At 56.3% G+C, this 230,686-nt stretch carries 193 protein-coding genes and 1 riboswitch (2 of these 194 cut by a window edge); of the genes, 111 read left to right on the top strand and 82 right to left on the bottom strand.

From position 1 onward, the window contains the following. The 8 genes from B1C80_RS17245 to B1C80_RS17210 all read left to right on the top strand — a co-directional run. Nucleotides 1-1,281 carry the 3' portion of a TolC family protein gene (locus B1C80_RS17245; RefSeq protein WP_077922425.1) on the top strand. The gene continues 291 nt to the left of window position 1, outside the view, so only the last 1,281 of its 1,572 coding nucleotides appear in the window; its start codon lies beyond the left edge, outside the window; its stop codon occupies nt 1,279-1,281. 4 nt (nt 1,282-1,285) lie between these two features. Next, nucleotides 1,286-2,548, top strand: coding sequence for an NHLP bacteriocin system secretion protein (locus B1C80_RS17240; RefSeq protein WP_077922424.1), 1,263 nt, complete (start codon nt 1,286-1,288; stop codon nt 2,546-2,548). 14 nt (nt 2,549-2,562) lie between these two features. After that, the gene (locus B1C80_RS17235; RefSeq protein WP_077922423.1) at nt 2,563-4,755 is read left to right on the top strand and encodes an NHLP family bacteriocin export ABC transporter peptidase/permease/ATPase subunit; all 2,193 of its coding nucleotides are present in this window, start codon (nt 2,563-2,565) and stop codon (nt 4,753-4,755) included. Nucleotides 4,756-4,775: 20 nt separating this feature from the next. Continuing rightward, nucleotides 4,776-7,691, top strand: coding sequence for an NHLP bacteriocin export ABC transporter permease/ATPase subunit (locus B1C80_RS17230; protein ID WP_077922422.1), 2,916 nt, complete (start codon nt 4,776-4,778; stop codon nt 7,689-7,691). A 3-nt stretch (nt 7,692-7,694) separates the two neighbouring features. Further along, on the top strand, nt 7,695-8,831 hold the full coding sequence (locus B1C80_RS17225) for a hypothetical protein (protein WP_077922421.1): 1,137 nt from the start codon (nt 7,695-7,697) through the stop codon (nt 8,829-8,831). A 92-nt stretch (nt 8,832-8,923) separates the two neighbouring features. Beyond that, nucleotides 8,924-9,178: a hypothetical protein gene (locus B1C80_RS17220; protein ID WP_077922420.1), complete on the top strand. Its 255-nt coding sequence runs from the start codon at nt 8,924-8,926 to the stop codon at nt 9,176-9,178. 71 nt (nt 9,179-9,249) lie between these two features. After that, entirely contained in the window at nt 9,250-9,642 is a 393-nt protein-coding gene (locus B1C80_RS17215) for a hypothetical protein (RefSeq protein WP_077922419.1), read from the top strand. A 192-nt stretch (nt 9,643-9,834) separates the two neighbouring features. Next, complete coding sequence (locus B1C80_RS17210; RefSeq protein ID WP_077922418.1) at nt 9,835-10,596, top strand: SDR family NAD(P)-dependent oxidoreductase; 762 nt, start codon at nt 9,835-9,837, stop codon at nt 10,594-10,596. A gap of 87 nt (nt 10,597-10,683) precedes the next feature. Here the strand turns inward: B1C80_RS17210 and B1C80_RS17205 are convergent, their stop codons facing one another. Next, entirely contained in the window at nt 10,684-11,016 is a 333-nt protein-coding gene (locus B1C80_RS17205; protein WP_077922417.1) for a YegP family protein, read from the bottom strand. Between the two features lie 58 nt (nt 11,017-11,074). Beyond that, nucleotides 11,075-11,488, bottom strand: coding sequence for an rRNA maturation RNase YbeY (gene ybeY, locus B1C80_RS17200; protein ID WP_077922493.1), 414 nt, complete (start codon nt 11,486-11,488; stop codon nt 11,075-11,077). Nucleotides 11,489-11,562: 74 nt separating this feature from the next. Here ybeY and B1C80_RS17195 point away from each other — a divergent pair, with 74 nt between their 5' ends. The 3 genes from B1C80_RS17195 (at nt 11,563) to bioD (ending at nt 14,572) form a co-directional block, all read left to right on the top strand. Continuing rightward, on the top strand, nt 11,563-12,594 hold the full coding sequence (locus B1C80_RS17195) for a zinc-binding dehydrogenase (RefSeq protein ID WP_077922416.1): 1,032 nt from the start codon (nt 11,563-11,565) through the stop codon (nt 12,592-12,594). A 183-nt stretch (nt 12,595-12,777) separates the two neighbouring features. After that, nucleotides 12,778-13,941: an 8-amino-7-oxononanoate synthase gene (locus B1C80_RS17190; RefSeq protein WP_077922415.1), complete on the top strand. Its 1,164-nt coding sequence runs from the start codon at nt 12,778-12,780 to the stop codon at nt 13,939-13,941. Next, nucleotides 13,934-14,572, top strand: a complete 639-nt coding sequence (gene bioD / locus B1C80_RS17185; protein WP_077922414.1) for a dethiobiotin synthase — start codon at nt 13,934-13,936, stop codon at nt 14,570-14,572. The genes B1C80_RS17190 and bioD overlap by 8 nt, the downstream gene beginning before the upstream one ends. Before the next feature lie 11 nt (nt 14,573-14,583). Here the strand turns inward: bioD and B1C80_RS17180 are convergent, their stop codons facing one another. Beyond that, nucleotides 14,584-15,405, bottom strand: coding sequence for an aminotransferase class IV (locus tag B1C80_RS17180; protein WP_077922413.1), 822 nt, complete (start codon nt 15,403-15,405; stop codon nt 14,584-14,586). A 77-nt stretch (nt 15,406-15,482) separates the two neighbouring features. On the opposite strand from B1C80_RS17180, the gene B1C80_RS17175 reads away from it, so the two are divergent. After that, on the top strand, nt 15,483-16,064 hold the full coding sequence (locus B1C80_RS17175) for a Uma2 family endonuclease (protein WP_236648816.1): 582 nt from the start codon (nt 15,483-15,485) through the stop codon (nt 16,062-16,064). A 280-nt stretch (nt 16,065-16,344) separates the two neighbouring features. Here the strand turns inward: B1C80_RS17175 and ettA are convergent, their stop codons facing one another. Continuing rightward, nucleotides 16,345-18,012, bottom strand: a complete 1,668-nt coding sequence (ettA, locus tag B1C80_RS17165) for an energy-dependent translational throttle protein EttA (protein WP_077922411.1) — start codon at nt 18,010-18,012, stop codon at nt 16,345-16,347. 74 nt (nt 18,013-18,086) lie between these two features. Between ettA and B1C80_RS17160 the strand changes: the two genes are divergently transcribed. Next, nucleotides 18,087-19,364 carry a DUF349 domain-containing protein gene (locus tag B1C80_RS17160; protein WP_077922410.1) on the top strand — a complete coding sequence of 426 codons (1,278 nt, stop codon included), beginning with the start codon at nt 18,087-18,089 and terminating at the stop codon, nt 19,362-19,364. 78 nt (nt 19,365-19,442) lie between these two features. Beyond that, nucleotides 19,443-19,718, top strand: coding sequence for a hypothetical protein (locus B1C80_RS17155; RefSeq protein WP_077922409.1), 276 nt, complete (start codon nt 19,443-19,445; stop codon nt 19,716-19,718). 324 nt (nt 19,719-20,042) lie between these two features. On the opposite strand, the gene serS is transcribed toward B1C80_RS17155, so the two are convergent. From serS to B1C80_RS28885, 5 genes are all read right to left on the bottom strand, one after another. Continuing rightward, nucleotides 20,043-21,314 (bottom strand): serine--tRNA ligase, encoded by a 1,272-nt coding sequence (serS, locus tag B1C80_RS17150; protein WP_077922408.1) that lies wholly within the window; start codon nt 21,312-21,314, stop codon nt 20,043-20,045. Nucleotides 21,315-21,432: 118 nt separating this feature from the next. Beyond that, a complete protein-coding gene (locus tag B1C80_RS17145; RefSeq protein ID WP_077922407.1) occupies nt 21,433-22,770 on the bottom strand; it encodes an aspartate kinase in 1,338 nt (445 codons plus the stop codon). 98 nt (nt 22,771-22,868) lie between these two features. After that, nucleotides 22,869-23,369 carry a 6,7-dimethyl-8-ribityllumazine synthase gene (gene ribH, locus B1C80_RS17140; RefSeq protein ID WP_077922406.1) on the bottom strand — a complete coding sequence of 167 codons (501 nt, stop codon included), beginning with the start codon at nt 23,367-23,369 and terminating at the stop codon, nt 22,869-22,871. A 121-nt stretch (nt 23,370-23,490) separates the two neighbouring features. Continuing rightward, on the bottom strand, nt 23,491-24,186 hold the full coding sequence (locus B1C80_RS17135) for a tetratricopeptide repeat protein (protein ID WP_077922405.1): 696 nt from the start codon (nt 24,184-24,186) through the stop codon (nt 23,491-23,493). A gap of 67 nt (nt 24,187-24,253) precedes the next feature. After that, the gene (locus B1C80_RS28885; protein WP_077922404.1) at nt 24,254-24,496 is read right to left on the bottom strand and encodes a DUF4926 domain-containing protein; all 243 of its coding nucleotides are present in this window, start codon (nt 24,494-24,496) and stop codon (nt 24,254-24,256) included. Between the two features lie 81 nt (nt 24,497-24,577). Continuing rightward, nucleotides 24,578-24,672, top strand: a riboswitch (TPP riboswitch). An 83-nt stretch (nt 24,673-24,755) separates the two neighbouring features. On the opposite strand from B1C80_RS28885, the gene B1C80_RS17125 reads away from it, so the two are divergent. Further along, nucleotides 24,756-27,158 (top strand): TonB-dependent receptor, encoded by a 2,403-nt coding sequence (locus B1C80_RS17125; protein ID WP_077922403.1) that lies wholly within the window; start codon nt 24,756-24,758, stop codon nt 27,156-27,158. On the opposite strand, the gene B1C80_RS17120 is transcribed toward B1C80_RS17125, so the two are convergent. Continuing rightward, the gene (locus B1C80_RS17120) at nt 27,155-29,827 is read right to left on the bottom strand and encodes a PQQ-dependent sugar dehydrogenase (protein ID WP_077922402.1); all 2,673 of its coding nucleotides are present in this window, start codon (nt 29,825-29,827) and stop codon (nt 27,155-27,157) included. The two genes, B1C80_RS17125 and B1C80_RS17120, sit on opposite strands and share 4 nt — an antisense overlap. Before the next feature lie 55 nt (nt 29,828-29,882). Further along, nucleotides 29,883-31,022: a cystathionine gamma-synthase gene (locus B1C80_RS17115; protein ID WP_077922401.1), complete on the bottom strand. Its 1,140-nt coding sequence runs from the start codon at nt 31,020-31,022 to the stop codon at nt 29,883-29,885. Nucleotides 31,023-31,092: 70 nt separating this feature from the next. Between B1C80_RS17115 and B1C80_RS17110 the strand changes: the two genes are divergently transcribed. Further along, nucleotides 31,093-31,764 (top strand): TVP38/TMEM64 family protein, encoded by a 672-nt coding sequence (locus B1C80_RS17110; protein WP_077922400.1) that lies wholly within the window; start codon nt 31,093-31,095, stop codon nt 31,762-31,764. 255 nt (nt 31,765-32,019) lie between these two features. Here the strand turns inward: B1C80_RS17110 and B1C80_RS17105 are convergent, their stop codons facing one another. Then, complete coding sequence (locus tag B1C80_RS17105; RefSeq protein ID WP_077922399.1) at nt 32,020-32,820, bottom strand: alpha/beta hydrolase; 801 nt, start codon at nt 32,818-32,820, stop codon at nt 32,020-32,022. A gap of 73 nt (nt 32,821-32,893) precedes the next feature. On the opposite strand from B1C80_RS17105, the gene B1C80_RS17100 reads away from it, so the two are divergent. From B1C80_RS17100 to B1C80_RS17090, 3 genes are all read left to right on the top strand, one after another. After that, nucleotides 32,894-33,388 carry a MaoC family dehydratase gene (locus B1C80_RS17100; RefSeq protein ID WP_077922398.1) on the top strand — a complete coding sequence of 165 codons (495 nt, stop codon included), beginning with the start codon at nt 32,894-32,896 and terminating at the stop codon, nt 33,386-33,388. A gap of 89 nt (nt 33,389-33,477) precedes the next feature. Further along, nucleotides 33,478-34,647 (top strand): acyl-CoA dehydrogenase, encoded by a 1,170-nt coding sequence (locus B1C80_RS17095; RefSeq protein WP_077922397.1) that lies wholly within the window; start codon nt 33,478-33,480, stop codon nt 34,645-34,647. A 172-nt stretch (nt 34,648-34,819) separates the two neighbouring features. Further along, on the top strand, nt 34,820-35,746 hold the full coding sequence (locus B1C80_RS17090; RefSeq protein ID WP_077922396.1) for an AraC family transcriptional regulator: 927 nt from the start codon (nt 34,820-34,822) through the stop codon (nt 35,744-35,746). A gap of 31 nt (nt 35,747-35,777) precedes the next feature. On the opposite strand, the gene B1C80_RS17085 is transcribed toward B1C80_RS17090, so the two are convergent. The 5 genes from B1C80_RS17085 to B1C80_RS17065 all read right to left on the bottom strand — a co-directional run bounded on the left by B1C80_RS17085 (nt 35,778) and on the right by B1C80_RS17065 (nt 38,747). Then, the gene (locus B1C80_RS17085) at nt 35,778-36,215 is read right to left on the bottom strand and encodes an energy transducer TonB (RefSeq protein WP_077922395.1); all 438 of its coding nucleotides are present in this window, start codon (nt 36,213-36,215) and stop codon (nt 35,778-35,780) included. A gap of 3 nt (nt 36,216-36,218) precedes the next feature. After that, nucleotides 36,219-37,028: a geranylgeranylglyceryl/heptaprenylglyceryl phosphate synthase gene (locus tag B1C80_RS17080; RefSeq protein ID WP_077922394.1), complete on the bottom strand. Its 810-nt coding sequence runs from the start codon at nt 37,026-37,028 to the stop codon at nt 36,219-36,221. After that, entirely contained in the window at nt 36,946-37,479 is a 534-nt protein-coding gene (locus tag B1C80_RS17075) for a hypothetical protein (protein ID WP_077922393.1), read from the bottom strand. Before B1C80_RS17075 ends, B1C80_RS17080 begins: the two co-directional genes overlap by 83 nt. 60 nt (nt 37,480-37,539) lie before the next feature. Then, nucleotides 37,540-37,989 carry a phage holin family protein gene (locus B1C80_RS17070; RefSeq protein WP_077922392.1) on the bottom strand — a complete coding sequence of 150 codons (450 nt, stop codon included), beginning with the start codon at nt 37,987-37,989 and terminating at the stop codon, nt 37,540-37,542. 371 nt (nt 37,990-38,360) lie between these two features. Further along, on the bottom strand, nt 38,361-38,747 hold the full coding sequence (locus tag B1C80_RS17065) for a TraR/DksA C4-type zinc finger protein (protein WP_077922391.1): 387 nt from the start codon (nt 38,745-38,747) through the stop codon (nt 38,361-38,363). A 330-nt stretch (nt 38,748-39,077) separates the two neighbouring features. Here B1C80_RS17065 and B1C80_RS17060 point away from each other — a divergent pair, with 330 nt between their 5' ends. Together B1C80_RS17060 and B1C80_RS17055 are read left to right on the top strand one after the other, a co-directional pair. Continuing rightward, complete coding sequence (locus B1C80_RS17060; RefSeq protein WP_201723569.1) at nt 39,078-40,352, top strand: Glu/Leu/Phe/Val dehydrogenase; 1,275 nt, start codon at nt 39,078-39,080, stop codon at nt 40,350-40,352. Nucleotides 40,353-40,444: 92 nt separating this feature from the next. After that, nucleotides 40,445-41,110, top strand: coding sequence for a phosphatidylserine decarboxylase family protein (locus tag B1C80_RS17055; protein ID WP_077922390.1), 666 nt, complete (start codon nt 40,445-40,447; stop codon nt 41,108-41,110). 85 nt (nt 41,111-41,195) lie between these two features. On the opposite strand, the gene B1C80_RS17050 is transcribed toward B1C80_RS17055, so the two are convergent. Beyond that, on the bottom strand, nt 41,196-42,005 hold the full coding sequence (locus B1C80_RS17050) for an SMP-30/gluconolactonase/LRE family protein (RefSeq protein WP_077922389.1): 810 nt from the start codon (nt 42,003-42,005) through the stop codon (nt 41,196-41,198). Between the two features lie 238 nt (nt 42,006-42,243). Here B1C80_RS17050 and B1C80_RS17045 point away from each other — a divergent pair, with 238 nt between their 5' ends. Beyond that, nucleotides 42,244-43,914, top strand: coding sequence for a GMC family oxidoreductase (locus B1C80_RS17045; protein WP_077922388.1), 1,671 nt, complete (start codon nt 42,244-42,246; stop codon nt 43,912-43,914). 70 nt (nt 43,915-43,984) lie between these two features. Here the strand turns inward: B1C80_RS17045 and B1C80_RS17040 are convergent, their stop codons facing one another. The 3 genes from B1C80_RS17040 to B1C80_RS17030 all read right to left on the bottom strand — a co-directional run bounded on the left by B1C80_RS17040 (nt 43,985) and on the right by B1C80_RS17030 (nt 47,755). Next, on the bottom strand, nt 43,985-45,082 hold the full coding sequence (locus B1C80_RS17040; RefSeq protein WP_077922387.1) for a hypothetical protein: 1,098 nt from the start codon (nt 45,080-45,082) through the stop codon (nt 43,985-43,987). A gap of 37 nt (nt 45,083-45,119) precedes the next feature. Further along, complete coding sequence (locus tag B1C80_RS17035; RefSeq protein ID WP_077922386.1) at nt 45,120-46,562, bottom strand: MBOAT family protein; 1,443 nt, start codon at nt 46,560-46,562, stop codon at nt 45,120-45,122. A 77-nt stretch (nt 46,563-46,639) separates the two neighbouring features. Continuing rightward, entirely contained in the window at nt 46,640-47,755 is a 1,116-nt protein-coding gene (locus B1C80_RS17030) for a hypothetical protein (RefSeq protein WP_077922385.1), read from the bottom strand. 266 nt (nt 47,756-48,021) lie between these two features. Between B1C80_RS17030 and B1C80_RS17025 the strand changes: the two genes are divergently transcribed. Continuing rightward, nucleotides 48,022-49,074 carry an SGNH/GDSL hydrolase family protein gene (locus B1C80_RS17025; RefSeq protein ID WP_236648815.1) on the top strand — a complete coding sequence of 351 codons (1,053 nt, stop codon included), beginning with the start codon at nt 48,022-48,024 and terminating at the stop codon, nt 49,072-49,074. A gap of 73 nt (nt 49,075-49,147) precedes the next feature. On the opposite strand, the gene B1C80_RS17020 is transcribed toward B1C80_RS17025, so the two are convergent. Both B1C80_RS17020 and B1C80_RS17015 read right to left on the bottom strand, forming a co-directional pair. Further along, complete coding sequence (locus B1C80_RS17020) at nt 49,148-49,780, bottom strand: hypothetical protein (protein ID WP_077922383.1); 633 nt, start codon at nt 49,778-49,780, stop codon at nt 49,148-49,150. 122 nt (nt 49,781-49,902) lie between these two features. Beyond that, nucleotides 49,903-50,535 (bottom strand): MgtC/SapB family protein, encoded by a 633-nt coding sequence (locus B1C80_RS17015; protein WP_077922382.1) that lies wholly within the window; start codon nt 50,533-50,535, stop codon nt 49,903-49,905. A 171-nt stretch (nt 50,536-50,706) separates the two neighbouring features. Between B1C80_RS17015 and uvrA the strand changes: the two genes are divergently transcribed. The 20 genes from uvrA (at nt 50,707) to B1C80_RS16910 (ending at nt 77,239) form a co-directional block, all read left to right on the top strand. Then, on the top strand, nt 50,707-53,625 hold the full coding sequence (gene uvrA, locus B1C80_RS17010; RefSeq protein WP_077922381.1) for an excinuclease ABC subunit UvrA: 2,919 nt from the start codon (nt 50,707-50,709) through the stop codon (nt 53,623-53,625). Between the two features lie 1,132 nt (nt 53,626-54,757). Then, a complete protein-coding gene (locus B1C80_RS17000; protein ID WP_077922379.1) occupies nt 54,758-57,565 on the top strand; it encodes a TonB-dependent receptor in 2,808 nt (935 codons plus the stop codon). 144 nt (nt 57,566-57,709) lie between these two features. Then, nucleotides 57,710-58,615: a hypothetical protein gene (locus B1C80_RS16995; RefSeq protein ID WP_077922378.1), complete on the top strand. Its 906-nt coding sequence runs from the start codon at nt 57,710-57,712 to the stop codon at nt 58,613-58,615. A 316-nt stretch (nt 58,616-58,931) separates the two neighbouring features. Continuing rightward, nucleotides 58,932-59,837 (top strand): hypothetical protein, encoded by a 906-nt coding sequence (locus B1C80_RS16990; protein WP_077922377.1) that lies wholly within the window; start codon nt 58,932-58,934, stop codon nt 59,835-59,837. Nucleotides 59,838-59,982: 145 nt separating this feature from the next. Next, the gene (locus B1C80_RS16985; protein ID WP_077922376.1) at nt 59,983-60,849 is read left to right on the top strand and encodes a hypothetical protein; all 867 of its coding nucleotides are present in this window, start codon (nt 59,983-59,985) and stop codon (nt 60,847-60,849) included. Between the two features lie 54 nt (nt 60,850-60,903). Further along, complete coding sequence (locus B1C80_RS16980; protein WP_139361668.1) at nt 60,904-62,025, top strand: M57 family metalloprotease; 1,122 nt, start codon at nt 60,904-60,906, stop codon at nt 62,023-62,025. Between the two features lie 55 nt (nt 62,026-62,080). Further along, complete coding sequence (locus tag B1C80_RS16975; RefSeq protein ID WP_161492782.1) at nt 62,081-63,268, top strand: M57 family metalloprotease; 1,188 nt, start codon at nt 62,081-62,083, stop codon at nt 63,266-63,268. Continuing rightward, nucleotides 63,241-64,170 (top strand): M57 family metalloprotease, encoded by a 930-nt coding sequence (locus B1C80_RS16970; RefSeq protein WP_161492781.1) that lies wholly within the window; start codon nt 63,241-63,243, stop codon nt 64,168-64,170. Before B1C80_RS16975 ends, B1C80_RS16970 begins: the two co-directional genes overlap by 28 nt. A gap of 103 nt (nt 64,171-64,273) precedes the next feature. Then, nucleotides 64,274-64,972: a hypothetical protein gene (locus B1C80_RS16965; RefSeq protein WP_077922373.1), complete on the top strand. Its 699-nt coding sequence runs from the start codon at nt 64,274-64,276 to the stop codon at nt 64,970-64,972. A 22-nt stretch (nt 64,973-64,994) separates the two neighbouring features. Next, nucleotides 64,995-66,014, top strand: a complete 1,020-nt coding sequence (locus B1C80_RS16960) for a hypothetical protein (protein ID WP_077922372.1) — start codon at nt 64,995-64,997, stop codon at nt 66,012-66,014. 423 nt (nt 66,015-66,437) lie between these two features. Further along, entirely contained in the window at nt 66,438-67,274 is an 837-nt protein-coding gene (locus B1C80_RS16955) for a hypothetical protein (RefSeq protein WP_077922371.1), read from the top strand. Between the two features lie 55 nt (nt 67,275-67,329). Then, nucleotides 67,330-68,538 (top strand): hypothetical protein, encoded by a 1,209-nt coding sequence (locus tag B1C80_RS16950; RefSeq protein ID WP_129607065.1) that lies wholly within the window; start codon nt 67,330-67,332, stop codon nt 68,536-68,538. Between the two features lie 37 nt (nt 68,539-68,575). Continuing rightward, nucleotides 68,576-69,748, top strand: a complete 1,173-nt coding sequence (locus B1C80_RS16945; RefSeq protein ID WP_161492780.1) for a M57 family metalloprotease — start codon at nt 68,576-68,578, stop codon at nt 69,746-69,748. A gap of 55 nt (nt 69,749-69,803) precedes the next feature. After that, entirely contained in the window at nt 69,804-70,976 is a 1,173-nt protein-coding gene (locus tag B1C80_RS16940) for a M57 family metalloprotease (RefSeq protein WP_161492779.1), read from the top strand. 102 nt (nt 70,977-71,078) lie between these two features. Beyond that, a complete protein-coding gene (locus tag B1C80_RS16935; RefSeq protein ID WP_077922367.1) occupies nt 71,079-72,212 on the top strand; it encodes a M57 family metalloprotease in 1,134 nt (377 codons plus the stop codon). 38 nt (nt 72,213-72,250) lie between these two features. Then, the gene (locus B1C80_RS16930; protein ID WP_077922366.1) at nt 72,251-73,462 is read left to right on the top strand and encodes a M57 family metalloprotease; all 1,212 of its coding nucleotides are present in this window, start codon (nt 72,251-72,253) and stop codon (nt 73,460-73,462) included. A gap of 27 nt (nt 73,463-73,489) precedes the next feature. Further along, entirely contained in the window at nt 73,490-74,677 is a 1,188-nt protein-coding gene (locus tag B1C80_RS16925) for a M57 family metalloprotease (RefSeq protein WP_077922365.1), read from the top strand. 117 nt (nt 74,678-74,794) lie between these two features. Then, nucleotides 74,795-75,160 (top strand): hypothetical protein, encoded by a 366-nt coding sequence (locus tag B1C80_RS16920; RefSeq protein WP_077922364.1) that lies wholly within the window; start codon nt 74,795-74,797, stop codon nt 75,158-75,160. A gap of 110 nt (nt 75,161-75,270) precedes the next feature. Further along, nucleotides 75,271-76,095 carry a hypothetical protein gene (locus B1C80_RS16915; RefSeq protein WP_077922363.1) on the top strand — a complete coding sequence of 275 codons (825 nt, stop codon included), beginning with the start codon at nt 75,271-75,273 and terminating at the stop codon, nt 76,093-76,095. A 157-nt stretch (nt 76,096-76,252) separates the two neighbouring features. Then, nucleotides 76,253-77,239, top strand: coding sequence for a DUF6089 family protein (locus B1C80_RS16910; protein ID WP_236648814.1), 987 nt, complete (start codon nt 76,253-76,255; stop codon nt 77,237-77,239). 1 nt (nt 77,240) lies between these two features. On the opposite strand, the gene B1C80_RS16905 is transcribed toward B1C80_RS16910, so the two are convergent. Beyond that, a complete protein-coding gene (locus B1C80_RS16905) occupies nt 77,241-78,305 on the bottom strand; it encodes an SO2930 family diheme c-type cytochrome (RefSeq protein WP_077922362.1) in 1,065 nt (354 codons plus the stop codon). Between the two features lie 100 nt (nt 78,306-78,405). Then, entirely contained in the window at nt 78,406-79,608 is a 1,203-nt protein-coding gene (locus B1C80_RS16900) for a parallel beta-helix domain-containing protein (protein ID WP_077922361.1), read from the bottom strand. A 121-nt stretch (nt 79,609-79,729) separates the two neighbouring features. Here B1C80_RS16900 and B1C80_RS16895 point away from each other — a divergent pair, with 121 nt between their 5' ends. Next, entirely contained in the window at nt 79,730-83,419 is a 3,690-nt protein-coding gene (locus tag B1C80_RS16895; protein WP_077922360.1) for a DEAD/DEAH box helicase, read from the top strand. Nucleotides 83,420-84,031: 612 nt separating this feature from the next. Here the strand turns inward: B1C80_RS16895 and B1C80_RS16890 are convergent. Then, a complete protein-coding gene (locus tag B1C80_RS16890; protein ID WP_077922359.1) occupies nt 84,032-85,762 on the bottom strand; it encodes a GMC oxidoreductase in 1,731 nt (576 codons plus the stop codon). A gap of 50 nt (nt 85,763-85,812) precedes the next feature. Then, on the bottom strand, nt 85,813-87,120 hold the full coding sequence (locus tag B1C80_RS16885) for an APC family permease (RefSeq protein WP_077922358.1): 1,308 nt from the start codon (nt 87,118-87,120) through the stop codon (nt 85,813-85,815). A 160-nt stretch (nt 87,121-87,280) separates the two neighbouring features. Here B1C80_RS16885 and crcB point away from each other — a divergent pair, with 160 nt between their 5' ends. The 4 genes from crcB to B1C80_RS16865 all read left to right on the top strand — a co-directional run bounded on the left by crcB (nt 87,281) and on the right by B1C80_RS16865 (nt 93,968). Then, nucleotides 87,281-87,655, top strand: coding sequence for a fluoride efflux transporter CrcB (gene crcB, locus B1C80_RS16880; protein ID WP_077922357.1), 375 nt, complete (start codon nt 87,281-87,283; stop codon nt 87,653-87,655). A gap of 37 nt (nt 87,656-87,692) precedes the next feature. After that, entirely contained in the window at nt 87,693-89,150 is a 1,458-nt protein-coding gene (locus tag B1C80_RS16875) for a M14 family zinc carboxypeptidase (RefSeq protein ID WP_236648813.1), read from the top strand. A gap of 212 nt (nt 89,151-89,362) precedes the next feature. Further along, nucleotides 89,363-92,236, top strand: a complete 2,874-nt coding sequence (locus tag B1C80_RS16870) for a TonB-dependent receptor (RefSeq protein WP_077922355.1) — start codon at nt 89,363-89,365, stop codon at nt 92,234-92,236. Between the two features lie 40 nt (nt 92,237-92,276). Further along, complete coding sequence (locus B1C80_RS16865; RefSeq protein ID WP_077922354.1) at nt 92,277-93,968, top strand: IPT/TIG domain-containing protein; 1,692 nt, start codon at nt 92,277-92,279, stop codon at nt 93,966-93,968. A gap of 89 nt (nt 93,969-94,057) precedes the next feature. On the opposite strand, the gene B1C80_RS16860 is transcribed toward B1C80_RS16865, so the two are convergent. Further along, a complete protein-coding gene (locus tag B1C80_RS16860) occupies nt 94,058-94,861 on the bottom strand; it encodes an SDR family oxidoreductase (RefSeq protein WP_077922353.1) in 804 nt (267 codons plus the stop codon). Nucleotides 94,862-94,924: 63 nt separating this feature from the next. Between B1C80_RS16860 and B1C80_RS16855 the strand changes: the two genes are divergently transcribed. Continuing rightward, complete coding sequence (locus tag B1C80_RS16855; RefSeq protein WP_077922352.1) at nt 94,925-96,250, top strand: NAD(P)/FAD-dependent oxidoreductase; 1,326 nt, start codon at nt 94,925-94,927, stop codon at nt 96,248-96,250. Between the two features lie 281 nt (nt 96,251-96,531). Beyond that, nucleotides 96,532-97,026, top strand: a complete 495-nt coding sequence (locus tag B1C80_RS16850) for an Rrf2 family transcriptional regulator (protein ID WP_077922351.1) — start codon at nt 96,532-96,534, stop codon at nt 97,024-97,026. Nucleotides 97,027-97,103: 77 nt separating this feature from the next. Here B1C80_RS16850 and B1C80_RS16845 read toward each other — a convergent pair whose 3' ends face one another. The 6 genes from B1C80_RS16845 to B1C80_RS16820 form a co-directional block, all read right to left on the bottom strand. Continuing rightward, nucleotides 97,104-98,648 (bottom strand): DUF4301 family protein, encoded by a 1,545-nt coding sequence (locus B1C80_RS16845; RefSeq protein WP_077922350.1) that lies wholly within the window; start codon nt 98,646-98,648, stop codon nt 97,104-97,106. A 239-nt stretch (nt 98,649-98,887) separates the two neighbouring features. Then, nucleotides 98,888-99,685 (bottom strand): amidohydrolase, encoded by a 798-nt coding sequence (locus B1C80_RS16840; RefSeq protein ID WP_077922349.1) that lies wholly within the window; start codon nt 99,683-99,685, stop codon nt 98,888-98,890. A gap of 61 nt (nt 99,686-99,746) precedes the next feature. Then, on the bottom strand, nt 99,747-100,319 hold the full coding sequence (gene def, locus B1C80_RS16835) for a peptide deformylase (RefSeq protein ID WP_077922348.1): 573 nt from the start codon (nt 100,317-100,319) through the stop codon (nt 99,747-99,749). Nucleotides 100,320-100,402: 83 nt separating this feature from the next. After that, the gene (ruvX, locus tag B1C80_RS16830; protein WP_077922347.1) at nt 100,403-100,822 is read right to left on the bottom strand and encodes a Holliday junction resolvase RuvX; all 420 of its coding nucleotides are present in this window, start codon (nt 100,820-100,822) and stop codon (nt 100,403-100,405) included. A 142-nt stretch (nt 100,823-100,964) separates the two neighbouring features. After that, nucleotides 100,965-101,555 (bottom strand): NTP transferase domain-containing protein, encoded by a 591-nt coding sequence (locus tag B1C80_RS16825; RefSeq protein WP_077922346.1) that lies wholly within the window; start codon nt 101,553-101,555, stop codon nt 100,965-100,967. After that, nucleotides 101,555-102,685 (bottom strand): XdhC family protein, encoded by a 1,131-nt coding sequence (locus B1C80_RS16820; protein WP_077922345.1) that lies wholly within the window; start codon nt 102,683-102,685, stop codon nt 101,555-101,557. Before B1C80_RS16820 ends, B1C80_RS16825 begins: the two co-directional genes overlap by 1 nt. A 124-nt stretch (nt 102,686-102,809) precedes the next feature. Between B1C80_RS16820 and B1C80_RS16815 the strand changes: the two genes are divergently transcribed. Continuing rightward, nucleotides 102,810-103,469, top strand: a complete 660-nt coding sequence (locus tag B1C80_RS16815) for an SDR family NAD(P)-dependent oxidoreductase (RefSeq protein WP_161492778.1) — start codon at nt 102,810-102,812, stop codon at nt 103,467-103,469. On the opposite strand, the gene B1C80_RS16810 is transcribed toward B1C80_RS16815, so the two are convergent. Together B1C80_RS16810 and B1C80_RS16805 are read right to left on the bottom strand one after the other, a co-directional pair. Beyond that, entirely contained in the window at nt 103,470-105,650 is a 2,181-nt protein-coding gene (locus B1C80_RS16810) for a molybdopterin cofactor-binding domain-containing protein (RefSeq protein ID WP_077922343.1), read from the bottom strand. It abuts the gene before it with no gap. Continuing rightward, complete coding sequence (locus B1C80_RS16805; protein ID WP_077922342.1) at nt 105,647-106,153, bottom strand: (2Fe-2S)-binding protein; 507 nt, start codon at nt 106,151-106,153, stop codon at nt 105,647-105,649. Before B1C80_RS16805 ends, B1C80_RS16810 begins: the two co-directional genes overlap by 4 nt. A 98-nt stretch (nt 106,154-106,251) precedes the next feature. On the opposite strand from B1C80_RS16805, the gene B1C80_RS16800 reads away from it, so the two are divergent. The 18 genes from B1C80_RS16800 (at nt 106,252) to B1C80_RS16715 (ending at nt 128,667) form a co-directional block, all read left to right on the top strand. Continuing rightward, complete coding sequence (locus B1C80_RS16800; RefSeq protein WP_077922341.1) at nt 106,252-106,752, top strand: NUDIX domain-containing protein; 501 nt, start codon at nt 106,252-106,254, stop codon at nt 106,750-106,752. Nucleotides 106,753-106,793: 41 nt separating this feature from the next. Then, the gene (locus B1C80_RS16795) at nt 106,794-107,201 is read left to right on the top strand and encodes a ketosteroid isomerase-related protein (RefSeq protein WP_077922340.1); all 408 of its coding nucleotides are present in this window, start codon (nt 106,794-106,796) and stop codon (nt 107,199-107,201) included. Nucleotides 107,202-107,206: 5 nt separating this feature from the next. Further along, entirely contained in the window at nt 107,207-107,806 is a 600-nt protein-coding gene (locus B1C80_RS16790) for a GNAT family N-acetyltransferase (RefSeq protein ID WP_077922339.1), read from the top strand. A 58-nt stretch (nt 107,807-107,864) separates the two neighbouring features. Next, a complete protein-coding gene (locus B1C80_RS16785) occupies nt 107,865-109,022 on the top strand; it encodes a Gfo/Idh/MocA family protein (protein ID WP_077922338.1) in 1,158 nt (385 codons plus the stop codon). 117 nt (nt 109,023-109,139) lie between these two features. Continuing rightward, nucleotides 109,140-111,098, top strand: coding sequence for a glucosamine-6-phosphate deaminase (gene nagB, locus B1C80_RS16780; RefSeq protein ID WP_077922337.1), 1,959 nt, complete (start codon nt 109,140-109,142; stop codon nt 111,096-111,098). A 236-nt stretch (nt 111,099-111,334) separates the two neighbouring features. Next, entirely contained in the window at nt 111,335-112,108 is a 774-nt protein-coding gene (locus B1C80_RS16775) for a hypothetical protein (RefSeq protein ID WP_077922336.1), read from the top strand. A 122-nt stretch (nt 112,109-112,230) separates the two neighbouring features. Next, a complete protein-coding gene (locus tag B1C80_RS16770) occupies nt 112,231-112,470 on the top strand; it encodes a hypothetical protein (protein ID WP_077922335.1) in 240 nt (79 codons plus the stop codon). Nucleotides 112,471-112,607: 137 nt separating this feature from the next. Beyond that, a complete protein-coding gene (locus B1C80_RS16765; RefSeq protein WP_077922334.1) occupies nt 112,608-113,762 on the top strand; it encodes an acyltransferase family protein in 1,155 nt (384 codons plus the stop codon). Nucleotides 113,763-113,904: 142 nt separating this feature from the next. Then, nucleotides 113,905-116,766: a pitrilysin family protein gene (locus B1C80_RS16760; RefSeq protein ID WP_077922333.1), complete on the top strand. Its 2,862-nt coding sequence runs from the start codon at nt 113,905-113,907 to the stop codon at nt 116,764-116,766. 204 nt (nt 116,767-116,970) lie between these two features. Continuing rightward, a complete protein-coding gene (locus B1C80_RS16755) occupies nt 116,971-117,615 on the top strand; it encodes a hypothetical protein (protein ID WP_077922332.1) in 645 nt (214 codons plus the stop codon). A gap of 118 nt (nt 117,616-117,733) precedes the next feature. Beyond that, entirely contained in the window at nt 117,734-119,287 is a 1,554-nt protein-coding gene (locus tag B1C80_RS16750; protein WP_077922331.1) for a hypothetical protein, read from the top strand. 124 nt (nt 119,288-119,411) lie between these two features. Beyond that, on the top strand, nt 119,412-120,395 hold the full coding sequence (locus B1C80_RS16745; protein ID WP_139361666.1) for a hypothetical protein: 984 nt from the start codon (nt 119,412-119,414) through the stop codon (nt 120,393-120,395). Nucleotides 120,396-120,516: 121 nt separating this feature from the next. Further along, complete coding sequence (locus B1C80_RS16740) at nt 120,517-122,706, top strand: alpha-galactosidase (RefSeq protein WP_077922329.1); 2,190 nt, start codon at nt 120,517-120,519, stop codon at nt 122,704-122,706. A 29-nt stretch (nt 122,707-122,735) separates the two neighbouring features. Next, entirely contained in the window at nt 122,736-124,073 is a 1,338-nt protein-coding gene (locus tag B1C80_RS16735; RefSeq protein WP_077922328.1) for a D-arabinono-1,4-lactone oxidase, read from the top strand. A 293-nt stretch (nt 124,074-124,366) separates the two neighbouring features. After that, on the top strand, nt 124,367-125,164 hold the full coding sequence (locus tag B1C80_RS16730) for a HipA family kinase (RefSeq protein WP_077922489.1): 798 nt from the start codon (nt 124,367-124,369) through the stop codon (nt 125,162-125,164). Then, on the top strand, nt 125,142-125,525 hold the full coding sequence (locus B1C80_RS16725; RefSeq protein ID WP_077922488.1) for a DUF3037 domain-containing protein: 384 nt from the start codon (nt 125,142-125,144) through the stop codon (nt 125,523-125,525). Before B1C80_RS16730 ends, B1C80_RS16725 begins: the two co-directional genes overlap by 23 nt. 17 nt (nt 125,526-125,542) lie before the next feature. Continuing rightward, a complete protein-coding gene (locus B1C80_RS16720; RefSeq protein WP_077922327.1) occupies nt 125,543-126,838 on the top strand; it encodes a serine hydrolase in 1,296 nt (431 codons plus the stop codon). 71 nt (nt 126,839-126,909) lie between these two features. Then, nucleotides 126,910-128,667, top strand: a complete 1,758-nt coding sequence (locus tag B1C80_RS16715) for an amidohydrolase family protein (protein WP_077922326.1) — start codon at nt 126,910-126,912, stop codon at nt 128,665-128,667. Nucleotides 128,668-128,757: 90 nt separating this feature from the next. Here the strand turns inward: B1C80_RS16715 and nadC are convergent, their stop codons facing one another. Continuing rightward, the gene (nadC, locus tag B1C80_RS16710) at nt 128,758-129,591 is read right to left on the bottom strand and encodes a carboxylating nicotinate-nucleotide diphosphorylase (protein WP_077922325.1); all 834 of its coding nucleotides are present in this window, start codon (nt 129,589-129,591) and stop codon (nt 128,758-128,760) included. A gap of 171 nt (nt 129,592-129,762) precedes the next feature. On the opposite strand from nadC, the gene B1C80_RS16705 reads away from it, so the two are divergent. The 5 genes from B1C80_RS16705 (at nt 129,763) to B1C80_RS16685 (ending at nt 137,410) form a co-directional block, all read left to right on the top strand. Next, nucleotides 129,763-130,155, top strand: a complete 393-nt coding sequence (locus tag B1C80_RS16705) for a hypothetical protein (protein WP_077922324.1) — start codon at nt 129,763-129,765, stop codon at nt 130,153-130,155. Nucleotides 130,156-130,328: 173 nt separating this feature from the next. Further along, a complete protein-coding gene (gene secDF, locus B1C80_RS16700) occupies nt 130,329-133,412 on the top strand; it encodes a protein translocase subunit SecDF (RefSeq protein ID WP_077922323.1) in 3,084 nt (1,027 codons plus the stop codon). 157 nt (nt 133,413-133,569) lie between these two features. Then, the gene (locus B1C80_RS16695) at nt 133,570-135,072 is read left to right on the top strand and encodes an APC family permease (protein ID WP_077922322.1); all 1,503 of its coding nucleotides are present in this window, start codon (nt 133,570-133,572) and stop codon (nt 135,070-135,072) included. A 104-nt stretch (nt 135,073-135,176) separates the two neighbouring features. Further along, a complete protein-coding gene (locus B1C80_RS16690) occupies nt 135,177-135,986 on the top strand; it encodes a sulfite exporter TauE/SafE family protein (RefSeq protein ID WP_077922321.1) in 810 nt (269 codons plus the stop codon). Nucleotides 135,987-136,012: 26 nt separating this feature from the next. Next, complete coding sequence (locus tag B1C80_RS16685) at nt 136,013-137,410, top strand: rhodanese-like domain-containing protein (RefSeq protein WP_077922320.1); 1,398 nt, start codon at nt 136,013-136,015, stop codon at nt 137,408-137,410. 16 nt (nt 137,411-137,426) lie between these two features. Here B1C80_RS16685 and B1C80_RS16680 read toward each other — a convergent pair whose 3' ends face one another. Then, nucleotides 137,427-137,765: a hypothetical protein gene (locus B1C80_RS16680; protein ID WP_077922319.1), complete on the bottom strand. Its 339-nt coding sequence runs from the start codon at nt 137,763-137,765 to the stop codon at nt 137,427-137,429. A gap of 300 nt (nt 137,766-138,065) precedes the next feature. Further along, complete coding sequence (locus tag B1C80_RS16675; protein ID WP_255376577.1) at nt 138,066-139,082, bottom strand: pyruvate dehydrogenase complex E1 component subunit beta; 1,017 nt, start codon at nt 139,080-139,082, stop codon at nt 138,066-138,068. A gap of 277 nt (nt 139,083-139,359) precedes the next feature. On the opposite strand from B1C80_RS16675, the gene B1C80_RS16670 reads away from it, so the two are divergent. Next, entirely contained in the window at nt 139,360-141,819 is a 2,460-nt protein-coding gene (locus B1C80_RS16670; RefSeq protein WP_077922317.1) for an outer membrane beta-barrel family protein, read from the top strand. A gap of 1 nt (nt 141,820) precedes the next feature. On the opposite strand, the gene B1C80_RS16665 is transcribed toward B1C80_RS16670, so the two are convergent. The 4 genes from B1C80_RS16665 to B1C80_RS16650 all read right to left on the bottom strand — a co-directional run bounded on the left by B1C80_RS16665 (nt 141,821) and on the right by B1C80_RS16650 (nt 146,856). Then, nucleotides 141,821-142,804, bottom strand: a complete 984-nt coding sequence (locus B1C80_RS16665) for a nucleoside hydrolase (protein ID WP_077922316.1) — start codon at nt 142,802-142,804, stop codon at nt 141,821-141,823. Between the two features lie 69 nt (nt 142,805-142,873). Next, the gene (locus tag B1C80_RS16660; RefSeq protein ID WP_077922315.1) at nt 142,874-143,857 is read right to left on the bottom strand and encodes a phosphotransferase; all 984 of its coding nucleotides are present in this window, start codon (nt 143,855-143,857) and stop codon (nt 142,874-142,876) included. A gap of 91 nt (nt 143,858-143,948) precedes the next feature. Next, nucleotides 143,949-146,252: a two-component regulator propeller domain-containing protein gene (locus B1C80_RS16655; RefSeq protein ID WP_077922314.1), complete on the bottom strand. Its 2,304-nt coding sequence runs from the start codon at nt 146,250-146,252 to the stop codon at nt 143,949-143,951. Continuing rightward, nucleotides 146,233-146,856 (bottom strand): thymidine kinase, encoded by a 624-nt coding sequence (locus B1C80_RS16650; RefSeq protein ID WP_077922313.1) that lies wholly within the window; start codon nt 146,854-146,856, stop codon nt 146,233-146,235. Before B1C80_RS16650 ends, B1C80_RS16655 begins: the two co-directional genes overlap by 20 nt. A 257-nt stretch (nt 146,857-147,113) precedes the next feature. On the opposite strand from B1C80_RS16650, the gene B1C80_RS16645 reads away from it, so the two are divergent. The 3 genes from B1C80_RS16645 (at nt 147,114) to B1C80_RS16635 (ending at nt 152,357) form a co-directional block, all read left to right on the top strand. Continuing rightward, nucleotides 147,114-148,382 (top strand): hypothetical protein, encoded by a 1,269-nt coding sequence (locus B1C80_RS16645; protein WP_077922312.1) that lies wholly within the window; start codon nt 147,114-147,116, stop codon nt 148,380-148,382. Nucleotides 148,383-148,490: 108 nt separating this feature from the next. Continuing rightward, a complete protein-coding gene (locus tag B1C80_RS16640) occupies nt 148,491-150,533 on the top strand; it encodes a helix-hairpin-helix domain-containing protein (RefSeq protein ID WP_077922487.1) in 2,043 nt (680 codons plus the stop codon). 447 nt (nt 150,534-150,980) lie between these two features. Next, on the top strand, nt 150,981-152,357 hold the full coding sequence (locus B1C80_RS16635; RefSeq protein WP_077922311.1) for a hypothetical protein: 1,377 nt from the start codon (nt 150,981-150,983) through the stop codon (nt 152,355-152,357). 142 nt (nt 152,358-152,499) lie between these two features. On the opposite strand, the gene B1C80_RS16630 is transcribed toward B1C80_RS16635, so the two are convergent. The 8 genes from B1C80_RS16630 to B1C80_RS16595 form a co-directional block, all read right to left on the bottom strand. Next, nucleotides 152,500-153,513: a zinc-binding alcohol dehydrogenase family protein gene (locus tag B1C80_RS16630; RefSeq protein ID WP_077922310.1), complete on the bottom strand. Its 1,014-nt coding sequence runs from the start codon at nt 153,511-153,513 to the stop codon at nt 152,500-152,502. A gap of 264 nt (nt 153,514-153,777) precedes the next feature. Next, nucleotides 153,778-154,965 (bottom strand): glycoside hydrolase family 5 protein, encoded by a 1,188-nt coding sequence (locus B1C80_RS16625; protein ID WP_077922309.1) that lies wholly within the window; start codon nt 154,963-154,965, stop codon nt 153,778-153,780. A gap of 99 nt (nt 154,966-155,064) precedes the next feature. After that, complete coding sequence (locus B1C80_RS16620) at nt 155,065-155,916, bottom strand: ThuA domain-containing protein (RefSeq protein WP_077922308.1); 852 nt, start codon at nt 155,914-155,916, stop codon at nt 155,065-155,067. 322 nt (nt 155,917-156,238) lie between these two features. Next, complete coding sequence (locus B1C80_RS16615) at nt 156,239-157,600, bottom strand: DUF4041 domain-containing protein (protein ID WP_139361665.1); 1,362 nt, start codon at nt 157,598-157,600, stop codon at nt 156,239-156,241. Nucleotides 157,601-157,958: 358 nt separating this feature from the next. Then, the gene (locus B1C80_RS16610; RefSeq protein WP_077922307.1) at nt 157,959-158,633 is read right to left on the bottom strand and encodes a hypothetical protein; all 675 of its coding nucleotides are present in this window, start codon (nt 158,631-158,633) and stop codon (nt 157,959-157,961) included. 367 nt (nt 158,634-159,000) lie between these two features. Then, nucleotides 159,001-159,432, bottom strand: coding sequence for a hypothetical protein (locus B1C80_RS16605; RefSeq protein WP_077922306.1), 432 nt, complete (start codon nt 159,430-159,432; stop codon nt 159,001-159,003). Nucleotides 159,433-159,888: 456 nt separating this feature from the next. Next, the gene (locus tag B1C80_RS16600; RefSeq protein WP_077922305.1) at nt 159,889-160,635 is read right to left on the bottom strand and encodes an ABC transporter ATP-binding protein; all 747 of its coding nucleotides are present in this window, start codon (nt 160,633-160,635) and stop codon (nt 159,889-159,891) included. Between the two features lie 93 nt (nt 160,636-160,728). After that, nucleotides 160,729-161,460, bottom strand: coding sequence for an ABC transporter permease (locus B1C80_RS16595; protein ID WP_077922304.1), 732 nt, complete (start codon nt 161,458-161,460; stop codon nt 160,729-160,731). A gap of 102 nt (nt 161,461-161,562) precedes the next feature. Here B1C80_RS16595 and B1C80_RS16590 point away from each other — a divergent pair, with 102 nt between their 5' ends. Together B1C80_RS16590 and B1C80_RS16585 are read left to right on the top strand one after the other, a co-directional pair. After that, complete coding sequence (locus B1C80_RS16590) at nt 161,563-162,237, top strand: SDR family oxidoreductase (protein ID WP_077922303.1); 675 nt, start codon at nt 161,563-161,565, stop codon at nt 162,235-162,237. 136 nt (nt 162,238-162,373) lie between these two features. Then, nucleotides 162,374-163,288, top strand: coding sequence for an ROK family protein (locus B1C80_RS16585; protein ID WP_077922302.1), 915 nt, complete (start codon nt 162,374-162,376; stop codon nt 163,286-163,288). Between the two features lie 150 nt (nt 163,289-163,438). Here the strand turns inward: B1C80_RS16585 and murB are convergent, their stop codons facing one another. Continuing rightward, nucleotides 163,439-164,464, bottom strand: a complete 1,026-nt coding sequence (gene murB / locus B1C80_RS16580; RefSeq protein WP_077922301.1) for a UDP-N-acetylmuramate dehydrogenase — start codon at nt 164,462-164,464, stop codon at nt 163,439-163,441. A gap of 118 nt (nt 164,465-164,582) precedes the next feature. Here murB and B1C80_RS16575 point away from each other — a divergent pair, with 118 nt between their 5' ends. Together B1C80_RS16575 and gmd are read left to right on the top strand one after the other, a co-directional pair. Continuing rightward, entirely contained in the window at nt 164,583-165,185 is a 603-nt protein-coding gene (locus B1C80_RS16575) for a sporulation protein (protein WP_077922300.1), read from the top strand. An 81-nt stretch (nt 165,186-165,266) separates the two neighbouring features. Further along, on the top strand, nt 165,267-166,379 hold the full coding sequence (gmd, locus tag B1C80_RS16570) for a GDP-mannose 4,6-dehydratase (protein ID WP_077922299.1): 1,113 nt from the start codon (nt 165,267-165,269) through the stop codon (nt 166,377-166,379). A gap of 82 nt (nt 166,380-166,461) precedes the next feature. Here the strand turns inward: gmd and B1C80_RS16565 are convergent, their stop codons facing one another. From B1C80_RS16565 to B1C80_RS16545, 5 genes are all read right to left on the bottom strand, one after another. Next, the gene (locus B1C80_RS16565) at nt 166,462-167,988 is read right to left on the bottom strand and encodes a Do family serine endopeptidase (RefSeq protein ID WP_077922298.1); all 1,527 of its coding nucleotides are present in this window, start codon (nt 167,986-167,988) and stop codon (nt 166,462-166,464) included. Between the two features lie 241 nt (nt 167,989-168,229). Then, a complete protein-coding gene (locus B1C80_RS16560; protein ID WP_077922297.1) occupies nt 168,230-168,676 on the bottom strand; it encodes an Hsp20/alpha crystallin family protein in 447 nt (148 codons plus the stop codon). A 293-nt stretch (nt 168,677-168,969) separates the two neighbouring features. Continuing rightward, nucleotides 168,970-169,734 (bottom strand): ribonuclease III, encoded by a 765-nt coding sequence (gene rnc / locus B1C80_RS16555; RefSeq protein ID WP_077922296.1) that lies wholly within the window; start codon nt 169,732-169,734, stop codon nt 168,970-168,972. A 3-nt stretch (nt 169,735-169,737) separates the two neighbouring features. Then, nucleotides 169,738-170,988, bottom strand: a complete 1,251-nt coding sequence (fabF, locus tag B1C80_RS16550; RefSeq protein WP_077922295.1) for a beta-ketoacyl-ACP synthase II — start codon at nt 170,986-170,988, stop codon at nt 169,738-169,740. Nucleotides 170,989-171,214: 226 nt separating this feature from the next. Continuing rightward, complete coding sequence (locus tag B1C80_RS16545) at nt 171,215-171,463, bottom strand: acyl carrier protein (RefSeq protein ID WP_077922294.1); 249 nt, start codon at nt 171,461-171,463, stop codon at nt 171,215-171,217. Nucleotides 171,464-171,766: 303 nt separating this feature from the next. On the opposite strand from B1C80_RS16545, the gene kdsA reads away from it, so the two are divergent. Further along, nucleotides 171,767-172,618, top strand: coding sequence for a 3-deoxy-8-phosphooctulonate synthase (gene kdsA / locus B1C80_RS16540; protein WP_077922293.1), 852 nt, complete (start codon nt 171,767-171,769; stop codon nt 172,616-172,618). 72 nt (nt 172,619-172,690) lie between these two features. Continuing rightward, a complete protein-coding gene (locus tag B1C80_RS16535) occupies nt 172,691-173,413 on the top strand; it encodes a phosphatase (RefSeq protein ID WP_077922292.1) in 723 nt (240 codons plus the stop codon). Nucleotides 173,414-173,415: 2 nt separating this feature from the next. On the opposite strand, the gene B1C80_RS16530 is transcribed toward B1C80_RS16535, so the two are convergent. From B1C80_RS16530 to B1C80_RS16480, 11 genes are all read right to left on the bottom strand, one after another. Continuing rightward, on the bottom strand, nt 173,416-174,273 hold the full coding sequence (locus B1C80_RS16530) for a TIGR01459 family HAD-type hydrolase (RefSeq protein WP_077922291.1): 858 nt from the start codon (nt 174,271-174,273) through the stop codon (nt 173,416-173,418). A 73-nt stretch (nt 174,274-174,346) separates the two neighbouring features. Next, complete coding sequence (locus B1C80_RS16525) at nt 174,347-174,988, bottom strand: carbonic anhydrase (protein WP_077922290.1); 642 nt, start codon at nt 174,986-174,988, stop codon at nt 174,347-174,349. Then, on the bottom strand, nt 174,975-176,567 hold the full coding sequence (locus B1C80_RS16520) for a SulP family inorganic anion transporter (protein ID WP_077922289.1): 1,593 nt from the start codon (nt 176,565-176,567) through the stop codon (nt 174,975-174,977). The genes B1C80_RS16525 and B1C80_RS16520 overlap by 14 nt, the downstream gene beginning before the upstream one ends. 194 nt (nt 176,568-176,761) lie before the next feature. Then, entirely contained in the window at nt 176,762-177,427 is a 666-nt protein-coding gene (locus B1C80_RS16515; protein WP_077922288.1) for an SCO family protein, read from the bottom strand. Beyond that, nucleotides 177,396-177,998: a toxin-antitoxin system YwqK family antitoxin gene (locus B1C80_RS16510; protein ID WP_077922287.1), complete on the bottom strand. Its 603-nt coding sequence runs from the start codon at nt 177,996-177,998 to the stop codon at nt 177,396-177,398. The genes B1C80_RS16515 and B1C80_RS16510 overlap by 32 nt, the downstream gene beginning before the upstream one ends. After that, entirely contained in the window at nt 177,970-178,743 is a 774-nt protein-coding gene (locus tag B1C80_RS16505; RefSeq protein WP_369822707.1) for a YHYH protein, read from the bottom strand. The genes B1C80_RS16510 and B1C80_RS16505 overlap by 29 nt, the downstream gene beginning before the upstream one ends. 75 nt (nt 178,744-178,818) lie before the next feature. After that, nucleotides 178,819-179,304: a periplasmic heavy metal sensor gene (locus B1C80_RS16500; RefSeq protein ID WP_077922285.1), complete on the bottom strand. Its 486-nt coding sequence runs from the start codon at nt 179,302-179,304 to the stop codon at nt 178,819-178,821. After that, nucleotides 179,283-179,606, bottom strand: a complete 324-nt coding sequence (locus tag B1C80_RS16495) for a hypothetical protein (protein ID WP_077922284.1) — start codon at nt 179,604-179,606, stop codon at nt 179,283-179,285. Before B1C80_RS16495 ends, B1C80_RS16500 begins: the two co-directional genes overlap by 22 nt. A gap of 30 nt (nt 179,607-179,636) precedes the next feature. Next, nucleotides 179,637-180,227, bottom strand: coding sequence for an RNA polymerase sigma factor (locus B1C80_RS16490; protein ID WP_077922283.1), 591 nt, complete (start codon nt 180,225-180,227; stop codon nt 179,637-179,639). A gap of 150 nt (nt 180,228-180,377) precedes the next feature. Beyond that, nucleotides 180,378-181,418, bottom strand: coding sequence for a hypothetical protein (locus tag B1C80_RS16485; protein WP_077922282.1), 1,041 nt, complete (start codon nt 181,416-181,418; stop codon nt 180,378-180,380). Nucleotides 181,419-181,498: 80 nt separating this feature from the next. Next, nucleotides 181,499-182,866, bottom strand: a complete 1,368-nt coding sequence (locus B1C80_RS16480; protein ID WP_077922485.1) for a glutamine synthetase family protein — start codon at nt 182,864-182,866, stop codon at nt 181,499-181,501. Nucleotides 182,867-183,089: 223 nt separating this feature from the next. Here B1C80_RS16480 and B1C80_RS16475 point away from each other — a divergent pair, with 223 nt between their 5' ends. Genes B1C80_RS16475 through B1C80_RS16455 form a run of 5 tightly spaced genes read left to right on the top strand, consistent with a single transcriptional unit; the run spans nt 183,090 to nt 186,263 of the window. Beyond that, entirely contained in the window at nt 183,090-183,383 is a 294-nt protein-coding gene (locus tag B1C80_RS16475) for a hypothetical protein (RefSeq protein ID WP_077922281.1), read from the top strand. 33 nt (nt 183,384-183,416) lie between these two features. Further along, entirely contained in the window at nt 183,417-184,163 is a 747-nt protein-coding gene (locus B1C80_RS16470; RefSeq protein ID WP_077922280.1) for a CPBP family glutamic-type intramembrane protease, read from the top strand. 31 nt (nt 184,164-184,194) lie between these two features. Then, entirely contained in the window at nt 184,195-185,370 is a 1,176-nt protein-coding gene (locus tag B1C80_RS16465; protein WP_161492777.1) for a sensor histidine kinase, read from the top strand. Next, entirely contained in the window at nt 185,367-185,561 is a 195-nt protein-coding gene (locus B1C80_RS16460; RefSeq protein ID WP_077922278.1) for a hypothetical protein, read from the top strand. Before B1C80_RS16465 ends, B1C80_RS16460 begins: the two co-directional genes overlap by 4 nt. A gap of 3 nt (nt 185,562-185,564) precedes the next feature. Next, nucleotides 185,565-186,263 (top strand): LytTR family DNA-binding domain-containing protein, encoded by a 699-nt coding sequence (locus tag B1C80_RS16455; protein ID WP_077922277.1) that lies wholly within the window; start codon nt 185,565-185,567, stop codon nt 186,261-186,263. Here the strand turns inward: B1C80_RS16455 and nadB are convergent. Genes nadB through nadA form a run of 4 tightly spaced genes read right to left on the bottom strand, consistent with a single transcriptional unit; the run spans nt 186,256 to nt 189,470 of the window. Beyond that, nucleotides 186,256-187,866 (bottom strand): L-aspartate oxidase, encoded by a 1,611-nt coding sequence (gene nadB / locus B1C80_RS16450; protein ID WP_077922276.1) that lies wholly within the window; start codon nt 187,864-187,866, stop codon nt 186,256-186,258. The genes B1C80_RS16455 and nadB overlap by 8 nt on opposite strands. 2 nt (nt 187,867-187,868) lie before the next feature. Beyond that, nucleotides 187,869-188,246, bottom strand: a complete 378-nt coding sequence (locus B1C80_RS16445) for a DUF5615 family PIN-like protein (RefSeq protein WP_077922275.1) — start codon at nt 188,244-188,246, stop codon at nt 187,869-187,871. Next, on the bottom strand, nt 188,230-188,460 hold the full coding sequence (locus B1C80_RS16440; protein ID WP_077922274.1) for a DUF433 domain-containing protein: 231 nt from the start codon (nt 188,458-188,460) through the stop codon (nt 188,230-188,232). The genes B1C80_RS16445 and B1C80_RS16440 overlap by 17 nt, the downstream gene beginning before the upstream one ends. 20 nt (nt 188,461-188,480) lie before the next feature. Then, on the bottom strand, nt 188,481-189,470 hold the full coding sequence (gene nadA / locus B1C80_RS16435; RefSeq protein WP_077922273.1) for a quinolinate synthase NadA: 990 nt from the start codon (nt 189,468-189,470) through the stop codon (nt 188,481-188,483). A gap of 173 nt (nt 189,471-189,643) precedes the next feature. Between nadA and B1C80_RS16430 the strand changes: the two genes are divergently transcribed. Together B1C80_RS16430 and B1C80_RS16425 are read left to right on the top strand one after the other, a co-directional pair. Continuing rightward, nucleotides 189,644-190,711, top strand: coding sequence for a ferredoxin--NADP reductase (locus B1C80_RS16430; RefSeq protein WP_077922272.1), 1,068 nt, complete (start codon nt 189,644-189,646; stop codon nt 190,709-190,711). A 45-nt stretch (nt 190,712-190,756) separates the two neighbouring features. Then, the gene (locus B1C80_RS16425; protein ID WP_077922271.1) at nt 190,757-191,413 is read left to right on the top strand and encodes a class I SAM-dependent methyltransferase; all 657 of its coding nucleotides are present in this window, start codon (nt 190,757-190,759) and stop codon (nt 191,411-191,413) included. A gap of 8 nt (nt 191,414-191,421) precedes the next feature. Here the strand turns inward: B1C80_RS16425 and udk are convergent, their stop codons facing one another. Further along, nucleotides 191,422-192,039, bottom strand: a complete 618-nt coding sequence (gene udk, locus B1C80_RS16420) for a uridine kinase (RefSeq protein WP_077922270.1) — start codon at nt 192,037-192,039, stop codon at nt 191,422-191,424. 20 nt (nt 192,040-192,059) lie between these two features. Here udk and B1C80_RS16415 point away from each other — a divergent pair, with 20 nt between their 5' ends. Next, complete coding sequence (locus B1C80_RS16415; RefSeq protein WP_077922269.1) at nt 192,060-193,478, top strand: ATP-binding cassette domain-containing protein; 1,419 nt, start codon at nt 192,060-192,062, stop codon at nt 193,476-193,478. Nucleotides 193,479-193,542: 64 nt separating this feature from the next. Here B1C80_RS16415 and atpC read toward each other — a convergent pair whose 3' ends face one another. From atpC to atpD, 3 genes are all read right to left on the bottom strand, one after another. Beyond that, nucleotides 193,543-193,788 carry an ATP synthase F1 subunit epsilon gene (atpC, locus tag B1C80_RS16410; RefSeq protein ID WP_077922268.1) on the bottom strand — a complete coding sequence of 82 codons (246 nt, stop codon included), beginning with the start codon at nt 193,786-193,788 and terminating at the stop codon, nt 193,543-193,545. A gap of 69 nt (nt 193,789-193,857) precedes the next feature. Next, on the bottom strand, nt 193,858-194,565 hold the full coding sequence (locus B1C80_RS16405) for a hypothetical protein (protein WP_077922267.1): 708 nt from the start codon (nt 194,563-194,565) through the stop codon (nt 193,858-193,860). A 103-nt stretch (nt 194,566-194,668) separates the two neighbouring features. Further along, entirely contained in the window at nt 194,669-196,195 is a 1,527-nt protein-coding gene (gene atpD, locus B1C80_RS16400; RefSeq protein WP_077922266.1) for a F0F1 ATP synthase subunit beta, read from the bottom strand. 314 nt (nt 196,196-196,509) lie between these two features. Between atpD and malQ the strand changes: the two genes are divergently transcribed. From malQ to B1C80_RS16380, 4 genes are all read left to right on the top strand, one after another. After that, the gene (malQ, locus tag B1C80_RS16395; protein WP_077922265.1) at nt 196,510-198,093 is read left to right on the top strand and encodes a 4-alpha-glucanotransferase; all 1,584 of its coding nucleotides are present in this window, start codon (nt 196,510-196,512) and stop codon (nt 198,091-198,093) included. Nucleotides 198,094-198,170: 77 nt separating this feature from the next. Next, nucleotides 198,171-201,167, top strand: a complete 2,997-nt coding sequence (locus B1C80_RS16390) for a hypothetical protein (protein WP_077922264.1) — start codon at nt 198,171-198,173, stop codon at nt 201,165-201,167. A gap of 30 nt (nt 201,168-201,197) precedes the next feature. Then, nucleotides 201,198-201,707, top strand: a complete 510-nt coding sequence (locus B1C80_RS16385) for a hypothetical protein (RefSeq protein ID WP_077922263.1) — start codon at nt 201,198-201,200, stop codon at nt 201,705-201,707. Between the two features lie 10 nt (nt 201,708-201,717). Then, entirely contained in the window at nt 201,718-202,440 is a 723-nt protein-coding gene (locus B1C80_RS16380) for an ABC transporter ATP-binding protein (protein WP_077922262.1), read from the top strand. Between the two features lie 5 nt (nt 202,441-202,445). Here the strand turns inward: B1C80_RS16380 and B1C80_RS16375 are convergent, their stop codons facing one another. Then, nucleotides 202,446-203,738: an anthranilate phosphoribosyltransferase gene (locus tag B1C80_RS16375; RefSeq protein ID WP_236648812.1), complete on the bottom strand. Its 1,293-nt coding sequence runs from the start codon at nt 203,736-203,738 to the stop codon at nt 202,446-202,448. Nucleotides 203,739-204,457: 719 nt separating this feature from the next. On the opposite strand from B1C80_RS16375, the gene B1C80_RS16370 reads away from it, so the two are divergent. Then, nucleotides 204,458-205,447, top strand: a complete 990-nt coding sequence (locus B1C80_RS16370) for an aldo/keto reductase (protein ID WP_077922260.1) — start codon at nt 204,458-204,460, stop codon at nt 205,445-205,447. A 25-nt stretch (nt 205,448-205,472) separates the two neighbouring features. On the opposite strand, the gene B1C80_RS16365 is transcribed toward B1C80_RS16370, so the two are convergent. After that, the gene (locus B1C80_RS16365) at nt 205,473-206,435 is read right to left on the bottom strand and encodes a response regulator transcription factor (protein WP_077922259.1); all 963 of its coding nucleotides are present in this window, start codon (nt 206,433-206,435) and stop codon (nt 205,473-205,475) included. A gap of 386 nt (nt 206,436-206,821) precedes the next feature. On the opposite strand from B1C80_RS16365, the gene B1C80_RS16360 reads away from it, so the two are divergent. The 10 genes from B1C80_RS16360 to B1C80_RS16315 all read left to right on the top strand — a co-directional run bounded on the left by B1C80_RS16360 (nt 206,822) and on the right by B1C80_RS16315 (nt 220,288). Next, the gene (locus tag B1C80_RS16360; protein WP_201723568.1) at nt 206,822-207,253 is read left to right on the top strand and encodes a cupin domain-containing protein; all 432 of its coding nucleotides are present in this window, start codon (nt 206,822-206,824) and stop codon (nt 207,251-207,253) included. Between the two features lie 73 nt (nt 207,254-207,326). Next, complete coding sequence (locus B1C80_RS16355; RefSeq protein ID WP_236648811.1) at nt 207,327-207,758, top strand: cyclophilin-like fold protein; 432 nt, start codon at nt 207,327-207,329, stop codon at nt 207,756-207,758. A 178-nt stretch (nt 207,759-207,936) separates the two neighbouring features. After that, nucleotides 207,937-208,581 (top strand): (2Fe-2S)-binding protein, encoded by a 645-nt coding sequence (locus tag B1C80_RS16350; RefSeq protein WP_077922257.1) that lies wholly within the window; start codon nt 207,937-207,939, stop codon nt 208,579-208,581. Next, nucleotides 208,578-209,597 (top strand): xanthine dehydrogenase family protein subunit M, encoded by a 1,020-nt coding sequence (locus tag B1C80_RS16345; RefSeq protein WP_077922256.1) that lies wholly within the window; start codon nt 208,578-208,580, stop codon nt 209,595-209,597. Before B1C80_RS16350 ends, B1C80_RS16345 begins: the two co-directional genes overlap by 4 nt. 2 nt (nt 209,598-209,599) lie before the next feature. Beyond that, nucleotides 209,600-211,840: a xanthine dehydrogenase family protein molybdopterin-binding subunit gene (locus B1C80_RS16340; protein ID WP_077922255.1), complete on the top strand. Its 2,241-nt coding sequence runs from the start codon at nt 209,600-209,602 to the stop codon at nt 211,838-211,840. 178 nt (nt 211,841-212,018) lie between these two features. Next, nucleotides 212,019-212,591 carry a sugar O-acetyltransferase gene (locus tag B1C80_RS16335; protein ID WP_077922254.1) on the top strand — a complete coding sequence of 191 codons (573 nt, stop codon included), beginning with the start codon at nt 212,019-212,021 and terminating at the stop codon, nt 212,589-212,591. Between the two features lie 223 nt (nt 212,592-212,814). Beyond that, entirely contained in the window at nt 212,815-215,199 is a 2,385-nt protein-coding gene (locus tag B1C80_RS16330; protein ID WP_077922253.1) for a DUF11 domain-containing protein, read from the top strand. A gap of 129 nt (nt 215,200-215,328) precedes the next feature. Further along, on the top strand, nt 215,329-218,076 hold the full coding sequence (locus B1C80_RS16325; RefSeq protein ID WP_077922252.1) for a DUF1553 domain-containing protein: 2,748 nt from the start codon (nt 215,329-215,331) through the stop codon (nt 218,074-218,076). Further along, nucleotides 218,076-219,581, top strand: a complete 1,506-nt coding sequence (locus B1C80_RS16320; RefSeq protein WP_077922251.1) for a DUF1501 domain-containing protein — start codon at nt 218,076-218,078, stop codon at nt 219,579-219,581. The genes B1C80_RS16325 and B1C80_RS16320 overlap by 1 nt, the downstream gene beginning before the upstream one ends. A 17-nt stretch (nt 219,582-219,598) precedes the next feature. Beyond that, nucleotides 219,599-220,288: an alpha/beta fold hydrolase gene (locus B1C80_RS16315; RefSeq protein WP_236648810.1), complete on the top strand. Its 690-nt coding sequence runs from the start codon at nt 219,599-219,601 to the stop codon at nt 220,286-220,288. Between the two features lie 18 nt (nt 220,289-220,306). Here B1C80_RS16315 and gatC read toward each other — a convergent pair whose 3' ends face one another. From gatC to purH, 3 genes are all read right to left on the bottom strand, one after another. Next, nucleotides 220,307-220,594, bottom strand: coding sequence for an Asp-tRNA(Asn)/Glu-tRNA(Gln) amidotransferase subunit GatC (gene gatC / locus B1C80_RS16310; protein ID WP_077922250.1), 288 nt, complete (start codon nt 220,592-220,594; stop codon nt 220,307-220,309). Nucleotides 220,595-220,733: 139 nt separating this feature from the next. Beyond that, nucleotides 220,734-221,465, bottom strand: coding sequence for a 1-acyl-sn-glycerol-3-phosphate acyltransferase (locus B1C80_RS16305; protein WP_077922249.1), 732 nt, complete (start codon nt 221,463-221,465; stop codon nt 220,734-220,736). A 57-nt stretch (nt 221,466-221,522) separates the two neighbouring features. Further along, nucleotides 221,523-223,073, bottom strand: a complete 1,551-nt coding sequence (gene purH / locus B1C80_RS16300) for a bifunctional phosphoribosylaminoimidazolecarboxamide formyltransferase/IMP cyclohydrolase (RefSeq protein ID WP_077922248.1) — start codon at nt 223,071-223,073, stop codon at nt 221,523-221,525. Between the two features lie 148 nt (nt 223,074-223,221). Between purH and B1C80_RS16295 the strand changes: the two genes are divergently transcribed. From B1C80_RS16295 to B1C80_RS16280, 4 genes are all read left to right on the top strand, one after another. After that, the gene (locus B1C80_RS16295; protein WP_077922247.1) at nt 223,222-224,796 is read left to right on the top strand and encodes an oligosaccharide flippase family protein; all 1,575 of its coding nucleotides are present in this window, start codon (nt 223,222-223,224) and stop codon (nt 224,794-224,796) included. A gap of 135 nt (nt 224,797-224,931) precedes the next feature. Then, the gene (locus B1C80_RS16290; RefSeq protein ID WP_077922482.1) at nt 224,932-228,537 is read left to right on the top strand and encodes a VCBS repeat-containing protein; all 3,606 of its coding nucleotides are present in this window, start codon (nt 224,932-224,934) and stop codon (nt 228,535-228,537) included. A 99-nt stretch (nt 228,538-228,636) separates the two neighbouring features. Further along, nucleotides 228,637-229,431, top strand: coding sequence for a nicotinamidase (locus tag B1C80_RS16285; protein ID WP_077922246.1), 795 nt, complete (start codon nt 228,637-228,639; stop codon nt 229,429-229,431). Nucleotides 229,432-229,486: 55 nt separating this feature from the next. Further along, nucleotides 229,487-230,116, top strand: a complete 630-nt coding sequence (locus tag B1C80_RS16280) for an LON peptidase substrate-binding domain-containing protein (protein ID WP_077922245.1) — start codon at nt 229,487-229,489, stop codon at nt 230,114-230,116. Nucleotides 230,117-230,197: 81 nt separating this feature from the next. Here B1C80_RS16280 and B1C80_RS16275 read toward each other — a convergent pair whose 3' ends face one another. Further along, nucleotides 230,198-230,686 carry the final stretch of an AI-2E family transporter gene (locus B1C80_RS16275; RefSeq protein ID WP_077922244.1) on the bottom strand. It continues 663 nt past the right edge of the window, so the window shows 489 of its 1,152 coding nt (coding positions 664-1,152); its start codon lies beyond the right edge, outside the window; it ends in the stop codon at nt 230,198-230,200.

Here is a 230,686-nt window from a genome sequence, read left to right as displayed (position 1 = left end):
GCGCTGAATCTGTCGGGAGGGCTACGTAAACGGCTGCGTACCGGCCAGTTAACCGAGTTTAGCCTGAACTACGGGTTTGCCAACAACAATTATCCGGTCAACAGCTTCAACCAGCCTATTGGTCTTTATCTGGGCAATAATACCAGCACGATCAATTTCTCGCTGACCCAGCCGTTGCTTCGGGGTAAAGGAAGGGTCATTACCACCGCCCTGGAGCGGGCCAACTCTCTCTATGTGCTGAATGCAAAAAGTGGTAATGAGTATACGACCTCGTATGAGATCTGGCAAATCGGACTGGCCTACTGGAACTACTATACCGCGTTCAAGAGCCTGGAAATCTACAAACAGAGCGAAAGCCGGATTCGGAACGTACTGTCGGTAACGGAAGAGCTGGTAAAAGGCGATAAAAAACCGGCTGGCGACCTGATACAGGTCAAGTCAGATTTGGCCAACCAGGAGAAGCTGACCATCATGGCCCAGCAGGACCTGTATAACGCCAGAATACAGCTGGGGAAAGTTATCGGGTTAAGTACGGAAGAAAGCCTGCTGATCGACGTCCCCGAGAATGACTTCCCAACCATTGCCGAATCGGCGTTCAGAAAAGGGGTCGACAAAGCTGATTATATCCGAATCGCCAAAGAACGACGCGCCGATCTGATGGCCGCCCGGCATGGTCATGAGGCTCTGCAGCAGCAGTTTGTGCTGGCTCAAAACAACACAAAACCTCAGCTCGACCTGACCGGGTTTCTGGCCTATGGAAGCGCTAGTACGGGCAACCGAATGGGCGATGTGATGGCCTCCTTCTCGAACAACGAAGGTCGCAACATCGGAACCGGTGCCCGATTAACGTTCACCTTTCCGGTTAATAACAACTGGGCGAGAGGGAGCCTGGTCAAAAGCCAGATGGCCCTCAGCGACCAGAACGTAGTGGTCAATAACATTCAGCGGATTATCGAGCTGGACGTCAATAACGATCTAAACTACCTCGACAACAGCGTCATAAACCTCCAGAAAGCCGAAGAAGTCCTCAACTACACGCAGGACGTGTTCAAAGACGAGCAGGTCAAATTCCAGTCGGGCCTGACGACCATCCTGAGTCTGATCCTGTTTCAGGAACGGCTTACGGCCGCCCAGCTTCGCTACCTGCAGGCTTACCAGCAATTCGCCAGAGCGATCATCAACCTCAGACACGATACCGGAACGCTGGTGGTCCCCGATAACAAAGGCTTTGTGATCGACAGAAACGCATTTTATACCATCCCTGATACAAACAACAATTAACGTCATGGCAGCAGGATTTTTTAGACAGTCAGCCCTGGAAAAGCTGTCGACTCCCGAGAAGCTCGATCAATTGATTAAAGTGACCAGCCCCAAGGCCTGGATCACGCTGTCGGTGGTTTTTGCCGCGCTCGCTACGGGTATTGGCTGGTCGGTTTTCGGGCGGGTCAGCACCAAACTGAACGTAACCGGAGTAGTGCTGGGTGGCGAAGTACACGAAGTGGTGGCCACCTCGCAGGGACAACTGGTAAAACTACAGGTCCGGATCGGTGATAAGGTACAGAAGGGCGCTGTTATCGCCACGGTGCAGCAGCCGGAGCTGGTTCAGCAGATCGAAAACGCCAAAGCCACTCTGTCGGAGCGCCAATACGAACTGACCAAGCTAATCTCGTACGGCAACAAAGGCACCTTGCTGGAAGGGGAGCTGATGAGCCAGAACCGGGTCAGTATCCAGGGCGAAATAGAAGCCGAGAAAAAGAAGCTGGCTTTTCTGGCTAACCAGCTCGAGTCGGAGGTGGGCCTCTTCGAAAAAGGGTTGATCGTAAAAGCGCAGGTGGCCAACACCAAACAGCAGATTGATGCGTCGAAGAACACCATCGAACGGCTGAAAGTGCAGCTGGCCGAAGTCTCCAACCGGCAGCACGATGCGGGCTATTCAATGCAACAGCGCGTGGCGACCCAAAAGCAGCAGATTGCCGAGGCCGAACGGAGCCTTCAGTTCCTGACCGAGCGCTACGATACGCAGTCGAACATCAAAAGCCCCTACAATGGCGAGGTAGTCGAAGTACTCACCGACGCGGGCGTGATGGTTGGGCCGGGTACCCCACTGTTCAAACTGAAAAACCAGAAAGAAGGCCAGTTGGCCAGCCTGAAGGGAGTCCTTTACATTCCGTCGCAGGATGGCAAGAAGATCAAACGCGACATGGAAGCGTTTGTGGTGCCATCGACCGTGCAGCCGCAGGAGTACGGGTTCATCAAAGGCAGGGTTACCTACGTGTCTGACTTCCCAATTACCCAGCAGGGTATGATGACGTCGGTCAAGAACGACCAGCTGGCCAAAGGCCTGTTAGCGATGGGCCCGCTCTTCGAAGTCCATGTCGTCTTCGAGAAAGACAATGAGTCGTACAGTGGCTTCAAGTGGACATCGGCCAAGGGCCCCGACATCGCTATCAAAGAAGGGACTTCCTGCATGGGTCAGATTACCATAAAGCAGGAGAACCCGATTGCGATCGTTGTTCCGGCATTTAAGAAATTCTTCAATCTATACTGATACCGATTTTCGAGATGGCAACCAATACAACTTTTCCCATTGGGAAACAGGCGCGGCCTGTTAAGGTGCCCACCGTTCTACAGATGGAGAGTGTAGAGTGTGGCGCAGCTGCTTTGAGCATTATTTTGGGCCATTTCGGCAAATTTGTACCCCTCGAAAAGTTGCGGATTGCCTGTGGCGTATCCCGGGATGGCCTCAAAGCAACCAATATCATTAAGGCGGCCCGTGAGTTCGGGTTAGATGCCAAAGGCTACGCCAAGTCGGTCGAGAAGCTGATGCAGGTCGAAATGCCGGCCATCATCTTCTGGAACTTCAACCACTTCCTGGTGCTGGAGGGCTTCTCAAAAGACAAAGTCTACCTCAGCGATCCGGCTCAGGGGCGATACGCGGTCACCTACGACGAGTTCGACGAAGCCTATACGGGCGTGGTGCTTACGTTTAAGCCGAACGAACGCTTCGAAAAAGGCAACGAAAAACGGGGGCTGGCTGCGTCGCTGGCTTCCCGGATCTCCAACTCAAAGCTGAGCATCACCTATATTCTGCTGGCGAGTCTGTTTTTGGTCATTCCGGGCCTGGTGATTCCGTCGTTCATCAAAGTGTTTATCGACAAGTACCTGGTCAACGGCCATGCCGACTTTGTGATGCCCCTGCTGCTGATCATGGGCGGGGTATTAACGATTAACGCAGTGCTGGTATACCTGCAGCAGTACTACCTCCTGAAGCTGGAAACCAAACTCGCCCTGACCACCTCCAGCAAATTCCTCTGGCACGTCTTTCACCTGCCCATTTCGTTTTTCACGCAGCGATACAGTGGGGAGATCGGCAACCGGGTGTCGCTCAACGACAAAGTGGCCCGGCTACTCAGTGGCGATCTGGCCAACGCAGCACTGAACGTCATTATCGTGATTTTCTACGCCTTTCTGATGTTTTCGTATGACGTACCGCTGACCCTGATCGGTATTTTCATGGCGGGGCTGAATGTGGTGGCGCTTCGATACGTGTCCAGAGCCCGGAAAGACGGAAGTCGTACGTTGAGCAACGAAACGGGCAAACTGCTCGGAACCACCACCTCTGGTATCAGCATGATCGAAACGCTGAAGGCATCGGGTCGCGAAAACGACTTCTTCACGAACTGGATTGGCTACCTGGCCAAGGTAATGAATTCGCAGCAGCAACTGGGCTGGCTCACCACCCGGCTCAACGTACTGCCCCCGCTGATTACGTCCCTGACGACCACATTCATTCTGGGACTGGGGGCGCTGCGGATCATGGACGGCGAAATGACGCTCGGCGCGCTGGTATCGTTCACCTACCTGATGGGCAACTTTATTGGGCCCGTAAACCAGCTGATTGCTGTCGGAACGATGCTGCACGAAACGGAAAGCGACATGGGCCGTATCGACGACGTGTTGAACTACGAGCTGGACGAGCAGTTCAGGCCGGGCGCTGGTGCGGCCGAGACCCAGCCAGATGGCATCCATACCAAGCTGACCGGTTATTTCGAGTTGAAAAACGTCACGTTCGGGTATAACACAACCATGGCCCCGCTCATTGAAAATTTCAGCCTGAAAGTGAAGCCCGGCAGCCGGGTGGCGCTCGTCGGCGGATCGGGGAGTGGCAAATCGACCGTTGCTAAAATCGCGTCCGGTTTATACCCGATCTGGAGCGGGGAGGTGTTGTTCGATGGCAAACCAAAGAGCGCTATTCCACGGCATATCATCACTAACTCCTTAGCTGTTATCGATCAGGAGGTGCTGGTCTTTAACGGAACCGTGAAAGAAAACATCAGCTTCTGGGATTCAACCATTGCCGATAAACACATCATACAGTCGGCCCGCGACGCAGCGATTCACGACATCATATCTGTTCGGAAAGATGGCTACGACAGCGCCGTGTCAGAAGGCGGAACCAACTTCAGTGGCGGGCAGCGGCAACGGCTCGAAATAGCGCGGGCCCTGGCTACCAACCCCTCTATCCTGATCATGGACGAAGCCACCAGCGCGCTGGACCCTACGGCCGAAAAGATTGTCATGGATAATATTAAAAAGCGGGGCTGTACCTGCCTGATCGTGGCGCACCGGCTCAGCACCATCATCGACTGCGATGAAATTATTGTGATGGAATATGGTAAAGTAGTAGAGCGGGGCACCCACCAGGAGCTGATCAAGAAAAATGGAGTATACGCCCACCTGATCGAAACGAAATAAACGATACTACATCTATATCTATGTCAGCTATAAAAGAAAAACTATATATCTGTGCCGAGAACCCGCTGGTGCTCGATAGCTCAGACCGGTTCTGGCTGGTGCTGTCCGGGGAGGTAAACGTTTTCTATACGAGAATCGATGAACAGGGAAACTATACGAATCGACTGAAATTTCTGTATTCGGCCAAAAAAGGCGAAGTATTATTCAGCCTGTTAGCCCCCGAAGCCCCCGATACCACCCGACTTATTGCGTTCTCCGCCGAGGCTACCTTACTGGCCATTGACAAAGCCGACCTGCTCAACGTCGATCATTTCTTCCTGAAGAACATGATCGATAAATGGATCATAAAAACCTCCTCCGAGGTCAGTACCGTCAACGCACCCCGAGTATACAAACCGCTGGACGAGTATCAGGAAGTAGCGCTGGAAGCCAACACCATGGCGTTTCCGTCTACGGGCATCAGCTGGATTCAGTTGCTGCGGGGCGAGGTCAGTCTGTTTGCCCAGACTACGGAGGTGAGTTATGCGCAGTACCCTGATTTTCTGGCGCCGACCTCCAACAAGCTGTGGATCAAATCACTGACGGACAATACCGCCGTGCGCGTACTGAGCACCCGCGAGATGCTCCTGCAGGAAGAGGTTTATTTTCTGCTGGCCCTGAGCAAACTCGAAGCCTATTTCTACGCGCAGATCAACCAGATCATCGACGCGCAGCAGGTCGAAGAAATTACGTACCTGTCCGAAAAACGGGTTACTGACCAGTTGGCCCTGGAAACGACACTGGGCAAAATTAAGTCGGTCGTGGCGGGTAACGGCAGCGGGCAGGGACCGGAGGTGACGGGCAAACGAAACCAGCAGAACCTTCTTTTTCAAACATGTCAGCTCATCGGGAACCAGATTGGCTTTTCGCTGGAAGCCCCCAAATACGTTGAGTCGCATCAGAATAACGTCACGAACCAGCTTCACCTGATTGCCAAAAGCTCGAAGCTGCGCATCCGTAAAATTATTCTCCGGGATACGTGGTGGAAGGAAGAATGCGGGCCGCTGCTGGCGTTTACCAAAAAAGACAAAACCCCCGTTGCGCTCCTGCAGAAAACCCCCACCAGCTACCTGATCAGAGACCTGTCGACGGGTCAGGTAGCCATTGTCAACCACGAGATTGCGCAGTCGCTGGAACCCATCAGCTACATGTTTTTTCCGGGCTTCGATGGCAAGATGAGTTCTGTAAAAAAGGTACTCGCGTTTGCGGTCAAAGGGGTGGAAAAAGACGCAAAATGGCTGATGTTGTCGGCTCTGGCGGGTAGTGTAATCGGGTTGCTGGTGCCGGTGCTGTCGGGTACCATGTATGATGAGGTGGTGCCGACGGCGGATCGATCGCTCCACCTGGAGGTCTTTATCATTCTGGTTATGATTGCTTTGGTAAAGGCTGGTCTGCAGTTGGTTTCGGGGGCGCTGCAGCTGCGGGTCGAATCAAAGTCGAGCATCAACCTGCAGGCCGGCATGATGGATCATATGCTTCGCTTGCCGGTAACGTTTTATAAGAAATATACCGCTGGCGATCTGACCAACCGGGTATTAAGCGTCAATACCATCCGCCAGATTGTTTCCAGCACCCTGATGACCGCCGTGCTGAGTGGGGCCTTCTCATCGGTTAACCTGTTTCTACTGTTCTATTACGATGCCAGCCTGGCCTGGGTGGGCGTTGGGCTAGGCTTGCTGGCGGGGGCGTTTATGGTGACTATAGGCTGGCTTAAGCTGAAATATGACCGGCAGGTATCGACTTATCAGGGTGAAATTCAGGGCTTTCTCTTCGAGTTTCTGTCGGGGATCACCAAAATCCGGATAACGGGTGGCGAACGGCGCGTCTTTGCGCTGTGGGCTGATAAGTTTTCGACCCTGAAGAAGCTCGGCTTCAACTCGGGCACCTACCAGAATTTTGTGGAAGTCTTCAATGCGTCGTACCCGCTGCTGACCAATATTTTCTTTTTCTCGTTTCTCTATTACACCGTCTCGAATGCCAATGCCGCAACGGGTATGCTATCGGTAGGGGTGTTTATGGCCTTCATCACCTCCTTCAACCAGTTTCTGAACGATAGCCTGCGGCTAAGCATGGCGTTGATCACGTCGCTGAATGTGGTTACGCTTTATGAACGGGTGAAGCCCATTCTAGAGGCAGAAACGGAATCGGTCGATCAGAGTGTCGACCCCGGCGAGCTGGCAGGTGAGATCGAAGTGAACTCGGTTTCGTTCCGTTACCGCGAGGATCAGCCGCTGGTTCTCAACAACGTTACCTTCAAGATAAAACCCGGCGAGATGGTCGCTTTTGTGGGCGCTTCGGGTTCGGGCAAGTCAACCATTATGCGGCTGCTGCTGGGCTTCGAACAGGCCGAAGCGGGCTCTGTCTACTACGATGGCAACTCGTTTGAGCTGATGAACAAGGAGCTGGTGCGTCGGCAGATCGGGGTGGTGCTGCAAAACGGCGCGCTGATGTCGGGCAGTATTTTCCAGAACATCATCGGCAACTCGGAGTTGACCCTGGACGATGCCTGGGAAGCGGCCCGGATGGCGGGTATGGAAGAAGACATCAAGCACATGCCGATGGAAATGCATACCGTCGTGAGCGAAGGCGCCGGTACGTTCTCGGGCGGGCAGCGGCAACGGCTTATGATTGCCCGGGCCATTGTGCATAAACCCCGGCTGCTCTTTATGGACGAAGCCACCAGCGCGCTCGACAACCGGACGCAGAGCCTGGTATCGCAGAGTCTGGATAAACTCCAGGCTACCCGGATTATTATTGCCCACCGGCTGAGTACGATCAAAAATGCCGATCGTATTTACGTCCTCGACAAGGGCACCATCGTTGAATCCGGCACTTATGACGAACTCATGGAGAAGGACTCGCTGTTTGCCCAACTGGCCAAACGTCAAATCGCCTGATCCATGACTGCGCCCTCGTCGAACACGCTCCTGCGTAACAGCCACATCGCGTTACCGGATGAACTGGAAGCGTATCTCCAGAACAACTTTAGCGGTAAAGAAATCAGTCACGAACCGGTTGCTGTCGACGAGCCATACGGGGCTGTCTGGGCCGCGCATCTGGCCAGCCAGGGCAACGTATGTCAGCTCCTGCAAGCATGCTACCCCCAGCTCAACTTTCCGATACAGGAAGGCATCAACAAAACGCAGGAGTATATAGACGCCGTCCTGAAAGGGAAGCCCTGTACCGCCGGGTATACGCCTGTACTGAGCCAGCCCGAACGCGTGCGTCTGCAGGTGCACGCCAGCCTTATCGGTACCGTGCCGGTGCTGATCGTTCCGGACAATGAGGATTTTGTCAGGCTTGTTCAGTGCTTTCTGCATAAAAACAACCCAATGCCGGTGCCGTCGTCAATGGGGGCCTCGCTGTTGAATGGCCTCAACAACTGGGAGCGCATCCATGCGTTAAAGAGAAGCTGGCTCCGTACGAACCCGGCCGAAACCTGGAATCTGGAGTTCTCGAAAAACGTGCTGCCCAATCCCGGCCTGTACAAGGACAAGCTGATTCTGCTTAGCACAAAGCCGTACAGCAACGTACCCGCCGACCGGCTGGGCCTTACCGAAGCGGCCTGGTCAGCCTACTCGCTTTCGATACGGCTTGAGCATGAGTGCGCGCATCTCTATACCCTCCGCCGGTTCGGCTGTGCCACCAACAACCTGCACGACGAACTCATTGCCGATTACATAGGCATCAGTAAAACCCTCGGTACGTACCGCAAAGACTGGATGCTGGCCTTTATGGGCCTGGAGGCCTATCCGGCCTACCGAAAAGGAGCCCGGCTGGAAAACTACCTGGGCGATACCAACCTGACACCCGAAGGGTTCAGCCAGTTGACTACGCTCATCAAACAGGCTATCGAGTCGATTGCCCGATTTGATACCGCATTGGGGCCGATCCGATCGGCGCAGGACCAGATGAGCCGGATGGATGCGCTATGTACTACAGATTTGATAGACATTGCTTCGGTGAAGGGCGCAAACAGGCTGTTGCAAATGTATCAGGAATCGGCTGAGGTTATGAAGTATAACCAAAACGACTGAACTACAACCGCTCATTATAGCTTTTCGGGCGCTGTCAGAAGACATTTGAATCGAAATAAATCAACTATAACCTAGTAATCTACATAGTAATCATGGAAAAACCAATCAACGACAAGGTTAACGACCTGCGCAACGATGCCCCAAACCAGGAAGAACTGATGAAGTCGCTGGCACAAATTGACGAAGAAGGCCAACTGTCCGACGATGTACTGGATGCCGTAAGTGGCGGTGCGCTGGGTGATTTCAAAGTCGGAAATGGCAAGATCATTATTGGCGAGCCTATCGGCATTATGCCCATTGGTCTTATGCCGATCAATGAGCCGCTCCCTGGCTCAACCACACTATAACTAACACCAATCAGGCACCAGCCGGAACCGGTTTCGCTGGTGCCTGATTGGTTTGTCCCCCCACTTGGATTATGGCCTCTCTTCTCTGCCCCAGCGCCATCGCGAAGCCCGGTGCCAAACTCTTCGGTATCCAGAATGCATCGGGCCATGTTGAATACCTTGACGAGCCAATTACTGTCGATAAGACGTTTGTAGAAACCGCGCGGCAGGGGCGGGCGCCCGAAGAGCGGTTTCGATTCGCCAGCAACTGCATCAAAACCGGCTGCGGCCACTGGACCGGCGAAGCTACGGGCTGCGGACTGGTAGGCAAGATCGTCGATGGCATGAACCGAAACGCCGAAGCCACGCTGGTAACCTGCCCCATTCGCGATCGCTGTCGCTGGTACCACCAGCAGGGAGCAACGGCCTGCGCCAGTTGCGATGAAGTGGTTCGAAACGTTCGGGTAGCCGCCGTGCTGGCCTAAGCGAACAGGTGGACTGACAGGCCCGCGGTGGCTCGGTTTTGGCCGGGCCACCGCGGGCGTTTAGGCGTGGCCCCAACCGGTGAGGTGGCCGGAGCGCCCGCGCGGCTTCATTCCTTAAGCGTTCCCTACGCCCGAATGATAAAATAACTTTACTTTAGCCCTGACTATTCAGGACTTTGCCCACATACTTCCGTGAAGTTTACCGATCAGATTGTTTTCATTACCGGTGCCGGTTCGGGTATTGGCCGGGCTACGGCCCTGGCGTTTACAAAAGCAGGCGCCCGGGTTGCGGTCGCCGACGTTAACGAAACCAGCGGCCGCGAAACCGTCGACCTGATTCAGCGGGCGGGGGGCGATGCGCTCTTCGTGGCGTGTAATGTGGCTGATCCGGTGCAGATCGAAGCGGCTGTCCGGCAAACGGTGGCCACTTACGGCCGGCTCGATGTCGGCATCAACAACGCCGGTATCGGCGGGGCGTTTGCCCGCTTCACCGACCAGACGCCCGACGATTTCGACCAGATGATGGCCGTGAACGTAGGTGGGGTATTTTATGGCATGCAGCACCAGATTCGGCAGATGCTGGCCCAGGACAGGCCCGGCGGTGCAATCGTTAATGTGTCGAGCATTGCCGGGATACGGGGTATGCCGATGGGGGCGCCCTACAGCGCTTCCAAACATGCCGTTATCGGCCTGACCAAGACCGCAGCGCTCGAATACGTCCGGCAACGTATCCGCGTCAACGCCATCTGTCCGGTATATACTCACTCGGCCATGGTCGATGACCTGATCAATACGGCCCCCGGCATGGAAGAGCGTATGCGACGCATGATTCCGCTGGGGCGGTTTGGCCAGCCCGACGATATCGCGCAGGCTATTTTGTGGCTCTGCTCCGACGAAAACTCGTTTTATACCGGCCAGGCCCTGCACATGGACGGCGGCCTGACGGCGGGCTGACAGGCTGCCTGCTTATAGCAAAACCGGCGAAGCAGCCGGTCGGGTCGACACCGTGCTTCGCCGGTTTTGGGGTGGGCTTGATGCGGGTTAGGCCGCTTCCTTCTCTACTTCAGCATCGGGCGCGTTTTTCTTAACGGATTCGATGCCGTTATCCCGACCGCTTTCGCTCTCGTATAGCTCGCTGGAGCCAATGACCTGGCCATTGCCGGCTTTCAGGGTAAAGTAGAACTTGCCGTTGGTCGATGTCTTGCGTTCGTACCGGTCATCGTCGGGTGCGTTCTTTTTAACCGACTCGATGCCGTTTTCGCAGGCGCTGGCCGAACTGTACCCTTCGCTCGATAGAATGACCTGACCATTAGTGGCTTTCAGGTTGAACTGAAATTCGCCGTTCTTGCGGGTCGAAATAACAAATTTGCCCATGTTGATTGTGAAGTTAGTGGGTGGTGACGGGTCTATTGACTTGTTCAAGAAGCAATTGTCACCACATTTCTAACCAGCTGTCTTCTTTAGCGCGCATGGCCGCGGCTTCTTCGTCGGTTTTATCGCCATAGCCGCACAGATGCAGCAGGCCATGGGCCAGTACCCGTCGCATCTCGTGCTCCGTCGGAACGCCCAGCTGGCGGGCGTTATCGGCCACCCGGTCAACGCTGATAAAGATGTCGCCTTCTATTCGGTCGTCCGAGTCGCTCGTGTCGAAGGTAATGATATCGGTATAGTAGTCGTGCTGCAGATACTCGCGGTTTACCTGTAGAACGTGTTCATCGGAGCAGAAAATGTAGTTCAGGTCGCCGAGCGCGTAGCCTTCCTGCTCGGCCTGCCGTTTCAGCCACTGGCGGGTTATCTGCTTCTTCGGCAGTGTATAGTCGACATCTTCGTTAAAAAATCGAATCATGCTCATCCAAGGTATGGGACGTATAGCATACCTTTCTGGTGCAAAGATACGCCCGATCTAATCGTTCGACCCCTATGAAAGCTCTTCAGCTAGCCGCTACTCACCAACCCATCCAGCTCGTTGATGCGCCAATGCCTACCCCCGGGCCTGGTGAGGTGCTGGTCCGGATCCAGGCCGCTGCCCTGAACCACCGCGACGTGTTTATTCAGCAGGGGTTGTACCCTGGTATTAAATTGCCGGCCATACTCGGCTCCGACGGGGCGGGCGTCGTTGCCGAAGTCGGGGCGGGTGTCGATCCGGTCTGGCGCGGGCAGGACGTGATCATCAACTGTTCGATGCATTGGGGCCCCAACCCGGCCCATTACGGAGCCGATTTCCATATCCTGGGTATGCCCGCCAACGGGACCTACGCCGAGTACGTTGCCGTGCCGGTCAGGTACATTCATCACAAACCGGCCCATCTGTCGTTCGAGCAGGCGGCTGCGCTCCCGCTGGCCGGACTTACCGCCTGGCGGGCTCTGATGTCGCGGGCCGGTCTGCACGCCAGCGGGGCTCAAAGCCCGGAGAAAGTACTAATCACCGGAATTGGCGGAGGGGCTGCTCTGTTTGCGCTACAGTTTGCCGTAGCGGCCGGCGCCGAGGTGTGGGTCACGTCGGGCGCCGACGAGAAGATTGAGCGGGCCAAAGCCATGGGGGCGGTAGGAGGTGTCAACTACCGCGAACCCGACTGGGGAAAAACGCTCATGACCCAAACCGGCGGGGGGCGGGCCGGCTACTTCAACGTCATCATCGATAGCGCGGGCGGACCGGGCTTCGCCAAACTGATCGATGCCGCTGCGCCCGGCGGCCGGATTGCGATCTTCGGCGGCACTACCGGAACGATTACGGAGGTAGTGCCGCCTAAAGTATTTTTCAAGCAGCTGAACATCGCCGGAACCACGATGGGAACCGAAGCGGAGTTCGGCGCCATGGTCCGGTTTGTATCGGAAAAAGGAATCGTGCCGGTGGTCGATGAGGTGTTTCCACTGACCGATGCTGCGGGCGCATTTCAGAAGATGAACGACGGGAAACAGTTCGGTAAGCTGGTGCTGAAGGTGAGCGAGTAACTACTTGATCTATAGAGTTGTTTTGGGAAAAACGGTCCGTTAACTCCCTTTCTGCAGTAAATAAAATCCAGGTTTCCTACTTATCCACACGATTGCTGTGGATAAGTAGGGAGTTATGCACATTATCGCGAAAGTCCATCGGTTTCGGGCAAAGACCCGTCTTCCTATTTTACCTTTGTGGCCATGATCGATTTGACACCGTCCGTACCGGATTTACTGGGTCGTCGGCTGGCCGAACGAACGCAGGCCGGCCTGCTACGGCAGGTGCGTGCTACCGATGGGCTGATCGACTTCTGCTCGAACGATTACCTGGGCTTTGCGCGTCTGCCCAGCCTGCGCGAGTCTATCCGACGGGCCGATGCTAACCTCCCGGAATTGCGTACCGGCGCCACCGGCTCCCGGCTCCTGGCCGGACAAACGGAGCTGGTCGACGCGCTCGAACAGGAGCTGGCCAGTTTTTATCATACCGAGTCTGCTCTGATCTTTAACTCGGGCTACGACGCAAACCTGGGCCTGATGGCCTGCCTGCCACAACGGGGCGATACCCTCCTGACCGACGAGCTGATCCATGCCAGCATGATCGATGGGTCGCGGCTGAGCTACGCTACCCGCGACCGGTTTCGCCACAACGACCTGGCCGATCTGGCCGAAAAATTACAGCTGGCCAGCAGCCGGCCAGGACAGGTTTTCGTAGCGGTCGAGTCGGTATATTCGATGGATGGGGATCTGGCGCCACTGGCCGACCTCTGCGATCTCTGCGACCGCTACGGGGCGGCCCTGCTCGTTGACGAAGCCCATGCCACGGGTGTTTACGGACCCAACGGGGAAGGGCTGGTGGTGGCGCTCAACCTGCAGAATCGGGTGCTGGCGCGGGTACATACGTTCGGGAAAGCGCTCGGCGTCCACGGGGCCGCTGTGGTTGGTCCGTTGGTGCTGCGCAACTACCTGATCAACTTTGCCCGGTCGTTTATCTATACCACTGCGCTGCCGCCCCCCAGTCTGCTGGCTATTCAGCAAGCCCACCGGCACCTGCTGGCGTCGGCAGAACAGCGCGACCTGCTTCATAACCAGATCCGGCATTTTCGGGCGGGCGTTGCGTCGGCGCTGTCGGGGGCGATCTGGACTAACAGCACGTCGCCGATCCAGTGCCTGATTGTTCCGGGCAACGAGGCCGCCCGATATACCGCTCAGACCGCTCAGCAGGCCGGTTTCGACGTTCGGGCCATTCTCAGTCCAACGGTTCCGGTGGGGCAGGAGCGGCTTCGGATCTGTATACATGCCTTTAACACAACGGCCGAAATAGATCGACTCATTCGAATACTTCAATCAACCCAACTCTATGAGTAAGTTCAATCAGTTCATCGTGGCCGGTATCGGTACCGAAATCGGCAAAACCGTAGCGTCAGCCGTACTGGTCGAAGCCTTACAGGCCGATTACTGGAAACCCGTACAATCGGGCGCGCTCGAAGACTCCGACACCGAAACCGTTCGGCGGCTCATCAGCAATCCGGTGTCGCGGTTTCATCCGGAAGCCTACCGGCTGAAGGAGCCGCTGTCGCCCCATGCCGCTGCGGCCATTGATGGCGTGACAATCGATCTGGCCGCTATTCAGCTGCCGCAAACCAATAATGCGCTGGTTGTCGAGCTGGCTGGTGGTCTGATGGTACCCCTCAACGACCGCGACCTGACCATCGACTGGGTACAGCAATCGGGCTTACCGGTGGTGCTGGTGTCGCGGAATTATCTGGGGAGCATCAACCATACCCTGCTCTCGGTCGAAGCGTGCCGCAGTCGTCAGATTCCGCTGCTGGGCATCTTGTTTAACGGGCCAAAAACGCCCGCTACCGAAACTTTTATTCTGAACTACACGGGTCTGGCCTGCCTGGGCCGCATCGGTCAGGAAGAGGAGATTACCCCCGACGTAATAAGGCGGTATGCGGCTTCTTTAAGGCTGAACCAGGCGCTCGAAACCGCGTAGCCAGGGGGTGTTTACCAGCCCGCAATCAGCTCATCGAAGCGTTCGAGCAGAAACTTACTCTTCGGACCGACCTTGCCATCGCCGATGGTGAGGTCGCCGATCTGGGTGATAGGCAGAATTTTTTTGGTAGAGCTGGTCGTAAAGGCTTCTTCGGCATCGTAGAGCTCTGACAGCAGCACCGGGCGTTCTTCGACCCTGAAATCGGCCTGTGCAATGCCGATAACGGTTCGGCGGGTGATGCCGTGCAGAATATGCCGGTTTGGCGTAACGATCTTTTCGCCTTTGACCAGAAAGAAATTGCTCCGGCTCAGTTCGCTGATTTCGCCCCCTTTCTGGTAAAGCAGATCCGACGCCCCCGCGGCCCGAATGGCTTCGGCCATCAGGATCACCCGCTTGTAGTCGGTACTTTTTACCTCGGCCATCTCCCGAACGTACTCGTCCAGAATCACCTTGATCCCCTGCTCATACTGCACCGGCGGCACGGGATGAATGGCCTCCGTCAGGATCAGCAGGTTGGGTTGCTCGATGGAAATGCTGTCGGCCGAGTAACCGCCCGTCATCACGAACCGCACCGCCACGTCGGCACCGCCGTTACGCTCGATCAGGTTCATCACGACGGCATAGATTTCTTCTTTGCAGAGCGGTAGCGGCAGGTGCATCCGGCTGGCCGAGTTCTGAAAACGCTCCCAGTACCAGTCCCACTGAAACGGCCGCCCGTTATACGTCAGGAAATAGTCGAAGAGGCCGTAGCCGCGCAGCAGGCTAAGGTCGGTAACGCCAATGGCGAGTTGGTCGGTGGGGGCAACGGTGCCGTTGAAGTAGCCGTAATGCATAAGAAATCAATTATCTTTACCAAAAACCAAAAGTACGGCAAATGAGCGTAACACCCCGGACAACGGCTCGTAATTCGTTGACTGACCGCAAGGTCCCTGCTTCGCTGATTTACGAAGAAATAAACGGTGTGCCCTACTACTATCGGGGCTACCGGGCCGTACTGTCGCGTCAAAAAACCACAGAAGAAGTTATGGGCGCCAGTGCCTTACAGTCGGCGATTGTGTCTTTGCTGATACATGTTTTGTACAAATACCTGCCGTTCGACGAATACCTGATTGCAACGAATGAACCGGGGCTTCATCTGGCACCGGGCAATAACCTTTCCAACGATATTGCAGTATTCGACCAGGCCAGTTTGCCAACGCCCTTAGATGATAAATATTTTTCAGTGCCGCCCCGCCTTGTTATTGAAGTTGATGTAAAAATTGATCTTCCGAACAATGTCAGCGAAACCGAATATGTATACGATAAAACGCAAAAACTGCTCGATTTTGGCGCGCAGAAAGTGATCTGGATATTGACCAAAACCCGCCGAACCCTCATTGCACAACCTAACGAGCGCTGGATACTAACCAACTGGGACGATGCTGTTGAGATACTGCCGGGTTGTGCGTTTGAATTGAACCTCTTACTGCGGTCGAAGGGGGTAATCGTGTAAAAACAGATTGAGCTACATTATGACAGCTTTTATTGTCATAGGAATAATAAGTTTTCCACCGAAATAGACAATACATCCAGCTTGTTCGCTGTCATCAGGGCAGTCAATCAGTGTATCAATCCTGATAATCAGATTCTGTTTGTAATGGTCTGATGGCCATTGTTTGCTTGCTTCTTTAGCTCGATGTGCTAGGCCCTAAGCGCCCCTTCGGCGTCTGGGTGTTTCTCCCAGAACGCCTTTAGGGTGCTAACCGAAATGATGTGCATGGCCATTGGCCAACCTACGCCAGTTTCTTATACTTGATGCGGGTTGGTGTGGCTTCGGTACCGAGTCGCTTCCGCCGGTTTTCTTCGTATTCCGAGAAATTACCCTCAAACCAGTATACCTGCGAGTCGCCCTCGAAGGCCAGAATATGGGTGGCAATCCGGTCCAGGAACCAGCGGTCGTGGCTGATGACCACGGCGCAGCCGGCAAAGTTTTCGAGGCCTTCTTCCAGCGCCCGCAACGTGTTGACGTCGAGGTCGTTGGTTGGCTCATCGAGCAGCAGTAGGTTCGCGCCTTCTTTCAGAATCATGGCCAGGTGAACGCGGTTTCGTTCGCCACCCGACAGGGTACCAATCTTCTTTTCCTGATCGGCGCCGGCAAAGTTGAAGCGGCTCACGTAAGCGCGGGCGTTGCTTTGTTTACCACCCAGCATAATCCATTCGTTCCCACCCGAAATGGTTTCATAAACGGTCTTATTGGGGTCGAGGCCGTCATGCTCCTGATCAACGTAGGCTACTTTCACGGTTTCGCCCACATCGAAACTGCCGGCATCGGGTTTTTCGCGGCCCGTGATGAGTTTGAACAGGGTGGTTTTACCCGCGCCGTTGGGCCCAATGATACCGACAATACCGCCCTGGGGAAGCCGGAAGCCGAGGTGTTCGAACAGCAGCCGGTCGCCGTAGGCTTTGGCTACCTCTTCGGCCTCGATCACTTTAGCGCCCAGTCGCGGACCCGATGGAATAAAGATTTCGAGCCGTTCTTCTTTCTGGCGGTTGTCTTCATCCAGCAGTCGCTCGTAAGCGCCGAGTCGTGCTTTCGACTTGGCCTGTCGCGCTTTGGGGGCCATGCGTACCCATTCCAGTTCGCGTTGCAGCGTTTTTTGCCGTTTTGACTCCGACTTTTCTTCTTTGGCTAACCGCTGTTGTTTCTGATCGAGCCACGACGAATAGTTACCTTTCCAGGGGATGCCTTCGCCCCGGTCGAGCTCCAGAATCCAGCCGGCTACGTTATCAAGAAAATACCGGTCGTGGGTTACGGCAATAACCGTTCCTTTATACTGACGCAGGTGTTCTTCGAGCCAGAGTACCGACTCGGCGTCGAGGTGGTTGGTCGGCTCGTCGAGCAGCAGCACGTCGGGCTGTTGCAGCAGCAGGCGGCAAAGCGCTACCCGCCGTTTTTCACCACCCGACAGGTTGTCGATCAGCGCATCGGGCGGGGGGCAGCGCAGGGCGTCCATGGCCCGTTCGAGCCGCTGGTCCAGTTCCCAGGCTTCGTGGTGGTCCAGTTTTTCCTGAACTTCGGCCTGGCGGGCCATCAACACATCGAAGTCGGCATCCGGGTCGCCGAAGGCTTCGTTGATTTCGTCGAACTCTTTGAGCAGGTTTACGACTTCCTGAACGCCTTCCTGAACGACCTCCAATACGGTCTTGCCGGGGGTGAATTTGGGCTCCTGTTCGAGCATGCCAACCGAGTAGCCGGGCGAGAAAACAACCTCGCCGGTATAGCTCTTATCGATGCCCGCAATGATGCGCAGCAAGGTGGATTTACCCGATCCGTTTAGCCCCAAAACACCGATTTTAGCGCCGTAAAAAAAGGAAAGGTATATGTTCTTTAGGATTTGTCGGTTGGGCGGAATATTTTTACTCACGCCCGCCATAGAGAATATTATGGTTTCCTGACTCATTAATTTCTAATAGATTTGTGGTTGGCAATTACTCTCAAAATTAACCCACAGCGCAGCCTTAACCAAGCATAGGAATGGAAAACGCTTCACTGGTAGATGAATACGGTTACGTCAAAGACGGAAAGGTATTTTTAAAAGGCTACCTGAATTACGAAGACCGCCAGATCGGCGAAGTCAAACGAACCGAGCAGGAAGCGCTCGATTATTTCAAGAATCGCTTCATCATTGCCGAGAACAAAGTCAGTCAGTTAGAGAAAGACATTGAAGAGGCTCAGAACAAAGGGTCGTACCTGACTAAACTGGTTCAGCTTCGAAAAAAACTGATCAATTTCGATGCGCTCGGCGATTTTCCGCCCCTGCTCGACCGACTCGACGCGCAGGAGGAGATTCTGAACGGATTGATTACGGTTAATCAGCTCAAAAACCTGGAGATTAAACGGGCGCTGATTGCCGAAGCTGAAGCCATCGTCGACAGCACCGACTGGCGCCCAACGGCCGATGCCCTGCAGGAAATAAAAACCAAATGGATCAAAACCGGTCCGGTCGACAAAGCCGTCGATGCCGATATCGAGGCCCAGTTTCAGGCACTGCTCGATGGGTTCTTCACGCGTCGGCGCGAGTTCTTCAACGAACAGAACAAGATCATTCAGGAGCGGCTCGATAAGTATGACGAGCTGATCCGGCTGGCGTTCCGGGCCAACCGCCTGGGCGATCTGGATGCGGCTTTCCAGGAAGTACGACGGCTCAACAATGCCTGGAAACAGGTAGGAGAAGTGCCGATCAAGAAGAGCGGAAAGCTGTACAAGCAGTTCAAGAAGGCAACAACCATGTTCTACGCGAAGTACAACGACGCGAAGGGCATTGTGATTGAGAAGAAGATCGACCCGCGCATCGAGGCTCAGATGAAAATGGCCGACGAAGCCGAAAAGCTGTCGAAGCAGAGCGATATTTTTGCCGCTGCCGAGCGGGCCAAGGTGCTCCTCAACAGCTGGAAAGAAATTCGGGTGCCGTTCAAGATGCAGGATAAAGTACTGAACGAACGCTTCCGGGCGGCCTGCGACAAAATCTTCGAGCTGAGCTACCTGGGGCGCGTGCTGGCCCGCAAGTACCCGGCTTTTGAACTCAAGAGCCAGGCCGAACAGATCCGGACCAAGATTCGGGAGATGGAATACCTGATCAAACGCGAAAAAAGCGATCTGCAATTCGCGCTTCAGGATGCCGATGGGCTCGACCCGAATAACGACGCCGACAAGCAGGTACTTAACAAGATCAATACCCAGAAACGCAAGATTGCCATGAAGGAGACCATTCTGAAGGAGTTTCAGAAGCAACTGGAATCCGTCGGTTATTGATTGCTGACAAGTGTTTGAATGAAACGTGCCCCGCCATCTGACGGGGCACGTTTCGTTTAGACGCTTTGTTGTAAGGGTATGGAAACGACATTGAATCAATCCGACACTACGCTGACCGACGCCGAGTTTCGGGCGTTGATCCCGCTCAACAAATTTGTTCGGCTCGACTATTTCACCGACCTCCGCGAATTTATCCGCACCGATGCCATGACCAAAGCTATCGTGTCGATCGATGGTAACGATCACCTCGAACTGGCTACCGGCGAGCAAATTCCGCTCGATCGCGTTATCCGCATCGACGGCCATCTTTCGCCCAGATACCCGGGCTACGACGATTACTCGTGTAGTTGTTAAGAGCCCCCATATGTGATAGGTTGCTCCGCGCGTTGCCCCGGTATGAATGCCGGGGCTATTCATTGGTGGTTTGGAGTAGGTTTTACAGAGAGGGTTGGCGTTGCCCTGGCATGAATGCCGGGGCTATTCATTGGTGGTGTTGGGCAGATTTCTACATGGGGTTAGGTTCATGATTAGCGCCGGCATTCATGCCGGTGTGTTCTTTCCGGGGGTTACCCGGCATTTATGCCGGGTGATCATTCCCAACCCGGTCATTATTCCCCCATAAAAAATCCCCGACATCGATGCCGGGGATGGTATGTAGTCGTTTGGAACAGCGGCTATTTAATTGATCACATCAAAACCGCAATACGGTACCAGCGCCTGCGGAATCCGAATGCCGTCGGGAGTCTGGTTGTTCTCCAGAATCGAAGCCAGAATACGGGGTAGGGCCAGCGCCGACCCGTTCAGGGTATGCATCAGCTGCATCTTGCCATCCAGCCTGGAGCGAAGCTTGAGCCGGTTAGCCTGGTAGGTTTCGAAGTTAGAGACCGAACTGACCTCCAGCCACCGTTGTTGAGCCGCCGACCACACTTCCATATCATACGTGAGCGCCGAGGTAAAGCCCATATCGCCCCCGCAGAGCCGGAGAACGCGGTAGGGCAGTTCGAGCTTTTGAAGCAGCGACTGTACGTGCAGGCTCATCTCTTCCAGAGCGGCATACGACTGGTCGGGCCGTTCGATCCGGACAATTTCTACTTTATCGAACTGGTGCAAGCGGTTCAGGCCCCGCACGTGAGCGCCCCACGACCCCGCTTCGCGCCGGAAACAGGGCGTATACCCTACGTTCCGAACCGGCAGCTGGCTTTCGGGCAGAATAACATCGCGGTAGAGGTTGGTGATCGGCACTTCGGCCGTCGGAATCAGATACAGCTTATCTTCGGTAACGTAATACATCTGCCCCTCCTTATCGGGGAGCTGACCCGTACCGAAGCCCGAGTCTTCATTAACCACAATGGGGGGCTGTACTTCTACGTAGCCCGCTTTCAACGCTTCGTCGAGGAAGAAGTTAATCAGCGCCCGCTGAATACGGGCGCCTTTGCCCTTGTATACCGGGAAACCCGCTCCGGCAATCTTGACGCCCAGCTCGAAGTCAATGATGTCGTACTTTTTGATCAGGTCCCAGTGGGGTTGCGCATCGGCAGGAAGATCGGGTTTGTTGCCGTGTTCGAGCACGACCTCGTTATCGTCGGGAGTGCGGCCTTCGGGAACGCTGCTGTGGGGAATATTAGGAATGGTAACCAGCACCTCCTCTAGCTGCTGTTCGGTCGTGCGCAAAACCTCTTCCAGGTCTTTCGAACGCACTTTCAGTTCGGCGGTTTCGGCTTTGGCCGCGTCGGCAGCCGCTTTGTCGCCCGTTTTCATGAGCGCCCCGATTTCTTTGGCTTTGGCGTTCGACCGGGCCAGCGTATCGTCGAGATCGCGCTGGGTATCCCGCCGTTTCTGATCCAGGCTCAGCACCTGCTCAATGATGGCGTCGGCATTGGCAAAGTGACGTTTGCGCAGGCCGGCCAGGGTCAGGTCCTTGTTTTCGCGGATGAAGGTGAGTTGAAGCATTGGTTCGTGTTGGTCTGGTGCAAACCCAGCCGATCTTTCAGCGACCGGTTGAGTTTTTATAGTATCGTGGGTCAGTACGTACCCTCAATCAATCGTTGGGCGACTGGTTTGGGGGTAACTATACTGAAAATAACCCTTCGTTGAGGGCGTTGAGGGCCTGGGCTTTGTAGCGGCCATGCACCAGCAGCGATAGATTGCTTTCGGTGCCGCCATAGGAGATCATCCGGATAGGAATGTTCTGCATCGCGTTGAACACCCGAACCGCTACGCCTTCGTTGTCGGCGCTGAAGTTACCGACAATGCAGATGATAGTCTGGTCGTAATCAGGTTCTTCCAGCTCGCAGAAGGTGCTCAGCTCGGCCTTGATCTCATCAATCCGATCCGTATTATCGATCGTCACCGATACCGACACTTCGGAAGTCGCCAGCATGTCGACGGGCGTTTTGTACTTCTCGAAGATCTCGAAAATCCGGCGCAGGAAGCCGTAGGCGTTGAGCATACGGGTCGAGTGGATGTACAGCGCCGTGATACCATCTTTGGCCGCGATAGCTTTGAAGACCTGCTGCTGAGCCGCCCCGTCGGTCCGGTCGGCAATAAGGGTACCGGGGGCCGCCGGGTCCATGGTGTTCTTCAGCCGAACCGGAACGCCAAACATCCGGGCTGGCGTAATGGTAGACGGGTGCAGGATTTTAGCCCCGAAATAGGCCAGCTCGGCGGCTTCGTCGAAGGTCAGTTCCCGAACCGGGAAGGTGTTCCTGACGATACGCGGATCGTTGTTGTGCATCCCGTCGATGTCGGTCCAGATCTGGATTTCTTCGGCACGGATGGCCCCCCCAATCAGCGACGCGGTATAGTCGGAGCCCCCGCGTTTGAGGTTATCGACTTCGCCCCGTGGGTTTCGGCAGATGAACCCCTGCGTAACGATGATCTGCTTGTCGGCATGAGCGGGCAGCATATCGGCCAGGCGCTGCTCGGTATACTGAATTTCGGGCTCGTTGTCGGCGTCGATCCGCATGAATTCGAGGGCGGGCAGTAAGGTCGAGGCTACGCCTTCTTCGTTCAGATAAGCCTGAAACAGCTGCGTACTCAACAGCTCTCCTTCGGCCACCAGCTCTTTTTCCTGCTTCAGCGTGAACGGTTTGATGCGGGTCAGCGACCGGATAAACGAGAACTCCGTCTCGATCACCTGCTGCCCGGCTGCCCGGCCGGCTTCGGTCTTGTACAACTCGCCCACAAACGCATCGTAATGCCGTTTGAGCGCGTCAATCTGGGTGTTGGCTTCGGTATCGTTGTTCGCCTTGAGCGATTCGCCGATGGCCAGCAGGGCGTTGGTAGAACCGGACAGAGCCGACAGAACGACGATTTTACGGGTATCGTCGGCGGTGATCAGGTGGCGGATCGATTGCATACGGTCGGGCTTTCCCACCGACGTTCCGCCAAATTTCCAGACGTGCATTTGCTTATTCAGGGATTAGTGAATTAGTGATTGAGTGGAGTTACGGCTAAATTTTCAGACAGGGCAATCGCGCAACTACTTAACCATGAATCGCTCAATTAAAACTTGGTATACACTTGCTTTTGGAGGCCGAGCATTTTGATGGCGGTGATGGCGGCTTCGTCGCCTTTGTTACCGTGTTTACCACCCGCCCGGTCGAGGGCCTGCTGCTGATCGTTAGGCGTCAGTACACCAAAGATGACCGGCTTGCTCGTTTTCAGGCTCACGGTGGTAAGGCCCTGGGCAACGGCGTGGTTGATGTAGTCGTTGTGTTTGGTTTCGCCCTGAATGACGCAGCCCAGGGCAATAACGGCATCGATATCGTCGCGCAGGGCGAACCACTGCGCGCCCAGCGTCAGTTCGTAGCTACCGGGCACGTTGCCGCGTACAATGTTTTCGGCTTTGGCGCCGTACTGGAGCAGCGTTTGGTAGGCCCCTTTGTAGAGGGCTTCGGTCACCTCGGTGTTCCACTCGGCCACCAGGATAGCAAACCGCCGGTGGCTTACATCCGGCAGTTCAGAAGTGGCGAAAACGCTCAGGTTTTTATCGGCTGAAGACATGGGTCATGTGGCCCGGCAGGCCACGGCTGAATGAGAATCGGATGAAGAAATAGGGGCTAATAAAAAAGGGACAAACCCGATTCGGCTTTGTCCCTGGCAGTATTGATTGATTCAGATACGCTTACGACTCGCCGACCGCTGCTTCGAGCACGGATTTATACTTCTTGGCACTAACGGCCTCGGCAGACTGCGCGTACTTGTCAATAATTTCGTTGTATACCTCGATGGCTTTATCGTTCTGCTTGGCCTGCTCGTGAGCAACAGCCAGTTTCAACAGATAACCCGCCGTGAAGAATTTGTTCGGCTTGTAGTCGGCGGCTTTCCGGTAATGATCGGCGGCCTCGTCATAGCTTTTCTTCTCCATGTAGGCGTCGCCAATGAGGGCATAAGCGCGGGCCTGAACCAGCAGGTCAGACGAACTGAACTCGTTCAGCCGTTCGATAGCCGCGTCATATTTGCCTTGCTTCAGAAGAGCCACACCGGCGTAGAAGCTAGCCAGATCACCAGCTTTGGTAGAGCCATAGTTGTCAGCAACGGCCAGCAGGCCCGGCGTTTTACCATCGCCATTGAGGGCTTTGTTCAGCGAATCGGCTTCAAACTGGTAGACCGAGGGGAACAGTTCAACCTGGGCGGTTTCGTCCTGGCTGCTCTGGTAGTACCGATAGCCGAAGAAACCGACAATCAAGGCAACGATCACCCCAACCACGCCCAGCACGATCGTACGATTCTGCTGAACGAAGTCGCCCACTTCCTCTAATTTGCCTTCTAATGCGTCCGGGTCTTCTAAAAAGTCCAATCCGGGATTCTTTTTGCTCATGCTTTTGCAATTTGGATTGCAAAATTAGAAGTAATTGTGGTTACGGAAAAGGATAATGCTCAAAAGTTTACGAATTCAGGGCTACCTGATCGGCCGTGTCGCGTACGCTCATGATTTCAGACGACCGAACGGGCCGAATCTGATGCGGTAACAAGGTCTCTACAGCCACAGATTCACCGGTTAAGGTTACAAATTCAACCTCGAATGCTTTGCTTTCGCCGTAAACCGTTACAATTGTACCTATGTCACCCGCTTTCAGTCGCTTACCAGGTATATCTTCTTGTAAAACGATCAAATCAAACTCAGTCATATCAATACAGGCATGGTTCTGAGAGTGAAACGATAGATATGGCCGCTTGTTTTATAGAAATAGTGCTAACTTTGCCAGTGCTAATCTTCTAAGGGGTGCCCCAAAACAACGGGCTGAGATTATACCCATTGAACCTGCGCAGGTAATGCTGCGAAGGGATGGTAACACCAGGCTGGCTAGTCGGGCCTGATTTCAACTTTATACATACAACCTCAATACAGGTAGGTTCGGCCCCTTTGCCTATCGTCGCTTTTTCGCTATGAAAAAACAGACGACCTCCTATCTCACCACTACCCTCGCGGCCCTGTTGTGGCTGGTCAGCCTGCCCGCCTGGGCTCAGTATTCTATTTCCGGTACAGTCAGCGATGCGGAGGGTGGACCGCTGCCCGGTGCGGCTCTGACCATCGAAGGAACCTATACCGGCACGTTTGCCGATGCGTCGGGGGCCTTCCGGCTCACCAATCTCAAACCCGGCCCGGCCACCCTACGGATTTCGCTGCTGGGCTACGAAACCCAGACCCAGGCACTGGACCTCAGCCAGAACGCTACCGTAACGGTCGCGCTCCGGAAAGCAGCCATCGCCGTCGACGAGGTCGTGGTCAGCGCTACCCGGGCCAATCAGAAATCGGCCATCGCCTATACGGACGTGACGCGCCGGGAGCTGAACAAACTCAACCTGGGGCAGGATATTCCGCAGCTGCTCAACTTTACGCCATCCATTGTTACGACTTCCGATGCGGGCGCGGGCGTTGGGTATACGGGTATCCGGATACGCGGTTCCGATGCAACGCGGGTAAACGTGACGCTCAACGGCATACCGTATAACGACGCCGAATCGCAGGGTACTTTCTTCGTCAACATGCCCGATTTTGCCTCGTCGGTGAGTAGCATCCAGATCCAGCGCGGGGTCGGTACGTCGACCAACGGGGCGGGGGCGTTTGGGGCGTCGGTGAACATCCAGACCAATTCGCTCGAGAAAAACCCGTATGCCGAGACCAATATCTCGGGCGGCTCGTTCGGTACGCGAAAAGTGAACGTACTGGCCGGAACCGGCCTGCTCAAGTCGGGCGCGATCCCGGGCCACTTTGTACTCGATGCCCGGCTGTCGCGCATCTACTCGGACGGGTATGTGGATCGGGCGTTTTCGGATCTGCGCTCGTTTTATCTGTCGGGCGGGTATTACGCGAAGAAAAGCTTTGTTCGGCTGAACGTGTTCTCGGGTCAGGAACAGACCTACCAGTCGTGGGGCGGGGTGCCCGAGAGTCTGCTCAAGACAAACCGGACCTATAATCCCTACACCTACGATAACGAAACCGACAACTACCAGCAGGATAACTACCAGCTCATCAGCTCGCACGAGCTGAACCGCAACTGGCGCGCCAACCTGTCGTTTTTCTACACAAAAGGACGCGGCTACTACGAACAGTACCGCGATGGCGAAGACTTCAGCGACTACGGGCTGCCCAACGTGGTTATCGGCGACTCGACCATCACAAAAACCGACTTCATTCGCCGGCGCTGGCTCGACAACGACTTCTACGGCACGGTTTTCTCGCTCGACTATAACAGTTTCGGGAAGCTGACAGCCAACATCGGTGGCGGCTGGAACCAGTATGAAGGCAAACACTTCGGCGAAATCATCTGGGCCCGCGTGGCCGGGGCTACCAACATCCGGGATCGGTATTACGATAACGACGCTACCAAAAACGATTTTAACCTCTATGCAAAAGCGTTTTATCAGGTCAGCAACCGGCTCAACGGTTTCCTCGACATGCAGGTTCGTACGGTATCGTACTCGTTCCTGGGCTTCAACAACCAGCTGAAAAACGTACAGCAGGACGACCGCCTGACGTTCTTCAACCCCAAAGGCGGACTGACCTACACGATCAACGACCGGAGCACGCTGTACGCATCGGTGGGCGTGGGCCATCGCGAACCCAACCGCGACGACTACACCCAGTCAACGCCCGCCAGCCGCCCCCGCGCCGAACGGCTGATCGATTACGAAGCGGGGTACAAATGGCAAGCGCAGCGGCTGGCGTTTACGGCCAATGCCTACTACATGAACTACCGCGACCAGCTGGTGCTGTCGGGGCAGCTGAACGATGTGGGTGCCTACAACCGGGTCAACATACCGGTAAGCTACCGCGCCGGTATTGAGCTGGAAGCCGGTACGCAACTGGCCAAAACCCTGCGCTGGAACGTGAATGCTACCTTCAGCCGCAACCGGGTGAAAGGCTTTACCGAATACCTCGACAACTACGACACGGGCGAACAGGTCGCCAACCGCTACGGCGAAACCGACATTTCGTTCTCGCCCGCTGTGATTGCCGGCTCGCAGCTGCTATTCACGCCCGCCAAACGGCTGGAGCTGAGTCTGCTGTCGAAATACGTCGGGAAGCAGTATCTGGACAACACCTCGACCGAGAGCCGGAGTCTGAACCCGTACTTCACGAACGACATCCGGTTCATCTATACCCTGAAGCCGAAGTTTGCCCAGGAAATTGCGTTTACGCTGCTGCTCAACAACGTGCTCAACGAGCTGTATGAGTCGAACGGCTATACCTACGCCTACGTATCGGAAGGGCGCGTAGTAGCCGAAAACGGGTACTATCCGCAGGCTGGGCGTAATTTCTTGGCAGGTATTCGGGTCCGTTTCTAGCGGATTAGCAAGCGCCGGTACGTAGCTGGCTGGCCCGCCGGATGAACCGCAATCTGGTACACGCCGGCGGGCCAGTCGCCCACCGGAATCAGGTAATCGTTCGGACCGCTCACGACGCGAACGGGTCGGGTGTAGGTTCGGCGGCCCAGCAGGTCTACCACGTCGATCTGGGCTGTTCCGGACTTCAGCGCTACGTACCGGACCGTAACCTGCTCGCGGGCGGGCGATGGGAAAACGGTCAGTGCCCCGTCAGTTTCGGGCTGGCTGGCGGTTACGATGGGGGCGCTGAAGAGAAAGGGTTTGCCGATCACAGCCCTGTCGAACTGGGCCGAACTCCACATTAGCCTGGCGTTGGCCACTCCTTCGTTTTCGAGGTAGTCCATGCGAATGTCGTACTGCTGCCCCGCCATCAGCTCAATCTGACCCGTCCATTCGGTATTGGGCTGAACGTCCCACTTGTCGATCAGTAGTTTGTTATTCACCCAGAGCCGTACGCCATCGTCGGTTTCGGTATGAAAAGTATAGGTGCCGGTTAGCGGAGCCAGTACTTTGCCCATCCAGCGAACGGTAAAGTTGTTGTTCCCGAGCGTGGGCGAGACCGGATTGTCGCCCCAGTCGAAATCGACCTTATCGTCGATGCGTACGAAGGCAGGTGTGCCCGTCACGTCGGTACTGTTGCGGAAGTATTCGCCCCGCAGCCCGTTTCCGCCCGGTACGGCCAGCGCCTGGTAGTTCATGGTAATTCTGGAGTTGCCATCGGGAACCTCGTACGAAACCGCCGTGGCCGACTGCCCGGTACTCCAGCCCGTGAACCGGAAAAACCCGGTCGGGGTAGCCCGGTACGGTCTGGTATCCAGACTACGGAGCGTACCCACTACAGCCTCAAAGGCGTAGCCCGATTCATGGGGCGACCCATCCAGATAAAACGGGACGGCGCTCAGGCTGCTGGCAATGGTAACGGTAGCCAGTTCGGGTTTCACATCGACCGATGTTTCACTGGTCAGGCCAGATACGTCCGTCACGCGCAGGTGGATACGATACCAGACATCGGTAGAGGTTTCGCCCACGCGGGGTACGCGGTAAATGCCATTGGAAGGGCCGGTTACGGGATCGAGCGCGGGGTGAATGTGGTCTTCATGGTGGAAGTTGATCCACCAGGTCAGTTTCGCGTTGCCAAGAGGCTGCTGGCTGGCCGTCAGCGCACTGCCCGCAAAGGCAATCACATCGCCTGCCTTGTACGTGGAGTTGGTGGTGGGGGTCCGGATCTGAGCGACGGGCCGCTGCCCCTGAACGACCCGTAACGACATCTGCTCCGATGTGTCGGTGCCCAGTCCGTTGGTAACTATGCAGTGAAACGTAGCGCCATCGTCGGCCAGCATAGCACTGGAAATGGTGTATTTCTCCTGCGTAGCACCGGGCAGGAGCTTGCCGTTGCGGTACCACTGATAGGCGAGAGGCTTCTGCCCAACGGCACCGACCTCAAACGTGACCGCTTCGCCAACGGCCACGAAGGCGTTGGCCGACTGGCGGGTGATGTAAGGCAGGCCCGAGTCGAAAAACGAAATTTTGTGCAGCGTGCCATTGCCCGTCGCGGTGTTGTCCTGCTGCGTACCTCCGCCGATGCCGGCCCGGGCCAGGTAGTACAGATAGCCGTCGGGACTGGTTGCCAGCGCGATGGGTCGGTCAATGCCGGTGGTAAATGTACCGATCAGCCGGCCTGTTTCGGGGTCGAGGGTCTGGATCGAGCCCGCGCAGTAATCGGCGAAGAAGATCCGGCTGCGGTACTCGGCCGGAAACCGGATCGTGGGCGGATTATATACCGTCACCCCGGTTACCGCGCAGGCTGGATCATGACCGTAGGCATAGAGCGGATCGCTATAGTTGGCAGGGGCTTCCTGATTGGTCCGGCGCCCTTCGACCAGGGGCCAGCCATAGTTGCGTCCTGCTCTGATGTCGTTAATTTCTTCAAACGCATCGCCACCCACATCGCCCACGATAATTCGCCCCGATACCGGATCGATATCCATCGAAAACGGATTCCGTAAGCCGAGGGCATAAATGGCCCGATAAGAGCCGGTTGTCTGGCCCACGAACGGGTTGTCGGCCGGTATGCTGCCGTCGTCGTTCAGCCGGATCACCTTGCCCAGCAGGCTGCTCATACTTTGGGCCATGGGTGCGTTGGAGCCTTCGCCGGTGGCTACATACAGTTTCCGGTCGGGGCCAAACCGCAGTACGCCCGCGTTGTGGATGGTGCCGGCCAGCTTGTCGAACTCGAGCAGTATGGTTTCGCTTTTCGGATCGGCCCCGGCCCCGTTGGCCCGGAACCGACTCAGCCGATTCCGATCCTGGTCTTTTACCGTGTAATAGACGTAGATAAACGGCGTTCGCGGAAAGTCGGGATGAAAGCACAGGCCCGACAGGCCGCGCTCGTTGGTGATGTCGACGTTGGGAATGGTAATATACGGATCGGGAGCCAGCGCATCGGCAATGACTTCCCGAATCCGGCCGTCTTTTTCAACCACGAACAGCCGCCCGTCGGGCGAAAAGGTGAGCGTCGTTGGGTTCAGGTTACGACCGATCTGCCGTTGAACAAAGCCAGTTGGTAGCTGGGCTGACGCCGGTGTGAAAGCAACGCAGGCCAGAATGAGTACAAGTAGACGGAGTAGCATCAAATGAACGAATCATAATCAGGCATCTAAAGTACGCATTAAGCCTATATAATTGCTATCCAATGGCCTGTGCCAGATCCTGAATCAGATCGTCAACGTCTTCGATGCCAACGCTCAATCGAATAAGCGTGTCTTTCAGCCCATTTTTTTCGCGTTCTTCTTTCGGGATACTGGCATGGGTCATGCTGGCCGGATGCGTACATAACGACTCCACTCCCCCCAGCGATTCGCCCAGCGAAAAGACCCCGAAACTTTCCATGACGTGAACTGCCTCATCCATCCGGTCGCCGGCCAGCTCGAACGAAAGCATACCGCCAAAGCCGCGCATCTGTCGTTTGGCCAGCTCATGGCCGGGGTGATCGGGCAGACCGGGGTAGTGGACGCGGCTAACTTTCGGATGCTGCTGCAGGTATTCGGCAACGCGCTGGGCATTTTCGCAGTGGCGCTGCATCCGTACGTGCAGGGTTTTGATGCCCCGCAGCACCAGGAAGCAATCCTGCGGGCCCGGCACCGCTCCGCAGGCATTCTGGATAAACGCCAGTTGCTGAGCCGTTTCGTCGTCGTTGAGGATAATGGCCCCCATAACCGTATCGGAGTGGCCGCCGAGGTATTTGGTGACAGAATGTACTACGATATCGGCACCCAGATCGAGCGGGTTTTGCAGATAGGGCGATGCAAACGTGTTGTCGACCACCAGCCGGATGCCGCGGGCCCGGGTCAGGGTTGCAACGGCGGCAATATCGACCAGGCGCAGCAGCGGGTTGGTTGGTGTTTCGATCCACACCATTTTGGTGGCGGGCGTAATAGCTGCTTCGAGGGCTGCGGGGTCGGCCAGGTTGACGAACGAGAACTTCAGCCCAAACTCCTGGTAGACCCGCACCATGATGCGGTAGGTGCCGCCGTAGAGGTCATTGCTGGCAATGATTTCGTCGCCGGGGCGGAATAATTTCAGGATGGCGTCGGTAGCGCCCAGACCTGAGGCATAACAGATGCCATGTTTGCCGTTTTCGAGGGCTGCGAGGTTATTTTGCAGCACCGTTCGGGTGGGGTTCTGGGTCCGGGCGTATTCGTAGCCTTTGTGTTTACCGGGCGACTCCTGCACATAGGTCGACGTCTGGTAGATGGGCGTCATGATAGCGCCCGTGGTCGGGTCCGGCTCAATACCGGCATGTATGGCTTTGGTTGCGAAGTTCATAGGGCGAAGGTAATACAGACTTTAGGTCGATTGTACACAAAACCTACCCCCTGGTCGTTAACCCTGTATAGTGAAGCAAGCCATCCTCCAAAAAATCACCGGTCCTGCGCTGGCAGGGGTACTGATGTCGGTAACGCCCATCGTGTTTACGTCGGTGCTCAGTTATTATGCCGTTGTGTATGAATCCTACATCGCCGGTCTGACCGCCTGGCAGTGGGCGGGACTTACGCTGCTTTTTTCGCTTACATCGGCTGCCCTTACGCCACCAACCATGCTGGCGCTGCTGTTCGGTTATTTTCTGGGGTGGCAGGCGGTATTACCGATTTTTGTAGTCAATCTGGGCGGTATTCTATTCATCAACCAGCTCGTTCACTGGATCGATCATGACCGGTTTATCCGGTTCCTGCGCCGAAACCCCAAAGCGCAGTCGGTGCTGGATCGTATTCTGGATAAAGAGCTGAAGGTGATTTTCTTCGCCAAGTTATCGCCCATTCTTCCGTTCGGACTGACCAACCTGCTTTTTGCCTTGTCGGGTGCCCGGCTCCGGAATATTTTGCTGGGCGGTTTTCTGGGTATGACGCCCCGAACGCTGCTGGCTGTCTGGTCGGGCCGCGAAGCCCACGAAATCCGGGCCCTGCTCGACAACCCGAATCAAAGCCTGTGGGGAGAGGTCATCATTGCCGCACTGATCCTGGTCTCCATCGCTGGCCTCTGGCAAGTCCTGCGCCGGGCGCTGGCCTAAGCTTAGCCCGCATTCATCCGTTCACTCACCGTGTTTCGTCCGGATGGTGTGGTTGTCATGGTGGTTGGTGGGTCGGTGTCGGTCACCGTGGTCCGTGTCCTCACGGACCACCTCTGCGTCAGCAACACCATCCGGTCAGATGGTCCGACTGCGTGTCCCGGTGCGGACACGCACCACGGTGATGCAATAATCAACTTACCCAGCAGGCTGCTGGTTACTGAACGACCATTCGGGTCGTTAACGGAAGGCGGTTGGTTACACCCGCTCGGCGGTTAGCTCGATGAGATGGTTATGGCCGGTTCGGAAAACGGTCAGTTCAAACCGGTGAAGCCGGTCGGTGAGCGGGAGCAGATAGCGACCCGGGACGATCCGATCAAACGCCCCCGCAAACAACCGAACCCGCACCGGATGCGTGTTAAGCAACTGCGCGATGGCCGGAATTCGGGGACTGATGAGCCGAAACTGGGTCCAGCTCCGGTAAACCAGATCGCGCTGCGCGGGCGTACTGAGCGACAGTTCGGCAAACCGCATGGCCGTGCGGTTCAGCAGGCCCAGTTGCACCAGCGTATGGCCCACATCGGTCAGGATAGACAAATGGTGAAGCATGTAGCGGAACAGCGCACGCCCGGCGCGGGTGCTGGTGGCCAGCTGGTACCAGAAACTGCGGGTAATACCGTCGGGCGCAATCAGTAGTAGCTCATCGACCCGGCTGGCAAAGGCTTCGGTGGTGGCCAGGGCAAACCGACCGCCCAGACTAAACCCCATCAGCGAAAACCGCTCGATACCGTGCGTTTCCAGAAACGCGTCGAGTAACCTTTGCCAACTGGTTTTGGTTAGTAGTGGGTTGCCGGTATGCAGGCTTTGTCCGTGTAAGAACAAATCGATCGCAAACACCGTGAAGCGGCTGCCAATAGCCCGTTGCAGGTGCTCAAAAACGACACTACTTTGCCCAAACCCGTGAAACGCGAGCAGAACCGCCGGGCCGCTGCCAAACACCCGAAACGCGATTCGAGTGTCCTGTACGTCGAAAAACTGGATGCGGGTAGCGTGGAGCATACATACAAAGGTAACTGATGACGCCACAAAGGGTGTCCGTTCACTAACTAACCAGTCATTAGCCTCATTTCTTATGCGCTTATTTGCCAACCTAGCTGAATTTTCGGCCCATGCCGGCCAGTCGCTCGGCGAAACCGAGTACATGACCATCACCCAGGATATGGTCGACCAGTTTGCCCAGGCTACCGGCGACCAGCAGTGGATTCATACCGACCCTGAGCGGGCGGCCCGCGAATCGCCGTACAAAACCTCCATTGCGCACGGGTTTCTGACGCTTTCGCTGGCGCCGAAGCTGATGGCCGAAATCTACCGGGTCGAGTCGGTGAAAATGGGCATCAACTACGGGGCTAACAAGATCCGGTTTACCAATGCCGTTCCGGTTGGGAGCCGGCTGCGTATGAAAGCCTGGCTCCACCATGCCGAACCCGATCAGCGAAGCACGCAAACGAACTCGGACCCCGGAGAAGTACCGGCCGTTCGGGCCATCGTAGAATGTGTCTTCGAAGTAGAAGGAGAACATAAGCCCGCCTGCGTGGCTGAGCTGATTACGTTACTGATAGAGCAGTAAGGTTGTAGAGTAGTATGCAAGCATACTAGTTGTACGGCAAATTATATACCTTTACACCAAAATCAACAAACACGAAACGCACAATTCAGATGGCAACGGCAATGCTGGAGTTACAGGGATTGAATTTTAATTTAACGGAAGAACACCTCGCCGTACAGGAAGCCGCCCGCGATTTTGCCCAGAGTGAATTGCTGCCGGGCGTCATCGAGCGCGATAATGAGCAGAGATTTCCGGCCGAGCTGATCCGGCGCATGGGCGAGCTGGGCTTTCTGGGTATGATGGCTTCGCCCGACTACGGCGGGGGCGGCATGGATACGGTCTCGTACGTGATCGCGATGGAAGAACTGTCCAAAGTCGATGCATCGGCCTCGGTTATCGTATCGGTCAACAACTCACTGGTCTGCTACGGCCTCGAAGCCTATGGTACCGAAGAGCAGAAACAGAAGTATCTGACCCGACTCACCTCCGGCGAAACCGTTGGCGCGTTCTGCCTGTCGGAGCCCGAAGCCGGCTCTGACGCCACCTCCCAGCAGACAACCGCCGAGGATATGGGTGACTATTATTTGCTGAACGGTACCAAGAACTGGATCACCAACGGTAACTCGTCCGGTATCTGCCTGGTAATTGCCCAGACCGACCGCGAAAAGAAACATAAAGGCATCAACTGCCTCATCGTCGAGAAAGGAGCGCCGGGCTTCGTAGTCGGCAAAAAGGAAGATAAAATGGGCATCCGCGCGTCTGATACGCACTCGCTACTGTTCACCGACGTAAAAGTGCCCAAGGAAGATCGGATTGGCGAAGATGGCTTCGGCTTTAAATTTGCTATGTCAACCCTCAACGGCGGCCGGATCGGTATTGCGGCCCAGGCGCTGGGTATTGCGGCAGGTGCTTACGAACTGGCTCTCAAATACAGCCAGGAGCGCCGGGCATTTGGCAAGCAAATATTTGATCATCAGGCCATTCAGTTCAAGCTGGCTGAGATGGCCACGAAGATCGAAGCGGCCCGGCTGCTGGTTTACAAAGCCGCGCGGCTCAAAGACGAGCGTAAAGATTACGTTCAGGCCGCTGCCATGGCCAAGCTGTTTGCCTCTGATGTGGCCATGTGGGCAACTACCGAAGCCGTACAGATTCACGGGGGCTACGGCTACGTGAAAGAGTTTCACGTTGAGCGGCTCATGCGCGACGCTAAAATCACGCAGATCTACGAGGGTACGTCGGAAATCCAAAAATTAGTGATTGCCCGGGAGCTCATCCGGTAGTTTTTCGGCCGGTTAAATAGAATTATTCCGTACTTAAAATGCGTGTTCATATCGAATACGCATTTTTTTTTTATCATCCGGAAACTTTTATACTTGTATTAGTTTTGTACAAATTATTAGTTTTGTGCAAATTTACGCGAAATAAGAATCGGCACGCACCCCCCTTTCAACTATGGAAGACTATAATAAAATTATCGAGTCGTTGGGCGTAAAGTTTATCAAGGCCCGCAACATCCGGATTTTACAGCCCATCACCATCAAGAATTTTTACGATGTTGAGAACACGCTATTGATTTTATACAATGGTGATGTATGCATTGGCGATGAGAAGACAAAGGTCGAAGCCGGGGATATGCTGTTTATTCCGGGAGGAAAACACGTCACCGTCACCTACGGCGATCCGTCGAATCCCAAATCGGTATCGAACGAAGAGTTTATGACCCACCGGGAGATGTATTTCGAAGGAAATCATGATCCCAAGCTGATTGGGCACCTGCCCAACTCGTTCGGTTACGTGTCGTTTGAAGCAAAAGTGTTTGACTCGGTCAACTTCTTCAACTCGCTCGACGTGCCGCCGTTCATCATCAAACGCGAAGATCATCTGGCCAATACCATCAACCAGATTCTGGCCGAAGACATGACCGATCTGGCCGGCAAGGGGCGGATCATCAAGATAAAGACGGAGGAGATCGTAATCGAAGTGGTTCGGTACATCCTCAAAAACCGCCTGTTCGTTGAGCAGCTGGTTACCAACAGCACCTACTTCAAGGACCCCCGCCTGATCGATATCTTTGCCTACATAAAAGACAACCTCGGTGGCGACCTCTCGAACAAGGTCCTCGCTAACGTAGCTAACGTATCAGAAGATTACGTTGGTCAATACTTCAAGATGCTTACGGGCATCAACCCGCAGGATTATATCGAATACCAGCGTATGGAGTCGGCGGTAGGCCTGCTCCGGACCAGCAAGAAGAGCATTCGGGCCATCGGGGCCGAGGTCGGTTACAAGGACACGGCTTACTTCTGCCGCCGGTTCAAGATGATGTTCGGCATTCCGGCCGGTAAGATGCGCCGTCGGGAGTCGCTGATGAACGTATAACGAAAAAGGCGGGCTTTGCGGCCCGCCTTTTTTATTGCATGTTTACCTCGATGGGCAGGGTGTAAAAAACCGCCACCGGTCGGCCGCCCACTTCGCCGGGTCGCCAGCGGGGCATTTTTTCGACGGCCGTAACGATAGCCGCCATGAACTCCTGCATGCCTTTCTTGTTCTCCCGGGTAAGCGGCTTGGTCGTAATCCGTACGTCGTGGACCGAGCCGTCAACGTCGACGATGAATTTGGCGGCTACCGGCCCCGTGTTGGCGTTTTGCCGCATTAGCGACCCCGGAAACTTGATGTTCGTAGCCAGATACCGGCTGAGGGCGGCTTTACCCCCCGGAAATTCGGGCTGGCGTTCGGCCACGGTATACACCTTCCCGGTCGACTGCTGCGCCCGGACGGTGGACATGGGTGACTGGCTCAAAACAACGGTGCCCAGCAGACACAGCGTAGCTTTCAGAATGGCTCTCATATATTAAGCTTGTAAGACCGACTGATTAATTTCCCGCACAACCGCCGACAGCTGAGGTAACAGGTCGGGGTCCTGTTCGATGCCGTTGCCGACAACGATCAGATCAGCCCCTGCTTTGAGGGCGTTATAGGCTTTCTCGCCCGAGTTGATACCTCCTCCCACAATAATCGGCACGTCGACAACAGACCGAACGGCTGCAATCATATCGGGCGAGACGGGCCGGCGGGCGCCACTACCCGCGTCCAGATACATCAGTTGAAGCCCCAGCATCTCGCCGGCCATAGCCGTACAGGCAGCCACGCTGGGCTTATCGGCAGGAAGCGGCATGGTACCGCTGATGTAGGAAACCGTGGTCTGTGCCCCACTGTCGACCAGCATGTAGCCCGTTGGCAGTACTTCGAGGCCACTCTTTTTGAGCAGTGGGGCTGCAATGACGTGCTGACCGATCAGAAATTCGGGATTACGCCCGGAGATGAGCGAGAGAAACAGGATGGCGTCGGCGGTGGGCTCGATATGCAGCGAGTTGCCCGGAAACAGCACCACCGGAACAGGCGAGTAAGCCCGCAAGGTGCTAATCACTTCGGCATGTCGGTAATCGGTTACCAGACTGCCCCCAACCAGAAAGAAATCGATAGGATGAGTGTTCGCGCGCTGGAGCAGGGCTATAAGCGCGTCCTGCTCGACCTTATCGGGGTCGAGCAGGACGGCCAGCGACTTTTGTCCCGACGTTTTATGACGCCGAAGTGTATCTAGCAGGCTGACTGGTTGCCTTTTCGTGGTACTGCGTTGGATCGGCGGTGGGGTTGATGGCATTATTCTGACGGATGCGGGCTAAAAAACCCATTAACTGCTCGCGGGCAATGTTGGTCAGTACCGACGTTACCAGACCTCCGATCAATCCGCTTGCGGCCGCTGCTTTTTGCGTTTCTTTTGCGTGTTTTTTTACTGCCTTCCGCGTTGACGGCGCAGCTGCCTCCAAATCCTCGTCGTATGAATCGTCCTCATCGTCATAAACGCGATCTTCCGGCTCACCGTATTTCTCGGCATACCGGTATTCATCCGACTTAGGCAGTACCGCATTAACAACCAAATATACGGCTAAAGCGGCACCTGCAACAAATGCAGCCGTCCGGCCCAGCTCGGTCGCGTCGCCTTTGATAGAATCAACGCTATCGGTGATCGAATCTTTGAACCGCTCGGTAGCAGCCATCAGTTGTGCCCGGCGGGCGGTTGTGTCGGCAAATGGTACTTTGGGATCTTCCATTAGTTTACGCTTGAGTTATTGTATTGATCTGTAAAAAACAACAGGCTAACCGCCTGCCTGTCAGTAGGCTCGTGGTGACGACTGGTTTTCGCCAAGGCTACCGCCACCGCCAATCGCCGTGCGGGTCTGCGCCATCAGTTCTTCAACCGCTTCTGACTTTTCTTCTTGCTTTTTCTCCTGGCTTTTCTTGATAGCGCTATAGGCAGCCACCCGGATTTTCGACTTAAAAAAGTCTTTAGCGGCCAGCCAGATGATGGTCATCAGCAGAAAGAAGCCGGCAACGATCAGAAAGCCAAGGTACCGGCTGTTGGTAACCTCGTTGAGGTAAGCCGCCAGCAGACTGAACAAAAAGATGGTTGTCATAGTGGCCAGCAGGGCTAGTACGATGCCATGAATACCCACTACAACTCCCTCCTCTACTTTACTGCGCGTTTCAAGTGTAAATAACTCAATACGAGCTTCCAGGTAGCGGAATATATTCTCCCGAATTTCCTCTAAGCGCTCCAGCATGATCTTGTTTATTAGTTTTCACTATGGGGTATCTACAAAAAAGCGTCCATTTTGTTCAAAAAACAGAGGGTCTGAGCGCTCAACTGTGTATGTGGTTACGAAGGGGCTTTATTTGCCGGAAGAGGGGGTGATTTTCGGAGGCAGGTGCTAAAGGAACCCGGCTCGCTGCATGCTGGGCGGGCCGGGGTTAAATTGCGGGCTGGCAGACGGGGTTGCCAAATGGACACAGGATTGTAGAAAAATACCCACTCTGGCTGGTCTTCATACGTCCAGCCATAAACGCAAACAGCCCAGGAAGTTCACCTCCTGAGCTGTTTGCGTTGAAATCGTTGATGCGAATGACGGGAAACGTCGTATCGGCAACTGAGCCGTTAGTTCGATTGCCGTAGTTTGGCTTCGATCGTCTGTTGTGTGTGCGGAACGGCCCGCAGCCGCTCTTTAGGAATCAGCTTGCCCGTGTCTTTACAGATACCATACGTGCCGTTTTTGATGCGGACCATAGCGGCTTCGAGCTGCTGGATGAATTTCTGCAAGCGGGCGGCCAGCTGGCTGAGGTTTTCGCGTTCGCTGGTGTCAGCACCATCTTCAAGCAGTTTTGAGTTGCCAGATGTATTGTCGGTGCCGCTGTCGTTCCGTTTACTGAGCGTTTCCTTGATGTAATTCAACTCGCTACGGGTGGCGTCCAGCTTCTGACCGATGAGTTCCTCAAACTCTTTCAGGTCTTCTTCCGAATATCGTTTTTTCTCTTCTTGAACCATAGTAAGGACTATGTTAGATGGGGCACGTGCAACTGACTGCAAAATTAACGGTTTACGGCCGTTTTTTCAATATGCGACTTAGATTACGGTCGTTTTTTTGGAAAATTAGTAAACTGAGAATTGACAAAAATTCAAATGAATCTTTGGTGGTGTTTGCGTTCATTAAAAAAGAATTTGGTCGCTATTCAAGAACGAACCTATTTATGTGGAATGTGATTTTTAGATTAATCTGAGAAAAAATATACTTTTGATAATGTAATCGCCTATTTATTAAGTTTGCGGGACACTTCATTGTATTTTTCGTTTAAAGACAGAATGAACCGCATGGCCATGGCATATATTGAACCAGCACCGATAAAAGATAAAGAGAATCCACTGGAGTCCATGATGTCCCGCTTCGACGCTGCCGCGCGAATGCTGGGTATATCAGACGAGATGTACGATATTCTTAAAGTACCTGCCCGTCAGGTCATTGTTGGGCTGCCCGTTACGATGGATAACGGGAGCATCAAAGTGTTTGAAGGGTACCGCGTTATTCACTCCAACATCCTCGGCCCGGCCAAGGGTGGGATCCGGCTCGACCCCGGCGTTCACCTCGATGAGGTGCGGGCGCTGGCGGCCTGGATGACCTGGAAATGCGCCGTTGTTGACATTCCTTATGGCGGGGCCAAGGGCGGTATCGCCTGCAACCCCCGCGAGATGTCGGCGGGCGAGATCGAACGCCTGATCCGACAGTATACCGTAGCGATGCTCGACGTAATCGGGCCCGACCGCGACATTCCGGCGCCCGACATGGGTACCGGCCCCCGCGAAATGGCCTGGATTGTGGACGAATACTCGAAAGCCAAAGGCATGACCGTCAACAGCGTCGTAACGGGTAAGCCACTCGTACTGGGCGGCTCGCTGGGGCGCACCGAAGCAACGGGCCGCGGGGTTACCGTGGCCGCGCTGTCGGCCATGGATAAGCTGCGGATGAATCCCTACCGGACAACGGCCGCCATCCAGGGTTTCGGGAACGTAGGCTCGTTTGCGGCCGAACTGCTCCACGAGCGTGGCGTTACGGTGGTGGCTGTCAGCGATATTTCGGGCGGCTATTATAACGCGTCGGGTATCGACATTACGGCGGCTGTGACGTACCGGAATACCAACAAGGGTACGCTCGACGGATTCAGCGGAGCCGAAAAGATCACCAACGAAGAATTGCTCTCACTGCCTGTCGATGTTCTGGTGCCGGCCGCTAAAGAAGACGTCATCACCGACGATAATGCCGGGTCGATTCAGGCCAAAATGATCGTGGAGGGCGCCAACGGCCCAACCTCCGCTTCGGCCGACGAGATCATCAACAGCAAGGGTATTCTGGTAGTGCCCGATATTCTGGCCAATGCCGGGGGCGTAACGGTATCCTACTTCGAATGGGTACAGAACCGCATCGGCTACAAATGGACCCTCGACCGCATCAACCGCCGGGCCGACCGCGTCATGAAAGATGCCTTTGACCGGGTGTTCGAAACGTCGCAGAAATACCAGGTGCCTATGCGGCTGGCCGCCTACATCGTAGCCATCGATAAAGTGGCGAGCACCTACAAGTTCCGGGGAGGATATTAATTCGGAACAGCATGTATACGGCATAATGCCTAATTTTGCCCGTTCTCACAGGGGGCTGACCCATTATTCAGTATACATTACACACGTTAACGATGCGTTTACACCGGGAAGGGTACACCATAATGCTGACAACGGGGCTGGTTTTGCTGGCTCTGAATTTGCTGGCTTACTTTTATTTGTTTTCTGACAATAGCCTGGCTATCGTGCTGCTGGCGGTAGCCAGCCTCATCCTCTTTGGGCTGATTGTTCAGTTCTTCCGGGTACCTAACCGCGCGCTGACGCTGCACGACGCCCAGATCATCGCTCCGGCCGATGGGACAATCGTCGTTATCGAGGAAACCGAAGAAAGCGAGTATTTTAAGGAGCGTCGGCGGCAGATTTCCATTTTTATGTCGCCCCTGAACGTACACGTCAACCGGAATCCGGTGTCGGGTGTTGTACGGTACTTTAAATACTATCCTGGTAAATACCTGGTCGCCTGGCATCCGAAATCCAGTACGGAAAACGAACGGACAACCATTGTCATTCAGGCTAAAAACGGCGTCGAGGTGCTGTTTCGGCAGATTGCCGGTGCGGTGGCCCGTCGTATCCGGTGGTATGTCAAAGAAGGCCAGCCCGTTGAGCAGGGCCAGGAGATGGGCTTTATCAAATTCGGATCGCGGGTGGATGTGTTTCTGCCGCTCGATGCCGATGTTAAAGTCAACATTGGCGAACGTACCAAAGGGGGCGTTACCGTTCTGGCAGAATTGAAGGACTAAAAATACAGAGGGTAAGCAAAGCAGGGTCAGCAGAAGCGGGAAAGCCATACCGGGTTTCTCTTTCTGCTGACCCTGTTTTGTGTTATCAGACCTGTACGCTGAGTAACTCGCCCCGCTCGCTTTCAGTCACGATCAGGCCCAGCTCGCCCGAGGGGTCGAAGGTGCAGTTAGTTGGGTTAGCGCCGGGCAAATGGAGATCGCGAACAAACTCGCCTTCGGACGAAAAGACCCGGATAAGTCCCGCGCCGAACACGGCCGTATAGATGAACCCGTCGGGCCCCAGGGTCATACCATCTGGACCGGGAATCGGTTCGCCAGCGGGGGCCTCCGTAACGACGGTCCACACCCGGATTGTTTCCCAGCTTAAACCGATAGGGTCCCAAAAGCCACTCCAGATGCGGTGGCGGTGGGTTTCGGCAATGAGCAGGGTAGGTACGCTGGTGTTGAGCAGCGCCAGCCCGTTGGGGTACATCAGCCCGTCGGTTATTACTTCAGCATGACCTCTGGGGTCCAGCACCGCCACATAACCAAGCTGCTCATCGTCTGGCGGACCCGGGCAGGAGAAAATCAGATTGCCCTGCGTGTCGAACAGCAGATCGTTGGGCATGTTGAGCGGCTTTCCGTCAAGCTCGCTCAAGGCGGTATCGATTAGTTTGGTGTCGACGTTCATTCGTCGGATGGCCTGCTGACCGGAATCACAGAACCAGATAAAGCCATCCCGGAAAACAGCGCCGTTTGGGCGCCCGCCGGTATGAACACGCATTGTACTTCCGTCTTTATCACGGCAAAACAACCCTTCACCTTCCTGTTCTACGCACCAGAGACATCCCGAATCGTCGAAAGTGGGCCCTTCCGGAAACCGTAATCCTGTTGCTAATACTCGTACACTGTCCATGTCATCGGTTGTTGAGTATGAGTAAAGTGTAACCGACCCAATAGCGTCGGTGTCTGGTATAGACAATGTTCATATAATACGCAGGCTGCTATTTTGTTTTCATATTCTATTTATTTGATAGACCAATAAGTAAGTAACCCTTCTTCGCCAAACCGTATTCACCGGATAAGGGCAGATCCTGTCTGGATTATTCGTTGAAATACTTGTATCTTTATGGTATCACGAAGAATTTCTTGCCATGACATACGACTATATCATTGTAGGAGCCGGTTCAGCAGGCTGCGTGCTGGCTAATCGGCTATCGGCCGACCCGACGGTATCGGTGCTGCTGCTGGAGGCTGGCGGGCCCGATACTAAATTTGAGTTGCAGGTACCGGCCGCGTACTCGAAACTGCACGGTACCGACGTTGACTGGGGTTTCTGGACCGAACCTCAGTCGGCGCTGAACGGACGGCGCATGTACCAGCCTCGCGGGAAAACCCTGGGCGGCTGCTCATCGACCAACGCCATGGCCTACGTGCGGGGTAACCGACGCGATTACGACGACTGGGCGGCACTGGGCAATATGGGCTGGGCCTATGAAAACGTGCTGCCGTATTTCATCCGCTCCGAATTCAATGAACAGATCGATCAGCTCGACGAGCGGTATCACGGCGCGCATGGTCCCCTCAATGTCACCTTTGCGACCGGCTTTCAGACCCCGCTGGCCCGGGCATTCGTAGACGCCTGCGGGCAGGTCGGCATTCGGGCTAATCCCGACTGTAACGGGGCTGAGCAGGAAGGAGCGGGCCTGATGCAGTTTACGATCAAAAATGGGAAGCGCCACAGTGCCGCAACGGCGTTTCTGAAACCTGTAATGAGCCGGCCTAACCTCACGGTTATCACCAGAGCGCATACAAAACAGGTGTTGATTACCAACGACCGCGCCACGGGTGTCGAGTTTATTACGGGAAAAAACAGGACACAGACCGCAATGGCCCGGCAGGAGGTTATTCTGTCGGCCGGGGCTTATCAGTCGCCCCAGCTACTGATGCTGTCGGGGATCGGTCCGGCCGACGCGCTGCGGCAGTCGGGTATAGCGCTGAAGAAAGAGTTGCCCGGCGTTGGGCAGAACCTGCAGGACCACCTGTTTACGGGGGTGAGCAGCCTGGCGTCGCAGCGGGGCATTTCGTCCAATTTTCACCTCAAGCCGCTCAACCAGCTCAAGGCGCTGGGAACCTGGCTCCTGTCGAAGAAGGGCCCGCTCAGCATCAGCCCGCTCGAAGCGGTGGCGTTTGTCCGGACTGAGCCGACGCTGGACCGGGTTAATATGCAGTTTCATTTTGCGCCCGTACACATGGGCGATTCGTACACGGCCGATATGTACGATCTGTCGACCTGGCCCACCACCGATGGGTATATCGTTCTGCCAACGCTGCTGCTGCCCAAAAGCCGGGGCTATATCGGCCTGCGTTCGGCTAACCCGCTCGACGCGCCCGTGATTCAGCCGAACTACCTAACCCACGAAGACGACCGGCGTGTGCTGATCCAGGGCGTTCGGCAGGCGCTGGAGATCAAACAGGCCGATGCGTTCGGTCCTTTTCGGCAGCGGGTACATCCGACGGCCGGCAGCTCAGACGATGTGATCTGGGCGCATATTCTGCAGCAGCTCGAAACGGTATATCACCCGGTGGGTACATGCCGAATGGGAACCGACGAGATGGCCGTTGTTGACGCCGATCTTCAGGTTCGGGGGATCGACGGGCTGCGCGTCATCGATGCGTCGGTTATGCCAACTATTGTGTCGGGTAATACCAATGCACCCACGATTATGATTGCCGAGAAAGGGGCTGATCTGATCCTGGGATACGAGCCCGACGCGCTGTCGGCAATCCATACCAAGGCCGCGATGCCCACAGATCGGCTGTAGCGGGACTGGCGCGTGTGGGCTGCTGGTGCGTATGAGACGCGATGGCCGGTGCGCCGGTGCGATCGCGTCTCTACAGGGTGGCCAGGTTGCTGATGTTGCGCTCCACGACTTCGACGACTACGATGTCGGGGCGCTCTGCGCTGACGAGGCTGGTGTCCAGCTTTTTGTCGCGCACGAAAAACGATTCCTGAAAATAAGCGGCCATAAACGGCATCATGCTGTGGCTGAACGAGTCGCCAATGAACAGTAACCGACCGACGCCCGGCCCGGTGAAGCGCGTAGACGGGAAACCAGACGCCGGGTTCGGTACGGTAGCCGTCTGACGGGCTACCCGGTTGGCGTTCGGTTGAATGTAATAAAAGACCTCGTCTTTCCGCTCGTTCTGTACCGTCATCATCGTTACCAGATCGCCCCCTCCTCCGCGCTGTTTCTCGATGCGAAAATCGCTCAGCAGAATAGGGGGGCGAGTAGGCTGATCCTGCCGGATGCGGTTGAGCAGAGCCGCGCTGCCAATCAGGGTGCCGTAGTCGTTCCAGTGCGTATCGGTCTGGTAATACACAACGTGCCGACGTTTCTCGGCCCGCAGCGTATCGCGAATATCGATAAAGGGGACGCTGGTTGCCGAAACGGCCTCCCGCAATACGTCCAGGCGGGTAGGGCCGGGGGCGGGTTGCAGGTGATCGGGCAGGTTTTCCGGGTAAATCGAATGGGAGTCGGGCGCGATGAGTACGTACAGCCGGATGCCCTGTCGGGCCAGTTCCTGCTGGCGCTGCGCGAGGTGACTGGCTATGTAGCGGGCCGAGTCGGGCGAGAGCGGCTGCAGGCCCCGGTGCTGATCAACCACGCGGTTATAGCTGTTGCCGAGAAAAAACCAGCCATTCTTGCCGACAACTACTTTTTCGGGCAGGGGCGACTGGCCCAGCAGGTTCAGTTTCCAGCGGCTGTAACCATAGAACAGCGCATTCCGCCAGCCGAAATTCTCTTTGTAATACCGGTCAAACTGGCGCACAAAACTCCGGACGTGCGGAAAGTTGAGCGGGGGGATACCACTGATAGCCCGGTTTTCGGTACTGCTGAAGCGGGAAGACAACCCCAGCAGCTGATCGAGCGTGGGGAGCAGCAGCAGGCCGGCAAAAACAAAACAAAGTAGTTTGAAACGGGCGTTCATACGAGCGATACCGGTTCCTGGAGCCTCGGCAGATGGCCTAGAACCTAAAATAAATAAATGGATTATAGGTGTCGGCAGCCAGGTAGGCTACCGCCATAACGAACAGACTGACCAGTCCCAGTACATAGGCCGTATCCAGGGTCAGGCGCGCCCAGTTCGTAGCCAGCCGCGTCAGCAGCCGTCGCCACACGTTCTGGAAACTATGATAGACCGGCGTGGCCAGGATGAACCCCAGCCCCAGCGACACCAGTAGCTCGGCGTTGATGAAATAGCTGAGCGGATAAGCCACCGACTCGCCCGCCGGTACCAGCCCCAGCATCTTGCCCAGATACGCCATGGCCGAGTTCAGATCGGCGGCCCGGAAAAAGACCCAGCCCACCAGCACCACTGCCAGCGTGTAGACATGACCCACCAGGGCCGGCGCGCGGTCGAGTCGCCGGGCCAGACCGGCCCGCTCGATGAGCAGAAAAAGGCCATGGTACAGACCCCAGACAATGAAGTTCAGGCTGGCGCCGTGCCACAAACCCGTCACGAAGAACACGATCAGCAGGTTGCGGTAGGTGCGGGCTTTACTGCCCCGGTTCCCGCCCAGCGGAATATACAGGTAATCGCGGAACCAGCTCGACAGCGAGATATGCCAGCGACGCCAGAAATCCTGAATGGAGCGCGCAATGTAGGGGTAGTTGAAGTTCTCCTTGAAATCGAAACCGACCATCTTGCCGAGCCCGATGGCCATGTCCGAATAACCCGAAAAGTCGAAGTAAATCTGTAGCGAATAGGCCACGATACCGAGCCAGGCCGTGGCGGCCGGGTAACTGTCGGGGGGGGCGTTGAAGATGGTGTCGGCCAGGCTGGCGAAGGTGTTGGCCAGCAGCACTTTCTTGGCTAGTCCGATAATGAATCGTTCGGCACCGACGCCGAACTTTTCGAGCGTCACGCTGCGGTCGGTCAGCTCGGGGGCTATATCGGCATAGCGAACGATGGGCCCCGCAATCTGGTGCGGGAACATGGCTACGTAGGTGCCGTAATCGAGAAAGCTGCGGTTGGCCCGAATACGACCCCAGTAAATATCGAGCGTGTAGGAAATACCCTGAAAGGTATAAAAGCTGATACCGATCGGCAGCGCAATCTGAGCCAGGGTGAGACTGTCCGAAACCGGCATGGCCAACGCTTCGGCAAAGCCCCGGGCCGAATCGACCAGAAAGTTGGTGTACTTGTAATAAAACAGCAGCGACAGGCTTCCTGCCAAGGAGAGCAGCAGCCCCGTCCGGCGTTTACCGGCTTCGATGAGTCGGCCAGCCAGAAAGTTGATAGCCGCCGACACCAGCAACACCAGCACCACCGGTCCTTCGCCCCAGGCGTAGAACAGCAGACTAGCCCCAAACAACAACGCATTTTTCCAACGGCGGGGCGTCAGGTAATAGGCGATGAGGAAAAAAGGAAGGTACAGAAACAGAAAAATCGCGGAACTGAACAGCATCAGGCGAATATAATTTGTGGCAAAGGTAGACTATTGGGTAGCGTCTTGCCAAAACTAGGCCCGAAAGGCGTAGGTAGCTAGAGTTGCGACAGCAAATTAATGTTTCGTTCTACGACTTCAAATACCACAATATCAGGCTTTACCGCATTGAGCAAACGGGCGTCGAGCCGACAGTCGCGTACAAAAATTGACTCACTGAAATAGTGGGGTAAGTATTGCATGACAAACAAACTGAACGAGTCGCCAACGAACAGTAGCCGCGGCTGGCTACAGTCCGTTCCGGTAAACCGCAGAATGGGGTAGGGCGATCCGTAGCGTTGGGACAAGGTATCGGGGGGCGGCAGGCTTCGACCGTCGGTGCGCTGCACGTTATAATACAGCGGATCTTTAATGCGCTGCTGCAACCCGATCATACGCACCAGATCACCCCCGAAACCGGGCGATGGCGTAATGGTATAGGCCGACGAGTCGACGACAGGCAGGCGCGCGTTCAGCCGGTGCAGGTGTTTCATCAGAGCCGCACAGCTAACCAGCGAACCAACGTTGTTCCAGTGGGTATCGGTCTGGTAGTAGAGCTGATAGCGTCGCTTGGCGGCTTGAAGGGTATCGCGCAGGTCGATGAAGTGAATACCTGACAACCGGCTGATGTGACGGTGCAGCACATCCAGACGGGACGGTCGGTGGGGGTTGACCAGTTGTTCGGGCAGGTACTCGCTGTAAACAGACTGGGCATCGGGCGGAACAACAACAATCAGCTGGCTGTGATAGCGGGCCAGCTCGGCCTGCCGATGGTGCAGGTGGGTCAGCAGGTTCGTCAGCGAATCGGCGGGCCAGGGAAGCAGACCCCGGTGCTGATCCATGACTCTGTTTTCGCTGTTACCCAGAAAAAACCAGCCTTGTCGGCCGATGACTACTTTTTCGGGCAGGGGCGACTGGCCCAGCACAAACAGTTTCCAGCGGCTGTACACCTGAAACAAGGCATCGCGCCAGCCAAAGGTCTGTTTGTAATAAGCTTCAAAATCGCGCTTGTAACGCATGACGTGCGGAAACTCAAAAACGGGTCTGCGAAGCCGTTGTCGGTTTTCAGTGTTCTCGAACGAAACCGACAGCCCCAGCATGCAGTCAGCAGTGGGCAGCAGGAGCAACAGGGCAAATAACAAAGCAGTTAACTTGTACGTAAACGGATGCCTCATACCGGCCTGGATAAAGAGTAAGTGTGGAGCCTATCCCTTAAAGAAGAGATGATTACAAACTTAATTTATTGCTGATACATCGGTAAAGTAGAGAGAGTTGTGTCGAAACGGGTAGATTTGTTTAGTTAGCTGAAAGTGGTTCATTCAGAGTGCTTTGTATGATTAACTTTGTCTGTTCGGGCTGGGCGGGCCAGTATTGAATTTCGTAAGCGGTAACTAGCCGTGGCGACGTATACGTTGTGGTTCAGTTGATTAGATCTGATTGTATGAGTCTGGTGACGACTACATACCGGTGCCGGCTGCTGCGGATATCCTCGATGCGATACGTGGTTGGGGTGTTGATGCTTGTCGGTATGGCCCGCTGTACGGCCGATTATCCGGCTACGAATACGGCCGTGCCGCCACAATCGACGGGACCTGTATCGACTACGCCCGCTCCGGCAACGACTACGCCCGGCTCGACCCCGCCGACTAGCCCAGCAACGTCGGTAGACACCCTGACAGCGCTACCGCCCCCCCGTTTCGAGCCTGACGGGGGCAATCTGTACGCAGGTACGCCCGTACGACTGGTGGCCGACTCGCTACCGCCCCAGGCCGTTGTCGAGTATTCGGTTGATCAGGGCGTGAGCTGGACAGTGGGCGATCGGTTTCCGCTGATGGATGGGGGCGTACTGCTGGCCCGGGTTCGGGTGGGCACAAAAGCCGCGCAGCGTCGCAGCAGACCGTTTTCGGTGTATTTCAACCGGGTGCTGATAATCGGCAACAGCATCATGGAGCATCTGCCGGTGCCGTCGTTGGGCTGGTTCAATAGTAACGGAATGGCCGCTTCGTCTCCGCAGCACGATTTTGTCTATCTGCTGACGCAGCAGCTCAAAGCCCTACAGCCAGCTGTGGTGGTCAGGCTACAGAACGGGGGCAGCTTTGAACGAAATTACGCGCAGATGAACCTGGCCGACTGGGATGAATCGCTGCGGTTTGCTCCTGACCTTGTTGTTGTGCGGATTGCCGAGAATGTAGCCGAAGACCAGGTAGACCGGCTCCGTTTCGAAACGTATTACCGCAACCTGCTAACCCGCTTCGCGGCCAGCGCCGGGCCAGTGAAGATCGTCTGCTCAACGAGTTTCTGGAACCAGCCGCGTACCGACGCCATCATCCGCAGCGTGGCCGCTGAAAAAGGATACCCGGTGGCTGACCTGAGCGCGCTGGTCGATAAACCGGAGTATATGGCCAGCCAGTATAAAAACCCCGACGTGGCCCGGCACCCTAACGATCGCGGCATGCAGCAGATCGCCAGTCTGTTGTGGGCCAGTATTCAGTGACCGAACTGGCTACTACGCCAGCAGCCGCTACTGACGGGTCAATAGCGGCTGCTGGCGTATAGGATAAGACGGATCAGAAGAACGACAATCGCAGAATGAAAGGACTGCTGCCGTAAATAGCCCGGGCCACGCTGCTGTTGGCGTTCAGGTTATAAAGCGCCGTCAGGTTAACCCCAAACCGGCGGCTGATGGGCTGCATATACGTCAGGCCCAGCAGGGGAGACGTAAGCCCAAGGCTGGCTTTCTGGTTCAGCTGGTCGTACCGCACCTGGATGGTCGTATTTTCTACTTCGCCATGCAGGTACAGATTGGGCAAAATGGACGGAATGGCTTCGTACATCACAAAACCGCGGCCACCGTACTGGTTGTAGGTTTCGACGGGTACCGTTGAGCCGGTGTTGGTAATGCCTTTGTAACGCGTGTACGTATAGCTGGCCCCGACGCCAACCAGCAGTCGCTCGGTGGCCTGATAGGCAATAACGGGCGATGCGCCCAGGCTGAACGGGTTGCCAAACCGGAAGCCATTGATACCACCCCCGAACCGAAGCCGCTGGCCGAACGGGAGAGGACGACCTTCGGGAGTCTGGGTGCGGAGCGGGTCTTTGCCCTGGTCGCGCCGATCTTCGGGATCTTCGGTAAGCTGCCCGAAGCTTACGGTGCTGCTGAGCAGAGCCGCGATGACGAGTATTTTCTGGATATGATTCATGATGATGCGAAAGTGCTATTCAGCACGATTAGTAACGAAATCGGCCCGTTCAATAGTACGCAGGTGGACCATACCCTGTTGCATTCCCTCAGAATGACTCGTTTGTCGGCCTAACCGTTCAGTCAGAACGTAAATTCTTTTACTTCAGGGTCGTTCAGCAGCCGTTTGATGCATTTCTCGTGGTTTTTCTCCGAGCCGCTCACCCGCCAGTGGCCGATAATCTCCGTACCGATCCGCTGCTGATGACTGCGCGTGGGCGAAAGACCGCACTCTTCGAAAAACTTCTCGTACTGAGCCAGTGTCTTGTTCCGGAAAGGAGTCACAATCTTGTACTCCCGCAGCTGATTCCACTTGCTGATGCGCCTGGACAGGCCCGACAACAGCAACAACGATCCCAGCACGAACCCGAAACCCGTCAGCGCAATGTCGTACTGACCGCTGCCCAGACACATCCCCAGCGCCGACACGACCCATACGACCGCGGCTGTGGTCAGGCCCTTGACGCGATTCTCTTCCCGAAAAATGATGCCGGCACCCAGAAATCCGATGCCATTGACAATGTTGGCCGCAATACGATCGGTGCTGTTGCCGCCAATCCGTACCGACACCATCGTGAACAGCGCCGAGCCAACGCAGATCATGATCATGGTCCGGAACCCGGCGGCCTTACCGCGGTATTCGCGCTCGGCCCCGATCAGCCCGCCAACCAGCAAAGCCGCCACCAGGCGGAGTATGTCTTCTTCAGAAAAAAGCATCGGATCAGGTGAAAAATGTACTAATACGTCTGTACGCAGAGTAACGGCTGGCCGACCCGGACAAATGCCCCCCGACTTATTCGGAATCCCCTATCCATTACTCGTTTTTGCCGAACCTAACCGACTCTAAAACCGTTAAAACCTAGATAGAGTTTACCCTACTGACTCCGAATGAATTCAACCACGGAAACCGAACCACTGCGTTCCGTTGACCACCTCGACCCCCGGCAGTTTATTATCATCAAAGGGGCGAAAGTACATAATCTGAAAGGAATTGACGTTGCCATTCCGCGCAACAAGCTGGTGGTACTGACGGGCCTGTCGGGTTCCGGTAAGTCATCGCTGGCGTTCGATACGCTCTTTGCCGAAGGGCAGCGGATGTATGTCGAAAGCCTGAGCAGCTACGCCCGGCAGTTTCTGGGCCGGATGGAAAAACCCGAGGTCGAGTACATCAAAGGGGTGTCACCGGCCATCGCCATCGAACAGAAAGTCTCGACCCGTAACCCGCGTTCTACCGTGGGCACTTCGACCGAGATTTACGACTACCTCAAGCTGCTGTTTGCCCGGGCCGGTGTTACTTACTCGCCCGTGTCGGGCCGGGAGGTGCGCCGGGATAGCGTTACCGATGTGGTCAACTACATCTTCTCCTTTGAGGCTGGTCCGGATGGCGCTGCTCAGCGCGTCATGATTACGACGCCCCTGATCATCCACGAAGGCCGAACGCTCGACTACGAATTGAAAATCCTGCTTCAGAAAGGCTACACCCGTATTGTGGCCGATGGCGATTCGACGGGTCGGCAGGTGATGCAGATCGAAGACCTGCTCGAAGCCGATGGCACAGTCGCATCGGCGCTGCCGCCTTTTCTGGAAATCCTCATCGACCGGGGCACCGTAACGTTCGATGAACAGGGCCAGCCCGACGAAGATACGCAATACCGCTTTTCTGACTCGGTACAAACGGCTTTCAACGAAGGCGATGGCGTATGCCGGGTCGATGTGGTCGGTAAAGAGTCGCGTACCTTCTCCGACAAGTTTGAGCTGGACGGCATCGCCTTCGAGGAGCCGAGTGTAAACCTGTTTACGTTCAACAACCCCTACGGAGCCTGCCGCCGGTGCGACGGTTTCGGAAAAGTGCTTGGTATCGATCCTGATCTGGTCATTCCCGACAAAAACCTGTCGGTCTTCGAAGGGGCCATTATGCCGTGGCGGAGCGAAAAGATGAGTGAGGAGTTTCTGAAGCCGCTGCTGCGGAACGGTATCCGCTTCGACTTTCCCATCCATCGGCCCTACAAAGACCTGACCCCCGCCGAGCAGGAGTTGCTCTGGACGGGTAACAAATACTTCGACGGGCTCAACGCCTTTTTTCAGTACGTTGAAAGCCAGACCTTCAAGGTGCAGTACCGCGTGATGCTGTCACGCTACCGGGGCAAAACGACCTGTCCCGAATGTCGGGGGTCGCGCCTGCGCCGGGATGCGAGCTACGTAAAAGTGGCGGGCAAATCGATTACGGATCTCGTACTCATGCCTATTACCCAAACGGCGGCTTTCTTCCGCGAGCTGGACCTGCCCGCTCACCAGCAGCAGGTTGCCAACCGAATCCTGATCGAAATCCGCAATCGGCTCGATTATATGGAGCGCGTTGGGCTGGGCTACCTGACGCTCAACCGCCTGACCAACTCGCTCTCGGGGGGCGAATACCAGCGGATCAAGCTGGCTACCTCGCTCGGCTCGGCCCTGGTCGGGTCGATGTATATTCTCGACGAACCCAGCATTGGGCTGCACCCCCGCGATACCAAACGGCTGGTCAGCGTACTCGAATCGCTCCGCGATATGGGCAATACCGTCATCGTCGTTGAGCACGAAGAAGAAGTCATGCGGGCGGCTGATCAGCTCATCGATATCGGTCCCGACGCCGGTACGGGGGGCGGCCATCTGGTATTTCAGGGGACGCTGAACGATGCTCTGCTGGAAACGGGGATTGACCACCTGCTCCCGGCCAACCCGGCCCTGCGGTCCCATACGCTCGACTTCCTGACGGGTCGCGAAACGGTGCCGGTGCCGGCTTTCCGGCGTAAGGCAACGAACTACATCGAGCTGAAAGGCGCCCGGGAAAACAACCTGAAAGACGTAGACGTGCGGATTCCGCTCAATACGCTGACGGTTGTAACGGGTGTGTCGGGGTCGGGAAAAAGTACACTCATCCGGAAGGTGCTGTACCCGGCGCTGATGCGTCACAAAGGCGATGCGGCCGAAGAAGCCGGCAAATACGCCGAGCTGAGCGGCTCGCTCGATCGGGTGCAGGCCATCGAAATGATCGACCAGAACCCCATCGGCAAGTCGAGCCGGTCTAACCCGGTTACTTATATCAAAGCCTACGACTACCTCCGGCAGGTCATGGCCGAACAGCCCGTGTCGAAGTCGCGGGGATACAAGCCGAGCCATTTCTCGTTCAACGTCGATGGCGGTCGCTGCGAGGTTTGCCAGGGCGAGGGCGAAGTAAAGATCGAGATGCAGTTCATGGCCGACATCTACCTCCGGTGCGAGGGTTGCGGAGGCCGCCGGTTCAAGCAGGAAATTCTGGAGGTGGCCCTGCGCGACAAGAACGTGTCGGACATCCTGGACATGACCGTCGATGAAGCGATTGAGTTTTTCCGGGAGGCCGAACCGAAAATGGCCGATAAACTCATGCCGTTGCAGGAGGTCGGGCTGGGCTACATTGGGCTGGGCCAGTCGTCGAATACGCTCTCGGGGGGCGAGGCTCAGCGCGTGAAGCTGGCGTCGTTCCTGGGTAAAGGCAATCCCAATAAAGGCGGTACGCTGTTTATTTTCGATGAGCCAACAACGGGGCTGCACTTCCACGACATCCGCAAGCTCCTGTCGGCCATCAACGCCCTCGTCGACCAGGGGGATTCGGTCCTGATCATCGAGCACAATATGGAGGTCATCAAGAGTGCCGACCATATCATCGACCTGGGCCCGGAAGGGGGCGAAACGGGCGGCTATGTAACGTTTACGGGTACGCCCGAAGCCATGGTCGCCCTTCCCGAAGGCGAGAACTACACTGCCGATTTTCTGCGCGGCAAGGTGTAAGGGTATCATATCGATAGCGCCATGCTGCCGCCGTGTAATCGATAAACCAACTTCCGGAGCAAGGGTTGCGAAATAACAGCGCCAGACAGTACAAATATGTAGGCGCACCTTCTGTTATACATATTGTACCAAACACAATCCCGCCGTATCAGGTAGAATCATTCTACCTGATACGGCGGGATTGTGTTTGGTATGCCTGATTATAAGCGGTTGAGGGCCGTTCCGGTACGCGCTCCTGAAAAATACCCAAGTCTTTAGGTGCTGATTGGCCCGGAATGGCGCGCTTTCTTCCTGATGGCTTTGCCCACCCTGCAGGCTTGCGCCCTGTGCAGTTGTTACGCCCCCTGATTTACGCGGCTTCTACGGTTTTATACGATAAAATAGCTGGCCTGACCCCAATTTTCACCACTGAGTAAGCTCATCATTGTCATTTTTATCATAAACCAAAAGGTTGTATACGCAATAAATAGGCCAATTATTACTAAAAAGTTTAAGCATTTTTACTTATTAACAATTTTTTGCGAAACTTTCTACAACTCCCCCCGTCTTAGTCAGTGGTGACATATCATCTGAATAATGGTTGATAGGCAATATGTCATTTGGCTAGAACCAGTACAACCCAAAATGTGGTATGCTATGAGAGAATTATACAAAATTTTTTTTGAAGTCATGCTGGCCACCATGTCTTCGGCTTTAAGTAGAATCCTCAGGGTACTGCCTACCCGCCTTAGTCGTGAAAATCCGTCGGGCATTACACTTACTGGATGGGGGTTCTTTACAACCTGGATATCCTATCAGATCCAATCGATCACTATCCGGAACGAGATACTATGGCCCCTGCAGAAAGCGACCAGTTTTGACTTCGACTTTACCAAGCTAGCTTATATCTACAACGATGCACTGATGCCTGAATCAGCTACTACGTCTCTCTTTAAATCGGCCCGGTTCTGGGCTATTGTATTTGTGGCAACCCGAAGCGTTAGCATGAAACGCTTTTCGGTAGTCGCCTGCTAGACGCTCAATCCCTGGATTGACTTAATAGATAGTGCCTACGTTGACGGAGAGCTGGTTTCGCGGACCAGCAACTCGTCAGCGCATCAACAACAATTTTTCACAAATCCCCAAACAATTCATGCAAAACAATTACAACCTGGGCCGTATACTTCGGCTTACCGTAGCACTTTCATCAATCATTGGAACGCTCAGCACCGCCTGGGCACAATTTGCCATTAAGGGAGTCGTCAGAGACGATAAGAACAACCCACTGCCAGGTGTATCGATCGTACTGGCAAAAACAACAACCGGCACTACGACCGACGCCCAAGGCGCTTATTCATTGAAAGCCGGAAACGGATCGTATAAAGTTAGCTACTCGTTTATCGGGTTCACGGCGATTACTAAAGATGTAACGGTATCGGGTGGGGACGTTGAAGTCGATGTGCAGTTACAGCCTTCAACGGCCAGCCTGTCGGAGGTAATCGTGGTTGGTAGCCGGGCTTCGCAGCGCACCGTAACCGACTCGCCCGTACCCATCGATGTATTGTCGGCCAGTGAGTTGCGTACCACGGGTCAACCTACTTTCGATCGGTCGCTTCAGTACCGGGTACCGTCGTTTAACACCGTTAACACGCCCGTAAACGATGCAACGACGCTGCTCGACCCCTGGGAGCTTCGCAACATGGGCCCCAGCCGGACCTTGATTCTGGTCAATGGCAAGCGTAAAAACCTCAGTTCGCTGCTGTATGTGCAGTTCTCGCCGGGTCGGGGCGAAACCGGGGTCGATATTTCGGGTATTCCGCAGCAGGCCATCAAACGGGTCGAGATTCTGCGCGATGGTGCTTCGGCCCAGTACGGCTCTGATGCTATTGCGGGTGTTATGAACATCATACTGAAAGATAAATTCGATTACACCAGTCTGGACGTAAACACCGGTGTGACTTCGCAGGGCGACGGAGCTATGTATAGTATAGCCCTTAACGGCGGTAGCAACCTCAGCAGTAAAGGGTTTGTGAACTACACGGCTGAGTTTATGAAACAGAACAGCGCAGTGCGTTCGGGTATTGTCGATGTGCCGACCGAGATTGCCACTTTTGGCGACGGCACTGGCGGACCGCAGGACCAGCTCATCAAAGCCTATCTGAAAGACTACCCTACGGCCAATAACATCAACGGTACGGGCGACACGCGGGCTGCCAAGTTTGCACTGAATGCGGGCGTCAGTCTGAACGATAACCTGCAACTCTACGGAAATGGAGCCTTCATTGCGAAGCGGGTAGAAAGTTTTGCCAACTATCGGACTCCTTACTGGCGCCAGGATCGGGGCCTGCTCCACAGCGTTACCGATAACGGTGGTAAAAACTACCTGACTCAGGCTACGCTCGCGTTTCCGACCCAGGATAATGTAGACATGTATCGGGGCTACATCGGTTACGTGCCAACGTTCGAGGGGGACATGATCGATTATAATGCTACCCTCGGTGTGAAAGGTGAAACCAACGGCTGGAAGCATGACGTGAGCCTGACAACGGGATATAACTCGCAGGTTTATACGGTCGATAATACCGTGAACCGGACCCTCGGCAAAGCCAGCCCCACTCGCTTCAAACCCGGCGGCTATTCGTTCGGGCATATCGTGGGTAACATCGATATATCGAAGCAAGTGAATGAGAAGCTGGGTATCGCCTTCGGTATGGAAGCCCGCTCCGAAAAATACACCATAACAGCTGGTGATACGGCTTCGTATAGTGGTGAGGGTTCAAACTCATTTCCGGGTCTGGCGGCTGTCAATGCGGGGTCGAATCAGCGCTTCAATATCGGTGCTTACTTCGACCTGAGCTACGACATTACGAAGGATTTCCTCGTCAACGGTACCTTCCGCACGGAGAACTATAGCGACTTCGGGAGTGCCAATGTCTGGAAGTTGTCATCACGGTATAAAATAGCTGATGACAAAATTGTGCTGAGAGCTTCGGCATCAACAGGCTTCCGGGCGCCAACGCTGCACCAGATCTACGCGCAGTCTACCCAGGCCGCTTTCGTAGGGGGAACCATTCAACTGTCGGGCCTTTTCAACAACCGCAGTGCTCAGGCGCGCGCATTGGGCATTCCGGCCCTGACGCCCGAAAACTCGACTAACATCACGGCGGGTATTGCGCTCAATCCGTCTAAGAATCTTAGCATTTCGCTCGACTACTACAGCATCAATGTGAAGAACCGGATTGTGTATAGCTCGTCGATCTCGTCGTCTGACCCGAAAAGCCTGCTGGGCGGTATTCTGCAACAGGCTGGCGTAAGAACAATTCAGTTTTTCATCAATGGTATCGAAACAACCACCCAGGGTCTTGACTACGTAATATCGTACCGGAACCTGCCGGCTGGTCAGGGTCGTATCGGGTTTAACCTGGCGGGTAACTTCGTGCTGGACAACCGTATCGACGGTGCGCCTGCCGATCCTGCTGCCATCAAAGCAGCCGGTTCGAGTATCCTGAATACGCAGATCCGCTCACTGCTGACCGAGAGCCGGCCCCGGTACAAGAGCATCCTGGGTATAGATTACAGCCTCGGCAAGTGGAACATGAACCTGAACAACACGCTCTTCGGGTCTACTTCGTTCCAGGATCTGGACAACGGCGGATCGGCCATGGAAAACATCAAAGCCGTATTTAAACCAGCCGTGGTTACCGATCTGAGCCTGGGCTATATGTTCAGCAAGAACATAAGCGCTACCGTAAACGTGAACAACCTGCTCAACGTACTGCCTAAATGGGATCTGGTTGCTCAGAACGAAAAGGGTAGCCAGGCCATCAACACGCCTGAGAAAGAGTCGCTGTTGCGGGGCTTCCTGGGTTTCAGCGGTCGCTACAGCATTCTGGGTTACAACGGCTCGCAGTTCAGCCAATTGGGAACCATGTTCAATGCCAACCTGAACATCAAGTTCTAAGTAGTATGTATGTTCTGAAGTCTGCCGTTTGCCAGGGAAAATGGCAGACTTCAGAACATACAAATGATGAATAAAGAATACACGCTTATCCACTTTCACCTGTCTGATTGAATTAATCTAACCTAACCTAAAACCACAGTAACCATGAGAAAGCAACACGTAATTGCCGGAACAATGCTCATTTTGTCAACAATGGGGCTGATGAGCTGTCAAAAGGAACAGGAGGTTACGCCAACGGAAACCGAACAGGAAGTAATTCAGACCACGGATAACTCGGCGATAGAAGAGGGTGCCATTAAATTTACATTGATCAAACCTGCGCTTTTGCGTTTGTCGCACCTACAACAAGCCGCAGTGAACTACAAAACGATCGATGATCTGCTTAACTATTTTAAAGTCAACGGCACTAAGCCTTCTGGCTTGTTTTTCAATGGTGATAAAATTGCAGATGGCCGGGGCGATTCTTATAGTACTCTTAAGCCCGCTGAGATACAACTTGCCAATAATCAGAGGGTCACTCAATCTTCGATGACCAGGTCAGCTGATACACTATTGCTTGACAAAATTATCGACAATACGAAGAGCACGACTGCGCTACCAACATCCGTATCATTCACAAAAGAAACGGGCTATGCTATCTATCACACAACGACTTCGTTGAGCTACATAACCCAGCCACTTGATGTTAAGTTGAAACTGCATGACTCATCAATCCAATGGAAAATTTTCGGCGGTGAAAAAGATAATAATGTAAAGCTAAGTGCCACAAAGCCTGTCAATGGTCAGTGGTTAGTAAATGTGCCGGCGGGCAAAAAGCTGAAAATAAGTGTCTACAAAGTAAAAGTCACAAGAAACTATACATACCAAGTGTTTATGGACCTGGGCGGCCAAGTGTCTGCTTATTTTTCTACTCCCCAACGAGGAAAGAATTACTTGGGTCTGCCTGCAATCAATTTCTGGACCGGTATCCTGCCTAACGCAAGACCCTCACAAAAGGGTACTGTAACTTCTCAGCAGTATGAATACGTTATAAAGCGTCAATTCATTTGATCAATGATTGAGAAGTACATCGATAAAGTCTTGAATAAAAGACTCTGACTCTGAGAATAGCCCTGAGCGGCTGTCCAAAACTATCTGTTTACGCATCGGAAAGGTAAGCCTAGTCTCTAAGACGGATTAACGCGCAGCTGCGATTGACCGTGCTTTTGGGGGTAGGGGAGACTTTGCCTAAGATAAATACTTTACATTTTGGATAGACGCTCTGGGCTATAGAAGAATTTTCTGGATGGAGGAGCATCCGGCTACAGCCGAAACTAATCGGCAGCGTCCCCCATCTCATTATGACTAACCCAAAACCACAGTACCCATGAAAGCACAACAGCTAATTGCTGGGAGTATGCTCATTGTGTCAACGATAGGCTTGGTGAGCTGTCAGGAAGAGAAGGAAGTTACACCGACAACGACCGAACCGGAAATGGTTCAGACTGCAGGCGACTCGGCTATTGAAGAGGCTGTAAATCAATTTACGCTGGTTAAACCAATGCCCTTACGTTTGTCGCATTTACAGCAATGGGCAATAAACTACAGGACTGTTGAGGATTTACTTAACTTCTTCAAAATCAATAACGTGCGTCCCGATGGTGTGTTTTTCAACGGCGATAAAATTGGGGCGGGACGGGGCGACTTCTACAATACTTTCACGCCTGCAGAAATCCGAATTTCGAATAACCAACAGATTAAGTTAACCGCAACAGTGTCAGTAGAAGACAAGTTGGTGGCTAATAAAATTATCGATAATACTGCCAGGGCTACACCAATCACTCAGAAAGTGAACTATGTAGCTGATACAGGCTATAATATCTTTCACACAACAACGACAACCAGTCCGATCAACCAACCGCTCAGTGTCAATTTAAACTTATTGGGCATGACGTTGCCATTCAGTGTTTTTGGCAATAAGAAAGACAACTATGCTCTCCTAAAAATGACAAGACCTGCTGCAAGTTATTGGGCTGTGACTGCGGCAGCGCGCAGAAAACTCCAGGTACAGATCGTTCGGGTCAAAACTCGGCAAATATTCAATTACTGGGTATATATGGATCTGACCGGTGCAGTGTCGGCCAATTTTGGAAGCCGTCAAAATGGTCACTATTACTGGGCATTTCCAGCCATCAATTTCTGGTCAGGCGTGACGCCCATGGTAAGACCAGCGCAACTTGGTCGGTTCGTAGTTGAGCGTTTCACGTATGTAGCGAAATACAAGTTCGTGTAAGTAGTCACGAATTCGATCAACAGACGCATTCATGGCAAAGCGGTTGACCTGTCACTTATTAGTAGCGGGTCAAGACCAGAGACTCTAATCGCCATGAAACGAATGCACGTACCCTGCTAATTTCCTAACCCTAAGAAATCAAACCATGAAACGTTTACTTTCTCTCGGCCTGCTTACGGTGGGCTTGTGTTTCGGTATTAGCCTTGATGCCAACGCCGGAGTGATGGCGGAGACAATTGAACGGGAGCAATTAATTGAAAAGCTGAGCACCAGCGATAGCTTCGAGAAGTACGCCATGAACGTGACCATCATGGCCGGGCGGGAAGCCATACAATGGGGAGCGCTAACCAGTGAAGAAGCGGTTGCCAAACAGACCCGCCTGAAAAAACTGCTGGAGCAGCCAGCGTATCTGCTTTCTTCTCAAAAAGACGAACTGGCCCAGTTAGCTGGTTATGCGGATTGGGCCCTGTACGAAAAGGCTCTCATAACGACACTTTCCTTACGAGATAAACTGCTGGCTACGTTTCCTGAGCTAAAAATCATGTCGCAGGACGAAGCCGCATCGGTTCTTACGACTGCTTATTACCGGTTACAAATGAAAATGGGTTCAGGCAGAATGATTGCAGGAACGGCCCAGGAAGTTGTCAATTGTATTGAGCGTGCCAAGGTGAAATTTAATGAATGTGTAAACGGCAAAGCTACGGCGGGTACCAAGGGGGGTATAATATCCAAGATCAACGACGACTGTACGATAGCCGTGATTTTAGCATCTATAGTGTTTTATTTCAAGATTGATGTTGCGCGGGTCGTACTGAGAGCTAATCATATCCAGCTCATAGACGGAGGAGTGAATTTTGTTCACAACAACGCCATTTTCACCAGCTTACCGGCCATGATGAGTTCCTGTGCTGTTATATCCGGTGTATTTATTCTGACTAATTATTCGACAAAAGTTGCCGCTTGTAAAGCACAACTGACAAAAGACATCGATTCCTGTAAGCGACTCCTGTAATGCGTAGCAACAAGCCTAAATCTGACACTTCTTTGACTCACTAACCCCTCCAGGATGAAAGTATCTCTACATTTTTTCTTGCGGCTGTTTCGAGGGTTGCGGCCTCTGAGTTTGTTGTTATTGCTGAATAACAGCTGCCAGCCCGTCACGGACTCGCTGAGGCCCCAGGCCGGGCAAGTTGATAACAGCCCGGCCGTACGGGCCTACATCCGCAGCCTGGGCTGCCCCGATTCGCTGATTCATGATGCGGGCGACCACTTCCTGGCCGATGGCGATATGCTGTTTCCCAAAAATATGGCGCTGCCAGGCCAGACTATCACGACTGACGCAGCGGAAGAGCAGGCATATATTCCAACCGGAGGGTTAATCTGGAATGGACTAAGACAGAAACGCGTACGGTTAACCACCACGAGAACTATGAGCGTGTACGAACCGGAGATCAGGGCGGCTATGACATTATGGAACAATTCAGGCAGCAACATTCGGTTTGAGCTAGTGAACAGAACTACTCCCTACGATGTCATCGTCATACAAACCGTAGACCCGAGTCTGGACGATTATTATGCATTGGCCGAATCTCCCCGGAATGGAAAACCAGGGCCGCACATAATTGTCAACTTAACCTACTTTAATCCGCTCGCACGGTCGCAAAAAATTACAGTACTAGCCCATGAACTTGGTCATACGCTGGGGCTGGCCCATACAGACTGGGCGGCAAAAAATGAACCGACAAGAATCGATCTTGCTTATACGCCCACAGTTGAACGGGCATCGATAATGAATGCCGACTTGACTCAAAGCGGCTGGCCCACCAGATTAACAGCCAACGACGCTAAAGCGCTGCGGGTGATCTACCCAAAGACGCCTTACAATATAAAGCTCAACTGGATCAACCCCACCACCCTGCGCATCAGCTGGTCTGGCCCGCTCCACCCCGTGAAGGGCTACTACGTGAAAGTGACGCCTGTAGACATGGAAAGCAACGGCATTCCCCGCACTCTCTGGGTAGTGGGTACCCGGGCTGGTCTCAATGTAAATGTAGCGAACCCGGTTTGTCAGTGTTCGGTGGCCAGCCTGTATGAGGTGGAGGTGCAGACGGTTTATAACGACGATGCACCCCCGGGTAAGCTGTCGCGCTCGGCCTGGACGGACACGGCCATTCTCTATGCTCGCTGAGGACGTATACTAAACCTGCTCACTTGTTGATGAACCCCTATCTAACCCTATGACCATGCAAACATCCTTACTACTCTTCAGGAAATCGCTGACTGGCCTGCTGGCCGCCAGCCTGGTGTTGGCTACTGCCTGCCAGCCCGTCATGGACCCGCTGACGCCCCAGCCTGAGCAGGCTGATAACAGCCCGGCCGTACGGGCCTACATCCGTAGCCTGGGCTGCCCCGACTCGCTCATCTATGACGCGGGTGATCACTTCCTGGCCGATGGCGACCTGCTGTTTGATAAAAACATGGCGTTAACTGCCAACGGGGCTCAGGAGGAGCAGGTTATACAAAGCTACGATCAGCTCATCTATAATGGCGCTGCCCAGACAAGCATCGACGTATCTGTTGATGCAGCCGCTAAAAAGGCGGACCCAAGTATTGCGGCTTATGTGAAAGGGGCGGTTGATTTACTGAACTATGTGGCAAGCACGAATCAGGTGCGTTTAAAGTTTTATACAGAACAACCCAACGCCAGAGTACATATCAAGGTCGTCGTCGACGACGTACGCATACCGATTAAGTCGATTGGTCAGTATATAACGGGTACTCCGCCCTCCCAAGGCAAGCCAGGCGGGCTGGTAAGCATTCACAAATTCTACTTTAACAACCTAAACTTTTTTGAGAGAGTCAGCTACATGTATCACGCCCTGGGGCATTGTTTGGGCTTAGTACACACCGATTGGAAAAACTTTACGAATGAGCTACCCGCCATCCAGATACCCGGCACCCCGGCATCGGATGTAAATTCAATCATGAATCGAAACGGGGGGGCGTTAGCTGTTAGTAATGCTGATAAAGCCGCCCTCAGAGTCATGTACCCTGCTACGGCCTACGGCTTTAAGTTAAGCTCCGCCTACGAGGCCTTCTCGAACTCATCTCCAGTGTTGTTAACCTGGCGAGGTCCTTTGCACAACGTCAAAGGCTTCGACGTGGCGTATAGCGCGCTGGGCAACCCTACCGGTGATGGGGTCTATGCGCCTATCACGTTCAAAGCTGGCAACGTGAGCTACTCGAGGATTTTGTTCCGGTTTAAACGGCCGGCAAATGTGGATCCCAATGCGTACAAACCCCAAGTGCGGACTTACCGGGTTCGAGTCAGGACACGCTATTCGGATGGTTCGGTCGGCAACTGGTCACCATCGCCGATGGCGACATGGTGTTCCCCAAGAACATGGCGCTGCCAAGCCAGGCCGACATGACTGATGCTCGGGAGGAGCAGGCCTATACTAACAACCATGGCCTCATCTGGAACTACAGCATACAAAAAAACATAGTAATCGATGTGTCTCCGCTGCAGCGTTTTTTGAATGTCTCACCCGGACAGGGTCGTCGTCCATTTACGCAGGCTGATATCAATGCCTTCACGAATGCCGTTGTCAATGGCGCCAAACTCTGGAACAAGGCAACACATACCTCGGGCCTTACTGATTCGAACATCTTTTTTAGGGTGACTAAAACACCATCGAGTGGCGTCAATGTAGTGAAGGTGGGTATCACGACCAACTTCGCCAATGCCATCACTTATGCCGCGGCCGACTACCCCAAGAACGGTATTTTGGGCAATAGGCTGATATTCAATGCCTATAGTGCATTTGTGAACAGGCCGTGGAACCAGCAGGCTGCTATTGTAGCCCACGAGCTTGGGCATATCGTTGGGTTGCGACATACAAACTGGCAACCGAACAATGAATCGCCTGCCCTGTACCTACCGGGCCTGCCGATCAACGATGTTAGTTCTATTATGAACGCTAGCTATACGGGTGAATACGACAAGATAAACGGCAACGATGGCCAGGCACTTCGATTGTTATACCCTGTTTATCTGAAAGCTTACTTGTCTTTAGATAGCGTAAAAAATATCGTGTGGATAAGACGGCAAACCACCTTCACTCCCTCGAAAGGGGTGTATGTGTGGTACCAGGTTTACAGGGCAGGTAAGGTCGTAGCTACGGCCCCGGCTATTGGCGTGCGTATGGCTGGCGTGGGTTTAGGATTTGATATTCCTGCTCGCACAGGCATTACGGTGACCGTCAAACTGCGGTGGCAGGATATGGCTGGCAATTATACGCCCTGGTCTCCATTCGAAACGCTTCAACAGTAGGGGCGCACGAAAGTAGCGGTGGTAAGCACGGATATAACCTGCTGATAACAATGATCTTACCTAAATCCAGATTAATCAATTTTTACTAACCCATTTAAACGCCATGAAACAACTCGCATTACTGATTACGCTCGGCCTTTTTGTAGGCCTAACGGTATTTGGCTGCCGAACAGCCGAACTTATGCCAGCTAATACCTCTGTTGCCCCAGATGTTACTAGTGTCGATACACCGGCCAAAGTGTTCTACAAAGGGAAACAAATTACCGATCCTAAAGAAATAGAACGGCTGCTGGCGCAAGCCAGGGTGGCAGTACGCGATTCGGCTAATATTATGACTGTTTATGACAGCGAGGACGACGCTCCGCCTACGCTACCCCGGGAGGAAGCCGTTGATCTAAGCTCTTATGTTTTTTTCGTTGTTCAGGCAAACTGGCAGCCCATAATTGGCTTGCAACATAAGCACCAATATGTAGTGACACTAACTGGCACCAACTATAATTACAATACTAAAGTAAACGCAATAGCCTTCAACTTAACAACCAATAAACTGATTGGAAATGGATTTTTCCTGACAACCCCTGGGTATCTGGCCAGGGGAGGAGATGGGATGGGGACCGGAGTTGTGCGCATTGCCAATGTAACTCCAACTGCAAAAACGATCAGTTTTAAATTGAACACTGGCGCTACACTTAAAGTCTCATTGGCCTCAAGAGCAACTACGTCGATCAGCACGAAAATTATTGCTGACCAGTACTACTTTGGTAATATCCGAGGTTATGTAGTGTCCCATCTTGTACAATAAACACCTTAAACTGAACCCGTCCATGAAAGTATTATCTATCCGGATGAGCCTGCCTGCTTTGCTTTTGCTCACCATACTGGGTCTTAACTCCACCCTACTGGCGCTGAGTCCAACAACCAGTCACGAAGCGCTGGCCACTAAACTGGCAAACAATACAGTCTTTAAGCGCTATACTGGTAATGCCCTGTTGCTGAGCTCATTGCTAATCGTACATAGGCAGTCCCTAACACAAGAGGCAGCAGCTCAGGAACTGAATAAGGTAAACGCCCTGGTGAGCAACCCAACCTACCTGCTGCCCTCGCAGAAAGATGAGCTGGCCCAGGCCGTTGGCTATCCAGACTGGGCGTATTTTGAGCAGCATATGAGTCAAATTTTAGACCTGCGAGAGAGTTTATTGACCAGCTTCCCGGAATTAACGTCTATAGGGCAAACCGAACTGATGTCGATTTTCCAGCAGGCTTACGAACGTTCAGGCTCCGCTTACGCTTTGACCCCTGAAGACGACCGACTGAAAAAACTGGAAATTTGCTACACCAGAGCCGATGCAAAATATGCAGCCTGTTTAAATTTAGCTTTACGTAACCATGTCGCATGGCAGGTCACTACAGCTGTCATTACTGCTGCTTGTGTATCGGTAGGAACATGGGCCGCTTATAAGTTTTATAAAACAGCTAACATGGAGCCAGCGCCTACGTTAAACACGGCAGGTTCAGCAGCGGTTCTGTTGCGGCAGCTCTCGAGTCCACCGACAAGTCCACCAGCCAGTAGTATTGCTGGCGAATTTGGGGATGGAGATGCGATTATTGACATGCCAACGGTAGCCGATCAGCTCCGGGAAACAACCAGGGTTAGAGCAGATGTTCTCGAAAAAACGTATTTAGTGAGCCACCTGCTCCCGGCCATTCCTTGTCTGATTATCGCCACCGCTCTTATACCTGCTGGCGTTGGTAATTTCAATACCGGCAGAGGCCAATGCCAGACTACACTTGGTCAGGATTTGACCAGGTGCAAGGAACTCCCTAGCTATAATCCGTTGAAGTAGCGCAACCCGCTACAGGCTCCTTTCTCTGAAGAGGCTTTCTTGCGCCTTTATGCCGAGCTGTTGCTCCAGGTGGCCTGAGTAGTAACAGTAAGCCTAGCCTGCTCTACTGTTGAGCTTACTCGGTAAATGACTGTTATAACTTCAGTTAGCTCGGAAAATATCTCAACTCCCGGTCCTCCAGGAGGTATCGGACGGCTTCTGTCTGGAGGACTGGGAGTGGAAACTGGCTTTCCCTAATAACTCTTACAGAGCGAGAGTCGATGTCTACAGCAACCATGTGAAACTGCTGTAGACCCCTATGAGATTAACCTCGCGGGTAGGGAATAAAATATACTTAACGTTGAAGCGATCCCGGTTTGTTGAGAACCGATCTGCCGTCCGGGGCGGCCTCTTACGTCATGGTATCACTAAACTTTTACCATAATGAAAACACGTTTACTCAAAGCAGGGGTTACGCTGCTTCTGTTGTTGCTGGTTAACCACCACTTAAAAGCCAGTATGGCTCCGTCTGGCGAGGCCCATGAGGTATTAGTGAAAAGGCTAAGCACCAGTAGGGTGTTTAGAGACTTTACACTGAGCATGGGAACCCACCTGTATATTCAGGAGCTTCACCGGCAAACGCTGACCGAGGCACAGGCGGCCAAAGAATTGGCACGAGCGAACTCATACCTGACACATTCGGACTACCTGCTTATGGCAGAGAAGGAAGAGCTAGCACAAATGTCGGGCTACTCTAGCTGGGATCTGTATCAGCAGGCTATTACACGAATAGATTCGGTACGTCACCAGTTTTGGGCTGCTTTTCCAGACATCCTGATGATGCCTCAGACCGAAGCTCAGGCGGTTATGCAGCGTGCCATTGCCCAGATCAGTGCAGACCTTGTTGAAACTCTGGAGAATATACCCAATCTAAAACAGTGTCTGGCTGACGCCAATCCTCAGCATGTCGACTGCCTGGGTTATTCAAAAACGAAAAGCCTGAGTGTACTGATCAAAATGGTTAGTGCGGCCTGTTTTACAACCGCTATGCTGAGTTCAGCCGCCTTGTACTCGGTAATAAGAGCAGCCTCGGAACAAAGGCTAAGTTCAAGTATTGAATACAGCTTTATCATTCACGCATTCACATTTGGGCTGAGTTGCTCTGTTCTGTCAGCTACCACGTTTGGCCTGGCAAACTACGTCACACAAGCCCAAAAAATCATTTGCGAACAACAATACAAATCTAAGCTAGGTACATGCCTGGCAAAATACGGTCATTGACGATGAACGTGCCTGAGCTGATCAGGAGAGCCTCTCGTCCTCAAGCATACTGCAAATGAACACACCCTCATCTCTCATAAGCTGGTCATTAACCTGTTCGCTAGTAGCGAGTTTGGTATTGCTGATCAACGGCTGCCAGCCGGTCGCCGACTCGTTATCGCCCCAAGCCGGACTTGCTGACAACAGCCCGGCCTTGCGGGCCTACATCCGGAGTTTGGGTTGCCCCGATTCGCTGATTCAGGACGCGGGCGATCACTTCATCGCCGATGGCGACCTGCTGTTTCCCAAAGACATGGCTGTACCAAACCCGGCTAACATCAATGACGCTCAAGAAGAACAGGCCTATACTTCTTCTGAGCTGTTAATCTACAATGGCCGTTCTCAGGGTGATATTACAGTAGGGATTGCTCAAAGTGCCCGCAACGAAATTCCCGGAATCGAAGCCATGGTCATTAAAGCAATTGCCCAATGGAATAGCCTGGGACGCAACCTTGTCCGCACAAAGTTTAGGTATACTGGTAATTCAGGACATTTAATGATAATCAGTAAACCACCCAGGGCGCCAATAATTGGGTTTGGTAATTACGTCTCGGAGTTTCCGGCATTGAAGGGAAATGCACCCAGACTTATGGAAGTTTATGCAAAAAATTTTAACTCTTTAGAATACAATTTCAAAGTAGGCACTCTTACTCACGCATTTGGGCATTGTTTGGGATTAAACCATACTGACTGGAAAAGGTGGCCGGGTGAGATAGTTGCTTCGCAGATACCAGGTAGCCCAGCGGTTGACAATCAGTCTGTAATGAATCGGCTGGCCGATTTTATGACGCCCAGTAATGCTGATATAAACGCCCTGCGGACACTATACCCTGCCACGGCTTACAATTTTAAGGTGAACATCGTCAATAAGCCAGATAACAAAAAAGCCTTCTCGATCAGTCTGAATGGGCCTGTGCACAAGATTGCCGGCTTCACGTTACGGTACATCATAGCGCAGGAGTATAGAAAAATAGGTACGCCCAGTACTTCCCCTCCTACACTTGCCCCAACTGTTCAGACGCCCGGAGTGGAGGGTGTGCCCTGGCCTGCAAAGCCGGGTCCAGCGGTTAACCAGTACACCCTGGAAACGAAACCGGTAGGGGACCTTAAATCCAATGAGAACTGGACGGTGACCTGGGTTTTCCGATTCAACGTAAGAATAAGATACGTCGATGGCGCAGTTGGCCCCTGGTCAAACGAGGTGCTACTCAGGGTTGCCCGCTGAGCCGCTTTTTCATTACTCACCTTCTAGCCCTACGATTATGCAACCCTCCTTACCGGCCAACTGGTCGTTGACGGGCCTGGTGCTGGCCAGCCTGCTGCTGTTAAACAACGCCTGCCAGCCCGTTACCGACGCCCTGACGCCCCAGGCCGGGCAAGTCGATAACAGCCCGGCCGTACGGGCCTACATCCGCAGCCTGGGCTGCCCTGACTCGCTCATCCACGATGCGGGTGACCACTTCATTGCCGATGGCGACCTGCTGTTTCCCAAAGACATGGCTGTACCGGGCAATGGTGCCCAGGAGGAGCAAACCTATCGCCCTGGTTTTTCAATACACAATGGTGCTATTCAGCGTAATATAAAGGTGGGGGTTGCTGATGTGACATTGAAAAATATTCCTGGAATCGAAGCCTTAGTTAGGAAAGCGATTGCAAACTGGTCACAGAGCCCCCTCGATAACATTACTTTAACGTATTGGGCTAACCCACTCACTGCAAACATAACGATCGGCAGTAATGATTTCGATGTGCCCATAGTGGGGGTGGGTAAATACATTCACGAGCTACCACCAACAAATGGAAACCCGCCTAAAACAATCGTCATAAGCACGAAAAAATTTAACGAGCTGCTGCCCAGTACCAAGTTAGGGTACCTTACACATGCGTTGGGTCATGCGCTGGGTTTCGCGCATACCGATTGGCGGGCCGGAGAAGCCCCGGTGGTTCGGATAATGGGAAGTCCTGCCGTTGATAATGCGTCTATCATGAATAGAATACCGACGGCTACCGCGCCCAGTGGTGCCGACATCAATGCGCTCAGAGTGTTCTATCCGGCTACCGTATACAACATCAAAGTTAACGTCGTCAATAAACCTAATGCCCAAAAAGCCTTCTCGATCAGTCTGAATGGTCCCGTGCACCACATAAAGGGCTTCCTGTTCAGGTATTACATCAACCACAAGATTATATCCAACGGAACGCTTGCGTATAACCCAACCTACGGAACGGGCGAGCAGGGGTATAGCTATGCTCCCAAACCAGCCCCTGCCGCTAACCAGTACACCCTGGAGACCAGACAAATACAGACCTATGGATCAGATATCACCTATAAACAGACCTGGTATCTTCAGTTCAATGTGCGGATAAGATACGCGGATGGAACTCTTGGCCCCTGGTTGGCTCAGGATCAAAAATTCACTGGCGAGTTTAAGTGATCGCCTGACTAGCTGTTGCCCTATTTTCACGAATACCCAACAAAAAACCACTGCTATGAAAACCTCGTTTCTACTTACCAACTGGTCGTTGACGGGCCTGGTGCTGGCCAGCCTGCTGCTGTTAAACAACGCCTGCCAGCCCGTTACCGACGCCCTGGCGCCCCAGGCCGGGCAAGTCGATAACAGCCCGGCTGTACGGGCCTACATCCGCAGCCTGGGCTGCCCTGACTCGCTCATCCACGATGCGGGTGATCACTTCCTGGCCGATGGTGATCTGCTGTTTCCCAAAAACATGGCTTTGTCAGCTAATGGTGTTCAGGAAGAGCAGGCGTACCAAGTTCATGAACAACTCATTTACAATGGAAGCGTCCAGATTCAGATCGGGGTATATATCCATCCCGATTTTAAGAATTCAGCGAAGCCAACAAGATACATTCCCGGCGTCGTAGATCTGGTGACCAAAGCAATTGCCCCATGGAATAGCTTAGGACGCAACCTCGTGCGCACAAAGTTCTACATCGTCAGTGATAGAGCACAAGCCGATATTCTGATAGATCGAGATGAGTCTACGGCAAAGAATGCATCGTTTGGCCAGTATGTGACCGGTACTCCGCCAACGCAGGGAAATCCAGGTAAGCTGGTACTTATACATTACCCGCTATTCAAAGGATTAGATTATACCTTCAAGGTAGCCGCCCTTAGTCACGCGTTTGGGCATTGTTTGGGTTTAGTACATACTGATTGGAAAAAATGGTCGAATGAGCTGCCCGCCCTGCAAGTGCCCGGTAGCCCGGTGGTTGACAATCTGTCTATAATGAACCGACTGGCCGATTTTACGACCCCTAGTGATGGTGATATAAACGCCCTCAGAGTCATGTACCCTGCTACGGCCTACGGCTTTAAGTTAAGCTCCGCCTACGAGGCCTTCTCGAACTCATCCCCAGTGTTGTTAACCTGGCGAGGTCCCTTGCACAAAGTCAAAGGCTTCGACGTGGCGTATAGCGCGCTGGGCAACCCTACCGGTGATGGGGTCTATGCGCCTATCACGTTCAAAGCTGGCAACGTGAGCTACTCGAGGATTTTGTTCCGGTTTAAACGGCCGGCAAATGTGGATCCCAATGCGTACAAACCCCAAGTGCGGACTTACCGGGTTCGAGTCAGGACACGCTATTCGGATGGTTCGGTCGGCAACTGGTCACCCGTCACCCCGCTGAATATTACCCTCTAAAGTGACCGACGGGAATAGCTGCTACTGCCATTTGAAGGCGGCCGCAGGAGCTATTTGCTGGCTAGCCAGCGCTTACCGCATCGTGTTTCAAACCCTAGGGCTATGAAGGCTTTTGTATCATCTACCCGGTGGTTGCTTACTGGCTTACTGATAGCCAGCCTGCTGGTGTTGAGCAATGGGTGTCAGCCCGTCACGGACTCGCTGACGCTCCAGGCCGGGCAGACTGAGAACGGGGGGGCTGTACGGGCCTACATCCGGAATTTGGGCTGCCCCGACTCGCTCATTGAGGACAAAGGCGACCACTTCATCGCCGATGGAGATATGCTGTTTAATAAAAACATGGCTGTACCAGACCTGGCCGATAGTATTGGTCCGCAGGAAGAGCAGGCCTATAGGCCTACATTTGGGTTAATTCATTCGGTCAGAAGGCAGCGGGAAGTTCGGGTTATCGTTCACCCCGCCATAAATGATTACGTGGATGAAATTAGCGCAGCTTTTCAAAAATGGAACAGCACAGGCAGCACCATTTTTTTTAAAATGGTAAACGGAGCGCGTCCGTTTGATATAGCTATCAAGCCTGCAAACGCTCAGGGAATTCCGTTAATGGAAGCAATGTATGCATACGCCCAATACCCGCAGGCTGGGTTGCCCGGTAATTTGGTTATTGTAAACCTGGCAAACTTTAGAACGCTCTCCAGAGCCAGGCAAATCAGTACATTGGCCCATGAACTGGGCCATACGCTTGGGTTGGCTCACACGAACTGGCAAGCTCTACGTGAAAGGGGATTTACTTATATAGCTGGTACACCGGTCAATGATCCTGCTTCCATTATGAATGGAGTTGGAGTGGGGGTACCCTTCGGTTTTCCCAATGCCATCTCACCCAACGACGCCAGAGCGCTGCGGATCCTCTATCCCAAAGTCCCCTACAATATCAGACTCAGCTGGCTCAACCCCACCACCCTGCGCATCAGCTGGTCGGGGCCTCTGCACCCCGTCAAGGGGCACTACGTCAAGGTGACGCCTGTAGACATGGAAGGCAACGGCATTCCCCGCACCATCTGGGTAGGGGGTAACCAGACTAGTTGGGATGTCAACGCAGCCAACCCGGCCTGCCAGTGTTTGGCCGCCAGCATGTACGAGGTGGAGCTACAGACGGTTTATAACGACGATGCACCCCCGGGCGCGCTGTCGCGCTCGGCCTGGACGGACACGGCTATACTTTATGCTCGCTGAGTCGCCTTTTTCATCAATCCATATTTAACCCTACGACTATGCAAAAATGTTTACCAGCCACCAGCTGGTTGTTGACGGGCCTGCTGGCCGTGAGCCTGCTGCTCGCCAACGGCTGCCAGCCGGTTTCTGATCCGCTAGCCCCCCAGGTCAACAGCAGTGGGGCCGTACGGGCTTACATCCGCAGCCTGGGCTGCCCCGACTCGCTCATTGAGGACAAAGGCGACCACTTCATCGCCGATGGAGATATGCTGTTTAATAAAAACATGCCGTTACCGGCCAATGGAGCCCAGGAAGAACAGGCTTACGAGAGCCTGAATCAACTGATTTACAATGGAAAAGCTCAGGAACGTGTTTGGGTGTATATCCACCCCGAATTGATCGCCCCAGGTAATAAACAATACATCCCCGGTATTGTAGACCTGGTAACCAAAGCCACCACTCAGTGGAATAATGCAGGATACAACCCTGTGACCAAGAGCAACCTGGTACGCACGAAGTTCTATATCACCAAAAACAACATGCCAGGTGTTGTTCATATAGTTCGTGACGAAGCTGTTACAACAGGTATGTCCTATGGTCCGTATGCAACGGGTTCTCCACCATCACTAGGCCACCCGGGAGAACTGTTAATTATTCATTACCCAAAATTTAAGATGTTACTGCATAAGAATCAAATAGCTGCTCTAACGCATGAATTTGGGCATTGTTTGGGCTTAGTACACACTGATTGGAAAAAATGGACGCGTGAGATACCGGGTCTTCAAATTCCGGGCAGCCCTGCCGTTGATAATGCGTCTATCATGAATAGAACACCGACGGCTACCGCACCCAGTGCCGCCGACATCAATACGCTCAGGACGTTGTATCCGGCTACCGTATACAACATCAAACTCAGCGTCGTCAATAAACCTAATTCCCAAAAAGCCTTCTCGATCAGTTTGAATGGTCCCGTGCACCACATAAAGGGCTTCCTGTTCAGGTATTACATCAACCACAAGGTTATATCCAACGGAACGCTTGCGTATAACCCAACCTACGGAACGGGCGAGCAGGGGTATAGCTATGCTCCCAAACCAGCCCCTGCCGCTAACCAGTACACCCTGGAGACCAGACAAATACAGACCTATGGATCAGATATCACCTATAAACAGACCTGGTATCTTCAGTTCAATGTGCGGATAAGATACGCGGATGGAACTCTTGGCCCCTGGTTGGCTCAGGATCAAAAATTCACTGGCGAGTTTAAGTGATCGCCTGACCAGTTGTTACCTATTTTCATGAAAAACTATCTAAAAGCGGCTTGTATGCACACATCCTTATCCCTGCAGGGCTGGTCGTTGACCGGCCTGGTGCTGACCGGCCTGGCGGTGCTCATCAATGGTTGCCAGCCCGTTACGGACTCGTTGAGGCCCCAGGCCACACAGGCCGACAAGAGCCAGGCGGTGCGGGCCTACATCCGCAGCCTGGGTTGCCCCGACTCACTCATCCACGACGCGGGCGACCACTTTGTGGCCGATGGCGATATGCTGTTTGCCAAGAATATGACCCTGCCAAGCCCGGCTAACGTGAGTGACACTCAGGAGGAACAGGCTGCATTATCTGGAATTCCTATGATTGCAAATGGAAAGCGACAGCAAAATATTCGAGTGCAATTAGAGCAACCCCTGAGCGGTTATGACACTGAACTGGCAGAAGCTTGTAGAATCTGGAATGCTTCGAACAGCAGGATTCGCTTTCGGGTAGTTCGGCCTCCGAATGACTACGACATCATGATTAGGGTCAAAGCTGATATATCAAAAGTTGGTAAAGAGATCATCGCTTATGCTGAAAAAAGAGTCTCCAGTCGTAATGAACTCCCCCATAATACAATTAGTGTAAATATGAATAATTTTTCCCGTCTTGATCTTCCTAAACGAATACATACTTTGGCCCATGAATTGGGGCATACGATCGGCCTTGCCCATACTGACTGGCAAGCAGTCAGCCCTAGACACCAGGAACTACACCTGGTTGGTACCCCAGTTATTGACCTGGCATCTATCATGAATGGCTCTCTATCGAACGGCTGGCCTACCAAACTTTCGCCTAGCGATAAAAAAGCGCTGGGCATCATCTACCCCACGCATCCCGGAAAAGTTACCGCAAAATGGTCGTCCCCCACATCTACCACAGTAATAATCAATTGGGAAGGGCCGATGCATCGCGTCAAGGGCACTAATATCATCATAAGGCCCATCGGTGTGGATGGTTTTCAATGGCCCGTTATTCGTCATTATCAACCATCCTCTGCCCTTGTGCGTGTCAAAAACGCGCTCGCTTTAGATATCCGGAACGTGACCTGCCGTTGCCTGGTGGGTACTCTTTATGAGATTAGTGTCCAGACGGTCTACATGGATGATGTGCCGTTGCCAGGACAACAGTCAAGGTCACTTGAATCCGCGACAGTCTTCTTGCAATCACATTGAGCGGCTCCAGGGCCAAATAGACGATACCTGGGTGATAGCCCCCACTTTGCCTGCGTTTTCGAAGGGGCCAGGCTAGCTGTCAACCCACTGTTATGAACCCCGACAAACCCCACTGCTATGCAAACACCTTTACCCCTGCTGGGCTGGGCATTGACAGGCTTGGTGCTGGCCGGTCTGGCGGTGCTCATCAACGGCTGCCAGCCCGTTACGGACTCGTTGAGGCCCCAGGCCACAGAGGCCGACAAGAGCCAGGCGGTGCGGGCCTACATCCGCAGCCTGGGCTGCCCCGACTCGCTGATCCAGGACGCGGGTGATCACTTCATCGCTGATGGGGATATGCTGTTTTCTAAGTTGAAGGATCCGAGGTGCGGGTGCTTTGTGGCCGGTATGTACGAGATCGAAGTCCAGACGGTGTACACCGATGATAGTTTAATTCCATCGAGGTCAGACTGGTCGGATACCGCTCTTCTATATAGCCGCTGAGTTTTCATTGATATATCCATGACGCCAGCGTATTGGCGTCACCAGCGTTTACCTACTCATTCTGCTTCTCTGTCAATTACATATCTGCTAAACCCAAACCTGTACTACCCATGAAGTGGCCGATTTACAAAATACTTTTGATAGGATTACTGCCGCTTGTTACCAGCCAGTCAATCGTTGCGCGAACACTCGGTGTGGACCATCGGGCGCTCATTGAAAAGCTGGTAATCAGCCAGGCCTTTCGGGACTTTGCCGATAACGCCTGGGCGCTTGTTCTGTATAAGCAAAGGCATCAACAGGCTCAGACCAAGGCTAGCCAGGCTGCTGAGCAGATCCGGATCAGTGTGCTGCTCGACCATCCGGAATATCTGCTGACCTCTCAGAAAGATGAACTGGCGCGCGCGGCTGGTTACTCCAGCTGGGAAGCGTACCAACAGAGCATAGTTGCCACACTGTCGTCTAGGGATCGACTGCTGGCTGATTTTCCGGAGTTGCACACACTGCCGCAGCCGGAGGCCGAGTCGGTGCTGGGGGCCGCTTTCAGCCGGCTGCTGGAATCAGGGGCACTCATAAAAGCTCAGGATTATGTCGATTGTATTTACAGCGCTGAAGTCAATCAGGCAAATTGTCTATACGGTGCTGCTTCAACGGTACCAGCAAAAAAGGTTTTAATTGCTTGTTTGGCTGCTTCCTCACTCGCAACGTTGTATTACACATTCAGATTAACGGCCAGGGCACGTGAACCCTTTAATCGAATAGTGCTTACAGACCCAAACCTCCGATTTTCGATAGATAACCATCTGTCCAAACTTATCTTAATGGATGGTGTAGGTTGCTTAGGCATAGGTCTCCTGGTCGGCGGTATAGCTTCGGCTGTGAAGAAAACAAGCTGCATCACTACCTATGAAAAAGCCGTTAACGCCTGCGCCAGATAAGCTCTGTTAGCTGTTAAGCCGCATTATAAGCCATTTTGTAGTCATTGATGTAGCCTGAACGGTGTTAGTTCGTCTTTAGGAGAAAACAATCGGGCATATGAGGGGCACATCTGTTAGGTACGTTTACCTACGACACTATTTACTTAATCGCTTAGTAATGAAATTTTTTAGGTATAGCTGTTTAGGCTTTGCAGGCATAGCATGGTTCGTAGGGTTTGGGGCCAATTGTCTGGCTCAGTCAGGCTCCACGTTTAAGCCCTACTCGACCATTTCGGCGGGCGCTGGCACATCGACCTACCTGGGCGAACTGGCTGCCTTGCTTCCTAAAGCGCTGGTGACGTTGCCACGCTATAATCTGACGGTTGGCTACGCCCGCCAGCTTACCCCTAAGCTGGCGGCCCGGGCTAGCTTCACCTGGGCCCGACTGGTGGGCGATGACTATACCTACAGTCTGGATAACCCAGCCACTTATGCCTTTGCGTACGTTCGCAACCTGCACTTTCGGAATGATGTGAAGGAGCTGGCCCTGACGGGGGTGTATAACCTGGTGCCCGATGGCCACACGGCTAACCGAAGAGCCGCGTATACGCCTTACGTGTTTGCGGGCATTGCGCTGCTGGCCCATAACCCGAAAGCACTAACGCCCGTCGACCCCTACGATCCCTATACAAACCCGCAGCGGTGGGTCGACTTGCAGCCTTTAGGTACAGCAGGCCAGGGGCAGCCCGACGCCAAACAACTATACCCGCTCCTGACGGCTAGTATTCCGGTGGGCGTTGGCTTCCGGTACAAGCTTAATGACCAGATTAATCTTGGCTTCGAGATCGGTGTTCGCTATACGCTGACTGATTATCTGGATGACGTGGCCAATGATGATTCCTACCCTGATTTTTCAAACCTATCCGAACTGGGCATACTGATGAGCGATCGGCGGCAGGAGTCGAACGCAGCCCGGCACTATGGCAACCCGGACCGGTATTCCATTTTATTTGATCTGATGGATACTAATCAAACCCCATTCGAAACCATTCAGCGAACGGCGCCCGGCGAATCGAGCGGTACGGATAAATATCTGTTGACTACGTTCTCCATCCAGTACATCATACCGGGGCGGGTCAGGTGTCCGGTTCCGCGAAAACGGTAATTCATCTGGATTGTACCGGCGTCTGGTTGTTCATGGCCCGAATCCACTCGCGTATGAGCGCTACGCCTTCGCGGTGGGTGACTTTACGGGCTACTTCTGGCATCATCACGCCAGGGTCCGTCGACTCCATCCGGTAGACCAGAATAGACTCGTCGGGTTGGCCGGGTACAATATCGAACTGCCGCCCGCCCGAGCCGCGTCCGGCGGCTACCGGCGTTTTCTGCACTCCCCAGGCGGTTGGGTTCGTTTCGGTATGGCGCAGATTCAGGCCCGAGGTGCTGGCTGGCCCGTCGGGGCGGTGGCAGTGGGCGCAGTTGATGTCGAGCCAGGCGCGGGCCCGCGCATCCAGGCTCCCCGTTGCGGGGTCGTTCCAGACCGGCGTTTTCGGCACGCTGGCCAGCGCGGGCAGATCCGTCAGCAGGCCGTGCTGCTGCCAGTAGGTGAGCTGGTTGGCTGTGCCGTCGGCGTAGGTCAGGTTGCCGTTGAGCTGCCGCGCCGACGGGCCGATGGGCATCAGCGTTTCGTTGCGGTTGTGACAGCCTTTACACTGGTTCAGGTTGGGCATCACGTACAGCTGGCGGTGATTTTTGCCGCTGGCATCCGTATAGACAACGCTTGTCTGCTCCCCGGCTACTTCGAGGGTGGCGTCGGTCTGATCGGCGTTCCAGACGTATTCGAGGGCTTTCCAGCCCGTTGCTTCGTGGACCAGCAACCGGGTTTCGAGCAAACGACGGCCTTTGTCGGGCTGGCGAAAATCGGTCGGGAAATAAAACGTCTTGATCAGCACCGTACCGACCGGAAAAGCCAGCACGTCGTCGGGCGTATACGGCACCGACTGGCCGGCGGGCAGCCGAACGAACCGTAGTTTTTCGGCATAATCGGAAAACAGCGGGGTGTTGAGCCGATAGGGAACAACCCCGGCCGCTGGTTGCTGATCGGCGATAGTACCCGTAAAAAAGCCCCAGGCCGAGAGGCTTTCCGGTGCTGCTCCAGCCGGGTAGTCCTGCCTGATGGTAAAGGCAACCGACAACAAAAAAACACCGATCGATAGGAGAAGGCCTTTCATAGGGCGAGGGAGTAAGCGTTTGTTGGTTTTATTATCCCGCCGGTACGCCGGTGCGGCATGACAAAAAAGACGACCAGGCGTCGTTCAGCTCTGACGGGCGTTACCGCCCCAGGCTCAGCTTCGCATCGGCGAGGGGTTTGAGTTCGCAGTTGTGCTTCGACAGATCACGCGACATGGTCCTGAAGTTATTGGCCACGTCCATATTGGCAAACGTAGCGCCCGTATTGTTGCGCAGGCAGATGTCCATCGTGGCCGGTTGGGCATAGCTGTTGTCGGTGATGCCATCCCATAAAATATCGGGCACGTCCTTGCCGAACTTGAGCTTGAAGCGGAACATCATGCCCATACGGCCTTTGCGGGTGGGGTAGCCGCGTTGCCGCCGGTACAGGTTGTCGTGGATGCTGATACGGGTCGGGTAGGGGTAATAGGCTTTGTCGGCAATGGGGTTTTCGGTCATATAGTAGCTGATGATACCCGTACCGATGCTCTTGTTGTTGATAATCTGGTTCTCGAAAATCTCGACCTGGTTCGTGGCCAGAATCAGCATGCCCGTACCGGCCGCCACCCGCGCCACGATGTTGCCTTTGGGCGCGAAATTGTCGAAGTTGTTGTTCTGAATCGTGTTTTTGTAGACCCTCACGTTGCCGCCCCGTTTCTGTACCAGATCGGGCAGGTCGAACACCAGAATACCGCCCGTATTGTCGTGCGCGTTATTTTCGTAGACATCGGCCATCAGCGAATTCTCGATCTCGATACCGGCTACGTTATGGTGAGCTTCGCACTGGCGCACCACGATGTTTTTCGACTGACCCACGTAGATGCCCGCGTCGGAAGCTCCGATGGCCGTACAGCGTTCGATCAGCACGTTCTGGCACTGCACCGGGTAGAGGCCATACGAGCCGTTGGTAGGGCCGGGCTTGCCCGTCCACTCGACCTTTACGTTCCGAAACGTGATGCCGTTTACGTTCATCGTTTTGATGCAGTCACCTTTGGTATCCTGAATCGTCAGGTCTTCGATAACGATGTTCTGCCCGTTGCTGACGCGTAAGCCTTCGGCCCCGTCGGTCTGGCCTTTGAACGACAGAATGGTTTTGTCCATACCCCGCCCGCGGATGACGATGTTTTTCTTGTCTTCGAGCGACAGGCTGCCGCTGAAGGTGAACGTACCCTCGTCGAGCTGGATCGTAGCGCCGTCGTCGCTCAGGATAAGCTGTTTCTGAATGGCCTTCTGGACCGCTGGCTGGGCCACTGCCGACGTGACCAGCAGGGCGTAAACGATCAGGATACCGAACAACGTTTTCATAGAAGTAGTTGATATAGGGTTAGTGGCAATCCGTTCCATGACGTGAAAAAGCGTTACGCTATCCGAAGCGCGAATCTGCTACTTTTATACCCAATTGCATACGCTAACTATCAAGTAACTCATGGCCGAACGCATTAGCTACGGCAAGACGTGGTGGGGGCAGCAGTGGCTCAACGCCCTAACCCGGATTGACGACGCCAACCGGCTGCCACGTGGTAAAACCTACGCCAACAAAGGGGCGGTACAGGGGCTGAAAATCGATACCAATCAGATCAGCGCTTCCGTAAAGGGAACCAAGCCCCGGCCCTACAAAGTAAAACTGACCGTACCGCTGTTTACCGGGCAGGAGCGCGACTGGCTGCTGACCGAGATTGGCGATAACCCGGCTATTCTGGCGCAGCTGCTGAACCGGCAACTGCCCGAAGAGCTGGTGCAGTTTGCCCAGACGCGCCAGATTACCCTGTTCCCCGAATCGTTCGACGATCTGGGGATGGGCTGCTCATGTCCCGACTATGCCATTCCCTGCAAGCACCTGGCGGCTGTGGTGTATGTCATCGCCAACGAGATTGACCGCAATCCGTTTCTGGTTTTTCAGCTGAAAGGGCTCGATATCCTGGCCGAACTGAAAGATCAGCAGGGCGACGTGCTGAGCGGAGGTATGGAGGCCGTGCTGCTGCTGCGCGACCTCGGCACCGACGACCTGCCCGACGATGAGGACTGGAAACCCGACGAAGCAACCCGGAGCCTGCTCGACTTCGGTACCATTCCGCCCCTGGCCGATCAGCTACTCGATCTGTTGCAGCCCGAGGTTACCTTCACCAAAAGTGATTTCAAGAAGTCGCTCGCCAGGGCGTATAGCCTGTTCAGTAAGCCCGTCGTCGACCAGCCGGGGCGGGGCCGCTCCGTTACCCGACACGCCCGTCCGAACGGTCAGGCTAAACCGGCGCCCGACGCCGGGCATCCCGACCCCAGCGACAGCATCGAGCTACAGCTCGATGAATTGATGGAGATCAAAAAGATCGGCGTCTTCACTGAGCATGGCGAACAGCGGTCCTTTAGCGAGTATGACCTGGCCGACCTGACCAGCTGGCTCGATACGCTCACCGAAGCCGATTTTGCCGAGATGAGTGATTCGGTACGGGCGCTCTATCTGGCCCATCAGTTTTCGGCCGCGCTGCTGCGCCGGGGTGCCGTAGTGCCGCAGTTGCTGTGTCTGGGTGTCAAAGAAGATCAGTACCGGGTGCGGTGGATGCCCGCTACGCTCAACGAAGCTGTGCGGCAGCAGACCGACCTGCTGGCGGCTCAGCTGCCTCCGCTGCTGCTGACCATGCGCTGGCAGAAAGAATGGCTGGCGCTGCCCGGTCGCGAGCAGGTACTGATGCTCTGTTCGCTGCTCATGCGCCCGACCATCCATGCCTCGACCGTTGAACTCTGGGAGCGCTGGCCGCTCGAAGACGCCGACCGTTTGTTTTTCGGCGTCGAAACGGTTCGGTTCGAAGGGTTCGGGAAACGCGAGATGCCGCTGGCCATGCAGTTATGGCTGAACGATTTCTTCCTGACCCACAAACGGTTCGTGCCGATCCTGGCCGTGGAAGAGTCGGAACTCAGCGACGAGTTCCGGGTCAGCCTGCTCATCCGCGATAACGAGGCCGTTGCCGAAGCGCCACCCGCCGACGTAGCCAAAAAAACGAGCCGATCCCCCAAAAAAGCCGCTGCGGCCCTGTCGGTCGTGCCGCCCATTCCGCTGCACGAGATTCTGAACGATCGCAGACACGCGGGGATCCGGATGGCCGTTTTGCAGGATTTGCTCGTTTTGTCGAGGCATTTTCCCGATCTGGCTCAGCTCACCAAAACCGACGGCGGCTCCCGGCCCGACGCGCTGTTCTACAAACCCGACGAGTTCGTGAAGGTGCTGCTCGAAGCCCTGCCCCGCATGCAGCTGCTCGGTATTTCGCTGCTGTTGCCGAAGTCGCTCCGGCATTGGGTGAGGCCCTCGGCGGGTGGGCGGCTTCGTCCCAAAACCAAAGGGTCGGTGTCGAACCCCTCGTTCATGCGCCTGGACGATATGCTGACCTTCGACTGGCAGGTAGCCCTGGGCAGCGAGATGGTCAGCGTGAAGGAGTTTCAGAAGCTGGTCAGTAACTCGACCGGGCTGGTCAAGATCAAAGACCAGTACGTACTGATCGATCCCGACGAGCTCAACAAGCTCTACAAACAACTCGACAACCCGCCCGAACTAACCGGGGCCGACATGCTGCGGGCGGCTCTGTCGGAAGAATACAAAGGCAACCGGTTAGGCCTGGGCGACGATGTGCGCGAGATTATCCGGCAGTTTACCAATACCGAAGCCCAGCCACTCCCCAACGCGCTCAACGCCAGCCTCCGGCCCTATCAGCAGCGGGGCTACGACTGGCTCGTGAAAAATACGGCCCTGGGCATGGGAAGCCTGCTGGCCGACGATATGGGCCTGGGCAAAACCCTGCAGGTGATTGCGCTGCTGCTGCGGTTCCGGCAGGAAGGCCGCTTCAGGAAACAGAAAGGGCTGGTTGTGTTGCCAACCACGCTGCTGACCAACTGGCAGAAAGAAATAGCCCGGTTTGCGCCCGATCTGAAGCCGCATATCTACCACGGTCCCGGCCGGAAACTTCCCGACGAAAACGCCCCGTACGACCTGCTGCTGACTACCTACGGCGTGGTGCGCTCCGACCTCGAAAAGCTGAAGAAGACGACCTGGGCCACGATCGTTATCGATGAAGCGCAGAACATCAAAAATGCCGATACCGAACAGACCAAAGCCGTTAAATCGCTGAAGGCTCCCATCCGGATCGCGCTCAGCGGCACGCCGGTCGAGAACCGGCTGTCGGAGTTCTGGAGCATCATGGATTTCGTGAACAAAGGCTACCTCGGCGGACTGACCAAGTTCAACGAAGACTTCGGCAAACCCATTCAGCAGGAGCGCAACCATCAGAAGCTCGATCAGTTCAGGCGGGTTACCAGCCCGTTCCTGCTCCGGCGCGTCAAGACCGACAAAACCATCATCAGCGACCTGCCCGATAAAATCGAGAACAACCAGTACTGCTCACTCACGCCCGAGCAAACGGCGTTGTACGAGAGCGTTGTGCAGGAGAGCATCCGGGCTATCGAAGACAAGGACGGCATGGCCCGGCGCGGGCTGGTTCTTAAGCTGATGACGGCGCTCAAACAAATCGGCAACCACCCGCATCAGTACCTCAAGGAAGGACAGGCCACCAAAGGCAATCGTAACGCCGGCCCGTCGGATCCGGCGCTGTCGGGCAAAGCCACGCTGCTGCTCAACCTGCTCGAAACGATCTACGCCAACCACGAGAAAGTGCTGATTTTCACCCAGTACTACGAGATGGGGATGTTGTTGCAACAGTTCATTCAGCAGGCCTTCGGGCAGGAGCCCCTGTTTCTGCACGGCGGCACCACCCGACCCGACCGCGACCGCATGGTTGAGCAGTTTCAGAACAACCGTTCCGACCACACCTTCATTCTATCCCTGAAAGCGGGCGGAACGGGCCTCAACCTGACCCAGGCCAATCACGTCATCCATTATGACCTCTGGTGGAACCCCGCCGTAGAAGCCCAGGCCACCGACCGGGCCTTCCGGATCGGGCAAACCAAAAACGTGCTGGTCTACCGCCTGATGAACCAGGGCACGCTCGAAGAAAAAATCGACGCCATGATCCGGTCCAAAAAAGAACTCGCCGACCTCAGCGTAAAAACCGGCGAAACCTGGATCGGCGACCTCAGCGACGAGGACCTCAAAGAGCTGGTCAGTTTGGGATAATACATACGGAACATCGTTCATGCCGCGCGTTATTCCCAGGAGTTCGCCATCCATCCCAGGCCCGTCAGGGCCATCACAGCGCAGCGTCGATAGCATCATCGGTTGTCGAGGTCATCCCTGGCCCGTCAGGGCCATCACAGCGTAGCGTCGGTAGCGGGTAGCAAACGTACGGGATCAGTCGTGGCCCGTTAGGGCCAAAACAGCGCAGCGTCGGTAGAAAACAGCCCTGTGAGAGAGAAACAGGCGCCGTCAGGTACCTGACCTGTTATGTACCCGACGCCACCTGGCTTTCGACGGGGGCCGGTCCCATGATGCTACCGACGCTACGCTGTGATGTACCTGACGGTACATTGTATTTGCTGCCCCCGAATGATGCTACCGACGCTGCGCTGTTATGTACCTGACGGCACATTGTATTTGCTGCCCCCGAATGATGCTACCGACGCTACGCTGTTCTGGCCCTAACGGGCCGGGGTTGACCTGTACCTGCTACCACCGACGCTGCGTTGTGATGGCCCTAACGGGCCGGGGTGATCTGAATGTCTGTTACCTGCTCGACGCTGCGCTGTATGGGCCCTGACGGGCCGGGGTTGATTTTGGACGTCTGTGATTCTAACGGGGGATGTCGCCCCGTTTCAGGGCTTTGACGGCATAGTCGGCGGCCCGCGCGGAGAGGGCCATGTAGGTCAGGGATGGATTCTGGCAGGGCGATGAGGTCATGCAGGCGCCGTCGGTGCAGAACACGTTGTTGACGAGGTGATGCTGGTTGAACCGGTTAAAAACCGAATTTTTGGGGCTGGTGCCCATTCGGGCGGTTCCCATCTCGTGAATGCTCAGCCCCGGATGCGCCTGGCTGTCGAAGCCGCTGATGTTTGAGAAACCGGCTTTTTCCAGCATCAGTACCGCCTGCTCCTGCGCATCCCGGCGCATCAGGGTTTCGTTTTCGCGGTAATGAACGTCCATCTTCAGAACGGGCTGGCCCCATTTGTCGGTTTGTTCGCTCGTCAGGTACACCCGGTTGTCTTCGTAGGGCAGACATTCGCCAAACGCATCGAGGGTTACTTTCCAGCTGCCAAACTGGGTGGCTTTGGTTTTGAAGTCGGCACCGAACCCCTCTTCCCGATAAGCATGCTCCCAGTTTTCGCGGTTGGTATAGACTTCAAACCCGTAGCCGCGCCGGAACGGTTGCCGGTCGGTGCCCAGGTTCCGGAAGCGCGGAATGTACAGCCCGGCGGGGTGGCGGCCGTAGTAGTATTTATCGAGATCGCGGTCGTAGTCGGCGGTGGCGCCCACGTGAAAATGGTGGTCCATCAGATTACGGCCCAGCTGACCGCTTTCGTCCATACCCGTTGGAAACCGGTTCGAGCGGGAGTTCATCAGGATATAGGTCGAGCCCAGCGCCGATGCGTTCAGGAAAATGATACTGGCCGAAAACTCGAGCCATTCGTGGGTTTGCTCGTCGATGACCCGCACGCCCGTGGCGCGGCCCTTACGTTCGTCGTAGATGATGGAGTTAACAATGGAATGGGGCCGTACCGTCAGGCGGTTGGTCCGCCGGGCGGCTGGCAGCGTGGCCGACTGGGTGCTGAAATACGCCCCGTACGGACAGCCGCGCATGCAGAGATTACGAAACTGACATTTGGCCCGGCCCAGCGCCATCTGTTGGGCCGTAGGGGCGGTCAGGTGGGCCGCCCGCGCCGAAATCACCTTGCGGTCGGGAAACTGGGCGTTGACGCTCTGCCGCAGGTGGGCTTCGAGACAGTTGTCGGGCAGGGGCGGCTGAAACTGGCCGTCGGGCAGGTGGGGCAGCCCATCGCGGGAGCCGGCAATACCGGCAAATTTCTCGACGTAATCGTACCAGGGGGCAATGTCTTTGTAGCGAATGGGCCAGTCGGTCGCGATGCCTTCTTTGGCGTTGGCTTCAAAATCGAGGTCGGAGAACCGAAACGAGTACCGCCCCCACATCAGCGACTTGCCGCCTACGTGATAGCCCCGAATCCAGTCGAACGGTTTTTCTTCGACGTAAGGGTTTTCCAGGTCGTTGACAAAATGATGGTGCGTAGCCTCGGTAATGGTAAAGCCCGTCCGGTTCTGAACCGGGTACTTGGCCAGCAGCTCGGGCGGCATCTGCTGGTTGCGGTGCGGAAACTCCCAGGGCGCTTTGGTGGCGGTATGGTAGTCGGAAACGTGTTCGATCATGCGGCCCCGTTCGAGCAGAAGCACGTTCAGCCCTTTTTCGCACAGTTCTTTGGCCGACCAGCCACCGCTGATGCCGGAGCCGACAACGATAGCATCGAATTTTTTACCCTTGGGAATCGGGGGCTGGGCAGTTGGGCGGTTCATGCGGAAAAAGGATAAGGACCGTTTTTGACAGTGACGTACAGACTACGAATTTACGACCGGATCACGAGTCGGTAAATAGGGTAGCTCACGATAATGAAGCCAACGGCGTAGAGGCTGCTCGAAAAGTCGCCGATGACAACGCCCGCCAGAAAAGCCAGCGACGCAATCAGCAGCGACCAGGTTGAGAACGGGTAACCCCAGGCCCGCACCGGGCGCGCCAGGTCGGGTTCCGTATGCCGCAGCCGGATCAGGGCCGCAAAACACGACGCGTAACAAAGCACGAAGAAGAAAGTCGCAATATCGGAGAGCTGATTATACGTGTTGGTCAGGATCATGGCTACCGACGTCAGCGCCGTGACCACCACCGCGTAGGCCGGTGTACCTCCGCTGTTTACGTACGTGACGAAGGGAAAAAACAACCCGTCGCGACCCATAGCGAAAATAACCCGCGGGTTAAACATCATCTGCGCGTTGATAATACCCAGGATGGAAATCATGAGCAGGAACGTGACGACCTGCGCGCTGCCTGGCCCCAGCAGCACCTGTACTGCATCGGCCGCTGCGAGCTTGGACCCCGCCAGGGTCGATACGGGCAGCACGTACAGCAGGGCCACATTGACCAGAATATAGATGCCGATAATCAGCAGCACCCCGCTTACCATCGAGCGGGGCAGGTTGCGGCTCGGGTTTACGTCTTCTTCGGTAAAGTAGGCCGCTGTATGCCAGCCATCGTAGGTGTAAAAAACCGATTGCAGCGCCGAAAGTACCCCCAGCCAGACACCTCCCTGAGCAACCGTCCGGACCGACTCGGTCGAGACAACGACCGGCGTCTGGGGCGTAACGGCGAAGCACAGAATCACGAACGCCAGCAGCCCCACGGCTTTGAGCAGGCTCATGACCTCCTGGGCGCGGCTGGCCGACCGAACGCCCAGCCAGTGAAACCCCACAAACGCGACCAGCACACCAATGGCCACGGCTTTCTGGTAGTTGGCCAGCGTTGGGATCAGCAGCGCCAGGTATTCGCTCATGACGGCGGCTCCGAAAGCCATGGCCGACACGCTGCCCAGCCAGGCACTGATGCCGATCACAAACCCCACGTAGTTGCCGAAGGCCCGCCGGGCGTATACGTACCAGCCCCCGGCTTTCGGAACCATGGTGCCCAGCTCGATGACCGACAGCGACCCCACCAGCGCATACAGCCCTACGATCAGCCAGACGGCGATAATCAGCAATGGACTGCCAACGGCTTCGGCAATGGGACCGGGCTTGCGCAGAATACCGGTGCCGATGGTACCGCCAATGGTAACGGCTATGCCGAAGCCGACGCCGAGAAGTTTCTTGAGCTGGTTTTGGGCCATGTACGTGCTTTTTTTGACGGTTAGTTCGATTGGTTATGGGCTAATCAACACCGTCTGCGGTGGGTCAGGAGCGTATAGCTTACTGTACAATGATAATGAAAAACCAATCGCCAGAGGCCATACAACGGTCTACGTTGGCCTTTTTCCTACATTTGCGCCCATGAAAGTCTGGATGCTGGTTTTCGTGGGAGGAGGGGCCGGCAGTTTGCTGCGGTACCTGACCGGGCGCATCATACCGGCCACGCTGACCCCTTCGCCGTTTCCGCTGGCTATTCTGGCCGTGAATGTACTGGCGAGTCTGGTGCTGGGCCTCGTGACCGGCTGGGCCATGGGCCGCACCACGGCTGAAGAAACCCGCCTGCTGATCGGCGTGGGGTTCTGCGGAGGGCTCAGCACCTTTTCGAGCTTCAGCAACGATACCCTGCTGCTGCTGCAAAACGGCCGCACCGGAGCCGCCCTGCTGAATATTGGCCTGAACGTGAGCCTGTGTCTGCTGGCATCGGCGGGTGGGCTGTCGCTGGGGCAGCGGCTTTGACGGCGTATCTTGCAGCCACTACGAACCCGGCATCACCATGAAACAGACGCTACTGGCTATTATTTCACTTGCCCTATCAATGAGTTCATCCATCCAGGCACAGGATATGGCGCGTCGGCTCCACGATGCGCACGATACGTATAAAGAAAAGACGTTTACCCACCGGCGGTTCAAGCATCGCGACATAGTGCCGCTGCTGAACGCGCTCAAAACGCCCCTGTCGGTTAGCCAGGTGGGTGAGTCGCTCGAAAAACGCAGCATCAACCTGGTTAAGGCCGGTACCGGATCAACGAACGTGCTGCTCTGGAGCCAGATGCACGGCGACGAAGCGACGGCGACCATGGCCCTGTTCGACATCTTCAACTTCCTGAGCGCGAAAAACGACGGTTTCGATGAACTGCGGCAGGCTATCCTGAGCCAGATTACTATCCACGCAGTCCCCATGCTCAACCCCGACGGCGCCCAACGGTTTCAGCGCCGTACGGCGACCGACATCGACATGAACCGCGATGCGCTCCGGCTGCAAACGCCCGAAGGCGCCCTGCTCAAAAACCTGCAGCAGACGCTCCGGCCGCTGGTAGGCTTCAACCTGCACGACCAGAACCCGCGGTACAGCGTAGGCAAGACCGGTAAGCAGGCGGTGGTGTCGTTTCTGGCAACGGCCTACGACGAAGACCGGAACGTAAACGACGTTCGGCAGCGGTCGATGCAGCTCATTGTGGGGATGAACCGGGTGTTGCAGCAGTTCGTGCCGGGGCAGGTGGCTCGGTACGACGATGAGTTCGAGCCGCGGGCCTTCGGCGATAACATTCAGAAATGGGGTACAACCCTGATTCTGATCGAGTCGGGCGGCTACCTGGGCGATTCTGAGAAAATGGCGATCCGGCGGCTCAACTTCGTCTCTATCCTGACGGCGCTCAAAGCCATTGCCGACGGGTCGTACAGACAGGAGCGGACTGAAGACTACCAGGCCATTCCGGAAAACGGACGGGCGCTGTTCGATCTGCTGATCCGCAACGTCACTCTGGTGCGCGAAGGCCGTAGTGTTACCGTCGATGTGGGTATAAACCGGTACGAAGAGAATCTCGACTCGGCCCGAGCCTTTGGCTACAAAAGCAAAATTGAAGACATCGGCGACCTCTCGACCTTCGGCGGGCTGGAAGAGATCGACGCTACCGGGCTGACCCTGACCCCCGCGCGGCTTTATAGCGATACCCTAGATACGCCTGCCAGCCTCCGAAAGCTCGATCTGGCCGCGCTATACAAAGAAGGAATTACGGCGTTTCGGGTGCGGCAGGCAAAAAAAGACACCTTGCCAACGCAGCTGGTTCACCTGCTCGTTGACGGCAAATTACCGGCCCGGCCGTTGCAGCTGGGCCAGATTCCGACCTTCCTGCTCCGGCGTGGTAACCGCATCGAGTATACTATTGTCAACGGATTCTGGAATCACGACCCGATTAGTCCAATAATAAAGGCGAACGGAATTGCCGAATAAACGGTGGTTTTTTGGCACGAAGACCGAATAAGTATTGGTTTATGTACATATTTGCCGAACAATACCTATTCAATAGGATTTTAATTGCAATTATTTGATAATCAACAATTTACGACTGTATCTAAACATAATTCAAGCGTAACAATGGCGTAACGTTGGCGTAATATTGGGCGGGTAGCTTTGCAGCGCAAATGCGACTCCAAACAAGAAATATGAAACCAACTGTATTATCACTCTTACTGACGTTCCTGTCAACGGTCTGTCTGGCGCAGACCGGCTCCGTGCAGGGACTGGTCAAAGACGCCAAAACCAAAGAAGCACTCATCGGTTGTACGGTCCGCATCGACGGAACCCAGATCGGCGCCACCACCGACATTGACGGAAAGTTTACGCTGGCCAACGTGCCTGCCGGTACCCAGAAAGTCGTTATCTCCTACGTTTCGTACAAGACCAAAGAAATTCCGAACGTTCGGGTCGAGTCGGGGAACACCACCGCCATCGATACGGAACTTGACGAAGAAGGCAAATCGCTGCAGGAAGTGGTTGTTCGGGCCAACCGCGCTACCAACACCGAAGTAGCCGTTATCACCGAAATCAAGCAGCTCAAGCCACTGGCCGTCGGTATTTCGGCCCAGCAGATCCAGAAATCGCAGGATCGCGACGCGGCTGCTGCCATCCGGCGGGTGCCGGGCATCAGCATTGTCGACAACCGCTTCGTGCTGATCCGGGGCCTGGGAACGCGCTACAACTCCGTACTGATCAACGATGTGATTACGCCCTCGACCGAAGTTGAGTCGCGCTCGTTCTCGTTCGATATCGTACCCAGCAACATCCTCGACCGGATGATCGTCTACAAATCGGGTGCGGCCGAACTCCCCGGCGATTTTGCCGGTGGCGTCATCAAGATATACACCAAGCGCCGGCCCGACCAGAACTTCACCGACGTAGGCTTTACTATCGGCTACCGGCCCGGTACGACCTTCCGGACGGCACAGACCCACGACCGGGGTGGTTTGAGCGTGCTGGGGCTCTGGAACAAAGACCAGCAGATTCCAACCAGTTTCCCGGCGCGGGCCAATGACTTCAACGCCCTGAATGCCGCCCAGCGGGCCGGTTACGCCCGGCTGCTGCCCAACTCGTGGGGCCTGCGCCAGGTGTCGATTGCGCCCGATGTTCGACTGGCAATCAATATGGGACGCCGGTTCGACCTGGGCAACACCCGCGTTAGTAACCTGACCAGCATCAACTACAGCCTGACCAACCAGTACGCCGACATCGACCTCAGTATCTACCAGAACGGGGCCACGGCAAACGACGTGTTTGAGCGGTACGACGATGCCAACTACCAGCGGCAAACCCGACTGGGGGTACTTCACAACTGGACGTTCCGTTTCAACCCCCGCTTCACGCTGGAGTGGAAAACCCTGTTCAACCTGCTCAGCTCGACCGAAACCCTCAACCGGATGGGCCAGCGCGTTATCGACGGTGTCGACGTACAGGCGTTCTCGGAGCGTTTTGAAAACCGTAGTATCGTCAGCACCCAGGTATCGGGCGAGCATTCGCTGAGCGAGCTGTCTAAATTTAACTGGATCGGTGCCTACAGCTACTCGGGCCGGTGGGAGCCGGACTGGAAACGGGCGCGTTTTCAGCGGCAAAGCGACAGCGGTCAGCCTTTTGCGGCCGTAATTCCGAACCAGCCCAACCCCATCGACAACGGCCGGTTCTTCTCGACCCTGAACGAGAACGTCGTATCGCTGATTGGCAACTACGAGCATACCTTCGGCAACCCAACGGATCGGGAGCCTAACCGCATCAAAGCCGGTATTTACGGCGAGCAGCGCAACCGGACGTACTCGGCCCGTTTCTACGGCTATGAGCGGGTGAGCAATGTGTCGCAGGAGATTACCAGCCAGCCGATCAACACCATTTTCGACGACCGGAACGTAACGGGTCAGCCGGGCGGGCTGTCGCTGCTCGACGGTACCAAGGATCTCGACTCCTACGAGGGTATCAACACCTACGGCGCGGCCTACGTGCAGGGCGACGTAAACCTGGGCTCACGGCTGAACCTGACGCTGGGATTCCGGGGCGAGTTCAACAACCAGACCCTGCGGTCGGATATCAACCTGGTACGGACGGACCTGGTAGACCGGAGCATCTTTAGCCCGCTGCCTTCGCTCAACGCCATCTACAAACTGAACGACCGGCAAAACCTGCGACTGGCGTACTCGGCTACCGTAAACCGGCCTGAGCTGCGCGAGCTGGCTCCGTTCACCTACTTCGACTTCAACCTCCTGGCCGACGTTCGGGGTAACCCGTCGCTGACGACCGCTACGATCCAGAATATCGACGCCAAGTACGAGTTCTATCCAACGCCCAATGAGGTGATTTCGGTAACGGGCTTCGTGAAGCAGTTCAGCAACCCCATCGAAACATTCCTGCTGCCAACCGCCAACGGCCTGGGCTACACCTTTATCAACGCCCGGTCGGCCCGCAACTACGGCGTAGAGATCGAAGTCAGAAAAAGCTTTGCCAACGCATCGAGCGTTTTCCTGCAGAACCTGCAACTGGTTGGTAATGCCTCGTTCATCAACAGCCGCATCGACCTGGGGCAGACCGTTATCGGGCCCGATCTCAGTGGCCGGATCGGACCGTATGACCTGACCAACATTCAGTCGGCCGAGCGGCCACTGGCCAACCAGTCGCCCTACCTGATCAACGCCGGTGCTTACTATGCCGATCCGGTGTCGGGCTGGCAGGCCAACGTGCTCTACAACGTAGCCGGTCCCCGAATTTTTGCGGTGGGTAACCAGAACCAACCAACCGTTTTCGAGATGGCCCGGAACGTAGTTGACCTGAATATTTCAAAGACATTCAAGAAGCAGTATGAGGTTCGGCTGGGTATACAGGATATCCTGAACGCACCGTTCCGCTTCGCCCAGGACTATAACGACGACGGCAAAATCGGTAAGGACGTAAGCTCGCTGAACGCCACCGCCGACCAGAACGTGCGCGTATTCCGCCGGGGTCAGTACGTCACGCTAACGGGGGTATACACCTTCGGTCGGCGCACGATAGTGCCTTAAGACAATATCCCAATAAACGTAAACCAAATCTGTGTTAGTTATGAAGTTTATGAAACGCTGGCAGTATTTGCTGCTTCTGATAGCGGGCGTGTTTGTCGCTGTGTCTGCCTGTACGAATGATGAAACGCCGGCTCCGGTAACCAGCATTACCAGCATCAGCCCAACCTCGGCCCCCGTTGGTTCGACGATTGTTATTACAGGAACGAATTTCAACACGACGCCAGCCAGCAACAGTGTAACTTTCGGAACCGTACCTGCCCAGGTTGTGTCGGCAACGCCCACGCAACTGGTCGTTACCGTTCCGGCTAACCCAGGTAACCCCATTTCGGTAGCGGCCAACGGCCAGACGGCCCAGTTCAGCGGTCAGTTTTCGCTGGCTAACAAACCAGTTGTTGAAGTAGCCACCAGCATCACAGCCAATACGACCTGGACGGCCTCCAACGTCTACCTGATTCGTGGATTCGTTTACGTCCGGTCCGGCGCTACGCTCACCATTCAGCCCGGAACGATCATCAAAGGGGGCGGCCCCGCTACCGACCCGTCGGGCCAGAGCCGGGGTGGTACGCTGGTTATTCAGCCGGGTGCCCGGATCGAAGCCAGAGGTACCGCGTCGCAGCCCATTGTCTTTACCTCGAATGCGGCTCCTGGTCAGCGGAAGTACGGCGACTGGGGCGGTATCGTCCTGATCGGTAAAGCGCCTACCAACCGGCCCAGCGCTACTACCTTTGAAGGCGGTATCGAAGGAACCTTCGGTACGTTTAACGAGCCGACCGACAACTCCGGCACGCTCCAGTACGTCCGGATCGAATTCCCTGGTATTGCCCTGACAACCACGTCGAACAGCGAAATCAACGGCCTGACTCTGTACGGCGTCGGTTCGGGTACCACCCTCGATCACATCCAGGTTTCGTACAGCGGTGACGACTCGTTCGAGTGGTTCGGCGGTACGGCCAATGCAAAGTACCTGGTCGCATACCGGGGTTTTGACGATGACTTCGATACCGACTTCGGTTTCATTGGTAAAGTACAGTTTGCGCTTTCGCTGCGCGATCCGAACGCGGCCGACCAGTCGGGTTCGAACAGCTTCGAGTCGGACAATTTCAACCCGGGCGAAAATACAGCCGCTCAGGGTCCGGCAGCGCCTAACAACGGTTTGCCACTGACGCAGCCCGTCTTCGCCAACGTAAGCTCGTTTGCGTTCCAGAGCGCGCCCAATACCAACCCAACGTCGGGTGGTAGCGGTGCGTACCAGTCGGCCATGCACCTGCGCCGGAATACGGCCATCAGCATCTACAACTCAGTATTTGCGGGCTGGCCGGAAGGGCTTCGTCTGGACGGTACGGCTACGGGTACGCTGGCTAACGTAAACTCGGGGGCGCTCGACCTGCAGGGCGTTACCATTGCCAATGCGTTGACGCCGGTTCGGGGCGCTGCGGCCATCACCAACGATCAGGCCACGACATTCTTCAACACGACGGCTAAAAAGAACACGATCGTTGCGTCGTCTGACGTGGCTGCGCTGCTCAACGCCCAGTCGTTTAACCTGACCACGCCTAACTTCCTGCCGCCGTCGGGTTCGGCGCTGCTGGTAGGGGCCAATGCCGCAACGGGTGGCAAACTGGCCGATTCGTTCTTTACGGCCGCTCCGTACCGGGGTGCGTTCAACGGAACCGACAACTGGCTGGCTACCTGGACCAACTTCGATCCGCAGAATACTAACTATGACCGCTAGAATCGGTCATTCAGTAACCGAGCTTACTTAATTTTATATTGGTGTCGCACGAAAGGGCCGGGGCTTTGCACCGGCTTTTTTCTTGCCCGTTACCGCAGCTGCTGTTGCCGGGCCAGTCCTTTTCTGATCAGGCGGTTGGTTAGCGCCAGGCCCAGTTTCGGAAACAGATTACCGATTTTGCCGAGCCAGCCCCGGCTGTTGGGGATCATGATCTCGAGCTGCCTGCGCGCGATCGCCTTCTGCAGTACGGCCCGTTCCACATCCTGTACGGTCAGTACCCGGCTTCCTGAGAAAGACAGGGCGGCTTCGGGCCGGCCGAGCTGCTGGGTCAGCATGTCCGTATCGACCAGGTCGGGACAGATGACTGAGACCGCCACGCCCTGCGGCCGCAGTTCGCCCGCGGCTGCCAGCGAAAAGGCCCGAACTGCAAACTTCGTAGCCGAATAAATGCCCAGGCCCGGTACGGGGGCCAGCCCCGCCAGCGAAGCTATATTGATGATATGGCCCGTTTGTTGCCGAATCATCAGCTCGGCCAGGTAACGCGTACCCAGCATGACGCCTTTCAGGTTGACGTCGACCATAAAGTCGATATCTTCCTGGGTTATGGTTGCCACGTAGCCTGGCCGGATTACCCCCGCTATGTTCAGGCCGATGTCGATGCGTTGCCAGCGGTCGAGCGTTTGGCGGATAACGTACTGCCAGTCGGTTTCGGACCGCACGTTGAGCGGCAGCAGCAGCGTTCGATCGGCTGGCCAGTGGTCGGTTCGGGCGGCCTGGTGAAGCTGGCTGATGGCTACGTCGGTAGCGGCAACGCTGTAGCCTTCGCGCAGCAGGACACCCGTCAGGTGGCGGCCTATACCGCTGGCACAGCCGGTCAGTAAGCATATTTTCATAAATTTCGTTACCTTCGTTAGCTAAGATCGGTATAAAAATATATACGTATAGTGCAAAATGGGATGAATGAACAGGCAACAGCTGCCGTCTGTATCATCGGAGCGGGATCGTCGGGTATCGTAGCCGCCAAAACATGTCACCAGGCTGGTATCCCCTTCGACTGTTTCGAGAAAGGATCGGGCGTGGGCGGCAACTGGCGCTATAATAACGATAACGGCCTGTCGTCGGCTTATCGGTCGCTGCATATAAACACCAACCGGAACGTAATGGCCTACGCCGACTATCCCATGCCGGCCGAGTACCCTATGTTTCCGCACCATAGCCAGATCATCCGCTACTTCGATAGCTATGTCGATCACTTTGGCTTCCGGGACAAAATCACCTTCAGAACCGCCGTAACCGACGTTAGCCGCACCCCAGACGGCCGTTATATGGTTACGACCGATACGGGCCGGACGCAAACCTACAGCCACGTGGTGGTGGCCAACGGCCATCACTGGAACCCGCGCTATCCGGACCCGCCTTTTCCGGGTACGTTTGCCGGCGAAACCATGCACTCGCATGATTACAAGGTTCCGGAGCAGATTTGGGGGAAGAAGCTGCTGATCGTCGGCATCGGCAACTCGGCCGTTGATATCGCCTGCGAGGCCGCCCGGCAGTATGGCGACCATGGGGTGACGATCTCGACGCGTAGTGGCGCCTACATTATTCCCAACTGGCTGATGGGCCTGCCGTTCGATTCACTGGCCAATCCGCTCACGAGCCGATTACCGTTGTCTATCCAGCGGAGGCTGCTTGGCGTGTCGCTCTGGCTGGCGCGGGGGCGGCAGGAAAGCTACGGTGTTCCCAGGCCCAACCGGCCCATGCTCAGTGAACACCCGACCATTTCGCAGGATTTGCTGAATCTGGCCGGCCGCGGGCTGATCCGGTTCAAGCCCAATATACAGCTTTTCGACGACCACGATGTCGTGTTTGACGATGGTAGCCGCGAGTCGTTCGACCTAGTGATTTTTGCTACCGGCTACCGAGTATCGTTCCCCTTTTTCGGGCAGGATTTTTTCAACGTCGAAGACAGCAATGATCTGCAATTGTACCGGCGTGTAATTCATCCCGACTATCCGGGCCTGTATTTTCTGGGCCTGCTCCAGCCCCTTGGCGCCATTATGCCGCTGGCAGAAATACAGGCAATTTGGATTTCCCGGTTAATACAGAGATTTTGCAGACTACCAGATCGACAGGTGATGGTACAAGCTATCGATGAAGAGGCCAGGCGAAACCAACGTAGGTACACGCAATCGGCCAGACACACGTTACAGGTTGATTTTCACCAGTATAAACAAGTGATTGAGCGCGAAATGAGGAAAAATAAAGGCGTGTCAGTGCATTAAAAAAAAACTTGCCCGTTACTTATCTGACAGAGTCACGTCAAATACCCAATTAAGTCGATGAACTTTTAGGCAATAAGAATACGTTTGGCTATAAACCCAGGGGGAGGTGGTGTCGAAAAGGTGTGTGTGGCGGAAGGAGTGTAGCTGGATTTGTGTAAAAAATACTCAACTTTGCGACGGGTCGACAACCGTTTAGTTGGCCAATTAATTTTTCAACGAACCCACATCGGATAAGTAATTTTACCCAATAAGTTTACACAACCCTCTTAGTCACCGTAACGATGATCTCTAAGAAAGCCAAGTATGCCATCAAAGCTCTAAAGGTTTTGACAGAAGAGTACGGGAAAGGACCTGTGCTTATTTCCTACATCTCAGCGAAAGAAAGTATCCCCAAAAAATTCTTAGAGGCTATCCTGCTGGAGTTGCGGAATCATGGCATTCTGCAAAGTCAAAAGGGAAAAGGAGGGGGCTATCTGTTGCGGGTCGATCCGGGTCGGGTTAATCTGGCTCAGGTACTTCGGGTCATCGACGGCCCTATTGCACCAACGCCCTGCGTATCGTTCAACTTCTACGTGAAGTGCGACGACTGTACGGACGAGGTGACCTGCGCCCTGAAACCGATTATGGAGCGTGTTCGGGATGCGAACCTGGGCGTTTACGAAAACACAACCCTGCTGACGTTCCAGAATCCGGAATCGCTGGTGACCAAAGAAATTTCGATTGGCTCGAAAGCTGCCGATATAGAAGAGACCTCGGTTGGCCGTATGTCGGCTTAGCTGAAGGATCGTACCTCATAAATCAGTAAGGCGACTCCATTCCCGGGGTCGCCTTACTGATTTAGGGCTGATAAAACTTATTCGTCGGCCGGCTGGTGCTCTTTGCGGAGCAGATCGTTGACGGTTTTGACCGGGTTGAACGTGATCAGCGGCACCTCCACAAAAATGGTGTTCCAGTCGGCCATGGCACCGTTCCAGAGGCCCGGCAGCTCCTGCGCTTTCAGGTCCTTGCCATCTTTCGACTTGGCCGTAATGAAGCCGGTCAGCGGATCGCGGAAGGCGGGTAGGTCGAACTTGCGGCCGTGGTGATCTTTCAATCCACAAACCAGATCGACCGGGTTGAAGTGGGTAGCCGTATCGAAGATCTCTTTCTGCTGCGGGTTGGTCAGGTCGATCTGGGCCGACTCAACGACCTGCAGCGATACTGACCCGTCTGCATTGCGGGCCCAGAAGGGGCCACCCCCCGGTTCGCCGACGTTCTGCACCATGCCACACACGCGAATGGGCCGGTTCAGTTTCTGCCGGAAGTAGTCGACTTTTTCGGCTTTGGCGAGACTCTCGAAGCCATCGGGCGGGAGTGTGAACAGCGTCCGGCGAAATAGCTCGTCGGCCTCGGCCAGGTAACCGTCGCTGACGTCGGATGCGTCGGCGCCTTCCAGCAGACTTTGTAGCCGGGCCACCCGCTGCTGCGCGTCGAGCAGAACCGCGGCCAGCACTTTCTTATAGGTAACAGTCGTTTCCTTGATCTCGTCGGGCACTACGTTATCAATGTTCTTGATGAACACAACGTCGGCGTCGATGTCGTTCAGGTTCTCGATCAGCGCGCCGTGGCCCGCCGGGCGGAACAGCAGCGACCCATCCGGGTTTCGGAACGGGCTGTTGTCGGTATCTACCGATATGGTGTCGGTTGCTTTCTTCTGCTCGGAGAAGCTAATATCGAACGTAACGCCCAGCCAGGCTTCGTAGTCGGCTTTTTCCTGGCTGATCAGCTCCTCGAACCGGGAGCGGTGCTCGGGCGATACGGTAAAATGAATCCGGACGGTACCGTTTGAGTTGGCGTAGGCGGCTCCTTCGACCAGGTGCTCTTCAACGGGCGTGCGGGCTCCGTCGGGATACTGGTGAAACTTGAGCAGTCCTTTGGGTAGGCTGCCGTAGTCCAGGCCATCGGCCATGAGCAGAAAATGGAGCACGGTTTGCCGGGTAGCCGTGTCCCACCTGCCTTCGGTCACGGTCTCGTCGAGGTCGACGCCGTTTTTGGCCAGTGCCGCTTTCAGGTCATCGTAAAACGCAAAATCGGGCAGACGGGCAAACACCTCATCGGCCGATTTGTCGGATTTGCCATCGAGGGCAGCAAAGAGCGACTTGAACATGCGGGTGGCCGCGCCCGAAGCCGGCACAAACTTAACCAGATCCTTATCCTGGGCGGCCTGGTCGAACTGGTGAATATAGGTCGTTATCTGCTCGTCGGGAACGCGGATAATACCATCGCCAATGGTGGCGGCTTTGATTACATTGAGGTACGGAAAACCCTGAACAAAATGCTGTATCTGTTGGTCGATCTGCTCGAGCGAGACGCCCTGCGCCCGAATCTGCTCCTGGTCTTGTTCGGTGAATTGTGTCATACAGGCAAAGAAATAAGTCAGTAAGAAAGGTTGGCAAGTTGGGTGTTTCGACAACGTTACGCAAGTCAAATGTAGCAGAGTCTTCTGTACGGTCTGTTCTTGATCGATAAGTAGCCGGTAGGGTAATGTCGGTATATTAGGGGGCGTCTGCTTCCTGCTCCGCCCACGTTGCCGGTTGAGATGAGCCCGGAGATAGCTACAACTTTCCGCAGATCCAAAACGAAAAAGCAGCGGCTCGGCTACCGAATCTCAAAGAAGTCGGCATCCAGATGGGCGGGAAAGCGCTCCCGGAACTCACGCAGTTCGTCGAGCGAGATCGTCTGCTGGTGTAGCCCTTCGGTATCCGACTGCCGGAACAGCACATCGCCCCTGGGGTCGATGATGGCTGAGTCGCCAGTATAGGGATGCCCGTTTCCATCGGTGCCGACGCGGTTGACGCCAACAACGTAGCTGAGGTTTTCGATGGCGCGGGCCTGCAGGAGGGTGTTCCAGGCATGACGCCGGGCGGCTGGCCAGTTGGCTACGTACAGCAGCAGATCGTAGTCAAAGGCGGCCGGATTACCAGTCGGCGACGGGGCGGGGGTGTTGCGGCTCCAGACCGGGAAGCGGAGGTCGTAGCAGATGAGCGGACAGATGCGCCATCCTTTCCAGGTTTTGACCAGTCGGCGGTTGCCGGCGGTGTAGATGCCGTCTTCGCCCGCCATCCGGAACAGGTGACGTTTATCGTAGGTGTCGAACTGGCCGTCGGGCTGCATCCAGACCAGCCGGTTGTAGAAAGCCGACCCCTCGCGTACGACGTAACTGCCGGTGACGACGGCCCCCGTTTGAGCGGCCATCTGCTTCAGCCAGCGAAACGTGGTCAGGTTCATGGGTTCCGCTACGGCGGCCGCGTCCATGGTAAACCCGGTCGTGAACATCTCGGGCAGCACGATCAGGTCTGTCGGTTCGGGCAGGGTCATGATCCGTTCCTCCAGCATAGCGCGGTTGGCTACCGGGTCCTGCCAGTATAAGTCGGGCTGAAGGAGGGTGAGATGCATACGGAGGCAGGAAAAAAACCGGGAGAAGCTGAATGGGTTCTTTTCAGGTCCTCCCGCTTCTTTATTTCGGAAATTTCATCTTGTACTCGGCGTCGGTTTTGCCCCTAGTGATGTCGGCCAGTTTTTTCCGGATGAGCTGACGGCGCAGGCTGGGCAGATAATCGGTAAAGAGCTTGCCTTCGAGGTGGTCGTACTCGTGCTGGATGATACGGGCGGCCATCCCGTCGTATTCTTCTTCGTGCTCGTTCCAGTCGGTGTCGAAGTAGCGGATAACGATAATTTCGGGCCGTATCACCTCGCCCCGAATACCGGGAATACTCAGGCAACCTTCTTCAAACCCCCAGTCTTCGCCCGCTTCTTCAATGATTTCGGGGTTGATGAACACCTTCTTGAAGCCGACAACGCTCTGGTCGATATCTTCTTCTTTTTCGTCTTCGTTCAGCACCTGGCCATCGGCCACAAACATCCGGACACTCTGGCCGATCTGCGGTGCGGCCAGGCCAACGCCCGAAGCTGCATACATGGTTTCAAACATATTCTCGCTCAACGCTTTCACGTCGATTGAGCCGGGTTCAATGTCTTTCGCCCGCTTCCGGAGTACCGGATCGCCATAGGCAACGATAGGGAGGATCATATAGTTAATGATGAACGATAAACGATGAATGAGGGTCGTTGAACGAGGCTGTGTTGAGTCATTCGCGGGCCACCTTTCACGGCTTATCCTTCTTTTTTACTTTCCATATACGACTGGAGAATGATGGCCGCACTGACTTTGTCGATGTTTCCTTTCTCGCGTCGATCTTTTTTGCTGCTTCCGCCCGCAATCATGGCCTGTAGCGCCATCTGGGACGTAAAGCGCTCATCATGCCAATAAACCGGAATGTCGGGCAAAGCGTTCTGCAAATGCCCCACGAACTTCCGCACCCGGGCCGCGTTCTCCGAATCCGTGCCGTCGAGCCGCTTAGGCAATCCAACGATAAATGCTTCTACCGGCTCCCGCTGTACATAGGCTTTGAGGTACTTGATCATCTCGTGCGACGGTACCGTTTCGAGCGCCGACGCAATCAGTTGCAGCGGGTCCGTCACGGCAATACCGGTGCGTTTCTGTCCGTAATCAATTGCCAGCAGTCGAGCCATAGTGGTGCAAAGATACAAGATATGTAGAGACGCGACCCCTCGCGTCTCCTGCGCGTCAGCAATTGGGTTGACTTACTGACTGTTAGGATTGCGGGCGAGCTGGTTCATGGCTGACGTGTATGAGACGCGAGGGGTCGCGTCTCTACGGGGGGCATTGCCAGGCGGCCAGGTCCTGGGGGGTGTCGAGGTCGATGGCGCCCAGGGGAAAGGAGACGATGGCGCAGTCGTCGGTGTGCTGGCGGATCAGTTTTCGGGCGCCAGCATCGCCGGTGAGCTGCTGAAAAACAGGCAGGTAGTGCCTGTCGAACAGGGCCGGTACGCCCAGGTGATCGGCTTCGCCGTACTGGCAGGCCACGATGCCTTTGCCGGTTTCCTGGTGAGTGCTGATGAGTTGCCGCAGCAGGTCGGGCGTAACGTATGGCTGATCAGTCAGCATGACCAGGAAGGCGTCGATCGGCTGGTCGGCGAGGGCGGTCAGGCCCGTCCGCAACGAAGACCCCATTCCTTCGGTCCAGGCGGCATTGACGACGGTCTGGACCGGAACGTCTGTCAGCTCAGCCCGGACCAGGTCCGCGTTGGCACCGATCACCACAACGACCGGCGCCGTAGGTACGGATAGGGCCATCGTGGCCATACGCCGAACCAGCGACTGGCCTTCGTACTGTACTAACTGTTTGGGCTGACCCAGCCGGCTCGAACTACCCGCGGCCAGCAGCAGCGTGGCGACTATCATTAGCGGGTGGTAACCGGATTGGCGTTGCCCGACTGGCGCTCGTGAATAGGCCCGCTTTTGTCTTTCAGAAAGCCGCCCGATCGTTTCGTAAAGAAGGCCCGTACTTCGGCAATGATCGACAGGGCGATCTCGTCGGGCGTTTCGGCGCCGATGTCGAGGCCAATGGGCGCGTGAACCCGCTCCAGCCCGTCGTCGTCGAAAATCAACCCATCTTTTTCGAACTCGGCCTGCATCTTCTCGAAGCGTTTGCGCGGGCCGAGCATCCCGATATACGGCACATCGGTAGCCAGCAGGGCCTGCAATACGGCTTTGTCGTAGTTGAAGTTATGCGACATCAGCACGGCTGCGGTACGGTTGGTGATCGTCAGCTGGTCGAGCACGGCTGCGCGGTCGGCGTAGAGTACGCAGGTCGCCACCGGAAAGCGTTTGGGCGCCAGATGGGCCACGCAATCGTCGGTGACGGTAACGGCCCAGCCCAGATCGCGGGCCAGCCGGGCTACGGGCACCACGTCGTAGCCCGCGCCGAAAATGACCAGCTCGATGCCGGGGTCGATGCGTTCGATAAACACCTGAACGGCGCCCGATCCTGTTTCGGCCGCCCGGGTCAGGGGTTTGCCGACGGCGAGTACCTCCTGCATATCGTCGACCAGCCAGTCGGGAGCCGTATTTTCCTGCGCGGTCAGCACAAAGCGGGCGCCGGGTGCCAGATCCGGCGTTTCGCTGCTGAGTACGGTAGCCAGCGCCCGTACGTCGCGTTTCTGAACAAACTCATGCAGCACCGCTACCGGGTGGTTCGGATCGGCCGGGTCGATGGGTTCGATCAGAACGTCGATGATGCCGTTGCAGCCCAGACCAACGCCGAAGCTGTTGGCGCCGTCGTCCATCGTATCGTAGGTAACCACCATCGGTTGCCGATCTATCATCACCTGCCGGGCTTTGCGGAGAGCGTCGCCTTCCAGGCAGCCCCCGCTAATGGCTCCTTCCCAGCGTCCGTCGTCGGTAATGAGCATACGGGCCCCCGGCCGGCGGTACGAGGATCCTTCGACCCACACCACCGTCGCCAGCGCGGCTTTGCGCTCCGAAAAGTTGATCTGGTTGAAGACGTCGACAATGCGGGTTATCTCTTTCATAAATGCCTTGAATTTGTATCATAAACAACCGCAAACGGACGGTGGTGTTTATGATAACGATGGATGGGTACTATATTACCTGACCATTAAAAACAGATCAATCAACCGTAAACTCCAGACTGATATGCCTGTTAAACTTTGCGTAATCGTTGGTGCCGGACCCGGTATTGCGCTGGCCGTAGCCAACCGCTTTGGCCGCGAGGGCTATTCATTTGCCCTGATTGCCCGGCGGCAGGAAGCCCTGGACAGCTACGTAGCCGGGCTGGCGGCTGCGGGCATCAGCGCGCAGGGCTATACCGCCGACATTGCCGACTTCGACGCCCTGGCCGCTACCCTGACCCGCATTCAGCAAACCCAGGGCGACGCTGACCTGCTTCTCTACAACGCGTCGGAGTTCCTGTCTGGTACGCCAACCACCTACGAGCCGGAGTCGTTCATGCACAGCCAGCGAATCTGCTTCGGTGGCCTGGTTGTAGCGGTGCAGGCCCTTGTGCCGCAGATGGAGCGCCGGGGCGGGGGCACGATCCTGACCACGGGGGGCGGTTCGGCTTTCAACCCAACGGCCGCGTCGACGGCGCTGTCGGTGGGTAAGGCAGGCCTGCGTAACCTGACGCTGGGCCTGGCCGACGAGCTGGCCCAGCGTCCGATTCGGGTGGCAACCCTAACCGTAAACGGTGCGGTACAGCCCGGCACCCACTTCGACCCGGTTCGGATTGCGGAGGTGTTCTGGGAACTGGCTCAGCAGCCCGTTGCCACCGGCGAACGCGAACGAATATACCAGTAGCTAGACCGCGGCCAGATCGAACGGGAGCCGCCGAATCCGCTTGCCGGTAGCGGCAAAGACCGCGTTGGCCAGGGCCGGTGCCAGCGGGGGCAGGCCCGGCTCGCCAACCCCTTTGATGGTTGGGCCACCGTCGGCGAGGATGTGTACCTCAACGGTGGGCATCTCGTTGATCCGCAGCATGCGGTTGGTGTCGAAGTTGGTTTGTACGGCCTGGCCGTGGGCAAAGGTAATGCCGTCTTTGGTAGCCGCCGTGAGCGCCATCGCTACCGAGCCTTCGATCTGCGCTTTCACGGCGTCGGGGTTGACAACCGTACCCAGATCGATGACACAGTATACTTTCTCGACCTTTACCGAGCCATCGGTCCGTTTCGAGACTTCAACGACCTGCCCGGCCAGCCCGGCAAAGAACTCCCACTGCGCTACGCCCCGGCCCCAGCCCGCCGGCAGGGGTTTGTCCCAGCCCGATACCTCGCGGAGTTTGGTCAGCACGCGTTTGGTGTCGGAGTCTTTGGTGAGCATCGACAGCCGGTACGCCATGGGGTCCTGACCCGCTTTGTGGGCCATCTCGTCGAGGAAACACTCGTGCGAAAACGCCAGCGTCGAACTCGTCACCGACCGCCAGTAGGTCAGCGGAATCTGAATGTCGGCATGTACGTAGCGGGTGTTCAGGTTCGGAATTTCGTATTTCTGATCGCCGGTGCCTTCGAGCATGGTGCCGTCGGGCTTGGTCTTGTCGTACTTCGCGTCCATCGTGGCGTCGATGGACGGCGAAATGACCTTATGCTGCAGGGCTATGGCTTTCCCGTCGGCCGAGAGGCCCGCGCGCAGGGCCGAGAACGTCATGGGGCGGAAGGGCCCCTGGGTGGTGTCGTCTTCGCGGGTCCAGACCAGCTTTACGGGTTTGCCGGTGGCTTTGGAGAGCAGAGCCGCTTCGGTGGCGTAATCCTGCGTCAGCCGCCGGCCAAAGCCTCCGCCGTTGAACAGCACATGGACCGTAATATTCTCTTTGGGTAGGTTCAGCACCCGCGCCAGTTCATCCTTGACCAGATCGGGCCCCTGGGCCGATACCCAGACTTCTACCTTATCCTGGGGTTGCCAGTGGGCCAGTGCGTTCATAGGCTCCATGGTCGAGTGGCTGACGATGGGCGTCTCGTAGAAGGCTTCGAGTTTGGTGGGGGCTTCGGCAAAGGTTTTGTCGAAGTCGCCTACGTTATGGCCCGTGATGCCGTCTGCCTGAGCCAGATCGCGCAGTTTTTTTTCGTAATCGACGGAGTTGAACTGATCGAGTTCTTTGGTATCCCACTGCACCCGGAGCGCCTTCCGGCCCTTCAGGGCGGCCCAGTACGAGTCGGCTATGACGGCCACGCCCTCGTAGCGGTTCTTGTTCAGCACCCGCTCTACCCGAACAACGTTCTGCACGCCTTTTTGCCGGGTAGCCTGGCTGGCATCGTAGCTGATCAGCCTGCCGCCAATGACCGGGCATCGCTCAACCGACGCGTAGACCATGCCCTTCACGCTGGCGTCGATCCCGAACTGGGCTTTGCCGGTTACCTTGAGCGGTATGTCGGGCCGGGGCATCGGTTTGCCCAGCATCCTGAAGGTAGAGGGGTCTTTCAGCGTCGGCTCTTTCGGCACGGGCAGTTTAGCGGCTGTTTCGGCCAGCTGACCATAGGTGAGTTTACGGCCGGTCGGTTTATGGGTCACTATGGCCCGGTCGGCTTCGCACTCGCCAACGGGAACGTTCCATTGCTGGCTGGCGGCCTGCCGGAGCATCTCGCGGGCCGACGCGCCTACCTGCCGCAGGGCTTTGTACTGACCCCGCACCGAGTAGCTGCCGCCCGCCGTTTGCGGGCCGTACTGGGGGTCGCCGTTGGTTTGCCGGATCGTAACCTGGTCGAGCGAAACGCCCAGCTCTTCGGCCATCAGCGCTGGCAGCGACTGGTAGGTGCCCTGACCGATTTCGGGTACGGGGTTCAGCAGCGTGATTCGGCCCGACGGCTCGATCTGGATGTAAGGTGTCAGCCCAAATGAGGGGGCCGGTGCTGCGCCCGGTACGGTACTCAGGTTCTGAACGGCCGCTTCGGTAGACGACAGACCCAGGGCAAAAGCCGCACCGGTGAGGCTGGCCGCTTTCAGGAAATGCCGACGGTCGAGGGTGGGTTGGGTAGTTTTCTGGCTCATCGCTTACCGAGTTTAGGCGTTGACTTCAGGGACTTGGGCGCACTGCTCAGGTCGGCCGATGCGGTATGAATGGCGGCCCGAATGCGGGTATAGGTGCCACAGCGGCAGATATTGCCCTGCATGGCCGCGTCGATGTCTTCGTCGGTGGGTTTGGGATTCTGTTTGAGCAGCGCCACCGCACTCATGATCTGGCCCGACTGGCAGTAGCCGCACTGGGGTACCTGATGAGCTACCCAGGCTTTCTGAACGGGGTGGTCGCCGTTTTTGGCGATGCCTTCGATGGTGGTTATCTTCTGTCCCGCCACGGCCGATACCGGAACGCTGCACGAGCGGGTAGGGGTGCCGTTGAGGTGAACCGTACAGGCACCGCACTGGGCAATGCCACAACCGAATTTGGTGCCGGTCAGGCCAACTACATCGCGGATGGCCCAGAGCAGCGGCATATCGGGGTCCACGTCGAGCGTGTGGGGTTGATTATTGATGGTAAGTTTTAAGGTAGCCATGGTGATAAGGGCGTTAGCGTAGCGAAAGTTAGCGAGATTCAACGAAAATTTACGGACACAAAGCCCGTACTTTCGGCCTCTCTATCCGTTATCGGTTTATGCCCAAGATGAACTACTGCCCGCAGTGTGCCAGCCCGCTCGTGAAAGGGGAGGCCAGCGGGCGCGAACGCCTGATCTGCTCCAAACCCTGTGGCTACATTTATTACGATAATCCGCTGCCCGTCGTGGGTGCCATTGTCGAGTATGATAACGACACGGTGGTGCTGACGCAGAACATTGGCTGGCCCGCCGAGTGGTTCGGCATCGTAACGGGCTTTCTGGAGCGGGACGAAGCCCCCGCCGAAGCCATCCTGCGCGAGATCGAAGAAGAGATTGGCCTGACCGACGCCCGTATTGTGGAGTTTCTGGGGATCTACCCCTTCTTTCAGCGCAACGAAATTATTTTCACCTATCACGTTCGGGCTACCGGTACCATCCGCATGGACGAAACCGAACTGCAAGCCATTAAGCTGGTGCCCATCAACGAGCTGAAACCCTGGCCCTTCGGTACCGGACCTGCCGTAAAGGAGTGGCTGGCTAAGCGCGGTATTGTTCGCTGAGCCACGCGGCTCCCTATCTTTGCGGCTCAACGTCAGAAACTATGACCGCCAACGAGACCGTTACTGCCTACTACGACGCGTTTAACCGGAAAGACTGGACCGCCATGCTGAACCTGCTGCATCCCGACGTGCGCCACGATGCCAACCAGGGCTCAACCCATGTCGGAAAAGCGCTGTTCGAGCAGTTTTTGCAGCATATGGATGAATGCTACGATGAAACGCTGACCGACATCGTCGTAATGACCGAGCCTACCGGGCGCCGGGCTGCCTGCGAATTTGTTGTCAACGGCGTTTACAAAAAAACCGACGGCGATCTGCCGGCTGCTACCGGGCAAACCTACGTGCTGCCGGCCGGGGCCTTTCTGGAACTTACCGACGGACTCATCAGCCGCGTAACGACCTATTACAACCTGCCCCTCTGGGAGTCGCTGGTGTTGGGTAAAAACTAGGCCCCATGCCCGCTACGCTCACCTTCAGCCGGATCTACGGCCCCGCCATCCGCACCGTACTGACCGAACTGGCCAATTTGCGGATTACCGTATTCCGTGATTTCCCGTACCTCTACGAAGGCACTCCCGACTACGAGAAGAAGTACCTCGAGACCTACATGCAGAGTCAGCGCTCGCTGCTGTTTGCGGCCTATGCCGACGACCGGATGGTAGGCGCTACCACCGCCCTGCCGCTGACCGACGAGACCGACGAGGTACAGGCCCCCTTTCGGCAGGCCGGCTACGCTCTCGATGAGGTGTTTTACTTTGGCGAGAGTATTCTGTTGCCCGACTTCCGGGGGCGGGGGCTGGGGCATCGGTTCTTCGACGAGCGCGAAGCCCACGCCCGGCGGTTCGGTACCTACCGGCTCACCTGCTTCTGCGCCGTTGAGCGGCCGTCTGACCACCCCCTGCGTCCGGCCGGTTACCAGCCTCTCGATGCATTCTGGACCAAACGGGGCTATCAGCGCGACCCCGCCTTACGCAGCGTTTTTCACTGGCCCGACCTGGACGAAACCGAGTCGACGCCCAAGCCGATGGTCTACTGGACCCGGCCGCTGCGCTAAGGTTTTCTAACACAATGGGCGGCTGGCGGTTGTTTCTTACGGATACAACCCATACGCTATGAATACAACCGCACCGGCAAACGCTGCATCGACTGATCGTGAATTAGGTATTGGTGTCATCGGCATGGGCGGCTTCGGGCTGTTTGCCGTTCAGCAGTTTCTGCAAACCCCCAACACCCGGCTGGTGGCTATTGCCGGGTCGAGCCGCGACGAAGCCCACCGCACGGCCCGCCGGTTTGGTGCCGATATGCTCGACAGCCTCGACGCGCTGGTCAACCACCCCGATGTCGACGTGGTGTATATCGCTACCCCGCCGTTCATGCATTACGAACAGGCAATGCTGGCCATCAACGCCGGGAAGCACGTCATCTGCGAGAAACCCCTGGCCATGAATCCCGAAGAAGGCCGGGCCATGATCGAAGCCGCCCGGCAAAAGGGCGTGCTGATGGTGACAAACCTGATGCAGCGCTACAACCCGATGTATGCCCGCATCAAACACTTGATCGATAAAAACCTGCTCGGCGATTTCCTGCACGGCTATTTCGAAAACTACGCCGGCGACGAAGGCCTCGCGCCCGAGCACTGGTTCTGGGACCGCAGCAAGTCGGGCGGTATTTTTATTGAACATGGTGTTCATTTCTTCGATCTGTTTGCGGGCTGGCTCGGTAAAGGCACCGTTGTGGCATCGCAGGTGATCAAACGGCCCGGCCTCTCCGACCTCGAAGACCAGGTACAGGCTACCGTTCAGTACGGCGACGATACGATCGGCCGGAAACTGGTCAATTTCTACCACGGCTTTACGCAGACCGGGCGCATGGACCGGCAGGAGATGCGGCTGCTGTTTGAGCGGGGCGATATTACCCTGCACGAATGGGTGCCGACCCGGATGGTGCTGCGGGCGGTTGTCGACGAAGAAACCAGCCGCGAGCTGATGACGCTGTTTCCGGGGGCGCAGCTGAACGTAACGGCCAATATTTCGGGCAAGGACAAACCCCTGCGCGGCCGGTTCAAAACGTTCGATGCGTATCAGCAGGTAGAAATCCGATTCGGTTTCGAGCAGGAAAAACAGCACCTGTACTCCGAACTGCTCCGGCTCATGTTCCGCGATCAGGTCAGCGGCATCAAATACCCCGATACGCACCGCATCATCTCGGAAGAGAATGGCCTGGAGTCGCTCGAAACGGCCGCGCAGGCCGATCGGCTGGCGCGTCAATAATTAGCTCGCTGCTAAGGGGCTAGTATTTGTAAAAAATTTAAAAATATTCGGTTCTCTCAAAAAACTACTCAAATTTTTTTGACCTTTGTGCTGTCTTACTAACCCTCCGCGCAGCGCATGATTACGGAGTCAACACTACTCGACAATCCGGACGGACAAATCCCCGGAGCTCCTTTACAGTCGGCAATTACGTACGAAAAAATTCCGACGCACATTTACGCCGATGCCAAAGATGCCAGCCGGGCCGTGGCGCATGAAATTGCCGACCTGATCCGGCAGAAGCAAAGCGAAGGCAAACCCGCTATACTGGGTCTGGCAACGGGCTCGTCGCCCAAAACGGTATATGCCGAACTGGTTCGGATGCACCGCGAAGAAGGCCTGAGTTTCCGGAACGTAGTCACGTTCAACCTCGATGAGTATTACCCCATGGAACCCGATTCGCTGCAAAGCTACTGGCGGTTCATGCGGGAGCAGCTCTTCGACCATGTCGACATACCGGCCAACAACTACCACGTGCCCGACGGAACCGTTGGTCCGGATAAGGTGGCCGAGTTTGCCAAACAGTACGAAGCTCAGATCGAAGCCGCCGGCGGACTCGATTTCCAGCTGCTGGGTATTGGCGGTAACGGCCATATCGGCTTCAACGAACCCGGCTCGCTCATCAACTCGCACACCCGCCTGATGATGCTCGACAACTCGACCCGGGCGGCAGCGTCGGGCGATTTTGGTGGTCTGCCCAAGACCCCGCGTAAAGCCATCACGATGGGGGTTGCCAGCATCCTGAGCGCCCGGCGGGTGGTACTGCTGGCGTGGGGTGAACGCAAGGCACCCGTTATCCGTGGCGCCGTTGAAGGCCTGGTAACCGAACTCAATCCGGCCTCCTACCTGCAAACCCATCCCAACGCGCTGTTCGTCATCGACGAGGCTGCCGCGTCGGAGCTGACCCGCATGAAGACGCCCTGGCTGGTCGACTCGGTCGTTTGGGATAACAAGATGCGCAAAAAGGCCGTCACCTACCTGTCGCTGGCGCTGGGCAAACCCATTCTGAAGCTGACCGACCGCGACTACAACGACAACGGGATGAGCGACCTGCTGGCCCAGTCGGGTCAGGCGTATGACATCAACATCGATATTTTCAACCAGCTTCAGCATACCATCACGGGCTGGCCGGGCGGCAAACCCAATGCCGACGATACCAACCGGCCCGAGCGGGCTTTACCGGCTCAGAAACGCTGCCTGATTTTCAGCCCCCACCCCGACGATGATATTATCTCGATGGGCGGTACGTTCCAGCGGCTCGTTGACCAGGGCCACGAAGTCCACATTGGCTACCAGACATCGGGTAACATCGCCGTGGCTGATGACGAAGCGCTGCGGTTTGCCGATTACGTGGTCGATTTCAACGATAAATTCGGGATCAACAGCCCCGAAGCACACCGGATCTTCAAGGATGCAGCCGCGTCGCTGCGCGATAAGAAAGATTCCGAGATGGATACCGCCGAGGTACGCTACGTGAAAGGGCTGATCCGCAAGGGCGAGGCCAAGTCGACCTGCCGGTTTGTGGGTATCCCGGTCGAGAACGCGCACTTCATGAACATGCCGTTCTACGAAACGGGTAAAGTGGCCAAGAAGCCACTCAGCGAAGAAGATATTCAGATCACGATGGCGCTGATCGAAGAGATCAAGCCGCATCAGATCTACGCTGCGGGTGACCTGGCCGATCCGCACGGTACGCACAAGGTTTGTCTGGACGCCGTTCTCGAAGCCGTTCGTCGGTTGAAGAACAAAGCGTTTATGGCCGACTGCTGGGTATGGCTCTATCGGGGCGCCTGGGCCGAGTGGGATATCCACGAGATCGAAATGGCCGTACCGATGTCGCCCGATCAGGTTATGAAAAAGCGCCTGGGTATCTTCAAACACCAGTCGCAGAAAGATGGCGTGGTCTACCAGGGTACCGACTCGCGCGAGTTTTGGCAGCGCGCCGAAGAGCGTAACCGCGCTACGGCTGGCCTCTACAACCGACTCGGCCTGGCCGAATACGAAGCGATGGAAGCGTTTGTCCGCTGGCATTTCTAAGCGCTGACAAGACTCCAGTAACAAACGAGCCGCTCCTGAACCAGGGGCGGCTCGTTTGTTTAGGCCCGGTTTAGTGCCTTTGCGAAAGGCAAAAGGGACATTCGCTGGCTTCTTTGTTATTAAAATTCATAAATACATACGTTATGATATAAAATTTAGATATAATTGCGTCATTATATAATAGTTGTATTATAGCCTTCATCAACCCCGCTTTTTCCGACCCTAACGCTGACGCAATGACGAGAGAAACAAAACAACGAACGGCCCGCCTTTTTGCCCTGCATGAGTTTGTCCGGGCTTATTTTACCAAGGCCGACTGGTTCCGGGTGGCTTACCTGACCGATAATGTCGACCTGATCGAAGATCACCCGCGCCTGCTGCGGAGTCTGGACTTTCGGGACGACGATTATGACGGGAACAGCCTGCAGGTGCTGTCGAAGCTGATTGGCGAAGGAACCAGCAACCTGACCGAGCTGGAGCGGTACGTCGACAGCCGGAAAGCCAGCCTGAGCCGGTACGCGCCGGTCGCTTCGGCCTTTGTATCGACGGTCCAGACGCGGCAGCCCGAGCGGGTGGTCACGTTTGCGCCCGATGTGTTCAGCATTCCCGACAAGCCCGTCGAGTCGAACATGCTGTCGGTGATGATGCCGTTTGAAGGGCGTTTTGCGGGCACCTATACGGCCATCCGAAACGTCTGCGCGCGTCTGGGAATCGACTGTCGGCGGGCCGATGACATCTGGGACAACAGCATTTTGATTCAGGACGTATTCGATCTGATTTTCACGAGCCGGGCCGTGATCACCGACTTCACCGACCGGAACCCAAACGTGTTCTACGAAACCGGGGTCGCGCATACGCTGGGCAAGATTGTTATTCCTATCACTCAATCAGTTAGCGATATTCCATTCGACCTCCGCCACCACCGCGCGCTCACCTACCTGCCCAACAGCGAAGGACTAACCAAGCTGGAAACCGATCTGGAGAAAAAATTGTCGAAAGTTTTTGCCTGAACAAGTATATTTTTTCTGACTATCTTACAAAAAGCAATTAGTTTAGTAACTGAGTAGTCTTTACTGTGTCGGATTGGTTAAACATTCGATCCCGGGTGAGGTTTTTTCGAAAACGTCTGTCAATGATTGTACTTCTAGCTCTTGTGTATACGCTTGCCGTAGGGTCAATCTGCCTTGTATCGGCCTTTGCGGTCTATTCGTCAATTACGTGGCTGCTGCATCAGATGCATATTCCGATCAGCTCAGACATCAGCATACTGCTGTTACTGGTTTGTGTGGTCGGCGCGTGGTTGGTCTATCGGCTTTTCTTTCGCCGGGTATGGCGACGCGAAGGGTTCGACTGGATCATGGAAAAGCCCTGACCGTTCAGCCTGAGTCGCGGCTGGTATGGCCGCACCGCCCGGCTATGATGATCAGGTATCGGTAACGAAGGCAGAACAGGCCGCCGACCCCGGACGGAAGTTTTGTCGTATCTTCGTGCTACCTGATCGTTATACCTATGCAAACTGCTTCCGCTCCGGTTCGGGATGGACTGGAGCCCCTCCAGGCCGCCCCTCGTCTTCTGTCGTTAGATGCCTTTCGGGGCCTGACCGTAGCGGCCATGATTCTGGTCAACAACCCCGGCGACTGGGCCCATATCTACGCTCCGCTCGAACATGCACCCTGGCATGGCTGGACGCCTACCGATCTGATTTTTCCGTTCTTTCTGTTCATCGTGGGCGTGTCGATCACGTTTGCCCTGGGCCGGACCGACGCCCGGCAGGGGGGCGTCATGCAGAAGATCGTGAAACGAAGCGCTACCCTGTTCCTGCTGGGCCTGTTTCTTAATTTCTTCCCGAAATTCGATATCTCGACCGTTCGTATTCCGGGCGTTTTACAGCGGATTGCGCTGGTGTACCTCGCTTGCTCCATGCTATTCCTGAAAACCACTCCCCGGCAGCAGCTCTGGATCCTGTTCTCGATCCTGGTCGGGTACTGGCTGCTGCTGACGGTGGTTCCCGTGCCGGGCATTGGCTATGCGAACCTCGAGCCCGAAACCAACCTGGCGGCCTGGATCGACCGGATTGTGCTGACTCCCGCCCACGTCTATAAGCCCGCCCGGGTCTGGGACCCCGAAGGCATCCTGAGCACGCTGCCGGCCATCGGCACCGGTACGATTGGTCTGCTGGTGGGGCAGTGGCTGCGGAGCGGGCGGGCGGCTACCGAAAAAGTAGCGTGGCTGTTTGCTGCGGGCTGCCTGGCTACCCTGGCTGGCCTGGTCTGGAACGGCTTTTTCCCGATCAACAAAGCCCTGTGGACCTCGTCATATGTGTTGCTGGCGGGCGGACTGGCCATGCTTGGGCTGGCGCTCTGCTACTGGCTGATCGATGTGAAACAATACCGGCGGGGTGTATTGCCGTTCGTTGCGTTCGGCGTCAACGCTATTACGGTCTTCTTCCTGTCGGGGTTGATTCCGCGGATCATGAGCCTGATTCACCTAAGCCGCCCCGACGGTACCGACGTCAACCTGCGCGAATACCTCTACCGATCGTTCATCGTTCCCGCTTTTGCCGATCCCATCAACGCGTCGCTGGCCGGGGCGCTTACGTTTGTGCTGATCTGGTTCGGGATTCTGTGGTGGATGTACCGGAAACAGATCATCATCAAAGTGTAATATCGCCAGCCCGGCTGGTATGGATATGGGCGTCTGTGGTGGCAGGCCGGTGGTTGATTCGGCGCGATAAACGTTTCGTCGGCCTGTATCGTTATTCATCCACATGGCGTTACAAACCCCCTAACCAACCATCAACGACCGAATGGTACGTGCTTATTTATGCCTGAGCCTGCTGCTCAGCGCAACCCTGGTGCTGGCGCAATCGCCGGTAAAAACCCCACAATCCAAGAAAACACCCCGGTCAGCGCCGGGACCCGCGGGTGGCGTCTCGCTCAACAGCCCGATCCCGGTCGATCCGGGGGTGAAAGTAGGCCGGTTGCCCAACGGCCTGACCTATTACATCCGCAAGAATGCCGAACCCAAAAACCGGGCCGAGCTGCGGCTGGTGATCCGGGCGGGCTCGGTGCTGGAAACGGATAACCAGCAGGGCCTGGCCCACTTCATGGAGCACATGGCCTTTAACGGCACCAAAAACTTCCCTAAAAACGAGCTGGTTAATTTTCTTCAGTCGGCGGGGGTTCGGTTTGGGGCCGATCTGAACGCCTATACGGGCTTCGACGAAACGGTTTATCAGCTGCCCGTACCGACCGATTCGGCGCGGCTGTTTGAGCGGGCGTTCCAGATTCTGGAAGACTGGGCCCATAACGTCACCATCGACCCGGCCGAGGTAGAGAAAGAACGCGGGGTTATTCTGGAGGAACGACGGCTGGGCCGCGGGGCTGGCCAGCGCCTGCGCGACAAGTATTTTCCGGTATTGCTCAACAACTCCCGCTACGCCAGCCGCCTGCCGATCGGTACCGAAGAGGTGCTGACTACCTTCAAGCCCGAAGTGCTGCGGCAGTTTTATAAAGACTGGTACCGGCCCGATCTGATGGCGGTCGTTGCCGTGGGCGATTTCAATCCAACGGAAGTCGAAACCATGATTCGGGAAAAGTTTGGCCGGATTCCGGCCATACAATCGCCAAAACCGCGCACCGAATACGACGTGCCGCCCCATAAGGATACCAAAGTGGTGATTGTTACCGACCCCGAGCAGCCCAATACGGTGGTTCAGGTCATTTATAAACGGCCCGAGATCAAAGAGCGCACCCTCAACGACCTGCGCGAGAGCATCAAGCGGGGCCTGTTCAACACCATGCTGGGCAACCGGATTCAGGAGCTGACCCAGCAGGCGAACCCGCCGTTTCTGGGAGGCTACAGCAACTACAGCGATTTTATCGGCAATATCGACGCCTTTACGTCCATCGCCGTCGCGAAAGAAGGGAACGTTGAGCGGGCCATCCGGGCCGTACTCGACGAGAACGCCCGGGTGAAGCAGTTTGGCTTTACCCCAACCGAGCTGGCCCGCGCCAAGCAGGAGTTCTACACGAACGTGGAGCAGAGCTATAGCGAGCGTGACAAAACCCGCTCGTCCAGTTTCGTGAACGAATACGTACAGAACTTCACCGACAAAGAGCCGTATACCAGCATCGAGTTTTACTTCGATTTCCTGAAAAAGCAGCAGGCCGGCATCACGCTTCAGGAAGTAAACGCCCTCGTCGATCAGTTTATCCGCAACGAGAACCGGGCCGTTATCGTGATGGCGCCTGAAAAAGACAAAGACAAGTTGCCCACGGTGGCCCAGATCATCAGCTACGTCGACGATACGGGCAAAAACCTGACGGCCTACGAAGATAAAACCCTCGACGCGCCCCTGGTGCCAACGCCCCCGACCCCCTCGCCGGTAGCCAACGCCCGCGAGATCAAAGAAATTGGCGTGACCGAATGGACGCTGCGTAACGGCGTGCGGGTGGTACTGAAGCCGACCAACTTCAAAAACGACCAGATACTGTTTGCCGGTACCAGCTTTGGCGGTACGTCGCTCTATGACCTCAAAGATTACCAGTCGGCGCGGTTTTCGAGTACGCTGGCCAGCCTGGGCGGTACGGGCGCCTACAGCCAGGTGCAGCTGGGTAAGTTTCTGTCGGGGAAGCAGGCCAGCGCTTTTCCGTACGTGGGCGAGCTGAGCGAAGGTATCAACGGCAGCGCGGCTCCCAAAGACCTCGAAACGGCTCTCCAGCTCGTATACAGCTATTTTACCCAGCCCCGTAAAGACCCCGAGGTGGTAGCCGGTTTCCTCTCCAACCAGCGCAGTGCCCTGCAAAATCAGATCAGCACGCCAACCCCGGCCCGGGTGTTTCAGGATACGGTGTCGGTCACGCTGGGAAGCAACAATCCGCGTCGACAGCCGCTCAAACCGGCCGACCTCGACCAGATCGATCTGGACCGGGCGCTGAAAATTTACCAGGAGCGCTTTGCCAATGCCGGCGATTTTACGTTCTACTTTGTCGGTAATTTCAAGGAAGCGACCCTGAAGCCGCTCATCGAGAAATACCTCGGCGGCTTACCGGCTACCAGCGCAACGGAGAAGTTCAAAGACCTCGGCATCCGGATTCCGGCGGGACAGATCAGCAAAACCGTATACCGCGGCCTCGACCCCAAAGCCAGCGTTCAGCTGGTCTATAGCGGAGACCTGACCTGGTCGCCGGAAACCACGACGCAGCTCGACGCCCTGGCCGAAGTGCTGGAGATCAAACTGACCGAGAAACTGCGCGAAGAGGAGAGTGGCGTATACGGCGTAGGAGCGGGAGCTGGCTACAGCCGATACCCCGTGCCGCGCTATACCTTCCGGATCAGTTTCGGCTGTGCGCCCGAGAACGTAGAGAAGCTGATTGCCAAAACGCAGGAGCTGATCAATGATCTCAAGCAAAAAGGAGCCGTTCCGGCCGACATTGCCAAGTTCAAAGCCGAAACCCGGCGCGAAACGGAGGTGCAGCTCAAAGACAACCAGTTCTGGCTCGGCTACCTGCAAACGCAGTACTACAACAACGACGACCCCACCGAAATCCTGCGCGAAAACGAGCAGCTCAACAAGGTCACCGTTGAAAGTACGAAAGCGGCTGCCAACCAGTACCTGAGTAGCAACTACGCCCGCTTTGTGCTCCTGCCCGAAAAGAAGCAGTAAGGAGGTTATATGATGAAAAGAGGCCCGCCCTAGTAGCGGGCTTTTTTTGTTTCCGGGTGTGGCGGTTGCCTGGGGGAGGCCCCGGTTTGTGGATAGGGGTGTATGGCCTTGTAAGACAGGCACCTGCATTGGTTGGTCGAGGGCCAGTCTGTTGCCGGGTAGCCTTAAACCCGCGACTAATAAGCCATCAACATGATCAGGACCATGGAAACGATTTATAAAAACAGCTACTATCTATTTCTGGCCATTCTGCTGATGGTCTTCGTGGGGTTTTACCGTACCTATTTCGGTCTCTTCCCCCGTTTTGAGGGCCTCTCCCTCGCGATGCATTTCCATGCGGTTATGGTGCTGCTCTGGATAGGTGTGCTGGTTGCCCAGCCTATTCTGATTCGGCGCGGGCAGTTTGCATGGCATCGGAAGCTGGGTCGGTTATCGTATGGGCTGGTTCCGCTCATGGTGCTGTCTATTGTCATTCTGATGCGTCAGGTGTTTATGCGGCCCTTTGTACCGGGTAGTTTCGATACCAATATGATCGCCATGGCTGACCTTTCTTTTTTTGGCCTAACCTACGGACTGGCCATTTATTACCGTCATAAAGTCAGTTACCACGCCCGCTACATGGTGCTGACCGCTCTGCCCTTTATCAACCCGGCTTTGGGGCGGCTGGGCTTGCCGGGTCCCCTGCTGGGCCTGGTGATCATGTTTGGCCTGTTGCTCTACGAGCGGTTTCATAACCGCGTTTACCAGCCTTACCTGCTGGCGATACCGGTCTACATAGGCATTTATATCTTCTTCCTGGCAGTCATTACCCGCGCCGACTGGATGCGGATCTGGTGGATGTTTTTCTGACAGTTTCGGTTCTGACGGGCAGGCTATCCGCCTTATAGTAAAATAGTTAGCCGCGGCTTGTGGTCATTACTCGGGTTTGTTCGTAAACTGCAAACTTTACCGGGTTATCTCTGCACCAATGGAAACGAATGTACGCGTCGAACAACCACCCTTTCTTGAAAAAATTGCTGAATTAGTACTGGAGCGAATGCAGTTGGACGCGGGTCAGCCACCGCTCGATTTTCAGCGAAAACACCGATGGCAGTCCAGCATAAAGGAGCTCTACTACGGGGCTGAGCCGGAACCTGAGTTCTCAACAACCCGCCAGGATAGTATCGCCCTCTACGCGCTCGTTCATCGCCTGGTAGCGATATGGGACCAGCTCGGCGTTCCTGCCACCGGACCACAGCGACTGGAGGCTCTGGATGCGTTTTTCGACGTTCTGGAAAGCGAACTGCTTGCCATGGAAAAACGCAATGCCGGTAAACGTATGCTGGTCAGAACGCGTAGTGGAACCCTGATGATCGGGGTCAGACCGCTCCTGGGAGACGTTCCGGCGGCTGACGAGCGGATTCCGCTGGATGCCGGGCGCCTTTACCGGCGGGTGCATCTGATTACCAACGGAGTCATTGATCACGAACGGGATATCATTGATGGGGCGCTGTATCCGCCCAGTATGCAGAAGCTGAACGGCACAGCGCCCGTTATCGGGCTGGCGGCTTTGTCAGGAGCCGCCAGGACCTATTTTAAAGCCACCAAACGATTGGGGAACGTAGGCATCGATACGCCCCAGATTGGTTTCCGATCGGTAGACGTAAGGCCGTCTGAGGCCTATACGGACGAGCTTCGTACCTGCATCGACTGGGCCATCGACGCCGGTGTTCATATCCTTTGTTTACCCGAGTTGTCGGTTTGTCTGAATGGGCGGCAGGTGCTGAAAGACTATCTGCTGGAGCGGGGTCAGACTGAGGGGCTGGCCAGTTTATCGGTTATTATTGCCGGCAGCTTCCATATCGACAACGGAACCGACGGATCAGGGACGGATCAGGAGCCGGTTGCCCATAACGAAGCCGCTGTCTGGCTTGTCGATCACTTTGGGGAGATTACGGAGTTTACCTATCGCAAACACGAACAGTTTAGTACGCCGGTCGATACAAAAGCCCCGCCCATACCCGGTCATGAAGCCATACAGGCCTACGCCAGCGAGCATGGGCTGCTCAACCACAAGGTCTATTACATTCGGGAGGATATCGCCAAGGATAACGGGTTGCTGCTGCTGAACCTTCCCATTGGGCTGGTCGGCGTTTTGATCTGCAAGGATTTTCTGACGCCCAGCTTCTATGCCAGATACAACGCTGTTGAGCCTGATTACCTGTTCATTGTCTCGATGAACAATAAGGGTGGTGAGTTTTTGCAGGAGTGGCGCAGAGGGGCAAAACGCTTCTCGCTCTCGGCTGGGTTTTACGTGAATGCCACGCAGGTAGTTGCTGAAACGGATGACCAGACCGAAGTGATATTCTGGGGGTTGCCCAACGACCGCGAAAACCTGAAAAAACGGAAAAGCCAGGTATACTTCCGGCAACTCGACCAAACCGATAACCACCGGCAGGTGCTACCGCCTTCCGGTTTGGTACCCGTACAGCTCGATCTGAAGCCATTTTACTACAACACAGCCCCTTTCAACCTGATTTGAGTACTGACCGTTCAATAACTTAAACCTTATTGTCAAACGAAAATCAAATGAAAATAAACTCTGGCAAAACATTTGCTCTACTTTTGCGTGATTAATCCAGCCAGCATCCAATAGAACGAAACATATGACGCAACCGACAGCCAATGCGCTTCATGAGTCCATGTTACTGATGAAGCACACGCCGTCTGATATTGGGCGCGTTACAAACGCCCTATTCAAAGCCGACGACCGTGATCTGAAAGCCCTGCCCAGAGAGGCTTATCAGCATTATTTCGATGAAATTGGTATAGCACTGCTGAACTGGACGGCCCGGGGGCAATCGACCCAGGTGAACCATGTTTTGCAGACGCTGTCGCAGAGCCTGTTCCGCGAACCCGACATGAAACGTCTGCCCGACATGACTATAAAGCAACGGGTTGGCTTACAACTGCGGGTGCTCTGTGCCCAGATGACGCTGTACCTTCAGGCCCAGACTACCGGGAGTTATAACGCCATGCTGCTCGGATCCCGGAATGAGGTGTGCCGAACGGTACTGCGCGTGCTGTACGAGTCAATAGCCTATGGCGGATTCGGCTACGTGGCCTACGATTACCAGACCGTATGGCACGAAGTAAACCGGTTGCTGCCCGATGGGAAATCCACAACCGATAAAAATATTCATCATCACCTGCGCGAACTGGTCAAAAAGGGACTGGCCTTGGTTGACCAGTCGGGTGGCTCGGTACGCTACCGAATCTCCGAACGAGGGCTGGTAGAGGCCCGCTTTCATTTTGAGGGAGGAGAGCCAACCCCTCCTGAGCCGCGCCTGGCCGAAAAAACGAAGCTTGTTATCCGCATCGCCGAGCAGGACTACTCGATGGCCGAACTGGGTCGCCTGATCGAGAACCAGGGCGTAAAGATTCTCAGAAGCCATTTTGAACAAACCGATCGCGGTTTGTCACGATTGACGGTTGAACTCAATGACGCTGACGTTAACCGGGTCGTAAGGGTTCTTGAGCGGTTTGGTTATCAGATCGAGTCGGTAATGGGAGAAGGGGTGACCGGGCCGGTTGGCGTGGCCAAAGACGCTATGCTACCCGAATCTGCCCCGCGCTGGTTCGGACAGTAGCCTTCCGAGAGCCCGGCGCTTCGGTTTGTGGGCTGGCTCGGATAAACTATGAACCAACTCGTATAGTGGCTCGGCTGTTTCTTGATACATTTACCGTATCAATGTATAGCCCTTCCTTTTCATGCGAACGCTTTTTCTGCTCATCGTTGCCGGCCTGTCGGTAGCCGTTGCTCAACCCCAGACCGGCGAGGTTCATATTGCTGTCGAAACCCGAAAAACGGCCCTCGTTATCCGGGTCGATAAAGAGCAAAACCCAACCATCGTGCATCTGGGCCAGCGGCTGAGCCGACCCGACGAGTATGCCCGGATACCGAACAACGGCAAACGGGGCGAAGACTATACCGGCATCTATAACTCCGCCTATACCCCCGCCGGTAGCCGCAACCTGCTCGAACCCGCCATTCAGGTGACCCACGCCGACGGCAACCCCTCGCTCGATCTGCGCTACCTGCGCCACGAAACCAAACCGGCCGGCGACGGCATTGTGCTGACCACCGTATTCCTGAAAGATCCGCAGTACCCGTTCGAGGTGACGCTCTATTTCAAAGCGTACCAGAACGAAGACGTGATCGAACAGTGGTCCAGCATCCGGCATACGGAGAAGAAAAGCGTAACGCTGCACAAATACGCGTCGGCCAACCTGTACATACCCGCCCAGCACTATTACCTGACCCATTTCCACGGCGACTGGGCCAACGAGATGAACCCGTCCGAAGTGCCGCTGACCGAAGGCATCAAAGTGCTGGATACCAAGCTGGGCACCCGGGCCGATCTGTTTCAGCCGCCGTCGTTTCTGCTTTCGATGAACCAGCCGGCGCAGGAAGAGCAGGGCGAGGTACTGGCCGGTACGCTGGCCTGGTCGGGCAATTACCAGCTGGCGTTCGAGGTCGATCCGCTGCATAACCTGCGCCTGACGGCCGGTATCAACCCCTACGCGTCGGCCTATACGCTGGCCCCCGGGCGGGAGTTCACGACACCCGCTTTTCTGTTCACCTACTCAACCACGGGCAAAGGAACCGCCAGCCGGAACCTGCACCGATGGGCCCGCAAACACCGCATTCCGCAGGGCGAAGGCAACCGGCTGACGCTGCTCAACAACTGGGAGGCTACCTATTTCGACTTCAACGAAGAGAAACTAACAGCCCTCTTCAAAGACGGCAAACGGCTGGGCGTCGATCTGTTCCTGCTCGACGATGGCTGGTTCGGCAACAAATACCCCCGTAACGACGACCGCGCGGGCCTGGGCGACTGGCAGGAGAACGTTAAAAAACTGCCGCATGGGCTGGGTCATCTGGTCAAAGAAGCCGAGAGCGCCGGGGTGAAATTCGGTATCTGGCTGGAGCCGGAAATGGTGAACCCCAAGAGTGAACTCTACGAAAAACATCCCGACTGGGTGCTGAAACTGCCCAACCGCCAGGAATACTACTTCCGGAACCAGCTCGTGCTGGACCTGACTAACCCCAAGGTGCAGGAGTTCGTGTACGGTGTCGTTGACGAGGTGATGACGAAGAACCCGACGCTGAGTTATATCAAGTGGGACTGCAACGCCGTCATCTACAATGCCTTTTCGGCCACCAACCCCAACCCGTCGCATCTGTACGTCGAATACGTACAGGGCTTATATAAGGTAATGGAGCGGCTTCGGGCCAAATACCCGAAGCTACCCATGATGCTCTGCTCGGGCGGGGGCGGCCGGGTCGACTACGGGGCACTGAAGTACTTTACCGAGTTCTGGCCCAGCGACAATACCGACGGGCTGGAGCGGGTCTTCATCCAGTGGAACTACTCGTACTTTTTTCCGGCCATCGCCACCTGCAATCACGTAACGGACTGGGGTAAACAGCCGATCAAGTTCCGCACCGACGTAGCCATGATGGGCAAACTGGGCTATGACATTGTGGTGAGCAAGCTGGATGCGAATGAATTGCAGTTTAGTCAGGAAGCGCTCAAAACCTACGACCGGATCAAAAGCGTGATCTGGCAGGGCGATCAGTACCGGCTGGCGTCGCCCTACGCGGGCGATGTGGCCTCGCTGGTGTACGTAGCCGAAGCCCGCGACCGGGCGGTCTGGTTCTCCTACCTGACCAAAGACCGGTACAAAGCCGGCAGCGTGGCTCCAATTCGGCTCCAGGGCCTCGACCCAGCCCGGAACTATACGGTTCGGGAGCTGAACGTCTACCCAGGTACCCGGTCGGCCATCAACGACAAGCCCGCGGTCTACTCGGGCAATTACCTGATGACGATTGGATTCAACCCGAACGTCGACAGCCGCCGAACCAGCGTCGTGCTGGAGCTGGCCGAAGCCCGGTAGCGCTACCTCATTCCCTAACCCCTTGACCGATGAAAAAGCGAACGTTTCTTAAACTATCATCTGCGCTGCTGGCCACGCCAGCGCTATCGCCACTTATGCAGTTTACAACCAGGGATAAGCTAAAAAACTGGGCCGGCAACCTGGAGTACAGTACTGACCGGCTGCACCCGGCCCAATCGGTTGCGCAGGTGCAGGAGCTGGTCCGGAAATACCCGCAGTTGAAAGTGCTGGGGTCGCGCCACTGCTTCAACAACATTGCCGACAGCACGCACAATCTGGTATCGCTGGAGCCCATGAGCGAGGTCGTATCGCTCGATGCGAACGCGCGGACGGTAACCGTCGATGCGGCCATGCGCTACGGCCAGCTGGCGCCCTACCTCGACCGGCAGGGGTTTGCACTGCATAACATGGCGTCGCTGCCGCATATTTCCATCGCGGGCGCTACCGCCACGGCTACCCACGGGTCGGGCGTAAAAAACGGCAACCTCTCCACGGCGGTGGCCGGGCTGGAGTTTGTAACGGCTGCGGGCGAAGTGCGAACCCTGTCGCGCCAGACAGACGGCGATGCCTTCCGGGCGGCCGTTGTTCACCTGGGCGGCCTCGGCGTGGTCACCAAAGTTACGCTCGACCTGCAGCCCACGTTTCAGATGCGGCAATATGTGTTCGAGAACCTGCCCCTGGCGCAGATGGCCGACCATTTCGAAAAAATCATGTCGAGTGGCTACAGCGTCAGTCTCTTCACCGACTGGCAGAAAAAGCGGCTCAACGAGGTCTGGATCAAGCAACGGACCGACGAAAAAACGCCGGACACCAATTTTTTCGGCGCCACGCTGGCTACGAAAAACCTGCACCCCATTGCCGAAATTTCGGCCGAGAACTGTACGGAGCAGCTGGGCGTAGTGGGGCCGTGGTACGAACGGATGCCACACTTCCGGATGGGGTTCACGCCCAGCAGCGGCAAAGAGTTACAGTCGGAATACTTCGTGCCCCGGCGCCAGGCCGTCGATGCGATCCTGGCGGTAGAACGGCTGCGCGATGCCATTAGCCCGCACCTACTCATTTCGGAGTTACGCACCATCGACGCCGATGATTTATGGATGAGTCCGTGTTACAAACAGCCTTCGGTAGCCATTCACTTCACCTGGAAGCAGGATTGGCCATCGGTCCGTAAGGTGCTGCCGATGATCGAGAGCGAGCTGGCTCCGTTCGGTGTCCGGCCGCACTGGGGTAAGCTGTTCTCTATAGCGCCTGCCACGCTGGCGTCGCGCTACGAAAAAATGGCTGACTTCCGCCAGATGTTGCAGCAGTACGACCCGCAGGGCAAGTTCCGCAATGCGTTCCTGACCCAGAACATCTACGGCGCATAACGATGCTGCCTGGGCTGCGCCCCCTGCCACGGTATTCGTTCACCCGTCGCCGTGTCCTCACGGCGACCTGCCCGGATGGTTTGTTGCTGCCGCGGGGGTGTTCCGTGGGGACACAGACCACGGTGGGTGGGCGGGCGGATTGGAGTGACGACTGCGGGGCAACGGGTTGTGGACTATGTACTGACCGGGTGGGCCGAACGGCCTTGTCGTCGGGGTTTATCTCGAAAAATTCCTACATTTCCCGGAAACTCCGACCCGCGCGGGGTTACATCCAGACATCAACGCTTGTAGCTGTGCCTGCTGATCAACCTGAACTCCGAACCGTCGACGTGACCCGTTACGTGACGCCTTTACGCGAAGGCGGCTCGCTCCCCGCCATTGTCGAGGCCGACGACGACTTCCTGTACGTACTGAAATTTCGTGGGGCGGGGCAGGGGGCCAAAGCCCTCATTGCCGAACTCATTGCCGGTGAACTGGCACGGCTGCTTGGCCTGCGTATCCCGGAAATCGTGTTTGCTACGCTCGACGAAGCCTTCGGGCGAACCGAACCCGACGAAGAAATACAGGACCTGCTCCGCGCCAGCGAAGGTCTCAACCTGGGGCTGCATTACCTCGCCGGTGCCATCACCTTCGACCCGCTCGTCACTACCGTCGATGCGCGGCTGGCCTCGCAGATCGTCTGGCTCGACTGCCTCATCACCAACGTTGACCGCACGGTGCGGAATACCAACATGCTCATCTGGCATAAAGAACTCTGGCTGATCGATCATGGCGCGTCGCTGTATTTCCATCATAGCGGCCAGCCCTGGGACGAGCAGGCCCGCCGGCCGTTTGCGCCCATCAAAGACCACGTGCTGCTGTCCCGCGCCACCGAGCTGGAAGCCGTCGATGCCGAATTTCGCCAGCTGCTGACGCCCGACCGCATCCGGGCCATCGTAGCCCTCGTTCCTGACGCCTGGCTTACAGACGAGTCATCGACCGAGTCGGCCGACGAACGGCGGGCGGTGTACGCCAATTTTCTGGAAACCCGGCTGACCTATTCTCAAACCTTTGTCAACGCTGCGAATGATGCCAGAAAAGCACTTGTTTGAGTATGCTGTAATCCGGGTGGTGCCCCGCGTTGAGCGCGAAGAGTTTTTGAATGTGGGCGTTATCCTGTACTGCTCGGCAAAAGGATTTCTGCAGACGCGGTATACCGTGCCCGAAGAGCGGCTCCGGGCATTTTCGGTCGAGCTGGACCTGGCCGAGATTCAGGAGCGGCTCCGAACGTTTGAACGCATCTGCGCCGGCCGGAAAGAAGGCGGACTCATCGGGCAGCTGCCAACCGCAGCCCGGTTCCGGTGGCTGGCAGCCGCCCGCAGCACCGTTGTGCAGACCTCACCCGTTCACCCCGGTTTATGCGCCAATCCCGCCGATACGCTGGCGCGCCTGTTTGCCCAGCTTGTTCTGTAACCTGACATTTACCGCCTATGCGACTATTTTTCCTGCTACTCGCTGCCTTGACCGTGCTCCGATCGACCCCCGGCTCGGGGCAGGCGCGAACCGATGCGCTGTTGACGCGCCTGTTTGCCGCTAACCCGCAGCCCGTTTTCCGGGAGGTGATCGACCATCCGGACCGGTACCGGCTCCAGATTATTTACACCCAGATCAACCGCAACAAAGCCAACGTACCGACCTTTACCAATTACTACTACCGGGTCGACAGTACGGCTTATTTCAACCCGGCCTCGACGGTAAAACTGCCGCTGGCGCTGCTCTCGCTGGAGAAGCTGAACGCGCTGAAGCGGCCTGACCTGACCAAATATACGGCCATGCAGTTCGATAGCGCCTACAGCGGCCAAACCCGCCACTGGGTCGACCCCACGGCCGAGAGCGGGTATCCGTCGGTGGCGCATCTGATCAAGAAAGCGTTGCTGGTGAGCGAAAACGACCCCTACAGCCGTATGTACGAGTTTGTGGGGCAGCAGGCCATCAACTGGTCGCTGCACGCCCGGGGCTACCTCGACACGCGCATCACGCACCGCTTTGTGCGGATGACGCCCGAGCAGAACCGCCATACCAATCCGGTTCGGTTTCTGTCTGCCGACGGCAAGACCATCTATACCCAACCGGCCGCTTACAACCCCGATCCCTTCGACGCCCGCCGGATCGACACCCTCGGGAGCGGGTACATGGTGCGTGACAGCCTGGTGCGGCAGCCGTTCGATTTTACGACCCGCAACAAGCTGCCGCTCGAAACCCTCCAGCGCCTGCTTCAGTCGGTTCTGTTTCCGGCGTCGGTGCCGCAGCCGCAGCGGTTCAACCTGACCGAATCTGATTACCGCTTCCTGTACCAGTACCTGTCGCAGTATCCGGGCGAGACCAACTACCCCAAGTACGATCCGAAGCAGTACTATGACAGTTACGTCAAGTTCTTCTTCATGGATAGCCTGCACCACCAGATGCCGCCGGGCGTTCGGGTGTTCAACAAAGTAGGGTGGGCCTATGGCTTTTTGACCGACGCGTCGTACGTAGTCGATTTCACCAACAAGGTCGAGTTTATGCTGTCGGCCACGCTCTATGTGAACCGCGACGGTATCCTGAACGACGACAAATACGAGTACGATACCGTTGGTAATCCGTTTCTGTACCAGCTGGGGCAGATCATCTATCGGTACGAACTGAACCGGAAACGGGCGCAAAAGCCCGATCTGAGCCGCTTTCGGGTCACCTACGAACGGCAGCAGGCCGATAGTCGACCGTTGGTGAAGGATGTTGATAACTGAGGCATCAGGCGTCGGCAAACCGGTTATCTTTGGTCAATCGGGCGTACCGTTCATCCGCGTCCGTTACGTCCATGAAGTTCCTCTACCTGTTTCTTGCTCTGTATTGTACGGCATCGATCGGCCGTAGCCAGCCCGTGGGTGCCGATAGCGCTGCCCTGCCCAAACAGCCGGTCGTCATCGTGGGCGGCAACCTGATCGACGTTGAAACCGGCAGGGTCCGCGAAAACGTCAGCGTACTGATCGAGAACGAAACAATCCGGAAAATCGGCAAAAACCTGCCCGTTCCGCCCGGCGCTACGGTTATCGATGCCAAAGGCAAATGGCTGCTGCCTGGCCTGGTCGACAGCCACATCCACCTGTTTCAGTCGGGCGGGTTGTACACTCGTCCCGATGGCATTAACCTCACCAAATACCGGCCCTACGAGACCGAACGCCAGTGGCTGCGCGACAACATGGGCGATCTGCTGCGCCGGTATCTGGCCTGTGGCATCACCACCGTTATCGACATCGGCGGGCCGCTCTACCAGTATCCGTACCGCGACCGTTTCAACAAACAATATACCAGCCCGACCATTCTGCTGACGGGGCCACTCGTGTCCACCTATCAGCCCCCCGCCTTCAACATCGAGGATTCGCCGATTCTGAAGGCCAGCACCCCCGAAGAGGCCCGCGAGCTGGTTCGGAAGCAACTGCCCTACAAACCCGACTTCATCAAAATCTGGTTTCTGATCCGGGGTGTGGGTAAACCGGGCGAAGAACTGATTCCGGTGGTGCAGGCCGCCATCGACGAAACCCACAAACACGGGCTGAAGCTCGCCATCCATACGCAGGAGTTGCTGGCCGCCAAGCTGGGGGTAAAATACGGGGCCGATTTTCTGGTACATAGCCCCGAAGACGGCATCATGGACGATGAGCTGATCGGGCTGATGAAGAAAAACAACGTCAGCTTCGGCCCAACCATGGTGGTGAACCGGGGAAGCAGCCGATTCCTGGCCGACGACAAAACGCCCACGGCCTACGAGTTTGCCCAGGCAAATCCCTACGTGCTGGGTACCCTGACCGATTTTCGGCATATTCCCGAACCCGACATGCGCCAGCGCTACGGTACGTTTTTCAACGGCCCTGCCTACAAAGCGCGGCTGGCCCGGATCGACTCGATCAAGCGCATCAACCTGAAAAACGTACAGGCCGCCGGACTGAACGTCGTGGTCGGCACTGACGCCGGAAACCCCGGCACCTTTCACGGCACCTCGTTTATCGACGAACTCAACGCCATGCAGGCCGCGGGTCTGTCGAACGCTGAGCTGCTGAAAGCGGCCACCATCAACGGAGCCCGTGTTCTGGGGAAAGAGGCCCTGTTTGGCAGTCTTGTCGAAGGCAAACAGGCCAGCCTGCTGATCCTGACGCAAAACCCGCTGGAGCGCATCGACGCCGTTCGGAGTATCGAAACCGTGATCAACCGCGGCTACGTGACCACGCCCGCGCGGCTCCTGCCCGACTCGCCCGCCGATCTGGCCCAGCGGCAGCTCAACGCCTACAACGCCCGCAACATCGACGCCTTTCTGGAGCCCTATGCCGACGATGTTGAACTCTATGACCTGCCCGACAAACTGATCGGAAAAGGGAAAGAGGCCATGCGTAAGCAATACAGCGGCATGTTTGAGCGGGTGAAGCTGCTGCACTGTGAGCTGGTGAACCGGATCGTGGTTGGTAACACCGTTATCGATCACGAGCGGGTAACCTTCGCGGCCGACAAACCGCCGGTTCAGGCGGTGGCGATTTACAAAATAGAAAACGGGAAAATCCGAAAAGTGTATTTCACCCGCTAGCGGTCAACCCGGCCCGGTTCGTCATGCTCATCGTATGACCGGACCGAGGCCCCGTAACCTCCGGTCGGATTATCCGTCCGGGCTGGTTGGTCAGTAGGCTTTCAGGCTCAGATCGAGGCTGTTGACCTGGTGGGTCAGTGCGCCCGACGAAATAAAATCGACGCCGGTTTCGGCATAGGCCCGCAGGTTGGTTTCGTCGATACCGCCCGAAGCTTCGGTGACGAACCGGCCGTTGATGAGCCGTACCATGTCCCGGATACCGTCGGGCTGGAAATTGTCGAGCAAAATTACATCGACCTGGCCCACGCGCAGCACTTCGTCGACTTCGGCCCGGTTGCGGGTTTCGATCTCGATGCGCAGCTGCCGGCCGGTTTCCTGCAGGTAGGCTACGGCTTTTAGGATGGCCGCTTCGATACCCCCCGCAAAATCGACGTGGTTGTCTTTGATCAGGATCATGTCATACAGCCCGAACCGGTGGTTGACGGCTCCGCCGATGCGGGTCGCCATTTTCTCGCAGATGCGGAAGTTGGGGGTTGTTTTGCGGGTGTCGAGCAGTTGGGCGCGGGTACCGTCGAGGAGGTTGACCAGCTGGCGCGTATGGGTAGCAATACCGCTCATGCGCTGCATGCAGTTGAGAACCAGCCGCTCGGCCGTCAGAATCCGGCGGGCGTTGCCGCTGACGGTCAGTACAATATCGCCGGGTTTGATGGCGTCGCCGTCGCGCATCAGTACCTCTACCTGAAAGCTGGGGTCTACTTCGGCAAAGATGGCCTGGGCCACCTCAACGCCGGCCAGAATGCCGGCTTCTTTCACCAGCAGCCGCGCCCGTTTCTGCGCATCGGCCGGTATAGTCGATAAGGAAGTATGGTCGCCATCGCCAACATCTTCGGCCAGGGCCAACCGGATAAACTCGGTTAAATTCATAGATGCAAGTTAGCGGTTTTGTTTTTCAGCGAAACAGGAATCTGATCAGCCGCCCCAGCTGCCGGTTGAGAGGGCTGCCGCCGGCCGCCGGTTGTTCGGATCAAAGCGCTGAAAATAGCACTTGCACATGTCCGGAAATGGTACGAAATTTGTCTTCCCCATAGGAAAATTATGAAGCAACCGCGCGTCATTCAACGTCTTTCGAGCCTTACGCTGGCTGTCCTGCTGCTGTTTACGGCGGTATGGGGGCCGGGTGGTCTGGCACAGAAACAGGCGTTGCAGGCCGGTAAGGCCCGGGCCGCGGCAGAGCCAGGCCGTTCGGGGAAAGCGACCGATGCCAGCCAGCACGAGGCTCAGCTCAGCGCGGCCGGTTTTGAAGCGGTAGCCGCGCCGGCTATCACGATTGACGGTGGCAGCCAGACGGTATTTCTGCTGCCCGCGCCCACGCTGCTGATTCTGTTGCTGCTGAGCGTTCCGCTGCTGCGCTATTTTACGATTCCGCATTATTACTTCTCGTATTTCAGGCACGTCTTTGGCCACGCCATCGCGCCGAATGCTCCCTAACGAGTTTATTCCTGTTTCGTTGGTCGGCTGACCGTGTTCAGCGACCGCGCTACGCTATTGGCCGCAACACCGGCATGGGTCGTTGTGGTCTGCGCCCCGGGCGCCCCTCCGTTTTTTCTCGTACCCCTAGTTTATTCAGTCAAACAACACGGGCCTGATGCCTGTGGCTATCAATGCAAAACAAAACCGGAATACTCATTCTGACGGGCGTAATTACACTGATCTGTATTTACTTCCTGTCGTTTACGTTCGTCTCGCGCAGCATCAAGGCCGATGCGGAGGCTTACGCTACCAACAAACAGGGCCAGGTCGATGCTGCCAAAAAGCAGCGGTATCTGGATTCGCTCTGGAAAGAGCCCGTCTTCCTGGGCAGCACGCTCCAGGAAGTAAGCGAGCGGGAGCTGGGTCTGGGCCTTGACCTGCAGGGCGGTATGCACGTCGTGCTGGAAGTATCGCCCGCCGATGTGCTGCGGAGCCTGTCGGGTAACAACCGCGATCCGAAATTCGCTCAGGCGCTGAAGCAGGCTACCGAAGACAAAAAGTCGAGCGGAAGCAGCTACGTCGATCTGTTCGTGAGCAACTACAAGAAGCTCGCGCCCGATTCCAAACTGTCGAGCCTGTTTGCGACCAGCGCCAACCGCAGCAAAATCAACTATCAGTCGACCGACACCGAAGTTCGGAAGCTGCTGAACGAAGAAGTAGAAGGCGCCATCACCCGCGCCTACCAGGTAATCCAGGCCCGTGTCGATAAGTTTGGCGTAGCGAACCCGAACATCCAGCGCCTGCCGGGTTCGGGCCGTATCCAGATCGAGCTGCCGGGTGTCGAAAACCCCGAGCGTATCCGTCGCCTGCTAACCGGCGCGGCCAAGCTGGAGTTCACCGAAGTATACCGCCTGAACGAACTGGCCCCGGCTCTCGAAGGCATGGGTGCTTACCTGCTGCGCGAAGAAACAGCCCGCAAAGCGGCTCTGAAAACGGGTGCTGCCACGGCGCCGGCCGCTGGTACGGCCGCTAAAGGCACCAGCCTGGAGTCGCAGCTGGCGCAGGGTGCTAAAGATTCGACCGGCAAAGCCGCTACCGATACGGCCGCTGCTGCTGCCCAAAGCACTGCCCTGACGCAGTTGTTCCTGCCCGTTGGTCAGGATCAGCTGGGTGTTTACCTGAAAGATACGGCCCGGGCCAATGCCGTGCTGAATGCCCCCGAAGTACGCAGCCTGTTCCCCGCCGATGTTTTCTTCGCCTGGGACCGCAAATCGTTCGCTACCACCGACGGCAAAGAGATTCTGCCGATTTTCTTCCTGAAGAAACCCGGTGGCCGCGCTCCGCTGGAGGGTGACGTCATTACCGACGCCACGAACGACTACGACGACCGGGGCCGCCCCGAGGTGACCATGAACATGAACGCCGAAGGCGCTCGTAAATGGAAGAACCTGACGGCTGCCAACATCAACCGGCCGGTAGCGATCCTGCTCGATAACTTGGTTTACACCGCGCCGAACGTACAGAACGAGATTCCAAACGGTCGTTCGAGCATTTCGGGCAACTTCACGGTAGAAGAAACCAAAGACATGGCCAACGTACTGAAGGCCGGTAAACTGCCCGCTCCTACCAACATTGTTGAAGAAAGCATTGTGGGTGCCACGCTGGGTTCAGAAGCCGTTAGCGCGGGCGTACTGTCGTCGGTAATCGGTATTCTGCTGGTACTGGCGTTTGTGGTGTTCTACTACAACCGCGCGGGTCTGATTGCTGACCTGGCCCTGTTCGTCAACCTGTTCTTCCTGCTGGGCGTTATGGCCTCGCTGGGTGCCGTGCTGACCATGCCGGGTATTGCCGGTATCGTTCTTTCGATCGGTATGGCGGTAGATGCCAACGTACTGATCTTCGAGCGGATCAAAGAAGAGCTGGCCGAGGGGAAAGGATTCAGACTGGCCGTCAGCGACGGATTCAAGAACGCGCTCTCGTCGATTATCGACTCGAACGTAACGACCTTCCTGACGGGTATCGTCCTGTTCATCTTCGGTACGGGTCTGATTCTGGGTTTTGCCACCACGCTGATCATCGGTATTCTGACCTCGCTGTTTGCGGCTATTTTCATCACCCGCCTGATTCTGGAGTACTACATCCGGAACGGTAAAACGCTCTCGTTCAGCTCGACCCTGGCCAAGAACCTGTTCAAGGATTCGAACTTCGATTTCGTATCGCGCCGGAAACTGTACTATACCGTATCGTCGGTCATCATTGGTCTGGGTATCGTTTCGGCCATCTTCCGCGGTTTCGGCCTGGGCGTCGACTTCAAAGGGGGCCGGTCGTACGTGGTGCGGTTCGAGAAAGCCGTCAGCACCGACGATGTCCGGAACTCGCTGGAAGGTATTCTGGGGGCATCGCCCGAGGTAAAAACCTACGGCGGAACGGGTATCGGCTCGAATCAGGTAAAAATTACGACCCCGTATCTGGTTGACGATGAGACGCAGGGGGCCGACAAACGGGCCGAAGCGGCTATTTACAAAGGACTGTCCAGCATCAGCGGCAACCCCGCCCGGATCGAGAGTTCGCAGAAAGTAGGGCCAACCATCGCCTACGATATTCTGACCTCGGCCCTGTGGTCTATTCTGCTGGCGGTAGCGGTCGTATTTGTGTATATCCTGATCCGGTTCAAGCGGCTGGCCTTTGGTTACGGTGCGGTAGTGGCCATGTTCCACGACGTACTGATCATTCTGGCTATTTTCACCATGTTCAACGGCCTGCTGCCTTTCTCGCTCGATGTTGACCAGGCGTTTGTAGGCGCCTTGCTGACCATTATGGGCTACTCCATGAACGATACGGTGGTGGTGTTTGACCGGGTGCGCGAGTACCTGAACGAAAACCGGGGTAAGAAAGAAAGCATCCCGACTATCATCAACAACGCGCTGAACAGCACCCTGAGCCGTACGGCGGTAACGGGTTTCTCCACCATTCTGGTCCTGCTGGTGCTGTTTATCTTCGGGGGCGAAACCATCCGGGGCTTCTCGTTCGCCATGCTGATCGGGGTTATCGTCGGTACCTACTCGTCGCTGTTCGTGGCTACGCCGATCGTCGTTGACGCGCTGAGCCGTGACCAGGAGAAAGACGAAACCGTAACGGCCCGTCTGGAGAAGAAAACCGGCTTCGACGCTATTCCGGCCGACTTTACGGACGCGGCTCCCGCAACGCCCGAAGAGTTCTCGGCCAAGAAAGAGAAGAAGGTAAAGACTCCGCTGATCAAGCCGTCGCAGAAATAAACGCGAACGAGTGAATGCGTGAACGGGCGAAAAAGAAGGGAATACGGCTACTCTTTCGCTCATTCACGCATTCACTCGTTATATTTTGTATCTTAGCGACTATCGTACCCAATATTATTTCCCTAAAATACCTAATCACCAAACTGAATTTTCCTGCATGGAAACTCAAGTAAAACCAAGTGACACCACCAGCGTATGGCGCCGGAAGCCAATGTATCTCTACGAGCAGGATATGCAGAAGAGCGAACTCAAGCGCGTTCTGGGCAAGTGGAGTTTAACGGCCATCGGTATCGGGGCCATCATTGGAGGGGGTATCTTCGTACTGACCGGTACGGCTGCTCACTTTCATGCAGGGCCTGCGCTGGCTTTATCGTTCGTCATTGCGGGTATAGGCTGTATTTTTGCGGCCCTGTGCTATGCCGAATTTGCGGCCATGCTGCCGGTAGAAGGCTCGGCCTACGCCTACGCCTACGGAACCATCGGCGAGCTGTTTGCCTGGGTGATCGGCTGGGGTCTTATCCTCGAATACGCCATGGGCGCCATGACGGTAGCCGTAAGCTGGTCGGGTTATTTCAACAAGCTGCTGCACCTGTTCGGGATCGATATTCCCTTCTGGCTACGAAACGACCCTGTTTCGGCCGCTAATTTCGCCCGGCTCAACGGGCTGGAAGATCCGGGCTTCTCGGTCAACCTGCCCGCCTTTCTGATCGTCTGGCTGGTAACGGCGGTACTCGTACGCGGTATCAAAGAAGCCGCCGGAGCCAACAACCTGATCGTAATCCTGAAAGTAGCCGCGGTTATTTTCGTGATCCTGGTCGGCGTATTCTACGTCAACACCGCCAACTGGATTCCGTTTATTCCGGAAGCGCGGACCATCACCGGCGAAAACGGCGCTCCGCACGAAGCCTACGGATGGGCCGGTATCGTATCGGGCGCGTCGGCCATCTTCTTCGCCTACATCGGCTTCGACGCCGTATCGACCCAGGCGGGTGAGGCCATCAACCCCCGTAAGGACATTCCGTTTGCCATCGTTACTTCGCTGCTGGTCTGCACCATCCTCTACATTCTGGTGTCGCTCGTGCTGACGGGTATGATCAACTACAACGATATTGTAGGCGACGCGCTGAAAGCCCCGGTAGCGGCTGCGTTCGACAGCGTTGGCCAAACCTGGGCCGTATTCATCATCACGGCGGCTGCTACGGCCGGTCTGATTTCGGTGATGCTGGTGATGATGCTGGGCCAGACCCGGATCTTCCTGGGTATGGCCAAAGATGGTCTGCTGCCCAACTTCTTCCGGGTTATTCACCCCATCTTCAAAACGCCACACCAGAGCACCGTTCTGGTCGGTCTGCTGGTATCAGTCGTGGCTGCGTTCACCCCAATCAGTATCTTGGGCGACATGTGTTCGTTCGGTACCCTGTTCGCGTTTGCCATGGTGTGTCTGGCGGTGTTCATCCTGCGTCGGCGCGATCCCGAGCGGGAGCGTCCGTTCCGGGCACCGCTGCTGAGCGTTATTGCTCCGCTGGGCATCCTGACCAACTTCTACCTGATCGTGAACCTGAGCGAACTGGCGCAGATTCTGGCGTTCTGCTGGCTGCTGCTGGGGCTGGTGGTGTATTTCATCTACGGCCGTCGACACAGTAAACTGAACGATTTGTAGGCAGAACCAGCCACGAAACAATGCAAAAAGCCCCCGGCAGCACCGGGGGCTTTTTCGTGTTCAGAAATCGACATCTTGGCTGAAGGCCGTAGTTTTGCAGGAGCATGAATTTCCAATTCTCTATAGAGTACTTGCTGGCATTGCTGATAGGACTGGTCATCGGGATGGCCGGGGGCGGTGGGTCTATCCTGACGGTGCCCATTTTTGTGTACATATTTGGCATACCCACGCTGCTGGCTACGACCTATTCGCTGTTCGTGGTGGGTGTAACGTCGTTGGTAGGATCGGTCAATCATGTGTTGAAGAAGCGGGTAAACCTGCGCATTACGGCTGCGTTTGCGCTGCCCTCGTTCATATCGGTTTATCTGAGTCGCCGGTTTCTGGTGCCGGCCCTGCCCGATCCGTTGTGGCAGGTGGGATCGTTTGCGCTGTCAAAACCGACCGCTATCCTGTATTTCTTCATCATCGTGATGATCCTGGCCGCCCGGGCCATGATCCGCAACGACCGACCTGAGCAGGGCGAGGCCGGGCTACTGCCCGATGGCGCGCGCCCGCGGTACGATCTGCTGGCCCTCGACGGCCTGGCTGTGGGGATGCTGACGGGCACGATCGGGGCGGGTGGGGGCTTTCTGATCGTGCCGATGCTGGTGCTGCTGGCCGGACTGCCCATTCACCGGGCTGTGGCTACCTCCGTCTTCCTGATTGCGGTCAACTCCTTTGTGGGGTTTATGGGCGATCTCCAGCATACGCACCTCGACTGGAATTTTCTGCTTCCCTTTACGGGTTTATCCATCATCGGTATTTTCATTGGCATGTATCTGGCCCGTTTCGTGGCGCCCGATCAGCTGAAAAAAGGATTTGGCTGGTTCGTACTGATCGTAGCGGCCGGTATGATCGTTAAAGAATTGGTATAACGCGGGCCTTGCCTGCCTCTCTACACATGGTTATCGAGCAATTATATACAGGTTGTTTAGCGCAGGGCGCGTATTACATAGAAAGTGCGGGCGAAGCGGCCATTATCGATCCGCTCCGCGAAACGGCCCCCTACCTGCGGAAAGCCGACCGGGCCGGTGCGCAAATTAAGTACGTGTTCGAAACCCACTTCCACGCCGATTTTGTATCCGGACACCTGGATCTGGCCCGGAAGTCGGGGGCTACCATCGTCTATGGTCCCAACGCGCATACCCATTACGACGTGTACCATGCACAGGATGGTGAAACCTTTACGCTCGGCCAGGTGACTATCAAAGTGCTGCACACCCCCGGCCATACGCTCGAATCGACGACCTACCTGCTGCTCGACGAAAACGGTCGGGAACACGCCATCTTCACCGGCGATACGCTTTTTATCGGCGATGTGGGTCGTCCGGATCTGGCCATCAAAGGCGACCTGACCGAACAGGATCTGGCAGGTATGCTCTATGATAGCCTGCATGCTAAAATTCTGCCTTTACCCGATGAGGTCATCGTTTACCCGGCCCACGGCGCCGGATCGGCCTGCGGCAAGAACATGAGCAAGGAAACTACCGATTCGCTGGGCAATCAGAAACGCTACAACTACGCGCTGAAAGCCCAAACCCGCGACGAGTTTATTCGGCAGGTGCTCAGCGGACTGAGTGCGGCTCCTGCCTACTTTGCCGAGAATGCCCGGCTCAACAAGGAAGGCTATGAATCGGTTGACCGGGTGATGGAGCGGGGCAGCCGGGCGCTGTCGCCGGAGGCCTTCGAAGCGGCTGTCAACGAAGCCGGGGCGCTGGTGCTCGACGTGCGCGAAGCGGCTGACTTTGCCCGTGGATTTATTCCCAATGCGATCAACATCGGCCTGAACGGCCAGTTTGCCCCCTGGGTTGGCGCGCTCATCGCCGATCTGAATCAGCCCCTGGCCCTGGTAACCCCCGCCGGGCAGGAAACCGAAACCGTACTGCGGCTGGCGCGGGTCGGCTATGATCATACCATCGGGTATCTGGAAGGTGGGTTCGATGCCTGGTGGCAGGCCGGTAAAGAAACCGATACCGTTGAGTCGATCCCGGCGGATGCGTTTGCCCGGCGCCGGGCCGCTGCTCCCGACGCGATTGTTGTCGATGTTCGGAAACCCACCGAGTTTGAGCCGGAACACGTAGAAGGAGCCGAAAACCTGCCCCTCGATACGCTCAGCGAACACCTGGCCGAGTTGCGCACCGACGAACCGGTTTATGTCCACTGCGCCGGTGGGTACCGCTCCATGGTGGCCTGTTCCATTTTGAAAGCGCGCGGGTTCGATAACGTCGTCAATGTAGAAGGAGGTATCGCAGCCATCCGGAAAACCGGCGTTCCCATCGTAGCTGACGTTACTCACTGAGCCGTCGGGCTTCTCTTCACCGAACCGGATTTTCGTCGATACCCAGCCTGGGCAGGGCCGGGTTCAGTACGCGCGGTACTACCTTGATACGGAAGACGCGCGTACCGGCCACGTCAAAATCGCAGCTGTAAAACTCGCGCTGCTTTACTCCCCTGTATACCGCCGTGTAGTTAACCCGGGGCGGCCAGTTGTTGAGGGCCAGTTCGGCCGTGATGGCATCGACGGCTTTTCGCAGATTGGAGAAAAAGATGATGACCGGTTCGCGCTGCCGGATCGTGTTGAGCGACCCTACCGCCTGAATCGTTACCTCGTAAATGATCCGACCCGGAGGTCGTGACAGCCCCTTTTCGCGCATAAATCCTATTCTCGACGCAAGTTCATGGAAAATAACGATTTTATGAAAAACTATTGCGCTATTTTTCAAGTCGTAAACTAAATGCCGCCCTGGGGCGTTTTACTATCAACTACCGCAGCAAAGCTCCCGACCACTCACCAGGCCGGGTTTTTTTGTGGCCCAGCAAAAAAGCACCGCCCTGACCGAGCGGTGCTTTTTTGTTTCTATAACGGCGTCTGTTTTTTCTGTCGTCCCGACAACAGTCTCTGCCGTACCGTTGCTTTTCTTGTCGTCGGGATGACAAAAGCTGTACCGACCCGTCTATTTTTTATACATCACCGTTTCAACGGCCTGCAGCGTACGCTTCACGTTCGGCAGGATAGCCTCGATCAGCGTTGGGGCATAGGGCAGCGGCAGGTCCATGCTGTTAACCCGGATTACGGGCGCGTCGAGGTAATCGAACGCATGGCGCTGGATGTTATAGGTCAGCTCTGACGAGATAGCGGCCAGGGGCCAGGCTTCTTCAACGACAACGCAGCGGTTGGTTTTCTTCACCGAGTTGATCACGGTTGGGTAGTCGATGGGCCGCACGGTGCGCAGGTCGATTACTTCGGCCGAGATGCCGTTTTTGGCCAGTTCTTCGGCGGCTGCCAGCGCTACCTTCATGATTTTGCCGAACGAGACAATGGTAACGTCGTTGCCTTCGCGAACGATGTTGGCCTGCCCGATCGGAATCAGGTATTCCTCTTCCGGAACCTGCCCTTTATCGCCGTACATCAGCTCCGACTCCATGAAAATAACGGGGTCGTTGTCGCGGATGCTGCTTTTGAGCAGGCCTTTGGCGTCGTAAGGGTTCGACGGAACCACTACTTTCAGGCCCGGCGTGTTGGCAAACCAGTTTTCGAAGTTCTGCGAGTGCTGGCTCGACAGCATACCGGCGTTACCGGTTAGTCCGCGGAACACGATGGGGCAGGAGTACTGACCGCCCGACATGCTCATGACCTTGGCGGCTGAGTTGATAACCTGATCAATGGCAACGAGCGAGAAGTTGAACGTCATGAACTCGATGATGGGGCGCAGGCCGTTCATGGCTGAACCAACGCCAATACCGGCAAATCCCAGCTCGGCAATGGGTGTATCGATAACCCGCTCTGGACCGAATTCGTCGAGCATACCCTGGCTCACCTTGTAGGCACCATTGTACTCGGCCACTTCTTCGCCCATCAGATAGACCTTCGGGTCCCGGCGCATTTCTTCGTTCATGGCCTCCCGCAGGGCTTCACGGAACTGTATTTCTCTCATGCTGAATGCGTTGTTTCGGTTAGGTCTGTGTGTCAGGCCCTGGATGAGCTGTTGACACGACTATGCTGAAAAACCGGTCAAAATTAGGCAAAACGGCTGATTCATCAAACGACCCGGCCCCCTCCGCCCGCGAAGTTCGTGAAAGGTTGGCCGAACCAAAATATAATACAGGCTCCAGGCAACCTGGGCCTGCCTGTAGACATCATGTGTATAGTTGGTCTGTGGGCTAATCTGTTAAATACTCTTAACGCCGAATCAGCCAGCTCTTTACCCCCATACATTTGTTTCCATATCCCTCAACCTTCCTCTTTTTATGCGCTTTTTACTCATCGTTTTGTGTGTAACGGTTGTGGTCCGGGCTGCGGCTCAGTCGCCCGACCGGCCCGGTAAACTCAGCGGAATACTAACCGATTCGACAACAGCCAGGCCCGTTCCCTACGCTACCGTAGCCCTGCAACAGCCCGATGGGAAACTCATAACGGGCACGACGACCGACGAAGCCGGCGTTTTTACGATACCCAGCCTGGCCGTTGGGACGTACCGGCTTCAGATTTCGTTTGTAGGCTACCGTACCCGTATACTCGCCCCCGTTCAGATCACTGCCGGAGCGCCCGAGCTGGCCCTGGGCACGATCCGGTTCACGGCCGACAGTCAGAATCTGAACGAGGTCAGCGTAGTCGGACAGAAAGCGCTGATCGAAGACAAGGGCGACCGGCTGGTCTATAACGCCGAGAAAGACGCCACCAACACCGGCGGAACAGCCGCCGACGTGCTCCGAAAAGTACCGATGCTCACCGTTGACCTCGACGGCAACGTGAAGATGCGTGGCAGCGGCAACATAAAAGTGCTGGTAAATGGTAAACCGTCCAGCATTATGGCCCGCAACTTGGCGGATGCGCTGAAGCAGATGCCGGCTAACATCATCAAGTCGGTCGAAGTCATTACCAGCCCCGGCGCCCGGTACGATGCCGAAGGATCGGCGGGGGTGATCAACATTATCACGAAGAAAGCCCTCAAGGGCATGAACGGAACCGTAAACGCTACCGCGGGTAACCTGAACCGCTCGCTGGGCGGTAACCTGAACGTGCGGGGCAGCAAGCTGGGGCTGGCCGTATCGCTCAACGGCTACCAGTACCGGAATATCTCCGAAAATACCAGCACCCGAACGGCCCTCACCGATGGTCAGCCCAGCAGCGTGCTGTTTCAGCGCGGCAGCCGCGACAACACCGGCACCGGCGGCTACGGCGAGATGAGCCTTGACTACGACCCCGACTCGACCAACCGGATCAACTTCTCGGCCAATGGCTGGGGCGGTAATTTTCCGCAGAACAGCGACCTCTACAGCCGCCTGACCGACCCGCGGGGTGGGGTAGTACAGGAGTTTCGGCGCGATATCCAGTACCGGAATCCGTATGGCAATACAGAGTTCAACCTCGGCTGGACCAAGTCGTTTCGGAAAGCGGGCGACTCGGCCGACAAGCCGGTTCGGGAGTTTTCGTTTCTGTCGCAGTACGCCCGCATGCCTGACAATTATTACTACACCATTACCCAGCGGAGCATGCCGTCGGAGGTGCCGTCGTATCTGGAGCGCAGTACCAACCTGAGCCGCAACAACGAATACACGTTCCAGACCGATTATGTGCATCCGGTAGCCCTGCGCGACTCGGCTTCGCTGCGGGTGGAAGTGGGCGCCAAAACCATTCTGCGTAATATCGGCAGCGAGTTCGAGATCGAACAGTCGACAACGGGGCTGGCGGCCGATTACGAGCTGGATCCCAGCCGCAGCAACGAGTTCAAATACAGCCAGCGGGTAATGGCGGGCTATACCTCGTTCAAGCTGGAAACGAAACAGAAATGGAGCCTGACAACCGGCCTGCGCCTGGAGCAGACCGCCATCCGGGGCGACTTTCCGACCACGCAGACCTCGTTCAGCACTACCTACAGCAACCTGATTCCGAGCTTCACCCTGGCCAAAACCATTAAGGGAAAACATACCCTCAAGACAAGCTATACGCAGCGTATCTCGCGCCCGATGGTCTGGTACCTGAACCCGTTCCGCAACTTCAGCGATCCCAAGAACGTACAGACCGGCAACCCCTACCTCAATCCCGAAATAACCCACGCTACCGAGCTGTCGTACAGCACGTTCGGTAAGAGCGGGTCGTCCTTCAGCGCGTCGCTATTCTGGCGGCAGACCAATAACGCCATCGAGTTTCTGACCACGGTTGGGGCCGATGGGGTGGCGCTCAGCACCTTTCAGAACATCGGGCGGAATGCGAGCTACGGCACCAACGTAAACACCACCCTGCAGCCCAACAAGAACCTGAACATATCGGTGGGTACCGATCTGACGTACATAACCCTCTATAGTCCGGCCATCAGCCAGCAGAATGCGGGCTGGGTCGGTAGCCTCAACACCAACTCCTCGCTCAAACTGCCCAAAGACCTTACCCTTCAGCTGAACACCTACGTCAGCTCGGGCTGGATAAGCCTGCAGGGCCGTAACTCAGGCTGGTACTATTACGCCCTGTCGGCCAAGAAAGAATTCTGGAAAAAGAACGCCAGCCTGACGCTGAACGCATCGAACCCGTTTGGCCGGTACGTCCGGCAAACGAGCGATATGGCTGCCCCGACGTTCCGGTCCGAAACCACGTTTCTGTTCGTGAACCGCATGGCCCGGCTTACTTTCAGCTACAAATTCGGGCAGATGAACGCGGGCGGCAAGCAAAGCAAAAAGATCAGCAACGACGACAGCAAAGGGGGCGGCCGGTAGCCTAGCGTTGCCGAGCCGATGCTTTTTTCAGATCGTCGATAACGATTTCTTCGAAGCCGGGCAGGGTTTTATAGGCGTAGATGGCCCGCCATTTGGTGTCGCGGTAGTCGTACGACACCTCCAGATACGGTTTGGTGCCGCCCGCTCCGGTATCGTTGGCCCGGGTATTGATCCGGACCGGAATATCGCGGTAGTAGGTGAAGTAATTGGGGTGGGTCAGGTAACCGAGCGGGGTCGTATCCCAGGGTACGAACCCATCAACGCCGAAGAGCTGCTGATTAAACAGCTGCCAGGGCCGGAGCCGGTCGTAGACCCACTTGTCGGCGGTGTGTTTGTTGTTGAGAAAGTCGATGTCGGTTTTGCCCAGGAAGGTATAGACGCTGCACTCGTAGCCCGACAGGACGACCTTCACGCCCGACTCGAACAGAATCCGGAACGACTCGGGGTCGGTTTCGAAGTTATAATCGCCCACGCTCAGCTTTCCCAGACCGGGTTTGAACGGCAGGCCGGGCGTACGGGCCGCGCAGACAACTACCTCTTCGATCTGCGGAATCAGCTCCGGATGGTTTTTAACCAGCGTAGCTACGTTGGTAACGGGCCCGATGGCCAGAATTGGCATTTTTTCGGCCCGGAGGGCCTTCGCCATGGCCCGGGTGGCGTCGTTCTCGACGCCCGCATCCTTCGCCGTATCGGACCCTTTATAGACCGGAATACGGCGACCGGTCTGGTTGTACCAGCCCAGCAGTTTCTGGGTTACGGCATAGGCATAGTCGGCATAGGTAACGGTGCTGATCCCTACCAGCTCTACTTTATCGGGGTGTTGCAGGGCCATGATGAGCGCAATGGCATCGTCGACCTCGCGGGCGGTCTTGTCTTTCATCCCGATCATGATGTCGGTGTCGAGCCAGATCCGGCGGGGTTTGGCGGCTGGCTGGGCCAGGGCCGAAAACGAGGTGAGCAGCAGGCAGAAAACTAGTAAACGCATGTAAACGACAGTCGAAAAAGAGAAAAAGCCACCCTCCAGCCATTGGCGGGCGTAGCCATAAAAGAACAGTCAGCTGAGCAAAGAATGGGCGTCGTCGAGCAGATCACGCTTGGCCTCCAGCGACAGACTAAGCGGTAGCTGGGCCAGCCCAATCAGCCGACGCATGATTTCAACGCCCGTGAACTGCTGGCGCAGGGTATCGTCGAAACCACTCGGTTTCTCATAGGACGACAGAATGGTGTTGAGCACCGTAGCCGGTTGTTCGGCCATCATCAGGTGAGCCATCATGATGCCCAGATCGAACTCGGGAGGCCCGTAAAAGCAAAACTCCGGATCGATTACTTTAATGCCATCCGTGGTCTGGAGCCAGCTGCCGGGGTAGTAGTCGCCGTGCAGCAGCGCCCGCCCATCGGCCTTGTATACCGCACCCAGCTGCCCGACGCGTCGTTTCAGATCGGCATCATTTTTATAAGGTGCAGCGAGCGCCTGCAGACCCGGCTGAACGGTATCGAGGTCGAACCCATTGTCGGCCAGGAACGGGTAGTTGAAGATATGCTCGTGGTTGAGCGTCCGCATGTCGCGGTTGGCAAAAGCCGGATCGGGCACATCGGTCGAGAACTGGCTGTGCAGCACCGACAGGTAATCGGTCAGCGCCCGGGCATCGGCTTCATCGAGCTGGCGGCAGGGCTGGTACAGAAAGGTATAGTCGGTAGCGGTGCCGAGGTCTTCCAGCACCAGCATGTTGTTTTCTTCGTCCATACCCAGCAGCTGCGGCATCCGTTCGGCCAGCATCGGAACGGCCTGCGCTTTCTGGTAGAAACGGCCTTCTATGATGGCCCGATCGGCCGGGGCCGCAATGGTAGGGTATTTTTCGACGTACCCCCTCGATTGTTTGATGATCAGCGTCCGCAGCGGGGTGGTGATCCGCAGGGTGTAGTTCATATTCCCTTCGCCCGGTTTCTCCGCCGACGAAACGACCTCGGCGGTGTCGAGCCAGCCGCGTCGACGCAGGTAGTCCTGTATGGCGTTGGGTTGTTGTGCGTCCAGATGCATATTTTTTTTCTGTTCAGACCGATGGTTTCGCAGGGAGTCACGCGCTGAGTGCCCGGCCCGAAGCATGTAACCCGAAACCGACGACAAAGTTCTACCGCACAACGGCCAGTTTGCCGGCCAGCCCTTCAGTGCCGTTGGCGCTGACGACAACGACCAGATAGATGCCCGTCTGGGCCGTCCGGCCGCGGTAGTCGCGCAGGTTCCAGGTTGCTGTACCGCCCTGTGAGCGTGTTTCGTAAACCAGCTGGCCCCCGGCGTCCAGAATCTTTACCGTGGCGTTATCGGTCAGGCCGTTGATACCGACCGTGCCGGTAAAGTCGGGCCGTACCGGATTCGGGAAGATCGTCAGGGCGCTAAGCGTTTCGGCGGGTTCGGTAGCCGGGCCGCGGTACGAGATCAGGCCGTTGGTGGTCTGGATATATACGCTGCCGCCGATGGGTTCGATTGCCAGGGCCTGAATGGTGTTGGTCGGGAGGGGGCTGTTCCGGGCAGTGAACGTGTCGAGTAGCTGCGACCCGTCGGGGGCTACCCGGTACAAACCGCTACGGGTACCGATCCATTTTCGGTTGCCGCCATCGACCGCCATCGCCGTAACGACCTCGTTGGCCAGCAGCCGCCGGCCGTTGAGCAGGGGCGGCTGGGCGTTGACCACCGGATCGAAGGCACCGGCCGGATTGTCGAACACGGTAGGGCCTATGTCCGTACCAACCCAGATGGCCCCGTTGCGGTCTTTGACGAGGGTCTGGATGCTGCCCGACAGCAAACCGCCTTCGTTGCGTAAGGTGGTCAGTGACCGGATCCGGTTCGTTTGCGGATCGAAGACCAGCAGGCCAAAGCCACCGTCGAGCCGGAGCCACACGAACCCATTGTCGTCGGGTACGACCTGCGCGATATTGGTCTGATTCACGGCCGGATACGACTGAAACTGGCCATCGCTCCGGCGCACATGCAGCGTAGCCAGCTGGGTGTTAAAACCGGCTGTGCTGATCCACAGATTCCCGTCGCGGTCGGTCGCCAGACTGCTGATAAACGGCCCCACCGAGGCCGGCAGGGTAACGGCTGCGAGGGCTTGCTCGGTCGTCTGGCTCCAGAGGCCGCCCCCGAAACTGCCCAGAAACAGCCGCTGCTCGGCGGGCAGGTACGCGGCCGAGTTGAAACTACGGCTCAGGTTCGCAGCACTCAGCCGCAGCCAGCGGTCGGCGGGTACGGCATAGGCTTCGGCCGCGGGCTGACCACTGGCCAGCGTCGTGCCCTCCTGCGGGCCCGCCGGTAAGGTGATGAGCAGATTCGGGTAGGTGTACAGCTGCGCGAATACGTCGCGGGTGGGGCCTTCGGGGGTGATCGGCGTAAACGTACCGGCGTTACCCGACAGGAGGCCGTTCTGGCCGTCGGCTACCCAGATGCGGGACCCATCCACCACCAGCTCGCGCGGGTTTGCCAGCAGCGGTCCCGCAAAGACACCCGCCCCCGGCACCGTAACGGACTGGCTGGTCGCTACCGCCACACCGGTCGTACCCGCAAACTGCCGCACTACCGGGCTGCTCAGCGCCTGGGTCAGCACCCACCGACCCGACTGCCGCTCCAGAATACCCTGACCGATTACGGCGGCCGACAGCCGGTTCTGGGCGGTGACGATGGTTTCGATACGCGTATCGGGTTCGGGAACCGCCCGCCAGTTGGCCGGATCGGCCAGGTTGACGGTAGGCGCAAACCGAATGGCCCGCAGGCGTCGGCCGGTTTCGAACAGTTGCAGCGGCCCCGTCAGTGCAAAAAGGCTGTCGGTAGTGGCAGCTGTCTGAAAAATGGGCAGGGGCGAGCCGTTGGGGCGCCGGCTGAAGTACGTATCCCGAATCTCATTCCGGGCCAGATCGAAAACCACCAGGCCAAAGTCGGTGCTCAGGTACGCATTGGTACCGATGCGGTTGATGTGGTTGATGGCGCGGGCGGCTGGCAGGTTAGGCGCCGTGGCAATGATATCGATGGTTTGTACGGACCCCGGTTCGCCGGTGGCCGAGAGCGAGAGCAGATCGATGAGGCCGCTGCGATATGCGATGAAAAGCCGGTTCTGGTCGGGCAGGTACAGCAGCCGCGTAATACCCACATCGCTCAGCCCCTGCTGTTTCCCCAGAATCCGGGTTTCGTTGGTTGTTTTGTCGAACGAGAAAAAGCCATTCTGGGTGGCTGCGTACACCTGGTTGCCCGCTACGGCGACCGACTGGCCCGGCAGGTAACTGACGTGCGAACGCCAGGTGCCCAGCTGGGCAAAGACCGGCGCCACAACGCTACCCACGAAAAACAGGCAGCCGACAACCGCCAGCAGTCTGGCCCGCCGTCGGCTGCGTACCGGGTTATACAGAAAATAGGCCCGAGGCTGGCTAGTCGTTTTCGTCTTCATACACCCACTCTTTCCGCCCGGCCTTGTCGCCGAGGTTGAAGCAGCGTCGGCACCGGGCCTCGTAGCTATCGGTCTCACCCAGCAGCACCCGCTCCTGCGATGGCACCAATCGGTACGAATATTGCGCAATGTCACCGCAGACCACGCAAATGGCATGAACTTTCGTGACAAACTCGGCAACGCCCATCAGCTGCGGCATACAGCCGAAGGGGTTTCCGGCAAAGTCCATGTCGAGGCCCGCAATAATAACGCGCTGCCCCTGATTGGCCAGCGTGGTACATACCTCAACGATTTCTTTGTCGAAAAACTGTGCCTCATCGATGCCGACCACGTCACAGGAACCGGCCAGCGCCAGAATTTGGCCCGCTGTTTGCACCGGAGTAGACGGAATACTCAACGCAGAGTGTGATACGATGTTGTCTTCGTGATAGCGCGTGTCCAGAGCCGGTTTAAAAATGCGAACATTCAGTTTGGCAATGTGGGCGCGGTTCAGCCGTCGGATCAGTTCTTCGGTCTTACCCGAAAACATGGAACCGCAGATTACTTCGATCCAGCCCGTTCGGAGATGGGGTGGTTCACGACGTCGAGTGGGCTCAATGAACATGTTGCATCAATTGGTGTCGGAGCCGGCGGGCGGGTGCCAGCCTCCAGGCGTTGATCAGAAAGGACTTGCGTATGCGTCAGGATTATTCACTGGTTTTTGTTCCCAGGCAGGTGCGGCCGGCGGTTTTGCCGGAGCCGCTGCTTGTGCCATGCCAGTGGCTAAAATCTCGCTCGCAGGCCGCTTTTTTTGATTTATTTACAAACACAAAGCACAGTAGCTTTGAAAAGGATATATTTACAAAGCAAAGGATTTTACTGATGTCGAACAAGTTTAATACGAACGCTCTTACCGAGTACAGCAAGTCCTACGCCCGTCGGATTGCGGCCGATTTTTACCAGCAGCACTCAACCATCAGCGGCCAGCAGATTCTGTCGCTGACGCCCATCAGTCAGATCAATTTGTTTGTCGTCAGTGCGTTGTCGGATAAATGGCAGGCCGATGCGGAGAAGTTTCGCAGCCCTTATTTCGACTTCTCCCACATGGAGGTGCAGGAGGCTTTGCAGCATTTCATGAACGTGGTGTCGCAGCATATTTCCGTCCGGCGCGAACACCTCGAGCCGCTCCTGGCCGATGCCGTTCGCCGGACGATCATTATGATCTTCGACCCGCGGGCTTATTTCGACGACCTGCTGCGGAGCCAGCCCGAGTTTACCCTGACGGCCTCGGCCATCAAACAGATTAACCGATATACCAAAATCAACCAGTTTGTTCCGGCCTATCTGGCGCAGCGGATGAACGGGAAGCCGTTCATTTACGTCAACCAGGCCCTGACCTACCTCGACGAAGCGCTGACGCAGCGGGGCCACGAGCTGGAGCATTACGATAAGTTTGTGGCGCTCTTCTCCGAGAAAGTGCCCATGGATGTGGCGGCCCTGCTCCGGAGCCACGTACCCGATGGATTTCCGGCGGCTCCGGCCCGTTCGTTCTTCGATGCGGCCACCGAGTCGGCCCTGCCCCCCGCGCCCATGGTGCCGCCCGATGCGGTGCCGGCCGATGTGGCACCCGCTACCGCCCCGCAGCCCGACCCAACCCCCGCTCCGGTGGCGGTCGATGAGTCGTCGTCGGGTGGGTCCATGTTCCTGGGCGATGTGAGCGGACCCGAGCCTGTTGCGCCAACGGCCTACCCGTCGCAGCTGCCAACCGGTGACCTGTCCGAGCCTTCCTCGACCGATATCGGTCTGTCGGGCCGCACCGAGAGCCCGGCCGAGCAGGCCCCGTCGCTGAACCAGACCCTGCGCGAAACGGCGGTGGCGGAGCCGGTAACCGTGGCCGAGACGTTTAACCGGGCGCCGATCGAGAGCGTGGCGCGGAGCATCTCGCTGAACCAGAAATTCCGGTTTATCAACCAGTTGTTCAACGGCAATACCAACGCCTATAACCAGGCCATCGAAGAAATCGACTCGCTCGACAACTACGGGCAGGCGCTCGATCTGATCTCGTACCGCTATGCCTCGCAGTACCTGTGGGACATGAGCAGCGACGAGGTGAGCGAGCTGGTCGAAATTCTGAAGCGCCGGTTTGCGTGACGGGCTGCGTCGTGACTCGTCGGAGTAGGCTGACTGTCAGCATAGCCCCACGAATCACGACGCCGTACCTTGAAACCTTTCGTTCTGATCGCAGCCTGCTGCTGGTTCATAGCCGGCTGGGCCGCAGCCCAGCCGCCCCCTGACCGGACCAACGGCGACATCAGCCAGTTTTTGCAGGATCTCTTTCCCGTACAGACCGAAGGCATCGATTATCAGTCGGTGTTCGATGTGCTGACCCAGCTCTATGCCAGCCCGCTCGATCTGAATACCGCCACCCGCGACGAGCTGGCCGCTACCTACCTGCTCTCCGAACGCCAGCTAAACAGCCTGCTTACGTACCGCACCGACGCCGGTGACCTGCTGTCTATTTACGAGCTGCAGGCCGTTCCGGGCTTCGACCTGCCCACCATTCGTCGGCTGCTGCCGTTCGCGACGGTGTCGGACAGCCCGCGCCTGCTGGGGGCCATGCCCACGCCCACCGATCACTACGTGCTGCTGCGCTTCGAGCAGCTACTGGAGCGGCAAAAAGGATTTTCTGCGGCTACGCCCAACAGAAACGGAAGCCTGCCCACGCGCTATCTGGGTAGCCCGGGGCAGTGGTTCGCCCGGTATCGCTACAGCCGGCCGCGCGCGTTCAGCTTCGGCCTGACCGTTGAGAAAGACCCCGGCGAGGTGATGGGCTGGCAACCCTCGGCGCGTCGGCATGGACTGGATTACGTCTCGTTTCATCTGCAACTCCAGAACCGGGGCCGCTGGCGCAACATAACGCTCGGCGACTACCAGATGCAGGTCGGGCAGGGGCTCGTTCTGTCGGCGGGGTTCGTGCTGGGCAAGAGTGCCGAAACGGTTCAGACCGTTCGACGCCCGACGCTGGGGGCCCGGCCCTACTCCTCGCTGACCGAATACGGCTACTTTCGGGGCGCTACGGCCACCTACGCCCTGCATCCCCGGCTTGACCTGACCCTGCTGGCTGCCCGAAACCGGCGCGACGCCAACACCACGGCAGGCAGCACCGCCGACGAACTCATCGCAACCTCGCTGCAAACGTCGGGACTGCACCGAACCCCCTCGGAACGGGACGATCAGGGTCGCCTGCTCGAAACGAACGTGGGCCTGCACCTGCTCTATCACAACCGCCACCAGCTGCAGCTGGGGCTGACGGCCTTGTCTACAACCTATGATCTGTTCTTTCGGAAGCGCAACCTGCCGTATAACCGCTACGAATTCACCGGCACAACCAATCGGGTCATCGGCCTGCACGGCGGCTACGTCTGGAACAACTGGAATTTCTTCGGGGAGGTGGCCCGGAGTAGCGGCTCGCAGACCAGCAGCGGGGGGACGGGTGCCGTTGGGGGGGCGCTGGCCAGCCTGACCAAACAGCTCGATCTGGCCGTGGTGCTGCGGCATTATGACCGTAATTTTCACAGTTTTTATGCCAACGCGTTCAGCGAAAGCAGCCGCAGCCAGAACGAAACGGGTGTTTATACGGGGTTGAAGTACACCATTTACCGGAAGCTGACCGTGAGCGGCTTCGTCGACGCGTATCGGTTTCCGTGGCTGAAGTACCTGGTCGATACGCCGTCGTCGGGTTTCGATTACCTGATGCAGATCCGCTACACGCCCAACCGGCAAACCACGTTCTATGCCGTTTTTCACGACGAGCGAAAAGAGAAGAACCTGCCCGGCAGCAAGACCGACGAGGTGGTACGGACTACGCGCCGAAGCCTGGCCCTCAATGCCGAATATACCCTGGCGCGGGGGCTGGCCCTGCGGTCCCGCGTTCAGCAGGGGAGCTTTGCCTACGCGGGTCGCGCCCGGTCTACCGGTTTCGCACTGGTCCAGGATGTGCAGTACGAGCGCCGGCGCTGGAGCCTGAGCGGGCGGGTGGCTCTTTTCGGTACCGATGATTACGACAGTCGGCAGTATGTGTATGAGCGCGATGTGCTGTACGCGTTTTCGTTTCCGGCCTATTATGACCGGGGTATCCGGCATTATGTGCTGGTGCAGTACAACCTGAGCCGTCATCTGGACCTGTGGCTCCGCTGGGCCCGTACCGACCTCACCAACCAGACCACCGTAGGCTCTGACCTCGACCAGATCGACGCGCCCCACAAAACCGAAGTCAAAGTCCAGGCCCGCTGGCGTTTTTAATCGCCGTCGGGCGCGATGCCGTTCGGGTTCAGCGGTTTCATTGACAGGCCGCCCCTCCGGAGCTATGGGGAGGTAGGATTCGTTGTGCTTCTACCGGCTCTAAGGGCTGCCTATTTAGCCCCCCCCCCGCGACGGCGGCCCGGCCTAAGGGGTAGTTTGAGGACGATACTTGCGGACTTTAGTCAGCTCGATGGGCGGCCTTTTTACCCCTTAGGCCGGGCCGCCGTCGCGGGGCTGGGGGGTGTAAGACGGGCTGTCTGCATGGCTTTAACGTTTTAACCAGCGCACCCCTAACCCCGGAGGGGCAGCCTGTCAATAGCCTATAACAAATTCATAATACGATACCTCAACAGGGGCGGGGCTGCCCGTACACCGATCCATCATAAAAAAGAGGGGATAATACTCGCCGAAGCGCATAGACTTTAGCTTTTTCGTTAATTTCGGCAGATGCCTATCCCAACCGACGTGACTGAACCGATTACGCCCGAGCCCGCCCTCCCGCCCGATCAGCAGGAAAAACTGCGCGAACTGACCACCCAGAGCTGGAACCTGGAACTCGTTATTTCCGGGGCCGCCCTGTTTGCCATACTGCAACTGCCCGACCTGCTCGATCAGTTCTTCGATTACATCCGGTACAACTTCATGAGTCAGACGGCCGGTTTTTATACGCTCTTTCCTTCGCTGGCCTACAGCATGATGAAGGTAACCTGTTATGTGCTGTTCCTGGCGTTCCTGACCAACTTCGTGATGCGGGCGCTCTGGGTGGGGCTGGTGGGTCTGCTGGCCGTATACCCGACCGGCGTTCATTATGACCGGATTCCGTTTACGACGCCGTATGCGCAGAAAAAAATGGCCGACGAATTCGGTTCGCTCGACCGGTACATCCTGCGGCTCGACCAACGCTGTAACATCGTTTTTGCGGTAGCTTTCCTATTCGTGATCAGCCTGGTTCTAATGGCATCCGCCTACCTGGTCATTCTGGGCGTTCACTCGGTGCTGCGGCCACTGCTATCAGCCCAGGCCTGGCAGTATGTCAAGATGGGAGGCAGTCTGCTAATTGGGCTTTTTATCCTGATCGGTTTTTTGCTGAGTATCCCGAAGGTGCGAGCCCATCCGGTTGGCGTTATAGCGCATTACCGGTTCAGGGCGCTCAACAGGTTCTTTTACTGGGGCATGCATAAGCCGTTTGCCTTCATCACCAATACGTTTTATAGCCATCTGCCCTACAAAAAAATCATCTGGGCGATCGGGGTGATGATCGTTGTTTTTATGGCGTTGATTCTGGTGGAGTTTACAGCGGACCTGTCGCGTGCGGATCGGCGGGTATCGACCCTGAACCGACGGCACCTCTACACCGCCCGGGTCGATAGCCTGTACCTGAACCCGGTTGCCTACGATAACCAGCGTGCCGAAGCCGATTATGTCGATGCAGCCGCCATTCAGGCCGACGTGATCCGCGAGCCTTACATCCGGCTGTTCATCGCCTATCCTAAAGCGCTGGACACCCTGCTGACCCGGCTGTCTGCCAGACCTGACTGGAGCGACACCCTGCCACGAACCGAACGATACCGGCTTTTTGCCAACTGGAGCAGCCAGCAGACCAACCGGCTCATGCGTATTTCCGTCAACGACTCACTCTACGCCACCCCCGATTTGCTCTTTACCAAACGCGGCCCGCAGGAGCAGCGCGGCTGGCAGACGGTACTGGTGCCCGGAAACCTCAAAACCGGTAGAAACAACCTGCGCATTGCCATTCAGCCCGACTCGCTCGCCAAAGCCGAAGAGCTGGTCACCATCCCCTTCTGGTACGTGCCGGAAAATTAAGGGCAGGAGGGGCACTTATTTCGTCATCATGACAAAAACAGCTACGGTACCGGAAAACCGTGATGGTAACCTGCCGGGCATATCGCCAGCCAGTTCTGCTGCGGCTCCGATAGGCTTTTGTATCGACTGATCCGGTCCGTACTCAGAACGAAATAACTAGTTTCCCGATCGTTGTTCCCGATTCGAGCTGCGCGTGGGCCTGCTTCAGCGTATCGGCCGTCAGACCCTGCAGGGTCTGGGTAATGGTGGTTTGCAGCACCCCTTCGTCGAGCAGGTCGGCCACCCGGTTCAGGATGTGGTGCTGCTCGATCATGTCGTCGGTCTGGTAGGTGGAGCGGGTGAACATCAGCTCCCACGAAAAACTGACGCTTTTGCTCTTGAGCTTGTTCAGCGCCACCGGGGTAGCGCTGCCCGTAATAGAGGCAATATGGCCCTGCGGTTTGATCAGCTCGGCCATCGCATCCCAGTAGGCGTTGGTATCCACGAAGTCGACAATGTAGTCGACCTGCCGGAAACCCGCGTTCCGGACTTCCTTCACCAGGTTGTGGTGATTGACAACCTGGTCGGCACCCATCTGGCGGCACCAGTCGATGGTTTCGGGGCGCGATGCGGTGGCAATTACGCGCAGACCCAGCAGTTTTTTGGCCAGCTGAATCGCAATGGACCCCACGCCCCCGGCCCCGCCGATGATCAGCAGCGTTTTGTCCCGGTCGCGGTCGGCCGACAGCCGCATCCGGTCGAAGAAGATTTCCCAGGCGGTCAGGGCGGTCAGCGGCATGGCGGCAGCGGCTTCGTCCGAAAGGGTAGCCGGTTTGCGGCCCACGATCCGCTCGTCGATCAGCTGGTAGTCGGCGTTGCTGCCCGACCGGGTTATGTCGCCGGCGTAGTAGACCGCATCACCCACGCTGAACAGGCTGACGTCGCTACCCACGGCTTCTACGACCCCTACGGCATCCCAGCCGATGATTTTGGGCTGGTCGAGTACCGTATCTTTGGCCGAGTTCTGTCGAATTTTAAAATCGACCGGATTGACCGATACGGCCCTGACCTTGACCAGCAGGTCATGCCCGGCCGGAACCGGTTTGTCGATGTCGACGTCGATAAAGCTTGCTGGCTCTGAAATGGCGAGCGATGTCCTGAACCCTACTGCTTTCATAATAAGTTGACTTAAGTCGGTTGGTTGCCGTGGGCGGTGGTACTGCCTGTCAGGTTTCCCGGCCCGCCAGCCGCTGTTCATAAGCGACCTTCACGGCTGGATAACCAATTTTTCTCCAAAAAAAATTTGAATCAGCACCCGACTGGCGCTGTCTGGCGGAGTGGGAGGGCGTAGGCCGGCAGGGTAGCCGGAGCCGTAAACAGGCCCAAGGCCGATGGGATGGCTCAGATACGTAACTGTGTTATAGTACGTTACCGTAGTCAACTACTTCAGCAAAGCGTCGAGCGCCGACGAGTCTTCTATACGGTTGCTATGCCGGTCGAAAATAGCGCCGGAGCTGCCCGTATCCCAGAAAAACGGTAACAGACCGTTGGCTCTGGCCTGCCGGGTTACGTAGCCGATATAATAAATTCTGCTGGCCTGGTGCAGCCTGAAGGCATCGCCTGTCAGATTGGTACGTAACTGACAGCCATACTCACCCAGAAGGACCGGAATGCCTTTATCGATAAACTGCGTTTTCATCGACCTGAAGGCCGCGTCGACGGTTGGTTCTTCGCCATAGGTCGGGTTATGAGCCAGATCGGTTGCCGAATGATTGCCTTTGCCCCAGTAAAAGAACTGATTACCCCAGGCTTCATCTTTGGTCATACCGGTAAAATTCCAAGGCGTGTAATAATGAACCTCTACCATCAGCCTGTCAGGTACCTGATCTGCGGGCAGTCTAGTCATGAGTTTGTTGGTTGTTTCTATATCGGTCATGGGCCCCTGAACAACCAGAACCCGGTAGGCATTTTTACCGCCGGTGGAGCGAACGGCGTCGATAAAAGTCTGGTGGTAGGTGAGCAGAATCTCCTGCTGGGCAGCATCCTTCACGGCGGGTTCGTTAGCACTGGCAAAAAGCAGATGCTCATCGAAATGCCGCATTCGGGTGGCAATCTGCTCCCAAAAGGCTTTCTGTTTTGCGTTGGTAATGGCCTGTTTTTCGGCGGTGCAGTTTGACTCCAGCCAGCCGCCATCCCAGTGAATATTGAGCAGTACATACATATCGTTATCGATACAATACCGGATAACCTGTTCGACGCGGTCGAGCCAGTCGGTTCTGATGCGGGCTGTACTGGCATCGGCATACTGGTCCCACGAACACGGAAGCCGGACGGCGTTAAAACCGCTCTGTTTCAGCAGGTCGATATAAGCTTTGGTGATCAGCGGGTTACCCCATCTGGTTTCGCCACCCATGGCCTCCAGGGTATTTCCGATGTTGATGCCGTGGCTGATAGCAGTGGACAGCTGAAGCGCGTTGCGCCCCATACCGGCCCGGTCGGGTGCTACAGGTGCAGTATTATAGCTCGGAAAAAGGGTAGCCGGAGGGGCAGTCTCGTTCTGTTGGCATCCCGGCAGTACTGTGCTGAACAGAAGCAGATAAAAAACAGACCGTAGCGTCAGCAGTTGCATAGCAGAAGGCATTTGGCGGAGGGTGGTAGCTGGCTGAACAGGGCTGAGCGTCGCGCCCGCTGTCATTCGGACGTGGCCGCATCCCGAACCAGCCGGTAATCAGTCGATGGCCCAGTAGAGAGCGTTTTCCAGGAGCCGGACAAAATGGGGGTCCTGCCAGACGGGCGCGTGGTGGCCCATGGAGGTATAAAACGTCTTTCCCTGCCCAACGGTCCGGTACCACGCCACCGGATGGTACTTGCCCATGCCGAAGTTTTTGTCGTTGATCAGCAGCACGTTTCCGTTGGCCACGATCTTGTCGCCGTCGATATGCGACAGGACCCGAACGCCCTCGGGCTGGGTGAAAAACACGTACCACTCGTCGGTATGCGTCCAGGCTGGGGGGAGCTGCCGCGTCAGGGTCGAGTCGGTAGTGGTGGTGTCCAGGTGCACGGTAGTTGGCTGGAGCTGCGGGTTGAGGGGGTGGTGCGAAAATCTGGCGCCCAGCAGGTTGTTTTCGTACCAGGGCCAGTGGTGCGAATCGTCGCCGGCGCCGTGAATACCCAGCAGGGCACCTCCCGCTTCGACGTACTGGCTAAGGGCCTGCTGCTGCTCGTCGTTCAGCACCCGCCCGGTTGAGTTATTGAAAACAACCGCCCTGAATTGCTTCAGCTGCTCGGGGTTGAACGCGCCCCCTTCTTCGGTTTCGTAGACGAACCAGCCGTTGCGTTCGGCCATCTGCCGAAACACCGGTTTCGACGCATCGATGGATTCGCCATGCCGATAGCCGGTTGTTTTCGAGAACAGCAGCACCGCCGGTTTGTTGGCGGGGAAATCAATGGCAGGGGGTTCGGTTTCGTAGCTGACGGGAAACCCGTTTTTTACCTTGTAGATGAACAGCCCGGCCGACGCTACCAGCAGCAGAATCAGGCCCAACAGGCTATACAGGAAAACTTTAGCCACTTTTTTCATACAAGTCGGTCAGGATACAGGTAAATGCGTTACCCAAATATACCGACACCGACCTGAATTTACGAACATATCTTCCTATATTGATCAGGCTACTAACTGGTTAGCTGGCTTGCTTACGCTAGATTTAGTAATATCCTGCCAAAGCGTCGATTATAGCTTGAATTAAGACCTAGCCTACATATAACGAACGTAGTGGTTGATGTTGGGCGAGTCACTCCACTGAATCCAAGCTATTACCCCTTTACGCATTCATGCTGTTGGGCTGCAAACCTTCCTTGGAGGGCAAGCATCCCGCCCACTCAGAGCGAAACAGCAATCTTACTTACGCCAAACTACTTGGAAACTCTTCTGCAATCATCTGCTCAACCGTCAATGGTTCTGTCTGGGAATTTAGCTTTTCAATAATTGCCAATGTTTCTCTGTATTCCATTGCTTCGGGAATTTTTGAGAATTCAGCATCAAGCCCTGTTTCCTTAACCTTTTGCTCTATTTCTTCCAGCGTCACGTTAAAGAACTCTTTCCGGTAATTGAGCATATTTACCTTTTTATCGGTGAAAGCCTTATGTAATTCATATTCTAATGTACGGGCTTCATCCGAGTATATCATTGCATGAATATCAAATTGGAAAGGGACAGACGCGTCCCCTAACTCTTTAACTCTATCCTCTGGCTCTAAACGCCTTGTCATACCAATTTTGTAAACATTTTCGCCGAATGAGCCAATATTTGAAATTACATAAACGTGTCCACGCTTAGTTTGTTGGGCCATTGATAAAGCCCTTTCTTTCTTCGCTTGCGCTTCTTTTAATTCCTGTTCTAATTTTTCAATCTGAGCTTGCAATCTATCGTGTTTTTCGCCAGTTACTAAGTCTATTTCTTTTCTGGCTTTGTCTAACGCTTTTTGATAATTCGTTTCCTCTTTTTGCGCTTCGCGTTGCGCTTGTTCAAATTCTCTTTTTGCTTTCTCTTCTTCCCGCAATTCTTCTTGAATTGCTCTCATTGCTTCCTTTTCTTGCTGACGTTTAGTTTGATACTCATATTCAAGGATTAATTCTTGACGTTTCAAATCAAAATATTCGCTACTCAAGTAAACTTTGAAGCCCTCACCTAATTTATTTATAGCAACGAATATTCTTTGCATCCGTTCTTTCATCTGGTTGACGTTATTCCATTTTACTTTTGCAATCAAAACGTCACATTCACCATTAAAAGCTCTCAACATTAACTTTTTATATACTCTTACAACAGCTTTGCCTTTTGACTCGCTTCCTTCAACTGTCCATTGAGTAGTACAAATAGCGGCAGTATCTGCACTAATCATAGATTTTTGTTTTTCTACAATTTTATTCTGCTCCGTTCTGTATTCGTCTGACTTTTCAAAATCATATACAGGTTCATAAACTCCAAATTCGATCAAATCTAATTTTGATTCAAACACACTAACTTCTTTACGGAGTTTGTTGTATGTTTCTAAGGCGATTTTATAGTTTGAATTTAAAGTATTCAATTTATCTTCGGCGGCTTTAACCTCTGATACTTTTGAATTTACTATAAGTTCTAAACTGTTCTTTTGGGTGGTAACCTCCGCTTCAATGTCAGATATTGATTTATATCGCTCAAGTTGTAACTTGAGTTCATGAATTTCTGCAAGTTCCTTTTTCTTTAAAAAGTCAAATAACCCCATTTGTTTGTTCTGTATTTTAATACGAAGAAATCAATTGTTATCTGTCGCCGAGATGCTGTCTTCGAAGTCTAGACTTGCCTGATCGGAGCGTCTAAATTGTCCCACAAAACCCTGCAGACGAACAAAAACTTGACCTTTGTTATGCACTGCCCGTCGCTGGGACGCCAGCATTCACGCACTATTTGTGATTGCACCCAACGATCTAGGGGGTTAATGGCCCCGCGAGCTGGTTGAAAGGTGTGAACGACGCTCCTGCCTTTACGCCCCCTGCCGGTTGGGCTGTCGTGCCTGATGTACTAATATGCTTCCTGTCACCCGAAAGCGACCCCAAGCGGAGCGATGACAACGCACGGTCCAACTACATCAGAGCCTTAATTGCATTTAATGTCGAGTCTAAAATTTTAGGAATCTCTCTGCTCTCCAACTGAAAATAGTTTACATACTTGCTACTGAATACATCTACCGCAATGCAGTATTTTGAGTTTACAGTGTAGTCTTTGAAATTGGCTGTTAAATATCTGTATAAAATATCAGTGAACATCCCTAACTCATCTTCTTTAAAGCCTTTCAATTTAGCTATAAACCAAATTGCACCAACTTCATTGACGTCATTTTGCTGAAATGTAAAAACATGTTGAGGTGCTACTTGAATCAAAAATCCTTTAATAGTCAAAAGATAATTTTTCTTCGCCTTCTTCATGAACTTCAATTCGTTAATAGGCATCCATACTTTAAAATTAAAATCTTCATAATTACGTAGAATGCTAATGTTTCTTTCGTACATTGTTTTTGTCCTGTTGAAATCTGTTGCATCATGCTTATTCTCTAGTTCTAATCTTCTTGCAGTTATCAATAGAACATCATTTGCCTTGTAACCACTACTTATTGCGCTTAAGCAACTAACCCAATAATCACCTCCAGACTCAGTCTGTATCTTTTCTTTGTTAAGTTTTACTTCATTCGCAAAGTTTTTTTTACTTCTATCCGATTTGCCTCTAAACTCTACTATTTCTTTAATCGACAGTTTTTTCATTTTAAGTGGATTAGTATTGAATTTACGAAGAAATGAGCAATCTAAAATGTATTTATACTTTCCAAATTTACCTTTTTAAAATCAAGATCGCCTGCCTAATAAGCATGTCAAGTCGACCGACGCTCGGATTGCAACGTAAAGCCTGCATATTATTCAAGTGCGATGTGTCGACCGAGAGCTGCTAAACACGTCTAGCATGGACGCGCACCCAACGCCCACAGGTGTTGATGGTTGAGGACACAAGATAAATGAACCGACCACCTTGTAACCCTTACACACCTATCGAAGTTATAGGCTATCTACTTTCCTTCGGGGCGGGCATCCTGTCGCAAGAGACCTGCCCAACCGGGGTTAATTTGTAACGAACTCATTTACACATTGAGCGCCCCAATGTATTTCCTTGACTGTCGACTATTGTGACACAAGATACAAAGTCACGTTTCGCACGTGAACACAAAGTTGTTGCCAAACCGTCTCTATTCTTACCGTTGTCAACAACATAAACCCACAAGCAACCGCTTTCGGCAATTTCTACGTTTGTATAGTTAACACCATATGCTTTCAAATCATGCTTTGTATCAGCCAGCAAATCAGTATAACGACTCTGACGTGACTCACTTATCCGAGCGTTAATTCTATCTTCTCTTACTTGCTCCTCAATCTCGTCATTCATCTTTTCCTCAGAAGTTCGGTAATCACGAGTTGAGAAGAACCAAGTTAGAAAGACGACTCCTAAAATAATAGCAAATATCCACTCACCTTTACTGGCCTTCTTGGGTCTGGTACGCTTTTGTTCCATGAATTGAAAAGTTATCTTAAATCTGCGAGTCGTTTCCTCTGTCGCCGGAAACCTGCCTAACTCGCTTTATTTTCCTAATCGGTGCGTTCAAATTGTCACACGCAACCCGCCAAACGAGTCAAAACCGTCCTGTGTAAGAGTCCCCTATCGACCGAAGACGGTAAACACGCTTTTCAGCTTTTGACTTGCACTCAACATACCATTGTACGCATCTTCACTTAATGATAGTTGCTTGATAGTGAGCTATATATCATTAAGCGTACAGTTGTCACTTTAGTTAATCTGTATACAAAGAAGTGATCTGCTGGTGACAGATACTATCAAAAGTTTGTCATGTGAGTTAACGGTAGTTTTTGCCGGGATGAGGCATGAAAAAGACCCCGGCGGGCAGGTTCCCGATGGGGGAGGGCCTGGCTGCCGGGGTCGTATGGGGTGCTGCCGTGCGGGGCGTTGGCCTTAGCGGGCGGTCTCGCGGAGGAGTTTGTTGGCGTAGATGAACTCGTTCAGTTCGGCTACGTCAGACTGGGTCAGGGTGTCGCTGTTGCCCTCCCAGAGCTTGTTGCCTTTGTAAAGGAACATGATTTTCTCGCCAATCTCCATCATCGAGTTCATGTCGTGGGTAATCACGACGGTGGTGATGCGGTACTCGTCGGTGATTTCCTTGATGAGCTGGTCGATCTTGATAGAGGTCAGCGGGTCAAGGCCCGAGTTGGGTTCGTCGCAGAAGAGGTATTTGGGGTTCAGCACGATGGCCCGGGCAATACCGACCCGTTTTTTCATACCCCCGCTGATCTCCGACGGCATCCGGTCGCCGGCGCCCTCCAGCCCCACGCGTCGCAGACACTCCAGCGCCCGCTCGTTTTTCTCGGCCGCCGACTGCTCGGTCAGCATGTCGAGCGGGAAACGTACGTTGTCGAGCACTGTCTTCGAGTCGAACAGCGCCGATCCCTGAAACAGGACGCCCATTTCGCGCCGGATGGTCTTCTGCTCGTCGATGTTGCTGGTCAGGAAATTACGGCCGTCGTAGAGCACCTCGCCCGAGTCGGGCGTAATCAGCCCGATCATGCACTTCAGCAACACGCTTTTTCCCGTACCGCTGCCGCCAATGATCAGACTCGTATCGCCCGGCCGAAACGTACCGTCGATACCGGCCAGCACCTGCCGGTCGGTAAACGTCTTGGTTATGTTCTTGATCTCGATCATAAACAATGAGTGAATGGGTGATTGAGTGAATGAGTGAAAAGGCCGGAGGCTGGACTATCCTGCCGCTCAATCACCCATTCACTCAATCACTCATTAAGTTAACAGTACCTGCGTCAGGACGAAGTCGGCGACGACGATGGCGATACAGCTGTTGGTGACGGCCGAGGTCGATGCGCTGCCCACTTCGAGGGCGCCCCCCCGTACGTTGAAGCCCTGGTAGGCCGAGATGGTCGACACCAGAAAGGCGAATACGACGGTTTTGATCAGCGCAAACGAGACGCCAAACGGTTTGTACTCGAACCGCAGCCCCGATACGTACTCTTCGGGCGAGATAACCCCCGCCAGCGTACCGGCAATGTAGCCGCCCAGGATAGACAAAAACCCGGCCATGATCACCAGCAGCGGAAACATCAGCACCGATGCGATGACCTTCGGCAAGACGAGGTATGAACTCGAGTTGATGCCCATCACTTCGAGTGCGTCGATCTGTTCGGTGATGCGCATCGTGCCCAGCTCGCCCGCAATGTTGGAGCCGACCTTACCCGCCAGCACGATGCAGGAGAGGGTAGGGGCCAGTTCCAGAATGGTACTGTCGCGGACAATGAGCGCAATAATATTTCTGGGTACGAAGGGATTGGTCAGGTTATAGGCCGTCTGTACGCAGGTAACGGCCCCGATAAACGTATTGACCAGCGCCACGATAAAAATCGAGCCAACCCCGATCGATACGCACTCGTTAAGAATCAGGCTGAGGTACACCCGCAGTTTTTCGCGGTTCCGGAAGAGCGTGCCTAAAAAAATGAAGTAGCTGCCTATGCGTGACATAAAAGCGTGTAGCGAAGCCCATAATCGCCCGCTTGCCGGGAGAAGGTGGCTTTTGGTGAGAACCTCAACAAAGGTAGAATGGTTTCTACCGTTATTTGTCCTATGAAACCACTCATTGTTGTAACCGGCGGTACGAAAGGCATTGGCCGCGCTATTGTTGATAAATTTGTTGCCGAAGGCTTCGAAGCGGTTGTCTGCGCCCGTTCGGTCGAGGGGCTGGCCGGGCCCGACCGGTTGCCGTTTGCGGCCGATCTGGCCACGCGGACGGGTGTCGATGCGCTGGTCCGGTACGTGCAGTCGCTGAACCGGCCCGTTGAGGTGCTGGTCAACAATACCGGCACGTTTCAGCCGGGGCAGATCCATAACGAAGCCGAGGGTACGTTCGAGCAGCTGATGAATACCAACGTCGCCAGCGCCTACCACCTGACGCGTGGGCTGGTGCGGGATATGATGATTCAGCGGAGGGGGCATATCTTTATGATGTGCTCAACGGCCAGTATTACGGCCTATACCAACGGCGGCTCGTACTGCATCTCTAAATTTGCCCTGCTGGGCATGAGCCGGGTGCTGCGCGAGGAACTCAAGCCGCACAGCATCAAAGTAACCGCCATTTTGCCGGGCGCTACGCTGACCAACAGCTGGGAAGGCACCGACCTGCCCGAAGACCGGTTCATGAAACCCGACGACGTGGCCGACAGTGCCTGGGCGGCCTATACGCTGTCGAAGAGCGCCGTGGTCGAAGAAATTCTGATCCGGCCCCAGCTGGGCGATATCTGAGCCGGTGGGTAAGGATAGGGGTAAAACAGACCGGAATGGCCAGTACGCACTGCCTACTGGCTACTCCTTCGTATCTTGCAGCCCACTTCACTTGCCCGAACCTGTAAACTGCAAACTGTAAACTTAAAAATTAAGCATGTCTTCTGTTGAGTATCTGGGTATCGATGTTGGCGGCACGAACGTCAAAATGGGAATCGTTGACGCTACAACCGGCAAAATTTCCAATTTCTACAGTCACGACACCATCAGCTGGCGCCAGTCGGGCCACTTTATGGATCGCTTCGGCGATGCGGTCGCGCTGCAACTGCTGGCTAACAAAGAGGTAAAACGGGTCGGTATTGGCCTGCCTGGTATGCTCAGTCCTGACCGGACCATTGCGCTCGAGATCACGGCCATTCCCGAAATCAACGGAACGCCGATTGTCGATATCCTGACCAAGCGGTTTGCAGGAGTGCAGTTTTTTCTGGCTAACGACGCCAACGCAGCCGCGCTGGGCGAGTATTATTTTGCCGAAGAAAAAATTACCGAGAACTATATCTTCATTACGCTCGGTACGGGCGTGGGCGGAGCCGCCATCATCAATAAGAAAATCTTTACCGGGGGCGACGGAAACGCCATGGAGCCGGGCCACATCCCGTCGCGCAACGGCCGGGTGCTGGAGCGGAACATCGGCAAGGTAGAGCTGCTGCAACTGGCCACCCAGCGCCGGAGCGAATACGCCGGCGAAACCCAGCTCCCCGCCGATGGCGACATCTCGACAACGGGTCTGGTAGCCGCAGCCGCCGAGGGCGACGAACTGGCGCAGCAGATCTGGGACGAGGTAGGCGAGATGCTGGGCGAAGGGCTGGCGTCGCTGATCAAAATTCTCGATATCAAACAGGTGCTGATCGGTGGCGGGCTGTCGGCTTCGTTCGATTACATCATGCCGGCCGTGAACCGCACCCTCGATTACTGGCTCAATCCCTACTATAAAAACGGTCTGGCCATCAAGAAAGCCACCCTTGGCAACGACGCGGGCCTGCTGGGCGCAGCGTCGCTGTGTTTCGAGTAGTCTGTATGCCCCGGCCTCTTAGTTTGTTGGGGGAGGAAGTTGAGAAGGTAAATCTGTGAAGAGACCGGTCTCTTCACAGATTTACCTTCTCAACTTCCTCCCCCAAACAACCCCTTCTTGGGCTGGGAGTATGGCTGGAGAGGCTGGTCGCTAGACAATATTCACTTCGGGCGTTATGCGGATGCCGAAGGTTTCCTGAACAGAGGCCTGTACCCGCTGGGCCAGGGCAATGATTTCGTTTCCGCTTGCCTGGCCGTAGTTGACCAGCACCAGCGCCTGTTTGGCGTGTACCCCCGCATCGCCGGTGCGGTGGCCTTTCCAGCCCGCCTGCTCAATGAGCCAGCCCGCCGGTACTTTTACCACCTCGTCGCCGATCGGGTAGCCCGGCAGGTTCGGGTACTGCTCTTTGAGGGCGTCGAACTGGGTTTTCGGGATTTCGGGGTTCTTGAAGAAACTCCCGGCGTTGCCAATCTCGGCGGGGTCGGGTAGTTTGCTGCGCCGGATGCGGATAACGGCTTCGCTGATGGCCTGAATGGTCAGCTCATCGTCCGATACGCCCATGTCAGTCAGCGTTTCCTGAATGGCGCCGTAGCGGGTGTGGAAAGTAGGCTGTTTATCGAGCCGGAAGGTGACACTCGTGATGATGTACTGACCTTTCAGCTCGCGCTTGAATACGCTCTCGCGGTAGCCAAACCGGCAGTCGGCATGGCTGAACCGGCGCTGCTCGCCCGTTTGTACGTGGATGGCCGTCAGCGAGTCGAACACCTGCTCGATCTCGACGCCGTAGGCCCCGATATTCTGCATGGGCGCGGCTCCTACCGTACCCGGTATAAGCGACAGATTTTCCAGACCGGCGTAGTTTTGCTGAACGCAGTACATGACCAGCTTGTGCCAGTTGACGCCCGCACCGGCGGTTAGGTATATATGCGCATCGTCTTCCCGAACTACCTCAATGCCCTGTATGTTGAGCCGAACGACCAGGCCGTTGAAGTCGTGGCACAGCAGTACGTTGCTGCCTCCTCCCAGAATCAGCTTGGGAGTATCGAGGTGATCGGTAAGCTGAAGCAGCGTCTGTAAATCATCTTCCTGATTAATTTCAACCCAATAGCGCGCGTTGACGTCAATCCTGAACGTATTGTAAGGCTTGAGCGACACGTTGCTTTGTATATTCAGCATGTGTTGTCAGAGTAATCCCCAAAATTAACCAAAAATAGACCATGGGATACCTTGCCGAGGTCCCCACTGTCTTTAGAAAGTCAAATTGGTTAATTTTACGGGTCAAAATCAAGACTATATGCGGCACGAACTTTGGTTGAATTGTCTGGGGCTGGCGCTGGTGCTGAGTAGTTGCGCGGGCAGCCGGGTAAGCTCGTCGTCGACAGCGTCTGCATCCGACTATAACTCGTATAATGAGGATCTGACGGCCGCCCGGCCGGTATATGCCAGCGCGCCAGCCCCCACCACCGGCAGCACAACGACGCGGCCAACTGCGGTATCGGCCACAGCGGGAGTAGCCACGGCGCCCGCCCGTAAAAATGATACCCGAAAGCCAGCTGGCGTACCGGAAGCGCTCCACGTAAACCGGCAGCTCGAACTGGCGCTCGATACCATTGCCGATAAGAATCGGTCGGTTCGCTACGCCCCTGGCTTCCGGGTTCAGGTGTACGTGGGCAACCAGAGAAAAGAAGTTGAATCGATTAAGTTACTGATTTACCAAAATTTTCCCGAACTTAGCCCATATTTGAGCTATAGTCAGCCTACCTATAAACTTAAAGTAGGCGATTTTATGCGACGTATGGATGCAGAACGGTACTATTCTTCTATTAAGCAGCTCGTCTCCTCGGCTCAGCTGCAACCCGATAAAATAGATGTTCGCCGAAGCCTGTTAATAAAATAAGTACCATTTTTGAGTATATAGTAAGCTTTTTTAATAAGATTTGTACAATTTTAGCAGTCACTCATTATTTACGACCGTAGTATGAAAAAAGCGCTGGTAACCGGAATTACCGGACAAGATGGGGCCTATCTGGCCGAACTGCTGCTGGCTAAAGGGTACGAAGTTCACGGTATCAAACGCCGGAGCTCGTTATTCAACACCCAGCGGATCGATCACATGTATGAAGACCCGCACGAAAAAAACGTGCACTTCAAGCTTCATTACGGTGATCTGTCTGACTCGACGAATATCATTCGTATTATTCAGGAAGTACAACCCGACGAGATTTATAACCTCGGTGCCATGTCGCACGTGCGGGTAAGCTTCGACGAGCCGGAATACACCGCGCAGGTCGATGGTATTGGTACACTGCGTATTCTGGAAGCCGTTCGGCTGCTGGGCCTGACCGAGAAAACCCGCATCTACCAGGCGTCGACGTCTGAGCTGTACGGCGGTGTTCAGGGCCACGCGCAGTCAGAAACAACCCCGTTCTACCCCCGCTCTCCCTATGCCGTAGCCAAACTATATGGCTACTGGATTACGGTAAACTACCGCGAGGCTTATAATATGTATGCCTGCAACGGTATCCTGTTCAACCACGAGTCACCGCTGCGGGGCGAAACGTTCGTAACCCGCAAGATCACCCGCGCCGTTGCCCGCATCGGTCTGGGTCTGCAGGATAAAGTATACCTGGGTAACCTGGATTCGCTGCGCGACTGGGGCCATGCCAAAGACTACGTCGAGGCTATGTACCTGATTCTGCAGCAGGATACGCCCGAAGATTTTGTGATCGCTACCGGCGTTACGACCAGCGTTCGTGACTTCGTGAAGATGGCCTTTGCCGAGATCGGCGTTGAGCTGGCGTTCCGGGGCGAAGGTGCTTCGGAAACGGCGGTAGTCGTTAGCGCGTCGAACCCCGACTTCCCGATCGAAGTTGGTAAAGAAGTGCTGGCCGTTGACCCCCGCTACTACCGTCCAACCGAGGTAGACCTACTGCTGGGCGATCCGACCAAGGCAATGACCAAACTGGGCTGGAAACCGAAATACGATCTGCCCGCCCTCGTTAAGGACATGATGACGGCCGATGTGGCTCTGTTCCAGCGCGATCAGCTGCTGGCGCAAAGCGGCCATGCTGTACTGAACTACTACGAGTAGGCCTTTACAGACGAGACAATACAGAAACGGCCCGCCAGGAAATCCTGGCGGGCCGTTTCTGTATATATTGATTGCGGGTCGATTAGACCGGCACAGCGTAGTAGTACATCCGCGAACTGTTGGGGTACATACCGATCAGCATCAGGCCTTCGCCTTCTTTCACCGCCGACATGATAGCCTGCAGATCTTTGGTCGTTTTCACGTTCCGGCCGTTGGCTTTCACGATGATGAAGCCTTCTTCAACGTCGGTTTCGGCCAGTTTGCCATCCCGGATCGACTTCACCCGAACGCCACCCGTAATACCCAGCTGCTTGGCCTGCTGAGCCGATAGCTCTTCAAACTCGGCACCCAGCGTGCTCAGCGCGGTGCTGGCGGTCGCTTCGGTTTTCTTGATGATGTCACGACCACCGTTGCGGTTGCGCAGCTCTACGCGGAAGTCACGCTCCGTACCATCGCGGTTGACGGTTACCGTTACCGCATCGCCCGGCCGACGACGACCGATGATTTCGCGCATCTGCGCATCTGAATCGAGCGGCTGTCCTTCCATTTTCACGATTACGTCGCCTTTTTTCAGGCCGGCGGCCTGTGCAGCGCCGTTGTCGACAACTTCGTCAACGTAGATACCCCGGCCTACTTTAGCATTTCTCTCTTTGGCTACCGTGCTGTTGAGCTCGATAGGCAGAATGCCGAGGTAACCGCGCTGTACATTACCGTACTTCAGGAGGTCGGCCGATACTTTTTTCACCAGCGACACCGGTACGGCAAATCCGTATCCGCTGTAGTAACCCGTAGCTGAGGCAATGGCCGAGTTGATACCGACCAGTTCGCCACGGAGGTTAACGAGCGCACCACCCGAGTTACCGGGGTTGATAGCCGCGTCGGTCTGGATGAAGGCTTCGATCGGGGTATCTCCTTTCGGATCGTTCTGCTGGCGGGCGTTCTGGTTCAGGATACCGATACCACGGCCTTTGGCACTAACGATACCCGCCGTAACGGTCGATTCGAGATCGAGAGGGTAGCCAACGGCCAGTACCCATTCGCCCAGTTTCAGCGCGTCAGAGTCGCCGAGCGTGATAGCCGGCAGGTTGTTGGCTTCTACTTTAATTACGGCCAGGTCGGTCAGGGGGTCGGTACCGATCACTTTTGCTTTGAAGCTCCGCTTGTCGGTCATGATCACCTCTACTTCGTCGGCGTCCTGCACCACGTGGTTATTGGTAACGATGTACCCATCTTTGCTGATGATCACGCCTGAGCCCGAAGCCTGTCCCTGCTGACGGCGAGGACGGCCACCGCCCTGTCCGCCAAACTCATCGCCGAAGAACTCCCGGAAGATGTCAGGAACCTGCTGCTGGCGTACCGTGCGGGTCATGGTGGTGCGGATGTGCACTACCGTAGGCGTGACCGCTTCAGCCGCCGTCGAGAAATCGCCGGGAGCTGCCGTAGGGCCGTTACCTGTCAGGGCCGCCAGGCGGCCCGTGATCGTCGGCGTAGGAGCCGATTCGTTAAAAATCACATCCCGCTGGTTGAACCCAAGGAGGTTATAAGCGGCCAGCGTAATTACACTCGAAAGGAGTGCCATCAACGCTAAAACTTTCCAATTGCTTTTCATGGTTAAACGGAATAATCTGATTGCTGTCTTTTGTGTAGATCACTGACCTTTCTGTCTGTGAATATAACGGAAACCGGGGGGCGAAAAATCCAGCTTGTGTTGGTCCTTAACAAAATTTAACAGGCCTTTGTTAGGTAGGTTTTTTAACGAGCGAACAGCCCGTTCAGGGTGTATCCCGGCGGGCTGTTCGATGCGTTCGGCAAGGCAATTATAGGGTATTGTTCCTAAATCACCCAATGGCTTAGCCACCAATTTCAATCTGGCGGGCGGGCTTCACTTTAGCCTCTTCGCGTTTGGGTAATTCGATCTTCAATACACCGTCGGTGTAGGAAGCCTGGATGTTATCGGCATCGACCGAGGTAGGCAGCGTAAACGTCCGCTGAAACGACGAATAGCTAAACTCCCGGCGGGTATATTTCTCGTTGGTCTGATCGGTCTCTTCCTTTTTGGTTTCCTGATAGGCTGAGATCGACAGGTTATTATGATTCAGGTTCAGCTTGAAGTCTTCTCTTTTCAGACCGGGAGCGGCTACCTCAATCCGGAATCCATCCTGATGTTCAACGACGTTGACCGCCGGTACATGACTGACCGATGGCATGTTGGTATTGAAAAAGTCGTTCATGTCGCGGCCAAAAAAGTTCTCGATCAGCGACGGAAGGTTGTTGTTCGAACGCGTTAGCGAGTTCATAACGGTTGCTGGTTTTGTGTCAGGAATTGAGTTCAAGGTTCTGTAAGCCTATTTTTCAAATTCCGTACCAACGCCTTTACCGGCCAATAAGGAGACAATATGGCAGCTATTTATAATCTTCCTCTCAAAATGCAGCCATTATGGCGCAATTGATACTGTCAGGGGAGCGACATACAAACAAACCCGATCTCAGGCCGCGACAACCGGGGCCAGCAACGAGCCATGACCCTGCCTGTAGGCGGGATCATCGGTAAACGTCATGTTGTTGAGATACGCCGGTAGGCGAGGGGGGGCTACAGTTTGGTGTCCAGCAGGGCGAGGGCTTTTTCGGCGGCCGACTGCTCGGCTTTTTTCTTGGAATAGCCGCTGCCAGTAGCAAACGGCTCATCGGCTACGATCACCTGCGCAATGAACTCGCGGAAGTGGCTGTTGCCTTTCTCGGAGATGATCTCGAAGCGGACGTCTTTACCGGCCCGCTGCGCCCATTCGATCAGTCGGCTCTTGAAGTTGACGTTGTTCTGTACCACCAGATCGATGTCGTAGTGGGCCAGCAGGTCTTTAAGGATAAACCGACGCGAGAACCGGAAGCCTTTATCCAGGTAGATAGCACCCACGAGGGCTTCGAGGGCGTCGCCGTACATGGAGGTGCGGGTTGGCAGGCTGCGCGTTCGTTGCCCGTCATACTCGATCAGCTGGTCGAGGCCGATCTTGCGGGCAATGCCGTTGAGGGTTTCGCGGTTTACGATCCGTGAGCGGATCTCGGTCAGAAAGCCCTCGTCTTTGTAGGGGTATTTTTTGAACAGGTACTCGGCAATGACCATACCGAGCACGGCGTCGCCGAGGTATTCGAGCCGTTCGTTCGATTCGCGGAATCCTTCGATCGCCGTTGCCTTCGACGCTGACGTATGGCGCAGGGCCAGCTGGTACAAACCCAGGTTAGACGGCGACGCCCCGATAATATGCGCAATAGATCGACGCAGGTTCTTCCGCGGATCAGCCTTGCCGGGACGGAACCAGTCAAACGGGTTAAACCAACTACGGGGCAGCGCGAGTTGCACGACTCAGCTAAGTTTACGGAAAATGACGATGGCGTTATGACCCCCAAATCCAAACGCGTTACTCATCACCGTGGTCAACGGGCGAGCCTGGGCGGTCAGGGGCGTCAGATTAAAGCGTGAATCAATTTCCTCATCAACATTGACCAGGTTAATGGTTGGCGGTACGAGCTGGTGCTCGAGCGCCTTGATGCTGGCAATAGCCTCTACAGCCCCCGCGGCTCCGAGCAGGTGGCCCGTCATCGACTTGGTAGAGCTGATGTTCATCTGGAACGAATGATCACCGAACAGCTGGTAAATCGCTTTCAGCTCCTGCGGATCGCCGATGGGCGTTGAGGTGCCGTGGGTATTGATGTAGTCGATTTCGCTGGGCTGAATGCCGGCATCGTTCAGGGCATCCTGCATGGCCAGGAAAGCACCCAGTCCCTCGGGGTGAGGGGCGGTAATGTGATACGCATCGGACGACATTCCACCGCCAATCAGCTCGGCGTAGATGTGAGCACCGCGGGCCTGCGCATGGTCGAGGTCTTCCAGAATCAGCGATCCGGCGCCTTCGCCCAGCACAAAGCCGTCGCGTTCCTTATCGTAGGGGCGCGACGCTCCCTGGGGGTCGCTGTTGCGTTCGGAGAGGGCACGGTTGGCGTTGAAACCGCCGATACCCGCCCGGGTTACGGCCGCTTCGGACCCGCCCACCACGCACATGTTCAGCCGGCCGAGCCGGATGTAGTTGAACGCGTCGATGATGGCGTTGTTGGTCGATGCGCAGGCCGATACCGTCACGTAGTTCGTACCCCGGAATCCGTAGCGCATCGAGATCTGGCCCGATGCACTGTCGGCAATCATGCGCACGATGAAGAACGGGTTGATGCGGGGCGTACCATCGCCTTTGGCGTAGTCGATCATCTCGTCTTCGAACGAGCGAAGCCCGCCGATACCTGATCCCCAGATCACACCGACCTTGTTCCGGTCGATGGCTTCGAGGTCGATGTTAGCGTCTTTAACGGCTTCGTCGGTCGCAATCAGCGCGTAATGCGTAAACGCATCCATCTTTCGGGCTTCCTGACGCGGAATGTATTGGGTTACGTCAACGCCCTTCAATTCGCAGGCAAACTGCGTACGAAACTTGCTGGCATCAAATTTAGTAATGGGACCGGCCCCGCTCACGCCAGCGGCCAGATTATTCCAGTAAGTGGATACATCGTTGCCAATCGGTGTCAATGCACCGAGGCCGGTCACTACTACTCGTCTGAGTGTCATACAGAATTACTGCGTAATGAGAAAAGAAGGTATGCCGCAGGGGTCGACTTCGGCGCGGGCTGTCGACAGATCAGGCCAGCGCCGAGGTGTTCCAGAATCGGCCCGTAAATAAACTCCTTCGGTATCGGACTGAACGAACCGATACCGAGTTGAACCCATCTGTCAGCAGAGCTGGCAAAAAGCAGACGGAATTCATACAGCAGGAGTAATGCCGCTCCTCCGAAGCTTACTTGCCAGCTTGTCCGGCGTTTTTCTCCAGGAAGTCAATAGCCTGGCCTACCGTCAGGATCTTTTCCGCTTCGTCGTCAGGAATCGACTGGTTGAATTCCTTCTCAAATTCCATGATCAGTTCGACCGTATCGAGCGAATCGGCACCCAGGTCGTTCGTGAAGCTTGCCTCTGGCGTTACCTCCGACTCTTCAACGCCTAATTTCTCAACAATAATGCTTTTTACTTTTTGTGCAATTTCTGACATTTTAGTAGCCCGTTGGGAGTTAAAAAACTGCGCAAAGAAACGGATTAACCTTTGTATTGTCAAACTATTTTTTGTCGCTCTGCTCAGGCCTGGTGTTTTGAATTATATTTATAAATGGTTGATAAACAGAAAGTTTTGCTAGCGAAGCCTGGTTTTTGTTCATCGTTCAGGGGATAATAGACCATTAGTTTGGTAGGCTATTTATGGTGTTTTCCCCCTCCGGTGCCTCCCCGAGCGAGTCGGTTGGTTCGTCGGCTATTCCGAACAATCTCGGTATATTTGACCTCCTTATCAGTACAAGCTATGTCTCAGAAAATTGTGCGCGTCGGCGATATCGACTGTGGGTCGGACGAGTTGTTCCTCATCTCGGGACCCTGTGTGATCGAAGACGAAAAAATCATGATGAGCGTTGCCGAGCAACTCCGCGAGATTGCCGAACGACTCCATATCAAGGTCATCTACAAGTCGTCGTTCCAGAAGGATAACCGCTCTGACCTGACCTATTATTCCGGACCGGGCCTCGACAAGGGTATTGCCATTCTGGCGAAGGTGAAAGAGCAGTTTGGCTTCCCCATCCTGACCGATATTCACTACCCCGATCAGGCTGCGGCTGCGGCCGAAGTGGTCGACGTGCTGCAGATTCCGGCCTATCTGTGTATGCAGAGCATGCTGGTGGTAGCGGCTGCCCAGACGGGGCGGGTCGTGAACCTCAAACACGGCCAGTTTCTGGCGCCTGAGAACATGAAACACCCGGTCAAGAAGATCGAAGATTCGGGCAACGACCAGATTATCCTGACCGAGCGGGGCTATACCTTCGGCTATAACGACCTGGTGGTTGACCCGCGCAGCTTCTACCACATGGGCCGCACCAACTACCCGGTTGTATTCGACGTAACGCACGCCATCCGGAAGTACGGTATTCCGTCGAAAGATGTGAAAGGCGGAGCGCGTGAGTACCTGCCCGTACTGGCCCGCGCGGGCGTAGCTGCGGGTGTCGACGGGCTCTTCATCGAAACCCATACCTGCCCTTCCGAAGCCCTCTGCGACGCGGCCAGCCAGCTGGATATCCGCTACCTGGAAGAGTTCATGAAGCCGCTGCTGGAGCTGCACGCCGTTGAAGTCAAATACCGCAATACCCTGCCCCAGCTGGCCTAGCCAATCGGGTTCTGTTTTACCTGAAGCCAACCTGCAACCTGCAGCGTTGGCTTCTTTTCTATAGTCTGTTCCATGAATGTACATCAGGAGATAGAGTCGCTGTTTACGGGCCTGGGTGGCCGGTTCGTTACCCCCGTCGATACGCTGGCCGGGAAGGTAAGCCGCATACGGGCCATTGTGTTCGACTGGGACGGGGTGTTCAACGACGGTACCAAAACGGGTTCGGGTAGCAGTCCCTTCAGCGAGGTCGACTCGATGGGCACCAACCTGCTGCGGTTCGGCTTGTGGCTGCACCAGGGCGAGCAGCTGCCCGTAGCGGCCATCATTACAGGCGTTACCAACACCATGGCCGATAAGCTGGTGGGGCGCGAGCATTTCGATGCCTGCTACTCGCAGGCCAAGCATAAGGTCGATGTGCTGACTCATCTGCTGGATCGGCATGGCCTGCAACCGCACGAGGTGGCGTTTTTCTTCGATGATGCGCTCGACCTGTCGGTGGCGCAGGTGGCCGGGGTGCGGATTATGGTTCACCGCACGGCCAACCCGCTCCTGACCAACTACGTAGTCAATAATAACCTGGCCGATTACCTGACGGGGCATACCGGCGGGCAGTTTGCGGTGCGGGAGGGCTGTGAGCTGCTGCTGGGGCTGCTGGGGCAGTTTGAACCGGTTATGCTCGAGCGGCTGCGCTACCGGCCCGTATACGACCGCTACTACGCCCAGCGCCAGCAGATCGAATCGGCCTACTGGACAGTTAGTCTGGACGGGACAATTACGGCCAAGGAACCGGGCTGACCTCAACTGCCCAGGCTACCGATCGTTTCGCAGACGTAGGTCGGGATGATGCCCGTGGCCAGGATGCGAAGCTCGGCTTCGTGGGGGGCGGTGTTGCCCGTCAGTACCAGCGCCGTATCGAGACCAAACTTGTTGCCGCCCAGAATATCGGAACGGAGCGTATCGCCCACCATCAGAATGTTTCGTTTGCTGATGCCCGGCAGGCGCTCCTGTACGCGTTCGTAGGCAAACATGAACAGCTGCGCATCGGGTTTGCCGAAGCGGATAAACTGCTTACCTACGATCGACTCCAGCATGTCGGCAATGCTGCCGATAGCGATGGCCAGCCGGTTTTTCGAGACCGGGTAGGTAGCGTCGGTATTGGCCACGATAACCGGAATATTGCGTCGGCGGAGCAGGTTGACGGCTTTGTTGATGTCGGTATTCCAGTCGAACCCTTCGTCGTCGAGCAATACGAGGGCGTTCACTTCGCTGATGTTTTCGAGGGTCAGCTCGCTGATGGAGAGCGTATGCAGATCGGCCGATTCGAGGTAGTGGGCCGAGTTCTGCGTACCGAGGTAGGCCACGGTGCCGTGATCGACTTTGAGCTGCAGGTACTCGCGGGCCAGCATACCCGACGAGATAATCATATCGGGGTCGATGTCGGTCAGGCCCAGCCGCCAGTACGATTCGGCCAGTTGCTGGGGGCTGCGGGAGGCATCGTTGGTCAGAATATAAACGGCTTTCTGCTGCTCGCGCAGGTAGGCAAACGTTTCGACAACCCCCGGAATCAAGCCCTTGTAATTTTTAAGAACGCCGAATGCATCGAAGAAAAATACCTGGTACTGGTCGGCGAGAGAAGCGAAGGGCTCTAGTGTCATAATAGAAGGGTAAGTCGTCAGAGAAGTATAACCGGTTGTTCGGCGCGTGGGTTTCCGGTCGGTGCAAACCGGATTAATGGCGGCTTTGGGCCAGAACCGGGCCCGGGCTCTGGGTAGCGCCCGGTGGGGTGAGCGTAATGACCTCGTTGAGCAGGCCCGTTCGCAGGTTGAAGACCCAGCCGTGGAGACTCGGTATCTGATGAGACGCCCACATATTCCGGACGCTGGCGGTATCGGCCAGGTGCAGAATCTGTTCCTGAACGTTAAGCTCCACCATGCGGTCGAAGCGGGCCTGGGGATCGGGAATCTGGTCGAGCTTGGCCTGGTGTTTGGCCTGCGCCCGGCTGATGTTGCTGAGCCAGTTGTCGATCAGCCCCAGTTTTTTGCCCGACATAGCCGCTTTCACCCCACCGCATTCATAATGGCCGCAGACAATTACGTGCTGCACCTGTAGCACCTCAACGGCATACTGCACCACGCTCAGCACGTTCAGGTCGTCAGGCACAACCAGGTTGGCAATGTTGCGGTGAACGAACATCTCGCCGGGGTCGGTGCCGGTAATTTCGTTGGCTGGTACGCGGCTGTCTGAGCAGCCGATCCAGAGGAAGTTTGGCTTCTGATCGGCGGCCAGGTCGCTGAAGTAGGTCGTATCCAGCTCCAGTTTATCCTGAACCCAGGCTTTGTTGTAGAGCAAAAGCTTTTCAGACGGCTGCATAAGTCGGTGCGTTTTTTTTGCGCTGCGTTACCTCGCGAAGTTCGTAGTTGATCCCCTGCCGTTGCGCGGTTTTGGCGTAATCGGTCAGCAAGGTATAAATATCGTGGTCAATAAAGGCAGCGTGCCGACCATCGATCAGCACCGAATCGCCGGGTTTCAGCGATCGGAGGAGTTCTTTCAGCGCGGGTTTACTCAGGAAATACACGTCTTTCTGAAACTTGACCAGCACGTTATGGCCATCGCGGATGACCCGAAACGGCGACTGCGAGTTGGTGTACAGCACGAACAGATACCCTACCGCCAGCCCGATCAGCAGCCCAAAGAGCAGGTCGATAAAGATGATACCCAGCACGGTAACGATGAACGGTACAAACTGGCTCGTACCTTCCCGGAAGGTGGCCGAGAAGACGGCGGGACCGGCCAGCTTGTAGCCCACAACGATCAGCAGCGCGGCAATGCAGGCCAGTGGAATATGGTTGAGAACGGAACCCGCCAGCAATACCGCCAGCAGTAGCAGTCCCCCCTGCAGGATGGTCGACAGCCGCGACCGGCTGCCGCTGAACACGTTGGTCGAGGTTCGGACCACAACGGACGTTACCGGTAGCCCACCCGCCAGACCCGAAAGAATATTGCCGATCCCCTGCGCCACGAGTTCCTGGCTGGGCGACGATACGCGGTTCAGCGGGTCGAGCCGGTCGGAGGCTTCGAGGTTGATGAGCGTTTCGAGGCTGGCCACCAGGGCAATGGTAGCGGCAATGCCGTAGACCCGCAGGTCGGTCAGGATGCTGAAGTCCGGAAAGTCGAGGATCGAACTCCAGCCTTTCTGAGCCGATAAAACCGGCAGGCGAACCATGTGCTCGTTGGAGTCGCCCAGATAAAAATCGGGGAGGTAATACCGGAAAAGCTGGTTCAGCGATACGCCGATCAAGACCATAAGCACAGCCGCCGGAAGCAGTCGAAACAGTTTGCGGCCCTGCCCGGCCAGTCTGTCCCAGACCACCAGAATCCCGATCGACACCAGGCTGATGATCATGGCGCCCGGGCTGGCCGTCAGCAAAGCCTGGTAAATTTCGGTGAATGTATTTTCGTGGTCGGCCAGCTGGCTGAACTCGAACTCGCCTTCGTAGTCGCTATCCCGTCCCAGCGCGTGTGGAATCTGTTTCAGCACGATAACCAGCCCGATACCGACCAGCATCCCTTTGATGACCGAGTCGGGAAAGAAACTGCTGAGCCGACCGGCCTTGAGAAACCCCATCACTACCTGCATGATACCGGCCAGGATCACCGCCACCAGAAACACTTCGTACGAACCCAGACTGCTGATGGATTCGGCTACGATAACAGCCAGACCGGCGGCCGGTCCGCTGACGCTTATTTCGGAACCCGACAAAAAACCAACGATGATACCGCCGATGATGCCGGCAACGAGCCCTCCAAACAGCGGAGCGCCGGAGGCCAGCGCAATACCCAGGCAGAGGGGCAGGCCAGCCAGAAAAACCGACAGAGCCGCCGTGAGGTCGTTGGGCAGATAAGCGGTTCTGTACTGCCGGAGCGTATGAAGCGTCGTAGAAAACAACATGGGTTGAGGAGTAGAGGTTACGGAAAGCGAACGAATCTCGCAAAAGTACACCGACTTGGCTTATTATTTTCATCGCAACCAGCTAAAGATCAGTCGACTACTTTCTGGTCGTTGGCGGGGTCACAAACGCTGGTAAGCGCCCGGACAATCCGGGCGCTGGATGGGACGCTGAAGTACGTAAAAGCCCAGGTGGGTTAGGGGAGTAGCGCCCGAATATCCGCAATAAGTTTGTCGATGTCGAGCGGCTGGGTGCCGTTATACACCCCCCGTATCCGGCGCTGCTGATCGACCAGGATGATGTGTTCGGTGTGCAGAAACTCGGTAGAGTCGCGGGTGAATCCGATGGCTTCTTCGGCGAAATACGACTGACGGGCCAGGTCATAGATGGCTCCCCGGCTGCCCGTCAGCAGGTGCCACCTGGTGTCCAGCACCCCTTTCTGGTCGGCGTACCGGCGCAGCCGGGGTACCGAGTCGAGCCAGGGTGTAACGCTGAACGATAAGAGCTTAACGCGGGGCTCGTGCCGAAAGCTGTCCTGAACGGTTTTCAGCAGGCTCGTCATTCGGGGGCAGATGCTGGGGCAGGATGTAAAGAAAAAGTTGGCGACATGAATCCGGTCGGCTACGGCAGCCTGCGTAACTACCTGCCCGGTCTGGTCGCGGAACGAAAAGTCGGCAATGCGGTGGGTAATGGTTTTGTCGACCTCGGCGGGGTCGGTCAGCCAGACGGGCGTAAACGTGGGGGTGTTGTAATACGGCACGGCCGCCGAACGGTCGTTGCCGGACCTCGGCTGGCAGGCGAGCAGGCAGGCGTATAGCCCCAGCAGCATACTAATGCGTAACGGCAATTGAATCCCAGACATTGACACAGTTTTTAACCCCCGTAAATCCGTAGGCGCGTCCGTTTCGAACGGCGTAATTGGCTTTCAGGCTACCGTCGGCAAACCATTGTTGCTGGCGACCGGCTTCCTGCCCGTTTTGGTAGTTGCCGTTGCGGGCGGGCTGACCGTTCGGGTACCACTCTTTCCGACTGCCCTCGTACACATCGTTCCGGAAGTGATAAACGAAGGCGGGTTTTCCGGACTCGAACCAGCCCCGCTGCGGCCCTTCCTGCCACCCGTTCCGAAACCGGCGACTTTCTTTCAAGCGGTGGTTGGGGTGCCAGAACCGGTGTTCGCCCTCGGCTTTTCCGTCGACATAAGCGCCCACAAAGAGCGTGTCGTTAGCCGGGCCGAGTTCGAACTGCCAGCCGCTGAAGGGTTTGCCCGATAGCCACAACCGCCCGCTGCGCCGTTGCCAGCCCGCCTGGCTGGTGGGCTGGTAGACCGAGGGCACCGCAACGGCTGGTTGTTCGGGCTGTGGCTGGCAACCGGCCCCTAACAGCCCGAACAGCAGCCAGTAGACCTTACTGCGTAACGGTGCCTGCTTTGCCATAAAATCCGCTGCCGCTGATGTAAGGGTCTTCGGCCGTAATGTGGTAATGATAGATGCCGTTCGGGAAATCGGTCGTCGCGTGGGTATGGCCGTGGTACTTGTCGAGGTCGGCGTTGGTGATGGTTTTGCCATTTTCGACGGGGCCGTATACGGGGAAGCCATCGAGCAAAAAGCCCATCAGCGCATCTTTCCCTTTTTTAGTGGTCAGGTAGAACGGCTCGAGGTGGTAGTGGTAGAGGCCCTGCTGCTGAGGATGCCCGCCATACTGATCGAATCCGTTAATTTCGTTGGTAAGCGGGGAGTTCATAGCCGCGTACTGGTTGAAAAACGGCACCCCGTTGACCGACACCCCGGTAGGACCACCGGGGGTCGACGCATGGGCCGCGTCGACCGTTGGGTTGAGCGGTATCTTAAACGTCAGGTTGATCTGGCTGATGGTATTGGGGTTGATGGCAAACCGGGTGTTGGTGCCGTTATACGCTTCGTACAGCGAGCTTTCCCACTTGGTACCCTTGTAATAAGGACTCTTGTGATCGGGCAGGCTGGTGGTTTTGATCACGACGTTCGTGCCTTCGATGTAGATGTCGCTGGCGCCGTAGATTTTCTTATATACCTCCGGTACCGTTGTATCATTGGAGGGCGTTACGGTATCGTCGGAAGTGGACTGGCAGGCGGTAGCAAAAACCAGGCAGCTGGCCAGCAGGGTCAGCCCGCGACGGGCCGTCAGGAATGAAGATGGGGTCATAGTCATTAGTGAGTTGGTATGACCTTAGACGACCTTCCGAACGCGTTCCTACGGCCCTTCCGAAGAATTTTTTGACTATTGCCGGGGTGGCCCGCCGGGGCCCGGTCGCTGCGGCCGGGCAAAGAGCTGCCCCAGTTCATCGACGAGCTGTGCAAAATCAGCCTGCTGGTCGGGACGGCAGAGGGCTTTGATGTCCTGAAAATGGGTGTAGTTCAGTTGAGCCACCGCCCGCTGATTAGCGGCAATCTGCTGGCTCAGCGAGCTGGCCTGGTTGGTGTCGGGCTGGTCGGTGGCCAGCAGGCCGTAGTAACGACGGTATAGCTCCGCCGACTGACCCGCCAGCGTCCGGGTTTGCCGACGGTGAGCTTCGATCAGCCGACGATATTGCTGCTGCTGGGCGGCATCGAGCCGAAGCCGGTCAATGATGAGCCGGGCGGGGCCTTCGCCGGGGGCGCCCGGGCCGGGAGGAGAGCCGGACTGGCGGATCAGAAACCCGATGGTCACCAGGTTCAGCACCAGCAATCCCACCAGGGCGATGGTTAATAGTTTGGTCCGCTCCATACGTCATAGAGTTGGTTGGTAGCCGGATAGAGATTCAGGTCGGTCACGACGGTGTTCAGCTCACTAGCGTCGGCCGGGGCAGACGCCAACCGACCGCTGGCTGCCTGCCAGTTCAGGACCACCAGCAGCCCGAACGACGCAGCCGCCAGCCAGACCGTTCGCATCGGCAAACGAACCGGAGCCGCTTTTTCGGCAATCCGGTTGCGGATGCTGGCAAACAGGAACGGACTGGGCTCGGCCCGCTGCAGATCATCTACACTACCCAGAACGTCGTTAATCCATTTTTCTTTTTCCGGTTCCATAGCTCGTTAGACGCCAGTAGCTCTTTATTCCTACGGCCTGCCTGATTTATACCAGCCTGCCAGTTGTTTTTTCAGGTTATCGGTAGCGCGTTGCAGCAGCGACTCGACTGCGCCTACACTGACAGCCATGACCTCAGCCGCTTCACGATTGCTCAGCCCTTCGATTCGGGTCAGAATATAAGCCGTTTTTTGTTTATCGGCGAGGGTATCGATGGCCCGGAACAGGATAGCCGCGTTTTCCTGCCGGTCGAGTTCGATACCGGGATGAACGAAATCGGGCGGGTCGTGGAGCAGGTTGCCGCTCGATGGGTCGAAGAGGCTGGTCAGAAAGGCAAACCGCTTCTGCCGTTTTTTGTGCTTCAGGTAATCGAGCGACCGGCTGACCGTGATCCGGTAGAGCCAGGTGGTTACCCGCGCGTCGCCGTTGAAACGCCCCGCCGACCGATATACCTCGACAAAGACATCCTGCGTAATTTCTTCGGCGTCTTCGCGCGAGCGCACGTAGCCGAGCGCGGTGTTGAACACCCGGCTTTTGGTGCGCTCATACAGCTGTCGGAAAGCGGCTTCGCTGCCCTCCGCAACGGCGTCGAGCAGGACGATCAGGTCAGACGTATCGGCCATGCAGGGTCACGGTGGCTACCCGCAGCAGCAACCGGCTGTTGCGGTTCGGGCTGGTAAGGTAAGCGTTCCGGCTGACAATCAGTCGGGTACGTAGCTTATTGCCCGTTGTCTGTCTGGCTGCAAAAATCGCTCCTAACGATCAATTACGGCCTAGATGTTCAGTCTCCGCAGTATCGGATCGGCATCGAAGGTGTCGATAGATGGGAAATAGGTTTCGTAGGCTTCGTGCTGGAGTTTGGTGGCGTAGGTACGGTGAAAAAAATACCGGCCGTATTTGATGACGTAGTTCAGGATAAAGAACCGGTAGGCTTCGGGCAGGAACCGGATTTCGCGCTCGGTAAGCGGGTATATTTTGTGGTACTCTTCCAGAAACCAGCCAAACCGCTCTTCCATCAGCGGCCCGATAACGTAGCTGAACACGGTACGGTCGCCCACGTCGGAGCAGACCCGGCTGAAGAAATAAAAATCCATAACCCGGTAACTGATCCGGAACCAGTCGTAATCCCAACGCGAATAGAGCTTCAGATCGTCGGTGACCGAGAAGTTGCCGATGTTCCAGTCGACGAAGACGGGCATGGTTTCAACCGTTTTGGCAACCAGTTTCTGCCGGTTTTCGAGAAACAGATGGCACTGCCGGCGCAGGGCTTCTTCGTTCAGGCGGTGTTCGTACTGGCCGGTTTCGGTGCTGAGCAGGTCGAGCAGCCCCTGAATGTCGGACCGGAGGGTTTTGGCGTATTTGGGCAGTACGGGGCTGGCGCGGTTACAGGCCAGGTGGAAGCGGGCAATTTCGGCACCTAGTTTCCGGATATGGGTTTCGTCGAGCCGGCGCGGCATCCGATTCATGGTCCGGATGGGGTTGTAAAAAACAACCCAGGCGTCGATTGTATGCTCCTGATGCCGGTAGATAAATACCTGCCCGTTTTTAGACAGCGAGCGGGCCAGCACGTTCTCGAACGGATACAGCAGGTTGTTGGCCAGCGCCTGAATGATGCGGTGATCATCGCGAAAATGCTCGAACTTACCGAAGTACGAGAGCTTGGCAATGACCCGGTCGCCGGAGTCGAGCGTGAGCCGGAATACGTGGTTGGTCGATACGCGGGCGCTGATGTCTTCAATAGCCTGTACCGTCTGGCTCGGGTCAAACGCGGCCCACGCTTGCCGGATTATAGTGGGATAATCAATAAGACGCATAACATCGGGTCACGGTTTTCTGCTTCCTGTCTGCTGGTTGGGCGGCTGTCCGCAAACCGTAAACCGAAGAGAAAACCGGGTTAAATGATCTCAAAATATCGCTTCAGCTCCCAGTCGCTGACCTGCCGGGCATACTGCCGGGCTTCCCAGTCGCGGGTGCGGGTGAAATGGTCAACAAATTCGGCCCCGAACAGTTCGACGGCCACCGCCGATTCGGCCATTTGCCGGGTGGCGTCGGCCAGGTTGCCCGGAATGACGCCGTGCTGTTTATCGGCGTATCCGTTGCCGATGGAAGCCGGAATGTCGAGCGAGAGGCCGTGCCGGATGCCGTACAGGCCCGACGCCAGCGCAGCCGCCAGCGCCAGATAGGGATTGGTGTCGGCGCCCGATACCCGGTGTTCAACCCGGCAGTAGGCTTCCTTGTGGTTCAGCACCCGGAGCGCCGTAGTCCGGTTATCGACCGACCAGGTTACGGTGGTGGGCGCCCAGGCTCCCTCAACGAGTCGTTTGTAGCTGTTGATGGTGGGCGCAAACATGGGCGTGATATGCGGCAGGCAATGCAGTTGACCGGCAATAAACTGCTGCATCAGCTCGCTCATGTGTTTGTGAGCCCCCTGGCTGGTGTCGGCGTAGAACAGATTCCGGGTCTGGTCGGCGTTCCATAAGCTCTGGTGAATGTGGCCGCTGCAGCCGGGCAGGTCGGCGTTCCATTTGGCCATAAACGACGCCACGAGTCCGTGACGATACGCAATTTCTTTAACGGCGGTTTTGAACAGCGCAGCTTTATCGGCCGCGCCCACTACCTCGTCATGATGGATAGCAGCTTCGTAGACCCCCGGACCGGTTTCAGTGTGTAGCCCTTCGAGCGGAATGTCGAAGCGCGTCAGAAAATCGAACAGATCGTTGTGGAAAGCAGACTCGAGTGAGGGACGCAGGATCGAGTAGCCAAACATGCCGGGCGTAAGCGGCTCAGGGTTCCGGAATCCTTTGTCGTGCAGGCTCTGCGGGGTTTCGCGGAAGTTGAACCACTCGAATTCCTGCGCCATGCGGGCGTGGTAGCCCATCTGGCGGCACTGTTCTGCAATCCGCTTCAGCAGCGAGCGCGGGCAGGCGGGCAGGCTGGTCCCGTTGGGCCGGGAGAAATCGGCCAGGAAAAACGGGATGTCGTCTTCCCACGGAATCTGCCGAAACGTAGCTACGTCGAGCCGCACCGGCGCGTCGGGGTAGCCCGAGTGCCAGCCCGTAATGCCCGCGTTGTCGTAGGGCGCATCGGTCATGTCCCACCCCCAGACCACGTCGCAGAAGCCAAAGCCGTCGGTCAGGCCGTCGATGAACTTCTGACGGCTGATCACCTTACCCCGCAACACCCCATCGATGTCGGCGAAGGCGTACTTGATTTTGTGAATGTCGTGTTCAACGAGGAAGTCAACAACGGCTTGCGGAGTCATGGGCATGGGTGTTGGTTGAGGCATGAGAACGGATCGGCTGACAAACAGGACACGCAAAGATGCGTTTCGGCAGGCTTCCTCCCAAACTTCGGCCCGTTCCTCCCACGATTGGCGGGGTTCGTCACACCGATTTTCGGGGGCGGAGGGGCGGTGCTTGTTTTGAACCATCAACCACGGCACGAAGCCGCGGGCTGACCCAAAAACGACTTTACCGTTCAAACCGATGAAAACGATTTATAAAACCTTCGCCCTGTTGCTGATTACCGCTTCGCTTACGGCCTGTGCCGATTCATCCATCGATCCCGTCAAACCAGCGTTGCGGCCCCAGTCGGCCGTTGAGCGGCCCGATAGCGTACAACTGGTGCATATCCTGCCTTTCCATGACAACGCCCGGCCGCAGTCGATTCCGATGGATACGCCCGACGCCGTTAGCCCGGTCGAGCCTCAACCCCGGCCGTCGGTAGCCCCCGCTCCGCAGCCCACCGGTATGCCGATGTATGTCTCCATCAGCCAGTAGCGCATTCCTTCTGTTTTTTCCTATACGCCTGTCATGAAAACGTTTCGTATGCGCTTCGCCGATTTTACCGCCTTTACCCGCCAACCCCGGTACCTGCTGCCGCTGGATGAAACACCCGGCCAGCGCACGACCGCGACCGCCAGCCTGTTTCTGGCCGAGTACCCGCTTTTTCTGACAGTTTCGGCCCTGTCGATCGGGTCGCTGCTGCTGACCAGCCACCTGACCGGGCAGGACGTTCTCCGGCTGCTGAACCCGTCGAGCCGGTTTCCGCTTACGGTACTGATCGTAGCGGGTCTGGTTGCGCCTGTCCTGTCTGAAACCCTGTTCCGGTTCATGCTGCGGCTGACCCCGGCCCGGCTCGAAGTGGCCGTAGCGCTGCTTCTGCTGGTCCTGATTGACCTGTCGTACAAAGGCATCAAGGCCGTATTGAACGAGCAGGCTGTTTTCTGGGTGGTTCCGGTCTGGATAGTCGTTGTCTGGCAGCTGAGCCGATACATCCGGCGCCCGGCCGTTTACACGCAGATCGAGCGGTTCTGGCAGGTTAATTTCCGGTGGGTGTTTTACGGCTTGGCGCTGGTCTACGCCCTGTTTCGGGTCGACAATACCGTTTCGCTGACCGACTGGCAGGTGTTGTGGTTACCGGTGCTGCTGCTGCCCGGTTGGCTGATCGGCCTTTATCTGGGCTACGTTCGGATGAAATACGGGTTCTGGTTTGCCGTAGCCGTCCATGCCCTGATGATGAGCCTGTCGATAGGGCTGGAAATAATCCGGTTGTTGTAGCTTTGACGAGTTGATGGAGACGAATTTGAGTATGCACAATGAAAAAACTGGCTACTGGTCTTCTTTTGCTGGCTGGCTTGGCCAGCAGGCCCGGCCCTTTGTTGCCCGCTGGTGGCTGTGGATTGTGCTGGTAGTGAGTCCGGCTTACCTGGTGTATTATTTTACGGAAAGCAGCCTCGAAAAGCGGATCAGCATCGGTATCCAGAAAGCCGAAAAGCGGGATAGAGCATTGGCAAAAGAGACTGGGCAAAAGGCCAGCTCGTCGTACCGGGCCGGGATTCTTATAGGGACCACTGTACGTCTTATCGTGAACGAATGGCCAACTCTATTGCTCATAGCGTTGCTGATTGCCGCTTTGTTGCGGCTACATTATCTGTACGTGTTCCAGGTGTTATTCGAGCGGGATGCTATCGGTCGTCGGGTATATGTTGTTGTTGCGGTGGTAGGATGGCTCACCCTGGCCGCTATTTTTTCGATGCTAATCGGCCAACGGGGGGCCGAGTATGATTACCACTGGACACTGGCTAACAGCTTTGTGTTGATGAATATTGGCTATAGTCTGGTTACGTCGTGGCAAAATAGCCGCCGTCGGCAGCAGGCTCTGATTCAGCAGCGTATTCAGGCCGAACTGGATGCCCTCAAAGCGCAGGTGAACCCGCATTTTCTGTTCAACTCACTCAACAACATCTACGGCACAGCTATAGTAGAAAACAGCCCCCGAACGGCCGAAAGTATACAGCAACTCTCCGGAATTGTACGCTACGTGATGGAAGAGTCGCGGCAGAAAACGACGGACATACAGCGCGAGCTGCGGTTTATCGACGATTACGTGGAGCTACAGCGCGTCCGGATTCCGGACCAGGCCAATATCCGGATCGACACCGACATTCAGTGGGATGAGCGCCCGGCTCAGATTGTGCCGCTGCTGCTGAACCCGCTCATCGAAAATGCGTTCAAATACGGCATCAGCATCCAGCAGCCCTGTTTTGTGCGGATTCGACTGCGGGTTCAGGACAACAGCCTCCATCTGGGTATCGAGAACAGCATTCTGCCCCGTACGGACCTGGAAAAAGGGACCGGGCTGTGGCTGGCCAACGTCCGGCAGCGGCTCGCCCTGGCCTATCCGAACCAGCACACCCTGCGAATAACTGATCAGAACGACACATTTTCGGTAGATTTGAGCATCAACCTCAGCCCGAACGGATGAAATCAACTACCTGGCTAATCATGGCATCGATTGGTCTTTTCGCCATGGCTGCGGCCCTGTCCGTCGTTACCCTCGTCAATACGTACCTGAAACGAGGGGTCATCGACTGGTCGAACGTTGTCATCAGTCTGCTCTTCAGCCTGGCCGCCTACCGGATGTATACACGCTTGAAGCGGCCCACGGGCCGATAACCCATGCTTACTCAACTCCGCTGCATCGCCATCGACGATGAGCCTATTGCCCTCGACGTGATCAGGGCCCACGCGGCCAAAGTGCCGTTTCTGGACCTTCGGCGTACCTTCGTCAACGCCATCGAAGCGCTTGCGTTCCTGAAAACCGAGACCATCGATCTGATCTTTCTCGATATCAACATGCCCGACCTGACCGGGCTGGACTTTGCGCAGGTGGTCGGCAACCGGAGCCTGGTGATTTTTACAACGGCCTACCCCGAATACGCCCTGCAGGGCTTCGAACTCAGCGCCCTCGACTATCTGCTGAAGCCCATTGCGTTCGGCCGTTTTTTTCAGGCGGCCAACAAAGCCTACGAGCGCCTAGCGGGTCCCGACAAAAACGGCACGCCAGCGCGTTCACCCTACGTGTTCGTGAAAGATGGCTACGACTGGGTCCGTATCAGCCTGGCCGAGTTGCAGTACGTAGAGTCGGAGGGCAATTACCTGACGTTTCAGGAAACGGGCAAAAAAACCCTCACCCGCATGACTATCGGCGAGGCTATGGAGATGTTGCCGGCCGAGCAGTTTATGCGGGTTCATAAATCCTATATCGTAGCGCTGGACCGCATCGAAAAAATCGAGCGTCATCAGCTAACGATCGGTAAAGTGCAGGTGCCGCTCAGCGGAAGCTACCGCGACGAACTGCTCGAGCGGGTTAAGTGAGAGCGTTGCGGGTCTCCTGTTTCAGATTATCGAGGTTGAAGTGCAGACCGCGGTTGTCGCGCCGGGCCATGGCGGCTTTGATGACCAGATACGCTACTTCGATCATGTTGCGCAGCTCGCAGATCCGCACCGATACTTTCGACTGTCGGTACAGCTCTTCGTGTTCCAGATACAACAACTCAAGCCGGTCCATAGCCCGTTTCAGACGTCGGTTCGATCGAACAATGCCAACGTAGTTCGACATGATGGCTTCCAGCTCGCGCTGAATTTCGGTGACCAGAATCAGTTCTTCGGGGTGTGTCGTGCCGGCATCGTTCCAGTCCGGAATACCGTCGGGTAGCGATGCCTGCTGGTAGTTGTCGATAGTTTTCAGGTAAGCCCGGTGCCCGAAAACCACCGCTTCGAGCAGCGAGTTGCTGGCCAGCCGGTTGGCGCCATGCAGACCCGTACAGGCGCATTCGCCCACGGCGTAGAGGTAGTGAATATTCGTTTGCCCGTATTCGTTGACCCGAACGCCCCCACACATATAGTGCTGAGCCGGCACGACCGGAATAAAATCTTTTCGCAGGTCGAGGCCGTAATGATCGCGGCAGTAGGCCGTAATGGTCGGAAAATGCTCGACAAACCGGTCGTAGTCGACGTGGGTGACGTCGATGTAGACGTGCGGATCGCCGGTTTTTTTCATCTCCGAGTCGATAGCCCGGGCCACGATGTCGCGCGGGGCCAGCGACAGGCGGGGGTCGTAGTTCTCCATGAAGGTTTCGCCCTTCATGTTTTTCAGGACACCGCCAAACCCCCGTACGGCTTCCGAAATCAGGAAGTTGGGTTTCTTGTCGGGTTCGTAGAGCGCCGTTGGGTGAAACTGAATGAACTCCATGTCTTTGCAGATGCCCTTGGCGCGGTAAGCCATGGCAATGCCATCGCCGGTGGCAATGCTGGGGTTCGTCGTGTTCTGATACACGTTGCCGATACCGCCGGTAGCCAGCAGGGTCGTTTTGGCCAGAAACTTCTCGACCTGCCCGGTTTTGGTATTCAGCACGTAGGCGCCGTAGCAAACGTTGTTCGTGTCGTAGCGATGTACCGTTTCGCCGAGGTGGTGGCGCGTGATCAGCTCTACGGCGTAGAAGTGGGTAAAAATTTCGATGCTGGGCAGCGAGTGGGCTTTTTCGAGCAGGGCTCGTTCAATTTCGGCGCCGGTGATGTCTTTGAAGTGCAGAATCCGGTAGTCGGAGTGCCCGCCTTCCTTGGCCAGGTCGTAGTCGGTGCCGTCGTGCTCGCGGTCGAAACGGGTGCCGTAGTCGATCAGCTCGCGGATGCGGCCGGGCCCTTCATTGACAACGATTTCAACGATGTGGCGGTCACTCAGGTAGTCGCCGGCTACCATTGTATCCTCGATGTGTTTCTCGAACGAGTCATCTTCTGACCAGACGGCGGCAATGCCCCCCTGGGCGTATTTGGTATTGGTCTCGTCGGCCTGCACTTTGGTGATGACACCAATTTTGACGGGCTGCTGCCGGTCTTCAAAATGCATGGCCAGCTTGGTGGCGTAGCTAAGCCCCGCAATACCGGAGCCGATGACTAAAAAATCGAATTGATGGGGCATTGTTAGTTGGGTTGAGCAGGTCTGATTCGTAATAGGTCGTTGCTTAGTACTGAGAAACTGGTAAATAGCTCAGCTCCCTGCCTGGCAATAACCTCACAAACCCGCCTTGATTTTTCAGCACTGCTCATTTGTTGAAATCTTACCAGAAGAATACCGCAGTGGGGCATCCTGAGCCGATGTACGAGTTCACCAAAATCCTTGTCTTCAGTAAGCAAAATCGCTTTTTTATCGACGGCTATTTGTAACACCTGTGGATCAGAAATACTGGAAAACGATTCAGCAATGGCCAGTACGGAATAGCCATCTGCCCGCAACTGTTTTACAATGGCGAAGTCAAAGTTTTCGTCGGCTACAAAAGTCAGGTCATCCTGCCTGGGCATAGACAACCTCGTTTTTTATTGTTTCGGAAGCAAACAGCAGGCAAGCATACAAAGCCGCTTCTGAAGCGCGCGGGTACGACTCCAGCAGCTGCGACATGGTTTCGCCATTACCCAGTTTTTCCAGAATCAGATCAACCGGAATACGGGTGCCTTTGATGACCGGTTTCCCAAACATAATGTTCGGGTCAGAAAGGATGTAATCACGCCAGTTCATACGCTTTGTGTTTAACCCGCTTATTTGCTCAGCTCCAGCATGCGTGCTACGGACTCGTAGGCTTTCAGCCGAATGTCTTCCGGCACAATGATCTCCGGCTGCTCGTACAGCATGCAGTTGTACAGCTTCTCGAGCGTGTTCATTTTCATGTACGGACACTCGGAGCAGGCGCAGGTGTTGTTCTGGCTGGCCGGAGCCGGAATGATTTTCTTGTGCGGCACCGCCTGGCGCATCTTGTGCAGAATACCGGCTTCGGTACCTACGATGAACGTCTGCTCGGGGCTATCGACCACGTATTTCAGCAGCGCGGTCGTTGAGCCGACATAATCGGCCTGGCTCAGAATATGCTCCTGGCATTCGGGGTGCGCGATAAATTTGGCTTCGGGATACTCGACGCGCAGTTTCTGAAGCTTCTCCAGCGAGATGTCGATGTGAACAATGCAGGCACCGTCCCACAACACCATGTCGCGGCCGGTCTTTTTCGAGACGAAACGACCCAGGTTCGCGTCGGGCGCGAAGATGATCTTCTGATCCCTGGGCAGGCTCTCTACGATCTTCAGCGCGTTGGACGAGGTGACGATAATGTCGGACAGGGCCTTGATCTCGGCCGAGCAGTTGATGTACGACAGCACGATATGGTCGGGGTACTGGGCCTTGAAAGCCGCAAACTTATCGGCCGGCGCCGAATCGGCCAGCGAACAGCCGGCGTTCAGGTCGGGAATGACCACTTTCTTCTGGGGCGAGAGCACCTTGGCCGTTTCGCCCATGAAGTGTACGCCACAGAACACGATCATGTCGGCCGGGGTAGCTGCCGCCTGCTGGCTCAGACCGAGGCTGTCGCCAATGTAGTCGGCCAGGTCCTGAATGGCGCCGTCGACGTAATAGTGTGCCAGAATAACGGCGTTTTTTTCTTTTTTGAGCCGGTTTATCTCGGCCACTAAATCTATATCGTCGGCAACGGGCTTGTTAACATAACCCACGCGTTGTACTTCTTCGAGCAAGGCTTCCATGTCTGGTTGGCAGGTGGTTTGTACCATAAACAACAACAACGGGCTAAATGTCACAGCGGGCCGAAAAGCCGGCCGCCGAACCGGCCCCGCCGATGCGGTTGTATCTACGGGCGAATTTGAGAAAATGGATCGGGCTTTCAAACAACCGCGGCTGATGGTGTAGTTTTAAGGCCATGAGCGATCTGCTACACCTTCGTATCACCCGCATCCAGCCCGAAATCGTGGTGGGCCACCGTTTCGATGCCGCCAGCTACTACCTGGAGTCGACCGATGGGCGATTGGTGCCGCACCGGGCCGGCCAGTTTCTGACCCTCATCCTCGACCAGGCGGGCCACGAAGTCCGGCGGTCGTATTCGCTCAGCTCGACGGCCGACGAACCGCTCCGGCTGACGATCAAGCGGGTGGAGAACGGGCAGATGTCCCGCTATCTGCTCGATACGCTACGGGTAGGCGATGTGCTGACGAGTCTGCCGCCCGCCGGTCGGTTCGTGCTGGATCACGACACCCCCGGCGACCTGGTACTGATTGGCGCCGGCAGCGGTGTAACCCCGCTGTTCAGCCTGCTTAAACAGGCGCTGCGCACCGAGCCGGACCGGCGGGTTACCCTGCTCTACAGCAACCGCACCGACCGAACCGTTCTGTTTCGCGACGAGCTGAACGACCTGCACCGGCAGTACACCGACCGCTTCCGGCTGATTCATCTGCTGAGCAACCCCGCCCATGAGCTGGCCGATCGGCACGGCACGGTCCGCACCGGCCGACTCAACAACGTCATGCTCGAAACGCTGCTGCCCGAGCTGATCGGTCCGGCCGACCCGGCGTCGGTGCAGTTTTTTGTCTGCGGTCCGGCCGATTACATGCGGATGGTTCAGTTTACGCTCGTCTTCAGCGGTATTCCGGCCCGTCAGATCCGGCGCGAAAACTTTGTGGTCGAGCCAGTTACGCTGGCCCCTCCGCCGGTTCATGCCGTTGACCGGACGGTCTTGCTGCACTACCGGGGCCAGTCCGTCGAGATTGCTGTGCCGGCTTATAAATCGATCCTGCAGGCGGCTCTGGACGAAGGAGTGCCGTTGCCGTACAGTTGCCGGGGTGGGCGCTGCTCAACCTGCGCGGCCCGTTGTACGGCCGGCGCGGTTCACATGACCATCAACGATGTCTTGACCGAGCGCGACCTGGCCGAGGGCTGGATACTGACCTGTACCGGCTACCCGGCCAGCAACGGCGTCGTCATTGACGTATAGACCGGCTGGCGGTTCTATCTTTGCTGCGAACAAACCGCAGATCGTATGAACGAACAGGCGCTTCGGCAGCTGGCTGCCCAACTCCGTTTGCCCGAAGGGGAGGCCGGTATTGCCGTCGCCAACCGGATGAACGTCAATAACGAGCTGATGAACCGCTGGGCCATCGACCAGCTTGCCGTACAGCCCGGTGATCAGGTTCTGGAGGTCGGGCCGGGCAATGGTCGGTTTGTGCCGGACCTGCTGGGGTCCGACCCGTCGGTGCGCTACGTTGGCTACGATCATTCAGCCCTGATGGTCAGTGAGGCCGTTGCGCACAACCGCGCCCTGGTCGACACGGGCCGGGTTCAGTTCATATGGCGCAGCGGGCCGGTCATGCCGTTCCCGAACCATAGCTTTACCAAAGCCCTTGCCGTCAATGTCATTTATTTCTGGGAAGACCCGGCGGCCGAACTGGCCGAGCTGCATCGGGTACTGGCGCCCGGAGGCCGGTTGCTGCTCGTCATCCGGCCCCGGTCGGTGATGGTGCGGCTTCCCTTCGTGCAGCACGGCTTCCAGCTGTTCGAACCGGCTGACGTAGCCGACCTGCTCGCGGCCAACCGCTTCCGCGTCACGGAGACGCGTGTGCTGGCTGAACCGGCGCAGCACGTAGGGGGCGAGGCTGTCTCCCTATCGACCGCGCTGATCAGCAGTGAACCCGTATGAGCAGCGGGTCAGACCTTTGTTTTCAGAAACGAGATCACCACATCGAGACCGCGCTGGTAATGTACGTTGTTCGGGATAACAATGTCGGCTTCGGCGCGGTAGGGCTTAATAAACTGTTTGTAGGTCGGTTTGACGTGGTATTTCCAGCGGTACATCACATCGTCAAGGTCGTAGCCCCGTTCTTCGGCATCGCGTTTGACGCGCCGTTCGAGCTTGATGCTATTTTTGGCGTCGATAAAGATTTTCAGGTCCATCTGGTCGGCCAGCTCCCGGAAATGGAAGACGAAAATGCCTTCTACCACAATGATGGGAGCTGGCTGAAACGTGAGCAGACGCGGGGTCACGGCAGCGTTATTGAACGTGTACTCCATCTGCTGAACCGTTTCGCCCCGGCTAAGCTGATGAATATGTTCCGCATACAGATGGTGATCAATCGTTTCGGGCAGGTCGAAGTTATGGACGCCCTGATCGTCGACCGCAATCTCGTTGATTTTTCGGTAGTAGTTGTCCTGAGAAATCAGGCAGATCTGGTCTTCGGCGAAGGCGCTCAGTATGCCTTTCAGAAACGATGTTTTACCCGAAGCACTGCCGCCGGTTATGCCGACGATAAACGGTTTGGTGGTCATTTTGCAAAGATAAGGTACGCATGAATCAATCCGACCCACTCATTACCCTTGATCAGGGATCGCAGCCCGACAACAGTCGCTCGTCGGCGGTCCATCCGTTATTTCAACTCCACGCGGGCCAGTGCTGGGCGGTAGTGGGTGCAACGGGCAGCGGCAAAACGCTCTTTCTGCAAACGCTGGCAGGTCAGGTGCCGCGGCTGGCGGGTCGGTTGGTTCGGCGGCAGTCGGTTGCCTACGTGTCGTTTCGCGAGGAGTCGCGGCTGTTTTCGTACAGCGGCCATTTTTATCAGCAGCGGTACCAGGCTACCATGAGCGACGAAGGAAGCCGGGGCCAGGCCGCACCCACCCTGCGCGATTATCTCCAGCTTGCCGACCCGGCGGCTGCCAGGCCGCTGCTGGACCGGCTTGGCCTGAGCCCCCTGCTCGACCGAACGTTCCTGAAACTCTCGAATGGGCAGAGCCGCAAAGCCCGTATCGGTAAAGCGCTGCTGCAACAACCGGCGGTACTACTGCTCGATAACCCGTTCGTAGGGCTCGATGCGGCTTTCCGACAGGAACTGACCCAGTGGCTGGCCGAACTAACCCAACACGGGCTGACGCTTGTGCTGGCTACCGATGCCGATTCGATACCGCCGTTTGTCACCCATGTGGTCGAGCTGGGCGGGAGCCAGATTCAGTGGGCGGGACCCATTCAGGCCTATCGACCCACTGCGCGGCCTCCGCAACAAACGGCCTTACCCATCTGGCAAACACCGGCGCTACCCGCCGACTTCGGCGAAGCGTTTCGGCTGAGCGAGGTAACGGTGCGCTACGGTGATCAGCTTATCCTGGACAGGGTCAGCTGGACGGTGCGCCCCGGCGAACGCTGGGCCCTGCTGGGACCGAACGGAGCCGGCAAGTCGGTGCTGCTGAGTCTGCTCTACGGTGATCATCCGCAGGCGTATGCCAACCTGATTCATGTGTTCGATCATCGGCGGGGGCGGCCCGGCCAGAGCATCTGGGATGTGAAACGGCGGATCGGGTTCGTCTCGCCCGAACTGCACCTGTATTTTCCGCAGCAGCTGACCGCCCGCCAGGTGGTGCTTACGGGGCTGACCGATACGCTGACCATCCCCCGGCAGGCCAGCGCCGACACTCAGGCCGACCTGCTGGCGATGCTGCGCTATTTCGGCCTGAGTGAGAAAGCCGATAAACCCTTCGGCCAGCTGTCAGCGGGCGAGCAGCGGCTGGTACTGCTGGTGCGGGCGCTGATCAAAAATCCGCCGGTGCTGATTCTGGACGAACCCTTCCAGGCCATCGACGCGGCCCGGGTAGAGCTGGCCCGGCGGCTGCTCGATGGCTTGCCCGATAAAACGATTCTGTTTGTTACCCACGACCGGCGCGAACTGCCCGACACCGTTGACCGGACGTTCGATATCGGCACGGAGGCCCCCCGGTAAACACAGAAGCCCGGTACACACACAGGGTTGTGTATGTACCGGGCTTCCTGACCAGGACGGGCTATCAGGCCACTACGGCTTCGGCCAGTACCAGCACTTTATTTTGCAATACTTCAACCACGCCACCATCGACGGTGAACGTTTGCTGACCGGTTGCGCTCTGCACAACGATCGGGCCTTTGGCGAGGGTGCTAACCAGCGGAGCGTGGTCGTTCAGTACCTGAAACTGGCCTTCGCTGCCCGGAAACGTAACCGCGCTGGCCTCTCCCGAAAAGACCTTCCGGTCTGGAGTAATTATATCTACTGTCATAGTATTACATGATGAACGATGAATGATGAATGATCTGCCCGGTGCATGTATCGTTCATCATTTGCCATTTTACAAAGCTCCCTTCACGAAGTTCAACACACTGCCGATCTGGCTTTTTACGGCGGGCTCAGCGGCTTTCGCCAGTGGGCCACCCTGGCCGAGTTTGCTCACCCCCGACAGCGCCGTCGATACCAGCGATTTGCCCGTCGAACCACCTCCGCCCAGCACCGACATGGCGCTGCCGAGGCCACTCAGGCCGCTGCTTAGCTGGCTGGCTTTCCCGATCAGCGATCCGGCCGAGACCAGATTTTCGAGCCGACCGGCTCCCGAGGCCAGTTTGGTCAGTCCAACGGCTTTACCGAGAACACCCGCTCCCAGCCCTCCGCCTGTAATCAGCGGCAGCAGTGTCTTTAGTTTACCCACCTGGCTCAGGATCTTATCCTTAAACGAGCTTGGTTTCTGCTGGGCTTCGGCCTCTACGGCGGCAATGCCGGTTTGCAGGGCCTGGGCCGACGCGGCTTTATCGCCTTTCTCCAAAGCGGCTACGGCTTTGTCCAGTTGCGCGTCGGGCAGGCTATCGGTCGAAGCCGCAGCGCCCGTTTGGGCAGTCGACGGCGTAATGGCCGTGTCCTGAATAGCGCCCCTGACGGAGGTAGGTGATGTGGTTGGTGCAGTACCGGCGCCGGGTAGGGCGGGGACCTGCGCCAGAGCGGTCGTGGTGGCCAGCAGGGTAGCGGACAGCAGCAGGGCTTTCCACTCAACTCGGATCGTTTTCATAACAACTTGTTTGTTCGTTTACGACGCTAAGACGACATTGAGCGAAAAAGCAACAGGTATTGGCTGAACAATGTACGGCCAATACCTGTCGATTCCTGATTACTTACTGACCGGCTTCTTTCAGCAGGCGCTCACCCTTGGCAACGGCATCTTCGATGGTACCAACCAGGTTGAAGGCTGCCTCGGGCAGGTGGTCATACTTACCGTCGATGATCTCGTTGAATCCTTTGATCGTATCTTCGATCGGAACGAGTACGCCTTTCAGACCAGTGAACTGCTCGGCCACGAAGAACGGCTGCGACAGGAAGCGCTGCACCCGGCGGGCGCGGCTTACAACGAGTTTATCTTCTTCCGAAAGTTCTTCCAGACCCAGAATGGCGATGATGTCCTGGAGCTCTTTATAGCGCTGCAGAATCTCTTTCACCCGCTGGGCGGTGTTGTAGTGCTCGTCGCCCAGTACTTCGGCGCTCAGAATCCGCGAGGTCGAATCGAGGGGGTCAACGGCCGGGTAGATACCCAGCTCGGAGATTTTCCGGCTCAATACGGTCGTAGCATCCAGGTGGGCAAAGGTCGTTGCCGGCGCGGGGTCGGTCAAGTCATCGGCAGGTACGTAAACGGCCTGTACCGACGTAATCGAACCACGCTTGGTCGACGTAATACGCTCCTGCATGATACCCATCTCGGTAGCCAGCGTGGGCTGATACCCTACGGCCGACGGCATCCGGCCCAGCAGAGCCGATACCTCCGAACCCGCCTGGGTGAACCGGAAGATGTTGTCAACGAAGAACAGAATGTCACGACCGGCTCCTTCGCCATCGCCATCGCGGAAGTGTTCGGCAATGGTCAGCCCTGACAGGGCCACCCGGGCGCGGGCTCCCGGCGGTTCGTTCATCTGGCCGAATACGAACGTAGCCTGACTCTGGGTCATCTCGTCCAAATCGACTTTGCTCAGATCCCAGCCCCCTTCTTCCATCGAGTGCTTGAATCCTTCGCCGTATTTAATGATACCGGCTTCGATCATTTCGCGCAGGAGGTCGTTCCCTTCGCGGGTCCGCTCGCCTACACCGGCAAATACCGACAGACCCGAATAGGCCTTGGCGATGTTGTTGATGAGTTCCTGAATAAGTACCGTTTTACCCACACCAGCACCACCAAAGAGACCGATCTTACCGCCTTTGGCGTACGGCTCGAGCAGGTCAATTACTTTGATACCGGTGAAGAGTACCTCGGTCGAGGTGGCGAGGTCTTCAAAACGGGGCGACGACCGGTGAATGGGCAGGCGGGCCGTGGTGCTCTTCGGCTGAGGAATACCATCGATGGCATCACCTACTACGTTGAACAGACGACCACGGATGCTTTCGCCCGTCGGCATGGAGATTTGCGTGCCAAGGTCAACTACGTTCATGCCCCGGTAGAGGCCGTCCGTCGAGTCCATGGCGATAGCCCGAACGCGGTCTTCGCCCAAATGCTGCTGCACTTCGAGAATAACCGACTGCCCGTCAGCTTTGGTTACTTTGAGGGCGTCCAAGATGGCGGGAATCCGCGAGCCTTCGCCCTCGAAACTCACGTCCACGACCGGCCCGATTATCTGCGTAATCTTACCCGTATTGACTGCCGTTTCCGTAATCATTTGTATGTGATATAGCTAATTGAAAAGTTGTCCGTTGTTTCGGACTGCAAAAGTAGGAGAAAAACTGCGTAAAGTAAAGACGCGATTTGTTCATTTTCAGCCAGGTCGACTACCAAACGGGTTTACCAGTAAGGTTTTTAGCGTACGCAATAAACAAAAACCGGCGCTGGCCGATTTGTACAAAAGAAAGTCGTCCGTTATCAGCCAGTAGCCTTTGCGTATCCGGTACGGCTCCTTTTCTGACGAAAGGTACTGACCTGCTACTGGTTGGCAACCCGCGACGCCCAACTCAATCCGACTCAACGTTACGATTCATGCTTCAAACTCGATCGAGCGGCCTGCTGCTCCATATAACATCGCTGCCCTCGGCGCATGGCGTGGGCGACCTGGGCCCCGAAGCCTACCGCTTTGCCGACTTCCTCGAAGCCGCCGGGCAGGCCTACTGGCAGATTCTGCCGCTGACACCCCTGGACCCCGGTTCCGGATTTTCACCCTACAGCAGCCCGTCGGCCTTTGCCGGCAACACGCTGATGATCAGCCTGGAAAGGCTGGTCGACGAAGGCTGGCTCCAGGCCGATGATCTGGCGGTGTTCAACCAGCAGCCGGTACAGGATGTCACCGTCAGCGAAGCGCCCGCTGCCTCGGGTGATGTAACGCCCTCGGTACTGTCGGGGCCGCTGACCATTGCGCCGTCGACCCTGCACGCGGCCTGGATCAAGAAACGACCCCTGCTGCGACAGGCTGCGGAAGCGTTCCTGAACGATGGCACCGCAGCGCAACGATCTGAATACGAGCGGTTCTGCGGGGCACAGGCCCACTGGCTGGATGAGTACGCGCTGTTTACGGCCCTTCAGGACGCAACGGGCGAGCCGTACTGGCTACGCTGGCCCGGTGAGCTGATGCGTCGTGAGCCAACGGCGCTGGCTACGCATACCGAACAGCTTCGGCATGAGCTGGAGGTGATTAAAGTGCTACAGTTTTTCTTTCTGAAGCAGTGGAACGAGCTGGTGGCTTACTGCTACGCCAAAAAAATTCATTTCATCGGCGATATTCCCATCTACGTACAGCTCAACAGCGCCGACGTCTGGGCCAATCCTGCGCTGTTCAAACTCGATAACGATTTTCAGCCACTGTTTGTAGCCGGGGCGCCCCCCGATTACTTCAGCGAGTACGGCCAGCGCTGGGGCAACCCGATTTACGACTGGGCCGAACACGAGCGGACCGACTTCTCGTGGTGGATGCGCCGGATCCGGCATCAGCAGTCGCTCTACAGCCTGACCCGGCTCGATCACTTCCTGGGCTTCTACGAGTACTGGGAGATTCCGGCCAGCGAACCAACGGCCCGCGTAGGCGAATGGATAAAAGCGCCGTTCGAAGCGTTCATGCGATCGATGTACCGGCAGTTTGTGCAGCTGCCCATCATTGCCGAAGACCTGGGGGCCAAAGCGGCCGATATTCAGCCCCAGCTTCGGCACTACGCCATTCCGGGTATGCGGGTGGTGCAGTTCGGTTTTGGCGACGACCAGCCGACCTCGAGTTATGCGGTACACAATCATACCGAAAACATGGTCGTATACTCCGGTACGCACGATAACAACACGACGCTGGGCTGGTTCCGGGAGTCGGACGAGGAGCTGCGGGGCCGCATCCGCGATTACCTCGGGTTTGACGTTACCGAAGAAAATATAGTCGACCAGATGATCCGGCTGACGATGCGGTCGGTGGGGCGACTGGCGATCCTGCCCATCCAGGATGTGCTGAACCTCGACGAAACGCACCGTATGAACACACCCGGACAGGGTGGCCGGAGCTGGCAGTGGCGCCTGCAGCCCGACCAGCTAACGGTTGAGGTAGCCGAGAAGCTGCTGGCGCTGACCCGGCTGACCGGCCGCGTATAGGTACACAACCGGTTAGGGGGTTGCCACCTAACCGGTTGCTTCAGGCACTAACCGGCCCCCGGCTTCGTTTCAGTGTCATGTCATCCTTATTTTTCTGGAAGGAGTGGAGCCGACCGTACCGGTTCGCCTACCTGATTAGCCTGTCGGCTGTTTTTGTTGCGCTGATTCTGTTCATAGTGGCCTGGGGGCGTGGTCTGGGGAACGTGGTGCGTTGGGACGTACTGAGCGAACTCAACGAATTGCCCGTTACCTTCCGCACCTTTACCGATGGCCTACTCGACTACGCCGTCAATGGCAAAGCCTATGCCGTGTCGGAGCAGTTTGTGGCGTCGCCCATGCAGGTAAACCCCCATATCGCTACGGCCCTGCTAGCGGGCATCTGCATTGCCTTTACCTTACTGCTGAGCGCCATCACCCGCTTCGACCGGGTTCGGTACCTGGTCGGTATGGGCGCGCTGATTCTGGGGCTGGCGTTTTTCCGGTTCGAGATGCTTGAAGTACCCGGTCTGGGCGGAAGCCGGCTTTTTCTGATACTGACGGTTTTATTCGGGTCGGTCAGCTACTTTTTTCACGCGTTCCGGTCCGACCAGCCCATTCTGGTTCGGCTCGGGGTGTTTGCCAGCCTGATTGGCATGACGGTAGCTACCCTGGGGGCGCTGTCGCCGGTTGAGCAGCCGGTGCTGACGATCGTGAGTTACAGTATGCCGGTTATGCTGGCGTTCAGCATAGGGTTTATTTTCTTCATCGCAGCCGAGATACTGGCCGGGCTGGTCTGGGTCACGACGGCGGGGGGCAGCGGCAAGGTTTTGGGGTTAACCAATTTTCTGTTCATCAGCGGTCTGTATCTGGTCAACCTGGTGCTGATCTGGCTAAAAAATACCCGTATGATCGACTGGGAGCTGCTGGCTATCAGTCCGTTCGTCTTGTACCTGATCTCGGTAACGCTAGGTATATGGGGGTTCCGGCGGCTGATGGAGCAGCAGCAGCTCGTCTCGTTTCGCGATGGTGGCGCTTTTCTGTACGCGGGCCTGGCCCTGCTGACCACCCTGACCATCGGCTACGCCTTTGCCACGGCCAACGACCCGCTCATCGAGGTTTTCGAGGATGTAATCGTTTATACCCATCTGGCTATGGGCCTGGTGTTCATCGTTTATGTGCTGATCAACTTTCTGCCGATTTTTCAGCAGGGGCGGGCCGTTTACCGGATTTTGTACCTGCCGAAGCGACTGGAGCTGAGCCTGTTCAGGCTGGTGGCGGTTTTTCTGGTGCTGACGCTGGTGGCATCGGGCAATACCATTACGCTCAAGCAGGCCATGGCGGGCTATTACAATAACCTCGGCGATCTGTATACCGCCACCGGCGAGCTGGCGTCGGCGCAGGCTTTTTACGAACAGGCGCTGGAGCAGGAGTTCCAGAACCACAAGTCGAACTACGCTCTGGCCTCGCTGGCCACGGCCCAGAACGACCAGACAGCCGCTGCGTTTTACTTCCAGAAGGCCACCCTCAAGCAGCCGCAACCGCACGATTACGCGGCCCTGAGCCAGACGTTCCTGCAAACGGATCTATTCTTCGAAGCGGTAAAGACACTGCAACAGGGCCTACGGCAGTTTCCGGGCAGTGGCGAGCTGCAAAATAACCTGGGATACCTGTATGCCCGCACCAGCGTAGCCGACTCGGCTTATTATTACCTGCAGGCGGCTACCGGCAACACCTCCCGAAGCGACGTGCCGGCGGCTAATCTGCTGGGGTTCTATGCCCGCAATCCGCAGGTGCTCTCGGCCGATTCGAGCCTGGCCCGTAACACAAACGAGTTCGAGTATGAGTCGTACCAGGCCAACGCGCTGGCGCTGCGGCTCGTGGCGTCGACCGGCCCGGCTGCCCAGCCGGTGCGGCCCGCCTGGCTCACGACCGATCAGGTCGGCGAAGGGCTGAGCGTAGGGCGGTTTGCCAGTGTATACAATTACGCCTTGGCCAGTCAGCAACCCGACTCGACCCTGGCCCGAACCCTGCAGCGCCAGGCCGATGCGCCTGCCAACCAAGACTTTACGGATGATCTGCTGCTGGCCCGCGCCGTTGCCGAATATACGGCGCACAACCACCCAACGGCGTTCGGGCTGCTGAGCCAGCTGGCCGAGGGTGACCCGAAGCAGGGCGATATGTACCGGTCGATCACGGGGTTGCTGCTGATGGAGCAGGGCCTGTATCGCAAAGCCGCCGACCAGTTTGCCGATAACAGCGATACGACCTCCATCTACCATCGGGCCGTGGCGCTAACCAAAGCGGGCGATCCGGCACTGGCACAGTCGCTCTGGGAAACGGCCGCCCGTAGCGACTCGAACGTGTCGGCGCTGAAACAGGTGTTGTATGAAGAACGGACCCCGCAAACCGATCTGGAGAAAGCCTTCTACGTCAGCTACCGGCTCGACAACCCCAACCGGGGTCGGTACTGGGAAACCATCCGGAACCCGACCCTCAAAACGGTAGCCGGGGTGGCGCTGGCCAACGATTACCTGGACGCGGTACAGTGGCGGAATACCCAGCTGATGCTGTCGGGTCTGCCCGCAGACACAGCTATTAGCGACTACGCGGTGTCGATACGAAATCTGGCGGCCCTGCGGCTGTCGGCGTTCCGGCGGAGCATCGGCTCGGCCGAGACCATGGCCCGTCAGCCAATTCTGCCCCAGCACCAGGCCGAGCGGGCCTACTGGCTGGCCCAGGCCTACGAACGGTCGCGCCAGCCCGCCAAAGCCGGAGTCGCCTATCGGGAAGCGCTGCAGCTGGCCCCGCTCAACGCGCAGATCGTTACGGCTGCGGCCCAGTTTGAGCGGCAGCAGAACCGGATCAAACCGGCCTATGAACTGGTGCTGAAAGCGCTGCTATTCAATGAAGATAACGCAGAGCTGCTCAAAACATACGTAACGCTCTGTCTGGACCAAAGCCTGTTCGACTACGCCAGCGACGGGCTGGCCAAGCTAAGGGCCGCAGCACCAGCCACCGACTATCAGGCATTTACGGCGACTTATCAGGAAAAATTGGCGTCAATCGAAAAGAGCCGGGAAAAATTCGGGCAATGATGTAGTTTTAACAAAAACTTTCAGGCCTCCATGAGCAAAAGCCTTACCTGGACCAAAGAAGCGTTTGCGCGTACGACTACTATTCTCGACAATGGCCAGATCGTTGGTACAATGCGGCCCGAGAGTACATTTGGTCGGGATGTGGAGGCCCACCTCAACGATGTTCATGTCCTTTTCGATGTTACCGGTTTTATCAGTCATTCGGTCAGCGTACACGATCTGACGAATGCCCGGCAGCTGATTGGCCACATTGCGCTTTCGTTTGGCAAACGGGCCGAGCTGATTCTGGCCAACGGCGAAACCTACCAGTGGAAACGACACAATATGCTGATGCGCGACTGGGACATGATCCGCGAAGGCGATGGGCAGGCTGATCAGGAGGTGGTCAGTTATTCGCTGACCCGCCAGTTTTTTGCCGATCACGGTGATATATCGGTCGATACCCAGTTACCCGGTGCCGATCTGATTGTGCTGACCGGTTTGTTTATCCGTAATTATTTTCAACGTCGTCGTCGGGCTGCCGTTGTTGCCGCTAGCTAATTAAACGTATATGAACATCATTGAAACCCGTACCATTGCCAAGCGGTACGTAATGGGCACTGAAGTGGTCGATGCACTTAAATCCATCACCATATCCATCAAAAAAGGCGAATACGTCGCGTTTATGGGGCCGTCAGGGTCGGGGAAGTCCACGCTGATGAACATTGTGGGTTGCCTGGATTCGCCCACGTCGGGGCAGTACATCCTCAACAACCAGGACGTGAGCCGGATGGGCGAGAACGAACTGGCCGAAGTGCGCAACAAGGAAATCGGTTTCGTATTCCAGACGTTTAACCTGCTGCCGCGCCAGACCTCCCTGGAGAACGTGGCCCTGCCGCTTATCTACGCCGGCTATAGCAAGGCCGACCGGACCGAAAAAGCCATGCTGGCGCTGAAAAACGTAGGTCTGGAGAATCGAGCCGGTCACCGGCCCAACGAGCTCTCGGGTGGTCAGCGGCAACGGGTAGCCGTAGCGCGGGCGCTGGTCAACGACCCCAGTATTCTGCTGGCCGACGAACCGACGGGTAACCTCGATACCAAGACGTCGTACGAAATCATGGACCTGTTCGACCAGATCCACAGCAAAGGCAATACGGTCATCATGGTTACGCACGAAGAAGACATTGCCGAATACGCCCACCGGATTGTACGGCTCCGCGACGGTCTGGTCGAGACGGATCGTGCCAATGAGCATATCCGGAAAGCCAATGTGCTGATGCAGGCACTCCAGTAGCCAGCTTACTTCAACTGCCCTTCAATCCAGGCCAGACCCCGGCCGTAGAGCGCGTGGGCAAACCGTACCCGGTTGTCGAAGTCGGGGTCGGGGGTTTCGCCATGGGTCCAGAACTCCCTGACCAGCCGGGCATTATCGGCCGCCAGCGGTTGCTGATGAACCACATCGGCTTCCGTACGGTAGGGCGCAAACGCCGGCAGATCACTGTCAAAATGCTGAAAAAACAGATGACCGCGCGGGGTTCTGACGGCGCACAGGATACCACTGGCCCGGCTGGTCGACGGCGACAGGCTGCCTTCCAACCCCCGTTTCAGCACAATTACCGCGTCGAAACCGGCCATCAGCGCCAGCTCAGCCATTTTCATCTGGTAGGTGATGTGAAACACCGACGTGACCAGAATCCGGGCGTGGCAGGGGTTCAGTACTTTTTCGAGGGTAGCCAGAAAGGGCCGTTTCAGCAGGATACGACGCCGGTCGGTCCAGCGGCTGAGGGCGGGCGACATCGCCTTCTGATCCAGCACCCATCCGTAATGTTCGAGGGGCGTTCCCAGTTCCTGATTGCCGAGCAGAAACTCGCAGTTCAGATGCATATATAGGTCCAGCGCGTTGAGCGTGAACTTGGGCCCGCCCGACGGTCCTACCAGCGACACCGGCCCGTAGCCCCGGTTCAGAAAAAACTTGGCCAGCAGGGGGGTAATGAGGTAGCTGTTCTCGACGCCATCGAACGGTTCGGCGATCTGGATCAGCGGCCGGTCGGCGCAACTCATGGCCCGGAAAGCGGGTGTGAACGTTCGTTCGGCGGCCCGCATCAGACCCTGGTATTCTTCGTTCGTTTCGTGGCGCACCCGCAGAATGCTGGCGGCCAGTCCCCGAAAGGTTTCGCAGGTGCCGTTGCCAAACAGATAGTCGCCCAGTTGCTCGGCTTCGCTGATCTGTAGATTATGGCCCCGCACCATTTTGGTGGCAATGGGGTGCATACCCATCGGCAGGTCGGGGCAGACTTTATTGATAAAGAAAGTTGGGTGCGAAAAAGCGCCTTTTCCAATCTCATCTTCCAGGGTTCGTTCGTCGGGGGTGGGACCCTTGGCTAGCAGGGCGCCCAGAAAAGCACCGCGCTGGAGTGGATGCGTAATGGGGTCATTCAGGGCCGCCCGGCACTCCGCCAGTAGGTCGGGCGGCAGCGGTTTGCTACCATGTTTTCCGATTCCAATATGTCGAATACCCCTGCCCAGCGGTGTGTCGGCAGGTGCATCTAAAGTTGGGTTGGCAATTGGCATGGCAAAGGGCTGGTAACGCATGGGTATGAACGTAAAAGTAGGCGCGAAGCCACTACCTACTTATTGACTATAGATGATCAAGATAGCTACGGCGCTAACCCTTTTTACCCTGGCTGTGAACGGGTAATAGCTCTGACAACATGATTCATTGCTATAGTTGTTTAATAGATTATCTATCGGCCCCGGCTCAGTGCCAGGGCCGATAAAGCCGAGCGTGATGGGGTTGAGTATAACCTACCAGGTTCAGAAATGCGTAAAATTACTTAATATTTTATTTTGATATGGTTATGTACATCCAAATATTATATAAGAAAAAATGGAAAAATAAGAATTAACCATTATTAACAGTTCATTTGTCGATATATTACAAATAGTGTTCGAATAGTCAAATTTCGATAAAGTGCTGGGCTTGAGAAGCCTTGCGTGACTGCTGCCGGATGCGTAGGGGCAGATCGGATTGCTTGACAAAGCTGGTAGGGTGGTTTCGAGAAGGCGGATAGAGATGCCGTCCGCTCGTGTCGGTTAGTACGCTATCGTTCCGCCGGGTCTAAGCGGTGTTGCTACGGGCTATTGACAAGCCGCCCCACCCCGTCGGCCTGTCAATAGCCCGCAACCGTACAGCACCTAATCGAAGAAACGAGCCACCTTTTCAAACTTCCGGCGCGGCCATCGGTATATAATAGATACAGTTGTTCAAAGGCTGGGACCTTGCTGGTTCTGGCAGTACCTATCACATCACTATGAAGTATAGACAGTTTGGCCGTACCGAGTTGACCGTAAGTGAAATAGGCTTTGGCGCCTGGGCCATTGGTGGGCCGGCTGAGGTTGGCGGGGTTGCCATCGGCTGGGGCGACGCCGACGATACGACTTCCGAACAGGCCCTTCGCCACGCGCACGATCTGGGCATTACCCTGTACGATACGGCCGACTTCTACGGCCTGGGCCATTCTGAAGAACTGATCGGGCGGGTGTTTGGCAACCGCGCCGATGTGGTGATTGCCACCAAAGTCGGTCAGAAAGAACAGGACGGTGAAATTGCCATCGACTACAGCCGCGCCCACATTATGACGGCCTGCGACGATAGCCTTCGGCGGCTCCGGCGCGACAGCATCGATTTCTACCAGCTGCACGTTGCTAAGCTAAGCCATCTGGAACAGGGCGACTGCATCGAGGCTATGAGGGATCTGCAACAGGCGGGTAAAATTCGGTATTGGGGCATCTCCCTGAATACCTTCGCGCCCGAGCCCGAAGCCGACTTTTTCCTCAACCATGAGCTGGGCAGCGGGTTTCAGGTGGTATTCAACGTACTGAACCAGCACATTCGTCCGTATCTGTCGGTCATGCACACGCAGGGGTACGGCCTCATTGCCCGCATGCCGCTGCAGTTTGGCCTGCTGGCTGGTAAATTCTCAACCTCGACCACATTCCCGCCCAGCGATCATCGGCACTATCGGGTTACACCCGCCATCATCGACGCTACCAACGCGGCTCTGCAACCCGTTTGGGAACTGTGTCGCGCGTATGACGTTACCCCGGCCGAACTCAGCCTGAGCTATATACTGAGCCACCCCGAAATATCGACCGTGATTCCCGGTATCCGTACGCCCGAACAGGCCGATCAGAATACCCGCCGAATCGTTCAGCTCTCCGACCAGGACAGGGACTTTATCACCGGCTTGTACGACACCCGGTTCAAACCGCTGGTCGATATGATGAAAAAACAGGGCTGACCGCTGTTGGCCTTGCGCGCCTGGCTCAGCCTTCGTAATCGGGAGAGATAGGCGAGCGCCGGAACTCGTTGGGCGTAAGGCCTACGTACTTTTTGAAAAACTGGCTGAAATTTGGCTGATCGGCGAAGCCAATGATCTGGCTGATCGCCTGAAGTGTCCAGTCGGTCTGGACCAGCAGGGCCTTACTTTCTTCGAGCAGGCGATTTTTGATCAGGGTGCTGATGGTCTGGCCGGTATGCTTTTTAACGAGCCCATTCAGGTAGTTCGGGTTCAGATTCAGTGTCTCCGCGTAGTCGCGGGCGGTGCGCATCCGGATTGGGTTGTTGAGGTTGGCAAGGTTGGTTTCTTTTTCGAGCAATTCGAAAAAATTATAGACGTGCCGGTAGTCGTTGGTGATCTCGCCGACGGGGGCGTAGTCGGTGCCTTTGAGGCTCTCTATCAGGATCAGCTGGACATAGGCCTGCATGGCTTCTTCGGCCAGTTCCCCGCCCGAGGCAGCTTCGGCTTTCATCTGGGTCAGCAGGCTGTGAATCATCTGCGCCGACTGATCAGACAGGCGAAGGATTTTTTTCTCCGTAAAAAACTTGTAGCGGTCGATAATCAGTTTCAGCGACGGGTGCTGATCCAGGTATCGCTTCTTGAACATGCAGAAGATACCCCCGCCTGCTTTGGGAGACGCGTTGCGCCAGCACACGATCTCGTTGGGGTGCAGAAAGAGAATCGTACGCTCGTCGATGTAGTAATTATCCTTCCCCATCGTTTTCACGCCCGTGCCGCTGGTCATGAACATGATCTTATAAAAATCACGGCGGTTGGGGGTCAGGTAGTTGTCACAGCCGGTCTTCTCACGGTCCACCACCTTAATATTCCAGTCCTCATAATACAGCCGACTCACGGGCGTGGTGCCGGGTGGCAAGACAGATGGCATATCATAGACCATCGTTATGGGTTGAGCTTCGCCAGTTCGGCGGTGGGGTCGTGTCTCCATAAATCATAAAATGTGTTTTGGCGCGGTAAAGTGCCGGTGCCTATACAAATCAAAGATATTGCCAGGTAAGTAGTTGCAGGTCAGGTGGTAATGTTCGACGTGGAAACTTGCCAGCAATGGGGCCGTTGGCTCAGCTTATGAGTTGATATGTGATTTTCATAAAAAGAGCTTTGCTTTTCCTATAAAGTTGCTCCCTCGTGGCTGGTACGTTTGTATGATCGATAGGGCGAGGATGTCTGGTTGCTGCTTAACGTTCGTCACTGATTGGTCATCGACATGGCGACGTTGTAAAAGCCACCGACCTCATCTTGGTAAACCAAACTGCTCGGATGAAACAGGTACGAAATCAATTTGTTACGCTACTCTTTGGTAGCCTTCTAATTATCATGGGAACAGGACCTCTGGCTATGGCTCAGCAATCAAAAATAAACAGCGCCCCCGAAGCGACCCGGGGGCCTGCCACCAGCTTCAGCGGTACGGTTTGGGTAACTACGCTGGTCGGCCCCAACGCAGAAACCGACTGCATCGTGAGTAGCGTCACCTTTGACCCCAAAGCCAGAACGTTCTGGCATACGCATCCCAACGGTCAGCTACTGGTTGTTACGAAGGGCATCGGCTTCTATCAGGAGAAGGGAAAACCCGCCCGGCTTATTCGGGAAGGCGATTCGGTGACTATACCGCCGATGGTTGAACACTGGCATGGCGCCGGCCCCAACGGTACGTTTACCCATACCGCTATTAATCCGAACGTAAGCAAAGGCGGGGCCGTCAACTGGCTGCAGGCGGTTACGGATGAGGAGTACAGGATCGCTCACTAAGCAAGTAGGCAGGTATCTAATGAAAAACTCATTCGTCATCTCTTTTTCCCTGTTGCTCTTTTGCATAGCAATCATGGCTTGCACACTGGAGAACCCGATAGCCTCCGGCATACTGAACGGTGAAAGTCCCGAAACTCAGACAAATGATGCGATCGAGAGCCGACTCAATATCAGGATTGGCGCGACCGTTTTTACCGCAACGCTGCTGAATAATCCAACGGCGACGGCCCTGGTAGCACGTTTGCCACTGACGATCCCGATGCAGGAACTGAACGGCAACGAGAAGTTCGCTGAGCTGCCCAACGCCCTGCCCTCCCGCGCATCGGCGCCCGGAACCATTCAAACCGGCGACCTGATGCTCTACGGGTCAACCACGCTGGTACTGTTTTATAAAACGTTTCCGACCGCCTACAGTTATACAAAACTAGGACGTGTCGACAATCCGGCGGGCCTCGCTGCCGCGCTCGGGTCCGGAAGCGTAACGGTTACGTTTGAGCGCCAGTGAACACGAACAACGAACCGTAAACCTATCCGACACTAATCGATTTGGCTGGTGGCGGTAATCAACACTTTCTTGCCAATACTGACCTTTAGAGGCTGGGGCTGAAAACCGGATTCGCAAACAACTGCCTTCAGGGGGCGGAGGGAGATTCTGGAGATGCAGATCTTAAACTAACCAACTTATGGCTGAGTACGAAAACACCGGGGGCAAGTCAGAGGCCCCCAATGCATCCCGCCGGGTTTTCTTCAAACAATCTTCGGCCCTGGCAGCTCTGGCTATGACTCCGCCAGCGGCCATGACCGCCGTGGCGAACGGACTGGATGAAAAAGTGGCTGCCGCCTTCGAGCAGATGCCGCTGCATGTCGAGATCAACGGCACAATGCGAACCCTAGCCATTGAACCCCGCGTTACGCTGCTCGACCTGTTGCGCGAACAACTGCATCTAACCGGCACCAAAAAAGGCTGCGACCACGGGCAATGCGGGGCCTGTACAGTGCACGTCGATGGCCAGCGGGTCAACTCGTGTCTGACCCTGGCGATGACGACAGAAGGTAGCCAAGTCACAACCATTGAGGGGCTAACCCCCGGTGGACCCGACGGGCCATTGCATCCCATGCAGGAAGCGTTTATCAAACACGACGGCTTTCAGTGTGGCTATTGTACTCCCGGACAAATTATGTCGGCGGTAGCCTGCATTCGTGAAGGCCATGCCGACAGCCCCGAGGAGGTTCGCGAATACATGAGCGGCAACATATGCCGGTGCGGAGCCTACGCCAACATTGTCGATGCCATTATGGACGTTAAAAAGGGAGGAGCCAGGGTATGAACCAATTTCAATATACGCGGGTAACAACCCCCAAAGCGGCCGTTTCGGCCATTTCGACTGGAAACGGTTCGTATTTTCTGGCAGGTGGCACGAACCTGATCGACTTAATGAAGCGCGAAGTGGTGGTGCCCGAGCGGCTGATCGACATCAACAAACTACCGCTCGCAACCATCGAAAAAACGGCTACGGGCCTGCGCATTGGGGCCATGGCTAAAAATTCGGCGGTAGCCGAAAGCGAGCTGGTAAAGAAGTATGTTCCGCTGCTGACGATGGCGCTCAACGCGGGGGCGTCAGCCCAGCTTCGGAACATGGCGACGGTAGGCGGCAATATGATGCAGCGTACCCGTTGTGCTTATTTTTACGATACAGCCATGCCCTGCAACAAGCGAAGCCCAGTGCAGGCTGGTGCTGATAAAGGACAGACCAACGGGCCGGTGGGCTGCGGAGCCATCGGCGGCATCAATCGGATGCACGCCATTTTCGGAGCCAGCACCAAATGCATCGCCGTTCACCCGAGCGACATGTGTATCGCTCTGGCTGCGCTGGATGCTACCGTGAATGTATCCGGCCCAAAGGGCGATCGTACCATTCCGTTCGGCGACTTCCATCGGCTCCCCGGCGATACGCCCCAGAAAGACAATACGCTGCTGCCCGGCGAACTGATTATGTCGGTCGATATCCCAACGAATAAGTTTGCCGACCATTCACACTATCTGAAAGTTCGCGACCGGGCGTCGTATGCCTTCGCCCTGGTGTCGGTTGGGGTGGCAGTTGACATGAAGAGAGATACCATTCAGGATATACGCCTGGCCATGGGCGGTGTGGCCCATAAGCCCTGGCGACTGATCGAAGCCGAGCAGTTTTTGCGCGGTAAATCTGCTACCGAAGCCAACTTCAAACAAGCTGCCATGCTGGCGATGAACGGCGCAAAGGGCTACGGCGAGAACGACTTCAAGCTGACCCTGGCCCCCAACTCCATTATCGACGCCTTGAAAACAGCTACCAAAACCGCCTAATTATGACAAAAGACACAAAAAATCCGCCCATCGACCGGGTCGATGGGCGGTTGAAAGTGACCGGCGGGGCCAATTACTTTGCTGATTTTGAGCTGCCCAACATGGCCTACTGCGTATTGGTCGGCAGCGAGGTTGGCCGGGGCACGATTACCAGCCTCGACACTAAAAAAGCACAGGGCGCACCGGGCGTCCTCGGCGTGTTCACGCATCAGAATATGCCTCCCATTCCGGGTTGGGATGCACCCGTTGGCGGAGAGGCCGACGGACCGGCCCCCAAGCCCAAGAGAGAGGAGACCTACCGAATTCTGAGCAGCCCTAAAATCCTGTTCGACGGGCAACCCATCGCCATCGTGGTGGCCGACAGTTTCGAGCGGGCCACCTATGCCGCTTCGCTTGTCAAGGCAACTTACAACAAACAGGCAGCCCGTACCGAACTGGAAAAGCACCTGTCGGAGGGCGTTGCCCCGAAGGGCGCCGATGGCGGCAATTATTTACGGGGCAAAGCCGATGCCTATCAGTCGGCTCCTGTCAGGCTGGAAGCCAATTATACCATACCCATTGAAGTGCACAACCCGATGGAATTACATGGTATTCTGGCTCACTGGACAGCCTCCGACAAGCTAATGATTTACGCCAAAACGCAGGGCGTTAACGCCACGCAGCAGGCGATGGCCCAGGCGTTCAAACTCGACCCGAAGAATATTCACGTGCATACCGAATTCATGGGTGGTGGCTTCGGCATGGGCCTGCGTACGTGGCCGCAGGAAACGGCAGTGGTGGCGGTGGCCCGGAAAATTGGTCGTCCGTTGAAGCTGGTGGTTACCCGTTCGCAGATGTTTACGCTGGTGGGCCACCGCCCTTATACCGTGCAGACCATCAACATGGGTGCCGACACGAACGGGAAGCTGGTTGGTCTTGCCCACGCAGCAACCGCCGAAACGGCCAGCTACGAAGACTTCACGGAAGCGACCGTCAACATGACCAAATTTATGTACGACTGCCCGAACGTGAGCACCCGCTACCGCATCGTGCGGCTCGACCGGAGCGTACCTATCTGGATGCGCGGACCGGGCGAAGCTACGGGCGCGTTTGCCCTCGAATCGGCGATGGATGAAATGGCCCATAAGCTGAACCTCGACCCCATCGAGTTCCGGCTACGCAACTATACCGAAACCGATCCCGAACACAACCGGCCTTATTCGAGCAAAAATCTCAAAGAAGCGTATCAGCGCGGGGCCGACGCTATTGGCTGGAGTAACCGGAAGAACGAGCCGGGTAGCCAGCGGGAAGGCGACTGGTTGATTGGCTACGGCATGAGCACGGGCGTGTTTAGCGCCTTCCGCTGGGAAGCTTCGGCCAGGGCCTTGCTCAAAGCCGATAGCTCCCTGACGATACAAAGCGCCGTGACCGACATTGGCCCGGGAACCGGAACGGCCCTGACCATAATTGCCCATAACGTGCTGGGCGTGCCGCTCAATCAGATCAAGGTCGAGTATGGCGACACCTCGCTGCCCAAAGCGCCCACGCAGGGCGGTTCGGCCATTGTATCGGCGGTAGGCTCGGCGGTGTTCGACGCCTGCACAGCGGTTAAAAAACAACTGACCGAACTGGCCATCAAAGAAGGTGGATCGCTGGCAGGTCGTCAGGCCGATGAGCTGATCATAGCCGACGGTGTGCTGTCGGTGGAGAAAGAACCCCGTAAAAAAGTAGCCCTGAGCGAGCTGATGCGAGCGAATAACCTGACGGTGATCGACAAAAGTGCTGACTCGAAAGGTGGGTCGGAGCAGAGTAAGTATTCGATGTACTCGTTCTCGGTGCATTTCGTGCAGGTACGTGTCAACCCACTGACGGGGGTTGTGCGCGTTTCCAAAGCCGTCAGCGTGGCCGATTCGGGGCGCATTGTGAGCCCCAAAACGGCGGCCAGCCAGATGATCGGTGGCGTGGCCGGCGGCATTGGTATGGCGCTAACGGAAGAAGCCAGTATTGACCACCGGTTTGGCCGATTCGTGAACAACAACCTGGGCGATTATCACGTAGCCGTGCATGCCGACGTACCGGCCATCGAAACGATCATGATCGATAAGCCCGACCCGATCATCAATCCGATGGGTGCCAAAGGCATGGGTGAAATCGCGCTGATCGGCTTTGCCGGAGCGGTAGCCAATGCAGTTTTTAACGCTACTGGCCAACGCGTACGTGACTTGCCGATTACTCCGGATAAACTCCTGAGAAAGCTGACGTAGAATAAACAGAGTGGATCAACTTACCCTTTTATCAAACTGACTGTTTTGGTCCTGCTGATGAAGGAAGCACTGTCGATCGTCTGCGTCGAGATGCTTTCTTCGTCAGCAGGACCAAAAAGAGAATACGGTAAGGTCAGTTAGGCGCACTGCTCTATGTTGTTCACATTGTTCGAGTAATATGTCTCTTGAAGCTAGTACCGATATTTTTGGCCGCCTGCAGGCCGGAGAACCGCTTCGCAAAGACGATCCTGACTATGCCCGCTTTGGCGAAGTCGTGGCGCGGACCATCCGGTTATGCGTTACCATGAACGCGACGGCAACCGATACCGATCAGGTACGTTCCCAACTGGGTGAGATCATCGGCGTGGATATCGACCCATCGACGACGATATTCCCACCCTTTCACACCAATTTCGGTCGGTTTATTCGGTTGGGTAAAAACATCTTCATCAACCATGCCTGCTCGTTTCTGGATATTGGCGGCATTATCATCGAAGACGACGTACAGATTGGACCAAGGGTAAACCTGACCTCCGAAAATCATCCGCTGGACCCGGCCGACCGAACAACGCTGATTCCGCGGCCAGTTGTGATCAAACGCAACGCCTGGATCGGGGCGGGGGCCACCATCCTGCCGGGCGTTACCGTCGGCGAAAACGCCATCGTGGCTGCGGGTGCCGTAGTCAGTCGTGATGTGCCGCCTAACACGGTGGTGGCGGGGGTGCCAGCCAGGGTGGTTAAGTCGTTGTGAGGTAGAGTAGCAATCCTTCAAAACGCAGAATGACGCGTGGATGTCAAAGGGTAAGGTCAAGCTACTGATCCGGCCCTTTGGCCTCTGTACTCGTTCGGCGAAACACCTACCTTCTGTTTGAAGAACCGGCCGACCCGAACGCGGTAAAGTAAGGCAGGCCCGAAGCCTGAACTGGAGAACCGACGTTACTTTTTCTATCTTCGCGGTATATTAGTATGCCGTCATGTGTAGCCGTTTGCTTTGGCTGCTGTTGTTACTCAGCAGTCCGGTTTTGTCGATTGCCCAGCTTCAGATCAATCATCCTATGGCGAGGCTGGTCATACAGCGCGGAAACGATGGCAACGGGCGGCTATACGTGTCGGGACAAGTACGGGGGCAGGCCGACCGGATCGAGGCCCGGCTAACGCCCGTTGTGGCGGGGCAGGGCACCGAAACCGCCTGGCAACCGGTTCAGACCAACCCGGTCAATGGCGTATTTCTGGGCTACATTACCGGAACGGGCGGCTGGTATACGCTCTCGGTTCGGGCCATTGTCAGCAATACCGTCAGCAGTGAGGCTACCGTGCAGCCCGTCGGCATCGGCGAAGTGTTCGTAACGGCCGGACAATCTAACTCGCGCGGGCTGGGGATCGGCGATAACGATCTCGGCACGGCTACCGACCGCGTCAACGCCATCGACTCCATCAACCATTACTACCCGCCCAGTCCTCAGCCGCTGCTATCGTCGGGCGATCCGATGCCGGTTCCGGTCTATAAAGCCCTGACCGCCGGCCGGCGTATTTTCCCGATGGCCGAAAGCTCGTGGGGCTGGGGCGAACTGGGCGACTATATCGTGAACCGGTATAACGTGCCGGTCGCTTTCTACGTAGCTGGCTGGGATGGCTCAACGATCGACAACTGGGACAAAACGGCCCGGGGCATACCCACCTGCAACGCGTATTTCTGCAACGAAAACTGGCAGAACCTGCAACCCTACACCAACCTGAAAAATGTACTTCAGTATTACGCATCGATGGCGGGCATCCGGGCCGTACTCTGGCACCAGGGCGAGGCTGAAGGCGATGTAGCGCGGGATCAGATTCCGCAGTATGCCTCTATACTACGATCGGTCATCGAGAAGGCGAGGCAGGATTATGGAAGTCGTAGTATGGCCTGGGTGGTGGCGCGGGCGTCGTATAACGGACAGGTAACGACCCCCGCCGTCGTGTCGCAGCAGGAAGCGGTCATTGCTACGCCGGGTTTCAACGTATTTCAGGGGCCGCTGAACGACACAATCCAGAACCGGAACGGTGGTGATACGGATGTTCATTTTGCCAACGCGCTCCGGCCCTCGGTTCATCCGCAGTATTACCTCGATCCGAACAGCATTCCGGTCAATATGGGGCTGTCGCGCTTTGCCCGCAACTGGAATAACAGCCTCAGCAGCAGCTTTTTTCAGACCGCCCAGCCCATCACGCCCGAGGTGTTTGCTGCTACCGGAACGCTGGCCGAGTACGTGCTGCCCGCCGATAGTCTGCGCGTTACGTTTGTGACCTCCGGTACGTTTGGCAGCGGGAACCAGTGGCAGGTGCAGCTCCTCGATTCGCTGGGTCGCTACAAAGCCACCCTCGGGAGCGGCTCGGCCAGCCCGGTTCGGGTGAAGCTGCCTGCCGACTATCAGAGTGGCCGGTACCGGGTTCGGGTTGTGTCGAGTGCGCCCGTCATGCCGGCGGTACCGTCGAACCTGTTCCGGATTACCAGCCAGATTCCGGCTGCCGATCTGAGCCTGTCCGCATCGGTCGACCAGCGGACGCCGGGGCTGAACGAACCCGTTACCCTCTCGCTGACGGTGCGGAACCAGGGCCCGGCCGCAGCCACCGACATTCTGGTACGGGATCGGCTGCCCGACAACCTGGCGGTGGTATCCGTGCCATCGTCCATGACCAGCAGCGGAAGCGTCGTGTCCGGAACGATTGACCGCCTGGAAGCCGGTACTCAGGGCACCTTTACGTTTACGGTCAAACCAACCGCTACCGGTTTTTACCGAAACTCCGCCGAGATTGCCCAGGTTACCCAGCTCGACCCCGACAGTCAGCCCAACTCCGGCACCGGCGACGGGCAGGACGATGCGACCGGGCTTGACTTCAGAACCGCGCAAACGGGCGCGGGCGTCTTCGTGTCACCCAATCCCAACCAGGTGCCGCTGCCCGCTGTGCAAAGCAACCAGCCCACGCCCGACCCCGCCCGGGCCGACCTGAGCCTGCGCGTGGCGGTCAGCAACCGAACCCCGCGGCTCAACGAGGTCATTTCGTTTTCCATTACGCTCACCAATACCGGCGGCTCAATGGCCACTGGTGTGAACGTGATGGCGTACCTGCCGACTGACCTGTCATTCGTGCCGGGCGATGATCTGGCGCCGGGCGGGGGTGGGCTGTCGGGAGGTATCAGTAGCCTGGCGGCTGGAGCCAGCCACGTCTTTCGGTTCTCGGCGCGGGCTGTTTCGGCGGGGCGCGGTGTCTGCACCACTCAACTGACGGCATCCGGTCAGGCCGACCCGGACTCGACTCCCAATAACGGCACTACCAACGGCGAAGACGACACCGCCCAAGTCGACATTCGGGTTCAGTGAACGGCTGATACTGAACGGTTATTGACCGGATTTGGTTAAATTTGAACTCACCGACGATTAAATTGGAGTAAAACCGATTGCTTTTCCTTTTATATAGGGAAAGAAGACAGTTGCATCTGTACGAAACGTATGAGAGCGAATTGGATCGTATTGGGAGTAGCCGGCATTGGCGGGGCGTTGGTTTTATCGTCGTTTCTCGGCGTGTTCGAAAGCCGCGTCGATTATAACACGCAGGTCAAGCCGCTGCTGAACAAAAACTGCATTGCCTGCCATGGCGGGGTAAAAAAAGCATCGGATTTTTCGCTTCTGTTCAGACACGAAGCCGTAGCGCCGGCCAAGTCAGGCAAGCCTGCCATTATTCCGGGCGATGCCGATGCCAGCGAGATGATCCGCCGGCTGACGCTGGCCGAAGATGACGACGAGCGTATGCCGCTCGACCACCCGCCCCTCAAACCTGACGAAATCGATCTGCTCCGCAAATGGATCGACCAGGGAGCCGAATGGGGCGATCACTGGGCCTACCAGCGCGTCGAAAAACCCGATGTACCCGCTATCGGTACGTTCTGGTCGCGGCTGGGGCTGGGCGGCAGCGATGAAACCAGCTGGGCCAAAAACGAAATCGACCATTTTATTCTTGATAAACTCCGCGACGAAGGGCTCAAACCCATGCCCGAGGCCGACCGGGCTACGCTGATCCGGCGGGTAACCCTCGACCTGACGGGTTTGCCGCCCACGCAGCAGGAAGTGGCCGCCTTCCAGAACGATCCATCCCCGACGGCTTACGAAAAAGTAGTTGACCGGCTGCTGGCATCACCCGCATACGGCGAACGCTGGACCGGCATGTGGCTCGACCTGGCCCGTTATGCCGATACCAAAGGCTACGAACGCGATCCGGGCCGTAAAATCTGGCGCTACCGCGATTACCTCATCAACGCCTTCAACGCCGACAAACCCTATAACCTGTTCCTGACCGAGCAGCTGGCCGGTGACCTGATGCCGAAGGCGTCGGATGAGCAGTTTATTGCTACGGGTTTCCATCGCAACACGATGACCAATGATGAGGGCGGCACCCAGGACGAGGAGTTTCGGGTAGCGGCCGTCATTGACCGGGTCAATACCACCTGGGACGTGTTTCAGGGTACCACCTTTGCCTGTATCCAGTGCCACAGCCATCCCTACGACCCGTTTACCCACGACGAATATTACAAGTACCTCGCTTTCTTTAACAACACCCGCGACGAAGACGTGACGAGCGAAACGCCGACGCTCCGGTTTTACCAGGGTGCCGATTCGGCCGAAGCGGTGGCGCTGAAACAGTGGCTGCGTACCCACGTATCGGCCCGTACCGAATCGATTCACGAGCGGTTTCTGCGGACCATGGAGCCCAAGTTCAACTCGCACGATATCAAACAGCTAATGAATGCGTCGCTGCTCGATGCCAAGTACTTCGGCGCGCAGGATAAAGGCGTGGGCCAGCTGGACAAGGTGACGCTGACGGGCCAGAACCGGCTCCTGATTGCCTGGGGCACCAAAGAAACCGGCGCCACCCTGACCATCCGGCAGGACGGACCTAACGGGCCGGTGCTGCTGACCCAGCCGGTGCCGAAGACGGGTAGTGAATGGAAAGATACCATCCAGATTTTCGCGCTGCCGGCGGTAACGGGTCAGCACAGCCTGCACCTGTCGTTCAGTAACCCGAAGCATCCGAAAAACTGGACCATGATCAAATGGGTGGCCTTTCAGCAGGCGCTGCCCGATCTGCAACAGGAGAAACGGTACCTGGCCCTGCTCAACAAAGACCCTGAACAAACGCCGATCATGCTCGACGGTTCGGGAGATCTGGCGCGGCCCACGCACATTTTTGACCGGGGTAACTGGCTGGTGAAAGGCAAGCGGGTTACGCCCGATGTGCCGAAATCGTTTCCGGCTATGGACCCCAAACTACCCCGCAACCGGCTGGGCCTGGCTGCCTGGATGACCAGCCGCGACCATCCGCTGACGGCCCGGGTGGCCGTTAACCGGTTCTGGGAGCAGCTCTTTGGAACGGGTATCGTTGAAACGGTAGAGGACATGGGTACCCAGGGCATACCGCCTACCCATCGCGAACTGCTCGACTATCTGGCGGCCGAGTTCATGGAAACCGACAGCTGGAGCGTGAAGAAGATGCTCAAACGCATGGTTACCTCGGCCACATACCGTCAGTATGCCAAAGCGACTCCCGAGCTGCTGGCCAAAGACCCGTTCAACAAACTGCTGGCCCGCGGCCCGCGGGTGCGGCTCTCGGCCGAGCAGGTGCGCGACCAGGCGCTGACGGTAAGTGGGCTCCTGAGCCGGAAAATGTACGGCCCCAGCGTTATGCCGGTTCAGCCCGAAGGCATCTGGCAGTCGCCCTACGACGGTGATACCTGGAAACAGAGCACCGGCGAGGACCTGCACCGGCGGGCTTTGTACACCTACTGGAAGCGCACGGCTCCGTATCCGTCGATGGTGACGTTCGATAGCCCCAGCCGGGAGTTCTGCCAGCTGCGTCGTCTGCGAACCAATACGCCCCTGCAGGCGCTGGTGACGCTCAACGACCCCGTCTACGTAGAAGCCGCCCAGAAACTGGCCGACTACATGCGCCTGCGCGGCCAAACGCCCGAGACTCAGATACAGGCCGGCTTTCGGCGGGTCATGCTGCGCGATCTGCCGCCCGCCAAGCTGGCCGTGCTGACCCGGCTCTACCGCAATACCGAACAGTACTACCGACAGAAGCCCGACGAGGCTCAAAAGCTGCTCGCCAAAGCCGACGGCGTACCGGTAACGCCCCAGCAGGCCGCGCTGACCGTAACGGCCAATACAATGTTGAACCTGGACGAAGTGATAACGAAGGAATAATGAACAAGCTCCTGCAAGAACTTCAGCACGCGGCTGCCCAACGCGAAACCCGGCGCCATTTTCTGCACACCTGCTCAACGGGGCTGGGCGCCATGGCCCTTAGCTCCGTGCTGGGAAGCTGCGGCTTTCTGGGCAAAGACAGTTCGGCAACGAACGAGGTGGGTGGGGCGCTGATGCCCGACGGATCGGCTACGGCGCCACGCCCGTCGGCGTATCTGCCCAAAGCCAAACGCATCATTTATATCCACATGGCCGGTTCGCCCAGCCAGCTGGAACTGTTCGATTACAAGCCCGAGCTGGCCAAATACAACGGAAAAGACTGTCCGCAGGAGTTGCTCGAAGGCAAGAAGTTCGCGTTTATCCGGGGTGTTCCCAAAATGCTGGGGCCGCAGGGTAAGTTCGCGCAGCACGGGCAGTCGGGGGCGTGGGTGTCGGATTATCTGCCGCATCTGCAGGGCGTTGTCGATGACATCACGTTCCTCAAAGCCATGCATACCGATCAGTTCAACCATGCCCCGGCGCAGCTGCTGATGCATACGGGCAGCGCGCGGCTGGGTCGGCCCAGCCTGGGCTCCTGGGTGACCTACGGGCTGGGTACGGAGAACGATAACCTGCCGGGCTATATCGTGCTGGCATCGGGCGGTAAACAGCCCGATGCGGGTAAGTCGGTCTGGGGCAGTGGGTTTCTGCCAACGGTCTACCAGGGGGTTCAGTGCCGCACCGACGGAGATCCGGTTCTTTATGCGTCAGATCCGTCGGGTATCAGCCGCGACGTGCGAAAGCAAACGATCGATGCCATCAGCCAGATCAACCAGCAGCAGTACGACGAGGTGAAAGACCCCGAAATTCTGACCCGTATTGCGCAGTATGAGCTGGCCTTCCGGATGCAGATGTCGGTGCCCGATGCAATGGACATCAAGAGTGAGCCGCAGTATATTCTGGATAGCTACGGTGTAAACCCGGCGCAGGGGTCGTTTGCCCGCAATTGCCTGCTGGCCCGTCGGCTGGTGGAGCGCGGGGTTCGGTTTGTGCAGCTGTTCGACTGGGGCTGGGATACCCATGGCACCAGTGCCGATGGCGCCATCGAGATCGGCCTCAAAACAAAATGTAGAGAATCTGACCAGGCCGTGGCGGCCCTGTTGCGCGACCTGAAGCAGCGCGGCCTGCTCGACGAAACGCTGGTTGTCTGGGGGGGCGAGTTTGGCCGTACGCCGATGCAGGAGAACCGCGATGGGCAGGTGCTGCCCTTCATGGGCCGCGATCATCACCTCGATGCGTTTACGGTCTGGATGGCCGGTGGCGGGGTCAAAAAAGGATTCTCCTACGGCGAAACCGACGACATTGGCTACTACGGCGTAAAAGATAAAGTACACGTACATGACCTGCAGGCCACGATTCTGCATTTGCTCGGGTTCGATCATACCAAGCTAACCTTCCAGTTTCAGGGCCGGCCTTTCCGGCTGACCGATGTGGCCGGCAAAATTGTAAAGCCGATCCTGGCCTGACGCTGACTCGTTATCGTATGCGGAACCGCATCCTGCTGATTCACGGGTATGTTGAAGACCCTACTATTTTCGATACGCTGGTGCCGCTGCTGCCTCCGGCCGAGTACGTCCGTATCAACCTGGCCGACGAGTTCCAGCGCTGGCAACCGGCGGGGGCGGTGAACGTGCGGAAGCTGGCTCAGACCCTGATCGACCTGTACGAAATCAGGGCCGACGATGTAATCATTGGTCACTCGATGGGCGGCTGGGTGGCCATCAACATCAAGGAACTGAGCGGGGCTACGGTTATTCAGCTGGCGTCGTGGACGAACCAGAAAAAGATTCTGTTTCCGACCGATAATCTGACCATTCTGAAGCTGATGCTGAATACGGGCCTGACGCAGAGCCGGATGCTGACCCGCTTTTTCCGGAAGGCATACCCGTTTCAGGAGTCCCGTGCTTTATACGACCAGCTGCTCGAAGGCTCGACCACCATGGCGCGACTGTACGTCTGGCAGCAGCTGCAAACGCTCTTTGCGAAAGTGGCTCCGCTAAGGGTTCAGCCCGACCTGCGTATCCACGCCCGGCGTGATTCAATCGTCAGCCCGCCCGACGAGCCGTTTGTCGACGTGCCGGGCGATCATTTCTGCCTGGTTTTCCATGCCGAAGCGGTGGCCGAACCGATCCGGACCCTGCTGGCCAATCGATCCGGGATGGGAACAGCCTGACGGGTAGCCCTGACGGCGTTACTCCATCACCTTTGGCACCTCGAAGAACTGCCCGTTATGCTGGGGCGAGTTGGCCAGTGCCTGTTCGCGGGAGAGATGCTGGCCCACTACATCGTCGCGCAGGACGTTGACTTCGGGCGATATGTGCGTCAGGGGCTCAACGCCCGTAGTGTCTACCTCATTGAGTTGCTCCATCCAGGTCAGGACCCCGTTCATGCTGCTGAGCAGGGCTTCTTCTTCGTCCGGCCTTACTTCCAGCCGGGCCAGATGGGCAATCTTCTGCAATGTTTCTGAATCGACTTTCATACGGTTTCTTTTTTTGTAGAGACGCAATCTTTTGCGTCTCTCTGGCGTCAGCAACAACCCGGCTATAGACTTGACTGCTGATACAAAGGTTGCTGACGCGAATGAGACGCAATAGCCGGGCCGCCGGGCGGTTGCGTCTCTACGCGGGGATTTGTTTTTCTTTGGTCAGTTCGGCGTTGATGATGCGGTAGGTTTCCTGTTTCAGGCGCTCTACGTCGGTCTGTGTCATGCCTTTGGTATCGATGGGCGGGTGGATGACCGCTCGCAGGGGATGTCGGTACAGCCGGACTTTTGGTGTATCGGGCAGAATCTGGTGGTTATTCAGCAGCGAGATCGGTACAATGGGGACCTGCTGCTGAATGGCCATGATAAACGCGCCATCCTTAAACGATTCCATGGTGGGCGGATGCGCAGCACGGATACCTCCTTCCGGAAAAATCATGATGCTCCGTCCGCCCGCCAGCGTTCGGATGGATTTGGCCAGCGAGTAGGCCCGGCTGTTGGGTTGCGACCGATCGACCTGCACGTGTAGCTTGGCGAACATGTAGCCCAGCAGCGGAATGTGTTTCACCTCGCTCTTGCCAACAAACGCGAAGAAATTATCGACAACGACCCCCATGGCCGCAATGTCGATGTACGAAAAGTGATTGGCGCAAAAGACATAGGTGCCCCGCGGGTCGGGCCTGAACCGATGCTCGATCCGCACCGGAATGCCGGCTCCGAAAAAGAATAGGCGTCCCCAGATGCGGTTTACCCGGTGGGCCAGCGGTTTCCAGGCCTCCCGCTGCAGAAAAAGAAACTGCAACGGAAATAGCAGCAGGTACAGCAGCACAAGGTAAACAGCGCAGTAAGCGGTGTAAAGCAGTTGCATAGCCGATGCGGGTAAGAGAAGACTGACGAAGCCGCGGGGCCTCGTCAGTCTGAACAATCAGTGTTTGAAGTGCCGCACACCCGTCACGACCATAGCCATGCCGTGCTCGTTGCAGTAATCGATCGAGTCCTGATCCCGGATAGAGCCGCCCGGTTGCACCACCGCCGTAATGCCGGCCTGGCTGGCAATTTCGACGCAGTCGGGGAAGGGGAAGAACGCATCCGACGCCATAACGGCCCCGTTCAGGTCGAACCCGAACGAACCGGCTTTCTCGATAGCCTGCCGCAGCGCATCGACCCGGGAGGTCTGTCCCACGCCACTCGCCAGCAACTGGTTTTCCTTGGCCAGCACGATCGTATTCGACTTGGTATGTTTGCAGATCTTGAGTGCAAACTCCAGGGCGCGTACTTCGCTCTCGGTGGGGGCTTTGTTGGTGGCGGTATTGAACTGAGCCGCTGTTTCGGTCTGGTTGTCCTTATCCTGTTCCAGCACCCCGTTCAGGATGGTTTTGAACATCACTGTCGGCAGCGCGATGGCATTCCGCTGAAGCAGAATCCGGTTCTTTTTCGACTTCAGGAGGTCGAGCGCTTCGGGTGCGTAGCCGGGGGCGATCAGGATTTCCATGAACAGCTTGTTGAGCTCTTCGGCGGTTTCCAGATCGACAGGTACGTTGGTGATGATTACGCCCCCAAAGGCCGATACCGGATCGCAGGAGAGGGCGTTGAGGTAGGCTTGCTTCGGGGTGTCGGCCGTGGCGACTCCGCAGGCGTTGGTATGTTTGATGATGGCAAAAGCCGCCGACGGGTCGGTAAACTCATCGATCAGCTGCACGCAGGCGTCGACATCGACCAGGTTATTGTAGGATAGCTCTTTGCCGTGCAGTTTCGTGAAGAGCGCTTCCAGATCGCCGTAGAAGGTAGCCTGCTGGTGCGGGTTCTCGCCGTAGCGCAGATGGCTGGCCGACAGGCTCCTGAAATCATAGATCGTTTCGTTGATCGAGGGGTCGCCGGTGCTGTCTGTCTCGTCGGCGCTGAAATAAGCCTGAATGGCCGTGTCGTAGTGCGACGTGACCGCAAAGGCCTGGCGCGCATACTGCCGCCGATCGGCCAGGTCGGTATGGCCTTTTTTCTCCGTCAGCAGCGTGACCACATCGGCATACTGATCGCGCGACGACACGATCAGCACATCGTTATGGTTTTTGGCAGCCGCCCGAATCAGCGAGATACCGCCGATGTCGATTTTCTCGATCACATCCTCGTCTGACGCGCCCGACGCCACGGTTTCCTCGAACGGGTACAGGTCAACCACGACCAGATCGATGGGCGGTATGCGGTGCCGCTCGGCCTGGGCCAGATCTTCGGGCAGTTCGCGCCGGTAGAGGATACCCCCCATAACGGCAGGATGCAGCGTTTTGACCCGACCACCAAAGATCGACGGGTAGCCGGTCAGGTCTTCAACCGCCGTAACGGGAATGCCGAGTTGTTCGATGAACGTCTGGGTGCCGCCCGTTGAATAGAGTTTGACGTTCTGCTCGTGTAACAACCGGACGAGGGGCTCGAGCCCGTCTTTGTAATAGACGGAAATCAGCGCGGAAGAGATAGATTTCATTAATGCACAATGAATAATGTACCATGAATAATGAAATGAACCCAAAGCGTATGACACACGGGTCATGATACATTATTCATTCAACTGACAAAGATAGCCAAACGCCGTAACTTTGTCGGACCCCTTTCCTAATCGGGGTCCGTTCTGAATGAGTGCCTTTAAAAAATTAGCGGGTGATACGGCCCTGTATGGCATCAGTACAATTTTGGGTCGCCTGCTCAATTACGTGCTGGTTCCGATCCAGACCTACGCCTTCGCCCAGCCCAAGCAGCTATCGTCCAACGTCGAATTTTATGGCTATATCGCGCTGTTGCTGGTCTTTTACACCTTCGGACTCGATACGGCTTTTTTTCGGTTTGCGGCCCGCTCCAAAGGCGACGATAAAGCGAGCCGGGTGGCCGATACGTTCAGCCAGACGCTGAGCCTGGTGCTGGTTATTACCGGCACGATGACGGCGCTGCTGCTTTACCTGGCACCCCAGATTACGGTCTGGCTCGACTACCCCGGTCAGACCACCTTCATTCGCTGGTCGGCGCTGATCATTGCCATCGATGCCATCATGGCCATTCCGTTTGCGCGGCTGCGGGTCGAGAACAAAGCCCGTCAGTTCGTCTGGGCCCGTATGCTGAATATCGGCCTGGTGGTGCTGCTCAACGTGTTTTTTCTGGTTATCTGCCCCGATATCGACCGGGGGCGCTACCTCAGCGGACTGCAGCCGTTTATCCGGCTCTTCTACGATCCGGCGGTTGGTCCGGGCTATATATTCCTGGCCAACCTGCTTGGCAATGCGTTTTATTTCGTGCTGCTGCGCGATGCGTTTAAGGGGTTCCGTTTCCAGCTCGACAGCGAGCGTATCCGAACGCTGTCCATCTACGCCTATCCGATTATGCTGACGGGGCTGGCCAACGTGGTCAACGGCCTGACCGACCGGCTTTTTCTGCGTCACTACCTGCCCGAAGGCCTGTACCGCGGCCTCGACGGGGCTCTACTGACCAACGAAGATGTGCTGGGGATTTACGGCAACTGTTTCAAGCTGTCGGTTTTTATGGCCCTGGCTACCCAGTCGTTCCGGTTTGCGGCCGATCCGTTCTTTTTCTCCCGGGCCGAGGATAAAAACGCGCCCGATCTGCTGGCGCGGGTTACCAAGTGGTTCACCATCGTCTGCGTGCTGATCTGGGTGGGGGTGAGCCTGAACGTCGACGTGCTGGGGCGGCTCATGCTCTCTCCGCAGTATCGGCTGGGGCTTAACATCGTGCCGCTGCTGCTGCTGGCCAATCTGTTTCTGGGCGTTTACCAGAACATCAGCCTCTGGTTCAAACTAACCGACCAGACCCGCTTCGGCACGCTGATTACGGTGGTTGGCGCCACCATTACGGTGGTGGGTAATATCGTGCTGATTCCGGTAATGGGCTATATGGGCTGCGTACTGGCGTTTCTAACGTCGAGCCTGGTAATGCTGGTGCTGTGCTATGCGCTTGGTCAGAAGTACTATCCGGTGCCGTACGATGTGGGCTCGGCGCTGGGCTATATAGCCGGTGGTGGCCTGCTGATCTGGGCGTCGTGGCGGTTTCCGATCGATAATCTGTGGATTGGCGTACCGGTGCATCTGGCCCTGCTGGGTCTGTTTCTGGTAGGTATTCTTGTGGTGGAGCGCGATACGCTGCAGCCGGCGCTGGCCCGGCTTCGGCGGGGGCGGGTAAAGCCCGACCCTGGCCAGCCCTGACCCGTACCGGCCTTGTATGATGGTATCTTTATGAAAAAACAGGCCGATCGCCGATTGGGGTGTTTTTTTATGGGTAAATTGCAAGAGAATCTGACTAGCATACCACCAGGACAGATTCAGATTCGCATCAAACGCATGAAACGAATTGTAGGAAATGGCGCGTGGCTGGTACCGCTCGCGCTGCTGGCGCTGCTGACTGGCTGTAAAGACAAACCCCTGTTCGAGCGGCTCGACGCGGCTGATACGGGCATCACCTTCGCCAATACCATTACCGACAGTGATTCACTCAACATCCTGAATTATCAGTACATCTACAACGGCGGGGGCGTCGGCGTGGGCGACTTCAACGGCGATCAGAAACCCGACGTGTTCTTTGCCGGGAATCAGGTGCCGAGTAAGCTCTATCTCAACGATACCGAATCGGGTGGGGGCATACAATTCCGCGACGTGACCGAAACGGCGGGGGTGGGCGGCAGTGGCCGCTGGTGCTCGGGCGTGACGGTGGTCGATATCAACGCCGATGGCAGGCAGGATGTATACGTCTCGAATACGCTGCACAAACAGGCCGCCCGCCGGGCCAACCTGCTTTACGTGAACCAGGGAAACGACGCCAGCGGGGCGCCACGCTTCCGCGAGATGGCGGCCGACTACGGCATTGCCGACACGACCTATACGACCCACTCGGCTTTTTTCGACTACGACAACGACGGCGACCTGGACCTGTACGTGCTGGTCGACCAGATTTTCGACGAGAAGACTACGACCAACCTGCGCGAACAGAAAGCCGATGGTTCGTCGCCCAACGTTGACCGGCTGTACCGGAACATGACAACAGAACGGCAAAAAGGGCAGCAGGCCGCAGCGGGCCCGCTGTTCGTGGATGTGTCGCGGGAGGCCGGGATTCTGTACGAAGGCTTCGGGCTGGGCCTCAACATCTGCGACATCAACCGCGACGGCTGGAAAGATATCTATGTCACCAACGACTTCGCCACCAATGACCTGCTCTACGTCAACAACGGCAACGGCACCTTTACCAACCGCGCCCGCCAGTCGTTCAAGCATACCAGCTACTCGGCCATGGGTAACGACGTGGCCGACATCAACCACGATGGCCTGGCCGATATCGTAGCCATGGACATGCTGCCCGAAGATAACCTCCGGAAAAAGAGCCTCATGGGCGGCAGCAACTATTTCGTGTATCAGGAGTGGGACCGGCTGGGCTACGAACACCAGTATGCCCGCAATACGCTGCAGCTCAACCAGGGCGTTCGGCCCGGCTCGGCCGATACGGCTGGCGTGGGCCTCCCCACTTTCAGCGAGATCAGTATGCTGGCCGGTGTGGCCGAAACGGAGTGGAGCTGGTCTCCGCTGCTGGTCGATATGGACCACGACGGCAACCGCGACCTGCTGGTGACCAACGGCTTCCCGCGCGACGTGACCGACCGCGACTTCACCAACTACTACAGTGGCGTCAATAACCTGCTGACCGATGCCATGCGTCTGGACCTGACCGAGCGAATGCCCCAGGTAAAGGTGAGCAACTATGCGTTTCGGGGGCGGGGCGATGGTACGTTCGAGAACGTGACCGACCGCTGGGGTATGACCGAGCCGAGTTTCTCGAACGGCGCTGCCTATGCCGACTTCGACGGCGACGGCGACCTGGATTACGTGGTCAACAACATCAACGACCAGGCTTTCATCTACCGGAACAACCTAATTGACAGCAAACCCGAAAAAGCGCACTACCTGCGGATTCGGTTCGAAGGCGACGGGGCCAACCGGCTGGGGTTTGGTGCCATGGTCGAGTACGAACTGCCCGGCGGGCGCAAAGAGCTATACGAACATACGCCCTACCGGGGGTTTCTGTCGAGCGTTGAGCCGGTGGCGCACCTGGGCCTGGGCGAGGTTATGACCCTTAAAAACCTGAAAATAACCTGGCCCGGCGGGCGCGTGCAGGTGCTGCCCAGCGTCAACGCCGACCAGACCATTACTATCCGGGCTGCCGATGCGCGGGTAGGTGCACCCGGCGAAGCCACGCCCGCCCGCCCCACCTGGCTGCGCGATATTACCGACTCGCTGGCGCTGGCCTACCGGCACGACGAAGACGATTACATCGATTTCAACAGCCAGAAAACGCTGCTCCACAAGTTCTCCGAATACGGCCCTGCGCTGGCCGTGGGCGATGTCAACGGCGATGGCTTGCAGGATATGATTTCGGGCGGCAGCGCGGGTCGGTCGGCGGGCCTGCTGCTCCAGCAGGCTAACGGCCGGTTTGTGACGCAGACCCTGCCAGTCAAAGTGGCCGAAGATGCCGGGCTGCTGCTGTTCGACGCCGACGCCGACGGCGATCTGGATCTGTATGCCGCCAGTGGCAGTGTTGAGTTTCGGCCCGATCAGCAGGCCGAAGCGCTGCAACACCGCCTGTACCTGAACGACGGGCGCGGCACGTTCACGCTGGCTTCCAATGCGCTGCCTAAAACGGGCGTCAGCGGATCATGCGTCAAAGCCGCCGACTTCGATGGCGACGGTGACCTGGATCTGTTTGTGGGCGGGCGGGTCGAACCGAACCGGTACCCGGCGCCCGTGCGGAGTTTCCTGCTGCGCAACGACAGCGCCAAACCCGGCTCGGCGGGTGGGCCTTCGGTTGCCCGTTTTACCGACGTAACCACCCAGCTGGCCCCGGCCCTGGCCAAAGGCGGGCTGACCTGCGACGCGCTCTGGACCGACTACGATAACGACGGCCGGGTCGATCTGCTGGTGGTTGGCGAGTGGCAGGCCCCCGTCATGCTCAGGAACACCAACGGGCGGCTCGAACCCGTCGACGTGAAGGGCCTTTCCGACAAAACCGGCTTCTGGAATAGCCTGACCCCCGGCGATTTCGACAACGATGGCGATATCGACTACCTGGCCGGTAATCTGGGGCAGAATACCCTGCTGCGGGCCACCGACAAGCAACCCGTCCGGATGTATGCCGGTGATTTCGATAACAATGGCTTCTACGACGCCTTCACCTCGGTGTACTTCAAGAACCAGAAAGGCCAGTACGACGAGTATCCGTACTTCGGCTGGGACGATATGGTTCGGCAGATGATCGGTATCAAGAAGCGTTACGTGCAGTATGCGGCCCTGGGTCAGGCCACCATGAGCGAAGTTCTTACCGAAGACGAACGGTCGCAGGCGCTCAAACTGTCGGTAACCTATACGCCCAGCAGCTACATCGAAAATCAGGGCAACGGAACCTTCGCCGTTCGGCCGCTGCCGCTGATGGCGCAGACCGCGCCGGTCTTCGGCATGGTGGCGCAGGATATCGACGGCGATGGTAATCTGGATGCGGTGCTGGTGGGGAACGAACACGGCAGCGATCTGATAGCGGGCCGGATGGATGCCTTCAACGGACTGGTGCTGCGGGGCGATGGCAAAGGGGGATTCGTGCCCCTGACCATGCAGCAAAGTGGCCTTTACGTGCCCGGCAATGCCCGCGCCATCGTCAGCTGGCCCGATGCCGCGGGTCGCTGTCGGGTAGCGGTATCCCAGAACCGGGGGCTGATGCGCATCCTGGCCACCCGGAAGCCCCAGACGTTTGCCCCCGTTGATGCTCGGACCCGCGCGGTGGATGTCCGGCTGAAGAACGGCCGTACCCGGCGTGAGGAGTTACCCTTCGGATCGTCGTTCTATTCGCAGTCGGCGCGGGGCGTTTGGCTGCTCCCCGGCGAAACCATCGCGAAACGGTACACGTTTTAACGGTATCGACCGGCAGATTCGTCTTGCCCGTGGCTGTGTCTGCAGCGGGGCGGGGTAGCCAGGAAGGGTCTGCCCGGCCGCAAAACCAGCTTCGATCGTATGGGTAACGCCTTTCTTATCATCGATACGCAGATTGACTTCTGCCATCCCGACGGAGCGCTGTTCGTGCCGGGGGCAGATCGGGACGTTGAGCGGATGGCCGGACTGATTACGAACCATGCCGATCAGATCGATCATATTGTCGTAACGCTCGACACACACCACATACTCGACATTGCGCACCCGCTGTTCTGGCACGACGCCCGTGGTCAGCATCCGGCTCCGTTTACGCCGATCTCGGCCGCGGAGGTAGAGGCTGGCCGATGGATACCCCGGTTCGAAGCCGCGCGGGCGCGTCAGTACGTTCGGGATCTCGAAGCCGACGGGCAGTTTTCGCACTTCATCTGGCCCGAACATTGTCTGATCGGATCGCGGGGGGCGGCTCTGCACGATACGCTGCTCGATGCCCTCAAAAGCTGGTCCCGCCAGCGCGACCGCGACTATGTGGCCGTACCGAAAGGGCTCTACCCGCTCACCGAGCACTTCGGCATTTTCCGGGCGCAGGTGCCCGACCCCGCCGTGCCCGAAACCCAGCTCAACCTGGGGCTGATTGCCGACCTGGACCGGTTCGAGACGGTTTACCTGATGGGCGAGGCCAGGTCGCACTGCGTAGCCAACAGCCTGAAACAGCTGCTCGATTCGGCTCCGCACCTCGTTCCTAAACTGGTAGTGGTTACCGACTGCATGTCTGACGTAAGCGAGCTGGGCCACCTGGGCGAGCCGATCTACCGCGAAGCCCGGACGCGCGGGGTTCGGTTTGCCGAGTCGACGGCCCTTTTTCAGGCGCAGCGGTAGTTTTGAGCCCTCTCGGGATGGGGTATTTAGCGAAAACCCGTACCTTTTCGACGCTATGGAAAAAACGCTGCCGCTATTCCCGCTCAACCTGATCGTGTACCCGGGCGAAGACCTGAACCTGCACATTTTCGAACCACGCTATCGTCAACTCATCAACGAATGTCTGGAAGAAGAAAAAACGTTCGGCATCCCGGCATTTATCAATAACAAATTACCCGGCTACGGCACCGAGATGCACGTAACGACGCTGCACAAGCGCTACGACGACGGCCGGATGGACATAAAATCGAAAGGACTCAAGGTATTTCGGCTTATCAACTTCGAAAACCCCGTAGCTGGCAAGCTCTACGCGGGTGGCGAGGTGGAGCTGGTCGAGCCCGGCGATAGCTTCAGCGCCCATGCCGACGCGCTGACCCAGCGACTGGAACGCCTGTACGACCTGCTTCAGATTGAAACGGATTATGATTCGGTTGGCGAAAATTTCTCGTACCGCGTGGCGCACAAGGTCGGGCTGTCGGTCGAGCAGGAATACGAACTGCTGACGCTCGAAACCGAAGCCGAACGACAGCTCTTTCTGATTCAGCACCTCAACAATGTGCTGCCCGTGGTGGCCGATATGGAGCGTACCAAGCAACGAATCCGCATGAACGGCCACTTCAAAAACCTGGACCCGCTCAACTTCTGATTATACCCGGCTGAGTACCCGATCAGGGGTAAGCCTGGCTGTGCGGTGAGGGCTCTGCCTTCGGGCTGGCTCTCTGGCTAGCTAGTCTTTCTCCTCGACTTTCCCGACTTTTCTGGCTCGTCGGGGCAGCTGATCGGTAAGTTGCTGCAGGTTCTTGATGGGCGGGCGCGGCTTTTCGGCCTCGCCGATCAGAAATCCGTACGGCTTCAGCGACTCCACCGCGTCGAAAATCACTTTCAGAATGGCCGTTACGGGCAGCGCCAGTACCAGACCGGCCAGCCCCCATACGTTCTCCCACAGGATCAGCACGATAATAGCCGCCAGCGGATTGATGCTCACCTTGGAGCCCACGATGTAGGGCGTGATGAAATTACCCTCGATGGTCTGCACGAACAGAAAAACGCCGATGACGCCCAGCGCCTTGAGCGGATTATCTTCGGTAACGAGGGCATAGGCCGCCGGTAGCAACGACCCGAGCGAGATACCGAAATACGGAATCAGCACCAGACAGGCGCCGAAGAAGCCGAAAAAGACGGCGTAGTCGATACCCAGAATCAGCAGGCCAACCGT

It is taken from the genome of Spirosoma sp. 209 (genome assembly GCF_002006735.1).
Classification (GTDB): domain Bacteria; phylum Bacteroidota; class Bacteroidia; order Cytophagales; family Spirosomataceae; genus Spirosoma; species Spirosoma sordidisoli.
The sequence above is the reverse complement of the archived record's forward strand: the minus strand, read 5'-3'. Positions and strand labels throughout refer to the sequence as shown.

What these genes read in the sequence shown, in the direction of transcription:
- B1C80_RS17240 (WP_077922424.1), top strand. Translation starts at nt 1,286, where the DNA reads ATGGCAGCAGGATTTTTTAGACAGTCAGCCCTGGAAAAGCTGTCGACT.
- B1C80_RS17235 (WP_077922423.1), top strand. Translation starts at nt 2,563, where the DNA reads ATGGCAACCAATACAACTTTTCCCATTGGGAAACAGGCGCGGCCTGTT.
- B1C80_RS17230 (WP_077922422.1), top strand. Translation starts at nt 4,776, where the DNA reads ATGTCAGCTATAAAAGAAAAACTATATATCTGTGCCGAGAACCCGCTG.
- B1C80_RS17225 (WP_077922421.1), top strand. Translation starts at nt 7,695, where the DNA reads ATGACTGCGCCCTCGTCGAACACGCTCCTGCGTAACAGCCACATCGCG.
- B1C80_RS17220 (WP_077922420.1), top strand. Translation starts at nt 8,924, where the DNA reads ATGGAAAAACCAATCAACGACAAGGTTAACGACCTGCGCAACGATGCC.
- B1C80_RS17215 (WP_077922419.1), top strand. Translation starts at nt 9,250, where the DNA reads ATGGCCTCTCTTCTCTGCCCCAGCGCCATCGCGAAGCCCGGTGCCAAA.
- B1C80_RS17205 (WP_077922417.1), bottom strand. Translation starts at nt 11,016, where the DNA reads ATGGGCAAATTTGTTATTTCGACCCGCAAGAACGGCGAATTTCAGTTC.
- ybeY (WP_077922493.1), bottom strand. Translation starts at nt 11,488, where the DNA reads ATGATTCGATTTTTTAACGAAGATGTCGACTATACACTGCCGAAGAAG.
- B1C80_RS17195 (WP_077922416.1), top strand. Translation starts at nt 11,563, where the DNA reads ATGAAAGCTCTTCAGCTAGCCGCTACTCACCAACCCATCCAGCTCGTT.
- B1C80_RS17190 (WP_077922415.1), top strand. Translation starts at nt 12,778, where the DNA reads ATGATCGATTTGACACCGTCCGTACCGGATTTACTGGGTCGTCGGCTG.
- bioD (WP_077922414.1), top strand. Translation starts at nt 13,934, where the DNA reads ATGAGTAAGTTCAATCAGTTCATCGTGGCCGGTATCGGTACCGAAATC.
- B1C80_RS17180 (WP_077922413.1), bottom strand. Translation starts at nt 15,405, where the DNA reads ATGCATTACGGCTACTTCAACGGCACCGTTGCCCCCACCGACCAACTC.
- ettA (WP_077922411.1), bottom strand. Translation starts at nt 18,012, where the DNA reads ATGAGTCAGGAAACCATAATATTCTCTATGGCGGGCGTGAGTAAAAAT.
- B1C80_RS17160 (WP_077922410.1), top strand. Translation starts at nt 18,087, where the DNA reads ATGGAAAACGCTTCACTGGTAGATGAATACGGTTACGTCAAAGACGGA.
- B1C80_RS17155 (WP_077922409.1), top strand. Translation starts at nt 19,443, where the DNA reads ATGGAAACGACATTGAATCAATCCGACACTACGCTGACCGACGCCGAG.
- serS (WP_077922408.1), bottom strand. Translation starts at nt 21,314, where the DNA reads ATGCTTCAACTCACCTTCATCCGCGAAAACAAGGACCTGACCCTGGCC.
- B1C80_RS17145 (WP_077922407.1), bottom strand. Translation starts at nt 22,770, where the DNA reads ATGCACGTCTGGAAATTTGGCGGAACGTCGGTGGGAAAGCCCGACCGT.
- ribH (WP_077922406.1), bottom strand. Translation starts at nt 23,369, where the DNA reads ATGTCTTCAGCCGATAAAAACCTGAGCGTTTTCGCCACTTCTGAACTG.
- B1C80_RS17135 (WP_077922405.1), bottom strand. Translation starts at nt 24,186, where the DNA reads ATGAGCAAAAAGAATCCCGGATTGGACTTTTTAGAAGACCCGGACGCA.
- B1C80_RS28885 (WP_077922404.1), bottom strand. Translation starts at nt 24,496, where the DNA reads ATGACTGAGTTTGATTTGATCGTTTTACAAGAAGATATACCTGGTAAG.
- B1C80_RS17125 (WP_077922403.1), top strand. Translation starts at nt 24,756, where the DNA reads ATGAAAAAACAGACGACCTCCTATCTCACCACTACCCTCGCGGCCCTG.
- B1C80_RS17120 (WP_077922402.1), bottom strand. Translation starts at nt 29,827, where the DNA reads ATGCTACTCCGTCTACTTGTACTCATTCTGGCCTGCGTTGCTTTCACA.
- B1C80_RS17115 (WP_077922401.1), bottom strand. Translation starts at nt 31,022, where the DNA reads ATGAACTTCGCAACCAAAGCCATACATGCCGGTATTGAGCCGGACCCG.
- B1C80_RS17105 (WP_077922399.1), bottom strand. Translation starts at nt 32,820, where the DNA reads ATGCTCCACGCTACCCGCATCCAGTTTTTCGACGTACAGGACACTCGA.
- B1C80_RS17100 (WP_077922398.1), top strand. Translation starts at nt 32,894, where the DNA reads ATGCGCTTATTTGCCAACCTAGCTGAATTTTCGGCCCATGCCGGCCAG.
- B1C80_RS17095 (WP_077922397.1), top strand. Translation starts at nt 33,478, where the DNA reads ATGGCAACGGCAATGCTGGAGTTACAGGGATTGAATTTTAATTTAACG.
- B1C80_RS17090 (WP_077922396.1), top strand. Translation starts at nt 34,820, where the DNA reads ATGGAAGACTATAATAAAATTATCGAGTCGTTGGGCGTAAAGTTTATC.
- B1C80_RS17085 (WP_077922395.1), bottom strand. Translation starts at nt 36,215, where the DNA reads ATGAGAGCCATTCTGAAAGCTACGCTGTGTCTGCTGGGCACCGTTGTT.
- B1C80_RS17080 (WP_077922394.1), bottom strand. Translation starts at nt 37,028, where the DNA reads ATGCCATCAACCCCACCGCCGATCCAACGCAGTACCACGAAAAGGCAA.
- B1C80_RS17075 (WP_077922393.1), bottom strand. Translation starts at nt 37,479, where the DNA reads ATGGAAGATCCCAAAGTACCATTTGCCGACACAACCGCCCGCCGGGCA.
- B1C80_RS17070 (WP_077922392.1), bottom strand. Translation starts at nt 37,989, where the DNA reads ATGCTGGAGCGCTTAGAGGAAATTCGGGAGAATATATTCCGCTACCTG.
- B1C80_RS17065 (WP_077922391.1), bottom strand. Translation starts at nt 38,747, where the DNA reads ATGGTTCAAGAAGAGAAAAAACGATATTCGGAAGAAGACCTGAAAGAG.
- B1C80_RS17060 (WP_201723569.1), top strand. Translation starts at nt 39,078, where the DNA reads ATGGCATATATTGAACCAGCACCGATAAAAGATAAAGAGAATCCACTG.
- B1C80_RS17055 (WP_077922390.1), top strand. Translation starts at nt 40,445, where the DNA reads ATGCGTTTACACCGGGAAGGGTACACCATAATGCTGACAACGGGGCTG.
- B1C80_RS17050 (WP_077922389.1), bottom strand. Translation starts at nt 42,005, where the DNA reads ATGGACAGTGTACGAGTATTAGCAACAGGATTACGGTTTCCGGAAGGG.
- B1C80_RS17045 (WP_077922388.1), top strand. Translation starts at nt 42,244, where the DNA reads ATGACATACGACTATATCATTGTAGGAGCCGGTTCAGCAGGCTGCGTG.
- B1C80_RS17040 (WP_077922387.1), bottom strand. Translation starts at nt 45,082, where the DNA reads ATGAACGCCCGTTTCAAACTACTTTGTTTTGTTTTTGCCGGCCTGCTG.
- B1C80_RS17035 (WP_077922386.1), bottom strand. Translation starts at nt 46,562, where the DNA reads ATGCTGTTCAGTTCCGCGATTTTTCTGTTTCTGTACCTTCCTTTTTTC.
- B1C80_RS17030 (WP_077922385.1), bottom strand. Translation starts at nt 47,755, where the DNA reads ATGAGGCATCCGTTTACGTACAAGTTAACTGCTTTGTTATTTGCCCTG.
- B1C80_RS17025 (WP_236648815.1), top strand. Translation starts at nt 48,022, where the DNA reads ATGAGTCTGGTGACGACTACATACCGGTGCCGGCTGCTGCGGATATCC.
- B1C80_RS17020 (WP_077922383.1), bottom strand. Translation starts at nt 49,780, where the DNA reads ATGAATCATATCCAGAAAATACTCGTCATCGCGGCTCTGCTCAGCAGC.
- B1C80_RS17015 (WP_077922382.1), bottom strand. Translation starts at nt 50,535, where the DNA reads ATGCTTTTTTCTGAAGAAGACATACTCCGCCTGGTGGCGGCTTTGCTG.
- uvrA (WP_077922381.1), top strand. Translation starts at nt 50,707, where the DNA reads ATGAATTCAACCACGGAAACCGAACCACTGCGTTCCGTTGACCACCTC.
- B1C80_RS17000 (WP_077922379.1), top strand. Translation starts at nt 54,758, where the DNA reads ATGCAAAACAATTACAACCTGGGCCGTATACTTCGGCTTACCGTAGCA.
- B1C80_RS16995 (WP_077922378.1), top strand. Translation starts at nt 57,710, where the DNA reads ATGAGAAAGCAACACGTAATTGCCGGAACAATGCTCATTTTGTCAACA.
- B1C80_RS16990 (WP_077922377.1), top strand. Translation starts at nt 58,932, where the DNA reads ATGAAAGCACAACAGCTAATTGCTGGGAGTATGCTCATTGTGTCAACG.
- B1C80_RS16985 (WP_077922376.1), top strand. Translation starts at nt 59,983, where the DNA reads ATGAAACGTTTACTTTCTCTCGGCCTGCTTACGGTGGGCTTGTGTTTC.
- B1C80_RS16980 (WP_139361668.1), top strand. Translation starts at nt 60,904, where the DNA reads ATGAAAGTATCTCTACATTTTTTCTTGCGGCTGTTTCGAGGGTTGCGG.
- B1C80_RS16975 (WP_161492782.1), top strand. Translation starts at nt 62,081, where the DNA reads ATGCAAACATCCTTACTACTCTTCAGGAAATCGCTGACTGGCCTGCTG.
- B1C80_RS16970 (WP_161492781.1), top strand. Translation starts at nt 63,241, where the DNA reads ATGGCGCTGCCAAGCCAGGCCGACATGACTGATGCTCGGGAGGAGCAG.
- B1C80_RS16965 (WP_077922373.1), top strand. Translation starts at nt 64,274, where the DNA reads ATGAAACAACTCGCATTACTGATTACGCTCGGCCTTTTTGTAGGCCTA.
- B1C80_RS16960 (WP_077922372.1), top strand. Translation starts at nt 64,995, where the DNA reads ATGAAAGTATTATCTATCCGGATGAGCCTGCCTGCTTTGCTTTTGCTC.
- B1C80_RS16955 (WP_077922371.1), top strand. Translation starts at nt 66,438, where the DNA reads ATGAAAACACGTTTACTCAAAGCAGGGGTTACGCTGCTTCTGTTGTTG.
- B1C80_RS16950 (WP_129607065.1), top strand. Translation starts at nt 67,330, where the DNA reads ATGAACACACCCTCATCTCTCATAAGCTGGTCATTAACCTGTTCGCTA.
- B1C80_RS16945 (WP_161492780.1), top strand. Translation starts at nt 68,576, where the DNA reads ATGCAACCCTCCTTACCGGCCAACTGGTCGTTGACGGGCCTGGTGCTG.
- B1C80_RS16940 (WP_161492779.1), top strand. Translation starts at nt 69,804, where the DNA reads ATGAAAACCTCGTTTCTACTTACCAACTGGTCGTTGACGGGCCTGGTG.
- B1C80_RS16935 (WP_077922367.1), top strand. Translation starts at nt 71,079, where the DNA reads ATGAAGGCTTTTGTATCATCTACCCGGTGGTTGCTTACTGGCTTACTG.
- B1C80_RS16930 (WP_077922366.1), top strand. Translation starts at nt 72,251, where the DNA reads ATGCAAAAATGTTTACCAGCCACCAGCTGGTTGTTGACGGGCCTGCTG.
- B1C80_RS16925 (WP_077922365.1), top strand. Translation starts at nt 73,490, where the DNA reads ATGAAAAACTATCTAAAAGCGGCTTGTATGCACACATCCTTATCCCTG.
- B1C80_RS16920 (WP_077922364.1), top strand. Translation starts at nt 74,795, where the DNA reads ATGCAAACACCTTTACCCCTGCTGGGCTGGGCATTGACAGGCTTGGTG.
- B1C80_RS16915 (WP_077922363.1), top strand. Translation starts at nt 75,271, where the DNA reads ATGAAGTGGCCGATTTACAAAATACTTTTGATAGGATTACTGCCGCTT.
- B1C80_RS16910 (WP_236648814.1), top strand. Translation starts at nt 76,253, where the DNA reads ATGAAATTTTTTAGGTATAGCTGTTTAGGCTTTGCAGGCATAGCATGG.
- B1C80_RS16905 (WP_077922362.1), bottom strand. Translation starts at nt 78,305, where the DNA reads ATGAAAGGCCTTCTCCTATCGATCGGTGTTTTTTTGTTGTCGGTTGCC.
- B1C80_RS16900 (WP_077922361.1), bottom strand. Translation starts at nt 79,608, where the DNA reads ATGAAAACGTTGTTCGGTATCCTGATCGTTTACGCCCTGCTGGTCACG.
- B1C80_RS16895 (WP_077922360.1), top strand. Translation starts at nt 79,730, where the DNA reads ATGGCCGAACGCATTAGCTACGGCAAGACGTGGTGGGGGCAGCAGTGG.
- B1C80_RS16890 (WP_077922359.1), bottom strand. Translation starts at nt 85,762, where the DNA reads ATGAACCGCCCAACTGCCCAGCCCCCGATTCCCAAGGGTAAAAAATTC.
- B1C80_RS16885 (WP_077922358.1), bottom strand. Translation starts at nt 87,120, where the DNA reads ATGGCCCAAAACCAGCTCAAGAAACTTCTCGGCGTCGGCTTCGGCATA.
- crcB (WP_077922357.1), top strand. Translation starts at nt 87,281, where the DNA reads ATGAAAGTCTGGATGCTGGTTTTCGTGGGAGGAGGGGCCGGCAGTTTG.
- B1C80_RS16875 (WP_236648813.1), top strand. Translation starts at nt 87,693, where the DNA reads ATGAAACAGACGCTACTGGCTATTATTTCACTTGCCCTATCAATGAGT.
- B1C80_RS16870 (WP_077922355.1), top strand. Translation starts at nt 89,363, where the DNA reads ATGAAACCAACTGTATTATCACTCTTACTGACGTTCCTGTCAACGGTC.
- B1C80_RS16865 (WP_077922354.1), top strand. Translation starts at nt 92,277, where the DNA reads ATGAAGTTTATGAAACGCTGGCAGTATTTGCTGCTTCTGATAGCGGGC.
- B1C80_RS16860 (WP_077922353.1), bottom strand. Translation starts at nt 94,861, where the DNA reads ATGAAAATATGCTTACTGACCGGCTGTGCCAGCGGTATAGGCCGCCAC.
- B1C80_RS16855 (WP_077922352.1), top strand. Translation starts at nt 94,925, where the DNA reads ATGAATGAACAGGCAACAGCTGCCGTCTGTATCATCGGAGCGGGATCG.
- B1C80_RS16850 (WP_077922351.1), top strand. Translation starts at nt 96,532, where the DNA reads ATGATCTCTAAGAAAGCCAAGTATGCCATCAAAGCTCTAAAGGTTTTG.
- B1C80_RS16845 (WP_077922350.1), bottom strand. Translation starts at nt 98,648, where the DNA reads ATGACACAATTCACCGAACAAGACCAGGAGCAGATTCGGGCGCAGGGC.
- B1C80_RS16840 (WP_077922349.1), bottom strand. Translation starts at nt 99,685, where the DNA reads ATGCATCTCACCCTCCTTCAGCCCGACTTATACTGGCAGGACCCGGTA.
- def (WP_077922348.1), bottom strand. Translation starts at nt 100,319, where the DNA reads ATGATCCTCCCTATCGTTGCCTATGGCGATCCGGTACTCCGGAAGCGG.
- ruvX (WP_077922347.1), bottom strand. Translation starts at nt 100,822, where the DNA reads ATGGCTCGACTGCTGGCAATTGATTACGGACAGAAACGCACCGGTATT.
- B1C80_RS16825 (WP_077922346.1), bottom strand. Translation starts at nt 101,555, where the DNA reads ATGATAGTCGCCACGCTGCTGCTGGCCGCGGGTAGTTCGAGCCGGCTG.
- B1C80_RS16820 (WP_077922345.1), bottom strand. Translation starts at nt 102,685, where the DNA reads ATGAAAGAGATAACCCGCATTGTCGACGTCTTCAACCAGATCAACTTT.
- B1C80_RS16815 (WP_161492778.1), top strand. Translation starts at nt 102,810, where the DNA reads ATGCCTGTTAAACTTTGCGTAATCGTTGGTGCCGGACCCGGTATTGCG.
- B1C80_RS16810 (WP_077922343.1), bottom strand. Translation starts at nt 105,650, where the DNA reads ATGAGCCAGAAAACTACCCAACCCACCCTCGACCGTCGGCATTTCCTG.
- B1C80_RS16805 (WP_077922342.1), bottom strand. Translation starts at nt 106,153, where the DNA reads ATGGCTACCTTAAAACTTACCATCAATAATCAACCCCACACGCTCGAC.
- B1C80_RS16800 (WP_077922341.1), top strand. Translation starts at nt 106,252, where the DNA reads ATGCCCAAGATGAACTACTGCCCGCAGTGTGCCAGCCCGCTCGTGAAA.
- B1C80_RS16795 (WP_077922340.1), top strand. Translation starts at nt 106,794, where the DNA reads ATGACCGCCAACGAGACCGTTACTGCCTACTACGACGCGTTTAACCGG.
- B1C80_RS16790 (WP_077922339.1), top strand. Translation starts at nt 107,207, where the DNA reads ATGCCCGCTACGCTCACCTTCAGCCGGATCTACGGCCCCGCCATCCGC.
- B1C80_RS16785 (WP_077922338.1), top strand. Translation starts at nt 107,865, where the DNA reads ATGAATACAACCGCACCGGCAAACGCTGCATCGACTGATCGTGAATTA.
- nagB (WP_077922337.1), top strand. Translation starts at nt 109,140, where the DNA reads ATGATTACGGAGTCAACACTACTCGACAATCCGGACGGACAAATCCCC.
- B1C80_RS16775 (WP_077922336.1), top strand. Translation starts at nt 111,335, where the DNA reads ATGACGAGAGAAACAAAACAACGAACGGCCCGCCTTTTTGCCCTGCAT.
- B1C80_RS16770 (WP_077922335.1), top strand. Translation starts at nt 112,231, where the DNA reads ATGATTGTACTTCTAGCTCTTGTGTATACGCTTGCCGTAGGGTCAATC.
- B1C80_RS16765 (WP_077922334.1), top strand. Translation starts at nt 112,608, where the DNA reads ATGCAAACTGCTTCCGCTCCGGTTCGGGATGGACTGGAGCCCCTCCAG.
- B1C80_RS16760 (WP_077922333.1), top strand. Translation starts at nt 113,905, where the DNA reads ATGGTACGTGCTTATTTATGCCTGAGCCTGCTGCTCAGCGCAACCCTG.
- B1C80_RS16755 (WP_077922332.1), top strand. Translation starts at nt 116,971, where the DNA reads ATGGAAACGATTTATAAAAACAGCTACTATCTATTTCTGGCCATTCTG.
- B1C80_RS16750 (WP_077922331.1), top strand. Translation starts at nt 117,734, where the DNA reads ATGGAAACGAATGTACGCGTCGAACAACCACCCTTTCTTGAAAAAATT.
- B1C80_RS16745 (WP_139361666.1), top strand. Translation starts at nt 119,412, where the DNA reads ATGACGCAACCGACAGCCAATGCGCTTCATGAGTCCATGTTACTGATG.
- B1C80_RS16740 (WP_077922329.1), top strand. Translation starts at nt 120,517, where the DNA reads ATGCGAACGCTTTTTCTGCTCATCGTTGCCGGCCTGTCGGTAGCCGTT.
- B1C80_RS16735 (WP_077922328.1), top strand. Translation starts at nt 122,736, where the DNA reads ATGAAAAAGCGAACGTTTCTTAAACTATCATCTGCGCTGCTGGCCACG.
- B1C80_RS16725 (WP_077922488.1), top strand. Translation starts at nt 125,142, where the DNA reads ATGCCAGAAAAGCACTTGTTTGAGTATGCTGTAATCCGGGTGGTGCCC.
- B1C80_RS16720 (WP_077922327.1), top strand. Translation starts at nt 125,543, where the DNA reads ATGCGACTATTTTTCCTGCTACTCGCTGCCTTGACCGTGCTCCGATCG.
- B1C80_RS16715 (WP_077922326.1), top strand. Translation starts at nt 126,910, where the DNA reads ATGAAGTTCCTCTACCTGTTTCTTGCTCTGTATTGTACGGCATCGATC.
- nadC (WP_077922325.1), bottom strand. Translation starts at nt 129,591, where the DNA reads ATGAATTTAACCGAGTTTATCCGGTTGGCCCTGGCCGAAGATGTTGGC.
- B1C80_RS16705 (WP_077922324.1), top strand. Translation starts at nt 129,763, where the DNA reads ATGAAGCAACCGCGCGTCATTCAACGTCTTTCGAGCCTTACGCTGGCT.
- secDF (WP_077922323.1), top strand. Translation starts at nt 130,329, where the DNA reads ATGCAAAACAAAACCGGAATACTCATTCTGACGGGCGTAATTACACTG.
- B1C80_RS16695 (WP_077922322.1), top strand. Translation starts at nt 133,570, where the DNA reads ATGGAAACTCAAGTAAAACCAAGTGACACCACCAGCGTATGGCGCCGG.
- B1C80_RS16690 (WP_077922321.1), top strand. Translation starts at nt 135,177, where the DNA reads ATGAATTTCCAATTCTCTATAGAGTACTTGCTGGCATTGCTGATAGGA.
- B1C80_RS16685 (WP_077922320.1), top strand. Translation starts at nt 136,013, where the DNA reads ATGGTTATCGAGCAATTATATACAGGTTGTTTAGCGCAGGGCGCGTAT.
- B1C80_RS16680 (WP_077922319.1), bottom strand. Translation starts at nt 137,765, where the DNA reads ATGCGCGAAAAGGGGCTGTCACGACCTCCGGGTCGGATCATTTACGAG.
- B1C80_RS16670 (WP_077922317.1), top strand. Translation starts at nt 139,360, where the DNA reads ATGCGCTTTTTACTCATCGTTTTGTGTGTAACGGTTGTGGTCCGGGCT.
- B1C80_RS16665 (WP_077922316.1), bottom strand. Translation starts at nt 142,804, where the DNA reads ATGCGTTTACTAGTTTTCTGCCTGCTGCTCACCTCGTTTTCGGCCCTG.
- B1C80_RS16660 (WP_077922315.1), bottom strand. Translation starts at nt 143,857, where the DNA reads ATGCATCTGGACGCACAACAACCCAACGCCATACAGGACTACCTGCGT.
- B1C80_RS16655 (WP_077922314.1), bottom strand. Translation starts at nt 146,252, where the DNA reads ATGAAGACGAAAACGACTAGCCAGCCTCGGGCCTATTTTCTGTATAAC.
- B1C80_RS16650 (WP_077922313.1), bottom strand. Translation starts at nt 146,856, where the DNA reads ATGTTCATTGAGCCCACTCGACGTCGTGAACCACCCCATCTCCGAACG.
- B1C80_RS16645 (WP_077922312.1), top strand. Translation starts at nt 147,114, where the DNA reads ATGTCGAACAAGTTTAATACGAACGCTCTTACCGAGTACAGCAAGTCC.
- B1C80_RS16635 (WP_077922311.1), top strand. Translation starts at nt 150,981, where the DNA reads ATGCCTATCCCAACCGACGTGACTGAACCGATTACGCCCGAGCCCGCC.
- B1C80_RS16630 (WP_077922310.1), bottom strand. Translation starts at nt 153,513, where the DNA reads ATGAAAGCAGTAGGGTTCAGGACATCGCTCGCCATTTCAGAGCCAGCA.
- B1C80_RS16625 (WP_077922309.1), bottom strand. Translation starts at nt 154,965, where the DNA reads ATGCAACTGCTGACGCTACGGTCTGTTTTTTATCTGCTTCTGTTCAGC.
- B1C80_RS16620 (WP_077922308.1), bottom strand. Translation starts at nt 155,916, where the DNA reads ATGAAAAAAGTGGCTAAAGTTTTCCTGTATAGCCTGTTGGGCCTGATT.
- B1C80_RS16615 (WP_139361665.1), bottom strand. Translation starts at nt 157,600, where the DNA reads ATGGGGTTATTTGACTTTTTAAAGAAAAAGGAACTTGCAGAAATTCAT.
- B1C80_RS16610 (WP_077922307.1), bottom strand. Translation starts at nt 158,633, where the DNA reads ATGAAAAAACTGTCGATTAAAGAAATAGTAGAGTTTAGAGGCAAATCG.
- B1C80_RS16605 (WP_077922306.1), bottom strand. Translation starts at nt 159,432, where the DNA reads ATGGAACAAAAGCGTACCAGACCCAAGAAGGCCAGTAAAGGTGAGTGG.
- B1C80_RS16600 (WP_077922305.1), bottom strand. Translation starts at nt 160,635, where the DNA reads ATGATCGAGATCAAGAACATAACCAAGACGTTTACCGACCGGCAGGTG.
- B1C80_RS16595 (WP_077922304.1), bottom strand. Translation starts at nt 161,460, where the DNA reads ATGTCACGCATAGGCAGCTACTTCATTTTTTTAGGCACGCTCTTCCGG.
- B1C80_RS16590 (WP_077922303.1), top strand. Translation starts at nt 161,563, where the DNA reads ATGAAACCACTCATTGTTGTAACCGGCGGTACGAAAGGCATTGGCCGC.
- B1C80_RS16585 (WP_077922302.1), top strand. Translation starts at nt 162,374, where the DNA reads ATGTCTTCTGTTGAGTATCTGGGTATCGATGTTGGCGGCACGAACGTC.
- murB (WP_077922301.1), bottom strand. Translation starts at nt 164,464, where the DNA reads ATGCTGAATATACAAAGCAACGTGTCGCTCAAGCCTTACAATACGTTC.
- B1C80_RS16575 (WP_077922300.1), top strand. Translation starts at nt 164,583, where the DNA reads ATGCGGCACGAACTTTGGTTGAATTGTCTGGGGCTGGCGCTGGTGCTG.
- gmd (WP_077922299.1), top strand. Translation starts at nt 165,267, where the DNA reads ATGAAAAAAGCGCTGGTAACCGGAATTACCGGACAAGATGGGGCCTAT.
- B1C80_RS16565 (WP_077922298.1), bottom strand. Translation starts at nt 167,988, where the DNA reads ATGAAAAGCAATTGGAAAGTTTTAGCGTTGATGGCACTCCTTTCGAGT.
- B1C80_RS16560 (WP_077922297.1), bottom strand. Translation starts at nt 168,676, where the DNA reads ATGAACTCGCTAACGCGTTCGAACAACAACCTTCCGTCGCTGATCGAG.
- fabF (WP_077922295.1), bottom strand. Translation starts at nt 170,988, where the DNA reads ATGACACTCAGACGAGTAGTAGTGACCGGCCTCGGTGCATTGACACCG.
- B1C80_RS16545 (WP_077922294.1), bottom strand. Translation starts at nt 171,463, where the DNA reads ATGTCAGAAATTGCACAAAAAGTAAAAAGCATTATTGTTGAGAAATTA.
- kdsA (WP_077922293.1), top strand. Translation starts at nt 171,767, where the DNA reads ATGTCTCAGAAAATTGTGCGCGTCGGCGATATCGACTGTGGGTCGGAC.
- B1C80_RS16535 (WP_077922292.1), top strand. Translation starts at nt 172,691, where the DNA reads ATGAATGTACATCAGGAGATAGAGTCGCTGTTTACGGGCCTGGGTGGC.
- B1C80_RS16530 (WP_077922291.1), bottom strand. Translation starts at nt 174,273, where the DNA reads ATGACACTAGAGCCCTTCGCTTCTCTCGCCGACCAGTACCAGGTATTT.
- B1C80_RS16525 (WP_077922290.1), bottom strand. Translation starts at nt 174,988, where the DNA reads ATGCAGCCGTCTGAAAAGCTTTTGCTCTACAACAAAGCCTGGGTTCAG.
- B1C80_RS16520 (WP_077922289.1), bottom strand. Translation starts at nt 176,567, where the DNA reads ATGTTGTTTTCTACGACGCTTCATACGCTCCGGCAGTACAGAACCGCT.
- B1C80_RS16515 (WP_077922288.1), bottom strand. Translation starts at nt 177,427, where the DNA reads ATGTCTGGGATTCAATTGCCGTTACGCATTAGTATGCTGCTGGGGCTA.
- B1C80_RS16510 (WP_077922287.1), bottom strand. Translation starts at nt 177,998, where the DNA reads ATGGCAAAGCAGGCACCGTTACGCAGTAAGGTCTACTGGCTGCTGTTC.
- B1C80_RS16505 (WP_369822707.1), bottom strand. Translation starts at nt 178,743, where the DNA reads ATGACCCCATCTTCATTCCTGACGGCCCGTCGCGGGCTGACCCTGCTG.
- B1C80_RS16500 (WP_077922285.1), bottom strand. Translation starts at nt 179,304, where the DNA reads ATGGAGCGGACCAAACTATTAACCATCGCCCTGGTGGGATTGCTGGTG.
- B1C80_RS16495 (WP_077922284.1), bottom strand. Translation starts at nt 179,606, where the DNA reads ATGGAACCGGAAAAAGAAAAATGGATTAACGACGTTCTGGGTAGTGTA.
- B1C80_RS16490 (WP_077922283.1), bottom strand. Translation starts at nt 180,227, where the DNA reads ATGGCCGATACGTCTGACCTGATCGTCCTGCTCGACGCCGTTGCGGAG.
- B1C80_RS16485 (WP_077922282.1), bottom strand. Translation starts at nt 181,418, where the DNA reads ATGCGTCTTATTGATTATCCCACTATAATCCGGCAAGCGTGGGCCGCG.
- B1C80_RS16480 (WP_077922485.1), bottom strand. Translation starts at nt 182,866, where the DNA reads ATGACTCCGCAAGCCGTTGTTGACTTCCTCGTTGAACACGACATTCAC.
- B1C80_RS16475 (WP_077922281.1), top strand. Translation starts at nt 183,090, where the DNA reads ATGAAAACGATTTATAAAACCTTCGCCCTGTTGCTGATTACCGCTTCG.
- B1C80_RS16470 (WP_077922280.1), top strand. Translation starts at nt 183,417, where the DNA reads ATGAAAACGTTTCGTATGCGCTTCGCCGATTTTACCGCCTTTACCCGC.
- B1C80_RS16465 (WP_161492777.1), top strand. Translation starts at nt 184,195, where the DNA reads ATGCACAATGAAAAAACTGGCTACTGGTCTTCTTTTGCTGGCTGGCTT.
- B1C80_RS16460 (WP_077922278.1), top strand. Translation starts at nt 185,367, where the DNA reads ATGAAATCAACTACCTGGCTAATCATGGCATCGATTGGTCTTTTCGCC.
- B1C80_RS16455 (WP_077922277.1), top strand. Translation starts at nt 185,565, where the DNA reads ATGCTTACTCAACTCCGCTGCATCGCCATCGACGATGAGCCTATTGCC.
- nadB (WP_077922276.1), bottom strand. Translation starts at nt 187,866, where the DNA reads ATGCCCCATCAATTCGATTTTTTAGTCATCGGCTCCGGTATTGCGGGG.
- B1C80_RS16445 (WP_077922275.1), bottom strand. Translation starts at nt 188,246, where the DNA reads ATGCCCAGGCAGGATGACCTGACTTTTGTAGCCGACGAAAACTTTGAC.
- B1C80_RS16440 (WP_077922274.1), bottom strand. Translation starts at nt 188,460, where the DNA reads ATGAACTGGCGTGATTACATCCTTTCTGACCCGAACATTATGTTTGGG.
- nadA (WP_077922273.1), bottom strand. Translation starts at nt 189,470, where the DNA reads ATGGAAGCCTTGCTCGAAGAAGTACAACGCGTGGGTTATGTTAACAAG.
- B1C80_RS16430 (WP_077922272.1), top strand. Translation starts at nt 189,644, where the DNA reads ATGAGCGATCTGCTACACCTTCGTATCACCCGCATCCAGCCCGAAATC.
- B1C80_RS16425 (WP_077922271.1), top strand. Translation starts at nt 190,757, where the DNA reads ATGAACGAACAGGCGCTTCGGCAGCTGGCTGCCCAACTCCGTTTGCCC.
- udk (WP_077922270.1), bottom strand. Translation starts at nt 192,039, where the DNA reads ATGACCACCAAACCGTTTATCGTCGGCATAACCGGCGGCAGTGCTTCG.
- B1C80_RS16415 (WP_077922269.1), top strand. Translation starts at nt 192,060, where the DNA reads ATGAATCAATCCGACCCACTCATTACCCTTGATCAGGGATCGCAGCCC.
- atpC (WP_077922268.1), bottom strand. Translation starts at nt 193,788, where the DNA reads ATGACAGTAGATATAATTACTCCAGACCGGAAGGTCTTTTCGGGAGAG.
- B1C80_RS16405 (WP_077922267.1), bottom strand. Translation starts at nt 194,565, where the DNA reads ATGAAAACGATCCGAGTTGAGTGGAAAGCCCTGCTGCTGTCCGCTACC.
- atpD (WP_077922266.1), bottom strand. Translation starts at nt 196,195, where the DNA reads ATGATTACGGAAACGGCAGTCAATACGGGTAAGATTACGCAGATAATC.
- malQ (WP_077922265.1), top strand. Translation starts at nt 196,510, where the DNA reads ATGCTTCAAACTCGATCGAGCGGCCTGCTGCTCCATATAACATCGCTG.
- B1C80_RS16390 (WP_077922264.1), top strand. Translation starts at nt 198,171, where the DNA reads ATGTCATCCTTATTTTTCTGGAAGGAGTGGAGCCGACCGTACCGGTTC.
- B1C80_RS16385 (WP_077922263.1), top strand. Translation starts at nt 201,198, where the DNA reads ATGAGCAAAAGCCTTACCTGGACCAAAGAAGCGTTTGCGCGTACGACT.
- B1C80_RS16380 (WP_077922262.1), top strand. Translation starts at nt 201,718, where the DNA reads ATGAACATCATTGAAACCCGTACCATTGCCAAGCGGTACGTAATGGGC.
- B1C80_RS16375 (WP_236648812.1), bottom strand. Translation starts at nt 203,738, where the DNA reads ATGCGTTACCAGCCCTTTGCCATGCCAATTGCCAACCCAACTTTAGAT.
- B1C80_RS16370 (WP_077922260.1), top strand. Translation starts at nt 204,458, where the DNA reads ATGAAGTATAGACAGTTTGGCCGTACCGAGTTGACCGTAAGTGAAATA.
- B1C80_RS16365 (WP_077922259.1), bottom strand. Translation starts at nt 206,435, where the DNA reads ATGGAGACACGACCCCACCGCCGAACTGGCGAAGCTCAACCCATAACG.
- B1C80_RS16360 (WP_201723568.1), top strand. Translation starts at nt 206,822, where the DNA reads ATGGGAACAGGACCTCTGGCTATGGCTCAGCAATCAAAAATAAACAGC.
- B1C80_RS16355 (WP_236648811.1), top strand. Translation starts at nt 207,327, where the DNA reads ATGGCTTGCACACTGGAGAACCCGATAGCCTCCGGCATACTGAACGGT.
- B1C80_RS16350 (WP_077922257.1), top strand. Translation starts at nt 207,937, where the DNA reads ATGGCTGAGTACGAAAACACCGGGGGCAAGTCAGAGGCCCCCAATGCA.
- B1C80_RS16345 (WP_077922256.1), top strand. Translation starts at nt 208,578, where the DNA reads ATGAACCAATTTCAATATACGCGGGTAACAACCCCCAAAGCGGCCGTT.
- B1C80_RS16340 (WP_077922255.1), top strand. Translation starts at nt 209,600, where the DNA reads ATGACAAAAGACACAAAAAATCCGCCCATCGACCGGGTCGATGGGCGG.
- B1C80_RS16335 (WP_077922254.1), top strand. Translation starts at nt 212,019, where the DNA reads ATGTCTCTTGAAGCTAGTACCGATATTTTTGGCCGCCTGCAGGCCGGA.
- B1C80_RS16330 (WP_077922253.1), top strand. Translation starts at nt 212,815, where the DNA reads ATGTGTAGCCGTTTGCTTTGGCTGCTGTTGTTACTCAGCAGTCCGGTT.
- B1C80_RS16325 (WP_077922252.1), top strand. Translation starts at nt 215,329, where the DNA reads ATGAGAGCGAATTGGATCGTATTGGGAGTAGCCGGCATTGGCGGGGCG.
- B1C80_RS16320 (WP_077922251.1), top strand. Translation starts at nt 218,076, where the DNA reads ATGAACAAGCTCCTGCAAGAACTTCAGCACGCGGCTGCCCAACGCGAA.
- B1C80_RS16315 (WP_236648810.1), top strand. Translation starts at nt 219,599, where the DNA reads ATGCGGAACCGCATCCTGCTGATTCACGGGTATGTTGAAGACCCTACT.
- gatC (WP_077922250.1), bottom strand. Translation starts at nt 220,594, where the DNA reads ATGAAAGTCGATTCAGAAACATTGCAGAAGATTGCCCATCTGGCCCGG.
- B1C80_RS16305 (WP_077922249.1), bottom strand. Translation starts at nt 221,465, where the DNA reads ATGCAACTGCTTTACACCGCTTACTGCGCTGTTTACCTTGTGCTGCTG.
- purH (WP_077922248.1), bottom strand. Translation starts at nt 223,073, where the DNA reads ATGAAATCTATCTCTTCCGCGCTGATTTCCGTCTATTACAAAGACGGG.
- B1C80_RS16295 (WP_077922247.1), top strand. Translation starts at nt 223,222, where the DNA reads ATGAGTGCCTTTAAAAAATTAGCGGGTGATACGGCCCTGTATGGCATC.
- B1C80_RS16290 (WP_077922482.1), top strand. Translation starts at nt 224,932, where the DNA reads ATGAAACGAATTGTAGGAAATGGCGCGTGGCTGGTACCGCTCGCGCTG.
- B1C80_RS16285 (WP_077922246.1), top strand. Translation starts at nt 228,637, where the DNA reads ATGGGTAACGCCTTTCTTATCATCGATACGCAGATTGACTTCTGCCAT.
- B1C80_RS16280 (WP_077922245.1), top strand. Translation starts at nt 229,487, where the DNA reads ATGGAAAAAACGCTGCCGCTATTCCCGCTCAACCTGATCGTGTACCCG.